We start from the raw sequence: 229,513 nt of genomic DNA, 5'->3' as shown, positions 1-229,513 counted from the left end.
CCACCACAGCGAGCAGCACGGCGAGCGCGATCAGGGCGATGGCAGCGATGCGGGTCAACTTGAGCATGAAAAACGTCTCCTGTACCGATCGTCAGTTGCTGCCAAGGTCCAGCTGGGCGACCGCGACGCTGCGAATGGGGGCCCCCATCACCCAGCCATAGAGCGTGGCGGTGCCGGGCAGGAAGGGGTGGGAGTTATAGTCGTAGCTCACGGTCACGGTCATGCATTGCACCGTCGCCAGGCCGGCGCAGGGCGCCTGCGGTGAGACCACGATGGCACCGGCGCCGCCAGCGCTGCAGTCCGGGTTCTGCCTGGAAAACTGCAACAGCCATTGCATGGAGCGGCGGGCCGCCAGGCAGGCTGCGGTGCGCCGCTCGCCGGCGCTGCCATAGCGCAGCGAAGCGCGCGCGCCCTCGGCCGAGGCCGTGGCCAGAGTCTGCTGTGCGGCCATGATCAGCACGCCGGAAAAGGTGAACAGCAACAGTGGCACCAGGCCGAGCAGCAGCATCAGCGCGAATTCGATGCTGGCCACGCCGCGTTGGCGGCGATGCGCGAACGCTTTCATGCCACGCCTCCATAAGTGGTTGCCAATACCCAGCCAATCGCAGCGAAGGCCAGGTAGGCCGCGTAAGGGATGCCCTGACGCCCTGCGCGCGCAGCGTGCAGTTCGCGCAGCGCAGGGTGGCCATTCCAGTGCGTGCTGGCGCGATTTACCTGCATCTGCAGGCGCAGCGGTAGGTGACCGGCCAACTGCCGTCCGACGATCACCAGCATCGCGTGGGCGCCTGCGGCCAGGCTGGCAAGCACCCATACCGGCAGCAATGCCTTCCAGCCCAGCAGCAGGCCGAGCACGGAGAAGAACTTCACATCACCGGCGCCCATCCAGCGCACCGCGTAGAACGGCAGCAGCGCCAGCAGGCCAAGTGTCGCGCCCAGCAGGTGTGGCGCCCAGGTGGTGCGCGTCGCATTGAACTGGTGGGCGATGATCAGCGGCACGGCGATCGCGCACGCGGCCAGCAGCCAGGTGTTGGGCACGCGGCGGGCGTACAGATCACTGATCGCGATCCGCAGGCACACTCCCATGGCCAGCAATCCCAGCAGTGTCATCGCACACCCTCTTCGTCCGTCGTTGGACAGTTGCAGACCCCTTCATCGGCCACCACGGTCGCCATCGAAGCGACCGCAGATGCTGCACCCCGCGCGACGGCTAGGTGGTGGTGGCGTCGGTGGCGATGGCCTGCAGGCGGGTGAACAATGTGGTGAAGAATGCGGTGATCTGGGTTCTGCCCACCACGATCAGGATGCCGGCGATCACGGCGGCCAGCAGCCCGTATTCGAGCGCGGTCACGCCATCTTCTTCTTTCAGGAACTTGCGGATCGATGCGTTCATGACGGTTGTCTCCCTCTACCTGTCAGTTGCTGCAGGAAACCTGCATGGGCGGTGGCCCGGCTCCGCCGGGACCGTCCGTAGGCCCCCGCCATCCTGGCGGAGGAGGCACGGCGGGCAATCCCGCTGTGCTCAAGCAGGGTGATCATTCCCGGGCAGGGCAGCGGCCGCGCAACCGCGACCGCACGGCACCTGGCCGGTGGTCGAAACGGCATGTCGTACGTGCATGGTCATGCTGTCCCCCTGGGTGTGGCCGCTCTCTGCGCGCCCGATCACCGTGTATTCGACTTTGCCTGAATGGCGGTTCCCTGCAACCGGAACCTATATGCAAATTCGGCAGATTCGTTGAATTACTGAATATTCAGATGCGGATCTGTGACGAAAAGCCATTCCTGCGCAAAACGGTTCATGGTCGTGCAGATAACGTGATGTTAATTTTCGTGCATGCGAAAATCATGCCATTCGCGCACACATTTTCTTCACGCATTCGATAATGATGGAGTCTTGAAACATGCTGTTTACGGCGGCGGATTGTCGGGCATACTCGCATTCAAGGTTTTGCATTTTCAGGGGTGGCGCGCGTGCTTCGCGGCGACCATCACGGCAACGGACGATGCTCTTGGAAACGGCGTGCGCCCTGTCAGGCAGTGGGGGCGGGGTCGTGCAGCAGACCAAACGGGGGACGACACTGTCATGGTCGATGGTGGGGTGGAAGACAACGACGACAGCGACCTCAGGTCGATCGACCTGGCCACGCTGAGCGGCGTGCTCCGCGTGTGCGATGTGGAACTGTTGCTGCTTGATGGCAATGGTCCGCGCGCGGCGTTCGCTTCGCGCGTTCACGAGGAAGCCCTGTTCTGCAGCATCAGCTGCGGTTTTCATTGCCGCGGCCGGTTCATGCTGCCCCCCGACTGGGCGATGCTCGGCTATCTGCATGCCACCGACGATGCATTGAGCTGGTGCCATGGCGTGCCACTGGCGCCGGGCATGGCGTTGACCGTGATGCCGGAAGGCATCAGTGAATTCACCCTCAGCCCCGGCAGCAAGATGACGCTGATGCTGGTACCGGTCGCGCGCGTACAGCGCAAGTTGACCGAACTGAGCCTGCGCAGCACGCCACCGGCGGGGCAGGCACTTTCGCTGTTCAATCTTGGCGATGACGCAATGCCGCTGGTCCGCCACTACCAGCAACTGCACGCGCAGCTGGGGCAGGGAGGCGGGCTGCAGCCGGAAGAAACCGAGCGCCTGCTGCACGAGCATATCCAGGCGCTGCTCGGCGCCGGCCCCGCTGACCGGCCCAGCTGCAGTCGCGCCCGCCGCACGCATTACCTGATCGCGCAGCGGGCGGAGAACTTCATGCGCCTCAACCTGCGCCGCAATATCTACATGAATGAAATCTGCGACGCCGCCGGCGTCAGCGAACGTGGCCTGCGCTATGCCTTCGAGGATCTGTTCGGCACCTCGCCCAACCGCTATCTGTCGATGCTGCGCCTGTGCGCGGCCTGCCGCAGCCTGTCGATGGCCGATTCCAACCGGCGCTCGGTCAAGGCCATTGCCCTCAGTTGCGGGCTGTGGGATCTGTCGCGCTTTGCCGACAACTACCGCAAGGTATTTGGCGAACTGCCACGCGACACTCTGATGCGCGCGCCCGCTCAGCTAGGCCAACCCGCCTGAAGGTATCGGCCGGGCTGCCGCCCGGCGCCCGCTGTAGTGCCGGCCGCTGGCCGGCAACCTCAACCTCAACAGCAACAGCCGGCTCTGGGTTTTCTGTGGGTTGGCGGGGCGGTGTGGGCTTACAGGACACGCCGTAAACCCATCCATGGGGGCTCGATGGCGCCATCCATGGCGCCAACGGTCCTGCAAGCCCACACCGCCCCACCCCTGACAGTTTCCCGAGGGCGGTGGGATCTGCCGTCGTGCATTCACTTCTGCATGATCGATCTTTGATTTTCAGTGATTATTTCGATCTAAATGAAAATTGATGATTCGACTTTCCCTCAGCCGGGCATGGCCCGGCTCTACAGGAAACCGCGCGGGAAACTGTCGAAGGCGGGGTGGGTCCGGTTGCGGGGGTGTCCGCGGCATGGATGCCGCGGCCAAGCCTCCAGGGACGGATTTACGGCGTCCCCCGCAACCGGACCCATCCCGCCATCCCCCAGGACCCCAGCTTTTGCCGTTGCTGTTGCCTTTGACGTGGCCTCTGCGGGTGCCGGGCGCAGCCCGGCCAGCCCTCCCTGCCGGTTTTGCATATCCGGCTGCCGAATCCGGCCGTGGATTTGCCGGAATGCGCGATTGCCCTGCCGGAATGAAGTGCTCAACCCTCGCTGGAAGGCGCGAAATGTCAGTCACCTGCCTAACGGCAAGTCCACTGACATTCAAGTTGTCCGCCTACGGGGGAAATGCTCATGAACCGCATCTACCGGCGTGTATGGAACCGCCAGCTCAATGCTCTGGTTGTGGCCTCGGAACTGGCCACTGGCGATAGCGGTGGTACCGCACCGCGCGACCGTCGTGCCAGCCTTCTGGTGCCCAGCACCCTCGCCCTGGCGCTGCTGTGCGTGCTGGCCAGCGGACCCGCGGCGGCAACGGAGTCCAGCCAATCGCTGCGCGACCTGCAGGCGCTGGCGGCCAAGTACACCCAGCCGATGCCGGTGAAGGTCGATGCCGAAGTGGCGCTGGCGGCGGCCGCACGACAGGCCCAGGCCAACCCGGCGATCAGTGCGAACGCACGCGTCGGCCTGCAGCTGAGCACGACCTCGCTGCCGGTCGTGCGCGACGTCCTTCCGGCCACCGTGCAGGTCAAGCTGGCGGCCGGCGCCACGCCGAATCATGTGCCGGCACCGGCCCTGGCTGCCGACGTACGCGCCAACATCGGCGTTGGCAACGCAGCCGCCACCCGCGTCGATGCCGCGCTTGCCGCGAACGTCGCACCGGCGGCGCAGGCACCGTTGGGTCTGTCGGCCAATGCGGCAGCAAACGCCAACGTCGGCATCGCCGGTACGCCGGTTGCCAGCGTTGATGGCGGCACCCACGTTGCCACCGCAGTAAGTACGTCGCCGACCGGATTGAAGGCGGCCGTCGACGGCAAGGTCGATTCGCAGCTGATCGTGGCCGGCAACCACATCGAAGGACAAGGCCAGGCCGGTGCCACCGCATCAGTCACTCTGCCGGCCAAGGAAGAGCCGCCGGGCGACACCGATGACCGCGCGATCACCGCCGCATTTGATACCGGCGTGGCGGGCAAGGTACGCGTGCAGGGCAAGGACGGCGGAGAACTCGTTGCCGATCGCAACCTCAAGCTGGCCGGCACCGCAACCGTCGCCGCACAGAACAGCGCGCTTGGCCTGGGCGGCCTGCTCAACGGCGTCGGCACTGCGCTGAACGGCGTTGGCAGCGCTGTCGGCAGCCTGCTCAACGGCGATCTCAACGGCACTGTCGGCAACCTGACCGGCGCCGTCGGTGGCCTGGTCGGCAATACCCTGGGCAGCCTCGGTCTGACCTCACCGTCGGCCATTCCGCCGACCAGCCCGAAAGCGCCGGCCGCTGCCGACCCGAACGCGGGCCTGGTGATCGGCACCGGTGGCCTGGTGGGTGGTGTCACCGAACTGCTCGGCCCGACCACCGCCAGTCTTTTCGGCGGTACCGGGTACCTGTCCAACGGCAACCTCAAGCTCAGCACCGCCAACGTCATGCAGACCTATTCCACGGTCAACGTGCTCGGCCTGCCGGTGGTCAATGCTACGCCGGTCGGTACCACGCTCAATGGCCTGGGTGGCGCGGTCACCGGCGGCAGCTCGCACCTGACCCTGATCGGCGGTGTCACCTCCGACAGCTATATCTACAACATCAACAACGGCAATCCCGGTGGCCTGCTCGGCCTGCTGCTGCCCAAGGATTCGCCGGCCTGGGCGGCCAAGTGCCTGGACATCGCACTGGCTGACATTTCCTGCTGGGCGGTCAACGCCGCACAGGACTACCAGGTGCTGATGGGCGATGGTGCCTATGCCAACGGTTCGAAGGAAGTGGTGATCGGCGCCAACGCCCGCCATGAACTGCCCAAGGTCGATGCCAACGTCGCCTTCCCCGGCGCGGGCGCCAACGATCCGAGCGATCCGACCGGCGTTCCCACCGCCGACTACGCAGCACGCATGGGGCACTCGGTGGTGGTAGGCGACAGCGCCAGCGGCACCGCCAACGGGCAGACCCTGCTCGGCGCGGAGAGCACCTCCAACCAGGCCAATTCGGTGGCGCTGGGCTACCGCTCCGCCGCAATGCGTGGTGCCCAGGCCAGCTACAGCGCCTACGGCCTGACCACCGCACAGGTGTCCGCTGGCGAGGTGTCGGTAGGCACCGCCGGTGGTGGCGAGCGGCAGATCACCAACCTCGCGGCCGGCAGCGCCAACACCGATGCGGTCAACGTGGCCCAGCTGAAGGGCGCGATCAGCCAGATCGATGCGGTCGGCGCCGCGGCGGTCACCTATGACCTGGATGGTGCAGGCGACCCCAACTACCGCCGTGTCACCCTCGGCAATGGCACCGGCACCACCACCATCGGCAATCTGGCCGCCGGTGCGATCAACGCCACCAGCAGCGAGGCGATCAACGGTGCGCAGCTGTTCGCCAGCAACGACACCATGGCGAAGTTCTTTGGCGGACGCGCAGCATTCGATCCGCTCACCAGCACCTTCACCGCACCGCTGTTCGAGATCAGCACCATCTCCACCGGTGGCGCCGTGGCCTCGGGGCTGTATGACAACGTCACCGACGCCTTCGATGCGGTGGACGGCTCGCTGGTCAACCTCAACACGCAGATCAACGACATCCGCAACACCGGCACCAAGTACCTGCGGGTGAATTCGACCGGTGCTGAAGCTGTGGCCAGCGGCGCCGAATCGATCGCCGTCGGTGCCGGTGCCAGCGCAACTGCAGCCAACGCTGTTGCCGTCGGTGCTGGGAGCCTGGCCGATCGGGCCAACAGCGTGTCGATCGGTGCCGCAGGCGCCGAACGCCAGGTCACCAACGTCGCCGCCGGTACCGCCAGCACCGATGCGGTCAACCTGGGCCAGTTGCAGGCCTCGGAAGAGGGCGCGCTGCGCTACGACGTCAACGTCGACGGCAGCGTCAACTACGGCAGCGCCACCCTCGGCCAGACCGGCACGGCCACCACGCTGCGCAACCTCGGCCCGGGCCAGATCAGCGCTGCCAGCAGCGAAGCGATCAACGGTGCGCAGCTGTTCGCGGCCAACCAGACCGTCGCCACCCACCTCGGCGGCGGCGCTGCAGTGGACGCCAATGGCGTGGTCACCGCGCCGACCTACACGCTCAACAACGTCGCCGCCAACGGCACGGTCAGCCAGGGCAGCTACAACGACGTCGGCACGGCCTTCGATGCGGTCAGCAATTCGCTGGCCAACGTTGCCGACCAGACCGATGACCTCGACACACGCGCCGTGAAGTATGACGTGGACGGGAGTGGCAACGTGGTCGATACCGTGACCCTCAACGGAACCGGCGGTGCACCGGTGAAAGTCACCAACGTGGCCGCCGGCAGCATCCTGGCAGGCAGCAGCGATGCCATCACCGGCGATCAGCTGTTCAGCACGCACCAGACGGTGGCCAGCTACTTCGGTGGCAGTACGGTGTACAACGGCAGCACCGGGCTGTGGACCGCGCCGACCTTCAGCATCTCCACCATCGCCACCGATGGCACCATCACCGGCAACGACTACAGCAACGTCACCGCTGCGTTCTCTGCAGTGGACGGCTCGCTGCGGGTGCTCAACCAGCGCATCAGCAGCGGTGGCGGCAGCCCGTACCTGGCGGTCAACTCCACTGCCGCAGCGGCAACGGCCACCGGTGCCGAAGCACTGGCGGTCGGCCCGCAGGCCAGTGCAGCGGGTGCGGGCAGCGTGGCGGTCGGCAACGGCGCCAATGCCAGTGCAGGCAACAGTGTTGCGCTGGGTGCGGGTTCGGTGGCCAGCGTCGGCGCGCAGACCGGTTATACCGGCGCCTATGGCCAGACCGGCGCAAGCAATTCGTCCGGTGAAGTGGCGGTGGGCAGCAGTGGCAGTGAGCGCAAGATCACCCACGTGGCGGATGGCTCCGACGACCATGATGCGACCAACGTCGGCCAGCTGAAGAATGGCGTGAACTACGCCATCGACCAGTCCAAGGCCTACACCGACCAGAAGATCCAGAACATCACCAACGTCGCCGGCAGCTTCCGCGCCAACAACAGCAACAACCTGGCCGATCCGGCCGCCACCGGTGCCAATTCCGCCGCAGGCGGTGCCGGCTCCACTGCGGCCGGGGCCAACTCGACTGCATTGGGCAACGGCTCGCAGGCGCAGGCCGACAACTCGGTGGCGCTGGGTGCGGGCTCGGTCGCCAACCGCGCCAATACGGTGTCGGTGGGGGCAGCCGGTGCCGAGCGCCAGGTGGTCAACGTGGCCGATGGTTCGCAGGCGACCGATGCGGTCAACGTGCGCCAGCTGCAGGCTTCTCAGCAGGGCACGATCCGCTATGACACCACCACCAACGGCACCACCAACTACAACAGCGTGACCCTGGGCAGCACCAGCAGCGGCCCGACCACGGTGCGCAACGTCGCCGCCGGCACCGCCGGTACCGACGCGGTCAACGTCGACCAGCTGAAGTCGGGCATGGCGCAGACCCTGGACTGGTCCAAGGCCTATACCGATGAGCGCATGGGCGGCTTCGAACGCGATCTGCGCAAGACCGACAACCGCGCCTCGGCCGGTATCGCCTCGGCGATGGCAACCGCGTCGCTGCCGCAGCCCAGCGAAGCCGGCCGCAACATGGCCTCGATCGCCGCAGGCAGCTACAACGGCGAATCCGGCGTGGCCCTGGGCATCTCCGGTGTTTCCGAGGGCGGGCGCTGGATTTACAAGTTCAGTGGTTCCACCAACAGCCGCGGCGAGGCCGGTGTGGCCGTCGGTGCTGGCATCCAGTGGTGATCGCCCGTGCCGGGTCGCATTCGCGGCCCGGCGCAGAGCGCAACGTCTAAAGGGGGAATGACATGAAATCGCATCGCATCGCTCGCAGTGGCCGCGTCGCCGCCACGCTGGGCCTGATCCTGGCCGCAGGGCTGTTGGTTGCCTGCCGCAGCCACGCACCGGCCGCCGATGGTCCCGCCGGCAGTACTGCCGTCACCTTCCCGGAGGCCAGCAAGGCCTCGCTGAAGGAAGGCATCTATCCCGATATCGCCGACCTGCGCCGGTTCGCACCGGGCATGAGCAAGCGCCAGCTCTATACGTTGCTGGGCACCCCGCATTTCAATGAAGGCATGTGGGGCGTGCGCGAGTGGAACTACCTGTTCAACTTCCGCACCGCACAGGGCGCCGAATACTTCACCTGCCAGTTCCAGGTGCGCTTCGACAACAAGGGCATCGCCCAGGGCGGCTACTGGAAGCCTGAATCGTGCGCAGCCGTACTGGACCCGCCGCGTCCGCCTGCACCGCCACCGCCGGCGCCCTTGCCGGAGCAGCCGCTGCGACTGGCTGCCGATGCGCTGTTCGATTTCGACAGTGCGGTGCTCAGCGCCACTGGTCAGCAGGCAGTGCAGGGCGTGTTGGCGCAGGTACGTGAGGCCAGCCAGGTGCAGTCGATCCAGGTGGTCGGCTATACCGACCGCATCGGTAGTGCTGCCTACAACCAGACGCTGTCGCAGCGGCGTGCCGAGGCTGTGCGCATGGCGCTGGTACAGGGCGGCGTATCCGCGGCGAGCATCAGCGCCGAAGGTCGAGGCGCGGCGGAACCGCTGGTGCAGTGCGACCAACGCAACCGGCGCGAACTGATCGCCTGCCTGGCGCCCAACCGCCGGGTGCAGATCGCTGGCGTGGCCCGGCCGCACTGAATCCCCGTGCCGAGGCGTGCCCCGGCATCCCGAGTCCCCCCTGTTCTGCCGGCAGGACGTGGAAACGTCTCCCCCGTTTTCCACGCCTGCCGGTGGGCAGGTTTCTTCCCTGGTGCAGCTGATGAATGCCCAATTCCTGCCCTTGTCCATGAAGACGGAAGCCACTCTCAGCGTGTACGGCCAGCTCGGCAACCATGCGGTCGTGCGCATTCCCGGGCGCCGGCTGCCGGGCCTGATCCTGCAGGCCGATACCGTTGCCGGCTTCCTCACCCAACTGCAGGAAGCACAGGCGTGCCTGCGCAGCGGCCGCGCCCAGCGTGCCGACGCCGAGCTGGACATGCTGGTCGACATGCTCGAGCAGTGGTACGCGCTCATCGAATCGCGGCTGGCCGACGCCGGCGAGGCCTTGTAGAGAAAAAAGGGGACGGAGGGGATTAAGTCGTTTCCCGCACAGCCGGGGCATGAGCGACTTGATCCCCTCCGTCCCCTTTTCTGTTGCTAGGCGCGGGCGCGGATCATCCAGCAGGCGGCTTCCACCCGCACGCGATCACCGTCGATGAACGATGCGAACGCAGCCAGCGCGTGTTGCAGCAGCCCATCGGCGCGTTCGGCCGGCAGCGCGCGCAGGGCCAGGCCCACGGGCCCAAGCTGGCCGACGTAGCTGGCCAGCGCATCACGGCTGAGGAAACAGGTCAGGTCCAGCGGCGCGATGTCCACGTCCTGCCATCCGGCACGCTGCAGCAACTGGCGCACCCGCTCTCCATCGGCGAAAGCGAACTGCCCCGGTGCACCCGGTACCCGCGCCGGCAGCATCAGCTGGTCCGCCAGCGCACGCTCGGCGGTGGTCATGAACGGATTCTCCTGCGCGCTGCGCCAGGCGATGCAGCGCAGGCCCGCGCCCGCTTGGGCGGCACGGTGCAGGTTGGCGAAGGCGACCAGCGTGTCCTCGAAGAACATCACCCCGAACCGCGACTGGATCCAGTCGTAGCGCGCCGTTGCGAAGGCATGGCGCTGCGCATCGGCAACGATGAAGTCGATGTCGCGCCCGATCGCGGCGGCACGCTGGCGGGCGAGGGCGAGCATCGGTGCGGAGATGTCGATGCCGGTGCAGTGGGCCTCAGGACGGGCTGCGGCGGCGGTCAGCGTGCTGGCGCCGGTGCCGCAGCCGATGTCCAGCAGTTCCGTGACGGCAGCCGGCAGTTCGTCGCGCAGGGCATCGGCCATCGGTTGGAACAGGCCGTCCAGTAGGGCCTGCTGCGCGACCCAGTTCTCGCCAGCGGGGCCGTTCCAGAGCGTGTTCTGATCGAGCGGGAGTGAATCAGCCATGGGCTTGCCTTGCGCGGGGAGTGCGACCATGGTGGCGCTTGAAGCCCACTTGAGGTCAAGCACGATGCGGGAACTGGATATCGGTGAGGTGGTGCGCCGCAGTGGCGTACCGGCCTCCACCCTTCGCTACTACGAGCAGCTGGGCCTGTTGCAGGTGCTGGGGCGCCGCGGCCTGCGCCGGCAGTACCACGAACAGGTGCTGGAACGGCTGGCGTTGATCGGCCTGGGGCAATCGGCAGGCCTGTCGCTGCAGCAGATCGGCGCAGCGATGCCGCAGGAGGCGGGGCTTGCATTGGACCGCACGGCATTGCTGGCCCGGGCCGATGCGCTGCAGCGGCAGATCCGCGGATTGCAGAGGGTAGAGGATCGGCTGCGGCGGGCTGCCGCCTGTCCACACGCCGAGGATGCACGGCGCTGCGCCTCGTTCCGCAGGCTGCTGCGTGCGCAGCAGCGCGTAGCGCGCGGATGAACTGCCGACACCCGCTCAATCGCGGGTGCTGACTTCCCAGGTGGCATGCAGCACGCCCGGCACCTGCTCCATGCGCGCCAGCACCACGTCCAGTTCGTCGGCGCTGACCGCCGTGCTGACCAGTACTGCGATCACATCGGTAGGCGCATCGGCGTGCTCGACCAGTTGTACGTCGCCAACGGGGTACTGCGCTGCTTCCAGCGCATCGACCAGGCGCTCGCGCACGCGCGGCACCGCGTCGGCATCCACGCTCAGGCGCACTTCGTAGGTCGCTTCGCTGGTGGCTTCGTTGATCGGGATGCGGTTGATCGCGTTCACCAGTGGCCGCAGCAGGGTGTTGCCAGCGATGATCAGTACGGTCAGCAACACGCCTTCGGCCAGCATGTCCGCGCCGGTGCAGCTGCCAACGGCAGCCGAGCACCACAGCGTCGCGGCGGTGTTCAGGCCGCGCACGTTCATGCCTTCCTTCATGATCACGCCGGCGCCGAGGAAGCCGACGCCCGAGACGACGTAGGAGATGACCCGCACGGCCTCGGCGCTGCCGGCGATACGCATGCCCAGATCAACGAAGGCGGCGGCGCCGACGGCCACCAGCACATTGGTACGCAGGCCGGCGGTACGCTGTCGGTATTGGCGCTCGGCCCCGATCAGGGTGCCGAGCACGAACGCCGCCAGCAGGCTGACCACGGTGTCGGCGAAGGGGCCGGACTGGAAGGTTTCAATGAAGCGCATGGCCGCAGTCTACCTCCCGCAGGTGACAGTAGATCCACGCCATGCGTGGATGGGCTGGGGCGCCGGGGACATCATCCACGCATGGCGTGGATCTACTCGTCGATGCGCTCGCCCATCATTTCTCGCTGGCGCTTGTCCAGCTCCTCCGCATAGCGCTTGCGCACGAATGCTTCAGACACCACGCCCAGTACCTGGCCATCGTCGGCCACCACCGCCAGCTCGTCGGCCTGGGTCTGGTCGAACCGCTGCATCACGCTGACCACGTCCGCGCTGGCGGCAAGCGCTACGTCGCGGTTCTCGGCGAACGTACCCACCACGTCCTCGGGCTTCACGCCGTCGCCGAACAAGCGCGGAATCTGCACGATGCCAGCGTAGTGGCCTTCACCGTCGATCAGGATCACCCGGCTGCCCGAGCCCAGCGGGAAGCGCTGGCGGAAGGCGGCGGCATCGAGGTCGGCTGGGGCGGTGGCTACACCCTTGCGCATCATCCGCCCGGCGTTGAGGTTGTGCACCCAGCCGATGTCACGCGCGCTCTTGATGGTTTCCCCGCGCAGATGCATGCGCCAGGTCGAGAAGGAATAGCCGAACCACTGGCGCACCAGGGTGCTGGAGACCAGCACGGCGCTCATCACCACGCTGGTCAGCAGGAAATCGTGGGTGCCTTCCAGCACCAGCATGGCCATGGTCATCGGCGCGCCAACCACCGCGGCGGCCAGTGCGGCCATGCCTGCCAGCGCCGCCGACGTGGCGTCGACCACCGGGACGCCGGTGGCCATCGCCAGCAGCCCAGCAAACAGCGTGCCGACCAGGGTGCCCATGAACAGCGAGGCAAAGAACAGGCCACCGCGGAAGCCGAAACCCAGCGAAATGCCCGAGGCCAGACATTTCAGCGTCAGCAGTCCGCCAATCCAGATCAGCGGCAGATGGGTGGTCAGGTCCAGGTGCAGTGCGCCGTGGCCGGACGACAGTATCTGTGGGCTGGCCAGGGCCAGCGGAATCAGCAGCAGGCCACCCACCACCGGGCGTCCCCACAGCGGCAACGGGCTGCGTTTGACCGTGCCCTCGATGGAGGCGATCAGGCGCATCACCGCAATGCCGACCATCGCGCAGCAGCAGCCGAGCAGGCCGTAGATCGCATAATCGGCAGCGCGCACGTCGATGGTGGATGCCGCCGGCAGCAGATAGGCTTCCACGCCCGCCTGGTCGGCAACGAAGGCGCCGGCCAGCGCGGCCACCGCAACCGGCGCCAGTGCCGCCGGCGTATAGGCGCCGATGACGATCTCGAAGGCGTAGAACGCCCCGGCCAACGGTGCACCGAAGGCCGCGGCGATCGCACCGGCCGCGCCGGCACCCACCAGGATGCGCACGTCGTTGCGACGCAGGCGCATTACCCGTCCCAGCTGCGAGCCGCTGCCGGCACCCATCTGCGTGTACGACGCTTCCAGTCCGACCGACGCGCCGCAGCCATTGGAGACCAGGGTCTGAGTCAACACGATCAGATTGTCGCGCATCGACATGCGGCCGCCGTGCAGCGCATTGGCTTCCACGGCGTCCAGCAAGGGGCGTTTGAGGCGCGTTGCAGCAAGGCTGACCAGGCCCACCACCAGGCCGCCCAGCGGCAGTACCAGCAGCGCGGTCCAGGTCAGTGCGGGCAGTGAGCTCAGGCGCATGCCCTCGTCCAGCCCATACAGCGCCGTCTGCAGGGTGCGTGCCAGCCCCGCCTGCAACAGGGTCAGGCCGCCGGCGATCAGCCCGACCAGCAGGGCCAGGGCGATGAACCACAGGTCGCTGCCGCGCAGGCGCAGGCGCAGGCCCTGGAAGGCCAGATGCAGGCGCGATGGCGAAGCGGCGGACGACATGGTGGCGGCATGATACGCCGCCACCGTGAGCGCCACCGTCACCGCATCAGGCGGTTACCGCACTCAGAAGCGGTAGCGGCCCTGCACGTAGAACGTGCGTGGTGCGGCCACCATGCGCCCGGCGTTGCCATCCACGTTGCGGGTGTACCAGCGCTTGTCGGCCAGGTTGTTCACGCCCACCGCAACCTCGCTGTCGGCCAGCCACGGCAGCTGCCAGGCGGCCTGCGCGTTCCACAGGCGTACGCCCGGCACACGCCCCACGCGCGCATCGGCGGTTTCGTTCCAAGTGTTGGCGGCATCGGAGAACTGGCCGCTCTGGTGGGTGCTGGACACGTTGAAGGTCCAGCCGGCCAGCGCATAACGGGCGCCGATGCTGTCGGTATCGCGCGAATAGAACGGCACATCCAGGCCACGATTGTCGCCGGACTGCTGGATGGCCTTGGTCCAGGTGTAGTTTGCGTACAGCTCCAGCCCGGCCAGCGCGCTGCTCTCGGCGAAGCGGTATTCGATCGCGCTTTCCACACCCTTGTGGTCGGTGGCGCCGATGTTCTGGAACGTGGGCGGGGTGATGCCTGGAATCTGCAGGATCTGGTTGTCGAAGCGCATCTTGAACACGGTCACTTCCGCACGCAGCGCGCCATCCTGCCAGCGCGCACCCAGCTCGGTGGTCCTGGCGATTTCCGGGGTCAGCGGATTGGTCGCGCTCTGCGAGTTGAGCTGGATGTTCTGCACCGGCCCGAACGAGGTGGTGTAGTTGCCGAACACGGTCAGCTGCGGGGTCAGCAGGTAGGCCACGTTGAGCGAGGGCAGGGCCTTGTCGTTGCGGCTGCTGAAGGTTGCGCCACCACCGGCCTGCCGGCGGTCCATGTCGATCCACTCCATGCGCACGCCGGGGGTGATCCGCCACTGGCCGATGGCGATGCGGTCATCGACGTAGAACGAGTACGCATCGGTGGCGTTGTCGAAGCGGGTGGTCGCGCCGGCCGCACCGGTACGGCGGGTCACGGTGTAGCTGCGGTCATTGCCGCGCTCGCGCAGGAAGCGGTAGCCGGCGGTGATGTCGTGCACGCTGCTGCCCCAGCGCAGGCGCTGGGTGTAGCGCGGTTCGATGCCGAGCACGCGGTAGTCGCGCGGCTGCACCGTGATCTGGGTGTTGGCGGCATTGATCAGCGAGCTGGCGCGGTTGCTTTCGTTGTAATACGCCAGCACCTCGAACTCGCTGTTCTCCGACAGCGTGTTGGTGTAGCCCAGGTCGATGCCGGTGCGATGGCCCTTCCAGAAGTCGGTCGGCCGGGTGTTCTGGAACGGATCGGCTTCGTACTGGGCGCGGGTCAGGCCACCCGGAGTCAGCGAGCGCACGTTGTAGTACGAGAGTTTGGCGCGCAGTTCCTGTTGCGCATCGATGGCATAGGCGAACTTCAGTGCCAGGTCGTCGAAACGGTCATCGCTGCCCTGGCGCCAGCCGCGGCCGTCCTGCCCGGAATACAGCAGGGCCATGCCCAGCCCGTTGTCGGCGGTGCCGCCGAGGAACGCGTTGTACTGGGTGCTGTCGCCGCCGCCGTGGTCGTAGGCGCTGTAGCGCACGCCGGCCTCGCCGTGCAGCCCAGTGGCGGTCGGAATCGCACGCGTGCTGAAGTTGATGATGCCGCCGACATTCTGCGGCCCGTAGCGCACCGCGCCGCCGCCACGCACCACGTCGATCGACTCGATGTTGGCCAGGCTGGCCGGGGCGAACGACAGCTGCGGTTGGCCGTACGGCGCAACCGCCAGCGGCACGCCGTCCAACAGTACGGTTGAGCGCGGCGAGTAGCGACCGGTCAGGCCCCGCACGCCGATGTTGAGCGACACCGAGCTGCCGGCGGTGCCGGAGTTGTCGGTGACCTGCACGCCGGGAATGCGGCGCATGGCATCGCCCAGGCTGGCGGCGCCGCTGGCCTCGATGCGCTGGCGGTCAACCACGGTACGCGCGCCGGCGAAGCTTTTGACGCTGTCGTGCAGGCCAGTGCCCAGCCAGCTGCCCGATACCTGGATGCTGTCGAGCGTGGCGGCGCCGTCCTGCGCGAGGGCGCCGGCAGCGGGGATCAGGCACAGGGCGAGGGCGGCGGCCAGGGGCAGGCGGGCCGGTTGCAGGGCAGGGATGGGCATCGTTGCGGGCAGTGGAAGGGCGTAAATGAGAATTATTGCTGATTCCATTCGCCATTGGAATCGGCACACGGTTCAGCGCTTTGACCCGGTGGTAAAGTGATCAATCGCCTCCTGACCCGCTGAGATCTGCCATGTCCACTGCTGCTTTCTACCCCGTCGGTACCCCTGGCCAGCCGTGGGGCTTGGCGGAACGGGAGCAGTGGCGTGCGCGCCAGCAGCGCCTGCGCCGCTACGACGAGGAAGTGCTGCCGCGCATCGATGCACTGGCCGAGCGCTTCGACAAGGTGGCCTACGGCCAGCTCGACTATGCAGGCGAGACCTATACCCTGTTCGCCCTGCGCAGCCGCGACTGGAATCCGGCATTGCCGGCCGCGCTGGTGACCGGCGGTGTGCACGGCTATGAGACCAGTGGCGTAATGGGAGCGCTGGAGTTCCTCGAAAAACACGCCGACACCTATGCCGGCAAGGCCAACCTGCTGGTCGCGCCGTGCGTGAATCCGTGGGGCTTCGAGCGCATCAACCGTTGGAACTTCGATGCGATCGACCCGAACCGCAACTTCCGCGCTGACGGCCCGGCCCGCGAATCGACGGCGCTGATCGAACTGATCGCACCGTTGAAGGGCCAGTTCGTGCTGCACATCGACCTGCACGAGACCACCGACAGCGACGAGAGCGAGTTCCGTCCCGCACTCGCCGCGCGCGATGGCAAGCCGTTCGAACCGGGCCTGATTCCCGATGGCTTCTACCTGGTGGACGACAGCGAGAATCCGCAGCCGGCCTTCCAGCAGGCCGTGGTCGCCGAGGTGGAGAAGGTCACCCATATCGCACCGGCCGACGACAAGGGCGAGATCATCGGTTCGCCGGTGGTCGCGCACGGCGTGATCGAGTACGCGCTGGTGCCGCTGGGCCTGTGCGCCGGCATCACCGGGGCGAAGTACACCACCACCACCGAGGTCTACCCGGACAGCCCGCGGGCGACGCCGCAGCAGTGCAACGACGCGCAGGTGGCGGCGGTGTGCTCGGCGCTGGACTACGCGCTCGCCCATCGTTGATCGGTAGTGCCGGCCGCTGGCCGGCAACCACAGGGCAAGGGGATGCCGGCCAGCGGCCGGCACTACCTCACCCCAACGCCTCGGCCCACCACAATGCCGCCGGCCCCGGCGGCGTATCGCGCCGCCACACCAGGTCGCTGTGGATGCGGCGCGGCCAGCCAGGCACGCGCAGCTCCAGCAGGCGGCCACGGTCGTAGCGCTGCACCAGCGCACGCGGCAGCTCGGCCCAGCCGATGCCGTCCTCGGCCATCTCCATCACCATCAGATAGTCCGACGCAGTCCACGCCGGCCCGCTGATCGGCGGCGCGTGATCGACCAGCGCGCTCAGCCGCACCTGCCGGTGCCGGGCCAGTTGCGCCGCCGCGCGCACGCCGGCCTGCGCCAGCGGATGATCGCTGGCCACATACACCGCCAGTTCGCTGTGGTGGGCCAGGGGCTGGGCCACCAGCGCATCGGGGTACTGCGCCTGGCGCGGCAGCAGTCCCAGCCCGGCGCGCCCGCCATCCACCAGTTCCAGTACGTCCCGCCCTTCGGCATCCAGCCACTCCAGTTCGATCTCGGGAAATGCCTCGGCAAACCGCTGCAGCACACGTTGCGCCGGATCGAGCTGGTAGACATCGGAGAACACCACGGTCAGGCGCGGCTCCACCGGTGCCGCCAGGCGTACGCTCAACTGCTGCAGGCGCGCGTCGGCGGCAAGGATTTCCTGCGCGTGGCCCAGCACCTGCCGGCCGGCGTCGGTCAGCTGCGGATAGCGGCCGCTGCGGTCGAACAGGACCATGCCCAGGTCCGCCTCCAGATGGGCGATGGCGGTACTGACCGTGGACTGGGTCTTGCGCAGCCGGCGTGCGGCCGCCGAGAACGAGCCCAACGCGGCGGCCTCTACGAAGGCCTGCAGGGATTCAGGGGAATAGGGCATCGATCCATCGCTCCTGTCGATGGAATCCATTTTGATACCACCGTAAAAGACGATGATACTGATCGCCGTCGCCCCTGTCTGCGGGGGCGTTCCGAATCATCCACGCACGACGTGGATCTAATGATGACGGGGCGTGGTCCCCGTCCCGCAAGGAGCTTCACATGTCCCGTACTGTTCCCGCCCGTGGCGCCTTCGTCGCCTGGGCCTGCCTGACCGTGGCGATCGTCGCCGAAGTGGTCGGCACGTCCTTCATGGCCCATGCCGCCCGCGACGGCGGCTGGACCGGCTATCTGATCATGGCCGGTGCGCTGGCGCTGTCCTATTACTTCCTGGCGTTGTCGGTACGCCGCATCGCCGTCGGCGTGGCCTATGCGGTGTGGGAAGGCCTCGGCCTGACCCTGCTGACCGTGGTCGGCATCAGCGTATTCGGTGAGAGCCTCTCGCTGCAGCAGCTGGCCGGTCTGGTGCTGGCGGTGGTCGGCATCGTCTGCGTCACCCTCGGGGAGGCGCACTGATGAACATGATGGCCCTGTTTTTCGTGATCTGCTCTGCGCTGATCGATGTGGCCGCCAACCTGATGGTGGCCAAGTCCGATGGCTTCCGTCGCTGGCGCTGGGGTGTCGGTGCCATCGTGCTGGTCTGGATCGCCTTCGCCCTGCTGGGCCAGGCCGTGCGCAACATGGACCTGGCCACCGCCTATGCGATGTGGGGCGCGATCGGCGTGATCGGCACGGCCACCTGTGGCCGCCTGCTGTTCGGCAATCGCCTGCGCCCGATTGGTTGGATCGGCATCGGCCTGGTCACTGCCGCGGTGCTGCTGCTCAGTGCGGCTTGAGCCCCGGTTGATTGCAGCGATCGATACGGTGGCCGACACTCGGGCTTTCCCGCAACGGAATGCCCGCATGTTCAGTCACGTCACCGTCGGAACCAACGACATGGAAATCTCCCGCCGCTTCTACGATGCGTTGTTCACCGCCGTCGGTGGCCGCGCAGGCGTGTTCGATGACGAGGGCAAACTGGTCTACATCAAGGATGGCCGAATGTTCATCGTCACCCCGCCCATCGATGGCCAGGCGGCGTGCCATGCCAACGGCGGCACCATTGGATTTGCGCTGACGGACCCGCAGGCGGTGCATGCCTGGCAGGAAGCGGGTGCCGCCCACGGCGGTACCACGGTGGAAGATCCGGCTGGCGTGCGGCAGAAGGCAGGGCGCCAGTTGTACCTGGCCTACCTGCGCGATCCCGACGGCAACAAGCTGTGCGCCGTGCATGTGATGGGTTGAATCGCCGGCGCTGGACGTGGCGTGTCGTGATCGGACCAGCGTGACCCCGTCGCCCAACGCGCCTGCAGGCCTCCAGGCGCGCGCGTAGCACGGAACACCGGCCGAACATGCCTGCGCGGTGCCACGACTTCATCCTGTGTCCACTGCTGTTCATCCAGAATCCGCCGGCTTACTTTCTGATCGATCCGGAGATGGCTGCCCATGGAAGCACTGGAGCCTCAACATCAGCCGGTGCGAACCCTGCGGCCCGTTTTCGCCTTCGCGGCGATCGTCGTCGTTGCCTTCGCACTGTTCGTCAGCCTGTTCCCGCTCGGCGCCGGTCGCATGCTGGTCAAGGCGCAGGACTGGGCCGCGCTCAACGTGGGCTGGTACTACCTGCTGGCGATGACCCTGTACCTGGTGTTCGTGGTCGGTGTGGCGTTGTCCAAGTACGGCGGCATCAAGCTCGGTGCCGACCATGACGAACCGGAGTTCAGCTACCTCTCCTGGGCCGGCATGCTGTTCGCAGCAGGCATCAGCATCACCCTGTTCTTCTTCTGCGTTTCCGAACCGCTGACCCACTACCTGCAGCCGCCACAGGGCGATGGCGCAGCGGGTGAGGCCGGTGCACGCCAGGCCATGCAGCTGCTGTTCCTGCACTGGGGCCTGCATGGCTGGGGCGTATTCGCGCTGGCGGCGATGGCGATGGCCTATTTCGCCTACCGGCACAACCTGCCATTGGCCTTGCGTTCGGCGCTGTATCCGCTTATCGGCAAGCGCATCAACGGCCCGATCGGTTACACCGTCGACGCCTTGGGCATCGTCGCCACGGTGTTCGGCATCGGTGCGGACATGGGCTTCGGCGTGCTGCATCTCAACGCCGGCCTGTCGCACCTGTTCAATGTGCCGCACTCCAACCTGGTGCAGATCCTGCTGGTGGTGGCGATGATGGGCGCGGCCGTCGCAGTGGCTGTGTCCGGGGTGGAGAAGGGCGTGCGCTGGATGGCCAACATCAACATGCTGCTGGCGATCGCGCTGGTGCTGTTCATGCTCTGCGCCGGCCCCACCCAGTACCTGCTCAGCACGCTGATGCAGAACCTGGGCGATTACCTGGGCAGCGTGGTGGGCAAGAGTTTCGATGTGTACGCCTATGGTGGCCGTCCGGAATGGCTGGGCGGCTGGACGGTGTTCTACTGGGCCTGGTGGATCGGCTGGGCGCCGTTCGTCGGCCTGTTCATCGCGCGCATCTCGCGCGGCCGCACCATCCGCGAGTTCGTGTTCGGCGTGCTGCTGATTCCGCTGGGCTTCACCCTGGCGTGGCTGTCGATCTTCGGCAACAGCGCGCTGGACCAGGTGCTGCACCATGGCCAGCAGCAGTTGGCGCAGCTGGCGGTGGATGATCCACCGACGGTGCTGTACGCCCTGCTGGACGGCTACCCGTGGAGCAAGGCGGTGATCGGGGTGACCGTGCTGGTCAGCTTCATCTTCTTCGTGACGTCGGCCGATTCCGGGGCGGTGGTGCTGTCCACGCTGTCCTCGCATGGCGGTGCGCCAGAGGACGATGGCCCGCGCTGGCTGCGCGTGTTCTGGGGCACGGTGATCGCGGTGCTGACCGCCGGCCTGCTGCTGGCCGGCAGCATCGATGCCTTGAAATCAGCGGTGGTGCTGGCCTCGTTGCCGTTCTCGGCGGTGCTGCTGTTGATGATGTGGGGCCTGACCCGTGCTTTCAGTGACGAGTCCCATCGCAAACGTGCGCAGCAGTTCCGGCCATCGCCGCTGATCGGCGATGATCGCCATCACCAGGGCTGGCGCCAGCGCCTGACCCAGGCCATGCACTTCCCGGTACGCGACCAGGTGTACCGCTTCATGGACGACACGGTGAAGCCGGCGATGGAGGCGGTGGCCGAGCAGCTGCGTGAGCAGAGCTGGGACGTGCAGACGCGCTTCGAAGCGGGCGACATGGAACTGTCGGTCAACCACGGCGAGCAGCAGGATTTCCTGTACCGGGTGATCCTCAGTGGCTACCTGACCCCGTCCTTCGCCGCGCAGCAGCTGCGCAACCAGCGCTACTACCGCGCCGAAGTACATCTGTACGAGGGCAGCCAGGATTACGACCTGGTCGGCTACAACCGCAAGCAGATCATCAACGACATCATCAGCCAGTACGAACGGCACCTGCAGTTCCTGCACCTGAGCCGTTGATGCAGCCACGCCGGGCATGGCCCTTGCCTTTGGTGGGTGCGGACCGTTGGTCCGCACGCTCCTGTAGAACCGAGCGTGGGCTCGGCTTCTACAGCGGCAATCAGAACCGGTAACGCGCGCCCAGCGAAACGAACTGACGGCGCAGGTTGTACTGGCTGATGTCGAAGCCGCTGGAGCCGCCGGCCGGATCGAACGGCGGGTCCTTGTCGGTCAGGTTCAGCACCGACAGCGACAGCGTGGTCTTCGGAATGCCCTCGTAGGCCACGTACAGGTCCAGCTGATGGTAGGGCTTGACCTTGTCGCGCAGGCCCGGATTGCTGGTGGCGGTGGCCACGCGCTGGTCATAGCCGCTCACGTACTGCAGGCTCAGCGTGCTGCTCCAGTCACCAACCGCCCAGTTCAACGACGTGGTGCCGCGCGTGCGTGGCAGCGCGCCATGGCGGTTGTTGCCGGCACCGTCATACGGCGCCTGTCCAGCCACCAGCGGCTGCTTGAAGCTGAGCAGGTGGGTCCAGCTGCCGGCCACGGTGAAGTTGCCCCAGCCATCGGTACGGAAGGTGCGGCTGGCTTCCAGGTCGATGCCCGAGGTGGTCAGCTCGCCCTGGTTGGCGTACTGGTTGGTGATGATCTGGATGCGACCCTGTGCATCGCGTTGCACGCGACCGGGGAAAAGGTCCGGGTTGTTGACGATGAACTGCGCGCTGTCCGGCTTGACCAGGTTGTCCTGTTCGATGCGGTACCAGTCCAGGCCGATGCTGGAATCGGCATCGGGTGACCACACTGCACCGACATTGAGGTTGCGCGAGCGTTCGGCCTTCAGGTCTGGATTGCCGGTGCGCAGGTTGGTCACGCCACGGCTGCCGCCCGGCTGCAGCGGATCGAACGGATCGACCACCGAGCCGTAGCTGATGGTCTGCCCCGGTGCGATCTCCGGCAGCGACGGTGCACGGAAGCCACGCGAGAACGAGCCGCGCAGCAGCAGGCTGTCCATCGGCTGCCAGCGCAGCGCGAACTTCGGCGAGAACGCCTTGCCGAAGTCATCGTAGTGATCACCGCGGCCGGCCACCTGCAGTTCCAGCGTGCGATGCAGCGGCACGCTGAACTCGGCATAGGCGGCACTGACCTGGCGTTCGCCATCGACGATGTTGATCGCCGGGCGCAGCTCGGTACCGGACAGCACCTGCGCACTGGTGCGCGCGTCCAGCGATTCCTTGCGGAATTCCGCGCCCCACGCAAAGCCGATCGCGCCGGCCGGCAGTTCCCACAACGAAGTCGATGCCTTGACGTTGAGCGAGTGCAGCTTGTACCAGCCCGGGCGCTTGGTCTGCAGGCGCAGGTCGTCCAGTGCGCCCGGCGTGCTGGACGGGTCGAGGAAGTTGTAGCTGCCATCGCGCAGGATCTGCTGGAAGGCGTAGCGGTCCACGAAGTTGTCCACGTACTCGCGCTGCGCGCTCTGCGAGGTCAGTGCGGCCACTTCCCAGTCCCAGCGTTCACCGGTGCCACGCACGCCGGCCAGGGCGCGGTAGAACACCTGGGTGCTGTCCTTCAGGCGCGGGCCGAGATCGAAGAAGGTGTATTCGAACGGCAGCGGCGCGCTGCCCGGATTGTTCGGATGGCCGACCGGCAGCACAGCGGCGATGTCGGTCAACGTACCGGTGGGGGGATTGTAGGCACGCAGACCGGGGCCGACCGTCAGCGGCGCGCTGAAGATCTGGTCGGCCTTGTTGTGGCTGTACAGCACATCAGCGAAGGCTTCGACGCTGCCGTTGAAGCGGTAGGTCGCGCTCAGCGATGCCTGCAGGCGCTCGGCGCCGGGCTGCAGGGTCTTGAACGGCTGCGCGTTGAAGGCGCACGCCTGGCCGGGCAGGGTGCTGCCGAAGTCGCTGTAGGCGCGCAGCGCGCTGCCATCGGGGCAGGATGAGAACGGCTGCGGCGCGCGCGGGTTGGCCAGCGTGTTGCCGCCAGTGGTAGACCAGCCGGCCAGGCGGCCACCGGGCTTGTCGCGGAAATCGCCGTCGCGGGTGTACGCGCGCTGGTCAGCATCGAGGCGGTCGCGTTTGAGCAGATCCAGTCCGAACAGCACGTTCCAGCCTTGCTGCTCGAGGTCACCGAAGCCGGCCAGCAGGTTGGCCTTGCGCTCGTTCAAACCGCCCTGGGTGGCGGTGCCGAAGCCGCCGCCGACCTCCACGCCCTGGAAATCACGGCGCAGGATGATGTTGATGACGCCGGCGATGGCGTCCGAGCCGTACACCGCCGAGGCGCCATCCTTCAGCACTTCAATGCGCTCGACCGCGCTGATCGGCAGCGCATTGAGGTCGACGAAGGTGTCCTGGGTGTTGAGCGCAAAACCGAAGTTGGCCACGCGGTAGCCGTTGACCAGGACAAGCGTGTTCTTCGGTGACAGGCCGCGCAGGCCGATCGAGGCCGAGCCCGCAGCGAAGCTGCCGGTGTACTGCTCGTCGAAGCTGTTGCCGGCGTTGGCCGACAGGTTGCGCAGCACGTCGGTGAGGGTGGAGCGGCCGGTCTGCAGGATCTGCTCGCGGGTGACGATCTGCACCGGATTGGGGCCGGCGGTGTCGCTGCGCTTGATGTTCGAGCCGGTCACCAGCACGGTGCCGAGGGTGGTGCTGTCCTTGCCGGTGTCGGCCGTTTCAGCGGCGCTGGCGGTGCCAGCGACGAGGGCCAGCGCGACCGCGCTGGAAAGCAGGGTGGTGCGATACATGGAAGCGACTACGCCAAACGGTGGAGGAGCCGTCAGTACCGCACGGGGGTGAGTGCACCTTCCAATGACGAAAGCGCATTCAGTTATACATCACAGGTTCTTAACGAAAGTCAGCGCCCTTGGTGGAGTGGCCTGTGCTCCGGTGGGTGCGGACCGTTGGTCCGCACGCTCGTGACGGGTCAGAGTCCTTTCCTTGTGGAAAGGGATCCGACCCGGAGACCATCAAGGCCGCAGCAGCACCTTGCCATTGCGACCCGAGCCAGCACCCGCCTTTGCAGCCTGGGCGATGTCGTCCAGGGCGAAGATCCGCTCCACCGGCAAGGTAAGCTCACCGCCGGCCGCACGCTTCAACAACTCGCCGACCAGCCTGCGCTTGTCTTCCACCGCCATCGCCTGGCTGACCTTGCTGCCCCAGAAGCCTTTCACGGTGGCTTCCTTGTAGATCAGGCCGCCGGCGGGAATGCGCATCGGCTCGCCGCTCATCACGCCGAACGAGACCAGGGTGCCGTGGTGGCCGAGCAGATCGACCAGGTCGCCGCTGGCATCGCCACCGATGGAATCGACCGCAGCCGCTGCCTGTGCTTCGCCGGTGGCTTCGCGCACGTGGTCCTTCCAGCCGTCCACCGAGGTATCGAACACGTGATCGATGCCGAGCGCCTGCAGCTGCGCCACCGCTTCCGCGTTGCGCACCAGGTTGGCCACGTGCACACCGCGCGCCTTTGCCAGCATCGCCAGCGATTTGCCGACGGCACCGTTGGCGGTGTTCTGCACGATCCACTGGCCCTGCTCGACGTGCAGGAATTCCAGCAGCATCAACGCGCTCAGCGGCATGGCGATCAGCTGTGCAGCCATTTCATCGGCGATCGCGTCCGGCATCGGGATCACCATCCGCGCCGGTGCGATGAACGCTTCGGCCCAGGTGCCGTGCACCGAGGCGGCAGCAACCCGCTGGCCGATCTGCAGGCCGTCGACGCCTTCGCCGAGCGCATCGACCACGCCCAGTGCTTCGCTGCCGCCGATCGCCGGCAACGTCGGCTTGTAGCCGTACAGGCCACGCACGGTCAGCAGATCGTGGTTGTGGATCGAGGCCAGTACGGTGCGGATGCGTACTTCGCCGGGACCGGGTTCGGGCAGGGCGGCATCGGCAACGGCAAGGACCTGGGCTGGATCGCCGAAGGAGGAGTACAGGGCAGCGCGCATGGGCGGTGTTCCAATGAAAGTTGATGTGGTACCGAACTGGGGATGCGCTCAGCGTCGACAAGGCCGCGCACGTGCAACACGGCATCCTGCGACCGATGGTCGCGACATGACGTGATTACTGCATCTTGTGTTGACGACTCCGAGTATCCCCACTATGTTGTGGCTGTCACTCCCGGTCAGCCGCCGCCGCCGGACATGCAGCAAACGTCCCGCGGCCCGCCCCTGAAGGCTTGCCGTGTCGACGCGGCCGCCACCGTGCGGACGCAGGTCGCCCCCACGGCCCGGATACCGGCCGCAGGCGCAGGCAGATGCCGACGACCTACGTTCCTGCACCCTGGCACTTCACCCGTTCGCCCCGCGCGCCGGTATCGCGTGCAGGGCCGCCATGGCATCGGGCGCCGACGCGCGTACGAGCCTGGAGTTCCACCACCATGACCGACAGTACCTTCCGCGTGGCCGACCTGGCCGGCGCCGGCGACGCCATGCGCGCCAGCGGCGAGCGCGTGCCGACCTGGATCACCAAGGAAGCCGGCAATCGTCGCCTGCCGTACGATGCGGCACGCCTGTTGCGCAGCATCGACACCATCCACGCCGAGCTGCCGCAGCTGGATGTGGCCGACTACCGCCGCGTGGTGCTGGCGATGGTCGAGCGCAAGCCCAGCATCAGTGCCGATGATCTGGTGGATCTGCTGATCCGCGAAGCGGAGTCGCGCGTCGATCTTGTCGCACCCGAATGGGAACAGTTCGCCGCACGCCTGTACCTGCGCCGGCTGTACAAGCGCGCCAGCCGCAACCGCTTCTACGACGTCAGCCTGAAGTACGGCTCCTACGTGGGCCTGCAGGAAAGCCTGGCCGACCGCGGCATCTACAGCAACGACATCCTGCGCTGCTATTCGAAGGAAGAGCTGCAGCAGGCCGGCGAGATGATCGACCCCGAGCGCGATCGTCTGTTCGCCTACAACGGCCTGTATCTGCTGGCCACGCGCTATCTGGCCACCGACCGCAGCCGCGAGGTGTATGAGCTGCCGCAGGAACGCTGGCTGACCATCGCCCTGTACCTGATGCAGAACGAGGGCGGGCCGGGTGAGAGCGGCCGCGTGCGCCGCATGCAGCTGGTGGGCGAGGCTTACTGGGCACTGTCCAACCTGTACATGACGGTGGCCACGCCGACCTTGGCCAACGCCGGCAAGGTGGGTGGCCAGCTGTCGAGCTGCTTCATCGATACCGTTGATGACAGCCTGCAGGGCATCTATGACTCCAACACCGATATCGCTCGCGTGTCCAAGCACGGCGGCGGTGTGGGTGCGTACCTGGGGTACGTGCGCAGCAGTGGTGCGCCGATCCGCGGCGTACCCAACTCGTCCGGCGGCGTCGTGCCGTGGATCAAACAGCTCAACAACACCGCGGTGTCGGTCGACCAGCTCGGCCAGCGCAAGGGCGCAGTGGCGGTGTATCTGGACATCTGGCACCGCGACATCGAAGCCTTCATGGACCTGCGCCTGAACAACGGCGACCAGCGCCTGCGTGCGCACGATGTGTTCACCGCCATCTGCGTGCCCGATCTGTTCATGGAGGCAGTCGAGCGCCGTGCCGACTGGTACCTGTTCGATCCGCACGAGGTGAAGCAGGCCAAGGGCTGGTACCTCCAGGATTTCTACGACGAGAAGCGGGGATCGGGCAGCTTCCGCGACCGCTACGCCGAACTGGTGGCCGACGAACGCATCAGCCGCCGCACGGTGAAGGCGATCGATCTGTTCAAGCGGATCATGCTCAGCCAGCTGGAAACCGGCAATCCGTTCCTGTTCTACCGCGACGAAGTGAACCGGAAGAACCCGAACAAGCACGCGGGCATGGTCTATTCCAGCAACCTGTGCACCGAGATCCTGCAGAACATGAGCCCGACGCGGATGATCCAGGAGATCGTCAGCGGCGACCAGATCGTCACCACCCGTCGTGCCGGCGACTTCGTGGTCTGCAACCTGTCATCGATCAACCTCGGCCGTGCCATCACCGCCCCAGAGGATCTGCTGGCCACGGATGTGCTGGAGCGGTTGATTCCGATCCAGGTGCGCATGCTCGACAACGTGATCGACCTCAATGCGCTGCCGGTGCCGCAGGCCACCATCACCAACCGCAAGTACCGCGCCATCGGCCTGGGCACGTTCGGCTGGCATCACCTGCTGGCACAGCAGGCGATCCACTGGGAATCGCCCGAGGCCGAGGAACTGTCCGATCGCCTGTTCGAGCGCATCAACTTCCTCACCATCCAGGCCAGCGCGCAGTTGGCCAAGGAGAAGGGCAGCTACCCGATGTTCGCCGGCAGCGACTGGCACAACGGCAACTATTTCCGTGACCGCGATTACAGCGGCGCTGCCTGGGACAGTCTTGCACGCGAGGTGGCGAGCAACGGCCTGCGCAACGGCTGGCTGCTGGCAGTGGCGCCGAACATGAGCACCGCACAGATCGCCGGGTCCACCGCGTCGATCGATCCGATCTACAGCGCGTTCTACTACGAGGAAAAGAAGGACTTCCGGCGGCCGGTGGCTGCGCCCGGGCTGTCGCTGGAAACCTGGCCGTACTACGAGAAGGGCGCCTACAAGGTCGACCAGTTCGCCAGCGTGCGGCAGAACGCGCGCCGCCAGCGCCATATCGACCAGTCGATCAGCTTCAACCTCTACGTGCCGAGCACGATCCGCGCCAGCACGTTGCTGGAGCTGCACCTGAGTGCCTGGCGGGAAGGGCTGAAGACCACCTATTACGTGCGCTCCAACGACATCGACATCAGCGAATGCGAGTGGTGCTCGAGCTGATCAGCCCGGCCCCTCGGTGGTAGTGCCGGCCGCTGGCCGGCAACCCGTCAGCAACAGAACGAAGGCAGAAGACCATGGCAACACCCCTGGACCGCATCAAGATCCTCGAACCGCGCCACCCCAACCGCAGCACCGGCATCATCAACGGCCGCACCAGCGGCATCCTGAACTGGAACGACATTCCCTACCCATCGTTCTATCGCGCCTACAAGGAGCTGTCGACCAACTTCTGGATCCCCGACGAGGTGGACATGAAGCTGGATGCACGCCAGTACGGCGAGCTCAACGCGCGCGAGAAGAACGCCTACGATTCCATCATCGGCCTGCTGGCCACGCTGGATTCGCCGCAGACGCGTTTCATCTACAACGTCGCCGAGTACATCACCGACCCGGCCGCGCACGCCAACGCGGCGATCATCGGCCAGCAGGAAGTGATCCACAACGAGAGCTACAGCTACGTGCTGGCTTCGATCACCGACCTGCCGAACCAGAACCGCATCTTCGAGATCGCCCGTACCCACCCGACCATCATCAAGCGCAACGCGCCGATCATGGGGGCCTACGACGACTTCATGCGCGAGAAGACCGCCGAAACCCTGCTGAAGTCGTTGATCCAGTCCTCGATCCTGGAAGGCATCAACTTCTATTCCGGCTTCGCGTACTTCTACAACATGGTGCGGCAGAACCGCATGAACGGCACCGGCAAGATCATCAGCTTCATCAACCGTGACGAACTGGCCCACACCAAGTTCATCAGCGAGCTGATCCGCGCCATCATCGGCGAGAACCCGGAGCTGCAGACCAACGAGCTGACCGCCTACGTGCACCAGTCGTTCGAACATGCCATCGAACTGGAAACACAGTGGTCGGCGGAGGTGCTGGACGGCATCGACGGCATCGACGTGGACGAGATGGTGCGCTACGTGAAGTACCGCGCCAACAAGATGGCCGGCATGCTTGGCATCGAGCGCCTGTACAGCGACACCACCGACAACGTGATGCCGTGGATCAAGGCCTACGCCGACAACTTCACCGAGACCAAGACCGACTTCTTCGAGATGCGCAATGCAAGCTACAAGAAGACCAACGTCGACAACGGCTTCGACGACCTCTGAACGCGGCCCGGCGCTGCGCATCCTGATCGTGGTGGCGTCGCTCAGCGGCAACACCCGTGAGCTCGGCCGCCACATCGCCGAGCGTTGCCGGGCCGCAGGCCACGCCGTGCACTGGCAGGACGCCGACGACCTGCGCCAGGGCCCGCCGCTGGCGGTGGACGAGGCCGACCTGGTGCTGCTGGGCTGCTGGACCGACAACGCTGGGCGCACGCCGTCGGAGATGAAGGCCTGGGTGGCGGGCATCGCCGATCGCGGCCAGCGGCCGCGCCAGGTGGCGGTGTTCGGTACCGGCGAAACGCAGTGGGGGCAGGAGTACTACTGCGGTGCGGTGCACCGGCTGATCCGCTATTTCCACAGTGGCTACCCGCCGCTGGAGATCGAACAGATGCCACATGGCCGACGGCATGCCGCGGCCATCAACCGCTGGACCGATGCGGTCCTGGATCATTACTGGAGCACCACCGATGCAGATCATCGACGCCACCACGCCTGAGCAGTTCCAGCAGTTGCTGGCCGACCATCCGCGGGTGCTGGTGGACTTCCACAAGGACCAATGCCCGGGTTGCCGGATGCTGGACATGTCGCTGCAGCGGGTGGCCAGCGGCACTGCAGGGCAGGGCACGACCCTGCTGCGGGTGCAGCTGGAGGTGGTGGGCGAGGCGTTCTTCCGCGAGCTGGGGTTGCGGCAGACGCCCACGCTGTCGCTGTTCCTGGACGGTGACGAACGCATGCGCATGCCGGGCTTCCAGTCGCCGCAGCAGATCGAAGCGGCGATTGCGTTGCATCTGTAGCGCCGCGCCAGGTTCGGCTGCCGTTCGCGCGGTCTGTGACGGACGGCATCCACCGGGGTCGGATCCCTCGCCGCAGGCGAGGGCTCTGACCCCGCAACGACGCATGGCTCTGACCCCAGGGTTCCGGATTACGCGCAGGCGTCGGTATCGTAGGCATCCCTGCAGTCCAGTGCAGCCCAGTAGGGCTGGCCCCCGCCGCAGGAGAGAAGGTTGCCTATCAGCTCGGTGAAGCTGCCGGCGATGACGGGGCAGCTGCCAGCCACTCCGTGGATCTCGTGGTTGCTGTCGTAGCAGCGCCCTGGCTGTTGCAGGGAGAGATCGATGGAAATGTAGTCGCCATTATCGCTCCTGGCAACGACATGCCACGTTGCAGACAGGTCATCCTCGCATCGCTCACCAACGATGACTTCATTGGCTTGACGAATATCTTCGGGCGGCAACAGGTTGTACGAAATGGATTGTGGGTCATTTGCGTACAGGAGGGCGCCGCCGCACTCGCGATAGAAGTGCTGCATATCTGCCGGGTACGCCAGCGGCCCCTCAAGTGCGGGAAGTGCGGCGGCAGGTAATCTGATCGCATGGCTGGAGTTGAATCGGATCATGCCGATCAGTTCTTCAATGCAGTTCACACAGTTGCCCTTGCCAAGTGTTTGTCTTGGGGTGTTTCACCCGAGGCAAGTTAACCGGGATGCCTCTTTCGCGGTAGGCTGAAGACGACACGAGCTCTGCTGTTGCTCGAGGTTTCCGTGGGACCACAATGGCATCCACGCGTGGCGTGGATCTAGTGGGGCAGCGACCCACGGCATGCAATTCACTGTAGAGCCGAGCCCTTGCTCGGCTGCCGTTTGCGCGGTAAGCGATGAGTCGAGCATGGCTCGACTCTACAAAGGCATCCACGCATGGCGTGGATCTACTGGGGTCAGAGCCCTTGCCTGTGGCTAGGGGTCCGACCCCGGGGCTGCGGTTTACGCCCCGGCGAACGTATCCACCAGCAGCTTCACGTTCAGCACCACGATCACCAGTGCGATCACCCAGGCGATGCTGCCCAGCCAGCGCGGCGCCACCAGCGCGCCCATCGTCATCTTGTCGGTCACGATGCGTACCAGCGGAATGATCGCGAACGGCAGCTGCATCGACAGCACCACCTGGCTCAGCACCAGCAGCTTCACCGCGCCCTGGTCGCCGAACAGCATGATCACCACCACCACCGGGATGATGGCCAGCGCGCGGGTGATCAGCCGCCGCAGCCACGGCGGCAGGCGCAGGCGCAGGAACCCTTCCATCACGATCTGCCCGGCCAATGTCGCCGTCACGGTGGAGTTCAGGCCGGAAGCAAGCAGCGCCACGGCGAACAATGTCGAGGCCAGGCCTACGCCCAGCATCGGTGCCAGCAACTGGTGCGCCTGCTCGATGTCTTCCACGTCGAAGCGGCCGTTGGCATGGAATACCGCCGCCGCCAGGATCAGGATGCTGGCGTTGATGAAAAGCGCCAGGGTCAAGGCAAAGGTGCTGTCGGTCACCGCCCAGCGCAGCGCGCTGCGACGGCCTTCATCGGTGCGTGGATAGGCACGGGTCTGCACGATGGAAGAATGCAGGTACAGGTTGTGCGGCATCACCGTGGCCCCGATGATACCGATGGCGATGTACAGCGCGTGCGGATCGGTGACCACCTGAGCGCGCGGAATGAAGCCGCCCAGCACCTGCATCACCGGCGGCGCGGCCAGCGCGATCTGCACCATGAAGCAGCCGAAGATCACCAGCAGCAGCGCGATCACGAAGGCTTCCAGCGCGCGGAAACCGCGATTCATCAACAGCAGCACCAGCAGCGTGTCCAGTGCGGTGATTACCGCACCCCATAGCAATGGCAGGTCGAACAACAGTTTCAGCGCGATGGCCGTGCCGATCACTTCGGCCAGGTCGCAGGCGATGATCGCCGCTTCGCACAACGCCCACAGCGCCAGATTCACCGGCTTGGGGTAGCGCGCGCGGCAGGCCTGCGCCAGGTCCATGCCGGTGGCGATGCCCAGCCGTGCCGACAACGCCTGCAGGATCACCGCCATCAGGTTGGAGATCAGGATGACCGACAACAGCAGATAGCCGAAGCGTGAACCGCCTGCGAGGTCGGTGGCCCAGTTGCCCGGGTCCATGTAACCGACCGACACCATGTAGCCCGGGCCAAGGAAGGCCAGCAGCCGGAACCACCAATGGCCTTTATCGGGTACGGAAATCGAAGCGTTGAGCGCACCCAGGCTGGCCGGAGTGGAGGCGGCAGAATCGGTGGGTGCGACGGTGTTCATGGCTGTCAATATAGCCACTGCTATATCGCATAGCAATGTGAAACAATCGTCTTTACTGCGTCACTGGTCCAGAATTCAGGTTCGCACTCGATGACAACTGCAGGACAGGCATACGCGTGGGCAAGACGGATGATTCGACATCGCTGAAAAGCACCCCCTTGATCGAGGCCGAGCGCCAGGTCGAGAGCTTCCGGCAAGTGCGCGAGGCACACCGGATGGAATTGGTGGAGGATTATGTCGAGCTGATCTCCGACCTGCTGGCCGACGGCGGCGAGGCCCGCCAGGTCGACATCGCTACCCGCCTGGGCGTGGCCCAGCCGACGGTGGCGAAGATGCTGCGCCGGCTGGCCCGTGACGGCTGGGTCGTGCAGCGCCCGTATCGCGGCGTGTTCCTGACCCCGGAGGGCGAGGCGTTGGCCCATGCCAGCCGCCAGCGCCACCAGACCGTGGAGCGCTTCCTGCTGGCGCTGGGCGTGGACCCGGATACCGCGCGGCGTGATGCCGAGGGCATCGAGCACCATGTCAGTGAACAGACACTGGCCCTGTTCGACGAATTCGTGCGCAAGGCCGAGGGCGGTTGAGTCGCGGTTTCTGTACTGCTGTTCGCGCGGTATGGAATGAGTGCATCCACGCATGGCGTGGATCTACTCGCGGAATCTGCTCTCTGTAGAGCCGAGCCATGCTCGGCTGCTGTTCGCGCGGTGATGAAAAGAGTCGAGCATGGCTCGACTCTACAATTCAGGCGGGCAGCGCGCCTGTTCCTGAGCACACGCCCGTTTCGTCCATTCCTTCAATACCGGCTGAAGGCCTCCGTAGCGCCGCCCCTGCCAGCCATTGGCCAGCACCGTGCCCTGTGCATCGATCAGCACCAGGTTGGGTGGGGCCGGGCCCGCCAATGTCTGCAGTGCCGGCATGCGCTTCGCGCGACGCGGGTCCAGCACCGGCCACGGCATGTCCTGCAGCTGCATGTAGCGCCGCAGCGCCGCCTCGCTTTCATCCAGGCTGACATACACCACTTCGGTATCGGCGCCGGCCTCGCGCAGCGCGTCGCGCACGCCGCGCAGGGTCGGCACGAACGCGTGGCAGGGCGCGCACCAGTCGGCGCCGAAGTACAGCGCGATCAGTTTCGGCGGTGGTGACCACTGCACCGGGCGCAGGGTGCGTGGCTCGGGCCGCATCAGCGACGCGGAGACCTGCGCGTGCAGGTCGGCAGCTGCGGCCGGCGATGCCAGTGCCAGCAGCAGTGCGGGCAGCCAGCTAGAACGCATAACGCAGGTTCACGTACCAGGAGCGCGCAAAGCGTGGCCCATACACATAGTCGCTGTCGCGCAGCGCGCCGCTTTCCAGATCCTTCTGCCGTTGGTCGAACACGTTCTTGACCCCGGCCGCCACCGACACTTCCTGCTGTGCCTGCGCGCCCAGGTGGCGATGCCAGCGCGCGCCGAGATCGGTGACCAGGAAGGCGCGGGTGCGGTGCAGTTCGCCCAGCCGGTTGTTGAGCACCGGCATCGATCCGGTGTGGCGCAGCGCCAGGAACGTCTCCCAGGGTTCGGCCGGCATCCAGCTGAGCTGGGCCACGCCGGTCCAGCGCGGCGTCTTCAGGTAGTCGCGGCTGTCGATCACCGTATCGCCGCCGTCGGCGGTGTCATCGAAGATGCGTTGCGGCTCGCGGAACTGCGAGCGGTACCACGACGCACCTGCAGTCAGCCGCCATTGCGGAGAGGGCTGCCAGCCGAGGTTGGTTTCCATGCCCAGTACGTTCGAGCCGGATGCGTTGTAGCGCAGCTGTGTCAGCTGACCATCATCGCCGCGCTGGATCTCGCCCAGCGCGAAGGTGTCACGGATGCGTGCATAGGACGCGGTGGCATCCCAGCTCCATACCGGGTCGGCCGGGTCGGAGCGCCAGTCGAACCCGAACAGGGTGGTCAGCGCGCGCTCCTCCTTCAGGTCACGGGTGTTGCGCACGCGCACCTGTTCGCCACCGAGGGTATCGACGTGGACATCCTCGACGAAGATTTCCGGCGCACGGAAGCCGGTGGCGATGCCCGCACGCCATTTCAGCCGTGGTGTTGCCTGCCAGGCGAGGGCGATACGCGGTGAGAACACGGCGCTGTCCAGTTCCGAACTCTTGTCCACGCGCGCACCCAGCACCAGGTCGACGTCATCGCGTACGCTCCATTCGTCTTGCACGAACGCGCCGAGGTTGTGGAAGGTTGCATCCTCGAGCACGGCCAGGCGCTGGCCGGCGCCATCGCGGTTGTCGTCACGCAGGCCCTCATGCTTGTACTGAACGCCGAACGCAAGCGTGTGTGCACCCAGCCGCCAGTTCAACTGGCTGTCGATGTAGCGCAGCGGGTTGTGGGTGCGCCCGTACTGGCGCCACGAGCGTGATGCGGCACTGCCCGGAACGTCCGGGTCCAGCTGCGAAGGATCGTAGCCGGGCGCCGATGGATCGGTGACCACATCGCCAAGACCGCCATAGAAGCTGTCGCGGTCGATGTCGGCGAAGGCGTAGGCCAGACGGAAGTCGACGTCGCTGTTCACTTCCTGGTCCCATGACAGGCTGCCGCGACGGTAGTTCGTATCCAGCGACTCGGCGATGTTGGCCAGGTGTTCGGGCTGGTCGAGGCGGTTGCCACCGCGGCGGCTCTCATCGGTCACCTGCAGATCCAGCCGCAGGCGCGTGCCCGGATTCGGTGCATACCAGGCCTGCAGGCCACCGACCTTGAGGTTCTTGCGGGTGATCTCGGTATAGCCGTCGCCGTTGTAGTCGATGCCGCTGTTCCAGTTGCGCTGGGCGATCACCGACAGTCCGGCATCGGCTTCGCTGGCGACCAGGTCCAGACGGACGTCGGTGTTTTTCTGCGGCGTGCCCTTCAGCACATCCACGCCGGCCTGCACATGGCCGCCGCTGCGTGCAGGCAGCGGCGGAATCAGATTGATGACACCGGCCACCGCGCCCGGCCCGTACAGAGATGAACCACCGCCCTTGACCACTTCGATGCGGTCGACGAAACCGGCGGGAATCTGTTCCACCCCGTACACGCTGCCCAGCGTGGACAGCAGTGGAATGCCATCGAACAGCAACTGGTTGTAGGCACCGGGAAGGCCCAGCAACTGCACCTCGCTGGTGTTGCAGTTCTGGCAGTTGCTTTCCACCCGCAGGCCGTTGATCAGCTCCACCGCACGGGAGAAATCGGTGGCCGCACGCAGGGCGATGTCTTCCTTGCGCAGTACTTCGGTGCGGATCGGCACGTCCGACAGCAGGCGTTCGCTGCGGGTGGCCGTGCTGACTTTCACCTGCACCCGATCCAGCTCGGTAGGTGAGGGCGGTGCAGCGACTGCGGCCAGTGGCAGGGCGGCGGCGATACCGGCAGCCAGCGGCAGCCGGCGGAGAAGGGAGGCAGCAATGCGCATGAGGGCGTCGTCCTTGGGGAGGGAGGGCGGCGAGGGCGACCTGGCTGGTGCACATGAAAGCAGAAGCTCATCAACATAGCAATTGCTATATTGCCGTTTCAGCTTGCGGCGGGGCCGTGGTCTTTACTCGGATTCAAGTGTTATAACATTACATAATGCGCACGGAAGCGTGCCGGTGGTCATGCACCGGAAGGGGTCAGCCGCGGCGGAAGGCGGCGGGAGTGCGCGCGCCGACGATGATCATGCGGATCATCGTGGAGATCTGTTCGACCAGTTCCGGGTCGTTCTCCGGGGGCTGGTCCATGGCCGAAGCGCCCATTGCAAACACCAACCGGGTGATCGCCATCGACACCAGTCCCGGCTTGTACAGCACCGCGCCATCCAGTGCGGCCAGGCGCACCAGGTCGTGCTGCAGCTCTTCTTCGAAGTAGTGCAGTTCGCGTTCGACCGCGTGCTTGAAATCGTCCGAGCCGACCGCGCCTTCGCGCAACAGCACGTGCAGCAGCTTGTCGTCGGCGCGCAGCTGTTCCATGAAGGTTTCCACCGACACGCGCACCACGCTGGTGGCGCTGGACGTCGCGCGCTGGCGGGCTTCGCCGATGATGGTGCGCAGAGAGCGGCCAGCGACGTCGATCAACGCGACAGCCAGTTCGTCCATGTCGCGGAACTGGCGGTAGAAGCTGTTGGGTGCGATGCCGGCCTCGCGCGCGACTTCGCGCAGGCTGAGGGTGGACAGGCTGCGATGCGGACCGATCAGTTTCAACGCGGCGGCCAGCAGATCCTCGCGGCTCACCGTACGGCGGGCCGGGCTGTTGGCATCTTCAGGCGGAGACAGAACGGTGGCGGCGGCCATGGCACTTCCGGTGGGGCAAGGCTGAATCATACCCAATCCGGTGCAATATACACATGTATACACAGCTGTGTGTGCGGCCGTATAGTGCGCCCATGAGCGCTGTCGTCCGACCTTCCCTGCTTTCCCCGTACCGCTGGCTGTCGCCGTCGTTGTTCGACTTCTGGGCGGGCCAGCTGAATCCGTTGTGGACCTTGCGTGAGCCGATGGCACGCCTGGTACGGCGGGAGCCGGCCGGCGAGGGCGCCGCGACCCTGGTCCTGCGCTGTAACCGGCACTGGGCCGGGATGCGCGCCGGTCAGCACGTCACCCTCGGTGTTGAGCTTGAGGGGCGCGTATTGCGCCGCAGCTACAGCCCGACCCGCCTGGGCCGCCGTGAGCTGGCCATTACCGTCAAGGCGGTGGAAGGCGGCAAGGTCAGCCAGCATCTGGTCGCGCATGCCCAGCCGGGCGACCTGTTCCGGCTGGACGCGGCCTTCGGTGATTTCCACATGCCTGCAGCAGCGCCGGTATTGCTGCTGGCGGCCGGCAGCGGCATCACGCCCATGCGCAGCCTGCTGCGCGATGCCTGCCAGCGCCCGTTGGCGGCGCCGGTCGACCTGTTCTACTGGGAGCGCAACGCTGCAGCGTTCCAGTTCCGCGATGAACTGCTGGCGCTGGCTGCGGCGCATCCGAACCTGCGCGTGCACCTGCTGGCCACCCGCGAAGGCGACGTGCCGGCTGCGCGTATCGACAGCCACACGCTGGCCGTTGCCGGTGACGACACCCCACTGGCGCAGCGCCATGTACTGGCCTGCGGCCCGGACGGTTTCGTTGCCGCTGCGCGCACGCGGCTGGCCCAGCACGTGGCCGGTTTCCAGGCGGAAGCCTTTACGCCGCCCGCAGCACTCAGTGATGCCGACAGCCTGGGTGAGGTCGCATTGACCCTGGCCCGCAGCGGCCGGCGGCTGATCGTGCCGCGTGGCCGCTCGCTGCTGGAAAGCCTGGAGGCGCAGGGCATCGCGCCCAAGCACGGCTGCCGCATGGGCATCTGCAACAGCTGCACCTGTGAACGCGTCAGTGGCACCACCCGCCACCTGCGCACCGGCGACACCCAGTCCGAAACGGCCGTGCCGGTGCGGATCTGCGTGAGCGCGCCGACCACCGACCTGACCCTGGATCTCTGAGGACCCTGCTGCCATGACCCGCGCTACCGACCGTGCCCTGAGCCCTGCCGAGATGCAGACGTTTGGTGAGGAACTCGATGCGATCCGCGACCGTGTGATCGGCAGCCTCGGCGCCTCCGACACCCGCTACATCCGCCGCGTTGCAGCGGCTGTGCGCTGGTCCGGCGTGCTTGGCCGCAGCCTGCTGTTCCTTGGCGCGTTCTCGCCGTTGTTCTGGGCGCCGCTGCTGTGGCCGGCCTGCATCGCCGGCACCCTGCTGCTGGCGCTGGCCAAGATCCTGGAAAACATGGAGCTGGGCCACAACGTGATGCATGGCCAGTACGACTGGACCGGCGACCCCAAGCTCAACGGCAACACCTACGAATGGGACATCGTTGCCACCGCCGACAACTGGCGCAAGACCCATAATTTCCGCCACCACACCTACACCAACGTGCGTGGCATGGACGATGACATCGGCTATGGCCTGCTGCGCATCTTCCCGGAACAGCGCTGGAAGCCGTTCTACCTGCTGCAGCCGATCATCGCGCCGATCTTCGCGCTGCTGTTCCAGTGGGGCGTGGCTGCGCAGGATCTGCGCCTGGGCCGCTGGTTCAAGGGCCGCATCAGCAGCCGCGCGATGTGGCTGCAGACCCGTCCAGTGGCACGCAAGATGATCCGCCAGGTGCTGAAGGATTACGTGTTCTTCCCGCTGCTGGCCGGTCCGTTCTTCCTGCCGGTGATGCTGGGCAACCTGGTGGCCAACGGCCTGCGCAACATCTGGACCTACGTGATCATCTTCTGTGGTCACTTCACCGCCGAATCGGAAACGTTCCCGAAGGAATGCCTACGCAATGAATCGCGCGGCCACTGGTACCTGCGCCAGCTGCGCGGTTCGTCCAACATCAGCGGCGGTTTCGTGATCAACGTGCTGTCGGGCAACCTCAGCCACCAGATCGAGCACCACTTCTACCCGGATCTGCCGGCCAACCGCTATGCGGCCATCGCCAAGGAAGTGAAGGACATCTGCCGTCGTTACGGCCAGCACTACAACAACGGCTCGCTGCCGCGGCAGTTCACCCAGGTGGCCTGGCGCATCCTGCGCCATGCGTTCCCGAGCAAGCCGCGCCGCCTGCCGATGCCGGACATCATGCCGGCACCGGCGTCGGCCAACGCCGGCTGAGTTTCAGCCGGCCTTCGCCAACAGCGCAGGCGACTGGCGGTCCAGCCTGCGCAGGAACACCTGCATCTCCTTGCGGGCCTGCTGGTCGCCCTTGCTGCCAGCCACGCTGAGCCCGCGCTGCCACGCCTCGCGCGCCGCCTGCGGCTGGCCACCGGCCAGCCATGCCTTGCCCAGCAGCTTCCACGCCGCCGAATAATTTGGGTCCAGCACCACGCAGCGGCCCAGATGGGTGGCTGCGCGCACCGGATCGCCGGCGTCCAGCCAGCTCTTGCCCAGGCCGAAGCGCAGCAGCGCGCTGTCCTTGCCGGCGGCGAGCATCCTCTCCAGAGTTTGGATGTCCATCAGCGCACCTCCACCAGGGTTTCCACCGGACCTGCCTGGAAGCGTCCGCGATGGAACAGCAGCGGTGCGCCGCCTTCCTCCTGCACATCGACGATGCGCCCGGCCAGCAGCAGGTGATCGCCGACCGGCCACTGCGCGTGGCGGGTGCAGGTGAGGTGGACGACGGCACCGGCGATCCGCGGTGGCGCGTCCTCGCCGTCGTCCAGCAAGGGCACATCGGTGAATCGATGGCGCACCTGCGGGTCGGCGAAACGGCGGGCCAGGGCTTCCTGTCCGGCGCCGAGCACGCTGATCGCGAACTGGGTGGCGCGCTGGAACGTGGACAGGCTCTGCGCATGCAGGGCCAGGTTCCACAGCACCAGTGGAGGCTGCAGTGAGATCGGCACGAACGAGTTGATGGTCAGGCCCTGCGGCTTTCCCTGCGCATCACGCGCGCAGACGATCGCCACACCGGTAGGGAAATGGCCGAGCAACCGCCGCAGCGCACGCGGCGGCAGGCTGACCGACGGCACCGGGGCGGGAGCGGGGAACACCCCTGCCCACGGCCCGGTGTATGCACCGGAGTCGGCGTTCATGCGGCCCTGGCCTGGCGGTAACGCCGGCCGACTTCGGCCCAGTTGATGAGGTTGAAGAACGCGCCGATGTAGTCGGGGCGGCGGTTCTGGTAATGCAGGTAGTAGGCGTGCTCCCACACATCCAGGGCAAGGATTGGGGTGTTGCCGGAGGCGCCAGCCGCTGCGCCCATCAGGGGGCTGTCCTGGTTGGCGCTGCTTTCGACCTGCAGGCGGCCATCGCGATCGACGGTCAACCATGCCCAGCCACTGCCGAAGCGGGTCTGCGCGGCCTTGCTGAAGGTTTCCTTGAAGGCCTGGTAGCCGCCGAGGTCGCGATCGATGGCGGCGGCAAGCTCGTCATCGGCCGTGCCCCCAGTGGCGCTGAGCACGGTCCAGAACAGGCTGTGGTTGGCGTGGCCGCCGCCGTTGTTGCGCACTGCGCCGCGGATCGATTCGGGCAGGGCATCCAGATCGGCGATCAGGGTCTCCACCGGCTGCGCCGGTAGGCCGGCCTGTTCCAGCGCGGCATTGAGGTTGTTGACGTAGGCCTGGTGGTGCTTGCTGTGGTGGATTTCCATCGTGCGCGCATCGAAGTGCGGTTCGAGGGCGCCGTAGGCATAGGGGAGGGCGGGAAGCGAGTACGGCATCGAGACAGTCTCCGTGGGGAAGGCCAGGGGTGTGGCCGTGGGGAGACTGTTATCGCACCTCAACATTGGTTGAGGTCAAGCAGCAACCGCTTTTCGAACCCTCACCGGCGTGGTGATGCGCCGTCTGCGCCCGCAGGAAATTGTCCGGTCGCGGCGGGAGGGGCTGGCCGGGACCGTTGGCGCCATGGATGGTGCCATCGAGCCCCCATGGGTGAGGGCGCTTTGCTTGCGAAGCACTGCTTCGCGAGCGCCCGAACGCGCAGCCGCCAGCGGCTGGGCCGGACCCCGGAGGGGGGTTTACGGCGTGTCCCGGCCGGCCCCTCCCGCCGCCGCAATCGATATCAGCAAAAGCGCCGGAGCGGCGAACGACCCGCCTGCGCTTTCAATATCTCAGCTCAACCAATCCTTGCACGCGCCATCAACCTGCTCACCACAGGCCGCCTGCATCCGCTGCTGCAGCCGCGCCAGCGTGTCCGCACCCTTGTGCTTGGCGCTCCACGCCTGCAGTTGTCCGGCCAGCCGTTCGAAGCGCTGACGCGTGCGCTGGTGGTAGCCGGAGGGCTGCTTGTCCAGTTCGGCGATCAACGCCTCGGTGGCCTGCTCGATACGCGGCGCATCGTCGGGCGCCAGCCGCAGCAGGCCTTCCACGTACAGCACGCCCCATTGCACGCGCGTGGCAGGACCCTGTGCGCCTTCGTAGGCACGCTTCAACCACTCCAGGGCGCCGGCGGTATCACCGCGCTGCTCGGCCAGTTCGGCCAGTTCCGGCATGTAGTAGTAGGGCTGCTCGCTGCGCTTCAGCTCGGCCAGCAGCAAGGCCTCGGCGCCCGCATCGTCATCGACCTGACGCAGCGCGTAGACGGCACTGCTGATGGTGGCCTGGCGCGCATGCGCGTCCGTGGCGGCGGCATCGGCGGCGGCCACGCGCTGCTTTACCCGCTCAACCAGGGCTGCCGGCAGCGCACCTTCGGGCTGCTGCTGGCGGGCCAGTGCCAGCTCGGTCAGCGCGCGTGACAGGGCATCGTCAGCGCGATCGCCACGCGCGGCATCGGCTCGTTCCAGCGCGACCAGCAGCTGCTGGCCGAGGGCATTGCTGCTGGCCGGACCGGCGCTGGCCTGCTTGACCAGCCCGGCGCCGGCATAGCCCAGCAGGTCGCGGTTGCGACGTACTTCCGCCGGTTGCGCCAGCACGGCCTGCAACAGCTCGCGTACCTGGGTGGGCGCTGTCGTCGGTTTCTCGGCTGTAGCCAACGCGAGCAGCGCGAAGCGACGCTGCAGCGCGGGTTCGGGTGCGGCCTTGGCAAGTTGCTGCAGCACGTCCTGCGTGCTGCGCTTGCCGGCCAGGCGGTTGGCATCCACCTCCCAGCCGTAGTCACCCAGCACCTGCCAGTCTTCGGCGCCAAGCGTGGCCGGCGTCGCCAGTGCGGTGGCCAGAGTCTCAGCAACGGCGCTGCGGCGGCTGGCGGCGACGGTCAGTGCCCGGGTCAGTTCGGCCGCGTCGTTGCCGCCGGCCACGCGGGTGATTTCGTTGCGCTGCGGGTCGAGCACGATCAGGGTCGGATAGCCGCGCACGCCGAAGCGTTCGCCCCACGCCTGCGCGCCTTCCTCGTCGCCGTCCAGGTACACCGGCACGAATTTGCCGGTCAGTGCGATGAAGGCCGGATCCTTGAACAGCCCGGCCTTGAGCTGGTTGCACGGCGGACACCACACTGCGCCCCAGTACAGCAGCACCGGCTTGCCACTCTCGGCGGCTTCGTTGAAGGCATCATCCACATCGCCCTGGCGCCAGGCGATGGCGGAGGCCGGGGCGGCGGATGCCGCCTGCGCAGTTGGTACCGGAGCGGAAGCGGGCGAGCAGGCGCTCAGGGCCGAGGCCAGCAGCAATAGGGAAAGCGCGACGCGCATCGACGGCATCTCGAAGGACAGGGGGATGGCCCCATTGTATGAACGGTCGGGGTACTGGCTGATGCAGTTTGCTTATGTCGCACGTGCAGCACGGCATGTGGGCTGGAGATCAGTGCGGACCCAGGTCCGCACCCACCGGAGCGGGCACCGTCAACACCAGCGGCTGGTAGATCAGGCCGTTGAACTGGCCGACGTCACCATCCAGCACGAATCCATAGTGTTCGTAGGCGGGCACCGCGTTGAGCGAGGCGCGCACGGTCATCTGCGGGCCACGCACCTGCGGCAGCACCGCCTGCAGCAGGGCAGGACCGATGCCTTGCCCCTGCAGCTCCGGCGCGACGAACAGCATCGCCAGATGCTGGCCGGCCTTCAGTTCCACCACGCCGACCACCTGGCCTGCCTGTTCGGCCACAAGGATGTGGTTGTCGCCCTGCAGCCGCTCGGCGAACGCGGAGGCTGCGGCCACCGTGCCGAACGTGGCGATGCCCTCGGCGGTAAGCATGGGCGCAACGGCTGCAGTGAACGCCACCATGCACACCGCGCTGATCGCGGGCAGGTCATCGACATGGGCGGGGCGGATCGTGGTCATGCGCTGTACTTCCTGTGGCGGGACGGCATCAATACCCCACGCTAAGCTGGCGGCATGACCGATTTCAATCCCGCTCATGCCCGCCTGTTTCCAACGCAGGGCCTCAGCCTTGGCCTGATGACGCCGGTGGCCGCACACGGCCTGGCCGATCCACATGAGGCGCGGCGCATCGCGCGGCTGGCCGATGATCTGGGTTTCGCCGCGCTGTGGACCCGCGATGTGCCGTTGATGGTGCCGCAGGGACCGGATGCGACTGCCAGCGCGCTGGATGATCCGTTCCTGTGGCTGGGCATGCTGGCCGCGGCGACCGAACGCATCGTGATCGGCACTGCGGCGATCGTGCTGCCGTTGCGGCAACCGCTGCAGGTGGCGAAGTCGGCGTTGAGCCTGGACCGGATCAGCGGTGGACGCTTCGTGCTGGGTCTGGGCTCGGGTGATCGGCCTGAGGAGTTCGCGGCATTCGGCGAGGATCTGGAAAGCAGGGCAGCGACCTTCCGCGAACGCTGGTCGCTGTTGCGTGCGGCGCTGTCGCCCGAACCCTCCGAGCGTGCGCCGGTGCTGCAGGCAACCGGCGGATACGACGTACTGCCCGCGCCGGCCAGGCGCATTCCGATGCTGGTGGTCGGTACTGCACGGCAGAGCCTGCAGTGGATCTCGCGCGAAGCAGAAGCCTGGGCGACCTATCACCGCGAAGAGACCGCGCAGGAAGGGCGCATCGGGCTGTGGCAGCAGGCCTTGGCCCAGCGCGGCGGCGGTCCGAAACCGTTCGTGCAGTCGATGCTGCTGGACCTGCAGGCCGACCCGGCTGCGCCGGCGGAGTCACTGCCGCTGGGTCTGAAGGTGGGCCGCGATGGCCTGCGCGACTACCTGTTGCGGGTGCATGCGCAGGGCGTGGCCCATGTGATGTTCAACCTGGTCGACAACGGCCGGCCGATGGACGAGGTGCTGCGTGAGATCGGGGAGCAGATCCTGCCGGATGCGCTCCGGTAGGCGTCCACCTTTGTGGACACAGCTCTGCCCGGGCATGGCCCGGCGCTGTCCTCGGTATTCGGATCGCTCGCATCTGCGTATCATTCGCATTTGATACCACTGTTGGAGCCTTGCGTGACCCACCGCAACCCGCTGCATCCGACCGGACGCCTGTTCGCGATCGTCGCCTTCATCGAGGCCATCACCTGGGCCGGTCTGCTGGCCGGCATGTGGCTGAAGTACGGCCCGCAGGCCAACGTCGCGCTGGTCAAACTGTTCGGGCCGCTGCATGGCGTGGCGTTCATGGTCTACGTGGCGGTCACCCTGTTCGCGGCGCTGCGCCTACGCTGGCCGTGGTGGGCAACGGGGCTGGCCTTGCTGGCCGCGATTCCGCCGCTGGTGACCCTGCCGCTGGAGTGGTGGTTCAAGCGTCGCGGCCTCCTGTCGGTACGCGCAGGGCAGTGATGCGTCCGCAGGTGCATGTCCGTTAAGCGAATGGGTATCAAATGCAAATGCGAGCCGTTATCATTTAAGGATGGCGTCGCCGCCTGATCGGGCGACGTCGCGCGGGGTGCGGATGCGCCCGGCGTTCCCTCCTTGGTTACGGTTGGTGTTCCATGCATGCACGTCCCGTGGTTCCCGGCTTGCCGGCGCTGGTGTTGGCTGCCCTGATCGGCACCATGGCGATGATGTCCTTCGTCGCCGTCATCGGCCCGGTGGTCCGCCTGCTGGGCCTGTCTGAATGGCATGCCGGTCTATCGGTCACGGCCGCGGGGGTGTTGTGGATGCTGGCCGCTCGCCCCTGGGGGCAGCTCAGCGATCGCATCGGCCGCAAGCGCGTGCTGGTGCTGGCCATGAGTGCCTACACGCTGGTCTACATCGCGTTGGCGGTGTTCATTGATGTCGCGCTGCAGACGATACCGCCGGTGCTGGTCTCGGTGCTGGTGCTGGTAGGTGCGCGCGGGCTGGTGGGCCTGTTCTATGCGGCCGTACCGCCAACCGCCGCTGCGCTGATCGCAGACCAGGCCCCACCGGGCCAGCGCACCAGGTTCCTGGCACGGCTGGGCAGCGCCAATGCGCTGGGCATGGTGCTGGGCCCGGCTGCTGCCGGATGGCTGGCCTACAAGAACCTGCCGTTGGCGCTGTACGTGGCGGCGCTGTTGCCGCTGCTCGCGCTGGGCCTGCTGGCGTGGCGCCTGCCGGCCACGCCACCGGTGGCTGCCGCACAGAGCCGCAAGCGCGTGCCGCTGTCGCGCCTCGACCCGCGCCTGCGCCTGCCGCAGATGGCCGCGTTCGTGGCGATGGTGTCGGTCACCATCGCGCAGGTCACGGTGGGCTTCTTCGCCATCGATCGCTTCGGCCTGGATGCAGCCGCAGGCGCGCGCATGGCCGGCATCGCCCTGACTGCAGTGGGTGTGGGCCTGATCCTTGCGCAGGGACTGGTGATGAAGCTGGACGTGCATCCCCGGCGCTGGATCATCCTCGGCGCACTGATCGCCGGCATCGGCTTCGCCTCGGTGGCCGCTGTGCAGCAGACCTGGCAGTTGCCGGCGGCCTACGCGCTCGCGGCGTTCGGCATGGGCTTCGTGTTTCCCTCGTTCCAGGCGTTGGCCGCCGATGCGGTGCAGGCGCACGAACAGGGTGCGGCGGCCGGCACGGTCGCGGCGGCACAGGGGCTGGGCATGGTGGCCGGGCCGATGCTCGGCACCTTGTTGTATCGCGGCGGGGCCAGCCTGCCTTACCTGCTGGTCGGCGTGCTGCTGCTGGTGCTGTGCGTGCTGGCCGCAGCGTATCGGATGAAGGAGACGACATGAATGATTCCCTGATGCAGGGCGCGTGGCCGGAGGCTGCGTCGATGCTGCCGGAGCCCACCGCTGAAGCACCGCTGTTCCTGCTGCGGCAGGCCGATCAGCAGATGCACGCGCGGGGCTGCCGCGCACCCTTGCCGGCAGGCGCGCTGGCGACGCTGGCCGAACGCGTGGCGACGTTCTTCGCGCAGCAGCGCGGTGGCCCGGGTCTGCTGGTCGGCGCGGTGCCGTTCGAGCCGCGCGCCGATGATGCCTTGTACCAGCCCGAGCGCCTGCTGCCGGCATTGCCCGTGCAGTCGCAGGCAGTGCCTGCTTTGGCCGGAGTGCTGATCGCTGAGCCGTCCGCGCAGGACTATGCAACAGCGGTAGCCGCTGCGGTCAGCGCGATGCGCACGCCCAATCCGGCGCTGCACAAGGTGGTACTGGCGCGCAGCCTGTTGGCGCACACGCAGCAGGCGCTGTCGCCGGAAATGCTGCTGGCCCGCCTGGGCACCGATCCTTCGGTGGCGACCTACGCCGTGCCGCTGCCGGTGGACGTCGGCCAGGCGCCGGCGTGGCTGGTGGGCGCAACGCCGGAGCTGCTGCTGCGCAAACGCGGTGCGCAGGTACTGTCGCATCCGCTTGCCGGTTCGGCCCGGCGCAGTGCCGATCCGGTGGCCGACGAGCGCGCCGCGCAGGCGTTGCTGGCATCGGCAAAGGATCACGACGAACACCGCCATGTGGTTGAAGCCATCGTGGATGGCCTGTCGCCCTGGTGCAGCCACATCGAGGCACAGCCGCGCCCGGCGCTGCACGCTACCGCCAGCATGTGGCATCTGGGAACGCGCATCCACGCCACGCTGAAGGACGCTGCCACATCGGCGGCGACCCTGCTGGCCGAGCTGCATCCCACCCCGGCTGTCTGCGGCACCCCGCGGCTGCAGGCACTGCAGCGCATCCGTGCGCTGGAACCGGTGCCGCGCGGCTTCTATGCCGGTGCGGTGGGCTGGCTGGATGCACAGGGGGACGGTGACTGGTATGTGGCGATCCGCTGCGCGCGCCTGCAGGGCACCCAGCTGCGCCTGTATGCCGGCGCCGGCATCGTCGCCGACTCGCAGCCTGCCGCCGAGGTCGCCGAGACCGCCGCCAAGTTCGCTGCGCTGCTGAACGCACTGGGTGTGCAGGACCCGCTGCCCTTGATCGAGGTATCCGCATGACCCCGTCCGTCGTTGACTCCCGCCTGCCGCTGCAGCAGCGATGGCCCGAAGCGCTGGTCGCGCGCTATCGGGCTGCAGGTCATTGGCGCGGCGAAACCTTCCCTGGTTTCCTGCGCGAACGCGCCGAGCGCCATGCCGATGACATCGCGGTGGTGGCTGGCGATGTGCGCCTGAGCTATGCGCAGCTCTGGCATGAGGCCGGGCGCATCGGTGCCGGCCTGCTGGCGCTGGGCCTGCAACCCGGGGAGCGCGTGTTGGTGCAGCTGGGCAACACCGCCAGTTTCATCAGCACCATCTGCGCGCTGTTCCGCGCCGGGCTGGTGCCGGTGTACGCCCTGCCGGCGCATCGCATCACCGAGCTGGCCCACTTCGCCCGCAAGGCCGAGGCCAGTGCCTACATCAGTACCGATGTACATGAGGGTTTCGATCATCGGGGCCTGGCGCGCGCGCTGCAGGCGGACGTGCCGGCGGTGCGCCACGTGCTGATCGATGGCGACGCAGCCGAGTTCGTCGCGCTGGACTCGCTGCAGGGCGACCGCAGCCAGCTGCCGGCCGATCCTGATCCGCAGTCGGTGGCGTTCTTGCAGATTTCCGGTGGCAGCACCGGGCTGTCAAAGCTCATTCCGCGCACGCATGACGATTACATCTACTCGTTCCGCGCCAGCAACGAAATCTGCGGTATAGACCGCGACAGCGTGTACCTGGTCGCGCTGCCAGCGGCACACAACTTCCCGATGAGTTCACCGGGTTTCTTCGGTGCGCTGTACGCCGGCGCCCGCGTGGTGCTCAGCCCGGGCCCGGGCCCGGATGCGGCATTCCCGCTGATCGCGCGCGAGAAGGTGACCTGCTGCGGTCTGGTACCGCCGCTGGCGCTGCTGTGGGCGCAGGCGGCGGCGACCAGCAAGCACGATCTGTCCAGCCTGCAGGTCCTGCAGGTTGGTGGCGCCAAGCTGGTGCCGGAGGCCGCACGGCGGGTCATTGATGGCCTTGGATGCACGTTGCAGCAGGTGTTCGGCATGGCCGAAGGCTTGGTCAACTACACCCGGCTGGATGATCCGCAGGAACTGATCGTGGCCTGCCAGGGGCGGCCGATCAGCGTCGATGACGAGGTGCGGGTGGTCGATGACCACGATAATCCAGTTGCAGAAGGCGAGGTCGGCCATCTGCTCACGCGGGGCCCGTATACCATCCGCGGTTACCACAACGATGCGGCGGCGAATGCGCGCTCGTTCACCGACGATGGCTTCTATCGCACCGGTGACCGCGTGCAGCAGCTGCCCGGAGGCTACCTGGTGGTGCAGGGCCGTGCCGGCGACCACATCAACCGGGCGGGCGAAAAGATCTCTGCCGAGGAGATCGAAGACCATCTGCTGGCCCATGGCAGCGTGTTCGATGCTGCCGTGGTCTCCATTCCCGACGACTATCTGGGCGAGCGCAGCTGTGCCTTCGTGATCCAGCAGGGCGAGGCGATCAAGGCACCGGCGCTGAAGGCGTGGATGCGTGGACGTGGCCTGGCCGCGTTCAAGGTGCCCGATCAGATTGTTTTCGTGGACAGCTTCGATACCACGGCGGTTGGCAAGATCAGCCGCCGCGAACTGCGCGCGCAGCTGCGTGCGCGTCATCTGCAACAGACAGGAGGAACGCGCTGATGGCGCTGCCCCGTATTGCCCCGTATTCCCTGCCGACCGCCGCGGAACTGCCGCAGGCGCGTGGCGCCTGGCGCCCCCAGCGTGATCGTGTTGCCTTGCTGGTGCACGACATGCAGCGCTACTTCCTCGCCGCCTTCGATGCTGGCAACGCGCCGCTGCGGCCGGCGGTGGACAACATCGCGCGTCTGCTGGGACATTGCCGCACGCACGGCATTCCGGTGTTCTACACCGCTCAGCACGGCGACCAGGACCGCCGTGACCGCGGCCTGCAGGCAGACCTGTGGGGCCCGGGCATGGGCCGTCGTGCCGACCACGAGCCGATCATCGACGCGTTGGCACCTGCGCCGGGCGAGCATGTGCTGGTCAAGCACCGCTACAGCGCATTCCAGCGCAGCAATCTGGAAACGCTGATGCGCGTGCGTGGCCGTGATCAGCTGCTGATCACCGGCGTGTACGCGCACATCGGATGCACCGCCACGGCGGTGGAGGCGTTCCAGCGCGACATCGAAGCCTTCATCGCGGCAGATGCCGTGGCCGATTTCTCGCGCGCCGACCATGACCAGGCGCTGCACTGGATCGCCCGCACCTGCGGCGTACCGATGACCACCGACCAGCTGCTGGAAGCATTGTGATGAACGCCACGACCGAAGCCTTGACCCTGGAGCGCATGCGCGCCGACGTCGCCCGCGTGCTGGACTGCCAAGCGGCTGACATCGGCGACGATGACAACCTGATCGATCTGGACCTGGATTCGATGCGCATGCTGGGACTGGTGCTGGCCTGGGGCAACACCGGGCTGCCACTGGAGTTCTCGCAGCTGGCCGAACACACCACGCTGCGCCAATGGTGGGCGGTGGTGCAGCAGCTGCAGGCTTCGCAGACGGCATGAACGGATCGCCGCTGCCGCTGACCGAGGCGCAGGCCGGGCTGTGGTTTGCCCAGCGGCTTGCACCGGAAAACCCTGCATTCAATACCGCGCATGCGGTGTGGATCGAGGGTCCGTTGGATGTAGTGGCGTTCACTGCCGCCGCCAATCAGGCCGCGGCCGAGGCCGAGGCGCTGGCCTTGCGTTTCGCCGAGGCCGAGGACGGCCAGCCGGTGCAATGGCATGAATCCACGCGGGTGCCATCACTGCAGCTGCGCGATGTTGCTGCTGCGGCCGATCCGCAGCAGACGGCACGCGCCGCGATGCAGGCCGATCGCTCCAGCGTAGTTGATCCGACCCGCGACCGACTGAGCCAGCAGGTGCTGTTCAACCTGGGCGGCCAGCGCTGGGCCTGGTACCTGCGCGTGCATCACCTGGCCACCGATGGCTATGGCATGGCGCTGTTTACTGACCGTGTATGCGCACTGTATGCGGGCCGCACCGGTAGCGCGTTGCCAGCGCTGGCGGGCGTGCTGGCCGACGATGCCAGCTACCGCAGCGATGCGCGCCGCGACGCCGACAGGCAGTGGTGGCTGCAGGCACTGCAGGGCGCGCCGGCCTCCACCGGCCTGGCCGGAACCGCCGCTGCCAGTGACGATGCCGTGCGTTGGGTGCAGCCGGTGGACCGCGTCCTCCGCGAGCGCCTGCTGCAGGTTTCGGCATCGTGGCTGCAGCCGTGGCCGGATGTGCTCGCTGCATTGGCCGCCGAGTATGTGCGCCGCATGAGCGCGTCCGGGGAAGTCGTGCTCGGCGTGCCCTACATGGCGCGGCTGGGCAGCGTCGCGGCGCGGGTGCCGGCGATGGTGATGAACGTGTTGCCGCTGCGGGTGGCGGGCGGCGGGGACAGCGTCGAGGAATTCTGCCGGCGCATCGGGCGCCAGCTTAGCCAGGGCCGCAAGCATGGCCGCTACCGTGGCGAGCAGTTGCGTCGTGACCTTGGGCTGGTCGGCGCACAGCACCGCCTGCATGGGCCGTTGATCAACGTACAGCCCTTCTACAAGCCGCTGGCGCTGCCGGGTGTGCAGGCCTCGCTGGAGGTGCTGAGCACCGGGCCGGTGGACGATTTGACACTGGGCTTCCGTGGCGATGGACAGACCCTGCTGGATCTGGAGATTGAAGCGAACCCCGCCCTGTACGATCTGCACGAGGTGAAGGCGCATGCCCGGCGGTTGCTGCATTTCGTGTCGGCGGCGCTGCAGGCCGAAGACATCGCGGCGGTGCCGCTGGCCACGCCGGAAGAATCCAAGCAGGTCCTGCATGGCTTCAATGCCACCGCCCATCCGCTGCCTGACACCACCCTGGTCGAACTGCTGCAGCAGGGCATGGACCGTGATCCGTCGGCACCGGCGCTGGTGTTCGGCGATACGACGCTGGACCATGCCACGCTGGAGGCGCGCAGCTTCGCACTGGCCGCGCAGCTGCGTTCGCTGGGCGTGGGCGCGGGCACCATCGTCGCCGTAGCGCTGCCGCGTTCGCTGGAACTGGTGGTGGCGCTGCTGGCGGTACTGCGTGCAGGCGGCGCGTACCTGCCACTGGACCTCGCCCATCCGGCTGAGCGACTGGCGCGCATCCTGGCATCGGCGCAGCCCGTCTGTGTGCTGGCAGAGCCCGACGTGCAATCCTGGTTGGCAGACGTACCGGTGCTGCCGCCGGAGCAGTGGACCGATGTGAGCTTCGCCGCACCCTGGCCGGGCCCGATGGGCGACGATGCGGCCTATGTGATCTATACCTCCGGTTCGACTGGCGAGCCCAAGGGCGTGGTGATCGAACACCGCGCCATCGTCAATCGCCTGCTGTGGATGCGCGAGCACTACGACATCGGCGCCGACGACCGGATTCTGCAGAAGACCCCGGCTACCTTCGACGTATCGGTCTGGGAATTCTTCCTGCCACTGCTGTGCGGCGCGACGCTGGTGTTGGCGGGGCCGGACGCACACCGCGACCCGACCGAGCTGGCGCGATTGATCCGCGTGCATGGCGTCACCACCGCACATTTCGTACCCTCGATGCTGGATGCGTTCCTGGCTGCACCGGCCTCACAGGACCTGCAGCTACGGCGGGTGTTCACCAGTGGCGAGGCGCTGGATGCCGCCCTGCGTGATCGCTTCCACGCGAGATTGCAATCTGAACTGCACAACCTGTACGGGCCGACCGAAGCTGCTGTGGATGTGAGCTGGTGGCCGGCGTCGGCCGATGACCGCTCGCGCCCGGTGCCGATCGGTTTTCCGGTCTGGAACACCCGCCTGTATGTGCTGGACGCACGGATGCAGCCCGTGCCGGTGGGCGTGGCAGGTGACCTTTACCTCGGCGGTGTGCAGTTGGCGCGCGGCTACCTCGGCCGCGACGACCTGACGGCCGAGCGCTTTCTGGCTGATCCGTTCCTGCCGGGGGAGCGCATCTATCGTACTGGCGACGTGGCGCGCTGGCGTGCCGATGGTGCTGTCGAGTACCTCGGGCGCAGCGACCATCAGGTGAAACTGCGCGGCCTGCGCATCGAGCTTGGCGAAATCGAAGCGGCGTTGCGCGAGCTGCCTGGCATTGACCGGGTGGAAGTGCTGTTGCGCGATGATCTTCCTGGCGAGGCACGACTGGTCGCCTATGTGCCGTCGACCTATGCCGATGCAGCGGTGCTGCGCAGTCATCTGCTGACGCGGGTGCCGGACTACATGGTGCCGTCTGCGTTCATGGGCGTGGATCAGTGGCCGGTGACTGCCAATGGCAAGCTGGATCGGGCTGCGCTGCCGAAGCCGCCGCAGCAGGAGGTCGCGGGGCAGGCACCGCGCACGCCGCTGGAGCAGGAACTGGCCGGGCTGTTCGCGCAAGCGCTGGGACGTGAAGCGCCGGTGGCCGTCGATGTGGATTTCTTCAGTCTCGGCGGCGACTCGCTGTCGGCTGTGCATCTGCTGCTGGCCATCGAGCAGCGCTGGCGTTGCGAGCTGGGTCTCGGCGCGCTGTTCGCGCAGCCAACCGTTGCCGCGCTGGCGGCACGCATTGCCGAGCCGCCCGCACATGCCGATCACGCGTTGGGCCCGGTGATTGCGCTGTCTGCGTCCGACGAGCCAACCGTGGCGCCCTTGTTCGTGCTGCACCCGGCCGGGGGCATTGCATGGAACTATCGCGCGCTTGCGCGGGCGCTGCAGCCAATGCGCGCGGTGTACGGGCTGCAATCACCGGCGCTCGATCCCACGCAACCCCTGCCGGGAAGCATCGAGGCCATGGCCAATGACTATGTGCAGCGGGTGATCACGCTGCAGCCGCAGGGGCCGATCCATCTGCTCGGCTGGTCGGTGGGCGGCATCCTTGCGCAGGCGATGGCGGTGCGCCTGCATGACATCGGCCGCGAGGTCGGCGAACTGGTGCTGCTCGATGCCTATCCCAGCGAATGCTGGCGTGCCGAACCGGAGCCCGACCCGATCGCGGCGCTGCGGGCGCTGTTGGCCATCGCCGGACATGACCCGGACGCACATCCGGAACTGGACGACCGCGCGCGCATCCTCGCCTTCCTGCGGCGCGGTGGCAGCGCGCTGGGCAGCCTGCCCGAGGTGGTGCTCGACGGCGTGGTACGGGCGGTGACCGGAACCAATCGACTGATCCGCGAACACCAGCACCGACCCTTCGTGGGAACGCTGGCGCATGTACGCGCCGGACGCGATCATCAGGCACGGCCGCAGTTGCAGTCCGCACTGTGGAAGGCCCATGCGCTGCAGGTGGATGCCATCGAGCTGCCGTTCCTGCACGCCGAACTGACTGGCCGCGATGCTGTGGCACTGCTGGCACCCTGGTTGTCGGCGCGCCTGCAGCAGTGGGACAGGCAACAGGAGAATGCAACGTGCAGTTGACCGGTTTTGAAGGAAATGTGGCGCTGGTGACCGGCGCAGCCGGCGGTATCGGCGCGGTGCTGGTGGGGCAGCTGCTGGACGCAGGATGCCGGGTCGTGGCAACCGATCGTGAGCGGCCTGCGCTGGCGACCGGCGATGGGCGCGTGCAGGCTTTCGCACTGGACGTTACCGACGGTGCGGCGGTGGACGCGCTGATCGAACAGGTGGATGCCACGGTGGGGCCGATCATGCTCGCGGCCAGCGTGGCTGGCGTGTTGCATGTCGGCGAGGTCGTGGATACCAGCGACGCGGATTGGCGCAGGGTGTTCGCGGTCAATGCCGACGGTGTGTTCCATGTCGGTCGCGCACTGGCGCGGGTGATGTCGCCGCGCCGGCAAGGCGCCATCGTGACCGTCAGCTCCAACGCGGCGGGCGTGCCACGGCATGGCATGGCCGCCTATGCGGCCTCGAAGGCGGCGGCGACGATGTTCACCCGCTGCCTGGGCCTGGAGCTGGCGCCGCTGGGCATCCGCTGCAACATCGTTGCGCCGGGCTCCACGTTGACCCCGATGCAGACCGGCATGTGGGAAGACGAGCAGGGTGCGGCGCGGGTGATTGCTGGCAATCCGGTCACCTATAAAGCGGGCATCCCCTTGCGCAAGCTGGCCACGCCGGAGGACATCGCACAGGCAGTGATGTTCCTGCTGTCCGAGCAGGCCGGGCACGTGGCAATGAGCGACCTGTACGTGGATGGTGGCGCCACGCTGCGCGGGTGAGATGCATAGCCCCGATAGGGGCATAGGTAGTGCCGGCCGCTGGCCGGCAGCCAGGCGATGCGTCCGGAGGTTCATGGGGTTGCCGGCCAGCGGCCGGCACTACCATGGGTCAGCCGTGCAGGATTTCTGTGTCGGGTAGTGCCGGCCGCTGGCCGGCATCCTCAGCAGACTGTCAGCAACATCCTCATGCAATGCTGCGCTGTTCCCCGACAGCCAGCGGTGTCTGCCTGATCCACGATGGGCCATGAGCAGTAATCTCCTGCGCTACGGGCGGCGTTCCATCATCGGCCAGATCTACGTGCTGACCACGACAACGTACCAGCGCCGCCGACGCTTTGAATGTGATGCCACCACAGGCTGTGTAGCAGCCAGTTTCAGGACCTCGAGCGACAAGGCCTTGTTCAGTCGCTCGCCTGGGTGGTGATGCCGGATCATGTGCATTGGATGTTGCAACTGCGTGCGTCTGAGCTGTCGGGCATCGCCCGTCGGTTCAAATCATCCAGCGCGTTGGCGTTGAATCGGCTGGCCGGTCATCGTGGGGTGGTCTGGCAGCCCGGATACTTCGATCATGCGGTCAGGGCCGAGGAGTCGTTGCATCGCCAGGCTCTGTATATCCTGGGAAATCCCATTCGGGCGGGCCTGGCCAGGGAGATCGGCGAGTATCCCTATGCGTGGTCGATCTGGTAGTGCCGGCCGCTGGCCGGCAACCAGGCGATGCTTCCGGAGATTCATGAGGTTGCCGGCCAGCGGCCGGCACTACCAGGGCGCGGGTTCATGGGCCTGCCGACCAGCCGCCAGCACTACGGCAGGGTGAACCGATACACCAGCACCCGGTTGTCGTTGTCGTACGCGCTGTCGCAGTGCTCGCCCTGCATGCGGCAGTTGCGGGCGGTGAAGTCGTTGTCGTTGCCGATCAGCAGCAGTGCGTCGTCCGGGTGCTCTGGATCAAGCGCCGGCAACACGTCCATCGCCTCCCATTTCTCTGACAGCAGTCCCGGGTGCGGGCCGCGCCCTGTATTCAGATCCAGCCCGGCCAGGGCCAGTTGTGGCCGGTCGAGCAGGTTCAGCACCTCTTTGACGTTGGCGGGCACGATGCCGGTCTTCAACATGGCGTCAGCCGGATCGGCCAGCACCGATGCCGTGCCGGTCTCATATTCCGTGTCCACCAGATTGGACGCCTGCGCCACGTTCACCAGCAGCACCGATTTATAGACGATCGGGTCGTCGCCATCCTTGCCCAGGCCATTGCCGTCGCGCGCCAGCATCAGGAAACGCTCGTTGTCCAGCGCACGCAGCTCGCTCTGCGCAGCAGTACGGTCGAGCTTGCCTTTGCCGTCGTGGGCGTAGGCCGGCAGGATCATCACATGGTGGCCGACCGGTTGCGTCGGCGTCGGGTTGGCAGATACGTCGTAGACCAGCACGCGGGTATTGATGCGGCCGGCGGCATTGCCCGGCGCGCTGTCCTGGATCAAGGCGCTCTGCAGGGCAACAAACAGCCGTGTGCCGTCGGGCGACAGGCTCATGCCTTCCACGCCCTGGTTGTTGCGGCGCCCGGTCTGCGGCGGAGCCAACGATCCAAAGGCAGGCTTGCCATCACGTTGTGGCCGGATCGCCAGCGGCGGCACGATCACTCCCTGCAGCTGGCCCTGTGCATCGAAGTAGTAGACGTTGGCGGTGTACTCGTCGCCGATGTAGAAGTGGCCGTCGGCTGTGAACTGCAGGGATTCTGCATCGAGCGCGACCTTGCCGGCCCCCGGGCCCACGGCCGGCGAGGGCAGCACTACGCCACGCTGGTTGAACGTGTGATCGCCCGGGTCGGCACCGGTGAAGGGCTGGCCGTTGTAGTCCTTCAGCACCAGGCCCTTGGTGGGCGTCATCGTCAGCGCGCCGACGCTCGCTGGCTTGTCCGCAGGCCAGTCGATGCGCAGCTTCATGCGCTCCAGGCGGCCGGCATAGTCGTAGAACAGGCCGGCCTCCGGATCGTTGCGACCGCGGTCGGGCAGGGTCCACAGCACCCCTTCATAGCCACGCGCGGTGCGCCGCCACGTGCCCGGCTGTATCGCCAACGACGAGAACGAGCCCAGCGTATCGTCGAGGAAGTCCACCGTGCCTGCCGGCAATCGCCCGGCGGCGACCAATCCCTTGTCCACGTAGGTGAAGCTGCCCACGTCCACCGCGCGTGGTGGCATGCCGCGGGCTTCATGCGGTGCGTTGTAGCCGCTGACCGAGAGCGCGGCCAACAGCAGGGCAGTAGCGGACATGGATGGACTCCTCGGCCGGTGATCAGAAGCGGATGTCGATGGTACCGAACACCTGGCGCGGTGCCGACGCATGGAACACATACAGCTTGCCCGACGGGTCGCTGGGTGCGAACACGCTCGAATCCAGGTTGCTGGCGTAGCGCTTGTCACCCACGTTGGTCAGGTTCAGCGACAGGCGCATGCCCTTGGCGAAGCCGACCTGGCCGAAATCGTAGCCACCGGCAAGGTCGAACACGGTGAAGCCGCCGAAGCCCTGGTCATTGGTATAGGTGTAGAAGCGCTCGCCGGTGTACTTGCCGCGCAGGCTGGCAAACCAGCCGTTGTCGCGCCAGGTGATCTCGGTGGCCAGCAACTGCTTGGGCGTGTCGGTCTGGATCCTGCCCTTGATCTGCTGCTCGACGCCAGCCTGGATGTAGTTGGAGGCATACGTCGAGCGGTTCAGCGACGCCGAGGTGTACCAGCTGAAGTGCTCGTTCGGCGTCCACAGCACGGTCAGTTCGGCACCGCGACTGTCGACGCCGCCGACATTGTAGAAACGGTTGCCGCAGGTGGGGCCGACCGGCTGCCGCGAATCGCAGGGGTTGTACTGCAGCAGGCGGTTGTCGAAGCGCACGCTGTAGGCAGCAACCGATGCCTGCAGCGTGTCGGTGACGAAGCGGTAGCCCGCCTCCAGCGAACGTGATTCTTCCGGTTTCAGGTTGCCCTGCGCGTTCCAGGTGGCCTGGCTGACCGCCTGCGGGCCGAGTTTGAAGCCGCCCTGGAACATGGCGATGTTCTCGGCGTAGCTGGCGAACACTTCGTGATGCTCGCTGAGGCGGAAGTTGGCGCCGACGCTAGGCAGGAAGTTCTTGCTGGCCTTCAACGAGCCGGTGGCGAACTGGTTGTTGGAGCTCGGCGAGATCGGCGTCTTCGCATCGCCGGGGAGCGCCTGCGCATCGGAAGTGGCGTGTGGGCTCTTGGCGCCGAACTCCAGGGTCAGGCGGTCATCGAGCAGGCGCCAGGTGTCCTTCAGGAAGAACTGGTGGGTTTTCCAGCGCGTACGCTGGGCGAACACACCCACATCCGAGGGCAGGGTGTTCATGCCGCTGAGGTCGCGTGGGCCGTCCACCGCCGTCTGGTAGCGTTCGGCGCTGCTGGTGTTGCGTTCGTACCAGACGCCACCTTCAATGCGGTGCGCACCCAGCTCCCAATCGAACGACAGCGTGCCGCCATCGCGGTCGATGGTGTAGATGGTGTTGCGGAAGATGATCGGGATTTCCTGCGCGGTGCCTTTGTTCGACCAGGCGCCGCTGTTCCAGTTGTGGCCTTCGCCGCGATCGTCGTGGTGGTAGGCCAGCGCCCGCAGGGTGAAGCCGTCGGCGAGGAAGAAGTCGCCGGCCAGGTAGTACAGGTTGTCATCGCGCAGGATCTGCCCGGCGGTGAAGGCGCCGTCGGCGTCCTTGTCCGGACCGCTGTTGTCGCACTTCTTCGCGTTGAGGCTGGCGGTGTTGCAGTAGGCCTTGGCCACGGCTTTGTTCCAGTCCGGTGCGTAGCCGCCCCAGTCCCAGCCAAGGCCGCGGGACATCTCGTCCTTGGACAGGTAGAAGTAGTCGGCCTGGCTGGTGCGCGAGGTGTCGACGAAGCCGGTGATCTGGCCGCTGCCGAAGTTCCACACGCCCTTGGCGTTGAACTGCCTGGTGGTGGATTTGTTGTACGCGGTCTGGTCGTTCCAGAGGTCCGAGACCGCGTTCATGCCCGACACGTAGCCGGAGAATCCGTTGTACTCGCCGCTGTCCACGCGCACGAAGGTGCGGCGGTTGGCATCGCTGCCGAAGGTCTGCACCACGCGGCCGCCCAGTTCCTGCGCCGGACGGTCGGAGGTATACGAGATGGTGCCGCCGAGGTTGCTGGTGGATGGCGTGCCGAGGCTGCCGATGCCCACCGCGAGTTCGGCGCCTGCCATGTTCTCGCTGATCAGCGCACGGTTGATGGTCAGGCCGTTGTAGTTGTTGTACGCGCCATCGCCCAGCGGTACGCCGTCCAGTGTGTAGCCCAGCCGGGTGGCGTTGAAGCCGCGCAGGCTCAGGGTCATCGACTGTTCGTTGGTACCCAGCGCGTCGGCCGACTGCGCGTTGACGCCCGGCAGCAGGTTCAGCGTTTTCTGCAGGCTGGTGCCTGGCGGCAGGATGTCCAGGTTCTCGCGGGTGATGCGCTGCACCTGGCGCGCCTCGCCACTGCCGATGACTGAAACGGCATCGAGGTCGGTGGCCGATGGCGCCTGCTGCGCCCATGCGGTCGGCGCAAGGGCAAGGGACAACGCAGCAGCCAACAGGGTCTTGGTCATGGAGCAGGCACTCAGGCGGGCGCGAGCCGCCGCATTGAAGCGGAGCTCAGGCAGATGAAAGGGGAAACACGCGATACGATCACGGGCGCCTTGGGCGCGGTGCGATCAAAGTGAAAATGTTGCGCTAGACAGATGACTGTCTGGTGACATGGTCATCTGTCGATGCCGCAGCAGGGTAGTGCCGGCCGCTGGCCGGCAACCGCAGGATGCTGCGGAGGGTTCATGGGCCTGCCGGCCAGCGGCCGGCACTACCAGTGTTCGTCAACCCGCTTTGTGTGGCTTGCGCGTGCGCTCAGGGTTGGCCGTGTCCGTGCTGCTGGCGGCACCATCCTGCAACACTGCGGAAATCACCGGCACCACCTGTGTTCGTCAACCCGCCTTGCGTGGCTTGCGCGTACGCTTCGGTTTCGCTGCGTCACCGCCGCTGGCGGCGCCATCCTGCAACGCCTGCAGCCACGACAGCGTGTCTACATAGTCGATGAAGTGGCGCAGATACCCGGGGCTGGTTGCCTGCATCGTGTCCAGCATGCGCTGCACCAGCACTGCCGAGTTCAGCGGGCCGCCATCGGCCGGAGCCTCGGTGCGCAGCGAGCGGCGCACCTGCAGTTCGCTGCGCAGTTCGGACCACTCTCGGCGCACGTCGTCCAGCATCGGCACCTGCGGATAGTGCGCAAGTGCACGCGAGCCGGCATCCAGATCGCGCACAAGCGCACGCAATCCGTGCAATGGCGAGGACTCAGCTGCCATCGCCGCTCTTTTCGCCCGGTGCAGCAGCCTTGGGCTTGGGAATCGGCGCGATCTCCACGCGGCGGTTGCGCGCGCGGCCATCTTCGTTGGCATTGGAGCTGACCGGCTGCTCGCTGCCGAAGGCGGCGGCGAACACCGCATCGGCCGGTACGCCGTCGGCGATCAGGGTACGGGTCACCGTCAGCGAGCGCTGCGCGGATAGCTCCCAGTTGTCGGCGAAGCGGCGGTTGCCTTCGCGCACCGGCGCGTCATCGGTGAAGCCGCTGACCATCAGGATCTCCTCGCGCGAACCCAGATACGCCGCCAGCGGCGCAGCAAGGCTGCGCAGCAGCTCCTGGCCTTCCGGCTGCAGCTGGTCAGAGTTCAGCGCGAACAACACGTTGCCGCTGATACCGATGCGGCCATCCACCAGCGTCACCCGGCCGGCGGCGAGCGGGCCGGCCAACGCTTGTTCCAGCGTCTGCAGGCGTTTGGCTTCGGCCTGGCGCTGTTTGACCTCCTGGTCCAGTCGCTGCGACAGCTCCAGCTGCACCGCAACCACGCCGACCAGGATCAGCACGAACGCGCCCAGCAGCACCGACATCAGATCGCCGAATGCCGCCCAGATCGGGGCGTGTGAGCCGCCGTCGACCTCCAGCTCGTCGCTCATGCGCTGCCGGCCTTGCCGCGGCGCGCGGCCAGCTGCTGCAGTTCTTCCATCACCTGTTTCTGCGACAGCAGGCTGAGGTCGACCACCTCGCGCGCCTGTGCCACGTAGTACGCCAGCTGCTCATCGCTGCGCGCCAGCGAGGCATCCAACGCACCGCCGATCTGCTCCAGGCGTCCCGACAGCTCCGCCGAGGCGGTGCCGAACTGTTCGACCGCAGACCCGAAGGTGCCGGCCAGCTGACCCACCTCACCGGCACTGCCGTTGAGCAGGGTGGCGATGCCATCGAGCTTGCCGGTCTCGGCGGCGATGTGGTCGGTGAATCGGTTGCCGACGCGTTCCAGCAGTTCAGCCGAACCACCGACCAGCGCGTCCACGGCCGTGCGCTGCTCGTGCGAGGCGTGGTTGATCGCCTCCAGCAGGGTCTGCACGGTGGCCAGCAGGTGGCCACGCTCCTCCAGCATCGCGTTGTCGCGCACCAGGCTTTCGGACAGGGTGCTGCGCAGTTCGTTGATGACCTCGGCCGCGGCCTTCGGCGCCTCGGCTGCGGTCTGCAGCAGAGTGGACACTTCGGCCAGCGTGGCGCTGGCCTGTGCACGGCCGTTCTCGCCGATCTGCTGCGCGGTCTGCGCCAGCGTGTCGCACACCTGTTGCTGCTGCGTGGACAAGCGTTCGCCATCGGCCTGCAGGCGCGCGGCAAGGTCGGTCGAAACGTTCTGCAGAGCGTCGCTCCAGCGCTGCAGGCGCTGTTCGTCAGCGGCCACCAGCTGAGCCTGCAATGCGGCATGCGCCTGCTGCAGCTCGGTACTCACCGCGTCCCAACGCAGCTGGCGCTGCTGTTCGCGTGCGTCCAGGCCCGCCTGCAGTTCGGCATGCGCCGTGGCGGTGGCGGCCTGTGCGGCCTGCCAGTCCTGCAGGCGCTGTTGTTCGTGGTCCTGCAGCAGCGACTGGCCGGCGGCGTGACGCTCATCCAGCGCCTGCAGCAGCGTCTGCGCACGTTCGTCCAGATGGCTGCTGGCACGCTGCAGTGCCTGCTGCTGACGCTCGACCAGTTCACTGTTCAACGCATGCTGCTGTTCGGCGGCGGCGCGCCAGGCGTCGGCGTTGCCGCTGGCGTCGGCCTGCAGGCGCTCGCCGATGCGCACCACCAGGGCTTCACCCTGCGCGCTCTGGCCCTCGCTGAAGGCCTGCAGATGCCGGCGTAGTTCAGACACCAGTGCCTGCTGCGCGCCGGTCTGTTCGGCCACGACTTTGGCCCAGCTGGCCTCGGTGGCCAACCGGCTGCGCTCGAAGCCCTCAGCGAGGCCGTTCAACTGCTGCTGCACCGCTTGTTCGACACGCGAATGCAGCGCCTGGCCGTGGCTGGCCAGACCAGCCAGGGTGGTTTCGGCCATCGGTTGCAGCGCGCCCCCAATGGCAGCGGCACTGGCTTCGGCACCTTCGCGCAGCGACTGTTGCAGCGAGGTGGCCAGGCGTTCCTGCAACGCCTGGCTCTGCGTCAGGAATTCGGCCTGACCGGCCAGCAGGCGCTCATTGGCGGCCGCGCTGTGCTGTTCGAAGGTGCTGGTCATCACCTGCAGGCGATCGACCAGCGCAGGCAGCGCAGCGGACTGCGACTGCAGCAGGCGCAGCGACTCGGCGCGCTGCCAGGCTTGCGAATACGGATGCAGGTCAGTGGCGATGGCGCGGTCCAGCTGCTGCACCACCTGCAGGCGGTCGCGGCGCAGCAGCGCCGACAACAGGCCAAGCATTGCCGAACTGGCGACACCGGCGATGGACGTGCCGAACGCCACCGCCAGGCCCTGCACTGGCGAGGCCAGCGAGCCGCGGATGGCCGCCATGTCGGTAGCGCTCTGCAGGGCCAGGCCCGTGCCGCGCAGGGTGTCCATCATGCCCAGCAGTGTGCCGAGCATGCCCAGCAGCACCAGCAGTCCCACCAGATAGGGGGTCAGCACCGGCGAGGGCAGGGCGGTGCGCTCGCCTTCCACGCGCAGTCGCACGGCATTGCGCAGGCCCAGCGGCACACGCTCCAGCCACGGCGCCAGGCTGTCCTGGGCCAGCGAAACATCACTCAGCGCCGCGCGCAGGCCATTGCTGGCCTGCCGGTAGCGGTAAAGCTCCACGCCACCGGCGATGTAGCAGGCCGCGATGATCGCGGCCACGGCCGCACCCAGCGGGTGAACCGAGACATAGCCGACACCGATCCAGCACACGGCCAGCAGGCCAGCAAGGAAAACAAGGACGTGGAAAACAGTTCTGGACATGGTGTTCCGGTCAGTGTGAGCGCAGGGCGGCAAGCAGCCCCTGGATCGGGTGGAAGCGCAGTTGCAGCTCGGCGAGCAGCAGCGTGCGCATGTCGTGGCGGAAGGACGCGCGCCAGCCGGGCTGGCCGTGCACGCGTTCGAATCGGGCACCCAGCACCGCCGGGGCGGTGGCAAGCAGGCTGTGCTCGCGCGGGCTCAAGGTCTGTTCCATCACCGCATCGACCTCGGCCAGCCGCGCCAGCTCCGGTGATGCCAGCACCAGCTGGTCGCGCAGGCGGCCGCGCAAGCGACCGGTGGCGGTCTGGATGGCCTGCTGCAGCACGCGGTAGCGCTGCCGCAGCGAAGCGAAGTTGGGTGCCGCAGCGGCCTCGGCCAGGTCCAGCAGGCGCTCGGCCTCGGCGTCCTCGCTCAGCGAGGCCAACAGGCTCGCTTCGGCCTGTGCGCAGTCGGCCAGCAGATCATCCAGCGCTTCGGCGGCCTCGGCCGGTTCAGCCAAACGGCCATCCAGCGCCCCTGCAAGGGCCACGGCACGGCTCCAGTCCACCCACTGGCCGAGGCGATCGGTCAGGGCGGGACTGGAGGCCGGCATCGCGCCGTCGCTGAGACGGGCGAGCAGACGGAGGAAGTCCGGTCCACCCAGGACCGGCTGCGCTGCGTTCGCCATCAAGGGGGTGGGGGCCAAAAACCATTGATTTTACAACCAGATGAGGGCGGCCGTATGAAGGCGGGGCGGAGGGGCAGCAACGATCGGGCCACAGGGCTTAAAATGGTCGGCTGTACCACCGCACCCCGACTTCTGGAGCTTGAGATGACCGTTGCGCAGTTCTACCCGATCGGCACCCCCGGACAGCCCTGGGGCGACGCCGAACGCGCGCAGTGGCGGGCCCGCCAGCAGCGGCAGCGCAGCTACCACGAAGACGTGGTGACCGCGCTGGAGCGGCTGGACGAGCGCTTCGACGTGGTGCAGTACGGCCAGCTTGACTACGCCCCGGACCACTACCCGCTGTTTGCGGTGGTGAACCACGACTGGAACCCGGCCCTGCCCACCGCGCTGGTCACCGGCGGCGTGCATGGCTACGAAACCAGCGGCGTGCATGGCGCCCTGCAGTTCCTGGAACAGCATGCCGAGCGTTACCTGGGCCGCTTCAACCTGATCGTGGCCCCGTGCGTGAGCCCGTGGGGCTACGAGCGCATCCAGCGCTGGAATCCCAATGCCATCGACCCCAACCGTAGTTTCCGTGACGGCGGCCTGATCGAGGAAGCCGCCTCGCTGATGCGCTGGGTGGCCGAACGCAAGGCCAACATCCGCGTCCACCTGGACCTGCACGAGACCACCGACAGCGACCTGCACGAGTTCGACCCGGCCCGTTGCGCCCGCGACGGCAAGCCGTTCGAGCGCGACACCATCCCCGATGGCTTCTATGTGATCGGCAACAGCGAAGACCCGCAGCACGAATTCCAGAAGGCGTTGATCGCCGCCGTGGCCCCGATTACCCACATTGCCCCTGCCGACGCCGAGGGCAATCTGGTGGGCATGCCGCTGCAGTCGCTGGGCGTGGTGTGGGGCGAGTCGCGTTCCATTGGTGCATGTGCCGGCTTCACCGATGCGCTGTATGCCACCACCACCGAGGTGTACCCGGACAGCTCGCGCACCAATCCGCAGGAATGCAATGACGCCCAGGTGGCAGCGGTGTGTGCGGGGTTGGATTTCGCTCTGGCCAATTGATGGCTGTGCCGTAGCGCCGGGCCACGCCCGGCTGCTGCGGTCGGCGCCAGGATCAGGCGGTGCCTTCGGCCTGCGCGCGAAGGCGGTCGGCTTCGTCGACCAGCCCAAGCGACTGCAGGTGGTCGGCAAGAATGGCGAGGTACAGTTTCTCGCTCACAGGAAACTCGTAGCCGCCGTGCGCCGGCCCCCAGAAGCCGTAAAGCTCGACCTGGCCGTCGGGGATGAACAGCCCTTCCACTTCGCGCTGATACTCATCCAGGTCGTCGGGATAGACGATGCCGAAGCCTCCGTTCGAATCAACACATCCCTGCCGCTTCAGCGCGAAGGCGGCGAGAGCGGCAGGGTAACCCCATGCATTGATGACTTCCTTGACGCGTGAAAGGGTTTCAGGTGTGGGCCGCATGTTGAACGATATCCTCAGCGAGCAGCGCCACAAGTGGCGGGGTGGAGACCGGTGTAGTTTCAATGCTGGATACGTCGATGTCGAAATCATCGCGAAGCTCGCATCCTTTCATGATGGGCAGCGTTACGGAACAACGCTTGGCCGCCCCTCGTGCCCGGAACCGGCCCACCCCCCACCCAGCGCCAGGAACAGATCCACCTGACGGTCCACCCGCTGCGCACGCGACGCTGCGAGCGCGGATTCTGCATCGGCCAGCGCGGCCTCGGCAGACAGCACATCGAGGAAGCCGATCCTGCCGAACCGGTACAGCTGCCCGGCCTGGCCGCTCGCACGTGCCGCGTCGTCGCGGGCGAGGGCAAGGCTGTGCTCGCGATCGATCTCCTGCACATACGCCGACAGCGCGGTTTCGGTCTGCCGCAACGCATCCAGCACCGCGCCATCGAACGATGCCAGCGCGGCATCGGCGTTGGCCCCGGCAGCGTCGATCCGTGCGTGGGTTGCGCGGCGGTTCGGCCAGCGCCACGACAGCAGCGGTCCGATGGACGCGCCGATGCTGTCGCTGCCCAGCAGCTGCTTGAATGAACCTGCCATGCCAGCGGACGCGCCGAGGCTCACCTGGGGATATAGTGCCGCCGTTTCCACGCCGATCATCGCAGTGGCGGCCGCCAGGCTGCGCTCCGCCGCACGGATATCCGGGCGACGCTGGATCAGTTGGCTGCCATCGCCGACAGGAATCAGCTGCTGCAGGCGCGGCGGTTGTTGGCAGTTGGCGACGTCCTGCGGGTAGTCCGCTGGTAGTCGGCCCATCAGCGCTGCCAGTTCGAACAGGGCTGCCTGCCGCTCGGCAACCAGATGCGGCACCGCCGCCGCGCTGCGGTTGACCGCCGCGCGCGCCCGGCTCACGTCGAATTCGGTTCCGCGTCCGCCGTTGGCCAAGCGGGTGGTGGCGTCCAACGTGGCGCGCTGCGTATCGAGCACACGCTGCGTCGCCGCCAGGGTGAGGTTGGTCGAACAGATGCCGACATACGCGCGGGTGACGGCAGCAGCGACAACCACCCGCACCTGGTCGCGCGCTGCAGCGACGGCCTCTGCATCCGCGCTGGCGGCTTCAATACCGCGGCGGATGCCACCGGCCAGATCCAGCGGGTAGGACAGGTGGATGCCGAGCGCGTACACCTGCGGTGGCGAGGAAGGCGAGCTGTATCCCCCGGCGCGGGCCAGCGTGGCCGATGTGTCGGCGTCGGTGCCTACCGAGCCCTCGGCCCGGACCTGCAGCACCAGCGCCGTGGCGCGGCGCAGGTTGGCGTCGGCCGCGCGCAGGTCGGTGTTGGCCTGCAGCGCTTCGCTGACGTAGGCATCGAGCCGTGGATCGTCATACAGCTGCCACCAGCGGTCCGGCAGCTCGGCCTGTGCGTAGGCCGCCTGGTGGCTCGATACGAATGCGCGGCGAGCTGCCGGGGCGGCGGCGACCGCGTTGGTTGGCAGCTGATAGTCCGGGCCAGACACGCAGCCGGCCAGCGACAGCGCACAGGCGAGCACACCCACACGTGATGCGTTGCCGATCACTTGCAGGCTCCCTGCGCACGCGGAGTGATGGTTACGCTGGCGGTTCTGCCGACAATCAGGCGGGTATCCGGTGCCACGTCATCCAGGCGGATGCGGACGGGTATCCGCTGCGCCAGCCGCACCCAGGTATAGGTCGACGCGACCGACGGCAGCAGGTTGTGGGTGCTCGATCGCTGGTCGTCGGCGATACCCGCGGCGATGCTCTCCACACGCCCATGCACATCGCGACCATCGCCCATCAGGCGGGCAACAGCGGCATCGCCTTCGCTGATGCAGTTGAGCTTGGTTTCCTCGAAATAGCCCTCGATCCTCAGGCTGCTGCTGTCGATCAGGGCCAAGGCCTGCGCGCCCGGCTGCAGGAAGTCGCCCGGGTGCAGGTCGAGGTTGGTGACGGTGCCATCGGCGCTGGCGCGCACTTCGGTGCGCTGCACGTTCAACAGTGCCACCCGCCGCTCCGCACGGGCCTGCGCCAGACCAGCCACTTCGGTATCGACCTTGGCCGCATTGCGCTCGCGTGTCTCCGAGGCGACCAGGTTGCCCAGCGCCAGATCCCGTTTCGATTCACGGCGGGCGAGGGTGAGCGTGGCCTGCGCGCTGCTCACTGCGGCATCGGCCTTCTCCAGCGCGGCGGCGTAGCGCGGCTGATCCAGCACCAGCAGCAGCTGTCCGGCCTTCACCCGCTGGTTGTCCTGCACCAGTACCTGGGTCACCAGTCCGCCCATGTCCGACGCCACCCGGATCACATCCGCGCGTACCCGGCCATCGCGCGTCCAGGGCTGCGTTTCGTATCGGTTCCAGAGGGAGAGGGCAGCGATGACGGCGACGGCGAACAGGCAGAGCGTTGCGCTCCAGCGGCCAAGGACACTCAGCACGTGTTTCATTTCAGTTTCTCTAACAGGGGCGCGAGCTGGATCAACAGCTCCGCCAGGATCACGAACAACGAAAGGCCCACCAGCGGGCGATAGGCGAACAGCCGGTACAGCCCGAGGCTTGCCAGCAGCCGCGAGGCCATCTTCGACAGGGCCAGCGCGATGAGCGCCACCGCCAGCAGGCCGGGAACGAAGACGCCATCGATGGAGATATCGGAGAACATCGCATCAGTCCTCATGAACGAGCAGGTCGCGGCGCAGGCCGGAGAGCAGCGCGAGAACGCGCTCGGTTTCGGGTGGGTTGCCAGCGAGGATGGCGTAGCGTGTGTTCTCGAGCGATTCCAGCAGCGGCGCATTCACCAGGCGCGGAGTGGGAGTGCGGAAGTGGGCGGTGGCCCTGTGCATCAGCAGCGCCTGACACTCGCGGCTGCTCCGGTCCTTGAGCTTCCTGCCGATCACGCGCAGTTCGGCCACGGCACTGGTCGCGCGCATGTCTGCAAACATCGTCCGCAATGTGCGGGCCGCATCCGGATGGCCGCGCAGGCGAGGAGCAAGCAGCGCAAGCCGATCCACCATGCGGCTGGTCCAGTCGCTGGCATTTCGCACCTGCCCGGCCGCCCGACGCGCGATGTCCCGCTTGATCACGTCCTGCAAGCGCGCGCGGCTGCGATTGCTGTCCAAGGTCTGCAACAGCGACATGCTGCACAGCGCCGCCGCCGTGCCGACGAACAGCGCGACGCCGCTGTTGAGCGCACCCACGATGTTGCTGGCATTGGTCGCGCCCAATCCTGCAATGAGCGGGAAGGTGAGCACTACGCCCAACGCCGCCATGATGAAAGGCGGGCGGGCGAGGAACGAGCCACACAGCAGCAGCGCGGGCGCCAGCGCCATGGCCAGGCCAACGAAATCGGACAGGCCCGGAAAGATCACCAGCGCGTAGAACAGCCCGATGACCACGCCGATGGCCGACCCGATCAGGTAGCGCATGACATGCCCGGCAGGTGCCTCGGCGGTCCCGAACAATACGCAGGCCGTGCCGATGATGGAGACGGCGGTTGCGCCATCGGACCACGCGGTAGCGATCCACAGCGCGCAGCTCAATACGATGCCGACGAAGGCACCCAAAGCACTGCGCAGGGCGATCCGGTGATCACGGTGCAGCACGTGGCCGTTCGCCTTGCTGGCAAGGTGCATGGGCACACGCCGGCGCCAGTCCGGGCGGGCGGCGTGCAGCTGCTCTTCCAGCAGCCGGCAGTCACGATGCGCAGCATCAAGTTCGGCCTGACGTGTGCAAAGTGCTGCACGCAGCAGGACCGACCATGCTGCCGTGCCAGCAGGCTGCGCGCGCAGCTGGGCCATCGATTCATCTACCGCGCTGGACAGCATCAGCACATCGAGCATCCGGTCATGCAGTGCGCGCAGGATCTGCACCTGGGCAACGCCGTGCGCGCTGTCGAACGGCAGGTGGATGGACAGCGTGTGCAGTTCGAGCAGGTCTGCGGCCACCCTGGAGCGATCCTCCGCCAGCACCAGGGCCTTGGCGCCTGCGCGCATGTCCTGCGTCCAGCGTTCCGCATCGCCGAGGATCGATGCCACGCGCGCATGCACACGCGGCGAGACCCGGCGTGGCAGCACCAGCCCGTGGACCAGCGTTGCCGCAAGAATGCCGATGGAGATCTCCTGCACGCGGGTGATGGCGATGGTGAAGACTTCACCGGGCACCATCACCGCCGGGAAACCGATCAGGCTGGTGGTGTACCCGGCCAGCAGGAAGGCATACGCACGCGGTGTGCGGTCGAGCATGGCCAGGTACAGGCACAGGCCCATCCAGGCCGCCAGCACAACGCTCAGCACCAAGGGCGCGTTGGCGAACTGCGGCACCAGCAGCACCGTAGCAACCGCACCGCCGACGGTGCCCAGCAGGCGGAACAGGCCCCGGCTGAGCGTCGCGCCGGACAACGGCTGCGACACCAGGTAGACCGTGCCGATCACCCAGAACGGGCGGGTCAGGCCGATGCGCAGCGAGACATACAGCCCGAGGATCGCGGCGAGCAGGCACTTGAGCGAGAACAGCACTGCTTCGCGGTCGACCTTCAATGCCGGCGATTTCAACAGCGCGATGGGGCGCGAATGCCAGGGGCGGGTAGGGGCGGGAATCTGCATGCCGCCATCGTATTCAGCGAGGCCTATCGCCGAATTTCGCTAGAATGTCAGTCTATCGCTGAATCTGGTCATTGAGAATGACTCGCATTTCGCTGCCTGGCTTTGATCTGGACCCGGACGCGACGGATCGGCCTGCAGTGGCCAGCCGCCTGCAGGTGGCCGACCACGATGCCGAGATTCCGGTGCATGACCATCGCAAGGGACAGCTGATCCTGGCACTTCATGGCGCGGTGACCTGCGAGGTGGCCAATGCCCTGTGGATCGTGCCGCCGCAGTGCGGCGTATGGATTCCCGGCAGCCTGCCGCATAGCAACCGTGCGACCGCCAACGCGCGCCTGTGCTATCTGTTCGTCGAGCCGGGCGTTGTCGACTTGCCGCTGCACTGTGTGACGCTGTCGATCTCACCGATGGTGCGCGAGATGATCCTGCACCTGGCCGATGTGCCGCAGGACTACCCATGCGGTGGGCACACCGATCGGCTGGCGCGTGTGCTGCTGGATGAACTGGTGCAGATGCCGGCCGAGCGGTTGTACCTGCCGGTGAGCGATCACCCCAAGATCCGTGCGCTGGCTGCGGCGCTGTCGGCCAATCCGGCGGACCGCAGCACCATCAGTGAATGGGCCAAACGCCTGGCGCTGGGCGAGCGCACATTGACGCGCCTGATTGATCGGGAAACCGGTCTATCGTTCGGACGCTGGCGACAGCAGCTGCATCTACTGGTTGCGATTCGCGAGCTTGCCGGCGGCGCAGCGGTGCAGCGGGTTTCTGAAAGCTTGGGCTACGAGTCGGTGACGGCGTTCATCACGATGTTCAAGAAGGCGCTGGGGCAATCGCCTACGCGGTATTTTGCGGCGCGGTTGCGGAATCAGGATTCTGCTGCTCGTGGCGATTGACGTGGACTGGCTGAAAAACAGCGTCAGCTCTCTGCTGAACTGCGTTTGTCGCGTATCGAATAGATCACTGAAAAGATCTTCCAGCCTTGCTCGGTGCGGACCAGCTGCCACATTTCCCTGCCCCAGTTTTCTTTCGCGCCATTGGCGTGGAAGCTGTAGTCGAACGACACCGATGCCACATCGCCGTCCGTGTCGATCTTCGTATTGAAGAACTTCTCCTCTCGTCGCTCTGCAGTGGCCACGGCCTCATCGATGAGCGAAATGAAGTTGTTCGATGGGATCTTTCGTGCCTTGATCGCATCGGGCTTGGTCCTGCGGATGTCCGCCAATCGCCGATCCTCGGACACGAACTGCCAGCCGATGTCTTCCGGCTTGTCAGAGAAGAACAACGCCATGTAGGTCGGTTTGTCTTTGTTGATCAGCGAGGTGCGGAAGGACTCGATCACCTGTTCGATCGCTTGCACATCGGCAGGCGTGCTTTGCTCTGCGTAGGCTGGAAGGCTGGCCAACAGGCAAAGGGCGAGGGTAGTGCGGACCGTTCCTGGAATGTGCATCTGTAGTGTCGGGTTGAAGGGGAGGGCGGGCATGCGCATCAGCGAGCGTACGTGCGCCAGAAGAGCACGCGATTGCCTGTGCTGCTTGTTGCGACGAAGATCGACTTGCCGAATTCGGGCTCGCATCGAAAGAAGGTATAGGAGCGCTTCAGAGCGGTCTCACTCGGCCACCAGCTTCGATTCAACAGTGCCGGCTGGACAGCGCTGTGGTCGACGGGCCGGCAATCGGACGGCAACAACAGCTGCTTACTGCGTGGCGAGGTGAAGGCAAGCGCGCTCACGTTTGAATCGAGGTCGTGCACCTCGCGCAGGTCGGTCGCCTCCTCGGGCACCCACGCGGGAATCCAGCCCTTGGTAATCATCTCGGCATCGACGGCTTCCTGCTTCGTGGCGTAGGAGCTGTCCATCACCAGATCGCAGGAGGTGAGTATCAAGCAGAGTGCGAAGAGGAGGAGCAGCCTCATGCGGTTTGAAAATGGAGGTAATGTCGGGGTCATAGACGATCCTGCAGCGCATCCTTGCATCACTGGCTTGACGGTGCACGCTAGCACTAATGAAGACTGGAAGCAGTTTGGGGGGGGTACTCTGATCACCAGGGCAGGGTCGTTGCCGATATCGATAATCGTGACCGACATCCCACGGCTTGACTTGACTATGTAATGGGCTCGCGCGATAAAGGCGCCATGCGGCATTGCCGCATTCCGGAACAGGGACGATCCGAAGCAGGGGGCTACAGGGCGGTGATCCGCCTGTGCACCTTCGTCCCTCCCGGCGCGGTATTCGCCCAGGAAGGAGAACACGGATGTTCGAACGGACAATGAAGCTGGCGTGTGTGGCGCTGATGATGGCCGCGCTTGGCTGCGCAGCCCCCCTTGCCGCGCAAGCGCAGGAGAGCAAGACAACCTGGCGCATCTCCCAGCCAAGCGGGAATTCGACCCAGTACAAGACTCAGCAGGAGGCAGTGCAGGCGATCAAGAGTCTGCCCGCGCCGAGTCCGTTCCCGCCTGAGTTCCAGTTCGGTTGGCAGTCCGTCAATTCGATCAAGTCAAAGGTCGTGGACCTGGAGGGCAATACCTCAATCACGTACTGGATGGGCAAGTCCCAGCCCTCCGACCCTGATTGGTCGTATCTCAGTACCGCGCAGTTCCCGACCGAAGAGGCGATGGTCGCTTCCTATCTCGCCGATATCAAGGCGTTCAATCCTGTATGTCCTGGTGCAGCCGTCACGCCCACAAGCGAGTGGTATGCGCTCAGCCCGGATATGGAAGGAACCATCGAGACACGTGATTTTGAAGTGATATACATGACCGGCGACAACACAGCCGAGTCGCCGTGCACGCCCTATCCAAGCGATGCCCATATGACGCGGACCCGGCGTCTGAACTGCCCGGTCCCCCTCACCCAGTGGTCCAACAAGCACGAAGCCTGCGTCAGCGAAGAGTTCGTAGCCACCATCACCTCCAAGACGACGCAGTGCGACAAGGATGGCGGCAATGGGAGTTGCCCTACCGCAGGCAATGCTGCCATGAGCGGCATGAGTCCAATCCCTTCCAACAGCTCGTCGTCACAGGAACCGCCGTGCAACGGCACCGTAGGCAACCCCTGCGACGTGAAGACCGGTGAGAAGTACGAGATCGCGCAGGACTTCGATCTGGGCTGGATTGCACTGACGCGCTATTACCATTCGGGAATATCCACCTCGTCCGGAGGCTTCGGCTACGGTTGGACACACTCGCTTGGTGCCCAGCTCGCACTGGATGGGGCGGGCGGCGCAGGCATCGTTGAAGCCACCGGTTTCCAGCGCGCCTTCAAGAAGATCGGCCAGGTCTACGAGGCCGCCGACAGCAGTGGCGATCGCCTGGTCCAGAATGGGAACTGGACGCTGTACGCGTCCGACGCCATTTCGACATTCGACGATGCGGGCCGGCTTGCCGCGAAGCGCTATGTGGACGGCACCTCGCTCACCTTCGTCTATGACGATAGCCAGCGCCTCGCTGCCGTCGTGCACAGCAGCGGCCGTACGCTTGAATTCGTCTATCAGTCCAACGACTACGAAGCATTGATCAGCTCCGTTCTGGTCGCGGGCGTGCCGCAGGCGAGCTATACCTATACTGCGCATGGGCAGGTCGCTACCGTCACCTACGCGGGCGGCGGGGTGCGCACCTATCACTACGAGAATCAGGATTTCCCCCAGCACCTGACCGGCATTACCGCCGAGGATGGGCGCCGCTACAGCACCTTCACCTATGACACCATCGGTCGCGTCATTTCGAGCCAGCACGCGGGTGGCGCTGATGGCGTAACCCTTGCCTACAGCCCGAATGGCGGCGCGGTGGTCACCGATGCATTGGGCCATCAGACCGATTACACGCTGACAGCCGGTGGCGACAGCGCACCTCCCCGCAAGGTGTCGGGCACGACCGATGCCCAGGGTTCGATCAGCCGCACCTACTATGACGGCGCGGTCGATTTCCGCCGGCGTCTGGATACCTATACGGACCGGCGCGGCGTCCAGACCAAGCACACTTACAGCGAAAGCGTCGACGCGGTGACGGGCCGACCGGTCAACACCCATACCATTACCGATGCAGTCGGCCTACCTGAGCAGCGTGTTGTGCAGACCACGCGCGACAGTGTGACCAACGCGGTGCTGGCTACGACCATCGCTCAGCGTGAGACGCGCACCGCCTACAACGCGCGCCGACAGCCGGTGAGCGTGACCCTGAAGGACCTGGCGTCCGGGCAGACGCGTACGGCCACGTATACCTATTGCGAGGCCGCGGATGTAGCCGCAGCCGGCAGTTGCCCCGTGGAGGGGCTGCTGAAGAGCGTGGACGGCGCACGCACCGACGTGGCCGACGTCAGCACCTATGCCTACTACGCCGCAGACGATGCAGGGTGCGCGACCAATGGGGCCTGCACCTATCGCAAGGGCGACCTGCGCAGCGTCACCAATGCACTCGGTCAGACGGTGGAGACGTTGGCCTACGACGCCTACGGGCGACCGTTGTCGGTGAAGGATGCCAATGGCGTGGTCACCGACTACGCCTACCATGCTCGTGGCTGGCCCATCTCGGTGACCGTACGCGGCGCCACCACCGCCGAGGATCGATCCACCCAGATCAGCTACTGGCCCACTGGTCAGGTGCAACAGATCACCGAGCCCGATGGCAGCAGCGTGACCTACGTGTATGACGCAGCACTGCGACTGACCGATATCGAGGACAACGCGGGCAACACCGTTCATTACATGCTGGACAATGCCGGCAATCGCCTGAAGGAGGATACCCTGGATGCGGGCGGCACCCTGCGCCGCACCCTGGCACGCACCTTCAACACGATTGGCCAGCTTACGGCGCTGAAAGACGCCGGCAACCACGCCACCAGCTTCACCTACGATGCCAACGGCAACCCGCAGACGGTAACCGATGCCCTGCAGCGCGTCTCCAGCCAGCAGTACGATCCCCTGAACCGGCTGGCTCGGACCCTGCAGGACGTGGGAGGTGTTGCTGCGGAAATCCGCAGCCAGTACAACGCGCTGGACCAGGTCACCCAGGTGACCGACCCGAAGGGCCTGCACACCACCTATGCCTATAACGGTTTCGGTGATCTGACTGGACAGGTCAGTCCGGACAGTGGCGCCAGCAGCTTCACCGTTGATGTGGCTGGCAACCGCAAGACCGCCACCGATGCGCGCGGTATCACTGCCACCTATCACTACGATGCACTCAACCGCCTGACTGGTATTGCCTATCCGGGCCCCAATCTGGACGTGGGCTACAGCTATGACGTGGTACCGGCTGCCTGCGCCGCCGACGAGCGCTTTGCCAAGGGGCGCCTGGGGCAGGTGTTGCACGCGAATGGCAGCACCCAGTACTGCCATGACCGCTTCGGCCAGATCACCCGCAAGGTGCAGACCGTCAACGGTGTCGCCAGTACGCTGCGCTACGCCTACAGCAAGTCCGGTCGTCTGACCGCGTTGACCTACCCGGACGGCAGCGTGGCCGACTACTTGCGCGATACCCAAGGGCGCATCAGCCAGATCGGACTGACCCGGCCTGGCCAAGCGCGCCAGATCGTGGTGAACAACGTGAGCTATGCAGCCTTCGGCCCGGCGACCGGTTGGATCTATGGCAACGGCCGTCAATTGCAGCGGCCGCTGGACCTGGACTACCGCCCGCAGGCCGTGCATGACCCGGCCGCAGGGGGCCTGTCGCTGAGCTATGGCTATGATCCGGTGGGTTCGATCACCGAATTGAAGAATGGCGCTGGTTCGGAAGTGCTGGCCAAGTACGCCTACGACAGCCTGGGCCGCCTGACCCAGACCCAGGACGGTGCGACCGGCACGCCGATTGAAACCTACGGCTACGACGCCACCGGCAACCGCATCTCGCTGACTACTTCGGCAGGAACCGCCAATTACACCTATCCGGCCACCAGCCACCGGCTTACGGCGGTCGATGGTGAGCCACGCAATCATGATGCGGCGGGCAATACCACAAGCATCGGCAGCAAGGCGTTCGTCTACAACGATGCCAACCGCATGAATGCAGTGAAGCAGAGCAATGCCGTGCTGGAAAGCTACGCCTACAACCACCGCGGTGAGCGCGTGTTGCGTACTCCGGCCGGGGGTGCGGCTCAGATCACGTTGTACGACGAAGCAGGGCAGTGGCTGGGCAACTATTCGGCCACGGGCCAGGCGCAGCAGCAGGCGATCTGGCTGGACAACTATCCGGTGGCGTTGATCAATCTGCCGAGCGCCGGCGTGCCGGAGCTGGCCTACATCCAGCCGGACCATCTGGGTACCCCGCGCGTTGCTATCGACCCAGTGCGCAATGTGGCGATATGGGATTGGAGCAGCAAGAGCGAAGTGTTCGGTAACCAGATTCCGAGTGCCGACCCGGATGGCGATGGTGTGGTGTTTGAACTGGCGCTGCGCTTCCCGGGCCAGCAGGCGACGGATGCGAGTGGGTTGTTCTACAACTACCGGCGGGAGTACGACCCGGCAGTGGGGCGGTATTCCCAGAGCGATCCGATTGGATTGCTCGGTGGCGTAGGCACCTTCGGCTACGTCAGCGGTAACCCCGTCAGCCTTGTTGACCCCCTAGGTATGGCTGGGAAGCCGGTTGATCTCGGAGATGGTTATACAGGACGTGTTGACACATTCAACTATCGTGGCGATGCGTCCTTTGAAATTCACGTTCTTGGACCTCGCGGAAATGAGGTTGGCGTCTACGGGCCCGACGGCTGGATAAATAAGCATGGATTCAAAGGCGCTCCATCAGGTCTGCCTAGTGGTGTAGAGGATCAGTGCAAGACAATTTCCGCCGACTACTCTCGTCGAATTGGAGTCCATATGGGGCGAGCCGAGAAGCGAGCTTCGAAATTGAAATCGGCTCTGCGTGGCTGGCCTATACTGGGGACGCTTATAAACGAGATGTCAACGCCGAGCCCAAAGAGAATTTGCGAAGATGCCCCCGACTATCCCGGCTGTGAGAACATGTGAGAATTATGAGTAGGATCTATCACGACGGTGTATCGTGGAACTTCACCGAGTATTTCGACTATATTGATGAAGTGGCCGATGGCATGCCTCCTGGACTGAGGGATTTTGCCGCGAATGCACGGAGCTATTCGCTCCATGGCAAGGGGACGCTGCACGATTCGAGATTGTTGTCATTGATGGTTTCAAAGAACTATGCGGATAAATTCTCTGGCTCTAGGACGTTCGTGGAAATCAGTCTTGTCGATCAGCTATTCGAGGGAAAGTTTGTCCTCAGTTACGATTCTGTGCATGACTTATTTTTGAAGGAGTCCAGTTTAAAAGAGCATGCCCATGCTGATGTTTTGAGGCATGAATTCTCTGTCCTTCGGCCTGGATTGTTTGAGCATCAAATAGTTCTTGATCACGAGGGCGAGATCCGCATTCAATTTTCTGATTTTTCGTGTGAATGGGCCGCATTCTCCTCTTGAATTGATCGGCTCAACTGTTGCTTCAAGCGCCGCAAGCCTTCAACTTCATCAAGAGCATTCCCTTGGCTTGTGAGGTGCATCGCCATCGTGGTGGGCGCTTGGTTGGTGCGCCCATTCAGCAAGGTCGCTTGGGTGCACCGCGCGTGGCGATTGGCTCAGTGCGGAATATCGCGATCTGGGAGTGGAACGACAGGAGCGAGGTGTTTGGGATCAAGCGCCGGTCAATGACCGGTTGCGGAATGACCGGGTGCGGATAGTGTGGCACTCGAACTGGCGCTGCGCTTCCCCGGCGCAGTAGGTGATGGATGTGAGTAGGTTTCTCTACAACTGGCGGCGGGATTGCGATCCGTCGGTTTGCCCTCAAATCCTCCGTTTGCACGGTTCAATTTCTGGAGCCATACTGCAATGGCGACTTGCCGCCATTTGGGTCGGTAGAGTCGTAGCGTTATGATCGGGGGTGGAATTTTCAAAGTGCGGCGTTCCCGAAGTTGGTATTTGTTTCGATATATTTCATCGGTGCTGGAGTCGTTGATGTCGAAACCCAAGCGAGCTTGGCGCCCCTTGTTTTCTTTCCGGGCTTGGTATTCTGCAGTCTGGCTGCCTTCATGGGCGTCTTGGTTCTGAAGTTTGGAATCAACAATAGCGGCACGCTGTGCGGTCGACTTTGTGGTTTTGGATTTGCGATTCAGCAGTACTTTGGCCAATTGGCCTATGAGAGGGCCGTCGCGGCGATGTGCTTCGTCGCGGCTGCAGTAGCGTTGGATATCGCGATCCGGCAAGGGCTGCGCGACAGTCCATCAGCCCAGTCAGGAAAGAAACGGCGTCAACGATGAAGACTTTTCAGTTCCACGGACGCCGGCGTAGTGCTGCAAGCCATCGTGCATCAAGGAGTACGAGCAGCACTGCTCATCATGCGGCCGGCTCAGCTGTCGATCCCGGAGATGACCAAGCCCCCCCAAGGCTGACAGGTTGGGCGTTCCCAGCTGCGGGGCGGCATGCGTGGGTTCATGCCAGAGGCGGAAGGGGCATGGGCCGCCGTTTGCCAGGGCGAGGCGCATTGGCTTCCGCGTACCAGCGAAGGCCTGATGAAAGCTCAGCGAGCACGGGTTGCATGAGGGCGGAGGATTCCGCACGGAAGCGGTGATGACTTGGATGTTGGTTGTTTTCTATGCGGCCCTCTTGGTGCTCGCGTATTTCGCAATGGTTGGTAGAACTCCCACCAGAAGGCTCTTCTCCGCGATTGGAATCATTGCGGTTCATATAGCTTCGCTTGTCTGGATTCAGATCATTGCCAGAGCGCTGGGCTCGCAGCCCAATCATGGTCCGTATTCCGTGGGAGTCGGTGAGCTCTACCTCGCCATACGGCCCATCCTCTTATTCAACGTGGCAGTGTGCATCGCCCTTGTTCTGATCTTCCTGGTTGCTCTATCCGGAAAGAGGGCGGCAAGCGAGTGAGCGTGGGGCAATGCTGTTGTTGAGACGGAGGAAAACGCGAGAAAAAGGGGGGCTGCAGTACCGGTGGGCTTTTTGCCGTTCGCTGCTGAGCCTGGAGGCACAAGGTGCATTCCAAGCGAGTCCCGTTCAACGCTCCACCTGCAATCGCCCCACAGCCTGCGCACTCAACGCCAGGCACGCTAGCATCAGCCCCTCCATCACCCGGTCGCCCACGTAGTCCTCGGGCTCGCCGTTCTGCCGGGTCCGCTCCGCTGCCAGCAGCACCTCCTGCACTACCCGCAAGCCGGCCAATGCGCAATCGGCATCGGCAAGCGCCATGCAGCGCCCGGGCAATTGATGCCGCTCCGGCCAGGGCAGCCCGTCGGCGGCGGCGCCTTTGCCGATGCGTCTCAGGTTGGCACTCAGGGTGTTCGAATCCGAACAGGGCACAGCCTCTGCCAGGTCATCGGCGTTGGCCGGGTCGCTGTAGGCGTACAGGTGGGGCAGGTCAGATCCGTTCATGGCGAGGCTCCGTGCAAGGCAATCGGTAGCCGCCACACAAAAAGGTGGCGGACGGTACGAGGTTCGAACACCGGGTTGATCCCAAGCCGGCGGGCACAGGGCCCCCACGTACCGCCCGCCATAGCCGGCAGACGGATTGCCAGCCGGCGCCACGCAAGGTGACGCCGACTGGCAAGCGTAATCACTCAGGAACAACACGGGTGTTCGACGCCCGGCCACCCGTTTTCGGTGGCACGCCATCTCAGCCCGCGTCGCTATGCAATGCCAATCAGAAGAGTTGCAAATAGCTCACGATTGGAGACGCTTTCGGCATTGAACCACGCTGTTAAGTACTGGCAGCGCTGGCTGCCGCGTTGGTCCAGCGCGACCAGGCAATCTGCGACAGCTGTCGTGGTTGTGGGCATGGAGAGAGCGGGGCGGCCGGGGCGAAGGCGACATCACGTCGGAAGCGGCGGGTCGTGCCCAGCGAGCGCGGCACCGTGAACCCGGATGCATTCCGCCGGGCACGACTCGGCGCTACCGATTCCGTCGTGCCTTGACGTTCCCCACCCACCAAGCGCAGGCTTGCCCGGCACGTTTCCTAAACACAAAGGAGACTTATGACAGCCACCGCGTCTCTGCACCCCACGCCCGACACCCAAGGCCGTTCACGCCTCTGGAACGTCTTCTGGCTGCAAGGGGTCGTCCCCAGCAACATTCTCTGGGCCGTTGCCCTCTGGGCCCTGGCCAACCAGCGCACCACGCTGGTGCTGGCGGTGTTCGCCGTGCTGCTGCTCTATACCGGCTGGATCATTCCGGCAGTGTGGCGGGCGGCACCGACCGCGCGCACCCCGAACCTGGGCGTTGCTGCGCGCGGGCTGACCGTGGCCTGGGGCCTGAACACGGTGCTGGTGATCTTCTTTCTGACCCTGCAGCTGGTGGCTCAATAGAACTGGATCGGCTCACCGCTGCGGTCGAAGGCGGCGAAGCGACCGATCTGGCCGTCGTTGATGGCGTTGACCATCAGCCGCAGCGGGCGGGTGGCTTCGTCGGTGGTGGGGGCGAAGCCAGCACGGCCGTCCATTGCCGCCACGAACACCATGTCCCACTCCACACCGGTGGTGGTGGACTCGCTGGCCAACGCCTGGAAGCTGGGCACCTCGGCCGGCAGCTTGTCCACGCACAGCACCGGCGACAGGGTGCCGCCTTCGCGGCGGTCATGCCGGTCACGCTGGTCGTCGGTGGGCGATTCGGGCAGGTCGGCGCGGGCGAATACGAACAGCAGGCGTTGCGGTTCGGCCTGTTCGCCGGCGGCCTGCAGCAATTGCTGGAAATCGTTCATCATCATGATGGCTGTCACACGCACACGGCACGGAAAGCCGCATGCTGCCACAACGCCCGCGCGGCGTGGCCGGCGGCGATTGATTTAAGTCATCCCGTTGCCAATGCCTGCCGCGTAGGCTGGCGTCAGTCTCAGCAGGCGAGGGTATCCGGGCCGTTCCGGGCACAGGCAAGACGGTGGAACAACAAGGTGGACCAGCCATGAGCCAACTCACCGACGGATTCGGGCGCAGCTTTCCCTACCTGCGCCTGTCGTTGACCGAGGCCTGCAACTTCCGTTGCAGCTACTGCCTGCCCGATGGTTACCAGGCCGATGGCCGCCCGCGCTTCCTGGCGGTGAACGAGATCGCGCGCCTGGTGCGCGCGTTTGCCATGCTGGGGATGACCAAGATCCGTCTTACCGGTGGTGAGCCCAGCCTGCGCAAGGACCTGGACGAGATCATCGCCACGGTGGCTGCCGTGCCCGGCATCCGCAAGGTGGCCATCACCACCAATGGCACGTTGCTGCCGCGCCGCCTGCCGGGCTGGCACCGCGCCGGCCTGACCGCGCTGAACGTGAGCATGGACAGCCTGCAGCGTGAGCGCTTCAGCACCATCACCGGCCACGACCGCCTGCCGGAAATCCAGCAGGGGCTGGAGATGGCGCAGGCACTGGGCCTGCCGGCCATCAAGCTCAACGCGGTGCTGCTGCGCGGCCTGAACGACGACGAGCTGCCGCAGTGGATGGAGTTCCTGCGCGACCGTCCCTTCAGCGTGCGCTTCATCGAACTGATGCGTACCGGCGACAACGAAGCCTATTTCCAGCGGCACCACCTGCGTGCCGAACACGTGATCGACCAGCTGCATGCCGCCGGTTGGCATGAGCGCCCGCGCGCGGCCGATGCCGGCCCGGCGCGTGAGTTCAGCCATCCGCAGCATCGCGGCACGGTGGGCATCATCGCTCCGTACTCGCGTGACTTCTGCAAGGGCTGCAACCGCCTGCGCGTGACCGCCAAGGGCGACCTGCGGCTGTGCCTGTTCGGCGAATTCGGCGTGCCGTTGCGCCCGCTGCTGCAGAGCGACGACGACCAGGACGCGCTGCTGGCACGCATCACCACACAGCTTGGCCTGAAAGCGGCCGGGCACGGATTGCACCAGGGCCAGACCGGGTTGACCCCGCATCTGGCGTCGATCGGAGGATGAGGAACACGATGAGTGGTGAATTGACTGCGGCCTTCCACATGGCCGATGTGCGCGACAAGCGCGTTACCCGCCGCCGCGCGGTGGCGGTGGGTGAGCTGCATGCCGGACCGGTGGCCTACCCGCTGATTGTCGAGCGCCGCCTGCCCAAGGGCGATGCGCTGGTGATGGCCGAGATTGCCGGCCTGCAGGGGGCGAAGATGGCCTCGATGCTGATGCCGCTGTGCCACCCGCTGCCGCTGGAACTGGTGCAGGTGTACTGCGCGCCGGTGCCGGAACGGCAGTCGATCCGCGTGTGGTGCGAGTGCGCCAGCGAGGCCCGCACCGGTGTGGAGATGGAGGCGCTTGCCGGCGTCAACGCGGCACTGCTGACCCTGTACGACCTGAGCAAGCCGGTGGAGCCGGCACTGCGCATCGAGGGCATCCGCCTGCTGTTCAAGGAAGGCGGCAAGCGTGGTCTGTGGCTGCATCCGGATGGCATGGACGATGGTGAGCGCGAGCGCTTCAGGCCGCGCCCGCCCAAGGGTTTGAATGGTGCGGTCTGCGCGGTGATCACCCTGAGCGATCGCGCGAGCGAGGGCACGTATGCCGACGAGTCCGGCCCGAAGCTGGTGAGCGGGTTGCAGTCGCTCGGTGGCGAGGTGGTGGCTGCCGAGGTACTGCCCGATGGCGTCGAACCGCTGGCGGCTCGCCTGCGTGCGCTGGCGGGCGAGGGCGTACGCCTGTGCCTGTGTACCGGCGGCACCGGGCTGGGCCCGCGCGACCTGACCCCGGAAGCGCTGCGTTCGTTGAACGCGCGACCGGTGCACGGCCTGGCGCAGATGGTGCGCGCGTTGAGTGCGCAGCACACGCCAATGGCCTGGCTGAGCCGTGCCGAGGTGGTGCAGCTGGATGACATGCTGGTATTTGCACTGCCGGGCAGCCCTCGTGCGGCCGCGCAGTGTCTGGACATTCTGGCACCGGTGCTGGGCCACGCGCTGGCGATGGTCGATGGCGGTGGCCACGCATGATCGCCTACAGCGAAGCGCTGCAGCACCTGATGGAGGCAGCCACACCGCTACCGGCCGAGCAGCTGAGGCTGCATGAGGCGGGTGGTCGCATCCTGGCCACGGACATCATCAGCGGGCAGTCGCTGCCGCCGTTCGACAATTCGGCGATGGACGGCTTCGCGCTGCGCGCCAATGGCACGCCGTTCGAAAGTGGTACCGGGTTTGCGGTGCAGGGCTGGCAGGCCGCAGGCGATGCCGGTGCCGAGGGCGGCGAAGGTGCCTGGGAAATCATGACCGGCGCGCGCATGCCAGTTGGGCTGGATACGGTGGTGCCGATCGAGAACGTGGAGATCCTCGCCAGTGAAGATGGCCGACCGACGCGCATTTCGTTGAAGAGCGCGGTGAAGCCTGGCCAGAATGTGCGCCTGCGTGGACAGGACGTGGAAGAAGGTGAGCGCGTGCTGCAGGCCGGGCAGACGCTGGATATCAATGCGCGCACTCTGTTGCACGCCATCGGCGTGGCCGAGGTGGCGGTGGTGGCACGGCCGAAGGTCGCTGTCATTGCCACCGGCAAGGAGCTGGTGACCGAAGCGGCGCAGGCGCTGGACTCCGGACAGATCCGTGACAGCAACCGGCCCTATCTGACCGGCCGCCTGCAGGCCGCCGGTGCCGACGTGGTGTGGCAGGGTACGGTGGGCGATGAGGTGGCTGCCTTCGATGCCGTGCTGGATGACGCGCTGGCGGCAGGGGCACAGGTACTGGTGAGTACCGGCGCGGTGTCGGCCGGCCGCTACGACTTCATTCCCGATGCGCTGCGCGCGCGTGGCGCCCGCATCGTGTTTCACAAAGTGGCGATCCGCCCGGGCAAGCCGCTGCTGTTCGCGGTGCTGCCGGGCGGCGCGCTGTATTTTGGCCTGCCCGGCAACCCGGTGTCGGCGGCAGTGGGGCAGCGTTTCTTCGTGGAACCGGTGCTGCGGCGCCTGCTGGGCCTGGCCGCCGAGCCGTTGCTGCAGCTGCCGTTGCAGGCCGACGTGCGCAAGCCGCCGGGCCTGCGCTTCCACGCGCGTGCGCGGGTGGACGTGGATGCGCAGGGGCGTTTGAGCGCGCGCGTGCTGGCCGGCCAGGAATCGTTCCGTTTGAAATCCATGCTGCAGGCCAACGCCTGGGTGGTACTGGAGGGCGAGGGTGACCTCGTCGCGGCCGGCACACCGGTGCGCGTGCAGGGCTGGGGCCATCAGGACCCGCTGCAGTTGGCGAACCAGGAGTGATGATGAAACAGGTGAATCTGCAGTTGTTCGGTGCGTTTTCCGATCTGGATGCCAGCCGCGAGATCGCGCTGGAGGTGGCCGGTGGCACCGTGGCCGATCTGCGCCAGGCGTTGCGTGAGCTGTTGCCGGTGCGCTTTCCCGGTTTCCGCGCCGGGTTGCTGGACTATTCGGCCTTCGCCGACCAGCAGCGCGTGCTGCGTGACCACGAGGCGCTGCCCGCCGATGGCAAGGTGGCGATCCTGCCGCCGGTGAGTGGGGGCTGAGCCATGAGCAACGTGACTGCGAAAGTGGTGGACCGCGCGCAGCGCGCCATCGATCCGGCCGAAGGCATCGCAGCGGTGTCCGACCCGGCATTCGGCGGCATCGATGTGTTCATCGGCAAGGTACGCGACTTCAATGTGGGGCGGCCGGTGACCGGCATCACCTACGACCTGTTCGAACCGCTGGTGCTGAACGAGATCCAGCGCTTGGCGGCGGAGATCGAGGCGACGTTCGGGCCGAAGCTGAAACTGTACGTGGCACATGCCAAGGGAAGCTTGGGCATTGGCGATGTGGCGGTGGTGGTGGCCGCAGGCAGCCCGCACCGTGATGAAGCGTTCCGCGCGTGCCGGCAGCTGATCGAGGCGGTGAAACACCAGTGCCCGATCTGGAAACAGGAACATTACGAAGACGGCGACAGCGAGTGGAGCGAAGGCTGCACGCTATGCCACGCCGACAGTGAGCCGGCACATGAGCACCACTGACGGCAGTAGATCCACGCCATGCGTGGATGGAGCTTTCCCCTCGCGCCAGGCAGGGGCAGCCACGCATGGCGTGGCCGGGTTTCCCGCATGAACACGACCATCGCCGGCATCGTGCTGGCCGGTGGCCTGTCCAGCCGCATGGGCCGCGACAAGGCGCTGCTGCCCTGGCAGGGGCGCACGCTGCTGGAGCACATGCGCGGCACGTTGCGGCTGGCCGGGGCAGACCGCGTCTGGGTGAGCGGACGCTACCCGGCCTTCGGCGGCGTGCCCGACCAGATCACACGGTGCGGGCCGCTGGGCGGCCTGTTCAGCGTGGCAATGCAGATGCCCGATGGCCCCGCTTGGGTGGTGCCGGTGGATACGCCCCGTCTGACCCCGGATCTGCTGCGGCAATTGCGTGACGGGCATCGCAGCGCTTGCACGATCTTTGACGGGCATCCGCTTCCGATGCTGTTTAATGTGGACAATGAAAGTCGCACGATCCTCGAAAACATGATCCACGATCCCCTCGGCCCGCGTTCCCTGCAGGCCCTGCAACACCGGCTGGACGCGCAGACCCTGCGCCTGGCCCACGCTGATGAAAGCGCCCTGGTCAACTGCAATACCCCCACCCAATGGGAGGACGTTGCCTCATGAAGGTGCAGTTGCAAGAACAGACAATGCGCCTTCGCCTGGACGAAGCCGAACTGGCCCAGTTGCTGGCCGGTGAGACGGTGGAGAACCTGACCCGGTTCGGTGGCAGCGGCGGCTGGGGCACGGCCGTTTCGCTGCATGGTGGCGAATCGGCCGTGCTGCTCGACAGCGGCACCGATTGCCGTCTGGTATTGCCCCGGTCTTCCGTGGAAGACCTGGCCGGGCGTCTGCCATGCCGCGATGGCCTGGCCTTTGCGCTGTACCTGGACGACGGCACCACGCTGCAGCTGCAGTTCGATGTGGATGTACGCGATAGCGTGCGCCAGCGCGGGGTGACCCGCCGCAGTTCCGCATCATCGGTTTGACATTTGTCAGGGGCGAGGGGGAAACCCGCGCCTGATTGATCCAGATCAACCCCGTCGTTGCTGCTGCACGGCCTAATGGCTGCATGACGACGGGTTACAACTTGAAAGCAGTACCCACGTCATTCCACAGCCTTGGAGCCATGTATGACCGTCGGTAGCGATCCTGTTGTCCGCAGCACTGCCAGTCCCGGTCGCGTCATCAGCGACTGGACGCCGGAAGATCCCGGCTATTGGGAGCGCACCGGCAAGCGGGTCGCCACCCGCAACCTGGTCATCTCCATTCCCTCGCTGCTGCTGGCCTTCTCGGTCTGGGTACTGTTCTCGGCGGTGACCATCAGCCTGCCGAAGATCGGCTTCGGCTTCAGCACCGATCAGTTGTTCTGGCTGGTGGCACTGCCCAGCCTGTCCGGCGCGACGCTGCGCATCTTCTATTCGTTCGTGATTCCGATCTTTGGCGGTCGCCGCTGGACGGCGCTGTCCACCGCATCGCTGCTGGCACCGACGATCTGGCTCGGCTTTGCGGTGCAGAACCCGGCGACGCCTTACTGGGTGTTCGTGGTGATCGCGATCCTGTGTGGCTTTGGCGGGGCGAACTTCTCCTCGTCGATGTCCAACATCTCCTTCTTCTATCCCAAGCAGAAGCAGGGCCTGGCGCTGGGCCTGAATGCCGGCCTGGGCAATGTCGGCGTGTCGGTGGCACAGGCGGTGATTCCGCTGGTGATCACGGTGGGCGTGTTTGGTGCGCTCGGTGGTGCGCCGCAGCCGGTGGTGGAAGGCGGTGCGCCGCTGTACCTGCAGAATGCCGGCTTCATCTGGGTGCCGGCCATTGCGATCTGCGCGGTGGCGGCCTGGTTCGGCATGAATGACCTGACCAGCGCCCGCTCCTCGTTCGCCGAACAGGCGGTGATCTTCCGCCGCAAGCACAACTGGCTGATGTGCTGGTTGTACATCGGCACCTTCGGTTCCTACATCGGTTTCTCGGCCGGCTTCCCGATGCTGGTGAAGAGCCAGTTCCCCGCCGTGAACCCGCTCGCCTACGCCTTCATCGGTCCGTTGCTGGGTGCGCTGATGCGCTCGGTGGGCGGCAGCATGGCCGACCGTTGGGGTGGTGCGCGGCTGACGTTCTGGGTGTTCGCGCTGATGATCGCGGCGGTGTTCGGCGTGCTGCATTTCCTGCCCAGCGATGGCCAGGGCGGCAATTTCTACGGCTTCCTCTTCAGCTTCATGGCGCTGTTCGTGCTCAGCGGCATTGGCAACGGCACCACCTTCCGCATGATTCCGGTGATCTTCCGCACGCTGCATGAGCGCCTGTCGGCAGGTGCCAATGCTGAGGGCAAGGCCACGTCGGCGCACCAGGCCAGCATCGAGTCGGCCGCGGTAGTGGGCTTCTCCGGTGCGATCGGTGCCTACGGCGGCTTCTTCATTCCCAAGAGCTATGGCTCTTCGATCACGTTGACCGGCAGCCCCGACATGGCGCTGTACGGGTTCGTCGTTTTCTATGTCACCTGCCTGGCCGTGACCTGGTGGTGGTACTACCGGCGCGGCGCAGAGACGCCTTGCTGACATGAAAACGCACCGCAGCCAGATGACACACACAGCCACGATGCAGATGTCCGCAAAGGGAGACCCCCGATGAGTTATTTCCTTGATCGCTTGCAGTTCTTCAAGCGTGACCCCCAGCCCTTTGCCGATGGCCATGGGTTTGCCAAGAGCGAAGGCCGTGACTGGGAGAACAGTTACCGCCAGCGCTGGCAGTACGACAAGATCGTGCGCTCCACCCACGGCGTGAACTGCACCGGTTCGTGCAGTTGGAAGATCTACGTCAAGAATGGCCTGGTGACCTGGGAAACCCAGCAGACCGATTACCCGCGTACGCGCCCGGACCTGCCCAACCACGAACCGCGTGGCTGCCCGCGTGGCGCCAGCTATTCCTGGTACCTGTACAGCGCCAACCGCCTGAAGTATCCGCTGATCCGCGGCACGCTGCTGCGCCTGTGGCGCGAAGCACGCAGGACCCAAGGCCCGGTGGATGCGTGGGCCAGCATCGTGGAGGACAAGGAAAAGGCGCGCTCGTACAAGACCCGGCGCGGCATGGGTGGTTTCGTGCGGCTGAACTGGGAAGAGGCCAACGAGATCATCGCGGCCTCCAACCTGTACACGGTGAAGCAGTACGGACCGGATCGCGTGGTCGGTTTCTCGCCGATTCCGGCGATGTCGATGGTCTCCTACGCCGCCGGTGCGCGTTACCTGTCGCTGCTGGGCGGCGCCTGTCTGTCCTTCTATGACTGGTACTGCGATCTGCCGCCGGCTTCGCCGCAGGTCTGGGGCGAGCAGACCGACGTGCCCGAATCGGCCGATTGGTACAACAGCCGCTACATCATCGCCTGGGGCTCGAATGTGCCGCAGACGCGTACGCCCGATGCGCACTTCTTCACCGAGGCGCGTTACAACGGCACCAAGACGGTCTCGATCTGCCCGGACTATTCCGAGCTGGCCAAGCTGACCGATCATTGGTTGCACCCGAAGCAGGGCACCGACGCCGCGTTGGCGTTCGCCTTCGGCCACGTGATCCTGCGCGAGTTCCATGTCGATTCGCCGTCGCAGTACTTCCAGGACTACTGCCGCCAGTACTCGGACATGCCGATGCTGGTACGCCTGGAGCGTCGCGCGGATGGACGTCTGGTGGCCGGGCGTTTCCTGCGTGCCAGCGAGCTGGGTGGATTGGGCGAGGCCAACAACCCGGACTGGAAGACCCTCGCTTACGACGAGACCAGTGGCCAGATCGTGGTGCCGAACGGTTCGATCGGTTTCCGCTGGGGCGAAAAGGGTCGCTGGAACATCGAGGAGAAGGCCAGCACCGGTGCGGATACGCGCCTGCGCTTGAGCCTGTCCGATGCCAACGATGGCATCGAGGCGGTCAGCTTCCCGTATTTCGGTGGCATCGAGAGTGACGGCTGGACCGCCGCCCCGGCCGAGGAAGTACTGGACCGCAACATCCCGGTGCGCCGCCTGGCCACGGCCGATGGCAGCGAGACCCTGGTGGCGACCGTCTATGACCTGCTGCTGGCGCAGTACGGCGTGGACCGCGGTTTCGGCGGCGCCAATGTCGCCACGAGCTTCGATGAGAACGTGCCGGGCACGCCGGCCTGGCAGGAACGCATCACCGGCGTGCCGCGTGGCGAGGTGATCGAGATCGCCCGCGAGTTCGCGCGTACCGCCGACAAGACCCATGGCCGTTCGATGATCATCGTCGGCGCGGGCATGAACCACTGGTTCCACAACGACATGAACTACCGTGGCCTGATCAACATGTTGATCATGTGCGGTTGCGTGGGCCAGACCGGCGGTGGCTGGGCGCACTACGTGGGCCAGGAAAAGCTGCGCCCGCAGACCGGCTGGCAGCCGCTGGCGTTCGGCCTGGACTGGAGCAAGCCGCCGCGCCATATGAACGGTACGTCGTTCTTCTACTTCAACACCGGGCAGTGGCGCTACGAAAAGCTACAGGTGGACGAGCTGCTGTCCCCGCTGGCCGACGCCAGCAAGTACAGCGGCAGCCTGGCCGACCTGAACCTGCGCGCCGTGCGCATGGGCTGGTTGCCATGCGCGCCGCAGCTGGACCGCAATCCGCTGCAGCTGGTGCGCGAGGCCGAAGCGGCCGGCGTGGCCCCTGCCGATTACGCACTGGGCAAGTTCAAGGACGGTTCGCTGGACTTCGCCTTTGCCGATCCGGACGCGCAGCAGAACCATCCGCGGATGATGTTCATCTGGCGCTCGAACCTGCTGGGTTCGTCGGGCAAGGGCCACGAGTACATGCTGCGGCACCTGCTGGGTACCCGCCACGGTCTGCAGGGCAAGGACCTGGGCGAGATGGGGGCGGTGAAGCCGGAGGAAGTGAAGTGGCGCGACGAGGCACCGGAAGGCAAGCTCGACCTGCTGGTGACGCTGGACTTCCGCATGTGCACCACCGCGCTGTATTCGGACATCGTGCTGCCGACGGCCACGTGGTACGAAAAGGACGATCTCAACACCTCGGACATGCATCCGTTCATCCATCCGCTGTCGAAGGCGGTGGATCCGGCGTGGGAGTCGCGTAGTGACTGGGACATCTTCAAGGAGGTTGCGCGCACCGTGAGCGAGATGGCGCCCGGCGTGCTGGGCGTGGAGAAGGATCTGGTGCTGGTGCCGACCCTGCACGACACTCCCAACGAGCTGGGCATGCCGTTCGGCGTGGCCGACTGGAAGAAGGGCGAGTGCGAGGCCATCCCCGGCCAGACCATGCCGTCGATGACGGTGGTGGAGCGCGATTACCCGAACCTGTATCGCAAGTTCACCTCGCTGGGGCCGCTGCTGGACAAGCACGGCAATGGCGGCAAGGGCATGAACTGGGACACGAAGCACGAGGTGGAATTCCTCGGCAAGTTGAACCATACCGTGCACGAGGAGGGCGTCAGCCAGGGCCGGCCGGCCATCTCGACTGCCATCGATGCGGCCGAAGTGATCCTGCATCTGGCCCCGGAAACCAATGGCCACGTGGCGGTGAAGGCATGGGAATCGCTGGGCGGCTTCACCGGCCGCGAGCACACCCATCTGGCGGTGGGCAAGGAGCACGAGGCGATCCGCTTCCGTGACATCCAGGCGCAGCCGCGCAAGATCATCTCCTCGCCGATCTGGTCCGGGCTGGAAGACGACAACGTCAGCTACAACGCCGGCTACACCAATGTGCACGAGCTGATTCCGTGGCGCACGGTGACTGGCCGCCAGCAGTTCTACCAGGACCATGAGTGGATGATCGATTTCGGCGAGGCCTTCATGAGCTACCGGCCGCCGGTGAACACCCGCACCATCGAGCCGCTGCTCAACCAGCGCTCGAACGGCAACAAGGAGATCGTGCTGAACTGGATCACCCCGCACCAGAAGTGGGGTATCCACAGCACCTACAGCGACAACCTGATCATGCAGACGCTGTCACGCGGTGGTCCGATCGTGTGGATCAGCGAGGACGATGCGCGCAGTGCAGGCATCGTCGACAACGACTGGATCGAGCTGTTCAACGTCAACGGCGCGATCGCCGCACGTGCGGTGGTCAGCCAGCGGGTGATGCCGGGCATGGCGATGATGTACCACGCCCAGGAGCGCATCATCAACGTGCCGGGCTCGGAGATCTCCGGTACCCGCGGCGGCATCCACAACTCGGTGACCCGCATCGTGCTCAAGCCGACCCACATGATCGGTGGCTACGCGCAGCTGGCCTACGGTTTCAACTACTACGGCACCTGCGGTACCAACCGCGACGAGTTCGTGATCGTGCGCAAGATGGACAAGGTGGATTGGTTGGACGATGAACAGCCCGCTGGTGCCTCGGCATCGGCCAGCAAGGAGGTGGTGTGATGAAGGTCCGTGCACAGATCGCGATGGTGCTGAACCTGGACAAGTGCATCGGCTGCCACACCTGCTCGATCACCTGCAAGAACGTCTGGACCTCGCGCGAGGGTGTCGAGTATGCCTGGTTCAACAACGTTGAAACCAAGCCGGGCATCGGCTATCCGAAGGAATGGGAGAACCAGGAAAAGTGGAACGGCGGCTGGGTGCGTACCGGCAGTGGCAAGCTGGTACCACGCGCTGGCGGTCGCTGGCGGATGCTGGCCAAGATCTTCGCCAACCCGGACCTGCCGCAGATCGACGACTACTACGAGCCGTTCGACTTCGACTACCAGAACCTGCACACCGCCAAGGACAGCCAGCACCAGCCAACCGCACGGCCGCGCTCGCTGATCAGCGGCGAGCGCATGCAGAAGATCGAGTGGGGCCCGAACTGGGAGGAGATCCTGGGCTCGGAGTTCAGCAAGCGCTCGCGCGACTACAACTTCAACGAAGTGCAGAAGGAGATCTACGGCGCCTTCGAAAAGACCTTCATGATGTACCTGCCACGCCTGTGCGAGCACTGCCTGAACCCGGCGTGCGTGTCGGCGTGCCCGTCGGGTGCGATCTACAAGCGCGAGGAAGACGGCATCGTGCTGATCGACCAGGACAAGTGCCGTGGCTGGCGCATGTGCGTGTCGGCGTGCCCGTACAAGAAGATCTACTACAACTGGAAGAGCGGCAAGTCGGAGAAGTGCATCTTCTGCTACCCGCGCATCGAGATGGGTGAGCCGACGGTATGTTCGGAGACCTGTGTCGGCCGCATCCGCTACCTGGGCGTGATGCTGTACGACGCCGACCGCATTGCCGAAGCCGCATCGGTGGCCGCCGAGAAGGATCTGTACCAGGCCCACCTGGATATCTTCCTGGACCCGCATGACCCGGCGGTGATTGCCGCCGCACGTGCGGAAGGCATTCCGGACAGCTGGTTGGAATCGGCCAAGCAGTCGCCGGTGTTCAAGATGGCCATCGACTGGAAGCTGGCGCTGCCGCTGCACCCGGAATACCGCACGCTGCCGATGGTCTGGTATGTGCCGCCGTTGTCGCCGATCCAGTCGGCCGCCGAACGTGGCCGCATCGGCATGAGTGGCGAGTTGCCAGACGTGGCCTCGCTGCGCATTCCGGTGCGCTACCTGGCCAACATGCTGACAGCCGGTGACGAGGCACCGGTGGTGCGTGCGCTGGAACGCCTGATGGCGATGCGTGCCTGGCGCCGGGCCAAGAACGTGGACGGCGTTGAAGACACCGCGGTGCTGGACCAGGCCGGGCTGACCGTGGCCCAGGTTGAAGAGATGTACCGCTACCTGGCCATTGCCAACTACGAGGACCGTTTCGTGATTCCCAGCGCTCACCGCGAGTACGCCAACGATGCCTTCGGCGAACGCGGCGGCTGCGGCTTCACCTTCGGCAACGACTGCAACGGCGACAGCCCGGCCGACCTGTTCGGCCAGCGCAAGAGCACCAGCTTCGTGGTGAACAACGGGCCCAACCACCGCCGCAAGGAGGTGGTCTGATGAGCGTTCTGAAGCTGGTGGGGGTGCTGCTGGATTACCCCCGCGAGGAACTGTGGCAGCACGGCGAGGAACTGCTGGCGGCCTGTGACGAGGTGGCACTGACGCCGACGCGGCGCAGGCAGCTGCGCGGCTTCGTGCAGCAGCTGCTGGACAGCGATCCGTTGGATGCGCAGGCCGCGTGGCTGGCAACCTTCGACCGCGGCCGTTCGATGAGCCTGCTGCTGTTCGAACACATCCACGGCGAATCGCGTGACCGTGGCCAGGCCATGGTCGATCTGGTGGAAACCTACCGCAAGCACGGCTTCGAGCTGGATGCACGCGAACTGCCGGACTACCTGCCGCTGCTGCTGGAGTTCCTGGCCCACCAATCTGAGAGCGAGGCACGCGAATGGCTGCACCACATCGGCCATATCGCCGGGATGCTGGCCGCGCGCGCCGCCGAGCGCGAGCTGCCGCATGTGCCATTGCTGGAGATCCTGGTGGAGGCCGGCGACGGCAAGGTCAACCTGGAGGTGCTGCGGCAACGCGCCAGCGAAGAACCCCGCGACGATACGGCCGAGGCGATGGACCGGTTGTGGGAGGAGGAAGCGGTGCGCTTCGGTGCCGAAGCGCCCTCTGAAGACTGCAAGCCACCGACACGCTCACCGGCCCGTCCTGTGCATCGAGAGGTCCAGCCATGAACTACTACCTGCATCAATTCGCTTTCCAGTACTACCCGTACATCGCCGTGGCGGTGCTGCTGATCGGCAGCTGGGCGCGCTATGACAAGGCCATGTACACCTGGCGCACCGGTTCCAGCCAGATGCTATCGGACAAGGGCATGCGGATCGGCAGCAACTGCTTCCACATCGGCATCCTGGCCATTCTGGGTGGTCATCTGGTAGGCCTGCTGACCCCACACGCGGTGTACGAACACTTCATCACTTCCTCGCAGAAGCAGATGCTGGCGATGGTGGTGGGTGGCGTGTTCGGCGCGCTGTGCTTCATCGGCATCAGCATCCTGCTGGTGCGCCGCCTGACCAATGCCCGCGTGCGTGCCACCGGCAGCTTCGGTGACACCCTGGTGCTTGTGCTGCTGTTCGCCCAGCTCTGTCTTGGCCTGTACAGCATCCGCGTGTCGGCCGGACATCTGGACGGTGGGGTGATGGTGCAGCTGGCCGAGTGGGCGCAGCACATCGTGACCTTCCGTGCCGGTGCCGCCGACTACATCCAGGGCGTCAGCTGGGTCTACAAGATGCACATCTTCCTGGGCCTGACCCTGTTCCTGATCGCGCCGTTCACCCGTCTGGTGCACGTCTGGAGCATTCCGGTCAGCTATCTGTGGCGGCCATACCAGGTGGTGCGCCGTCGCCAGGCGGCGCTGCGTTACGGACCGCGGGAGTAAGCCATGGGCAGCCTGCCGAAGTTCCTGCCGATCACCGTGATCGATTCCACCCAGCCTGTTCCGACCGAGGCCCACCAGCACCAGCATGACGGGGCAGAGCAGGGGCCGCGCTCGCTTGGGCAACCGGCACCGTGCCGGTTGTTCGTGGAGGACACGGCGATCAGTGAGGCCGACATCGCCCGCGAGATGCAGCACCATCGGGCCCTGCGCCCGGAACAGTCGCGTGCCGAGGCGGCACGCGCACTGGTCGTGCGTGAACTGCTGCGATTGGAAGCACAGCGGCTGGGCCTGCTGGCGCCAGCAGGCGGCCGGGTCAGTGATGAGGAAGTGCTGATCCAGCAACTGCTGGAAGACGCGATTGAAGACCGGGTGCCGACCGACGAGGACTGCCAACGGTATTTCGAACAGAACCCGGAACGATTCCGCTCGCCGGACCGCGTTCGCCTGCGCCATATCCTGCTGGCCGCGCCGGCCGATGATGTGGCCGGGCGGCTGGAAGCGCGCACCGAGGGCGAGCGCTTGGCCAATGAACTGAAGGAAGCGCCGCACCTGTTCGCCGACTTCGCCCTGCGCCATTCGCGCTGCCCGTCCAGCAGCGAGGGCGGTGACCTGGGCTGGCTGCAGCGTGGGCAGACCACGCCGGAGTTCGATCGCCAGGTGTTCCGCCTGCGCGAGGGTCTGGCCGGCTTCCCGGTGGAATCACGCTGGGGCTACCACGTGGTCAGCATCGATGGGCGCGAGGAAGGGCAGCCGCTGCCGTTCGACGCAGTGCTGCCACAGATCCGTGACTATCTGGAACTGCAGGTGCGCCAACGCGAAGTGCAGGCCTACCTGCTGCAGCTGCAGGAGCGCTACCCGGTACGCGGGCTGGATGAGATCGAAGCCGAAGCCGAGATCGGCTGACCCACTCTTGAGGAAGGAGGTTGCATGAACCAGGCCCTTGCCCCCGCCAGTGCCGGGCAGCAGCAGCGTGCGCTGTGGCTGAGCACGTTCGCGTTCACCGTGTGCTTTGCGGTGTGGATGATCTTTTCCATCATCGGTATCCAGATCAGCGAGCAGCTGGGCCTGACCGACACCCAGTTCGGCCTGCTGATCGCCACCCCGGTGCTTACCGGCTCGGTCAGCCGTGTGTTCCTGGGCATCTGGTCCGACCAGTTCGGTGGCCGCAAGGTGATGGCGCTGGTGATGCTGTGCGGCGCGGTCGCCACCTGGATGCTGACCTACGCGCACACCTACCCGCAGTTCCTGTTCGCCGCGCTGTGCGTGGGTATTGCCGGTGGCAATTTCTCGGTGGGCGTGGCCTACGTGTCCAAGTTCTTCCCGGCCAGCAAGCAGGGCACGGCGCTGGGCATCTTCGGTGCCGGCAACATCGGTTCAGCGGTGACCAAGCTGCTGGCGCCGATGGTGATGGTGGCGGCGGGCTGGATGATGGTGGCCAAAGTGTGGGCAGTGGCACTGGCGATCACGGCGGTACTGTTTTTCCTGTTCAGCAAGGAAGACCCCTCGCTGGAGCAGCGCCGGCGTGATGGGGTGAAGCCAGTGCCGTTCGCCGAGCAGATGGCACCGTTGAAGAATCTGCAGGTGTGGCGGTTCTCGTTGTACTACTTCTTCGTGTTCGGTGGCTTCGTGGCACTGGCCTTGTGGCTGCCGCATTACCTGGTGGGCGCGTACGGCATGGACGTCGGCACCGCCGGCATGCTGGCAGCGTGCTATTCAATCCCGGCCAGCCTGTTCCGCGTGGTGGGCGGCTGGATGTCGGACCGGATGGGGGCGCGCCGGGTGATGTACTGGACCTTCGGTGTGTCGGCCATCTGTACGTTCCTGCTGGCCTATCCGGATACCGAGTACGTGGTGAAGGGCATCCATGGTCCGATCCACTTCCACCTGGCCATTGGCGTGGTGATGTTCACCGTGCTGGTGTTCGTGCTGGGCTTCTTCATGTCGCTGGGCAAGGCTGCGGTCTACAAGCACATCCCGGTGTATTACCCCCGGCACGTGGGGGCGGTGGGTGGCGTGGTGGGCATGATCGGTGGCTTGGGTGGCTTCATCCTGCCGATCGTGTTCGGTGCGTTGAACGATGCGCTGGGTATCTGGAGCAGCTGTTTCATGCTGCTGTTCGTGGTGGTGTCCGCCGCGCTGGCGTGGATGCACTTCGCCATCCGCCGGATGGAGCGTCGACATTTCCCGCAGATCGATCGCGAGACCGACCTGCCGGAGGCCATCGATGCGGCTGCCGCGGAGCGGGCACGCGGCACCAGCAACGCAATGCGCCACGCTTGATTTCAATCAGGGCTGTGCGAAGAGGAACGCGCGAGGATGACCGTCATGAGCTTCCATGTTGATGCGAGCGAGGACACGGCGCTGCAGGCGGCATTGCTGCGGCAACCCCGCCACGTGCTGTTTCCGCCGCCCGACCAGTTCAGTGCCGGCTTCGGTGAAAGCGGCTGGCGTGCCGCCGTGCGCGCCAGCAACGAGCACCTGATTCCGCGTGGGCTGACGCTGGGTTTCCAGACCGGCCGCATGGGCCGCGACGTCCCGGCCGAACGCTATCTGGACACGTTGCTGGCCGCGTTGCGCCTGCAGGCTGATGCTCTGGCCGAGGACCGCGAAGTGGTAGCGATGGTGCTGCAGCTGGGTCTGGCCGAAGCACTGCCGCCGACACTGCTGGGGCAGTTGCTGGATGCAGTGCCGCAGCACCTGCGCACCGTTGCCCGGCCGCAGGTGGAGGTGCGGCTGGATGCCGGCAGCGCCGTGGCGCCCGCACAACTGCGTGCGGTGGGCTGCACCCGGCTGAACGTGATCGACCGCGCCGATGCACCTGGCCCGGCGGTGCTGGCGCAGGCGCGCGACGCGGGTTTTACCGCACGCTACTACCAGTTGCGTGTGCCTGCGGCGGAGGATGCGGGGTTCATCGGGCGATTGCACGCCGTGCTGGCAGATGCGCCCGAGCGCGTGCTGCTGCCGGCGCCATGCGCGCTGCCTGATCATCCCTCATCGGAACGCTGGCTGCAGGCGTGGCGATTGCTGCGCGAGGCGGGCTATGTGGGTATCGGTGGCGACCATCATCAGCGCGGCGACCTGCAGGATCCGAACGGCCCGGGCGACGGTCAGCGTCATTGCGATCTGGCGGGCGTGCCGCGCCGCGATCGCAGCGATTTCATCGGCATCGGCCTGGCGGCGTGCAGCCAGATCGGTGAGGTGTTCTACCGGACGGAGGATGACCTTGAGTGCTGGCAGGCCCGCCTGCAGGCGGGGCATGTGGGCGTGGCCGCGGGCCTGATCCTGTCAGAGCAGGAACGTCTGGCCGCCGAGGTCGCGCAGAGCATCGCCTGCGACCATGCGCTGGATGCTGCCGCCTTCGAGTGGCGCAATGATGTTCCCTTCGATGAGTGCTTCGCCGAGACCCCGCCCGCACTCGCACCGCTGCTCGTGCGTGGCTGGGCGCGCTGGGACGGCCGCGTGCTTCGCCTTGCCGAGGAAGGGCGGTTGCTGTGGCGTATGATGGCCGCATGCTTCCGGCCGGCGGCCGCCATCGCTTGAGTGCTGTCCCGATGTCTTCGACTCCGCGTTCCCAGGCCAGACCTGGCCGCACCACGCCGAATCCCGCCGCCGCCGATGATGGCGATGCGCTGCATTTCTGCAGCACCTGTGCCTTCTCCGATGCGTGCATGTCGCAGGGCTATGACAAGACGGCGCTGGGCGAACTGCATGTGCTGGTTGACCATGTAGGGCCGTTCCATGCGGGCGACTACATTTTCCGCGCGGGAGAGGCTTTCGATTCCATCGCGGCAGTGCGCGCAGGCATGGTCAAGACCTTCGTCGATGACAGCCAGGGCAACGAACAGGTGCTGGGCTTTGCGCTGCCGGGCGAGGTGATCGGGCTCAACGCGATTCATGGCTCACGCTTCCCCTGCAATGCGGTGGCTCTGGATACGGTGCACCTGTGCCGTATCTCGTTCCCCAAGCTGAGCCTGCTGGCCACCCGCATGCCGGGGCTGCAGGCGAAGCTGTTCAGCCTGCTCAGTGCGGAGATCGGCAAGGTTGCCACGCTGGCGGCCAATCACCGCACCGAAGAGCGGATGGCCGCGTTCCTGCTGGATATGTCGGCCCGTTATGCACGGCGTGGTTTTTCCGCGACCCGCTTCAACCTGACCATGGCCCGCACCGAGATCGCCAACTATCTGCGGATGGCGCCGGAGACGGCCAGCCGGGTGCTGCGGCGGCTGAGCGATGACGGCGTGATTGCGGTGAAGCAGCGCGAAATCCTGCTGCTGCAACCCGACCGGTTGGCGGCGCTGGCCGTCGCAGATGAGAACGACCCCGATTGAACCTGGCCAGGGAGCCGACGATGAAGCGATGCGCAATGGTGTTTCTGGGTCTGCTGGTCACGCTGCCTGCGTGGGCCGGCAACCTTACCGTGTCGGCGGCATCCAGCCTGACCGAGAGCTTCCGCGAGCTGGGCGCCGCCTACGAGAAGGCAAACCCGGGCAGCAAGGTCGACTTCAACTTTGCTGCCTCCGGCGTGCTGCTGCAGCAGATCGCGCGGGGCGCGCCGGTGGATGTGTTCGCCTCGGCCGATGAAACAACGATGGACCAGGCGGCGCAGCAGAAGCTGCTGGCAGCGGGTACGCGTGCGGTCTTCGCAGTGAACGCGCTGTGGGTGGTGGTGCCGCCGCAGGCGAAGGCGCCGCCGCGCGCACTGGCCGATCTGGCGGGTGCCGGCGTGCAGCGCATTGCACTGGGCAACCCGGACAGCGTGCCGGTGGGTCGCTACGCGCAGGGTGCGCTGCAGGCCGCAAAGCTGTGGCCGGCAGTGCAGGGCAAGGTGATCAGTACGCAGAACGTGCGGCAGTCGCTGGATTACGTGGCACGGGGCGAGGTGGATGCGGGCTTTGTCTACGCTACCGACGCGCAGGCGATGCCGGATCGCGTGCGGCGCGCGTTCGACGTTCCGGTTGCCGGACGCATCGCCTATCCGCTCGCGGTGGTGCAGGCCAGCACGCAGCCGGTGGAAGCCAAGCGCTTCGCAGCGTTCGTGCGTTCGGCGCAGGGCCAGGCGATCCTGCAGAAGCACGGGTTCGGCAAGCCCTGACGGATGGACCTGGACTGGAGCGCACTGGGATTGTCGTTGAAGGTGGCCGGCTGGGCCACCGCGATCAATCTAGTAGCAGGCGTGGCACTTGGCGCGCTGCTGGCGCGACGGCGCTTTCCCGGTCGGGAGCTGCTGGATTCGATACTGACCCTGCCGATGGTGCTGCCGCCGACGGTGCTGGGCTACTACCTGCTGGTACTGATCGGGCGCAATGGCCCGATCGGTGCCTGGCTGCAGTCGTGGTTCGGTATCAATCTGGTATTTACCTGGCAGGCGGCGGTGATCGCTGCCGCGGTAGCGTCGTTGCCGCTGGTGTTCAAGCCGGCACGCGCCGCATTCGAAGAAGTGGATGGTCAGTTGGAGCAGGCCGCACGCACGCTGGGTGTGTCCGAGGCGGCGGTGTTCTTCCGCATTACCCTGCCGCTGGCCTGGCGCGGGATTCTGGCTGGCCTGCTGCTGGCGTTCGCACGGGCGATGGGTGAATTCGGCGCCACGCTGATGGTGGCCGGCAGCATTCCCGGCCGCACGCAGACCTTGTCGATCGCCATCTATGAAGCCGTGCAGGCGGGGCAGGATGGCAAGGCCAATGCGCTGGTGATCCTGACGTCGGTGGTATGCATCGTGATCCTGCTGCTGGCCGCACGGCTGGTGGGCGGGCGCCGCCGGGAGCTGCGCGATGTGGCTTGACCTGCAGGTAAAGCGGCGATTGCAGGCATCCGGCCAGACCTTCGAACTGGACGTTGCATTGCAGTGCACGCAGCGGCAGGTGGTGCTGTTCGGGCCCTCGGGTGCCGGCAAGAGCCTGACGCTGAAAGCGGTGGCCGGCCTGTTGCGCCCGGAGCATGGCCATGTGCGTCTCCACGGGCAGGCGCTGTTCGATGCAGGTGCTGGGATTGATCTGCCACCGCAGCGTCGCCGCTTGGGATATGTGTTCCAGGATTACGCGCTGTTCCCGCACCTGAGCGTGCGCCAGAACGTGGCGTTCGGGCTGCAGCGGGGCTGGTTGAATCCGCAGCGCGGGACCCGCGTCGATGCAGTGGAGCAGTGGTTGCAGGCGTTCCGTATCGAGCATGTGGCGGATCTGCTGCCGTCACAGGTATCCGGTGGCCAGCGCCAGCGTACGGCGTTGGCGCGGGCGCTGGTGATGCGGCCGCAGGCGCTGCTGCTGGACGAACCGTTCGCGGCGCTCGACCACGACCTGCGCCAGCACCTGCGTCAGGAGCTGGAAACCGTGCTGGATGAAACCGGTATTCCGCTGCTGCTGATCAGCCACGATCCGCAGGACGTGGCGGTGTTCGGCCAGCAGGTAGCGCGGGTGGTGGATGGGCGAATCGTCGGCGATTGACGCGTGGCGGTAGTGCCGGCCGCTGGCCGGCAACCACGGAATCCGGAGCAGCCGGCCAGCGACCGGCACTACCCGAAGCACGGTTCAATCAGGATGTGGCGGTGTTCGGCCAGCAGGTGGCACGGGTAGTGGATGGGCGCATCGTCGGCGATTGACCTGTGATGGTAGTGCCGGCCGCTGGCCGGCAGAGCCTGGCGCGTTGCATATCCATGCGCCGGAGCGGTGGTAGTGCCGGCCGCTGGCCGGCAGCTTCGTAGCGCCAAGAGCAGCCGGCCAGCGGCCGGCATTGCCCCGTGGAAGGAGGTTCCCCTCAATACAGCTCGCAGTGGGTGCGGCCCTCGCCGCGCAGGGCATCCCAATCGCCGTCACCGCCGATCGCGTCGATGGCTTCACGCACCGCGCCTTCCAGGTGACTCTTGTTGCCACACAGGTAGATGTGGCCGCCACGGGCCAGGACATCCTGCACCTGCGCGGCCTGTTGCTGCAGCACATGCTGCACATAGACCTTCTGCGCGGCATCGCGCGAAAACGCGGTGTGCAGGCCAGCCAGTACGCCACGCGCCTGCCAGTCCTGCAGCTGCTCGCGGTACAGGAAGTCGTGCTCGCGGTGCTTTTCGCCGAACACCAGATGGACCTTCCGTGCATCGCCGGTAGCCTGCAGTTCCTGCATCAGGCCCATCAGAGGGGCGATGCCGGTACCCGTGCCAACCAGCAGCAGGGGCGCGTTGCCGCTGTCGGGCAGGTGGAAGCCCGGATTGGAGCGGCAGTACACGCGGGCGGTGTCGCCGCCGTGCAGCAGGCTGCCGGTGGCGGTGCCGAAGCGTTCGCGGCCACGCAGGGTGTAGCGCACTTCGCGCACGCACAGGCTCAGCTGATCATCGTGCGGATGCGAGGCGATGGAATAGGCACGGGGCAGGCGTGGTGACAGGACGTCGCGCAGGCGGGCCAGTGGCACGCTGTCCGGGGTGGCGTGGTCCTGCAGCACATCCAGCAGGTCCAGGCCATGCAGGTAGGCGTCCAGTTCGCGCTTCTGGCTGATCTTCAGCAGGCCCTTCAGTACGTCGCTGCCGCCCAGCTTTGCCAGCTCGCGCAGCGCGCCCTTGCTGAGCAGGCGCAGCTCGCGGTCGCGCAGGGCGTCGACGGCGCTGGAATCACCCAACCAGGTGGCCAGTGCCTGCAGCAATGCCGGATCGTTTTCCGGAACCAGATGCAGGGTGTCGCCGGCCCGGTAGACCATGCCGCTGCCGGCGATGTCCAGCTGCAGGTGCCAGGCGGCAGGGTCACCATGGCTCAGGCGTCGCCGTTCGACGATGCGGGCGTTGAAGGCATTGTCTTCGCCATAGGCCGTCACCTGCAGGCGCAGATCCTGGCCTGCGGCCGCATCACCCTCCAGTACCTGACCCAGCACCGGCCGCCACTGCTGGAAGAACTGCTCGTAGCCCAGATCAGCGTCGACACGGTGCAGCAGTGCTTGCGCCTGACGCTCGCTCAGCGCTGCATCCAGCGCCTTGGTGAAACCGCAGAAGCTGGGGTAGCCGGTATCACCCAGGCCGAACACCGCGTAGCGCAGGCCGGGCAGGGCGGGCGCCTGGCGCAGCGAGTCGAAGAAGCGCTCGCCATTGGCTGGCGGCTCGCCGTCGCCGAACGAGCTGGAGATGGCCAGCAGCACATCGCCGTGGCCGAGGCTGGCCACATCGATGTCATTGAACGGCAGGACCTGCGGCCCATGCGGCTGCAGGTCCGGGTCCGCGCCCAGGCGCTGGGCCAGGGCGCGGGCGTTGCCCGACTCGGAGGCGAAACCCACCAGCAGCCGGCTGATGGGCATGCGTGTGGGGACGGCGTTCACGCAGCCTCGTAGACGTCGTCGAACTTTTCCTTGCTGAACTCGACCAGGTCGTAGTTCTGCATCAGGTCGTTCACCACGCGGCGGATGCTGATGTACGAGGTGATGTTGCCATCGGCATCGAACAGCGGCTGCACGGTGGTGTCGACCACGTAAAGCACGCCGCCCTTGCCCAGGTTCGGCACGATGCCGGTCCATGTCTTGCCGGCCTTGATGGTGTCCCACATGTCCTTGTAGACGGCCTTGGGCACGTCCGGATGACGGACGATGCTGTGCGGCTGGCCGATCAGTTCCTCGCGCGCGAACCCGGTGAGCGTGCAGAACAGGTCGTTGGCATAGGTGATGTTGCCCTGCAGGTCGGTGGTGGAGATCACCATCACGTTCTGCATGGCGTTGAGCAGCTGGGCGTTGTCGGGGGTGTAGCTCATCGCAGGTCCTTTGGATGCCGGTGACGCCGGCGTATTGGGTTCCTGCATAGAGATACGCGCCCGTGGCGGTGGGCGGATTGACATAGGTCAAGCGTGTGCCGGGAGGGACCTGCGACCGGCTGTCGCAGGGCAGGCGTTGATGGTCTGTAAAGCCGAACATGGGCTCGGCCTTACAGGAAATCCTGCTCAGCCCATCACATACCGCAGCACACCCGCCGATACCACGCCGATCAGCACCGTCGGCAGCATCGACAGCCGCGTGGCCGCCAGCAACGTGATGGCCAGCGCGGCGAGGTCGGCCGGCTTGTCGGCCACGAAATCCGGGGCGATCACCGAGATCAGCACGCAGCCCGGGGCGGCTTCCATCACCGTCACCGCGCGCTTGCTCAACGTGCGGTTGCGCAGCGCGAGAAAACCGATGATGCGGGTGAGATAGGTGGCGGCGGCCATCAGGATGATGGTCAGCACCGAGGTCCAGTGGATGAGGCCGTTGAAGATCATGCGTCCTTCTCCGCCAGCAGCCAGGCTGCGGCGAGACCGGCCAGCGCGCCGCTGGCCACGTACCAGGCGCCGGGCACCAGCAGGTAGGTGCCCGCTGCCACCAGCAGGCTGACCAGCCATGGCCGGGCGGCGCGCATGCCTTGCCACATGCCACGCAGCAGCACCAGGAATACGGCGGGGAAGGCCATGTCGAAGCCGTAGGCATGGATGTCGCCGAGCAGCGGGCCGACGATCGCGCCCAGCGCGGTGCACAGCACCCACACGGTGTACAGGCCGGCCGATACGCCGAGGTAATAGGCCAGGCTGAAGCCCAGTGCGCGACGGCGCGCATCGGCCACGCCCAGTGCCCAGCTTTCATCGCACATGAAGAACAGCGCCGGCAGCACGCGACGGCGCGGCAGGTGCTGCAGCATCGGAGCCAGGCTGGCGCCCATCAACAGGTGGCGGCTGTTGACCAGTGCGGTGATCGCCACGATCAGCGCGATGTGCGGCGGCGAGGTCCACAGTTCGACCGCGGCGAATTCAGACCCGCCAGCGAAGTTGAGGCCGGTCATCAGCGGCACTTCCAGCGCCGACAGGCCCTTCTGGGCGGCCTGGGCGCCGAGGACCAGGGCAAAGGGAATGAAGCCGATCATCACCGGTACGGCGGCGCGCAGGCCGCGCAGGAATTCGGCGCGTGGTGCGGTGTCGCAGGCGGGATCAGGCAGGGGCAGGGTGGTTCGGGCGTCCATGGATCAACAACGAGTGGGGTGACCCATGCTAACGGTCCGATCGCGAAATCGGGTTGCGTTGATGCCATTGGATCGGTGAAATGTGCAATATCATGCGGTGATCCGGTCCAGGAGTGGAATTTCATGCAGTACCAGCTCGACAACCTGGATCGTCGCATCCTCGGCGCCCTGCAGCGCGACGGTCGCCTGCAGAACCTGGAGCTGTCCCGCCAGGTGGGGCTCTCGCCGTCGGCCTGCCTGCGCCGGGTTCGCCTGCTGGAAGAGGGCGGCTACATCGATCGCTACGTGGCCCTGCTGAATGCGGCCAGGATCGGACGTGGGTTCACCGTGTTCGTCCGTGTCTGGCTGCGCGGCCAGGATGAAGACACCACCAATCACTTCATCAACAGCATCAAATCCTTCCCGGAAGTGCTTGAATGCCATCTGATGGCGGGCGACTGCGATTTCCTGCTGCGGGTGGCCGTGGCCGACCTGGATGCGTACCGGCAGTTCCAGATACAGCACCTCAACCGGATCGCCGGGGTGCAGAACACCAAAACAGAAATCCCCATGCAGCGGATCAAGCAGACCACTGAACTGCCGGTCTGAACCGGCCCGGCGCGTCCCCTGCGCGCCGCCGTCATCGCAATGACACGTGACGCCGCTACGGTTTGACCCGCTTGCCGGCCGTGCGCAGGTCGACCCGCCTGGTCGCACCGCGTTCCGTCGCTGCAGCTGATGTCGCTGCCGAGGGTCATGTGTTCTACGTCAGGGGGCTGAATGGACAGCATGCGATCAGACGTTGGAGGGTGGCGGCTGCCGCCGGGGTGCTGTTCGCCTTCGCTGCTGCCGCACAGGAGGACACCCGCGCCTATGACATTCCCGCGCAGCCGCTGGAACAGGCGGTCGAGCGCTTCAGCGTCGTCAGCGGCTGGTCGGTGATGTATCCCGGCGATCTCGGAACGGGCCGCAGCAGCCATCCGCTGCAGGCCAGCCTGCCGCCATTGCAGGCGCTGCAGGTGCTGCTGCAGGACACGGGTGTCGAGGCCGAGCTGATCGGTGCACAGCGCGTGGTGCTTCGCCGCGGTGCACACGCGGCCACCGGATCCTCCCTGACCGATGTGGCCGCCGACCTCGGGCAGCGTCGCCGCTTCGGCGACCTGCAGCAACGGCTGCGCACCGCATTCTGTGGCGACCCTGACCTGGCGCCGGGCGCCTATGCGGCGACGCTGCGCTTCCGCATCGCCAACGATGGTCAGGTGCAGGTACCCGAACTGATTGCCGGCAGTGGCAACCCACGCCGCGATGCGCGCCTTCTGCAGGCGATGCAGGCCCTGCGGCTGGGCGCCGATGCCGCCGCGCTGCCGCAGCCGGTGACCCTGCAGATCCGTCCTTCCAGCGTGGGCTACGACTGTGGACGGCGCCCGCCCCAACCATGACGTCAAGGAATCGAACATGAGCAACAGCACGGCTGGGGCGGTAGACCTGATGGACCATCTGCTGGGCGCCTACGACGAACTGAAGCGCCGACTGGTGCGCAAGCTGGGCTCGGAAGAGCTGGCCGGCGACGCGCTGCAGGACACCTGGATGCGCCTGAGTACGCGTCGACACCGCCTGGACCCGGTGCAGAACCCTGCGGCGTATCTGCTGCGCATGGCGATGAACACTGTGATCGACCGCCAACGTGCCGACCATCGCCTGCTGAGCCTGGAAGAAGTGGATACGTTGATGGACATGGCCGACCCCGGCCCCGGGCCGGCGCAGGCGGCCGAGCAGGAGATGGCGCTGGAAGACATGGTGGGCTTGCTGCAGCGGATGCCCGAGCGCCGTCGCCGGATACTGCTGGCGATCCGCGTGGATGGCCTGCAGCAGCGCGATGTGGCCGAGCATCTGGGCGTGTCGCTGCGGCTGGTGCAGCGTGAGCTGAAAGCCGCACAGGATTACCTGGCCGAACGCAGCGGGCAGGGGCGGCAGGTGCGGTTCTGAGGCACCGCATCCGTCTACACTTTGACGCCGAGCAGAACCCCGCAGCGTGTGGGGACGGCAAGAGCCCTCATGGACGCTGAAGATCAACCGCACCGCCCGCTCGACGCCGTGGAGCGCCAGGCCCACGCGTGGGTGGTGCGGCTGACCTCGGGCGAGGCCACTGCGGCCGATGGCAGGAAATTCCGCCAATGGTGCGAGGCCGATCCTGGCCATCGGCAGGCCTTTGCCCGCGCGAAGCGGCAATGGGAGCAGGTACGCCTGGCCGGTGAGCAGCTGCCTGCCGCCGCACGACAGCCGCAAGCGGCAACCCCGGTGCAACGCTGGAGCCGGCGCGCATTCCTTGGTGCGGCCGTGGCGGCACCTGCGAGCCTGGCCGTGGTGGCTGCGCTGCACCCGCCGTTGGGGCTGTGGCCTTCGGTGACGGCGATGACCGCCGATTTCCACACCGGTACCGGCGAGCGGCTGCGGATTGCACCGACACCGCACCTGAAGATCGAACTGGATACGCAGAGCAGCCTGCGCCGACGCAGTGACGCGCTGGGTGAGGGCTTCGAGCTGGTGCAGGGGCAGGCGGCGATCGAGGTCGCGGCGGGGGCGCGTCTGGCGCTGTTCGCCGGCCCGGGTTGCCTGATGACCGACGAGGGTGCGGCACGCCTGGATGTGCGTAACACCGATGGCCAGGTACGCGTGACCTGCCTGCGCGGCAGCGTTCGCATCGAGCATCCGCAAGGTCGCCTGCAACTGCAGGCTGGCCAGCAGACGGGGTATGACGAGCGCCTCAGCGGCGTGGTGGCCGAAGCCGTGGCGGCCGAAGTCAGCGCCTGGACCGGAGGCATGCTGGTGTTCCGCCGCGCGCCGCTGCGTGAGGTGGTGGCCGAGATCAATCGCTACCGGCGCGGCAAGGTGCTGCTGGGTGAATCTGCACTGGCGCGGTCGCCGGTCAGCGGTCGCTTCCGCATCGATGATCCGGATGCTGCGCTGGAACAGCTCGGGCAGACGATGTCGCTCGGCCTGCGTCGCTTTCCCGGTGGAATTGCCGTCTTGGGGTAAGACCCTGGCTGCGCGCAACGCGCACGGCCGCTGCATGCACGGAGAGGCCAAGGATGCGCAACGAGACCATCGGTGTGTTGGATCTGCGCCGCAATCTGTCGGCGCTGCTGGAAACCACCCAGCGGCGGCCGCTGATGGTGCACCGCTACGGCGCGCCGTGGGTATGCGTGGTATCCGATCAGCAGTGGCGACAGCAGGCGGTGCTGCTGGAGTTCGAGCCGCAGGACCATCCGTTGGCGATGCTGTTGCGGTTGCAGCGGCAGGCGCTGCCGCTTTCCGAATCGGGAACGCTGCCCGCAGCTGCACTGGCACGCGCGCTGCTGTTGATGGCGATGCATGGCATCGAGGGTCTTCCGGCACTTCACGATCACGTGCGCTACCACCGGTTGTGGCACTGGTTCGTGGCCGCCAGCGATGCGCAGATGGAGGGATGGCAGCTGCCGCTGTTGCAGGCGTCGATGGCGGTACTGTTGGATGACCCGGATGCGATGCACGCGCTGGCTGCATTCGCACAGCGCAGTGACGTTGCCGTGCTGGCCCGACGCTGCGGTGGGGAGGCTCCGCGCCTGGACTTGGAAGCCTGCAGGCGGATGACGTTGCGGTGACATTCCCGCGATGCTGCCACGCACTGCCCAGCATCGCATTCGTGTTGTCGCTTCGGTTGCCTTGCTGACGTCTTCTGCAGAGTACGACGCTCCCGCGTCGCGGAGCGCAGGCGACGCCGATGACCGACAGTCGCAGGATCAGCATGCTGGAGCTGGATCGCCACCTGAGCCAGTCGCTGGAGCAGGCACGGCATGCACCCGTGAACGTGCAGCGCTACGGACAGCCGTGGGTGTGGATGCTGTCCAGCGATGCCTGGGCCGACGCTGCAAGGTGGTCGGCGCTGGATGCCAGCGGGCATCCGTTGATGCTGCTGCGGCAGGCGCTGGACGCGCGCCTGCAGCCGTGGCCGGAATCGGCATTGGCCACGCTGGCACAGGAGTGCGGGGAGGTGCGCATGGTGCAGCGTGCGGTGCTGCTGGTCGCGCTGCGCGCGCCTGCGAGCGTGCAGCGCCTGCACGACGATCTTCGCTATCACCAGGTGTATCGGCAGTTCATCGGCTTCGACCATGGCATGGCCTGGTCGCCCCTGCAGTGCATGCGCCTGCTGCAGGCGTGCGCCACGCCACTGCTGCAGCGCTGCGTGGACGACACGCTTGCGCGTATTCCGTCGTCGCTGCTGGACGCTGCCTACGTGGCCAATGCACGCCGCGTGGGTGATCGGCTGCAGGAACAGCGGATTTCCGCAGGATGTTTATCGTACTGACACATGCGCCGCTGACCATGGGGCAGCGGTCTCTTCCAGGATGATGAGGGCGGAACAATGGCAACGCAGATGGGTGGTCGCAGGGCTCGGCAGCAGGGCTTCAGCCTGATCGAGATCATGGTGGTGGTGGTCATCATCGGCATTCTGGCCGCACTGATCGTGCCCCGGTTGATGGATCGCCCCGACCAGGCCCGCGTGGTGGCCGCGCGCCAGGACATCGCCGCGCTGATGCAGGCCATGAAGCTGTACCGGCTGGACAATGGGCGTTATCCCAGCGCCGAGCAGGGCTTGCAGGCGCTGGTGAAACCGCCGCAGGGGAGCGGCGCGATGCCGGTAACGCCCTACCTCGACCGCCTGCCGGATGACCCGTGGGGGCACCCGTACCAGTACCAGAACCCCGGCACGCACGGCGATATCGATGTGTTCTCACTGGGGGCCGACAGCAAGCCCGGCGGTGAGGCCGGCAACGCAGACATCGGCTCCTGGCAGTTGTGAGGCCAGACAATGGCACGCCGGAACATTCCAGGTGCGTTTGCCCGCCAGCAGGGCATGGCGGTGATCGTGGCGATGCTGGTGGTGGCGCTGGTGGCGGTGATCGCCACGGCGCTGCTGACCCGTCAGGCGGCGCAGCTGCGTGTGGTACGCAGCGATCAGCTGCGCATGCAGGTGCGTATGGCGGTGGACGCCACCCTGGAGCGCGCGGCGCAGCAGTTGCGCGAGGATGCGCGCGAGCAGTTGACCACTGTTGGCAGCGGACGCTGGGCGCAGCCGGTGCAGCTGCAGGTGCCACTGCCGGCGCACCTGCAGCTGGTGGACGCGCAGTCGAAGTTCAACCTGCGAACGCTGCTGGCCGACGGCCAACCTGCAGCGGAGGCACTGCGTGCGTTCACCACCCTGTGTGCCGGGCAGGGGCTGTCTCGCGCCGCCTGTGCCAGCGCCGCAACACAGATCCAGTCGCGCCTGCGCGATGGCGAGCGGCAGGCGCGTGCGCCGTTGCCGCGTGAGTCGCTGATCGAACAGGTGCTGGCCGGCGCCGATCCGCTGGCGGTACAGGCATTGGCACGGCACACGGTGGTGCTGCCTGCGCAGACCCTGGTCAACGCCAATACAAGTGATATCGCCGTACTGCAGGCGATTGCACCCGGAGTGGATGCCGGGCGCCTGCAGGCGCTGCTGGGCGAGCGCGATCGTGGCCACTGGCTGCTCAATCGCGGTGACATCGCCAATCGGCTGCAGCTGAGCAATGAGCAGATGGCGTTGATGCCGCTCGGTATCCACAGCGAGTGGTTCCTGGCGGTAGGCCAGGTGGAGGCCGACGGCGCATCGGTTGATTTCCGCGCATTGATCTGGCGCGAGTACCGCGATGACAGCGTGCGTGTGCAACGGGTATGGACAAGGATCGGTGCATGAGCACGCAGCTGAGAATGCGCCTGTCGGCGCTGGATCGATTGGATGGGGACGGCGCGGTCGAGTGGGCGCAGCTGCACAAGAACCGCGTGCTTGCCACGGGCAGTGACTCTCTGTCGACGCTGGGCCAGCGCTTTCCGCAGGCGATGGTGCATGCGAGCCTGGACCCGCAGGACCTGATCCTGCTGGAGCTGCAGCTGCCGCCGCTGTCCGGGCGACGCCTGCAGGCCGCTCTGCAGGGCGAAGTGGAAGCGATGCTGCTGGATGATCTGCAGGAGGTAGCGTTGGGCCATGGCACGCAGGCAGCCGATGGCACGGTGGCGGTGGCGTGGCTTGGCCTGCAGGCGATTGCTCGGGTGCAACAGCAGTTGCAGGACTGTGGGCTGCAGTTGCACGCGCTGCATCCGACGCCCTTGCTGCTGCCGTGGTCGGCCGGGCAGGCCACCTTGCAGGTATGTGGCGAGCACGTACTGGTTCGCTGCGGTCGTGATCGTGGCTTCGTCCAGTGGTGCAGCGGGCGCGACCTTGCCTCGGTGATGCAGATGCTGGCCGTGCGCTTGCAGCAGGCCGGGGTGCAGGCGGTTCAGTGGATCGATGCCGTACCGGCTGCCTGGGCCGAGCGCCTGCCAGCCAGCGTGCTGGCGCAGGCGCTGCAATCCAGCGGTCCGCTGCCTGGCTGGTCGCTGCCGTTGCCGGCCATGGGTGCAGGCGCGCCGCGGCTGGCCATCGGTCTTGCGTTGGCGGCGACGGTGCTGGCTGCGCTGGGTCTGCAACTGCAGGTATCGCGCTGGCATGGCGAGGCTGAAGCCTTGCGGCAGGACATGACGCAACAGTTCAGCACGCACTTCCCCGAGATCCACGAAGTGGTCGATCCGGTGCTGCAGGCGCGGCGTGCCCTGGCAGTGCCGGCAGCGCCACGGACGCTTCCTGCCGTGCAGCAGCAGGTTGCCAGCGTGCTGCAGGCCATCCCTGAGCTGGCTGGCCAGATTCGCAGCCTGCGCTATCAGCCGGGTCAGCTGGAGATGGAGCTGGATGCCGACGCGCAGGCGTTGGCCGAGGACGCGCAACGGCTGGCGCGCTGGCAACAGGCGACGCAGGCACAGGGGCTGCAGCTTGCGCGCGAAGCCGGTGGCCGGTTGCGGATAAGCAGCGGGGCTGCGCCGTGACCGCAGCCGGGTTGCGCCCAGCGGCCTCTCTGAATGGGCTGCAGCAGCGTTGGCAGCGATTGGCGGCGCGCGAGCGCGCGATGCTGCTGTTGATGTCTGCAGCGGTAGTGGCGGCTGCACTGTGGCTGGGCTGGCTGCAGCCGCTGCTGAAACAGCGCAGCCATTGGCAGGCTGAACTGCCACGACTGCAGGCGCAGTCGGCGGCACTTGCGCCGCTGCTGCGCGCCCGTGAACAACAGCAGCAGGCGCAGGGCCAGCGGCCGACGCTTGCCGGGCTGCGCCAACAGATCACCGCGGCCGGCCTGGCCGGCAGCCTGCATATCGAAACACGTGACGGGCGCTGGCACCTGCAGGTGCGCAGTGTGCCCGCCGATGCGCTCTGGAACTGGCTGCTGCCCTTGCTGGCCGACCCGGCCATCGAACTGCAGCAACTGCAACTGCAACGCACAGGGGACGCGAACATGCCGGCGGCACGGATTTCCGGAAACATCGTGATGGCCGCCAATGGCGGTGGCCATCCATGAAGGCGATGCGCAGCCTGGGCTGCAGCGCGGTACTGGCACTGGTGGTGGGCCTGGCCCATCTTCCGGCAGCGGTGCAGGCGCAGGACGCCAGTGGCGAACCGGTGCAGCTGAACCTGGTGGACACCGACATCGGCGGGGTACTGCGCATGGCGGCGCGCTTCACCGGCCGCCAGTTCCTGGTCGACCCACGGGTGACCGGCAAGATGACCGTTGTCTCCGATGGGCCGGTCAGCCGTGGGCAGGCTTACCAGCTGCTGCTGGGTGCATTGCGCATGCGCGGCTTTGCCGTGGTTGAAAGTGGAGGCGTCAGCCGGGTGGTGCCGCAGGCCGATGCCAAGCTGCTGGGCGGGCGCGTTGGTGCCGGCGGTGCGGGAGGCGAGATAGCCACGCGCACGTTTGCCCTGCGCTACGAAAGCGCGGCGGCGCTGGTGGCGGTGCTGCGGCCGATGATCACCGCGGACAATCCGATCACCGCGAACCCCGGCAACAACACGCTGGTCATCACCGACTACGCCGACAACCTGGAGCGCATCGCGCGGGTAATCGCCAGCGTGGATACGCCAGCCGGCATGGACACCGACGTGGTCAAGCTGCAGCAGGGCATTGCCGTGGACGTGGCGGCGATGGTCGCACCATTGCTGGATGCGCAGGGCGCGGAGCCGGCGCAGAAGGTGGTGGTGATGGCCGACCCGCGCAGCAACAGCGTGCTGCTGCGCTCCAGCAGCCCGGGCCGCACGCGCCTGGCGCGGCAGCTGGTGGAGAAGCTGGACAAGGCCCAGGATGAGTCCGGCAACCTGCATGTGGTGTACCTGCGCAATGCCCAGGCCACCCAGCTGGCCGGGGTGCTGCGTGGCGTGGTAGCAGGGCAGAGCGACGCGCCGGCGATGGGCAGCACCGATGGCATCACCGCATTGCCGGGCGAGACCAGTCGCAACGCCAGCACGCCGGCGCAACCCGCACAGGGCAAGAGCAAGGGCAATGCGCTGGAATCGCCACGGCTTGACCCGGGTCGTCGTGATCCGATCGATGCCGGCAGCAGCGGTTTCAGCCAGAACGGCATCTCGGTGCAGGCTGACATCGCCACCAACACCTTGCTGATTTCCGCCCCGGAGCCGGTGTACCGCAACCTGCGGCGGGTGATCGACCAGCTCGACCAGCGTCGGGCACAGGTGCTGGTGGAGAGCCTGATCGTGGAGGTCAACCAGACCGATGCCGCTGAACTGGGCGTGCAATGGATGCTGGGCAACGGCCGCACGTTCGGTGGCACCCATTTCGGCGGCACCACCGGTGGTAGTGGCATCAGCACCACTGCGCGCACCACGCTGGATGTACTGCCGAAGGACGGCCTCAACATCGGCGTGATCGACGGCACCATCAACCTGCCGGGCGTCGGCCAGATCCTCAACATGAAAGCGCTGGCCAATGCCCTGCAGAGCAAAGGCGGCGCCAACATCCTTTCCACGCCGAACCTGATGACGCTGGACAACGAGGCGGCCAGCATCATGGTCGGGCAGACCGTGCCCTTCGTCAGTGGCCGCTATGTGACCGACGGTGGCGGTGGCAGCAACAACCCGTTCCAGACCATCGAACGCGAGGACGTGGGCCTGAAGCTGCGGGTGCGCCCGCAGATTTCCGAGGGTGGCACGGTGAAGCTGGACATCTACCAGGAAGTCAGCAGCATCGATGCGCAGAGCTCGGGCAGCGCCGGCATCATCACCAACAAGCGGGCGCTGGATACCAGCGTGCTGCTCGATGACGGCCAGATCATGGTGCTGGGTGGCCTGCTGGAAGACAGCGTCAGTCATGGCCGCGATGCTGTTCCGGGGCTGGGTAAGATTCCGGTGCTGGGCGCGCTGTTCCGCAGCGACACGCGCAAGCGGGCCAAGACCAACCTGATGGTGTTCCTGCGCCCGCACGTGGTGCGCGACCCGGCCGCCGGACAGCGCCTGACCCGCGACCGCTACGACTACATGCGCAATGCACAGGCCGCTGCGCAGCCGGTACAGAGCTGGGCGTTGCCGGCGCTGTCGGCACCGCAGCTTCCGCCGCAGGACCTGTCGGTGCTTGGCCAGGGCAATGCGCGCGATGGCCAGGGCCAGCCGCCGCAGAACGGCAGCCTTGCGGCGTTGTATCCGGCCAGCGAGGGCAATGTGCAGGTGGTGCAGTTCGCGCAGGGGCTGGATGCGGCGCGTGCGACCCAGGCCGTGGCACAGGTGCGCGCGCTTGGCCTGCAGGCCTATGCCGAGACCACGCCGGGCGAAACGGGACAGCGTCTGCGGGTGCGGGTCACGCGCGACCCGGCCACGCTCGACCCTGCGCTGCAGCAGCTGCGCGGGCTGGGCTACACCCCGGAACTGGTCATCGGGCCATGAGCATGCCCGTGCCGTTGCCATTGCTGCCGTACGCCTGGGTGCGCAGCCACGGGGTGATGCTGGCCGAAGCAGGCGGCGCGCCGGTACTGCTGGGGACCGCCGAGACCGCCGCCTGGGCAGTGGCCGAGCTGCGCCGCCGGCACGGGCCAGTACCGTTCCAGGTGCTGGATGCGGCGGTCTGGCAGCAGCGGTTGGGCGAACAGTATCGTGACGGTGGCGATGCCGCAGCGGTGGTCGGCGCGGCCGAAAGTGAAGTCGATCTCGACCGGCTGATGCAGGACATGCCCGAGGTGACCGATCTGCTGGATGCGCAGGACGACGCGCCGGTGATCCGCATGATCAACGCGCTGCTGGCGCAGGCCGCGCGTGATGGTGCCAGCGACCTGCACATCGAACCCTTCGAAACGCATTCGGTGGTGCGCTATCGCGTCGACGGCACCCTGCGTGACATGGTACAGCCACGGCGTGCACTGCATGCGGCGCTGGTATCGCGCATCAAGATCATGGCCCACCTGGATATCGCGGAGAAGCGCCTGCCGCAGGATGGGCGCATCGCCATCCGCGTGGGTGGCAGACCGCTGGACATCCGTGTGTCCACGGTGCCGACCGGACATGGCGAGCGCGCGGTGCTGCGCCTGCTGGAAAAGGACGCCGGGCGACTGCAGCTGCAGCGGCTGGGCATGGCCGACGACACCCTGGCCACCTTCACCGGGTTGATCCGCCAGCCGCACGGCATCGTGCTGGTCACCGGGCCTACCGGCAGTGGCAAGACCACATCACTGTATGCGGCACTGGGGCAGCTCGACAGCAGCACCAGCAACATCCTCACGGTGGAAGATCCGGTGGAGTACGACTTCGCCGGCATCGGCCAGATCCAGGTCAACGCGCGCATCGGCATGAGCTTCGGCACGGCATTGCGCGCAATTCTGCGCCAGGATCCGGACACCATCATGATCGGTGAGATCCGTGACCTGGAAACGGCGCAGATCGCGGTGCAGTCGTCGTTGACCGGTCACGGCGTGCTGGCATCGCTGCATACCAACGATGCGATTTCGGCGGTGACCCGACTGGCGGACATGGGCGTGGAACCTTTCCTGCTGGCCTCATCGTTGCGTGGCGTGCTGGCGCAGCGGCTGGTGCGCAGGCTGTGCCTGCAGTGTCGGCGTGCCGAACTCGATACCGAGGGCCGCACCGTGTGGCGCGCGGTAGGCTGCTCCGCCTGCGCGAACAGCGGCTACCGTGGGCGCACCGGCATCCATGAGCTGTTCGTGGTGGATGAGCGCGTGCGTGCGTTGATCCATGAAGGGCAGGGCGAACCGGCGCTGCGCGAGGCCGCGCGGCGTGCCGGCATGCGCACCCTGCGCCAGGACGGGCAGCGCTGGGTCGAGAGCGGGGTGACCACGCTGGAGGAGATCCTGCGCGTGACCGGTGACGACTGAGGCGCGCATGGCACTGTTCGACTACCAGGCCGCCAACGCACAGGGGCGCATCGAGAAGGGACAGCTGGACGCCGACAACGCGCGCGGCGTGCGCCAGCAACTGCGTGGGCGTGGGCTGACACCGGTACAGGTGTCAGCCGCACGCAATGCCGGCAGTGGCTGGGGCACGCGCAGACTATCGGCCAGCGAACTGGCCTGGGCCACGCGGCAACTGGCCAGCCTGCTGGCCGCCAGCCTGCCGCTGGAAAGCGCATTGAGCGCGGTGATCGAACAGGCCGAACGCCCGCACGTTGCGCAGGCACTCACGGCGGTGCGTGCCGATGTGCGCGCCGGCCAGCGGTTGACCGTAGCGCTGGCGGCGCGGCCGCGCGACTTTCCCGCGATCTATCGTGCGTTGGTCGGTGCCGGCGAGGATTCCGGCGACCTGGCACGGGTGATGGAGCGCCTGGCCGACTACATCGAAGAGCGCAACGCGTTGCAGGCGAAGGTGCTGACGGCGTTCATCTACCCGGCAGCGATCAGCCTGGTGTCGGTGGCGATCGTGATCTTCCTGCTCAGCTACGTGGTGCCCCAGGTAGTGACGGCATTCGTGCAGGCGCGGCAGACGCTGCCGATGCTGACCCAGGTGATGCTGGCCGCCAGTGCGTTCGTACGCGCATGGGGCGCATGGACGGGATTGGGCATCGGCGCGCTGGTGGTGGGTTGGCGGTTGGCACTGCGGCGGCCGGATCTTCGCCTGCGCTGGGACAGCCTGTTGTTGCGCGTGCCGATGGTGGGCCGTTTCGTGCTGGGCGTGAACAGTGCTCGCTTCGCATCGACACTGGCGATCCTGCTGGATTCCGGCGTGCCCTTGCTGCGCGCGCTGGACGCCGCACGACAGACACTGGGCAACGCGCTGCTGGCGCGCTGTGCCGACGATGTGGCCGCACGCGTGCGCGAAGGTACTTCGCTTGGCGCTGCGCTGAAGGTGCAGAAAGTGTATCCGCCGATCCTGGTGCACCTGGTGGCCAGTGGCGAGAAGACCGGCTCATTGGCACCGTTGCTCGACCGCGCTGCACAGACCATCTCGCGCGAGATCGAACGCCGCGCGATGGCACTCACTGCATTGCTGGAGCCAACGATGATCCTGGTGATGGGGGGCGTGGTGCTGACCATCGTGCTGGCCGTGCTGATGCCGATCATGGAAATGAACCAGCTGGTGCAATGACGTGCATCCACGCACGGCGTGGATCTACTGATACCCGGTTTCTCCACACAATCCTCCACACCTTTTTTCGATCTTCCACAGGTTTCTTAAGCGGCCTGTCATCGGCGACGACCAGCATGTCCCTGTCGCCGCAGAGTGGGCTGGGAGGCCCTCGGCGGCAGCAGGCGTGTAGTGACCGTTCCTCCCTCGGCGTTTCCCTTCGCAGTAAACCCTTCAGGAGAAGATCATGACCAAGTACAAGACTCTGGCCGCGCTGGTTGCCACCGCGCTGCTCGCCACTGCCGGTGCCGCTTCGGCCCAGACCGCAGTCACCGGCGGCGGCGCCTCGCTGCCGGCCGACCTCTACAAGGGCCAGACCGACAGCATCCTGCCGGCCAACTTCAGCTACGCTGTGACCGGTTCGGGCACCGGCAAGAAGGCCTTCCTGGAAAACAACTCGGCGCTGTTCTCGGCTACCGGCACCGTGCATTTCGCTGGCAGCGACTCGGTGTTGAGCGGCACCGAGCTGAGCACCTACAACAGCACCTATAACGTGGCCGGTGACGTCAACCGCTATGGCGCCCTGGTGCAGATCCCGTCGGTGGCCACCTCGGTCACGATTCCGTTCAACAAGGCCGGTTCGGCGGTTGATCTTTCGGTCACCCAGATCTGCGGCATCTTCTCAGGCAAGATCACCAACTGGTCGAGCATCGACAGCGCCCGTACCGGCACCATCCAGGTGGTCTACCGCGGCGAGAGCAGCGGCACCAGCGAACTGCTGGCCCGCTTCCTGACCAGCGCCTGCCAGCCGGCCGACGTTTCCGGCACCACGCTGAAGCTGACCAACGGCGTGCCGGCCTTCTCGGTGCAGTCGACCTTCACCAACCTGTTCACCACGGTTCCGTCGAACTTCGTCGCTGCCCCGGCCACCGGCGGTACCTCGGTGTACAACGCCGTGTACGCTGCCGATGGCCGTATCGGCTACGTCGGCCCGGACGTGATCCCGAGCCTGACCGACGCCACCAAGGTCGCCAAGGTCAAGGGCTTCTCGCCGGATGAAGTGAGCGTGCAAGCGACCCTGGAAACTGCTGCTCCGCCGACCGGTACCGCCGCTGAGAATCCGGCCAACTGGGTGCCGGTGTTCGGCAACCCGAGCGCGGGCTACCCGATCGCTGGCTACACCAACTTCGTGTTCGGCCAGTGCTACAAGAACGCCACTGTCGGCGCCAACGTGCGTGGCTTCCTGACCCGCCATTACGGCAGTGTCGTGGTCGCCGGCGTCGAGCAGGGCCCGAACGATGCCGCGATCCGCGCGCACAAGTTCATCCCGCTGACCAAGGCCTGGCGTGATGCGGTCCGCACCCGCTTCGCGACCGCTACCAATGCCGGTGCCGTGAACAACCCGAGCACCTGCGCGGGCATCGGCCGTCCGCTGTAACTGCGATTGTCTTGGTAATTGCAGGAAACGCACAAGGGCGCCGGCAGCAATGCCGGCGCCTTCTGCGTATGTCCACTGCATGACAGTGATGCGCCTGTCGCCTTCACGCCGCCACCACCGTCTATCAGGTGCAGGGCGTGCCTCGCGCAGGCCCATCCGTACTCGCCGCCACCAACGCGGCCCATCAGGTTGACGAGGTCCCCGATGTCACACCCGCATTCGCCCACTGCCCGATTCTCCGCCTCCCTCTGGCGCAGCCACCCGATGGCCTGGGCCGTGGCCGTGGCGCTGGGCACCGTGGTCGCTCCTGCCAGCCAGGCGCAGCAGGCGTTCAGCCCCAGCTGGTTCGCCGACCGCGGCGCCGCCCAGGGCGCGGCAGCGCAGAGTGGCCGCATGCCCAATGGCGTGCCGATCCAGTTCCAGCTGCCTGCACAGCAGCAGGATGCGGCACGACAGAAACTGCAGCAGTCGATCGACAACCTCGGCACGGCCGCGCAGGCCATCGCATTGCAGCAGCGCATGCAGGAGCAGGCCAGGCAGGCGCGACGCGAGGCGGGTTTCGTGGTGGCTGATGGGTTGGGTAAGGACGGCCTGAAGGTGGACGAGAATCCGCTGACCCGGGGCTGGATCAATGCCCGCGAAGCGACCCAGTCGCGGGGCGCCGACGGCCGGGTGCAGGTCAGCATCGAGCAGACCGCTGATCAGGCGATCCTGAACTGGGAAACCTTCAACATTGGTGGCAACACCACGCTGAATTTCCTGCAGAACGCCGACTGGGCCGTGCTGAACCGGGTCAATGATCCCGCCGCAAGGCCTAGCCAGATTCTCGGCCAGCTGAAGGCCAACGGCACGGTATTCGTCGCCAACCGCAACGGCGTGGTGTTTGGCAACAACAGCCAAGTCAACGTCCGCAATCTGGTCGCTGCTGCAGCACGTATCAGCGACGCGCAGTTCCGTGACAACGGTCTGTACAGCGTTGATGCGAACACGTCCGCCCTGACCGATGCGGTGGGCAAGATCATGGTTGAACGTGGTGCGCGCATCACCACGCACGAGCCGACCACGGCAACGCGGGGCGGTGGCTACGTGCTGCTGGCTGGGCACAGCGTGGAGAACGCGGGCCAGATCGAGACCCGAAAAGGCCAGACTCAGCTTGCCGCCGGCGACAGTTTCGTGATCCGCCGTGGCGCGGGTACGGCGCAGAACACCGCGTCGACCACCCGTGGCAACGAGATCGCACCGCGTTTCGTCGCTGACAGCACAGCCGGCGGCGTCCGCAACAGCGGTCTGATCCAGGCGCGCGAGGGCGACATCACCCTGGCCGGCCGCACGGTCGAACAGGCCGGCGTTGCGGTTGCGACCACCACGCTGAATCAGCGCGGCACCGTACACCTGCTGAACTCGGCGTCCGATGCGGCGGGCAGCGTGACCCTGGCCGCTGGCTCGACGACAGCGGTGCTGCTGGAAGACGATGGCAAGAGCACGGCGCTGGACAGCCAGCGCGATGCCCTCATCAGGGAATCGGCCGAGCAGGACAAGCTGCGCGGGGCCAGCAACAGCGGCACCTTCGACAATCTCTCGCGCCTGCAGGATCGCCGCGAGCAATCGCGCATCGAGATCGTTTCCGGCGGCGATGTGAACTTCCAGGCCGGCTCGCTGGCGGTGGCGACCGGTGGTCAGGTGATTTCCGATGCGGGCCGCCGCAGCTATCTGGACGACGGCGCCCGCGTGGACGTGGCCGGTGCGGTCGGCGTGCAGGTGGCGATGGAGAGCAACAACGTCAAGGTGAAGGTGCAGGGCAACGAACTGCGCGATTCGCCTGACAACCGTGACAGCGGCAAGCTGATCAGCAGCGAGGTGTGGATCGACCGTCGCCAGTTGACCGAGGTGGCCGCAGGCACCGGTGGCTATGAAGGCACCCGCTGGTATGCCGGTGGCGGCTTGCTGGAAGTGAGTGGTTACCTGGACAACCAGGGGCATTCGATAGGCGAATGGGCTGCACAGGGCGGCACCGTCCAGCTGGCAGGCAAGGAGGTTGTCAGCCACGCTGGTTCGCGCATCAATCTGGCGGGTGGCAGCCTGGATGTGCAGTCTGGCGTGGTCCAGCAGAGCTGGCTGCGTGGCCGCGACGGCCAGCTGTACCGTCTTGATGATGCCCCGGCAGAGATGCTGTACGACGGTCTGTACCAGGGCTTTGAAGTGAAGCAGGAACGCTGGGGCGTCACCGAGTCGTTCCGCAATCCGCTGGTGGCACCCGGGCAACGCTATGACAATGGCTATACCGTAGGGCGCGATGCGGGTCGGTTGCTGATCTCGGCACCCACCGCAGTTCTGCAAGGGCAGGTGGAGACGGGTGCATTCCAGGGGCTGCAACAGACACGCCGCCCCGACCAGGGCCAGGATGGATACGCGCAGGCGCAGACGGCTGCAGCCCGCAACGCTCAGCTCTGGCTGGGCCGCTACGACAACACCGGCCGCAATGCGGTGTATGACTCCCACGTATGGATCGGAAAGAACCCGGCCGATTCGCGGCAGGTATCGCTACAGGTGCCGCTGGAGGAGTCGCAGCGCAACACGGTGTCGCTGGACAGCGATGTCCTGAGCGCGCAGCGCTGGGGCCGCGTCGACATTGCCACGGCGGGGCAGGTTGAACTGGATGGCACGCTCAGGCTGCAGGAGGGTGGGCAGCTTGCTCTCACCGGTAGCCGGATCAGCTTCGGCGGCACCGTGCAGATCGCGGGTGGCCAGGTGGAGGCCGGAAACCTGCTTCCGGTGCTCGGTCAACCCACCGCGTTGCTGTCCGCCGGGCGTGGCGCGGTCGATGTTGCCTCTGGTGCAGGGTTTGATCTTGCTGGTGGTTGGAGCAATCCCTTTGCCGTGTCGGATGGGGGCGCCACGCAGGCGTGGATTGACGGTGGACAGCTGCGCATCAATGTCAGCCATGACATCACCGTGGGTGTGGGCGCACGTGTTTCGGTGGATGCGGGTGGCAGCATCGATGCAAAGGGCAAGGGGCGGGTAGGCAAGGGCGGCAGCGTCAGCCTGTTGGCGGCCAGCACCGATGTCGCCACCGATGGCAGTGGCCGGCTGCGTATCAGCGATGGCGTCCGCTTCAGTGCGCTCGGCAGCGGCAGCGGCGCCTTCAACCTTGCGACAGGGGGCAGGGTCGCCATTGGCGGTGCGGCGTCGGCGTCGGAAGCGCTGCGGTTGCAGGCGCCGCTGTTCAGCAGCGGCTTTTCCCGCTACGACATCGGTGGCCACAACGGGCTGACCGTTGAAGACGGCGTGCAGTTGAATGTGGAACAACCGGTCCTGCGCCTGGCCGAGGGTGCGCAGAGTGCCTCGAGCCGTGAGCAGGGTCTGCAGGCATGGTCACCCTTGTTGTACATGGTGGATCCTGCCAGCGGTCGCGTCAGCCAGCGCGCGGGTGCGAGCCTGACGCTGCGCGCCGGGCATCTGCTGTCGACCGGTGACCTGCGCATCGGCAGCAATGCCGTGCTCAACGTCGACCCAGGGCAGTCGATGGAATTGTTCAGTTCCGGCGACATCAATGTGGCGGGCACGCTGAAGGCGGCGGGCGGTCGCATCCGTCTGGATGAAGCCTTCGATCCATCGACGGTGCGCGCCGACGGACGCCGCGAACGCCGCTGGACGATCGCCGACGGGGCGCTGCTGGATGTGAGTGGCGATGCAGTTTCCTCCGCCGATGCGCGCGGGCAGCTGCGTGGGCAGGTACGCAAGGGCGGGACGATCGAGATCGGCGGCGCGCTGGATTGGGAAGACCAGGACAACGTGCGCCACCTGCCGCCCGATACCTTGGTGGTCGTCGAGCGTGGCGCGCGGCTGGGTGCTTCTGGCGCCTCGGCGTTGCTTGATATCGACGGCAGCGGGCGCACGCAGGTGGACAGCGACGGCGGCAGCATCGTGCTGCGCGCGGCCAATGCGCTGTATCTGCAGGGTGTGCTTGACGCATCGGCAGGCGGTGACAGCGCCCGGGGCGGCACCCTGGGTGTGGCGTTCGGTGGTGGCACCTATGGTGGAAGCGCCGGGAACAAGGAGGTGCTGGCACCGCGTGTTATCTCGCTCACCCAGGACACGCCAGCGGACCAGCGCCTGCCCGACCGCCTGGAGTATGGCCATGCCGCGTTGTCGGTCCAGCAGATCGAGGCCGGCGGCTTCGATCATCTCTCGCTGTTCGGCGATCTCCGGGCGCAGGGCGATGTCAATCTTCGCATGGACCAGAGCCTGCGTATCCATGGCTTGAATGAGCGCGCCCTGGGGTTTGCAGAGGGCAACAATGAGGGCAGTCGCCTGCAGCTGAGTGCGCCCTACGTCCGCCTTGCGCAGGGGCGTTGGTGGCAGCCGGCCGGCGAAGGCACGCTGCGCCCGTTGGAGGCATCGTTCGACGTGGGCAAGCAACATAGTTTCGATGTCACGGCCGGCCTGATCGACCTGCGCGATGTCACGTGGCTGGCCGGCTTCGATCACATCGACCTGCGCAGCAGCGGCGACATCCGAATGCTGGCCCCGGTCGCCAGCAGTTCGCGGGAATCCACGCTGGCAAGCCCGGGGTCGATCGATATCAGCGCTGCGCGCCTTTATCCGGCAGCCCAGGCCAAGGGTCGCATCGTAGCCGGCGTTCCGGCCATCGGCCCTTCGGGATTGCCGTTCTGGGAAAATCCAGAGGCCGTACTGCGCATCCATGGTGTTGCGGGCGGTGCGCGACCGGCACCGGATTCTGCGTTCGGCAGCCTGGAACTGGTGGCGGCGACGGTGGTGCAGGGCGGCAATGTGCAGGCGCCGTGGGGCCGTGTGCAGCTGGGCGGCCAGGAGTTCAACTCGGATCGCGCCAGCCGTGTCGATCTGCTTGCCGGCAGCGTGACCTCCATTAGTGGCGCCGGCCTGACGCTGCCATTCGGCGGCACGGTGGACGGTGTGACCTGGCGAAAGGCCGGTGCCGAATTCAATGTGCTTGACCCCGGATCGGTCAATATCCCGATTGGTGTGAACATCGTGGCCAATGCGTTCAACGGCGCCACAGGCAGCGTCGTGGATGTTTCCGGCGGAGGTGAGTTGTCCGGCGCTGCCTTCGTGGCCGGGCGCGGCGGCTCGGTCGATATCCTGCGACACACGTTGGCGGATGCGAATCCGCGCTATGGCTTCAGTCACGCTGGCAATGCGGTCTACGCCATCGTGCCGGGGCGATCGGACGTGCAGGCTCCGTTGGCGACAGCAGACGGCAGCGCCAACCCGCGTGTGGGTCAACAGATCACCATACCCGCAGGCGTACCGGGGCTGCCGGCCGGCACCTACACGCTGCTGCCAGCCAGCTACGCCCTGCAGCCCGGCGCGTTCCGCGTCGAGATCGGCGCGGAGAACGCGATCGGCAGTGGCCAGCCGGTGTCGACCGGTACCGGTTCCTGGCGGCTCAGCGGGCATCAGGGCCAGGGCTTCGGTGGTTCGGTCTCGCCGCTGCTCACCGATCTCCTGCTGACGCCTGCGGAGACCGTACGGCGCCATGCCAGTTACAACGAAACATCCTACGGCACATTCGTGCAGGGCGTGGCTGAACGTCGCGGTGAAGCACTGCGCTGGCGACCCGTAGATGCCGGCAACCTCAGCCTGATGCTCGGCGATGGCGCGGGTCGCATGGGCACGCCGGCCGTCACCTTTGCTGGACTGTCGCGCTTCAATCCAGGCAGCGCGCAGGGGCGCGGCGGCATTCTCTCGGTCAACCTCGTTGCGTCGAACGGTGCATCGCTGGAGATTGTCAAAGAGGGCAGCAGCATCAGCACTGAGCGCGGCGCGACCGTCTTCGACGCGGCGCTCAATGCAATGCGGCCGGAGATCATGCTGATCGGCGGGACGTTCCGCCGTGACGCGACCACCAACACGGTGGAAGGCAGCGCAACGCAGCTGGCCGTGCGCAGCGGCGTCAATCTGGTGGCGCAGGAAGTGCTGCTCGCGGCCGCCTTCGGAGGCAAGGGCATCCTGCTGGAGCAGGGCGCCTCGATCGACACCCTGTCCCTGGCCGATCCCTCGCGTGTGGACCAGACCACGGCGCCCTATCTGGTCTCGGGTGGGCTGCTGGCAGTATCCAATCAGCGCTTGACGGCGCTCAGTGCGCAGGGTGGGGCAGCAGCAGGGGCGGTGGCGATCGATATCGGTGGCTGCGTGGCGGGCTGCAGCGGGCAGACCCGTTTGCTGTCTGCTGGCAGCATCAATGTGGTCACCGACGGCGCCTTGAACATCGGTGATGCGGTGAGCTATGGCACCCGTCAGCTGGGCCTGGGCATGTCTGCGCTCAACCTGGGCAGTGCCGAGGCCATTGCAGCGGCAGCGGCGGCCGGCGGCCTGCCGGCCGGCATGACCATGAACCAGGATGTCCTGCAGCGGCTGCTGCGCGGCAACACTGCGTCTGGCGCGCCTGCGCTGGAAGCACTGAGCCTGACCGCGCGTGATGCGATCAACGTGTTCGGCAGCGTCGATCTGGACACCCGTGACAGCGCGACCGGGCGCAGCAGCCTGCGCAGCCTGGTGCTGGGTGCACCGGCCATCCACGGCTACGGTGCCGCCACCGACCGCGCACGCATCTTTGCCGATACGCTGGTCTGGGACGGTACGCTGGCGGGCACGACGTTGCCGGGCGGCGAACAGGCACAGCCGGGCGGTGAGGCGATGGTCGGTCGTCTCGGCAGTGGCCAGCTGGAGATCAACACGCGCACGCTGCACTTGGGGCGAGCGCCGTTTACCCGGCCCAATTCGTCGGTGGCCGCCGATCGCCAGGTCCTCGGCTTTGCCGGGGTCACGCTGGCAGCGTCCGAGCGGATGCTGTTCTCGGGCAAAGGCAGTCTCGATGTTTTCCAGCAGCAAGGCGACTACGTGGCTGGCAGCGGCTGGCAGCTGACGGGAGGCGCGCTGGATATCGTCACGCCGCTGCTGACAGGCGATGCGGGTGCGCAACTGGCGATACGCAGTGGCGGCAACGTGCAGCTGCGCGGCGCAGGCGCCACCGCAGGCAATGACGCGCTGGGGGCGGAACTGTCGATCAAGGCCGATCGCATCGCGATCGACAGCCGGGTGGCGCTGGCCTCCGGCCGGTTCGATGCGAATGCACGCGAGGGAATTTCGCTGGGCGGCAGCGCCGCGCTGGACCTGGCCGGCCGCAAGGTCAGCCTGTATGACGTGGACAAATACAGCTGGGGTGGCGATGTCACGTTGTCATCCAGCGAGGGCGATATCAGCGCCGATGCGGCTTCGCGCATCGACGTATCGGCACGCAACAACCGTGGCGGTCGCTTGACGGTGCAGGCACTGGGCAAGCAGGGGGGCAGCGTGGCGCTGGCCGGAACACTGCTGGGCAGTGCCAGCGGGCGCTACGATGCGGGCGGTACCGAGGTGCCCTACGACGGCGCTGAACTGGTATTGCGTGCTCGTCAGCTGCAGGACTTTACCGGGCTCAACACACGGCTGACGAGCGGTGGCATTACGGGTGGCCGTGCCTTCCAGTTGAGCGAAGGTGACCTGGTGATCGGTAATGAAGTGAAGGCTCGCCACGTCGATATCAGCCTTGATGGTGGCAGCCTGCAGGTCAACGGCCGCATCGATGCCAGCGGCGAACAGGTCGGCAGCATCCGCCTGTCGGCACGCGATGTGCTGCGCGTGGACGGCACGCTGGATGCCCATGGCAGCGGCCTGCGCGTGGACAGCTACGGCAAGATCATCGACAGCCCGAACCGGGCCACGATCGAGCTGACGTCGGCCAGTGGAGGCCTGCAGCTGGGCGGTGCGTCGGCGCTGGATCTGCGTGCCGGCACCTCGGTGCCGGCCGGTACCGCTGCGGGGCAGAACGATGGACGTGCACGCGGCAGCGTCAAGCTCAATGTGCCGCGCGTGGGCACCGATGATGCGGCCATCGACGTGGCCAACGGCATCCGCATCGTCGGTGCCGGCGATATCCAGGTCAACGCAGTGCGCATCTATGACTCGGCACCGCTGGCCAGCGCGCCGGACGTGCATGGCCATCGCCCGCAGGTGATCAACCAGCGCTGGCTGGATACGGTGGTGGACCCGGACAACAGCGTCTGGATGAACGGCGCGCTGGCCAACACCGGTCTGCAGCAGCGCACTGCGGCCTTGGGCAGCTACCGCCTGCGCCCGGGTGTGCAGATCGTGGCGCGGACCAGCGCCGACAATCCGCGCGGCGATCTGGTGGTGGCCGGCGATATCGATCTGTCCGGCTACCGCTACGGTCCGCAGTCGAACCGGATCGACCCGACGCGCCGGGGCTTCGGTGAATCCGCCGCGCTGGTGCTGCGTGCCGAGGGCGATATCAATGTCTACGGCAGCATCAATGACGGCTTTGCGCCGCCGCCGGCCAATCCCGATGAGGACGGCTGGGTGCTGCTGGAGGGGCGCAGTGGCGGTACGCCCAACACCGCGTTCGGCGGCGACCTGATCGTGCCCGGCGAGGGTGTCCAGCTGCAGCGCGGCACCGAGTTCCGCGCCGGCGCCACGCTGAACTATGCATTGCCATTCGAGGGCGTGACCTTGCCGGCGGGAACCGTGCTGCCGGTGGAGATGGTGTTGTCCGGGCCGCTGCTGCTGCCCGCCGGTACCGTTCTGGGCGCGGCCGTGACGACAGGCAGCGGGCAGGTGATGGCGGCCGGTACCGTGCTGGTACAGGCGCTGGCTTTGCAGTCCGGTGCCCGCCTGGGTGCTGGCTTCCGCCTGCGCACGCCGGCGCCGGTGGCCGCACAGGTGTGGCCGGCCGGTGTCGCCCTGCCCATGGCAATGAAGCTCTCCGGCGCACTGGATCTGCATGCCGGTGCGATCATTCCCTCGATGACCAAGGTGGAGCTTGCCGGCGACGCGCCGGTAAAGCTGCGGACCGCGGATGCCAGCGGTCGGCAGGGACGCAACTGGGCGCTGGCGGCTATGCTGCCTGAAGGCACGACGTCCTGGGATCTGACTGCGGTGGCGGGTGCGGATACCACCGCTGCCGACCCGCGCACCCGCCGCTGGGGCAGCGAGGGCAGCATCGTGCTGGCGGACAGCCACTACAGCACCATCGGCACGGTGACCACGACGACGGAATGGAAGGGTGATCGCGTGATCACCCTGGACGGCTCGCTGAGGCTGTGGGGCGATGAATCGTGGGTCGGGAAGCCCGTGGCCGATCTGGCCCGAGAGCTCGGTTTGACCGAGAACGAAGTCTGTGACTCCGGACCCAACTGCGGCCCCGCCCCGCGCCTGGTCGACAAGGAAGGCTCGTTGGCATGGTGGGGCGATGAATCCTGGGTCGGCCGCCCGGCTACGGAACTGGGTGTCGAGATGGGCATGTCGGAGGAAGAGATCTGTGCGGCGATGGGCTACTGCTATGGTGGCGGCACGCTGACTGAAGTCACTACCTATGGCAAGCGCTTGGGCGCGCCGGCCTGGAGCGTGCTGCGAACGGGCAAGGGTGACTTGACGCTGCTGGCCGCCCAGGACGTGCGCATGAAGTCCGGCTTCGGTGTGTATACCGCAGGTGCGCCGACGTCGTTGGGCGATGGCTACGACGCGCAGTTCAACCCGGCGCGTGCGGCTGCGCCCTGGCAGACCTCGCTGCTGGGCAAAAATCAAGTCTCGGGCAGCTATGATGCGGCGCTGGTCAACTACCGTGCCTGGTATCCAGATCGTGGTGGCGATGTCAGGGTCGACGCGGGGCGAGACATCATTGGCGATGTCTGGACCGCCCGGTCCGAATCGGGCACGGCGCAGCGCGACCAAGCGGGGCATTCAAGTGCTGCGGTGGGAAACTGGTTGTGGCGGCAGGGTTCGGGCACGACGGAGGATGTCCAGACCACAGCAACCAGCTGGTGGATCAACTTCGGCACCTACAGCACCGTCGGCGCCGAGCAGGACGCGACGCCCCGCATGGTCGGCTTCACCGGCTTCGGCACATTGGGAGGGGGCAATCTGTCCCTGGAAGCAGGCCGCCACTCGGGGGTGATCGCGTCGATGGGCAATGCCCTGGGATTGTTGACTGCGCCCCATTCCAGCGCCATTGTCGCTGCGGTCGGGTCGACCGGACGCGTCAGCAACGGTGAACTGCATCTGACGGGGGGCGGAGACCTGACGCTGCGAAGCGGCGGTGCGCTCAACCCAGGCCTGCGTGCGAGCGCGCAGCAGCCCGAAGGTTTCCTGCAGGATCTGGATCTCAATGGCGCCGTGACCAATCTGCGGGGCAGTACACTGCTGCAGGCGGCGCGTATCGGTGGTCTCAGCGCGATACAAAGCAGCTACGGAACGTTGGGCCTGAAGAATCCGTTCGTGGCCGACGCACCCGTGGCGATGGCGGGGCCGGTGCTCATCCTGGGTGATTCCACCGCCCGCCTGCAGGCCCGTGGCGACATTGTTCTTGGTGGCGCCGCAGATGCGGGGCGTGTACCGACGTCCAACTACAACGACGTGGTTCTGAGTGATGGCCAGCATGCAGCTGGCACTACGTGGTTCTCGCTCTGGACCCGAGGCACTGCACTGGACCTGTTCTCGGCAGGCGGAAATCTCGCACCAAGCCTGGCCGGAAGTCTGCATGCAACCGGTAGCAACATGTTCGCTGAAGGCGTCGCGCTACAGGATCGATCCGTTCCCCCCAACATCAATTACTGGCTGTATCCGTCCAGGTTCAGCGCAGTGGCAGCGAGTGGTGACATCATCAGTGCCTCGCTTCGAGGCCTCGGACCGGGCGCGAACACAGGCGATGTGATGCTGCTCGCGCCTTCGGCCAGCGGCCAGCTCGAGGTTCTGGCCGGGGGCTCGATCTTTGCCGCGATCGATGCCACGGGCATTGCACGTTCCGGTAGTGATGCCCGCCTCCCTGGTCCCTTTGATCCTGCTTTCATGGCCCAGCGGGGCGTCAGCCGAATCCGGGTCAGCCACAATCTCTCCGACGATGGGGTGCAGGGGACCGATCCGGCGGCGATCCTGCCATTGTTCGCGTTCGGCCCCAGTACCCCGACCACCGGTGCGCTGACGTCCCGCCCCACTTCGCCAAGTCGCTTCTATGCCGTGGCCGGTGACATCATCGGGTTGGGCAGTGGTGGCCGCCGACAGCTGATGCAGAACACCGGTACCGCGAACCGGACGCTGTTTGATTGGTATGAAGCGGGATCGGCGGTACAACTGCGCGCCGGTCGCGATGTGATCAACGCGAATGTCACCGCGCTCAACACCAGCGGTACCGATATCAGCGGGATCGACGCTGGGCGGGACATCATCCGCAGCAACCTGACGGTAGCCGGCCCCGGCAATGTCGAGGTGAATGCCGGCCGCCAAGTGCGCCAGGAAGAGGCCGGAAGCATCGTCAGTCTGGGAGGCGTCGTTCAGGGCGACACTCGCCCGGGCGCGAGCATTGCTGTGACGGCTGGCAATCAAGGCATAGACTTCGATGCACTGCGCGCGCGCTACCTGGACAGCGCCAACCTGGCCGACCCGGCGCAATCGTTGGCTTCGCAGCCCGGCAAGGCGGTGAAGATCTATGACAAGGAACTGAAACAGTGGCTGCAGCAGCGCTTCGGTCTGGCTGCCGATGGCGCCGAGGTGCTGGCCGTGTTCGACGCATTGCCGAAGGAGCAGCAGCGCATCTTCCTGCGCCAGGTCTACTACGCTGAACTGCGCGAAGGTGGTCGTGAGTACACCAATGCAGAAGGGCCGCGTTTCGGTTCCTACCTGCGCGGGCGCGAAGCGATCGCCACGCTGATGCCGGACAAGGATGCCAATGGCGCAACGATCAACCGTACTGGCGATATCCTGATGTATGGCGGCTCCGGTGTGCGCACCGAAGCGGGCGGCAACATCGAGCTGATGGCACCGGGCGGGCAGATCGTGGTGGGTGTGCAGGGCGTGGTGCCCCCGGCGAGCGCGGGCCTGGTCACCCAGGGCCAGGGCGACATCCGGTTGTTCAGCCAGGACAGCGTGCTGCTGGGCCTGTCGCGGGTGATGACCACCTTTGGTGGTGACATCCTGGCGTGGTCCGAGCAGGGCGACATCAATGCCGGCCGCGGTTCGCAGACCACGCTGCTGTACACCCCGCCGCGCCGGGTCTATGACACCTGGGGCAATGTGATCCTGTCGCCGCAGGCACCGGCCAGCGGCGCCGGCATTGCAACGCTGAATCCGATCGCCGAAGTGGCGCCGGGCGATGTCGACCTGATCGCGCCGCTGGGCACCATCGACGCGGGCGAGGCAGGTATCCGCGTGTCGGGCAACATCAACCTGGCGGCACTGCAGGTGCTCAACGCCGCCAACATCCAGGTGCAGGGTGACAGCAAGGGGCTGCCGGTACTGGCCTCGGTGAACGTCAACGCGCTGGCGTCGGCAAGCGCTGCGGCCAACAGTGCCAGCCAGGCCGCACAGGACGTGATGCGCAAGAGCCAGGACGATGCGCGGCGCAACCAGCCGTCGGTGATCAGCGTGCAGATACTGGGCTTCGGCAGTGCCAGCAGCAGCATCGACCCGCCAGCACGCGGAAACACGGCCGCCGCCGCGGGCTACGACGTCAACAGCGCCTTCCAGTTCCCGCAGGCCCGGGCAGACGCAGGCAAGCAGCCGACCCAGTAGATCCACGCCACACAGGATCGGGCCAGCTGCCAGGGAACGGTGGCGGCCCCAGCCAGGACGGCACCGAGGGCAGGGAGCAGCCATCAGCGGTGAGGACCACCGACACGGCGTCGCCGGGCGCGGGACAGCGCCCGGCGACCGGGGAGCAGCGCAGTAGATCCCCGCCATGCGCGGACGCAGTTCAGTAGATCCACGCCATGCGTGGATGCAGCCCAGTAGATCCCCGCCATGCGCGGATGCAGCCCAGTAGATCCCCGCCATGCGCGGACGCAACCCAGTAGATCCCCGCCATGCGCGGACGCAGTTCAGTAGATCCACGCCATGCGTGGATGCAGCGCAGTAGATCCACGCCATGCGTGGATGCAGTTCAGTAGATCCACGCCATGCGTGGATGCTCCTTCAGAGCGCCAACACCCGCCGGTAACTCAACGGCCCGCGTCCATCACGCAACCCCAACCGCAACTCCAGACCGGTCGCCGGCAGTACCTCGCCCTGGCTCGGCAGCATCGCCCAACCCACCCCCGGCTGCCATGCGCGCACCTCGAAGCGCTGCACATCACGGACCACCAGCAGCCCGCGCGTCGGCTCAGGCGCAGGCAGCGGATAATGATCGGAAGGCACACCGCTGGCGCGCCACAGCGTGCTGCCTTGCCGCCACCAGCGAACGCGCTGCCACTGCAGCCCATCACTACCGACACTGCGGGTGATCTCCAGGGTGAAGCCGCCATCGGGGTGGCGCTCACTGGTCAACGACGGCGGCAGCAGCCGCGCAGGCTGATCGGCCGGGCGCACTGCACCGTTCATCAACGCATCGTCGGCCCGCATCTCGATATCGCGCTGGAACTGCTGCAGCACCCGCATCGCCGTGCTGGTCTCGGCATCGGCCTGGCGCAGGCGCTGGTCAGTGTTGGCCACGCTGTCCAGTGCGCGCCAGCAGATCACCGCCAGCACGCCCATGATGGTGATGGCGATCATCACTTCGATCAGGGTGAAGCCCCGCGCAGCGCGTTTCATGGCGCCGCCGTCCATGGCAGCTGCAGCCGCGCCAGCGATTGCTTCGGTGCATCTTCGGCCACCACGCTCAACTCCAGCTGCGGTTGTCCGTCGGCGCCATTGCCCAGGTGCTGCTGCACCAGGAAGCGGGTGCGTCCCTGCAGGCACAGCAGACGTGCATCGCCGGGAGGCTGTGCGACCAGACGCAGCTCCTGCCAGCGGTCCTGCGCGCACAGCAGGGCCAGCCGGCGGTCCCGCAGGCGCGACTGGTCATCGGTCGCCACCGCTACCGAGCGCATCACCGCCGCCAATGCGATGGCCACGATGGCCAATGCGATCAGCACCTCGATCAGCGTGAATCCGTGTTGCGTCCGCTTCACTGCATGACCTGCAATTGTCCACTGCCATCATCACGAAGACGCAGCCGACGACCGTCCAGCGACAACGTCAGCTCCCACGGCACGCCGATCCATTCGGGGCTCAATTCGATGACGGCCGTCGGCTCCACTTTCATGCCGTGGGTCTGCCACTGCTGGGGGCGCAGCAGGTCATCGCGCCGCAGCTCGACCCAGCCTTCGCTGTCGCGGCGGCTGAAGCGATAGCCTTCTGCGCTGGCCTGCCAGCGGATCGGCCGACCATCGATGCGTGCTTCATCGCGCGCGACCTGCAGGCGCTGCGCCAACCGCTCCGATTCCTGGCGCAGCTGCCGCGCAGGGTCGAGCAGGCTGCCAAGGCCAAGGCCGATGCCCGCCGTGCAGATGCCGATGATGACCAGTACCACCATCAGTTCAAGCAGGGTGAAGCCGCGTGGTCTGCGTTGCATCGGACATCGCCTCCCGTCCTTGCCGATTGCTGCCAGCGTAGGTGCGGATGATGAAACAAAAGCGTCAGCGGCGGCTGCTAGCGTGGCTGCACAGGAACATGGCGGAGGTGCGGAACATGGACGGCAGGCGCTGGGATCGCAATCGCATGTTGACCCTGCTGGCGGCGGCGCTGCTGCTGGCCGTGGCGGCATACTGGGGCATGGCCCTGTTCATGGTGCCGGCTCACGTTGCCGCCGCCGCAGTGCAGGTTGCCCCGCCCGCTGCCCCGGCCTTCGACGGCGCAGCGAGCGCGCCGCTGGTACGGCTGCTTTCGCCCGGTGCAGTACAGACTGACGTGACCGTGCTGGGGGTGATGGCCGGGCGGCAGGCGCCGCTGGCGTTGCTGTCGGTGGATGGAGCACCTGCCCAGGCCTATGTGCCGGGCCAGCGTCTGGGGCCATCCACCGTATTGGCCGCAATCAGCGCCAACACGGTGGAACTGCAGCAGGCGGGGCAGCCGCGTTCGCTGCCCGTGCCCGAACTGCCGCCGCTGCCCACCGATGGCATTGTTCCTGCCGCAGTGGGGCGGCGCTGAACACACCGCTCAGCGCGCTGGACGTTGCGGCACCACCGAACGCCCGAATGCATCGCCCATGCGCTGCCGCGTGCCCTCCAGGTTGTACTGCAGCAACTGGTTGCCGGGCTTGCGCATCAAGCGTTCGGCTTCGGGAATGTCGGGGCGGGCGGTTGAGTCTGGTGCCGGTGCCAGCTTGCGTTGCAGGCAGTCCCAGGCGGGGATGCGCTCGCCGTTGACCTGTACTTCGATGCATGGCGCTGCGTCTGCCGGTCTGGCTGCCTGGCCGGCCTGCGCCCAGGGCGAGGCCAGAGCCAATGCCAGAAGGAGGGCAGGGCGGCTTGGTGTGAGCAGCGTGGCGGACATCCTGAATCTCCCGAGGCAGCAGGCGCTTTGCAATGAAGACGTATGCCGGGCGCAGTGTCCGCCTGCGCCTGTTTCAGCATCGTCAACAGATGACAGTGCTGTCACAAAACTGTTGGCGGTTTTGACGCGGCCTGCACGTCCTGTTGGTAGACCCACGCGCCGCTCCCTGGCCATTCCCTTCGATACGACGCGATGCCTTCGATGACTCCCGTTCCGTGCCGTGCCGTTCGCCTCCCGCTGCGCCTGCATCCCTTGCTGCTGGCCCTGGCGTCGTTGCCATTTCCAGTGCTCGCGCAGGACGCCGCGCCAGCGCCCACGGTGAACATCAACGAGTACATCGTGCGCGGCAATACCGTGCTCGATGCGCGTCAGATCGAACGTGCGGTCGAACCGTTCCTCGGCCCCGGCAAGACGCTCGCCGATGTCGAAAAAGCGCGTGATGCAGTCAACGCGCTGTATCAGCAGGCCGGCTATCAATCGGTCTATGTGGAGCTGCCCGAACAGCAGGTCAATGCGGGTGTGGTGCTGCTGAAGGTGCAGCAGACGCCGATTGGCCAGCTGCGCGTGGTCGGTGCCCGCCATGAGTCACCCGAACGCATCCGCGAACGGGTACCGGCGTTGGCCGAGGGGCGGGTGCCCGACTTCGACCAGGCACAGAGGGAACTGACTGCAATGAACGAAGGTGGCCGCCGCCAGGTGCTGCCGCTGGTGCGCGAAGGCCAGGTGCCGGGCACCATGGATGTGGACCTGCAGGTGGAAGAGAAGTCACCCTGGCGTGCCAGTGCGGCGCTCAACAACGACCACAGCGCCGATACCGAGAAGCTGCGCCTGAGTGCATCGCTGGCCCACGACAACCTGTGGAAGCGCGGGCACAGCGCCAACATCGGCGTGTACCTTGCGCCGGAAGATACCAAACAGGCGAAGGTGTTCTCGGCCTCGTACACGATGCCCTTTGAAGGCACGCCGTGGAGCCTTGAAGCATCGGGCTACAAATCCGACAGTCGCGTACTCAATGCCGGCGGACAAGGTGGCGCAGGCACCGGCACCGGCACCAATGTGATCGGCAACGGTCATTCCATTGGCCTCAAGCTCAACTACCGCCTGACCGGCAGCAGCCCGTGGTGGCGCCAGCTCAGCCTCGGCGTGGACTTCAAGGACACCGAAGAAGACACGCAGATGGGCAAGGACAGCCTGAAGACGCCGTTGAAGTACGCGCCGATCACCCTGGCCTTCGTCGGGGTGCGCCAGGGCGAGAACGATCAGCTGAGCATCAACACGCAGCTGGTGGCCGGAACCCGGCGTCTGTTCGGCTATGGCAGCAACGCCACTGATTTCGGTCAGAAGCGCTACTGGGCCGACCCGAGCTTCGTAGCGTTCAAGGCGGATGTCTCCAATACGCACACCTTCGGCAACGATTGGCAGTGGTATGCGCGTGGCTCGCTGCAGGCGACCGATGCGCCGCTGGTCTCGGCCGAACAGTTCGCCGCCGGTGGCATGTACACCGTGCGTGGCTACCTCTCGGCCGAAGCGATCGGCGACTACGGTGGCCTGGCCAACCTGGAATGGCGCACCCCGGCGTGGTCGCTGTGGAGCGGTACCGACCTGCGGCTGTACAGCTTCGCCGACGCGGCCTACCTGCGCCTGCGTCAGCCGCTGCCGGAACAGCGCGACAAGTACAACCTGGCGTCGGTCGGGCTGGGCGCTCAGCTGCGCCTGGGCGAACACCTGCAGCTGCGCCTGGACTACGCCTGGCCCTACGCCGACGGCCCGGTCACGCGCAAGGACGACCCGCGCCTGCATTTCAACATCAGCACCAGCTACTGACCCTTCCCTTGAGATGCGTTCTCCGGAGACCTTTTGCATGGACCGTCTGCTTTCCCGAATGTTGCTGCTGCTGGCTGCGCTGATCGCGCTGCCCGCCGCCGCGGCCGATGCCAACTGGTGGCAGGCCGAATGGAAGTACCGCAAGCCCATCACCGTCGACGCCGGTCCACAGGGTGCGGGGTTGGCCGGCAATCCCGGGCGTACACCGCTGCTGCTGCGCCTGCATACCGGAAACTTCGGCTTTGATGGCACCCAGGACGGTGGCAACGACCTGCGTTTCGTTTCTGCCGACGGTCGCACCGTGCTGGCCCATCAGATCGAGCAGTTCGACCCGAACCTGGGCCTCGCACTGGTCTGGGTGGACGTTCCGGCACTGACCGCCAGCGCGCCGCAGACGATCTGGATGTACTACGGCAACGCGAAGGCACCGGCCAGCGGCAATGGCCAGCAGGTGTTCGATCCGGACTACACGCTGGTCTACCACTTTGCCGAAGCCAATGCGCCGGCGCGTGATACCACGGCCTACGGCAACACGGCCGGTGCGGTAGTGCCTGCGGCGGAAAGCACGGTGATCGGGCGTGGCGTGCAGCTGGGTGCTGGCCCGCTGCCGCTGCCGGCCAGTGCGTCGCTGGCACAGGAAGCGGGTGCGCCGCTTACCGTTTCTGCCTGGATCAAACCGGGCGCGCTGACCACCGCGCAGGCGATCTACGCCCGCCGCGATGGCACCGCCGAGCTGGTGCTGGGTATCGACAACCGCGTGCCGTTCGTGCAGCTCAACGGTCAGCGCAGCACGCCGGCGCAACCGATCCCGGAAGGGCAGTGGGCGCATCTCGCGCTTAGCGCCGAGAAGGGGTCGCTGCAGTTGTATCTGAACGGCCGCGTGGTGGCCCAACTCAGTGGTGAATTGCCGGCACTGACAACCGCTGCGGTGGTGGGTGCCGACGCACCGGGTGCGACGCAGCCGCTGGCCAACTTCGATGGTGCGCTGGATGAACTGCGGATCTCACGCGTGGCGCGCCCAGCGGCGCTGCTGCTGGCCGATGCCACCGCGCAGGGCGCCGACTCGCGCCTGATCAGCTACGGCGCCGACGAGCAGTCGGCCGGGCAGAGCCACTTCGCCTTCATCCTCAGGGCGATGCCGTTCGACGCCTGGGTGGTGGTGGCCATCCTCGGCCTGATGATGCTGTTGTCGTGGGCGATCATGATCGCCAAGAGCCGTCATTTCGGCCGCACCAGCAAGGCCAATGCGGTGTTCACCGAGAGCTTCAGCAAGCTCTCCGGCGTGCCGCTGCGCACCTTGTCCGAGATGGACCGGCAGGGCAAGGTGCCGACGGCGATGCACGACGGCTCGCTTTGGCGCATCTACCAGGTGGCCATCGATGAAATGCAGCAGCGCCATCAGCGCGACGGCAACTCCGGCTATCTGAGCGCGGCCACCATCGCCGCCATCCGCGCGTCGATGGACGCGGTGATGGTGCGCGAACAGGAAGCGATGGCGCGGCGCATGAACTGGCTGTCGACCACCATCGAGGGCGCGCCGTATGTGGGTCTGTTCGGCACCGTGATCGGCATCATGCTGGTGTTCGTGGTCGCGGCGATGGCCGGTGCGGTGGACATCAACTCGGTGGCCCCGGGCATGGCCGCAGCGCTGCTGTGTACGGCCGCCGGCCTCGGCGTCGCGATTCCGGCGCTGTTCGGCTACAACTGGCTGGGGGCACGCGCCGAAGCGATCGGCGCCGACATGGCGGTGTTCATCGACGAGTTCGCCGCCCGCCTGGCCGAAGAGCAGGACGGGCGCGGCCCGGCCGCGGTCCAGGGCTGAGGGACGGCCATGGCCTACAAGGCGAAGTTCGGCATCAAGAAGCGCGAGAAGGGCATCAACGTGACGCCCTTCGTCGACGTGCTGCTGGTGGTGCTGGTGATCTTCATCCTGACCAGCAACGCCTCCATTCCCGGCATCGAGGTCAACCTGCCGAAGGCCAGCAACAGCACCGCACTGGAGAAGCCCAAGACCAAGGCGATCACCATCGACCCCAGCGGCCAGGTGTTCCTGGATGCGTACCCGGTGACGATGGCCGAGCTGGAGGACCGCCTGCGTACCGAACGGGCAACCTCGCCGGATTTCCCGGTGATCGTGCGCGGTGATGCGCAGGTGCAGTACGCGCGTGTGGTCGAGGTGCTGGACCTGCTGCGGCGGCTGGAGCTGGCCCAGGTCGGCCTGGTCACCGGCAAGGCGCAGGGCTGAGTCATGGCCGGCCATCGACCGCCCCTGCAGGAGCCTGGAACGCGCGGACGCCAGTTGCTGGTGACGATCGCGCTGGTGCTGGCGGCGCTGCTGGTACTGGGTACTGCCGTGTGGTGGCTGTTGTTCAAGGACACCGCCAGCACGCGCCGGCCGGTGGTGCAGCCGCCGATGCTGGCGTTGCCACCTCCACCACCGCCACCGCCGCCACCGGAAAAACCACCCCAGCCGGAAACGCCGCCGGAAGAGACCGTGCCTGAGCCGGAACCGCTGGACCAGCCCACGCCTGCCGAAGAGCCGACGCCGACGCCGGACAACGCCGACCCGGTAACCATGGACGCCGATGCACAGGCCGGTGGTGACAACTTCGGCATCCAGTCGGGCAGCGGCGGTGGCTCGTCCGGCGTTGGCCGCGGCGGTGCCGGCAACGCCAGCTATGGCCGCTACCTGGGCTATCTGATGCAGCAGGCGATTTCGCGCGATGCGCGGGTCAAGCGCCTGGCGTTCCAGCTGCAGGTGAATGTCTGGCTGGCGCCCGATGGCCGGCTGGAGAAGGTCGAGCTGGTGCGTGGCAGCGGCAACGAAGAGGCCGACGTGGCCGTGCTCGATGCGCTGCGGCAGATCGGCAAAGTCGACCAGATGCCACCGGCGTCGCTGGATTTTCCCGCGCGTGTGCTGATCCAGGGGCGCCGCCCCGGCGCTTGACCGATGACTTCAACGATTTCCCTTCTTTCGATGAGAACCGTGATGAACGACCACGACCGCGCTCGAACCGCATCCCACCGCCCGCGGCCGGCCCGACGGGCGCTGCTGTGCTGCGCCGTACTGCTCAGCCTGGCCGTGCCGGCCAGTGCAATGGCTGCCGAAACCACGATGGTCAAGCTGATCAGGGGCCTGATCGCCAGTGGCGCGCTCAAGCCCGAAGACGGCCAGGCGCTGCTGGTACAGGCTGAAGCAGAGGCGGCGGCTGCGCAGCGCAGCACTGCGGGCAGTACAGCCAGCAGCAGCGGCGGCGTGGCGCTGGAAGCGGGCGACGTGCGTGTGCCGTACGTGCCGCAGAGCGTGCGTGATGGCATCCGCGATGAAGTACGCCAGGACGTGATGGCGCAGGCCAAAGCCGAGGGCTGGGCCGCGCCGAACGAAGTGGCCGAGTGGACCAAGCGCATCAAGGTCACCGGTGACATGCGTGTGCGCAGCGAGTCGCGCTTCTACTCCGAGCGCAACAGCGACATCGAAACCAACTGGGCCTCGGTGAATGCCGGCAGCGGTTTCGATACCAACAACAACACCAACCTGCAGCTGCCGCCGCTGCTCAACACCCGCCAGGATCGCCGCAACCTGTGGCGCATCCGTGCACGGCTGGGCATCGAAGCGATGATCGGCGAGCACACCACCGCAGGCGTGCGCCTGGCCAGCGGCAGCAGCAACGGGCCGGTGTCCACCACCGAACAGCTTGGCGGCGGCCTGGGCAAGAAGGACGTGTGGCTGGACCAGGCATGGCTGGCCTACAGCCCGGCCGACTGGGTAACGGTGCGTGGCGGACGCTTCGGCAATCCGTTCTGGACCAGCGACACGCTGTTCTCCAACGACCTGAACTTCGATGGCCTGGCGGCCAATCTCAGGTACGACATCGCTGACGACGTCGGCCTGTTCGGCAACCTGGCGGTGGTGCCGTTGGAGTACACCTCCGACAGCGCTCCCAGCCAGAGCCGGGTGAAGACGCCCAACGAGAACAAGTGGCTGTCCGGTGCACAGGTGGGGGTGAACTGGCGCTTCAACGATGACAACAGCCTGCGTGCAGCGCTGGGCTACTACGATTTCAAGAACATCAGCGGCCGCCTGTCGTCGCCGTGCGCGCTATACGCAGGTGCGGTCGGTTGCGATACCGACTGGTCGCGGCCGGCGTTCATGCAGAAGGGCAACACCCTGATGCTGATCCGCGACATCGCCCGCAATCCGCTGGATCCGGCCAACACGCCCACGCCGCAGTACGTGGGCCTGGCCTCGGCATTCCGCCTGGCGACTTTCAACCTGCGCTGGGATACACAGCTTGCGCAGGATATCGGCATGCGCCTGGACGCGGACTACATCCGCAACCTGGCCTATGACAAGCAGGCCATGTTCACCCGGGCCAACAACGGCATCGTCAACAACTACGGCGCCGGTGGCAGTGCCAGCATCGATACCTTCCGCAGCGGCGACACCGCCTGGATGCTGCAGGCCACTTTCGGCGCCACCGAGCTGAAGGAGAAGGGCCAGTGGCAGGCCCTGCTGGGCTACAAGCGGATCGAGGCCGATGCACTGCCCGACGCTTACAACGATCCGAACTTCCACCTGGGTGGTACCAATGCGCGCGGCTACTACGTCGGCGGCGCCTATGCGCTGGATGCGCGCAGCTGGATCAGCGGCAAGTGGATGGCGGCCAAGGAAGTGTCGGGCCCGCCGTTGTCGATCGACGTGTTCCAGCTGGAGTTCAATACCGGTTTCTGATCGGACAGCGTGATCGCAGTCACGACACGTGTGGCGGGGGCGCGGCGACGCGCCCGTCTAGGGAAGGAAGACCACGCGTTGCACAAAGGAGGAGTGGATGAGCCGTCGCAAGCTGTTCGAGAGTTCCGAGCCCGCCGCGCAGACACTGGGCATCGGGCCGGCCTATGTCTCGGTGGAGGGACTGCGCCAGCACTTGGCCGAATTCCTGTTGTATGCAGGGCGCCCGGTCGTCATCATGCGCGGGCGCAGCGAGGTCGGCTATTTCCTGCCGGCACGCTGCTGGCGCCAGCGCGACGATGATCCGCTGGCTGCCGCTGCCGCCGATCAGCTGCTGGATGCCGCCGGCTTCCAGGTCGAAGACATCCTGCAGGTCGAACAGGAATTCAACGCCATGCGCCAGCGCACCGTGCTGCATTCACGGCGTTGAGGGGCCAGTAGATCCACGCCATGCGTGGATGCGCTTATGCTGCCGCCCCGCGCTCGCTGGTGATCCGTGCACCCTCACGCATCACCAGCGTCACCGGAGTCTTTTCCACCACCTCCAGCAACCGCCGCCACTGCGCATCGCTCAGCTCGGCGGTGGCATGCAGCACGCGGTGCACGTGGAAGCGCCCGTCCGCATCACGTTCGGAACGCAGCTCGGCGTGGAACTCGCCCAGCTCCCAGCCCTTGCGCTGGGCATACATGCGCAGGGTGATGGCGGTACACGCGGCCAGCGAGGCCAGGTACAGGTCGAACGGAGCGAAGCCCTTGCCCTGGCCACCGAGCGAGGCCGGCTCATCGGCCGCGACATCGAAATGGCCGTTGCTGATGTGGTGCAGGTAGTTGTCGGCGGTCGAAACAATGCGTGCGTAGGCCATGGGAATCCCCGGTTGTAGCGCCGAGCCATGCCCGGCTGCAGGAAAAGGCGGCGCCAGCCGGAGCCGGAGCCGCCACGGAATCACTCCGTACGATCGTACGAGAACTGGATGCCGGCCGTACCACCGGTTTCAATGAAGAGGTTCATGAAGGCTGGCACCGTCTCCGCCCGTACCCAGTCGCGCTGCAGTTCGCAGAACAGCTGCGTCACGCTGATCAACTGGCCACCGGCCTGTTCGATGCGGCGCAGCGCGGCATCATGCGCGGCCAGCGAGGTGCCGCCGACCGCATCGACCACCACGTAGACTTCATACCCTTCCTTCAGCGCATCCAGTGCGGGGAAGGTGAGGCAGGCTTCGGTCCACAGCGCGGTCATGATCAGTTTCCTGCGGCCGGTCGCTGCCACCGCCTTGCGGAACTCGACGTCTTCCCAGGAATTGATGGTGGTGCGGTCGTAGGTCGGGTGGTCGCCCAGCACCTTGCGCAGCTGCGGGATCGGCGGCTTGTTCAGGCCGGTCTGCACGTTCACGGTTGAATGCACGATCGGCAGGCCGTAGGCGACCGCCGCCTTGGCGGTGCCGACAATGTTGTTGACCAGCAGCTGGCGGTCCATCGAGGCGATGGAGTTCACCTGTACCGGCTGGTAGTCGATGATGATGAAGGCGGAATTCTGCGGGGTCAGCAGGTGGTCGCTGACGGGGTCGCGGATCGGTTCACTGGCCATGAGGGTGTCCTGGTCGGGGGTGGCTTGCGGTGGAGCCGGCGGCATGCCGGCAGGCGGAAATCGCCGTGGATGCAGGGGACTCAGCTGCGCTGCGAATCCAGCTGCTCGTGGTTCTTCTGCACGTCCTGGGCCTTCTGGTAGCTCTCGATCAGCAGCTGGTAGTTGGGGAAGATCTGCGTGTAGATCGCCGCCCACTGCTGGGCATCCTCACGGTTCCAGGTGCGCTGGATTTCCGAGGCGACCGCAGCGGTATCTATCGGTACCACGCCGGCCTGCACCACGCGCGCCAATGTGATTTCCTCGGCCATCTTCGAATAGGTGCCGGAGGCGTCGACCACCGCAAACACCTGGTAGCCGTCGGCGACGGCGGCAATCGAGGGGAAGGCCATGCATACGCTGGTGATGGTGCCGGCGATGATCAGCTGCTTGCGGCCGGTGGCCTTCACCGCGGCGACGAACTCGGGGTTGTCCCACGCATTGATCTCGCCGCGGCGTGCTACGTACTGCGCATGCGGTGCGGCGTCATGGATCTCCGGGATCAGCGGGCCGTTCGGTCCCTGCGGTACCGACGCGGTGGTGATCACCGGCATTTTCGCCAGCGTGGCCATCTTCGCCAGGGCGGTGGCGTGCGCACGTACGGAGGTGAACGGCATGTCACCGATGGTCTGGAACAGGCCACTCTGGTGGTCGATCAGCAGCATCGCGGCGTTGTCCGGGTCGATCACCGGGCGGGCGCCGTTGAAGTTGGCGGGGGTACTCATGGTCAATCTCCTGGGGAGGGGGCGAAGGCCCGGAAGGCGGCGGGCGGTTGCCCACCGCAATGCAGTGGATCAGTGCGCGATCTGGCCGAAGCGGCCGCCGTTGAAGTCGTTGACGGCCTGGCTGATCTCGGCCTGGGTGTTCATCACGAACGGCCCATAGCCCACCACCGGCTCGTCGATCGGTTCGCCGCTGAGCAGCAGCAGCGTGGCGTCGCTGTCGGCATCGATGAACACGTCTTCGCCGCTGCGGTCGAAGGTCACCAGCTGTGCTTCGCCGACTGCCTGGCCGCCGTTGATCCGCACCGTGCCCTTGAGCACCACCAGCGCCAGGGTGCGGCCATCGGCCACCGGCAGTTCAGCGTGCTGGCCCTGCAGCAGGCGGATGTCCCACACGTCCATGGGGGTATGGGTACGTGCCGGTCCAGCATGGCCATCGAATGCCCCGGCGATGACGCGTACGCGGCCTGCACCGTCGGCCAAGGCCACCGAAGGAATCTGCGCATCGAGCAGAGTCTGGTAACCCGGCGCACCCATCTTGTCCTTGGCCGGCAGGTTCACCCACAGCTGCACCATGTCCAGCGTGCCGCCGCGCTTGCTGAATTCCGGCGTGTGGAATTCCTCATGGAGGATGCCGGCGGCAGCGGTCATCCACTGCACGTCACCCGGGCCGATGGTGCCGCCGGCACCGGTCGAGTCGCGATGGGCGACTTCGCCTTCGTAGACGATGGTGACGGTCTCGAAGCCGCGATGCGGATGCTGGCCGACCCCGCGCGGGGTTTCGCTGGGCGGGAAGCTGTACGGCCCGGCGTAGTCCAGCAGCAGGAACGGGCTCAGGTGCTGGCCGTGGGTGTTGTAGGAGAACATCGAACGGGCGGGGAAGCCGTCGCCCACCCAGTGCGGGCGGGGGGCGCTGTAGGTACCGGTGACACGCTTCATGGCGATCTCCTGACCGGGGCAACCGGTCGCTGTTTTTCGTTGCGGAGACGATATCGTCGTGACAATGGGCCCGGTAGTCGGCAGAATTTGCCGTCATAGTCCTATTTCGTGAACGATGAAGGCCCGGCAAGGGCCGCAGGAGATCGTCCCGTGTTCATCGCCGACATCCGCCGCTGCGACCTCAATGACCTGTTCTACTTCGCCATGGTGGTCGAGCACGGCGGCTTCTCGCAGGCAGGGCGCGCACTGGCCATGCCCAAGTCCAAGCTCAGCCGCCGCATCGCCCTGCTGGAGGAGCGGCTGGGTGTCCGCCTGATCCAACGTTCCACCCGCCGCTTTTCGGTCACCGAGATCGGCCAGGACTACTACCGGCACTGCAAGGCGATGCTGGTGGAGGCCGAAGCAGCCGAGGAAGCCATCGCGCTGTCACGCGCCGAGCCGCGAGGCGTGCTGCGGTTGGCCTGTCCGATCGCACTGCTGCACGCGCGCATTGGCGGCATGCTGGCTGACTTCCTGGCCCTGCATCCGCAGGTGACCCTGCAACTGGATGCCACCAACCGGCGCGTGGACGTGGTGGGCGAGGGCGTGGACGTGGCCATCCGGGTGCGCCCGCCACCGCTGGAGGACAGCGACCTGGTGGTGCGCGTGCTGGCCCGTCGCATCTGGTGTACCGCTGCCAGTCCGGCCCTGCTCAAGCGTATGGGTACGCCGAAGGTGCCGGCCGATCTGGCGATGATGCCGACCGTGGACCTGGCATCGCCGGCCCAGATGCATGCCTGGGACTACGCCGGGCCAGAGGACGTCCAGGCCAGCGTGCACCACCGTCCGCGACTGGTCAGCGATGACATGATCGCCCTGCGCAGTGCGGCGGTGGCCGGTGTCGGCGTGCTGATGCTGCCGCGGATGATGATCACCGACGAACTGGCCAGTGGCGCGCTGGTGCCGATCCTGCCGCAGTGGCAGCCCAGGCACGGCATCGTGCATGCCGTGTTCCCCTCGCGGCGCGGCCTGCTGCCGGCGGTGCGCGCGTTGATCGATTACCTGGCCGAGCGCTTCGAGGCGCTGGAAGAGCCGTAGATCCACGCCGTGCGTGCAGCGTGGCGGATGACCGGGGGTGCAGGATCGGCGGTTGCCGCCTACACTCCCGGTCCGGACCGTCGCCATCACGCCCATCATTCCCCGGTCCGGCCTTGGCACTTATGTCTCCCAATGCCCTGGCGCTGATCGAGCTGTTGATCCGCGAGCGCCGTGCGTTGTCCCGCTTCATTGCCCGCTACCTCGACCCGGCCAGTACCGAGGACACCCTGCAGAACCTTTATCTGAAGGCCAGCAGCGTGCCCGGCGACCCGCCGATCCTGGAACCGCGCGGGTATCTGTACCGCATGGCCTATCACCACGCGCTCAACCGCAGCCAGGCCGACGCGCGCGAACGGCGGGCGATGGCGGAGTACGCCAGCGACCTGGCCGATGCCAGCAATGATGGTGAGGCGCAGGCGCTGGACCAGGCCCAGCTGCGCGAGATCAGCCAGACCATCCTGGCGCTGCCGCCACAGGTGCGCGAGTGCTTCGTGCTCAACCGCTACCTGGGCCTGAGCGAGCGCGAGATCGCCGTGCGCCTGGGTATTTCCAAGAGTGTGGTGGGCAAGTACGTGCTGCGCGCAGCCCTGCTCATCCAGCAACAGCAGCGGGGAAGCCGCGCATGACCTGCATGTGCCGTGGGCAGATGCCGCTCGCCGTTGTCTCAACTGTAAGGCGCACCCATTGGTGGTGCCGCAGGCCACAATCATGACTACGTCCATACCCTCGCCGCGTCAGGCCAGGCAGGCGTTGCGCTGGGTGATACGGTGCAATGCGGGCCGGTTGACGGAGCGCCGGCAACGCGCCCTGCAACGCTGGCTGCAGGCCGATCCCCGGCATGCCGATGCCTGGCGCCAGCAGCAGGCCTTCTGGCAAGGACTGGATGCCGCCGGCCCGGATGTCCTGGCTGCGCTTCCGGAACTGACTGCCGAACCCGCGCTGCGGCCGCTGCAGCCACGTCGTCGACTGCCTTGGCTGCTGGCCAGTGCGGCGGTGCTGCTGCTTTCGGTGACGGTGGCGCCGCACGCGTGGTTGCTGGTCCACAGCGATGTGCGCAGCGGCAACGCGCCGCGCACGGTGCAGCTGCAGGATGGCAGCACCGCCATATTGGATGCAGGCAGCGCGCTGGCGCTTGATTTCAGCGCCGGCCAGCGCCGCCTGCAGTTGCTGCGTGGCAGCGCCTGGTTCCAGGTCGCGCACGAAGCACGACCGTTCCGGGTGGAGGCCGGTGGTGGCGAGATCCGTGACATCGGCACGGCCTTCAGCGTCGCATTGCAGGATGCGGTGGTGACCACCGAGGTCAGCCAGGGCGAAGTCGAGATCCGGCCGGGTCATGCCGCCGCGCAGCGGCTGCAGGCTGGGCAGGCACGTGCGTTCCGTGATGGCCGCTGGCTGCAACCGCTGCAGCTGACCGATGTGGAGGCCATCGCACCGTGGCGGCGCAGCGAGATCGTCATTGATGATCTGCCTGCGCAACAGGCGATCGAGCGCCTTGCCCGCTATCGGCGCGCGCCGGTCTGGGTTCTGCGCGGGCAGGGCGCGCAGGTGGCGGTGAGTGGCTTGTTCCATCTGCAGCAGCCTGATGCGGCAATTGCCGCCGTGGCCCAGCAGGCCGGTCTGCGCAGCCAGCGCCTGCCGGGCGGCGCGTTGTTGTTGTGGTGATGTCGAGGGGTGGATGATCTGCCGGTCAACAAAAAAACCGTGGGCAGATCCGGCCCCGCCTTGTCTCTAGTGGTATAGCCAGAGCGAAACCGCGTTTCTTCTCAAGCCAACCGAACCGCGTGCACCCGATGTGCGCACGGTCCCGTCACCTTGAGGAGTCACCGTTCATGCCGTTCCCGGCATCTGCCCGTCATCGCCGCGCCACCGTCCTCGCCCTGGCCATCGCCACGGCACTGGTTCCCTTCGCTTGGGCGCCGACCGCCCGCGCCCAGGCGGCTACTGCCTCCGTGCGCACGTATGCCATTCCCGAACAGGCCTTGTCCGACGCAGTGCGCAGCTTCGGCCGCCAGTCGCAGGTGCAGGTGGTGTTCCGCAGCGATCTGGTGGAAGGGCGGCGCTCGCGCGCAGTGCAGGGCCAGTACAGCCCCACCGAAGCACTGGGCCAGTTGCTGCAGGGCAGTGGCCTGCGTGCGCAGCAGGAGCCGGGCGGCACCTGGACCCTGCAGGCCGCCGCCGCTGACGGCGGGGTGGTGGTCACCGATACGCTGAAAGTGGGCGGGCGCCTGCAGGCCGACGGCGGCGAAACACGTGATCGTTGGGGATACGACGACGTGTTCGCGCTCGACCTGAGCACGGCCTATTCCGGTCGCGACCGGGTGGAGCGCTATCGCGGCGCCAACCCGGCCGATGTGGTCAAGGACCTGGTCGGCGTGTTCAGCGGCGACGCCCGCAACAGCGGCGCGCTGGACCTCAACATCCGCGGTATCCAGGGGCCGGGGCGGGTGCCGGTCAGCATCGACGGTGGCGAGCAGGCGCTGACCGTATGGCGGGGCTACAACGGCGTCAGCAACCGCAACTACATCGATCCCAACCTGATTGGTGGCATCCAGGTCATCAAGGGGCCAGCGTTGGTGCGCGATGTACACAGCGGTATCGGCGGAGCGATGGTCATCAAGACCCTCGACGTCGACGACATCGTGCCGGCCGGCGAGCGCTTCGGCGGGGAGCTGAAGATCGAAGGCAGCAGCAATGCGGTGTCACCGCGCCTGCCACGGCTGCACACCGGTGAGGACTACCGCACGGTGGATGGTTTCCCGCAGTCGTCGCCGGCCTCGCCCTATGCTGACCGCACCCTGGTGGTGCCGGTGAAATCGCGCAGCGGCGACAACCCGTTCGATGGCGATGACCAGGCCTGGCGCCTGGCGCTGGGCTGGCGCGGTGAGCGGCTGGACGTGATGGCGGCCTACGCGTGGCGCAAGCGCGGCAACTATTTTTCGGGCAGCAAGGGCAGTGCCTACTACGACCAGGACTCGCGCGAGCAGTACGAATACCAGGGCATCGATTACATCACCACGCTGGCGCGTTACTTCAAGCCGGGTGATGAAGTCCCCAACACCTCCAGCGAACAGGAGTCGTGGCTGTTGAAGGCCACCTGGCAGATCAGCGATGACCAGCAGCTCAAGGCAACCTGGCGGCACACGCTCTCGCACTACGGCGAGATCATGCCCTCGCGCATCCTGTCCGCACCGGATTACGGGCGCATCCAGTGGCCACTCAGCCGGGTCGATTCGGATGCCTGGAACCTGGAGTACCGCTGGCAGCCGGCCGGCAGTCGTTGGCTCGACCTGCGCGCCAACCTGTGGCGGACCGAAACCAACAGCGATACCTACACCGCCGGTGGCTTCCCCAACTTCGCCTCGGGCAATCCAGATTGGGATCCCAGCCGCAGCCCGATCCTGCGCAACACCGCGCTGGCCAATGCGCGCAACGACCGTACCGGGCTGACCCTGAGCAACCGCTTCGGCCTGCATTCCACGCTTGACCTGACCGTGGGCGGCAACTGGCAGTATGAAAAACTGGGGTCGGGAGACCCGTACTTCGGTGTCAGTGATGGCTGGCGCATGTACCCGCGCGCGGGCCGTCGCCAGGAAGGCGAGGGCTACCTCACGCTGGAGTGGCGGCCGGTCGATTTCCTCACCCTCAATGCCGGCGTGCGCTACAGCCGCTACTGGGCCTTTGATGACTTCCTCGGCGAACATCCTGAACTGCTGACCCGCGGGGTGGGCGGCAAGCAGGCGAGCTACCGGGTCAATGAGCTGCCGGAGCGCCCAGCCAGCGTGCAGGCGCAGGTGGATTCGCTCGAAGCCGAGCGCGCCTTCTGGGAGAGCATCGGCATGGGCTGGTTCGTCGACGATGCGATCCGTGGCCTGCTGCAGGGTTACCAGACGCCACAGCCGGTGGAGCACACCATCGCCTGGCTGCCCGATGCCGACGGCAACTACTCCCGTGCCACCAATCCGTGCCTCAATGGCGAAGTGGCTGCCATCCCCGGCACGCTGCCGCTGTTCCCCGGCAGCGACCTGGTCTGCAGCATCCGCAACACAGTGCAGTCGCGGCCGGTGGATGGACGCAATACCCGCCGTCGCGACCATGCCTGGCTGCCCACCTTTTCGGCAACGGTAAACCTGTCGCCGGCCGCGCGCATCTACCTGCGCTACAGCGAGGCGGTGCGCTTCCCGAGCATGTTCGAGAGCACCATTGCCTTCTCCAGCAGCCTCAATCCGCTGTACGCGCTCAAACCCGAGCACGCCTACAACTACGAGCTGGGCTATGTACACAATCTGTCCGCGCTGTTCGGCGGAACCGCCGATGCCGACGTCAAGTTGGCCTACTACGTGCACAAGACGCGCGATGTGATCGAGCGCGACGCCTACTTCCTGTTCGACAACATCGACAAGCAGACCATCCGTGGCATCGAACTGCAGGCGCGCTTCGACAATCGACGCTTCTTCAGCGACCTGGGTATCGCGCGCACGCTGGAAAACGAGGTGTGCGACGAGAGCAGCGCGGTGCTGCTCGACGCCAACCGCGGGCTGGTGCCGAACTGCGTACAGGACGGTTTCGTGGGTGGCTACCTGCTGACCCAGGCGATTCCCAAGCTGTCGGTGAATCTGTCACTGGGCACGCGCCTGTTCGATGAGCGGCTGGAACTGGGCAGCCGCATCGTGCACTACCGGAGCCACGACAACCCGGACCTGCAGGTCTACCGCGATCGTCTGCTGGCCGGTGGCAGCAGCCTGCTCTGGCAGAACGTGCCGTTCACCTGGGGAAACATCACCACCGTGGATGCCTATGCGCGCTGGCGCTTCAACGACCACGCCAGCGTTGAACTGGTCGGCAGCAATCTCGGCAACCGCTATTACGTCGACCCGGCCACGCGCTCCACGCTGCCGGCGCCGGGTCGCACCGTCAAGCTTGCGCTCACTGCGCGCTTCTGAGTTCCACCGCAAGCGTTGTACCTGTAGTTCCCTCAATCCAAGGAGTTTTTCCATGAAAATGATCTCCCGTTCCCTGCTTGCCGTCGCCGCCAGCCTGGCCCTGGCCGGTGCCGCCCACGCTGCCGATATCGTCGGTGCGGCCAGCGCCATCACCGATCCGCAGTTGAACGTCAACGTCGGCGAATCGCAGGTCAATGGTGGCCCGCACTCGGCAGGCAAGGCCGGTATTGGCGTCGGCACCGTCTCGGGTGGCACGCGTGTGGACTTCCAGGGCTTGAGCGCCTACTCGGCACCCACCGTCATCAACGGCACCACCGTGCGCACCCTCGCCATGCCGATCACCGGTACCCCGGGCAGCCACGCCGGCATGGGCCACTTCAACTTCGTCAAGGTCGGTAGTGGTGATGTCTGGTTCGGCGAATGGTCCAAGGATGGCGCGGCTGGCGGCTTCAACAACCGCCAGGTCTACTTCGCCGGTGACCGCGCGGGCACCACGCTGCCGGCAGGCGTGGCCACCTACGCCGTCGCAGGCCTCAACACGTTCAACGGCAGCAACCTGCTCAGCGGTACCTTCCGCGCTGACTTCGGCACCGGCAGCCTCAACGGCGCGCTGGCCGGCTCGGGCCTGACCGTGGCCGTGGCTGCATCGATCAACAGCGCCAACGCGTCGTTCGCCGGTTCGGCAACGGCCAACGGTACGGTTGCCGGCACCAGCCAGGGCCAGTTCTTCGGTGCCAACGCCGCCACCCTGGCCGGCATCGCCACCTTCGCCGGCAACAGCCAGTACGACACCGCCTTCGGCGGCAGCAAGAACTGATCGCCACGCCCCTGACGGGGCAGGGCAGGGACAAGCCGCGATCCGCCAGTCCCTGCTTCGGCCCGCGATAGTGCTTCAACCGGATCGAACATGCGCCACCTTCTCTTTCTTTTAGTCCTGCTGCTGGCATGGCCGGTCAACGATGCCCGCGCCCAGCAGGATGATCTGCGCCGCGTGCTCAAACAGGGCAGCGAGCTGCGTCATCAGCAGCAGGACCAGCAACGCCTGCGCCGGGTCGAGCACGAGCGGCCGACCATCACCCTCGACGGCCAGCAGTACCGCGTGGAGCGCACAGTCGACGACCTCGGCCAGGCGCTCTATCTCTCGCTGCAGCACCAGCAATGGCAGGCGGTGGCTGCCTTCCTGGCCGAGTACATCGAACTGCCCGGCCACGATCCGCTGCTGCGCCACTACGCGCAGGGCGCGCTGGCGCGGGTGGCTGGACAGCACCGCAGGGCCGCCGCCGAATACGAGGCCGTGCTCGCCGCGCAGCCGGACTTCCTGCCGGCGCGGCTGGAACTGGCGCGTGTCCATGCCGAAGACCAGCGCGACCGCGATGCCATCGCCCTGTTCGAGGCGATCGCAGCCGGCATCGATGGCGACGATCCGGCAACGGCGGGCGTGCGTACGCGGGTGGACGGCTACCTGCAGGCCCTGCAGGCGCGCCAGCGCTGGAAGGGCGGTATCGCCGCTGGCACGGCCTGGAGCGACAACATCAACCGCAGCTCGGCCAGCCGTACCTGCCTGTTCGGTGACGGCACCACCTGTTTCATCGAACGCCGGTTGCCCGATGCACAGGCAGCATTCGGCCTGGACTACGACGCCAGCCTGGAACGGCGCGTGCCGTTGGCCGGCCACCATGGGCTGTACCTGCGCGGGCTGGCGTTCGGCCAGGCGTGGCGCGGGCACAGCGACTACAACGAGCTCAATGCCAGCGTGCAGGCCGGCTACAGCTGGCGCAGCGCACGGCATACCGCGCTGCTGGCGCCCAGCTACGATTACCAGGGACTGGGCAACCAAGCGCTGCAGGGCGGTGCCGGCGTGCATGGCGAATGGCAGTTCGCCGCCGATGCGCGCAGCCTGCTGAAACTGGAAGCCGACTGGAAACGCCAGCGCTATCGACAGCAGGGGTTGGCCAGCAACTACGACGGCGAACTGGCGGCGATCTACGCCACCTGGTTCCGCGCGCTCAACCCGCGCTGGACGGTGTTCGCCGGGCTCGACCTGAGTGACAGCAGCGCCGCCGATCCCGCCAATGGCTACCGGCAACGCGGCCTGCGCGTGGGTGCAGCACGCCAGTGGAGCGGCACCACGGCCACCGTGTTCGTGTCGCTGCGTGAGCGGGACTACGATGCGTGGAGCCCGTTGCTGGAAGCGCGTCGGCAGGACAGCGAGCAGAACCTGATCGCCATCGTGCGCAGCGAGCGCTTGGCCGTAGCCGGGCTGGTGCCCAGCCTGAGTCTTCGGTACGCCGGCATCGACAGCAACGTGGACTGGCTGTACAGCCACGACCGCAGTCTGCTGAGCCTGAAATGGGAACGGGCGTTCTGACCCGTCGGCCGGGGCGGGGAGGGCGGCAGGGTCCATTTATCCCCAATTTGGCCAAATTGGGTATAGTGGCCTCACATCCTTCCGCTGGAGCCGTGCCATGACCCTCCCGCTCGACCTGCCCGGCCTCGACAAGGCCCCGGCGTCCTCGGTCAAGACCCGTGGCTGGCCCAGCCTGATGCGTACCGTGCGCGAGAAGCAGGCGCTGGTCATCACCAACCACAACCACCCCGAAGCGGTGATCGTGGACATCAAGACCTATCAGGAGCTGCTGGCCAGGGCCAGCGGCAGCGATACCGAAGAGCGCAGCGACGTGCTGTCGCGCCTGCGTACCGAGTTCGACCAGGCGCTGGCCGGGCTGCAGCAGGGTGAGGGGCTGGGCAAGGTGATGGGCAAACCGATCCGCCGCGGCCACAAGGTCGCGCTCGGCCGTCCGCTCTGACTCATGGGGCGGATCCTGGCGTTGGCCGGCGTCAACGGCGCTGGCAAGAGTTCGCTGCTCGGTACCTGGCTGGAGGCCGACGGCCTGGGCTGGTACAACCCGGACAGCTTCACCCGACGGCTGGTGGAGGCGGGCTGGCCGTTGCCCGAAGCCAACGCTGAAGCGTGGCAGGAGGGCGCACGACGGCTGCGCCAGGCGATCGCCGACGGCAGCGATTTTGCCTTTGAAACCACCTTGGGCGGCAACACCATCCCGCACCTGTTGCGCGAGGCCTGCAGCCAGCACGACGTGGCGATCTGGTTCTGCGGGTTGGCCACTGTCGAACTGCATGTGGCCCGCGTGGCCGCCCGCGTTGCTGGCGGTGGCCACGACATCCCGCAGGACAAGATCCGCGCACGCTTCGATTCCGCGCGCGAGAACCTGTTGGCATTGATGCCGCATCTGGCCGAACTGCATGTGTATGACAACAGCGCGCCAGCCGATCGCTATGGGCGTGTTGCCCCCTTGCCGGTGCTGGCGCTGGATCGCCAGGGCCTGCAGTATCCGGTGTCGGTGGTGGAGCTGCTGCACACCCCGGACTGGGCCAAGCCCATCGTCATGCGCGCGATGGACCTGCATGCCGACAGCACGCCGCTTGCCGGCCCGCCTGTGCGATGATCCGACTCCGCAGATTCATTGATCGGGGAACAAGGATGTACGAGCGGAAGTACTGGCAGGCCATCGGTCTGCGCGCGCTGGTGGCGGCCATGGCATTGACGGTGGCGGCACCGCTGCTGGCCCAGGATGCAACGCAGGCCGACGCCAAGGACGAGGCGAAGAACGAGCCGATGAGCTACGACAAGGCGCGTCGTACCGCCGAGGCGTCCCTGCGCCTGCACCCGGGCACCGACAGCCAGTATGACTACCGCCCACTGTGGGCCGGCAATGCCGACCTCGATGGCGACGGCCGCCCGGAAATCGTTTATCTCTACACCGCGACCCAGACCGGCAGCGCGATGCGGCTCAACGAACTGGTGGTGATGACCCCGCTGGCCGAAGGCGATGTACGGGTCCAGGCCGCGTCACCGGGAAAATCCGCCTATGACGACGAAACCTACGCGTTGATCCGCGCGTCCGGCTACGCCGATGACGCTGCTGTGCACATTCCCGGCGACATGGAAGCGATCACCATGGACGCTGACCGCATCCGCGTCACCTTCAACAGCACCCGCAATTCGAAGCTGTGCGTGCGTGGCAAGGTAGCCTGCCCACCAGAAGGGCAGCATGCCTGGGTGTACCGCTGGACCCCGGGCAAGCTGACCCGCGCCGAGTAATCGCATTACCGGCTGCGCCATTCACCAAGGAGAACACCATGCACGGACCTGCATTTTTCCATCCCATCCTTCTGCCTTCCGCATTCGCGCTTTGCGCGCTGGTGGGCGGTGGCCCGGCATCTGCGGCATCGAAGGCATCGCCGCCGAGCCTGGTACAGGCGTTCCACGCAGCAGAGGCTTCGCTGCGGCGTATCCCAGGCGATGACATCGAAAGTGATTTCCGCCCCGTGTGGACCGCCGTTGCCGATCTGGACGGTGATGGCCGTGCGGAGGTCATCTATCTCTACACATCGACCTATACCGGTGGCTCGTTCGCACAGAGCAATGTGGTGGCGGTGATGACGGCACTGGCAGCAGATGATCCTCGGGGCAAGGAAAATCCTAAAAGCCTGTCAGCGGTCGATGCTGAAGATTTCGCCGCGATTCGCCAATCCGGCTATGGCAATGATGCAGGGGCGCAGATTCCCGGGGCCGTGCAGTCAATCAGGATCGAAGGCAATCAGATCATTGTCGAGTTCAATGTAGTGGCCGGCGCGAAGACCTGCCCTTGGCTAACGGGTGGCAAGCATGTCTGTCCGGAAGCAGGGCATTACGTCTGGAAGCTGCGCTGGGTGCCCGGCGCGCTGACTCGGGACGGTATCGACGCCGAGTACCCACCACACGGCCTGTAACGGCAGCGCCAGGCAATGCCCGGCGCTGCCTCCCGCACTCAGGCCGGGGTCACCTGTTCCGGTTCGGCTACGTCCGGCAACGGCGGCAGGGTGCGATCCACTGTTACCGGCGCATCGCTCTTCAACAGCGCGGCAGCCTCCTTGTTGCAGCCCACGGCCGGCGGCGAACCACGCAGCGGCAGGCCGGCGGTTTCCTTCACGAAGATCATCGTGATCAGGCCGATCACCGCCGCGCCCATCAGGTAGTAGGCCGGCACCAGCGGGTCGCCGGTGCGTTCCACCAGCCAGGCGGTCACCAGCGGCGTGGTACCACCGAACAGCGACACCGACACGTTGAACGCAATGGACAGCGCGCTGTAGCGCACCGGCGTATAGAACAGTGCCGGCAGCGTGGATGGCATCGAACTGGTGAAGCACACCAGCGCCAGACCCAGCAACATCAGCCCAAGGAAGATCAGCCAGTCGTTGCCACTGCCCACCAGCATCAGGCTCGGCACCGCCAGCACCAGCAGCGCGATGCAGGCGCCGATGATCATCGGGCGCCGGCCCAGCTTGTCGCTGAAAAGGCCACCGACGATGTTCAACGGCATCATCACCAGCATCACGATGATGATCAGCAGCAGCCCCTTGCTCTCCGCATACCCCATGGTCACGCTCAGGTAGCTGGGCATGTAGGTCAGCAGCATGTAGTCGGTCACGTTGAACACCAGCACCAGGCCCATGCACACGATCAGCTGGCGACCGTGCACGCGCAGCAGCTCACCCAGGCCCGGACGTTCGTGGTCACGCTTTTCCGCTTCCTCTGCATAGGCACGGAACGCCGGCGTTTCCTCCAGACGCATGCGCATGTACAGGCCCAGCAGACCGAGTGGGCCGGCCACCAGGAACGGAATGCGCCAGCCCCAGTCCAGCATCTGCGCGCTGCTCAGCAGCATGTGCAGTGCGGTGACCGTACCGGCGCCGGCGATGTAGCCGCCCAGCGTGCCGAACTCCAGCCAGCTGCCCATCAGGCCGCGGTTGCGGTCGGTGGAGTACTCGGCGATGAACGTTGCCGCGCCGCCATACTCGCCACCGGTGGAGAAGCCCTGCACCACGCGCGCCAGCAGCAGTAGCACCGGCGCCCAGATGCCGATGCGTTCGTAAGAGGGAATCAGGCCGATGGCGAAGGTGCCCAGTGCCATCATGATCATGGTGAAGGCCAGTACCTTCTGGCGCCCGTAGCGGTCGCCCAAGGGGCCGAAGACCATGCCGCCCAGCGGGCGTACCAGGAAGGCCACGGTGAACGTGGCGAACGCGGCGATCACCTGCGCGGTGGGGTTGCTGGACGGGAAGAACACCTGGCCGATGGTGACGGCGAGATAGCCATAGACACCGAAGTCGAACCATTCCATCGCATTGCCCAGTGCAGCGGCGCCCACGGCGCGCTTGAGCATGGGTTTGTCGACAACGGTGATCTCGTCGACCTTCAGATGGCGGCGGCGTTTGAACCAGCCGAAATGGGCGTGGGCATCGGAGTTGTCCTGCATGGGGACTCCCTTGGAAGAATGGAAATGGAGTGGGATGGGCGGTACGGATGTCCCGAAAGTCGGAAACGGCGATGCAGGCGCAGCAGGCGCAGGGGCATCGAATGGAAGGCCCGGAACGGGGCGAAAAGTGTGTGCGATCAAACGCCGCGCACGCGACAAGCATTGCCCGCTGCTGGAACGCAGAACGACATGCAGGACGAACGGATAGGTCCGATCGCGTCAGACCACTTACGTGTCAGACCACGTCAGTGCACGTGTGGTGGTCGCAGGCGCAGGGGACAGACGGGGCAGGGCCCGCAGGCGTCATCCGCCGGGATCCAGCGCGAGGCGATGGAAAGGCGAGGGGGATGCAGTGATGGAAAGCGAAGCGCCGGTCGGCAGTGCTTCCCGCATGCCAGCAACAGGTGCTGACGCGCAGTGGGTCGTGTCGATCATGCGTTCATGATAACGGTTACAGTGTGAGTGTGCCGAGAATCGCGCCAGTACGAACGCAGCGTTCCATGTTGCCTGTTCATGCAGTTGACCCGCGCACATCGAATGAACATGTTGTGCTCGCCTCGCTCACGCCACAGCTTTTACGGTGGTCACGAACCAACGCAAGGAGTAATGCATGACCCGTCGCATTCCCGAAGGCACTCTGATTATCGTCGCCGATGGTGGCTCGGCACGTGTGTTCACCAACGTCGGCAACGAGCACAAGCTCACCCTGAAGCAGGAAGGCGAGCTGCGGCTGCAGGACATCAGCGAACAGGGTGTGTCCGGTCAGGGGCCATCCGGCGCGGTGCCCAAGGACATGTCGGTCTCGCAGCTCAACGAGGCGACCTTCGCCAAGCAGGTGGCCGAGCAGCTCAATGAAGACGCACTCAACAACCGTTATGCGCATCTGGTGCTGATTGCCGATCCCACCACGCTGGGCCGCATCCGTCCCTTGCTGCATAAAGAGACGCAGGCGCGGTTGCTGGCCGACATCGCCAAGGATCTTACCAACGCGCCGCTGGAAGACATCCAGCGCACGCTGCAGGCGTAACCGGCATGCCCTTCATGTGTGACCATATGGCAGCCGAGCCGGCTCGCGCGGAGGTGGATGCGCAGGCCGGTTGGCTGCTGCTCGAATTCGGCGCGCCGTGGTGCGGCCATTGCCAGGCCGCGCAACCAACGCTGCAGGCCTTCGTGGACGCGCATGACCTGCCGCACTGGAAGATCGAAGACGGCAAGGGCAAGCCGCTGGGCCGCTCGTTCCAGGTAAAACTGTGGCCGACGGTGATCCTGTTGCGTGACGGCAAGGAAGTGGCGCGCGTGGTGCGGCCTGTGGATGCGGCAGATCTCGCCACACTGCGGAGCGCGCTGCCGGATTGAGTGGTTCCTATGGAGCCGAGCTACGCTCGGCTCACTTCCCCGGCGCTGCCCGCTTCAATGCAGCGTCACCCGCACATGCTGCTCGCGCAGTTCATGCAGCAACCGCCGGCCATGCTGGCTCAGCGCCATCATCGCAACCGTGATCTTCTGCAGGCTGTAGCCCGGGCGCAGATGTGCCAGTGGGTCGGCCGGCTCGTTCTGGCCGATCATCATTGCCATGCCCTCGGCGGTGTTCAGGGCGTGCTCGATGCGGAAGAACAGGGATTCCATTTCCGGGGTCAGGATGGGCGGTTCATGCGACATGCGATGGCTCCTTGAGGGACGTGACCACCGGAAGGGTGGCGAGCGATGCGTGGTTGGAACCCCGGCACAACTGAAGAAAGCCGGATGGCCTTGCGGCCACACGCATCGCCCACCGTAGTTACGACAGACGAATCTTCAATTGAGGTCCGGGGGTTCCAATCCCGGCAGCGGCTTGGCCGCTGCGTGGACATCCTGAGCACGTCACCCAGCGCAGTTCCAGTAGATTTTTCATGCGTAGATTTAACCGGCGGAGATGCGCGCAACCCCATGTCGCCCGTGGCCCAATACGCGGCCTGATAGCGACAAGGCGGGGCGCGACACGCCTGTTTCGTCGCGTCGAGCGCGCTCGCGGGCGCTAACGGAAACACCAGAAGGCAGACCGGAACGCATGCCAGGGCTGCTCCTGCAAGGCCAGAAACGCCTTACCAGCTGTAGCTCACACCCACCTGCGCACTGGTCTGGTGGAAACTGCTGGCCTTCTGCAGCGACAGCCCGACCCAGGTACTTACACCGTTGCCGGACTTCAGCGACGCACCGGCACTGAACTCGCCACGGCTACGCGGAATACGGGCGTCCACAATCTCACCATCCATGCGGATCTGCGATTCGGCGCGGGTGTGCAGCCAGTGGGCCGCGACGTACGGCTGCACGTCGGTCGTTCCGTTGCCCCAGCGCGGCCCACCGTACAGACGCAGGCCGGCACGGCCGAACAGGCCATCGGCATCTTCGGTGGTCACCACTGTGCCGTTGGCTTCGGTGTGGCGGTTGCTGTCCCAGCGGTTGTAACCCAGCTGCAGCTGCGGTTCCAGATGGATACCGCCGTTGCTGGCACCGCCCACGCGGAAGGCGTAGCCGGCTTCCACCGCACCCTGCCATGCACGGCTGTCATAGCGTTCGTCGGCCAGGCCGATGCCTTCCACCCGGTTGCGGAACTGCGCGCGCTGCACTGATCCATCCACGTAGAAACCCGCATATGGGTCGGCGCCAATGCCACCACGCCAGGTGCCGTAGATGCCCAGCGCTTCGCCCTTTACCCTGCCGCAGGCGTAATGGCCCGTCAGCTCATTGGTGGAGGTGCTGGTGGCGTTGCCGCTGGACAACATCACGCCCACGCTGCTGCCCGAATCGTGACGCCACACATCGGCGCCGACGGTCAGCGCCTGGCTGTTGCCGCGGATGACCAGCTGATGGCTGATCGCCTGGAAACCACCGCGCGAACCCTCCACGCGTGCCCACGCACGGCCACCATTCTGGCCAGCCTCGCGCTCGTGATGGCCCAGGCGGAACATCGTCTGCGCGGCCCGCAGGTTGGCCAGGTAGGCGCCGGGCTCGGGTCGCAGCACAGGCGTCGGAGCAATTGGATCGACTGGACCAACCGGTTCAACCGGATCAACCGGATCGACTGGATCAACCGGATCGACTGGATCAACCGGATCGACTGGATCAACCGGATCGACTGGATCAACCGGATCGACTGGATCAACCGGATCGACTGGATCAACCGGATCAACCGGAGGCGTGCAGATGCTCGGATCGGCCTCGCACGGGTCGGGAAGGGGAGGTAGCTGTGAGCGCAGATACCAGTTGCCATCGCCAGCCGCGCCCTTGTGCAGGAAGTAGTCGTACTGTCCGCCTACGGCACGGCCAACCAGGGTGAACTTGCCGTTGGAAGCGCCGCCCACCTGGATCAGCTCGATGCCCCGGTCTGTCTGCGCACCGGCACCGCCCACATTGTTGACGCGTATATGGGTGGTGCCGCTGGTATCGCCGCCGATGATCAGTTTGTCGGTGAGTGCGTTGTCGCCGGCCAGCACGGTATTGAGGACAATCGTGCCACCACTGCCGGTGAAATCGCCAAGGATGTTCAAGACGTGGAATGCTCCACCCTGTCCAAGCGCTATCAGGCCACCCTGGTCGAGCCGCAGGCTGTCGATGCGGCTGTCGGCAGTCAGTTGCCACCGCGCACCCTGCACAGCAACTGCCCGCGCCTGGTCGATCTGCCCGATCAACGTAGCGCCATCACGCAGGGTGACATCCAGCGCGGCGCTTGAGTGGCCCACCAGATTGCCCGCCAGATGAGAGGCAGACACCAGCAGGTCCACCTGGGCGCCAGCCTGCGCGCGCAAGAGGGTGCCGCTGCCAGCGCTCATTGTCGTGCCGCCGCGTAACTCGATTGGAATGATCGCCGAGATAACAGGGGTGACGAGGATCGCATCCCCAGTGCTTGCTTTGACCTGGACGCCGTCGAGCAGGACGCGACTGCCTTGACGGCCTGATTCCACACGCAGCGCCGAAAGGTCTCCGTGGATATGACCGCCATAGGCGGCGAGCGAACTGCCGTCCTGCAGCCGCAATCCGATGCCGTAGGAACCCTCGCCACTCAGGTGGCTGTCACGGAGTGTCAGACTGGCGGTACCAGACAGCGCCACTGCGGTGCCATTCGTTGTGAGGATAGAGGCTCCCTTCACGTGCGCCTGCGCGGAAGTCGCATTGCCGATGATCTGCAGCCCAAGTGTGCGGCCACTGAGGGTGCTGTTGGTGATATCGGCGCTGCTGTCGGCCATGGTCATCGCCACGTCGCCGGCCTGGATGTGGCTGCCGGTGATCCAGGCTTTGCTGTCCATCAGCTTCACCCCGGTACTGGCGAAGTAGTTGGTAGCCTCCACTCGCACATCATCGAGAAAGACCTGTGCGTTGTCAGCGGCGTCCACGCCAACCTGATTGGCGGTCACCGTGGATCGGCTGACATGCACCTCGGTGCCACTGCGCAGCGCCTCGATGCCTTTGCCAGTTGCAATGATGTCGAGATCTTCCAGGTGGCCCACGCTGTAGCGGAAACGCGCAGCCACCGTGCCCCTGCCGAGGGTGCCCAACGTTCCACCACGGACGTTGACATGTCCTCGGGTGGCGATCACTTCATTGATATGGGCATCGGTTGCCTTCAGACGGGAATCGGTTACGAATGCGATCAGGGCTCGGGACTGGGGTGACAACTCGAGCAGCGCGCCATCGGTGATGAACCAGTCCTCGGCTCGATCGCCGGGCTGGACAACATGGCTTGCATCAGGTCCCGAAACAGCGCCGGCCAGCGCGTGGGGCGAAGGGATGGCGAGCGCGGCCATCAGTGCCATGGGCAGCGTTCGTGCGGGCGGAAAAACCGGCATCGGGCAGATTGCCATGGTGGTGGTCTTCTTTAACGGGGGGCTTGCCCCAGCCGATGCGCGAGTGGCGCTGCGCGGGTCGAGACAGTGTTGAGCGGAGAGGCCGCAGGCACCATCCAATTTGTTGCAAAGCGCGGAATGCGATGGGAGGCGTTTCTGCGTAACGCGAACAAGCGACTGCTGCGGCAGGACGCAACTGCCCGTCAGGGCATGACTTACCCGGCAGGCTTGGCCGGAATGGACAGGCCGCAACACCTCGACGCGACCGCCCCGCGGGTGTCCCCGACACTCAACCGCAGCGCAGCATGCCAGCACGCCACCCCGGTGCTAGGATCTGACCACCACCTGAATCGATCCAAATGCCGATGCCCACGCTGGACCGTCGCCTCCTGATCGCTGTCGCCGCTACGGCGATGTTCGCCTCCGGCCTGGCTGTGGCCGCCCCGGCCAAGACCGCCGCCGACAAGGCCTATGCCTCGGTCGATCCGTTCATTGGTACCGGCGGTGAGGGGCATACCTACCCCGGTGCAACGGTGCCGTTCGGCATGGTCCAGCTCAGTCCGGATACACGCATCCAGCCCCGCGAGAAGGCCTATGGCTGGGCGGCGGGCTATCGCTATGACGACAGCAGCATCGTCGGCTTCTCGCACACGCACTTCTCCGGCACCGGCCATTCAGACCTGGGCGACATCCTGCTGATGCCGTTCACCGGCAACCCGGGCCTGGAGCGCGGCGACCCCGAAAAGCCCAGGAGTGGTTACGCCTCGCGCTTCCGCCATGACGACGAGAAGGCCGAGCCGGGCTACTACGCGGTCACCCTGGACGACTACAAGGTGCGCGCCGAACTGACCACCAGCGCACGCGTGGGCGTGCATCGCTACGCGTTCCACAAGGGCACCGAGGCCAAGGTGCTGCTGGACATGCGTACCAGCATGTATGACTACCCGGGCAAGATCCTGTGGTCACGGGTGCGCGTGCGTGGCGATGGCACCATCACCGGTTTCCGCGAGACCCGCGGTTGGGCCGCCGGCCGCCAGCTGTATTTCGCCATGCGTTTCTCGCGGCCGCTGGCCAGCCACGAACTGCACAACACCGAGCAGGACATCGTCTACAAGGGCTTTGCGCCCCCGGGCGAGAAGGACCCGAAGCAGCGCGCGCAGATCGAGGGGCGGCAGCTGGTGGGCACCTTCGACTTCGGCAAGCTGGAGGCGCCGCTGGTGGTGAAGGTGGCGATCTCGCCGGTCAGCGAGGCGGGCGCCATCGCCAACCTGGAGGCTGAGGTGGCCGACTTCGATTTCGACCGCGTGCGTGCGCAGGCAAAGCAGGAGTGGACGCAGGCGTTGTCGGTGCTGGATATCGATGCGCCGGAGCATGCACGTCGCAGCGCCTACACCGCGCTGTACCACACGCTGCTGGGGCCGACGCTGTTCATGGATGCCGACGGCCAGTACCGCGGCGCCGATAACGCCGTGCACCAGGCCAAGGGCTATACGAATTATTCGACGTTCTCGCTGTGGGATACCTACCGCGCCCTGCACCCCTTGTTGACCCTGGTGCAGCCGGAGAAGCGCAACAGCGATTTCGTCAATTCCATGCTGGCCCATCACGAGCACAGTCCTTACGGCATGTTGCCGGTGTGGTCGTTCCACGGCCTGGAAGACTGGTGCATGATCGGCTACCACGCGGTGCCGGTGATCGCCGATGCCTACGTGAAGGGCATCCGTGGTTTCGACGCGGACAAGGCGCTGAAGGCGATGGTGGAGACCGCCAACTACGGCCCTTACGATGGCATCGCGCAGTATCGTGAGCTGGGCTACGTACCGATCGACGAAGAAGGTGAAGCGGCCAGCAAGACGCTGGAATACGCCTTCGATGACTGGACCATCGCGCGCATGGCGCAGGCGATGGGCAAGGCCGATGTGGCGGCAACCTTCGACAAGCGTGCCGGCAACTGGCGCAATGCCTTCGACAAGGACACTGGCTTCATGCGTGCGCGCAAGCGCGATGGCAGCTTCCGCACGCCGTTCGATCCCAGCGCCAGTGGCTACGGCACCGACTACACCGAAGGCAATGCCTGGCAGTACTCGTGGTACGTGCCGCAGGATGTGGCAGGCCTTGCAGTCGCACATGGTGGCAGCGACAAGTTGCTGGCGCGCCTGGATGAAGTGTTCAACGCCAAGGTCGATCCGGCCATCTTCGAACACATGGAAGACATCACCGGCCTGATCGGCTGGTATGCGCATGGCAACGAACCCAGCCACCACGTGGCCTACCTGTATTCGCATGCCGGCCAGCCGTGGCGCACGCAGGCACGCCTGAAGCAGATCATGGACACCCAGTACGCCGACCGCCCCGATGGCCTGGCCGGCAACGATGACGTCGGCCAGATGTCGGCGTGGTACGTGTTCACCGCGCTGGGCTTTTACCCGGTGGCGCCGGGCTCGGGCGAGTACATCCTCGGCCGGCCGTTCCTGCCGAAGACCGCAATGCGCCTGCCCAACGGCAAGACCTTCACCATCGTGGCCGAAGGCCTGGACGACAAGCACACGTATGTGGGCAGCGTGACCCTCAACGGCAAGCCATTGCAGCGCACCTTCCTGCGCCACGATGAGATCCTGGCCGGTGGCGAACTGCACTTCACCATGCAGGCCGAGCCGAACAAGGACTGGCCGGGGCAAGGCGCGCAGGCGCCGTATTCGATGAGCCCGTGATGCAGCGCCCACCAAGGTGGGCGACTACCGATGTGGCGTGATCTGGTAGATGCCAACCTTGGTTGGCATGCGATCTACACCATCCCACCATTGGCCCGCAGCACCTGGCCATTGATCCAGCCACCATCGGCACCGGCCAGGAACGCCACCGCACCGGCGATGTCTTCCGGCGTACCCAGCCGCTCCAATGGATTCATCTTCGCCAGCCGGTCAATCAGCTCGGGCGACTTCCCGTCCAGGAACAGATCGGTGGCGGTCGGCCCCGGTGCCACCGCGTTCACGGTGATGGCGCGCCCGCGTAGCTCCTTGCTGAGGATCGCCCCCATCGTTTCTACGGCGGCCTTGCTGGCGGCATACACACTGTAGTTTTCCAGCTTGATGCCAACCACGCTGGTGCTCAGGGTGATGATGCGGCCATCATCGCGCACGCGCCGCGCGGCCTCGCGCAGCACATTGAACGCGCCCTTGAGGTTGATGCCGATCACGCGGTCGAACAATGCATCATCGCTGTCGGCCAGTGCGGCCAACTGCAGCACGCCGGCACTGTTGACCACCACGTCGATGCCACCGAAGCGCGCCTCGATCGCATTGAACAGCGCATGCACGGCCTGCGGATCGGCCACATCGGCCTGCAGGGCCACGGCGTGGCCGCCATGGGTGGTCAGTTCCGCAGCCAGTGTTTCGGCCCCGTCGCGGCGGCCGGCATAGTTGATCACCACGGCGTGGCCGTCGGCGGCCAGGCGGCGTGAGATGGCAGCGCCGATGCCACGGGAGCCGCCGGTGACCAGGGCGACAGAGCGGTAGGCGGGGGAGGTCATGGCTCATTCCAGAAAGTCACGCCGGCATGGCGCAGGGCCATCTTGGTCTCTCCGCCCTCGCGGATAATCATGGATAATCCGGAAACATCATCCGGCTAGCCGAACAATGGATCGATTCACCGCCCTGCGTGCCTTCGTCCGGATTGTCGAGCGCCGCAGCTTCAGCCGTGCCGCCGAAGACCTGGGGCTGCCGCGGGCGACGGTGACCGACGCGATCAAGGCATTGGAGCAGCGCCTGGGTGTGCGCCTGCTGCACCGGACCACGCGCGTGGTGGTGCCGACGCTGGAAGGGGAGGCCTTCTATGGTCGCTGCCTGCGCCTGATCGCGGACATGGACGATGCCGAAGCCGCGTTCCGTGACGTGCCACCGCGCGGGCCGCTGCGCATCGAAGTGCACGGTACGCTGGGGCGTCACCTGCTGTTCCCGCACCTGCCGGACTTCCTGCAGCGTTACCCGGACATCGAACTGGAGGTCAGCGAGGGCGATCGCTATGTCGACCTGCTGCGCGAGGGCGTGGATGCGGCCATCCGCGTGGGCACCCTGGCCGACAGCGATCTGGCCGCGCGGCGCCTGGCGTTGCTGCGCGAGGTCACGGTGGCGTCGCCTGCCTACGTGCAGGCGCACGGGCAGCCGGAAAGCATCGCGTCGCTGACGGCAGGGCACCAGATGGTCGGCTACCGTTCCAGTGCCACCGGCCAGCTGATTCCGCTGGAGTTCCAGCAGGGCGGCCAGGTGCGCCATATGCCACTGCCGGCACGCGTGCGGGTGTCCGGTGCCGACGCCTTCCTCGGTGCCGCGCTGGCCGGGCTGGGCATCATCCAGGCACCGCGTTACCGGATGGCCCCGTACATCGCACGCGGGCAGTTGCTGGAGCTGTTGCCCGAGATGCCGCCCACGCCGAGCCCGGTCAGCCTGGTCTATCCGCGCAACCGCACGCCATCGCCACGGCTGCGGGTGTTCATCGATTGGGTGGCGGGTGTGTTCGAGCCGGAGCGCGCGCACGGCGGCTCATCCACGCATGGCGCGGATCTACTGGCGTGACCAGGCTGACGGGCAGACGCCGACAACACGCCGGAAGGCTGCGGCGAACTTGCTGGGATTGGCGTAGCCGCAGGCAAGCGCAACCTCGGTGACACGCTGCCCTGCGGACAATGCGCACTGCGCCCACTGCATGCGGTGCTGGGTCAGGTAGGCATACGGCGGCATGCCGGTGGCGGCGCGCAGCGCGCGGCTGAAGGTGGTCGGTTCCATGCCGAGTACGCCGGCCAGTGCTGCGACATCCAGCGGCTGGGAACGGTGTTCATCGATGAAGCCCTGCAGCTGGCGCAGCTGCCGCGATGACAGCGGTGCGGCCATGCGTGGCCGGGCGGGCGGATGGCCGGCAAGCTGGACCAATCGCCGCACCACTACTTCTGCACCGTACTGCAGGAAGCCGGGCACGCAGGCGTCAACCTGTGCGCTGGACCATAGCGCGTGCAGTACGGAGGCGATGACCGGGTCGCGATGCAGTCGCAGGGAAAGGGAGGGGACGTCCGGGAAGCCGCCAGGCGCATCGCGCCACTGCGCGGTATCGATGGCCATTCCCAGCAGCTCCACCGCAGGGCTGGCGTAGTGCCCATGATCGCCGGGCAGTACCACGTTGAACTGGCTCGGATGCCACGGCGCCTGCAGGACCCCGGTAGTGGTGCGCTGGTACAGGTTGCCGCCGCCGGCCAGCAGCAGGCCCAGGCGCAGCTGGTGCGGGTGCCCCATGGGGCCTTCGCTGGCCTGGAAGCCATGGCGCAGCAGAACGACCGAGCCATCCTCGCTGGTCACGGTTCCGGGCATGGGCTGGGCGGCTTCCCGGTGCAACTGGTCGGCGAGGGCGGGCATGGCGGGTCCAGGAATGGAGCGGCGCTGACTGCAATGGAGTGGCGGCGAGCGTCGAATGTTACAGGATAACAGTTTGCGCCAGCCGGCCCGCCAGGCGCGTTTCCGTTCCTCATGAGGTTTCCCTTGAAAGCCCCCGTTTCCTCCGTTGCCCTCGTCGCAGCGTCGTTGCTCGTTCCCGTTCTTCCCGTCCACGCGCAGTCCGCCGATGCCACCACCCTCGATGGCGTGGTGGTCACCGGCTCCAAGCGCGATACGCCCTACCTGAAAAGTGACCTGTCGGTGACCGTGCTTGACCGGCAGGCGCTGAAAGAAGCCGGTGTCACCGAGTTCCGTGACCTGGACAAGCTGGCCCCCAACGTGAAGTTCAACGTGATGGGCCAGCTGAGCAACATGTTCATTTCCATCCGCGGCATCGAATCCAATCCTTTCCTGGTCAACCGCGCGTCGGTCTACATCGATGGCATTCCGTTCCGCGAGCTGAGCAACGCGGTACTCAACCAGGTTGAGTCGGTCGAGGTGCTGCGGGGGCCGCAGGGCACCCTGTACGGCGCCAACAGCGAATCCGGGATGGTGCTGGTGCGTACGCGCGGCCCGGCCGATACCCGCGAGGGCGAGGTGAACGTGCGCAGCACCTGGTTCGGCAACGGCAACGGTACGGCCGTGGATGGCTTCCTGGCGGGCCCGCTGAGCAAGGACGGCACGCTGTCGGGCTCGGTGGCGTTCATGGGGTCCGATGAGGATGCCCACCTGAAGAACCTGACCCCGTACGGTGCGCGCGGCGAAGTGAAAGAAGGCTACCTGCAGGGCAAGCTGCGCTGGCGCCCCAGCGATTACGTTACCGTCAACGCCTTGGCCTATCACCTGCGCACGCGCGCGCCGGGCATGTTCGAGTACGAGTACCTGCCGCTGGATACCGGCCTGTACAACCGCACCTATGGCGACCGCCTCAATGGTGGCCGCCATGCAGGTGATTTCACCTACATCAACGATGCGCCCAAGCGCACCGAAAAGGATGAGACCGTTGCAGGCCTCAGCGCGCAGTGGCAACTGCAGTCCGGCACCCTGGATGTCGCCGCCTCGTACCGCAGCGAGGAAACCACCTCGGCTGGCTATGACTTCGACATGACCGCCAGCTCCGCGCTGGCCGGCTACATCTACGACAAGAAGGATGCATGGAATGCCGAGGCGCGCTTCAGCTCGCCCAGCGATCAGGCGCTGACCTGGATGGCCGGTGTATCGACCTACCGCATCGACAAGGATTCGATCCAGGGCACCTTCGTCGGCCCGGCACTGCGCGGGCTGGACAGTTACAACCTGGCGCCGCGGCAGACCTCCAAGGGTGAGGACTACAGTGTTTTCGCCACCGCCAGCTACACGCTGCCGGCATTGCCGAAGCTGACCGCCAGCCTCGGCATCCGCCACGAGCAGGCCCGCCGCTCCACCGAGCAGCGTGCCGGATTCCTCGACCTGGGTGCGGGGGGCCTGGTGCGCTACCGCGACGCAGCCCTGGCGCATACGTTCTCAGCCACGTTGCCGCGCGTCTCGCTGCGCTATGACGCCAGCGATGATCTGTCGTTCTATGCGGCCTCGGCCAAGGGCTATATTCCCGGTGGCTTCAACCTGGCCGCCGCGCAGAGCGATGTGATCAACGACAAGGTGCTGCGCTACGAATCCGAACGCATGTGGAGCCATGAAGTGGGCTTCAAGATGAACCTGGCGGGCGGCCGTGGCCATCTCGGCGGCGCCCTGTTCCATATCAGCTCGGACAACTGGCAGGAAATCCAGGTGGCCACCGATGCCAACGGCCGGCCGATCTCCTCCGACTACGTGGGCTCGGATGCCTCGATACGGTCGCGCGGTGCGGAACTGGAAGGCGTATTTGAAGTCGCGCCGGGGTTCACGGTGATGGCCAATGTCGGCTATGTCGATGCCACGTACACCAAGCTGTGGGTCAGCCCGCAGGAGAACCTGCACGGCAAGCGGGTCAAGCTGACGCCGCACTACACCGGCTACCTGGCAGCGCGGTATCAGTTCGACTCCGGCATCTACGCCCGGGTGGAATCGCAGTTCACCGGTTCCAGCGCGCTGGATGAGCGCAACCGCGCGTTCCAGCCGGCCGTGGCCGTGCTGGGCGTGCAGCTGGGTTACGAGCGGGGCCCGTGGAGCACGCGCGTGTTCGTGCAGAACCTGACCGACAAGCGCCGCATCAACGGTCTGATCTTCGACAACCTGGCCTTCGGCCGGGACGGCAACTACTACGGGCCAGTGGACAGCCCGCGCATTGTCGGCGCCGAGGTCGGCTACCGGTTCTGAAGGGTCATCAGCCGGCGGACCGCAGGGCCCGCCGGTTGCGCAGATGTGCCACGGCCAGCACCACCCCACCGCAGGCGGTGGCAGCGCCATGCCAGAGCAGCGATTCCTTCAATGGCAGGTACAGCGAGGCGGACAGCAGCAGGATCGCCCCTGCAAGGGCCACGCACAGCGGCAGTGCCCGCTGATGGCGGCGCTGGCCGGCGGCGGTGCTGAGCAGGGCGATCGTCGAGGCCAGCAGCGCGAACAGCCACTCCCAGCGCGACATCACCAGCAGTGCGGTCATCGCCGCGTGGCCAGGGTGCTGGAACGAGCGCAGCGCCATCATCGCCGCGGGCGTGAAGGCCAGCAGCAAGGGCAGGGCAACGCAATGCGCGGCACAGGCCAGCGACAGCCAGGCGCCCGCCAGATCGAAGCGGGGATGCCAGCGTGCCGAAGCTGGCGGCTGGGCGCGGGCCCTTGCGGGCGAGGTCGGGATGTGGTCCATAATGTTACATAGTAACAATTCGGAGCCGCCCCATGAAACGTTTTGCCGCCCTTCTACTGCTGCTTGCTGCTCATTCTGCGAACGCCCACGACGTGCGCCATCACGATGCACACGTCCATGGCCAGGCCGATGTCGATCTGGCCGTGGACCAGGGAACGCTGGAGCTGGCACTGCGTGCGCCGGGCATCGGCATCCTCGATTTCGAACGACCCCCCGCCGACAGCCGCGAACAGGCCGCATTGGCGCGGGCGCGGTCGATCCTGCAGAGCGGCAGCTGGGTCACGTTGCCGAGCGCTGCGCAGTGCCGGCTGGACCATGCCGAGGCGACTGCGGAGGGCTTTGCGCCAGTGGCAGTGGCAACGCAGCCTGGCCAGCACACGCACGCCGGATTCACCGCAGCACTGCGCTACCACTGCGCCAACCCGGCGGCATTGCGTGGGCTGGCATTGCCGCTGCCGACGCTGTTTCCGGGGCTGCATGAGGTGATCGTCAATACCGCAACGTCGACCGGGCAAGGCCGCAGCGTGGTGACCGCCGACAGCCTGCGGGTGCCGCTGGCGCCATGAACGAAGCGGCCATCATCGACCTGCAGGGCGTGCAGTTCAGCTATGCAGGGCGCGCGGTGCTGGACATCGCACAGTTGCAGGTTCGCGCCGGCAGCAGCGTGCTGCTGCGCGGTGCCAGCGGCTCGGGCAAGAGCACGTTGCTGGGCCTGCTGGCGGGCATCCTGCTGCCGGGCCGCGGCAGCATCCGTGTCGCCGGCCAAGCGGTGAACACGCTCGGTGCCGCCGCGCGTGATCGTTTCCGCGCCGATCAGCTGGGCGTGATCTTCCAGCAGTTCAACCTGCTGCCATTCCTGAGCGTGCGCAACAACATCGCCTTGGGCGTGCGCTTTTCGCCACTGCGCAACGCGCGCATCGAAGGTGGGCTGGACGCGGAAATCGCGCGCCTGCTGCGCGCGCTGCAGCTGGACCCGGCACTGATGCCGCGCGCGGCGGGCACACTCAGTGTCGGCCAGCAGCAGCGCGTTGCCGCTGCCCGTGCCTTGATCGGCCGCCCAGCGGTACTGCTGGCCGACGAACCGACTTCGGCGCTGGACCCCGACGCGGCCACGGCCTTCCTGCAGCTGATGTCCGCGCAGTGCCGCGCCGCCGGCACCACCGCGCTGGTGGTCAGCCACGATGACCGCCTGCAGCCATTGTTCGACCAGGTGCTGTCGCTGGGTGATCTGAACCGGGCAGGGGGTGCACATGTTTGAGTTGGCCTGGGCCAGCCTGCGCAGCCGCGCCCTGAGCGTGAGCCTGACCGTGCTGGTCATCACTCTGAGCGTTGTCCTGCTGCTGGGGGTGGAACGCATCCGCACGCAGGCCCACGAGGGCTTTGCCAGCACCGTCTCGGGTACGGACCTGATCGTCGGCGCGCGCTCGGGGCCGGTGAACCTGCTGCTGTATTCGGTGTTCCATATCGGCGACCCGACCAACAACGTGTCCTGGCAGTCCTACCAGGAGCTGTCCACGCTGCCGCAGGTGAAATGGGCAGTGCCGCTGTCATTGGGCGATTCCTGGCGGGGCTATCGGGTGATCGGTACCACTGCCGGTTACTTTGAACATTACCGGCATGGCGCAGGTCATCCGTTGGCATTCGCGCAGGGCCAGCCGTTCGACGATCTGTACGACGCCGTGGTCGGCGCGGAAGTCGCACAGGCGGCGCACATCGGTGTGGGCGCTGACATCGTGCTGGCCCATGGCACCGGTGCGGTAACGCTGGCCACGCATGCCGACAAACCGTTCCGTGTGGTCGGCATCCTGCAGCGGACCGGCACGCCGGTGGATTCTTCCGTGCTGGTTTCACTGCCGGCGATCGAGGCGATCCATGTCGACTGGCGTTCCGGCGTGCAGCTTCGCAGCCAGCATGTCAGTGCCGAGCAGGCGCGCCAGCTCGACCTGACCCCGACCAGCATCACCGCCTTCATGCTCGGCCTGAACTCGCGCATCGCAACGTTCAGCGTGCAGCGCAGCATCAACGAGTATCCAGACGAAGCGCTGCAGGCCATCCTGCCCGGCGTGACCCTGCAGCAGCTGTGGCAGTCGCTGGGTACCGCCGAGCGCGCGCTGCAGTTGATCAGTGCGATGGTGGTGCTGCTGGGCATGGTTTCGCTGATGGCGCTGCTGGTATCGACGCTGCAGGAGCGCCGCCGTGAGATGGCGGTGCTGCGCGCTACCGGTGCGCGTCCGGCCTATGTCGCCTGCCTGCTGGTGGTTGAAGCCGTGGCCACCGCAGCGATGGCCTGCGCGCTGGCGCTGGCCGTGCTGACCTGCGCCAGCGTGGTGGGGTGCAGCTGGGCGCTGGCCAATTTCGGTCTGTCGATCACCCACGTCTGGCCGGACGCGCGCGAACTGGCCTGGGTGGGTGGCGTGCTGTTGATCAGCGCGGTCGCAGGCCTGCTGCCTGCGCTGCTGGCCTACCGGCGCACCCTGGCCGATGGCCTGGCGCCTGCGTCATGAGCACGGGCGTCCGCGGGTTGCTGCTGGCTGCGACCATGCTGCTGATCGCCTGCACGCGGCCGACCGATACCGGTGTGCAGGCACTGCCTCCGTCGCCGGCGCAGAGCAATGCTGGCACTGAAAGCGAGCAGGAGCTGGACTGGTTGCAGATGCTGCCGGGCGATGAACTGGCAGCACTGGAGCGCGGTGAGGGGCCGGAGGTGCAGCACAGCGGCAACCGGCGCATGGCCCAGTTCGGCACGTTCCGTACCGTGGACGCGGTGCTGGATCGCGCAGTGCGGCTGCCGGGCTACGTCGTGCCCTTGGCCAACGCGGCAGATGGTCGTCTGCTCGAGTTCCTGTTCGTGCCGTACTACGGCGCGTGCATCCACGTGCCACCGCCGCCACCGAACCAGATCGTGCACGTGGTGCTGCCGCGGCCGATCGCCATGCCCGATATGTACTCGCCGTTCTTCCTGGCCGGCGTGCTGCGCGCCGAGCGGGTGGACGATGATCTTGCAGGCTCGGCCTACAGCATGGCCGACGCCGAATTGAGGCCTTATGAACCGTAGCGCGAAGGTGCTTGCCGTTCTGCTTCCCGGTGTACTGCTGACCAGCTGTGGCCGGCCCGCCGTGGAGGCTCCGCAGCCACAGGCCAGCAGCGCTGCCGCTTCGCCAGCGGCGCGGTCTGCAGTGATCGACCGCTGGGACGCGCTGATGCCCGGGGAGGACAGCTTCCAGCGTCCACCGCCGCAGATCGGGCTGTCGCGTGGCAACGGCATGGATGGGGTAGGCGGATTGATCGACGACTCCGGTTCGGGCTCGCTGCCCGGGCAGGCCATCGATCATTCCAGCCCTGTGCGCGCGCAGCAGTTCGGCTCGACGGCGGTGGTCGATGGCGTGGATGGAGGGGCGCTGGACCTGGATGGCTATGTGGTGCCGCTGGCGATGAACGACGCCGGGCAGGTGGACGAACTGCTGTTCGTGCCGTTCTATGGCGCATGCATCCACGTACCGCCGCCACCGCCGAACCAGATCATCCATGTGACCCTGGCCACCCCCATCACGATGGGCGCGTTGTGGGACCCCTACCGGCTGTCAGGGCGCCTGCAGGTGAAGCACTTCGAGGCGGACATCGCCAGCGCGTCCTATGACGCAGCCGCGGCGACGCTTTCTACGATCACCCGATGACGAAGCTCCGCGCACGCACCGTCGCGCTGCTGATGGTGGTGCTGCTGCTGGCAGGGACCGGCGTGGCGCTGCTGTGGAACGCAACGCACGCGCCTTTGCCACCGGTAGTGGCATTTCCCGCACCGGCGGCGGAAGCGCAGGCACGCATCGAACATTACCTGGCTGCCGACAAAGCCTTTCGTGATGACCTGCTGTTCCTGCTGGTGGCGACGCTGCGCGACCGCTGCGAACCGGCGCAGGCGGGAGTGCTGGCACGCATGGCCAACCGTGCGTCGCTGCCGGTGCTGGCGGCGGTGAGCACCGTGACCACGCAGGATGCGAGCCTGGACCGACCGATCTACCAGTACATCCAGCACCGCGCCGACGCCACCGGCTGCGGCCAGCCACTGCGCCTGCCGGCAGGCGATGGCGGCAGTGTCGAGGTGGATATCGATCAGTACGCACGCACCTTCCCGGACAGCTACTTCGACCCGCAGCGCAGCAGTGTGCCGCGTGACTTTGGCGGGCGCCCGCTGCCAGAGCGCGCCGGCAACGCCTGCAACAGCGTGGTCTATTCGGTGCTGCCGCTGGGAGGGGTGGATTGGCGCTGCAGCACACTGCGCAGCAACGCTCGTGCGCGGGTGCGTGCGTTGTGCGAAGACGAGATGCAGCGGCAGCACGGCCATCTGCGTGGCGAGCTGGATGCCGAGGTGGGACACGCCATGCAGGACCCGATAGTGCAGGCGGTCGCGGCATTGCCCGGGGAATGCAGGTAAGCCAGGGCCTTGCGGCAGCGGGCATGGCGCCTCCCGGAAGCTGAATGGCGTCCGCTGGGACATTCGTAACTGTACAGGACATCCTGTATAGTTATGGACGTACCCCTTCCCATCCAGGTTTCCATGGCTCTCTCCCCGCCCTTGGACGGTGCTCCGTCCCTGTCGCGCGCCCGACGCTGGTCGCTGCTGTTCACCGTCGCCGCCGGCCTGCTGCTGGTCACGTTGGACAACTCGGTGCTGTACACGGCGCTGCCAACCCTGACCGAGGAGCTCTCGGCCAGTGCCGGGCAGGCGCTGTGGATCATCAACGCCTATCCGCTGGTGATGGCCGGCCTGCTGCTGGGCGCTGGCACCCTGGGCGACCGCATCGGCCACCGCCGGATGTTCCTGGTTGGCCTGGTGGTGTTCGGCATCGCCTCGTTGGCAGCGGCGTTCTCTGCGACCGCAGGGCAGCTGATCGCAGCGCGTGCGTTCCTCGCCGTGGGTGCGGCGGCGATGATGCCGGCCACGCTGGCATTGATCGGGCTCAGCTTCCATGAAGAGCGCGAGCGCAACATCGCCATCGCGATCTGGGGTTCGGTGGCCATCATCGGTGCAGCCCTAGGGCCGATCATCGGCGGCTGGCTGCTGCAGCACTTCTGGTGGGGCTCGGTGTTCCTGATCAACGTGCCGGTGGTGGTGGTCGCCTTCATCGCGACCCTGGTACTGGCGCCGGAAGGGCAGCGCGACAGCACCCGCCCATGGGACCTGTTGTCCTCGCTGCTTGCACTGGCAGCGCTGTCGGGCCTGGTATTGGCGATCAAGTCGCTGATCGCTACGCCGCCCTCGTACGGTGTGGGCGCTGTTTCGCTGCTGCTGGCGCTCAGCGCCGGCTTCGCCTTCAGCCGCCGTCAGCAGCAGTTGCCGTATCCGCTGCTGGATTTCACCATCTTCCGCAATCCGGCCTTCCTTGCCGGCACGCTGTCGGCGGTGTTCACCCTGTTTGCGATGGCCGGGCTGCAGCTGCTCACCACCCAGCGTTTCCAGCTGGTGGCCGGCCTCAGCCCGTTGCAGGCGGGCCTGCTGGTGTCGGTGGCGGCGCTGGGCAGCCTGCCCAGCGCGTTGCTGGGTGGCAGCGTGCTGCATCGCGTCGGCCTTCGCCCACTGATCTGCGGTGGTCTGGCGGCTGGCGCGGTGGGTGTGGCGCTGGTGGCGCTGGGCTTTCCGCATGGCCTGGGCTGGGTGGTGGCCGGCATGGCGATCACCGGCTTCGGCATGGGTGCTGCGATCTCGGTGGCGTCCACCGCCATCCTCAACAACGTGCCGCCGCATCGTGCGGGCATGGCCTCATCGGTCGAAGAAGTGTCCTACGAGTTCGGTGGCCTGCTGGCGGTCGCGCTGCTGGGCAGCCTCAGCGCTGCGATGTACGGCGCGTTCCTGCCGGAGTCGGTGGACATTCCCGCCGCTGCGCGCGAGGGGTTCACCCAGGCGTTGCACGTGGCGCGTGACACGGGGCAGGGGCAGTGGTTTGCCCTTGCAACCGCGGCCTACGATCGCGGTTACCAGATCGTGCTGCTGGTGATCAGTGCGGTGCTGGCGGGCGGCGCGGCGATCATCGCGCGCCTGCTGCGTGGACGCGCCGGTAGCCGCGACGGCGCCGCCGATCGCGTAAAATAGCGGCAATGAGAACCAGCAAGCGCGAGCGCATCCTCGACGCCGCCGTCAGCGTGATCAACCGCGACGGCGTGCGTGCGGTCACCTTTGAATCGGTGGCGGCCGAGGCGCAGTTGACCCGTGGCGGCCTGCTGTACCACTTCCCGTCGCGCGAAGCGTTGCTGCGTGGCATCGACGAGCACCTGGTGCAGAGCTGGGAAGCATCGATGGAGGCGCTGCTGGGCAAGTCGGCTGGCGAGGCCACTGCGCTGGAGCGTTACCAGACCTTCGTGCGCGTTTCGGCGCAGAGTGCCACCCGCGCCGAGCTGATGTTCATGCTGGACTCGGTGGGCCCTGAGTTCCCCAGCGAGCGGCCGTGGGCACCGGTGGTGCAGCGCTGGGCACCTTCGCCACCGGCCGCCGGCAGCGACGACCCTGCGGTGCTGGACAATTTCGTGGCGCGGCTGGCCGCCGACGGCCTGTGGATCTACGAGGCCATGTACGGAGGCCAGCTGGACGAGAAGGTGCGCGCACAGTTGACCGAGCGGATCGGCGGGCTGCTCTCTCCCGAGCAGTCCCGGAAGGCGTAGCAGCCAGTCCATCCGCTGAGGGCGCCCGTCAGGCAGGCGGATGCCCGTGCAGGCCATCCCCCTGCAGTCGCTCCGGATGGGTATACACGTTGAAGCCCCCTTCGCGGGCGAAACCCACCAGGCATAGGCCGGCACCGCGGGCCAGATCGATGGCCAGTGCGGTGGGGGCCGAGACGGCGGCCAGCACGCTGGCGCCGGCGCGTGCCGCCTTGCTGACCATTTCATAGCTGGCGCGGCTGGACACCACCAGCAGGCCGCCATCGATGCTGTGTTCGTTGTGGTGCAGCGCACCGATCAGCTTGTCCAGCGCGTTGTGGCGGCCGACGTCTTCGCGCACCCAGCCGATGCGGCCACTGGCATCGGCCCAGGCCGCCGCATGGGTCGAACCACTGGCAGCATTCATCGGCTGGCGTAGGGCCAGCCCAGCCAATGCCCGCTGCAGGGCAGCCGTCTGATACGTGCGGCGGTCTTTTACCGGCGGCAGTGGGCGCAATACGTCTTCCAGCTGACGTGCGCCGCACAACCCGCAACCGCCGCGGCCAGGCAGCAGGCGCCCGTTGTCCGGATCCAGTGCGGCGCCGGGGGCGTCGGCGGACACGGTCATCTTCAGCTCGATGCCTTCCAGTTGTGGCTGCACCTCGGCGGACAGCAACTGATCAGGACGCTCGATCAACCCTTCGCTGAGTGAGAAGCCCAGGGCGAAATCCTCCAGGTCGCACGGCGTGGCCATCATCACCGCGAAGGCCGCGCCGTTGTAACGCATCGCCACCGGTACTTCTTCGGCGATCACGTCCACCTGTTGCTCCTGCCCTGTGCTGCGCCAGCGTTGCATCGTGCGCAGGGCCGTGCCGGCGGGCGGAGGGGAGGGCGGCGTCGATCCGGGCATGCGGCACATCCTGGGCAAAGCAGAAGGGCAGGCTACGCCCGCAGAATAGCGCAGCCATCCAGTGAAGACGTGGCGGTAACCCTTGCCATGACAGCCTGCTGTGCCACGGCCGGGCTATGGCGCCGCGGTTGCCGGCGTGCTTGACTGGCCACGGCAGCCGGGCGCGGGCCCGGCACTGCAGGCAGGCACTCCACCAACGCAGGTTCCCGACCATGTCCGAACAGAAGCCGCCGCGTTACAAGCCCTACAACCAACCGGCAGGCGGCTGGGGGGCCGCCGGTGCGACCGCCAAGGTGCTGCTGCAGCAGAGCGTGATCGGCAAAGGATCGAAGGCACTGCTGGCGATGAACCAGCCGGGTGGCTTCAAGTGCCCCAGCTGCGCGTTCCCCGATGCCGATCATCGCAAGAAGCTGGAATTCTGCGAGAACGGCGCCAAGGCCCTGGCCTGGGAAGCGACCCAGCACCGGGTGACCCGCGAGCTGTTCGCCCAGCACACCGTCACCGAGCTGATGGCGCAGACCGATTACTGGCTGGAGATGCAGGGCCGGCTGACCGAACCGATGCGCTACGACGCCGCCACCGATCACTACGTGCCCTGCGAATGGGACGAGGCGTTCGCGCTGATTGGCCGCCATCTACAGGCTTTGGACAACCCCGACCAAGCCGAGTTCTACACCTCCGGCCGCACGCCCAACGAGGCGGCGTTCCTGTATTCGATCTTCGTGCGCGAGTTCGGCACCAACAACTTTCCGGACTGCTCGAACATGTGCCACGAGCCGACCAGCCGTGGCCTGCCGCCGGTGATCGGCGTGGGCAAGGGCACCATCGTGCTGGACGACTTCGAACACGCCGAGGCGATCTTCGTCATGGGCCAGAACACCGGCACCAACTCGCCGCGGATGATGAGCAACCTGGTGGAAGCGCGCAAACGCGGCGTGCCGATCGTGGCGGTCAACCCGATGCCGGAGCGTGCGCTGATCCGCTTCACCGAACCGCAGGACGTGGTGCAGATGGCCACGTTCGGTTCCACCGAGATCACCAGCGAGTTCGTGCATGTCCGTATCGGCGGCGACCTGGCGCTGATCAAGGGCATGATGAAGGTGATGTTCGAGCGCGAGGCCCAGGGCGAGCAGGTACTGGATCATGCCTTCCTGGCCGAGCACACCGTTGGCCTGGAGGCGCTGCGCGAGGATGTTCTGGCGCAGGACTGGGATGAGATCGTGCGGGTGTCGGGCATCGCGCAGGAACAGATCCGGCGCTGCGCGCAGATCTATATCCGTTCGCGCGCGACGGTCATCTGCTATGGAATGGGCCTGACCCAGCACCAGCAGGGTTCGCGGCTGCTGCAGCAGGTGGCCAACCTGCTGTTGCTGCGCGGCAACTTCGGCAAGCCGGGCGCGGGCATCGGCCCGATCCGCGGGCATTCCAACGTGCAGGGTGACCGCACGGTCGGCATCGATGAAAAGCCCACGGCGCGCTACCTGGATCGCGTGCAGCAGGTGTTCGGTTTCGATCCGCCGCGCGAACACGGCCACCACGTGGTCGAGTCGATCGCGGCGATGCTGGATGGCAGCGCCAAGGTATTCATCGGCATGGGCGGCAACTTCATCCATGCCGTGCCCGATACCGAACGCGCCTACGAAGCCATGCGCAAGCTGGAACTGACCGTGGGCATCGCCACCAAGCTCAACCGAGGTCATCTTGTGCATGGCCGCGACGCGCTGATTCTTCCAGTGGTGGCGCGTTCGGAGTGGATCCGCACGCCGAAGGGCGAGCAGTTCGTCACCATCGAAGATGCGATGTCCAACGTGACGGCGTCGCGCGGTGTGCTGGAGCCGGCCAGCGAGCACGTGCTGCCGGAGGTGGAGATCGTCTGCCGGATGGCGATGGCAACGTTGCCGGACAGCAAGGTGGACTGGGCCGCGTACATGCACGATTACGGCCCGATCCGCGACCTGATCGCCGCCGTCTACCCTGACATCTACGCAGGCTTCAACGAACGCATCCAGGCACTGCACGGTTTCCATCTGGATATTCCACCGCGCCGGCGCGTGTGGCCGACGCCGAACGGCAAGGCGAACATCCTGGTCATGCCGGGTCTGGAAGTGAACACGGTGGTTGATGACCCGGAGATGCTGCGGCTGGCCACCGTGCGTTCGCACGACCAGTACAACACCACCATCTACAGCTACAACGACCGCTACCGGGGCGTGTACAACGACCGCATGGTGGTGTTCATGAACATCGAAGACCGTCTGGCGCGCGGGCTCGGCAAGGAAGCCCTGGTGAGCCTGGAAACGATCAGCGACGATGGCGTGACGCGGCGCATCGAAGGCCTGACCGTGCTCGATTATCCGATGCCGCGCGGTGCGCTGGCGGGCTACTACCCGGAGCTGAACCCGCTGCTGCCGCTGGACTACTACGACCGCATCAGCGGCACGCCAGCGGCGAAATCCATTCCGGTACGGATGCGCGCGCAGGTCGAGCAGGTCGACCTGCCTGCGTAAGGCAGGACCATGTATGCCAGCCAGCGGGTCTGGCGACGTCGAGCGTATTTGACGCTAGCGGGCGCCCAGGTGCGGGTTGGTGTCTTCGTCCAGGGCGAATGAACAGCGGTAGTAGTCGGCCGTATCCCGCCACACCGCCAGGATGGGCTCCTGGATCTGTGCAACCAGCCCACGAGCCGTTTCCCGATCATTGGCCTGGCAGGCGAAGTAGGCGAACGCCTGCAGGTTCCATTCGTCCGGATAGCGTGCCAGGATGTCCTCGAAGCCGCGTTTCATGCTTGGCCAGTCGACGGCAGAGTCGACGAACAGGCGTTTGCCGTAGTCATCCTGCGAGGCTACCCAGTAGATGCGCGCATACAGCATGTACTGATCTCGCGGCGGTGCCAGTGCCATGACCCGTCGTGCGTAGATCTCCAAGCCCTGCGCATCGCCACCCCATTTCGGCGCGAAGTAGCGGACGGCCGCGAAGTACAGCGGGTAATAGTCTGGAAAGCGCTTGATTCCTTCGTCGTGCAAAGCGATGAACTGCTCCAATGGCCAGCTGCGCTCGATGGCGAGGTGTTCCATCAGCTCGTACCAGTAGGGATCGGTCGAGACGATGGCCTTGTGCTCCTGCAGGTAGTCGATGGCTTGTTGCTGGTAGCTCTTGAAGGGCCCCCAGTCCTCGTCCTTGACCGTGTTGGCATAACCGCTGCCGCGAATGCTCCAAGCGTGGCTGGACAGCATCCTGGCCATGGCCAGGTGCGCCGCCGGTGACTTCGGATGGCGTTCGATCCAGGTGCGCACGATCTTCTCGCGGCCAGCCCAGTAGGCGGGGTCGCGGTTGGTGATGCCGAACGCCCTGGAGATGCCGACGTAGTAGGTGGACAGCTTCCACACGCCGCTGCCGAAGCGCTGGTCTGTCGTGCGATAGCGTTCGCCCAACCGTTCCAGCGCGGCGAAATCCTGCTTCTCGAACAGATCGTTGGCTTGCCGGATAACAGCGTGGCGGTCAGTCAGCTCATCGGCGCGCGCGGACATGGCGCCGCAGAGCAGGACGAGGGCCAGCAGCGATTGCATGATTCCATTCATCGAGACAATTCCGTGTCCTGGAGGGGCCCCGTGCCTGGAGGCTCGGGCGCAACCGCCATCTCGCCACAGACGCGGACAGCACGCAAGCCCGGGGTGAGTCAGCCAGCCGGACAGGCCGGTGGGCGCGCCCGTACGATTCCTCGTTGTCGCTCACCACCGGCACCCTCTGGGTCCAGCGCTTGGCGTTGTAGTCGAGGCTGACCAGGTACACCAGCCGCGCGCTGCGTCTCCGCTGAACGTCATCCATGATGGCACCCGGCAGCGGCGACGGGCGCGTCGTGCGTCGGCTATCATCAGCCCGTGGATATATCCGGCCTACTGCTGCGACTGATGCTGCTCCTGACCCTGGTGCTGAATGCACCGGCGCTGGCGCTTGCCTCGGGCGGCATCAACGGTCAGGCCAGCAATGGTCATTGCGGTGCACCCCACGAGAGCGCCGACATTGCGATCTCTGCCGCGCCTGCTCGCTGCGATGACCGGGACGCAGGCGCGTGCAGCAGCGAGGGTTGCGAATGCGTGCCGGCCAGTGTGGCCATGCTGCCGTCGGCGGCAAGCGTTCCTGCATGGCCGCGACCTGCAGTGCCCGGCGAAGCGCTGCGACCCGGTCATCCCGCGCCTGCGCTGCCGCACCTGATCCGTCCGCCGATCGCCTGATCACGCGCAGGCATTGCGTGCCTGCCGTCCTGCAGTACCCCCTCATCTACCTGACCCACGCGAATCCATCGTGTGGGTGGCAGGCGCTCGCGCCTGCGATTGCGAAGGACAACCTGACATATGAACCGCACGCTTTCCCTGAGCCTGTTGCTTACCACCGTTCTGCTTGGCACCGCCTGCGCGCGTGCCTCCGAAGAGGCCGTGTCCTCGCCCGCCACGGCAACCGCAGCCTCCTCGTCGGCAGTCGCGGCGACGATCGATCCAGAACTACCGCTGGCCATCGTCCACAAGACGGCCAGTTGTGGCTGCTGTGGCGTGTGGGCCGACCACCTCAAGGCTGCCGGCTTCCCGGTTGAGATCCGCGACACCGATGACATGCATCCGGTCAAGCAGCGCCTCGGCGTACCGGCTGGCAAGGCGTCCTGTCATACCGCCGAGATCGGTGGCTACGTGGTGGAAGGCCATATTCCGGCCAGCGACATCAAGCGCCTGCTGAAGGAACGACCGACGGCGCGTGGCCTGGTGCTGCCGGGCATGCCGGCCGGATCTCCGGGCATGGAAATGCCGGATGGCTATGTGCAGCCGTATACCGTAGAGCTGGTGCTGGCTGATGGCAGCACCGAGCCCTTCGCACAGCGCGGGCAGGGCGGCTGACAGGGGTTCAGCGGGCGCGGCGGCGGATTGCCGCCGCGCCTGTTCAACGCTGCTTTTCGCGTTCCTTCTTCAGCTGCGCATCGAAATTGCGTTCGGCCGTATCGGCGTAGCCTTTGCAGGTCATCGCCTTGGCTGCTGCCGATGCACCCGCGGCGTAGTTCCAGCCGCTCGCACCGGGGTGCGGGGTCAGCAGGATGTCGCAGGGCAAAGCGCGTACCGTGGCGAAGCTGCGATGGTAGTCGTCGATCAGGTGCGGATAGCGCGGGTTGTCCTGCAGTTGATAGCCCGGTGCGCTCAGGCTGTCGGCGTAGACGATGCGCACGGGTTTTCCTTCACGGGTATCGGTCCAGGTCCAGGCGGTGCTGCCCGGGGTGTGGCCGGGCACGAAGTGCGCGGTGAAGTCGATGCCACCGAGCGAGACCACCTCGCCGTCCATGATGATCCTGTCGGCGGTTGCCGGCGGATAGGTGATGCCGTCCCCGAAGTGCAGGTCGTTGCTGCCGCCGCGTGCCAGCAGCACCGCCGATTCTGCATTGGCCACGATCTGCGCACCGGTGCCGCGCTTGAGCGCCGCAACCGGGCCGGCGTGGTCGGCGTGGGCATGGCTGAGCAGGATCAGGCGCAGATCATGCGGCGCAACACCGCGCGCTTTCATGTTGCGCAGCAGGTGATCGGCCATCTGCGGCATGCCGCCATCGAGCAGCACCGCGCCCTGCGGCGTCTGCACCAGCAGCGCGGTCAGGTCTTCGGTGCCGATCTGCCAGGTGTGGTCGGCAATCTGCAGCGGCGCCATCGGCTGCAGCCAGGAGGCATCCACGGTGTAGGCGCGCAGCTGCGGAAGCGTCGGTTCGGCGGCAGAAGCCGCAGCGGGAAGCAGGGCAGCGAGCGTGATGGCGAGGGTCTGCAGGCGCATGGGAGGACACCGATGAAGGAGGCCCAGAAACTAGCATGGGCCTCCTTCGTCGCGTCACGCATAGATTTCATGGCACCCATAAGGGCGCCATCTCTCAGTAGCGGTACTGCCATCCCAGCGTCAGTACACGCCCGCGGCCGGCAAAATAGCTCGGGTTGGATGGCGTGGTCTGCGAGTAGTAGGTGATGTACTGCTTGTTGGCGAGGTTCTGCACGCCCAGGGTGAAACTGCTCTTGTCCAGCGCATAGCGGGCGACCAGATCGAACGTGGTGTAGCCCTTGAAACTGGCCACCGGCACGCCGCGCAGGTCGAAGTCGCGATCGAAGGCATGGCTGGCCTGCAGACGGGTGCTGAGCTGCGAGGTCCAGCTCTGCTCCCAGAACGCGGTCAGCCGGTTCGGGGCGATGTTGACGCCCGCCAGGTCGCTTTCCAGTTGACCATCCAGATTGGCGTCGTAGCGGCCATTGGCGCGGGCGTAGCCCAGGCCGAGGCGGCTGTCGCCCAGGCGCAGGCGCAGGTTGGTCTCGAAGCCTTCCACCCGCGTAGCCTGGCGCTGCACGTTGTAGGCATCGATACCGGCGTCATAGACCAGTACCGAACCCAGTTTGGATTCGGAGGTGTAGTACGCGATATCGCCGCTGAAGCGACCATCGTCATATTCCAGTCCGATCTCGCGGTTGTCCGACACCACCGGCGACAGGTCCACCAGGTTGTCCACGCGCTGGCCATCGCGGTTGATCGCGCGCAGCACGCGGCCAACATCGGCCACGGTGTAGCCTTCCGAATACGACGCGTAGGCGTTGAGGCGATCATTGATGTACCAGACCGCGCCGAAATTGGGCAGCGTCTCGCTCATCGTCGGTTTGCCACCGGCCACCTTGCGTGCGCCGTAGCGGGGCAGGGTGGTGTAGTCGCCTACTTCCAGTTCGCCCTTTTCGTAACGCAGGCCAGCGGACAGCATGACGTGGTCGGTGGGCCACCACTGCAGCTGCAACAGCGGCGACAGGCTCTGGTAGGTGGTCAGCGGCACCCAGTTCAGGCCGCTGGCCAGCAGTACCTGGTGGGTGCGGTCACGCAGGCCATCCAGGCCCAGGGTCACGTCCAGCGACGTGTCGCCGATGCGGCGCCAGCTCTGGGTCAGCTTGAAGCCGCGTTTGTCCGATTCGTTCTGGGTCTGGTCCCAGGCGGCGTTGGCACCCGTGTTGCCCCACGGGTCCCACTGGCTAGCGCCGTAACGCCCTTCGAAATCAACCGCGAAGGCCTGCGCCAGGAACTGGCCGCCGAACAGATCGGCATTGCTGTAGTCCAGGGTCAGCGAGCGTGAGCGGTTCATCGGCGGATCGAGCGGCGTATCGCCGGGCACCGACGTGGCCGGGCGACCGCTGCGGAAGTTGCCATCCACGGGCAGGTAATTGTCCAGGCCGCGCAGTTCGTAGCGATTGGCCATCAACTGCAGGCGCTGGCCTTCGGCGATGTTCCAGCCAAGCTTGGCGAAGATGTTGGTCGAGGTCGAATCCATCAGTTCGCCCTGCGCATTGGTGCCGATCGCACGGCCGTCGCCGTCGTAGTACAGGCCCTGCCGCTCATGGGCCAAGCCGGCAACGAGGTCGAACTGTTCGCCGCGGATACCCACCAGTGCCGAAGCACGCTGGCCATCATCGTCGCGGCGGCCCGGCGAGGCGGCAGTGAGCGACAGGTTGCTGTCCAGCAGGAAGGCGCCCGGTTCGCTCGGCGCGCTGCGGGTGATGATGTTGACGATGCCGCCGGTGCCGCCGATACCCTGCAGCGCGTTGGCACCGTGGATCACTTCGATGCGTTCGATCATCGCCGGATCGATGGTATGTGAATCACGCGAACCATCGCGCAGCGGCGTGGACTGCGGCACGCCGTCGACCATGTAGAGGATGCCGCGCCCGCGCATGCTTTCGCCATAGTTGGACATCTTCTCGCGCGCCGGGGCGAAGGCCGGGATCTGCGAGGACAGTACGCGTGACACATCCGAGCCCAGTGCCAGCTGTTGCTGGATGTCCTCACGGGTGAGCACGGTGATGGTGTTGGGCATGGCGGTCTCGCCCTGCGGCATACGCGCAGTCGACGCCGACACGGTCACTCTGCCGAGTGAGGTCGCGGCTGCCGGCGCTGCTGCGGTGCGCAGGCTGTCCGCTTTTGCTGCCGGCGCCGCGGTTGCGACCGCACTGCGGATCACGAACACGCCTGGCGAGCGCTCCTCGACGTCCAGGCCCTGGCCGGCAATCAGCCGTTGCAGCGCCTCTCGTGGGGCATAGCGGCCGTCCAGCGCTGGCGCCTCGCGGCCGGCAACGCTGTCCGCAGCGAACAGCAGCTGGATGCCGCTCTGCCTGGCCATCGCATTGAGTGACTGCTGCAGCGGCGCCGCCGGAAGATGGACGTCCACCGTCATGGGGGTGGATTGCGCCGCCACCGGAAGGGCGGCGCACAGGCTGACGGCCAGCAGGGCAGGCGTCAGGCGGCGCAGGGCGGCGGGCAGGGCAATGCGGGTCATGCGGGGTCCTTCAGAGGGGTTCAAGCAGCAGCCGGATGAGCAGGGCCACAACCCACCCCCGATGCGGAATTCAGTGGTGCGCGGAGATGTGGACGCTGCCATCGTCGCGGGGGTGGACGACGACCGGCAGGATCTCCGGCAGCAGCGCCAGCGCGGTGGCGGCATGGTCGCCATCGAACACGCCCGAAACCTGCAGCGTGGCCAGACCGGGTTCGTCCAGTACGATCGCGCCGCGGTGATAGCGCTGCAGGCTGCGTATCACTTCGCCCAGCGGGGTCTGCGCGAACTGCAGCCTGCCCTCGGTCCATTCCCCGCTGCCGGTGGCGATCGGCTGCGGTTGCTGGACCGGGCCTGTCCCTGCCAGCAGCTGCTGGCCAGGATGCAGGCGCTGCTCGCCATCGCGGCCAGTCACGCGCACGCCGACCTTGCCGCGCCACAGGCGGACTTCACTGCGGTCACCGCGTCGATCCACATCGAACACGGTGCCGTAGTTGCGCACCTGCACCGGTCCGGCATCGACCTGGAACCGACGCCAGCGCGACGGCGCCACCTCGAAGCGGGCGCGTCCGTAGACCAGCACCATGCGGCGCGAACGCAGATGGCCGCGCACCTGCAGATGGCTGTCTGCATCCAGTTCGATGCGGCTGCCATCGGCCAGCAGCACGTTGCGACGCTCGCCGATGGCTGTCTGGCAATCGTGCTGTTGCCAGCCGGGATCGAAGGCGTAAAGCCCGCCCAGTCCAGTCACCAACAGCAGGCCGAGCACGGCGCCGCCGATCTGCCGGCTGCGATGAGGCCGATACAGCTGCACCGGGTCGGGCACCGGAAACAATGCCTTGAGGGTGTCCCGATGTTGATCCAGCACACGATCAGGCGAAGGCGCGCCGGTTCTGTCCGGGCGTGGGGTGCGCGGGCGGCGTGGTGCTGTCACGTCAGCGCCCGCACATCCAGCGTCTGCCGGCAATCGAGCATCGCCAACCGCAGATGCCGCTCGACGGCCTTCAGGCCGATGCCCATGCGCCGCGCAACCGCCGCCTGCGGCAGGTCATGGATCTTGTGCAGGATGAACACCTGGCGGCGGCGGCAGGGCATCGCACGGATGACCTCGACCAGCCGTTCCAGTTCCTGCGCGGCGGCCGCCTGCCTGGCAGGGCCGGCGCCTTCGCAGGCGGCATCTGGCAGTTCGGCACGGGGTTCCACCCACTGGCGGCGCAGGTCTTCGGCACGGCAACGATCAACCGCGGCGTCATGCGCCATCCGCCGCAGCAGCGCCATCGGTTGCCGCACATCTGCCGGGGTGGGGCGCTCCAGCAGGCGGATGCAGACATCGTGCACCACCTCGCGGGCCAGCCCGGGTGAGGCGAAGCGACGGCGCAGGTAATCCACCAGATCCTCGTAGTGGCGCACCAGCGAGGACACCAGCGGCAGCGCAGGTGATGGGGAGTGCGGTGGCGTGGACATCCGGGAAAGCGGCGCAGACGGGGAGGGGTGGGGCCACGCAAGGCCAGCCCTGCGCGGTGCCACGATAGTAATGGGAACTGTTCGCATTTGCTATCGAGTGTGCCACGGGGGATTGTTCGTGGCCGCTGGAAAGTGAATCCACGATCACCCTCTGCAGCGCACACTCGGCCGCAGATAGGCTGCAGGGCAGCCATCGGGGAGAGTGACCATGCACGTGCTTCTGGTGATCGTCGGCGGGTTCCTGTTGCTGGGCGTCTTCGCCCTGTTCGGCAGGCTCTGGAGCACAGGCAGCTCGCAGTTGCCAACGGCGCTGTTGGCCTTCATCGGCACCTGGCTGCTGGTGTCGGTGGCCAATCTGTGGGTGGGGGTCAGCCGGGCGGGCTATGCGGTGCGCGAGGAGCTGCCGATCCTGTTGCTGGTGTTTGCCGTGCCGGCGCTGGTAGCCGGTGTCATTTTCTGGCGGCTGGGCCGCTGAACCGAGGATCCGCGATGCCGGCAACACCCCGTCTTCCTGCCCTGCGTCGTCGCGACGGCCATCATGCGCGGGTGACCTACGAAGAACTGTTCTTCGATCTGGTCTACGTGTTCGCCGTCACCCAGCTCAGCCACCACCTGCTGCACCACCTGGGCCTGCTGGGCGTGCTGCAGACGCTGGTGCTGTGGTTTGCGGTCTGGCTTGGCTGGCAGTACGCGTGCTGGGTCAGCAACTGGTTCGACCCGGAGGCGCCGCGCATCCGAGGCCTGTTGTTCGTCACGATGCTGCTGGCGTTGCTGATGTCTTCGTCCATCCCCGAAGCCTTTGCCGGACGCGCGTGGATATTCGCCGGCGCCTACGCCACGATGCAGGTGGGCCGGACGCTGTTTGTCCTGCTGGAAGTAGGGCGCGCGCACCCGCTGGCTGCAAATTTCAGGCGCATGCTGGCCTGGGTCAGCGTTTCGGCCTGCTTCTGGCTGGCTGGTGCAGCAGTCGAGGGCAATGCGCGGCTGGCGCTGTGGGCGCTGGCCGTCGCCTGTGAATACATCTCGCCGATGTTCGGCTTTGCGTTTCCCGGCCTCGGCCGTTCGCGTACCCGCGAGTGGACCATCGAAGGCGGGCATCTGGCCGAGCGCTGCCAGCTGTTCGTGATCGTCGCACTGGGTGAGACGCTGCTGGCAACCGGCGGCGTGCTGAGCGAGGTGGAGCACTGGAGTGGAGAGGTGGTTTCGGCGGTGCTGGCGACCTTCGCCGGTACGATCGCGATGTGGTGGCTGTACTTCGGCATCTCCAGCCGGGACGCCACCGACACCATCACCCGCTCCGACGACCCGGGTCGCATCGGCGCCTATTTCCACTATGTGCACGCGCTGTTGATCGCCGGCATCATCGCCACCGCCGTCGGCAATGATCTGGTGATGGACGAGCCGGAGGCGGCAGTGACCCTGCCGTATGCCGCGATGCTTGCGGCGGGGCCGTTGATCTACCTGTTGGGCAGCGCACTGTACAAGCGGGCGGTCTACGGCCGCGTTCCGCGCTCGCACCTGGCAGGGGCGGCGGCGCTGGTCGTACTCGGCTTCGTGCTGCCATGGATGCACCTGCTGGCCGCAGGGTGGCTGACCAGCATCGTGCTGCTGGCGGTGGGGCTGGCCGATACACGGCTGAAGCACCGGCGTCTGCCGCGGGACTGACCGCCTGCCACGACGGTGCCTGACAGGTCGCAGCGGATCGAACTCAGCCCTGTCCTATGGGGAGGGGGGCAGGGCGTCGATAGCCTCGTGATCCCATCACCGGCCCTTCCACGGGAGCGCCGTCCCGACGCTGTGCGCCGGGGCCGCCTCCTGCTCACCCATGCACTGGTTTCCCTCCCTTCCACCGCTGTTGCGCGGTCGCAGCTCCTTCGACGGCGAAGACTGCGATGTCAGTGCGTTGCGCCGCTACCAGCACCGCGTGCTGCTGTGGGGCGGCTGCCTGCTCAGCCTTGCCATCGTGGCCGGGGTGGTCGCGCTGGTGCTGCTGCACGCCAGCGGCTTCCAGACACGTCGTCTGGAAGGGCTGCAGCGCACCCATGCGGCAGTCGAGGCGCATCTGGTGGCGGCGGACGCGGCACACCAGCGCATGTTGAACATGGCCGAGTATGCCTGGCGGCATCGTCCGGACAGCGACGTCGCCACCCGGCTGGCGGAGCGGCAGCGCTACCTGGCCGGTGGTCAGCGGATGATCGTCAGCGCCGGGCCCGAAAGCGCTCCGCAGATGGTGTTGGGGGTCGGCACCGACACCTGGCCTCTTGCCCGTCTGGACCGCTATCTCACATTGGCCCATTCGTTGTCGGTGATCCGCAGGCTGAGCACGCCACAGGGAGAACCGGATACGGCCGCCAGCGGCTTCTTCTTCGATCCCAGCCACCAGTTCCTGGTGCTGGGGGACGGCTTGACCGAACAGCGCCTGCTGGCTGCCACCGGTGCCGGCCATCGTGCGGGATTGTTCCGGCACCTGCAGCGGCTGTCGACGCCCTCCGCAGATGCTGTGCCTGGCACGGCCAGCGACATGCAGATCACCTTGGTGCGCCATCCTGTGAGCGCCGCAGCTTCGATCGCGGTGCGGCTTTCGGCGCACGACAAGGGCGGCGCGATCGGTACATTCGTGACCCTGGAACCGACAGATCGACTCGCACGGGTGATGGCGGTTGCAGATCGTGGCACGTCATTCGTGGTGACCGCTGATGGCCGCGTGGTTGCCGGCACCGCGGATGCCACCGGATTGCCGCTGGACAGCGCAATGCGTGCGCTACGCGCTGGCAGGCAGGGCGACGGGTCCGTGGTGGCGTTCCGGCAGGGGCCCCGCTTCTACCAGGCGTTGCGTGTCGCCGGCACCGACTGGCTGCTGGTGAACACCTATTGCGTGGGTGACATCGCCCAGGATGGCAGGCGTCTGTACGCTGTGGCCGCCGTGCTGGGGGGCGGACTACTGCTGGGCCTGTGGACGTTGCTTGCCTGGCTGCACTGGCGCGTGTTCGGCCCCGCGCTGGCGCGCGCAGCACGCGTCTACCAGGGCGAGCAGCTCAGCCGGTCCCTCATCCAGTTGTCGCCGGTGGGCCTGTGCCTGATCGACCGCAGCGAGGCCCGCCCTGTCCTGCAGAACGAGCTGATGCGCCACTATGCCGCAGCGGCCGAGCGCAGTGGCGTACCGCTGTACCTGCAACTGGTGCAGCTGGCGTCCGAACAGGAGTCCGGGACCGGCACGTTCCAGGCGCCAGTGGAGTTCGAGCTGCCTCTTCCTGCCAATGACAAATCGCCCGGCCGGCAGCTGCTGGTCGGTGCCGTCGGCGCCACCTATCAGGGGCGCAGCGTACTGCTGTGCGCGCTGCGCGATCTCAGCGCGCGCGTGGAGCTGGAGCAGCAGCAGGCGCAGGCACGCCAGGCCGCCGAAGCGGCAAGCCGCGCCAAGGGCATCTTCCTGGCGACGATGAGCCACGAAATCCGCACGCCGCTGCACGGTATCCTTGGCCACCTCGAACTGCTTGGCCGTTCCCCGCTCGATGAGGATCAGCAGGCCCGACTGCGCCGCATCAACCAATCGGCCGACTCACTGCTGCAGATCATCAATGACGTGCTGGATTTCTCCCGTGCCGAAGCGGGCCAGCTGGAGCTGCAGGCCGAAGCATTCGAACCGATCGCCCTGCTGGAGCGAGTTGCCGTGTTGTTCTCCCCGCTGGCGGAAGCCAAGGGGCTGGTGATGGATCTGTCGGTGGATGCGGCGGTGCCTACCCAGGTGGAAGGCCCGCAGGCGCGCATCGAGCAGGTACTGCGCAATCTGGTCAGCAATGCGGTGAAGTTCACCCTTTCTGGACGCATCGCGCTGCGGGTTCGGGTGGAAGCGCAGGATGAATCACTGTTGCTGCATGTGGAGGTGGCCGACTCGGGCATCGGCCTGAGCCCGTTGCAGCTGGAGCGGCTGTTCCAGCCCTATGTGCAGGCCGATGCGAGCATCATCACCCGCTTCGGCGGGTCCGGACTGGGGCTGTCGTTGTGCCGGGAACTGTGCCTGCGGATGGGCGGGGAGATCCATGCGCGCAGCACGCCCGCCGTGGGCAGTGTGTTTACTTTCGCGGTACCGGTGGGGCGGGTGGCGGGCGCCGCGCCTCGGCCGCTGGCGGGACGCAGCGTGGTGCTTGCCTCGGCGGCAGCCGGCTGGAGCGATGAACTGAGCCGGCGCCTGCAGGCATGGGGCGCCCATGTGCAGGTGATGGATGATCCGGGCCTGTTGGCCCTGCACGATGTCGATGCGGCCACGCCGCTGGTCCTGTTCGAGCGGGCACCCGCGCGGGATCTGCCGATCTTTGCCGAGGACGGACGATGCGTGGTGCGGGTCAGTGCCGATGGCCCCCTGCGTGCACAGCGTCGGGGGTGCACCTGGCGGGTATCCTGCTATTCCGGTGAATCGCTGCTGCAGGCGTTGCTGGCACCGTCCCAGCGGCCGGGGCGGCGGCCGCTGGCGGTCGGGCAGGGCTTGGACTAGATTCATTGCGGGCGCCATCGCACGACATCATTCAAGGGGAATCACCATGCATCCGGCCGCGCCAACAGCGCCCATCAACCAGATCGATGCACTGCGCAGACTGCAGCGACGCCTGCTGTTTGGTGGTGGCGGGCTGATCAGCATCCTGATCGTGTTGACGGCCGTCGCCAGCCTTGTCGGTGGCATCGGCGCGTTCCACTCGCGCGAGCGGCAGACCTTCCAGGAGGCGCAGTCCGCGTTGGATTATTTCCTGTCCCAGCGCGATCGCGCCTATGCCAACAGCATCAATGCCAATGATGCATTGTGGACTGACCAGCAGGACGAGCTGCGACGATTGGGTACCCCTCTGCTCAGTGACTTCCTTGCGCAGGGACAGCAACTGGTTGTGCGTGCTGAAGGACGCGCTTCGGTTCCATGGCTGGTGTTGGGCAACCCCTCGCAACCCATGCCGCCGGACGAGCTCCAGCCCTATCTGGGAATGCTGCACGAATACTCGGTGTATACCGCCGCTACCATCACCGCCCTGCAGTCCCAGGGCCCGACCACCATGTTCGCGTATGAGCCGCGAGGGCGACTGCTGGCCGTGGCCGGTGTGATCGACGAGGCCCAGCTGCTGCAGACCCTGAAGGTGCCAACCCGTGCACAGGCCTTCGAAAAGCTGATGCAGATGGAGACTGCCGTGGGCGATCAGGTTCCCGCGCCCGGTCCAGTGGTGGGCGCGGCGCAGGGCCGTCGCCTGGTGTCTTTCCTCGGTGAAAATCCGCTCAACGGTCAACCTGCGCTGATCGGTGTGATGACCATGGCCCGTGCGGACGCGCCGTACTTCCGGCGCGTGGTGTTCGAATCCATCGACAACCTCAAGGGACGACTGGAAGCAACCGATCCCGGCAGTTACCTGGTGACCACCGGTGACGGACGTGTGGTGCTGGCGGGCGGGGCGCTCGCGCAATCACCTGCCACGTTGGCTGCGGCGCTGGCAGATGCGCGATCGGCCGCAGGGCAGCGCCAGTACCACGATGGCCGGTTCCTGGTCAGCGGCGCGCTGCGCGGGGTGGATTGGCGCCTTACCCACCTGTACGGCTGGGCAGACCTGTGGCGGGAGCAGCATGCGGCGATCCTGCTGCGCGTGTTCACTGCACTGCTGATCCTGGCTGCACTGTGGATGCTGCTGTGGCGGATGGACCGTCGCGTCTTCGCACCCGCGTTGGCCGATGCCTCGCGGGTGTATGAGAGCGAAGCGCTGAGCCAGGCCATCATTGGTACTGCACCGGTGGGCCTGGCGCTGCTGCGCCGGGCTGATGGTGCCGCTCTGCTGCAGAACCAGGTGGCGCGCGATCTGGTCGGCGAATCCGGCCAGGACGAAGCCGTCCCGGAGCTCTATGCCCAATTGATCGCGCATGCACGTGGGCTGCCAGCCCGTGGCGGTGAATTCAACTGGGCGCTTGATGCCGGCACGAACGACGCCCGCCAGCTGCAGGTCGCCCTGGCGGCAGCCAATTACCACGACCAAGCGGTCTGGGTGTGTGCGATGCGCGATGCTACCGCGCAGGTGGAACTCCAGCGCACGCTGCAGCAGGCGCGGCAGGATTCGGAGCGCGCGCGCGAAGCGGCCGAGGCCGCCAGTCGCGCCAAGACCACATTCGTGGCGACGATGAGCCATGAAATCCGCACGCCGCTCAACGGTGTGCTGGGGCACCTTGAGCTGCTGGCACGTTCACCATTGCAGCCCGACCAGCATGAACGCCTGCAGCGGATTCGACTGTCGGCCGATTCGCTGATGGCGATCATCAGCGACGTGCTGGATTTCTCCAAGATCGAAGCAGGGCAGCTGGACATCGATCCGCTACCGTTCTCGCTGCGCCCGCTGATCGAACAGGCCGCGCTGCTGTACGCCCCGGAAGCGCAGCGCAAGGACGTGAAGCTGTACTTCGCCATCGACCCGGCGCTGGATGGGACCTTCATCGGCGACGTCCACCGTATCCGCCAGATCCTCAACAATCTGCTGAGCAATGCGGTGAAGTTCACTGCCTCCGGTCGCATCACCCTGCGGGCTGAGGATGGTGGCGGGGCAGGGGAACAGCGGCAGCTGCGCCTGCAGGTGGTCGACTCGGGCATTGGTCTTTCCGAGGAACAGGTCGCCACGCTGTTCCGTCCCTTCCAGCAGGGCGATGCCAGCGTCTCCCGGCGCTACGGCGGCAGTGGTCTTGGCCTGGCGTTGTGCCAGCAGTTGGCGCAACTGCTGGGAGGGCGGATCCAGGTGCAGAGCACGCTGGGTGTCGGTAGCGTGTTTACCCTTGACGTACCCGTTCACCGTTCAGTTGTCGCGACAGCGCCGGACCAGCCACTGTCCGGTCGTCGCATTGCCCTGTTGTCGTCGGCGCAGGAGTGGCGGCAGGAGATCGGGCAGTTGCTGCACCGCTGGGGCGCCGATGTGACGGTGATCGAGCGACCTGCGGATGGCGCTTCCGGAGCCACGCTGCTGATCTTCGGCGAACGCCGTGCCTGGAACGATGAAGAGGAGCTGGCGGTGCTGCCCAGCTATGCCAGGGTCGTGCGGGCCTATCCAAGGGGGCCGTTGTCGCCTGAGCAGCGCGATGATGCGGTGCACGTTTCCTGCTATGCCAGCCCCGCGTTGCTGCAGGCGCTGCGCGGGGAGTGGATGCCTGTGGCGCGGGCGCATGACGCTGCGCCGCAGGCCGAAACACGTCGCACGCGAGGCCGTGTTCTGTTGGTGGAAGACAACCCGGTCAATCGCGAGCTGATCCAGCAGCAGCTGGAGGAGCTGGACTGCCAGGTCGACGCAATGGAAAACGGGCAGGTGGCGTTGACCGGCTGGCAACCAGGGGCGTGGGATATCGTGATGACCGACATCAACATGCCGGTCCTCGATGGCTACCAGCTGGCACGGGCCCTGCGTAGTCGCGGCGAGACGCTGCCGATCCTCGCCGTGACCGCCACTGCGCTGGCCAGTGAACGCGAACGCTGCCGCGCTGCGGGCATCGACGACCTGCTGCTCAAGCCGCTGGACCTGGCCCGGCTGCTGGCGATGCTGGATCGCTACCTGCAGGCGCTGCCGTCGCCGCCACGGTCCCCTTCGCCGGCAGGAAAGGACAAGCCGCACAAGCTGCGTGCATTGTTCGTGGAAAGCAGCACCCGCGACCTGGACAGGATGCAGGCTGCGGACGAGAGTGGCGACGACGCGGCGCTGCTGGAGCAATTGCATGCGCTGAAGGGCGTGCTGCTGATGATGGGTGAAAAACCGCTTGGCGCTCGTTTTGGCGATGCTGAACGGTTGCTGCGAGAAGGACAGTCGTTGTCGAAGGATGAACGCGGTGCACTGCTGTCCGATCTGCGCGACCTGATCGAAGCCTATCGCGATGGCCTGCGGGATGGAGCGTGAGCAGGCTGTTGCTACTCCGTATCCGGCCTGACTGTGCGCAGTCCCAGCTCGCTGGCGAACTTGAACAGGTCGGCGTCCTTGTCGATGCCGAGCTTGGCCATTCCGGCGGTCTTCTGGGTACTGATCGTCTGCTTGCGACGGTCCAGTCGGGTTGCGATTTCATTGACGCTCAACCCGGAGACGAACAGCGCCAGCACCTCGTGCTCGCGGGGCGACAGCGCCGCGATGGCACGCGGGGCCCCGCGTGCAGGGAGCAGTTGGGTGATCGACGGCGACAGGTAGCGACGGTTGGCCCATGCCGCTGCGATCGCCGCCGGCACGTGGCTGGTGTCATCGGCCTTGCTCAGGATGTGGTCGATGCCACTGGCGTGCAGCGCCTGGATCATCGCCGGCTGGTCGAGCCCGGTCATCACGATCAGGCGCAGGTCCGGAAAGCGCGCGCGCAGGTGATCAAGCAGCTGCAGACCGTCACCGAAGGCGCCGCCGGGCATGGCGTAGTCGGTCACCACCACATCGCAGGGGGTCTGCTCCAGCAACGCGACCAAGGCCGAGGAATCCCCCACCGCGCCGATGCAGGACAGGGTAGGAATATCGTCGATGGCAGCTTCAATGCCCATGCGGATGACCGGATGGTCGTCGGCGATGGCAACGCGGATGATCGGATGGGACATGGAGGGTCTCTGTTGCTTAAACCGACAGAAATTGCCGTAATTTGCACGAACCACTATAAGACAGCCGAACGCCCTCTGACAGGTCGTGCGGTGCACCATCACGGGAGGAAGCGAGCATGCCGTTGAACATCGTCGTGGCCGATGACCATCCGGTCCTGCTGGCCGGCATGGAGCACCTGCTGCAGGCCGCGCCGGGCCTGGCCATTGCCGGGCTGGTACGCGATTCCACCGAACTGGTCGATCTGCTCAGCCGCACTCCGGTGGATGTGGCGGTCTGCGATTTCTCGATGCCCAATGGCCGCTATGGGGACGGCGTTACGCTGCTGCGCTTCCTGCAGCGCCGCTTTCCGACCCTGCACCTGGTGGTACTGACCGGCATGGAGAGTCCTCTGGTTCTGCGCTCGATACAGCGTGCCGGGGTGTCCTGCATCGTCAGCAAGAGCGATCCGCTGGAGCAGCTGGTTCCGGCTGTGCACGCCGCCAGCCGCAGCCAGGCCTTCATATCAGCGGAGATCGCGCGGCTGATCGCCGAGAGTGGCCCGCAGGGCGATGTGCAGGAGACCGAGGCCCTGTCGAAGCGGGAATCGGAGGTGCTGCGGATGTTTGCCGAGGGGCTGAGCGTGATGCAGATCGCCGAGCGCGTTGGACGCAGCCGCAAGACCATCAGCACGCAGAAGATCGCAGCGATGCGCAAGCTGGGATTGCAGCGCGATGCGGAGATCTTCGAGTACGCGCTGACGCACGGCCTTGTGCAGGCGTCACAGAACGCACGCGCAGGCGCAGGCGGGGATGGATCCACCGACTGATTGAGGACGGGTCCGATGGACCCGGCGTCGCCCATGCCTAGGCTCGGAGACATATCCCTGCTGCGGTGACGATGTGCCCGTTCGAGACGACCCCCGTTTGATCGCCCTGCTGTTGCACTTCAGCCGGCTGCCCGCAGCCGCGCAGGCGAAATTCCTCGAACTGTTGAATCACTACCTGTTCGCCTCGCCGAAGCGCCGCAACCAGCTGCGCCGTCATTGGCACCGGCATGCGCCCGCCGACGACGAAGGTGATGATGCGTGATCCGCGGGAAACCGTGTTCGGCGACCGCGGCCGAAATCTCGGCCGGGTCCGATGGAGGCAACCGCCTCCGATTCCTAGCATTCCTCCTGCAGGCCAATGAACCGGGCTGCCGGGAAGGACGCTTCTCCCCAAGTGTCCCACCCGTTCCCGGCCCCGCCGTCCTCCCCGGCGGCGGGGCCCTTTTGCCGCCACGCGCGGATCACACCTGTGAAGAAGAATCCAACACCATGAAGCTCCTCCCGATTGCTTCCGCTGCAACCCTGCTGCTGGCTGCTGCGGCCGCCAACGCCCAGTCCTACGGCTCGGGCGTCATCGAATTCACCGGCGAAGTGACCGACCTGACCTGCACGATTTCCGGCGGTGCAGGCGCCATCGGCACCACCAACATCACCGTGCCGATGGACCCGGTCCAGGCCAACCAGCTGGCAGCTGCAGGTGACGTTGCGGGCCTGCATCCGTACCAGCTTGTCATCGGCGGCCCGGGCCAGGGTACCTGCCAGAACGGCAAGATCGCCGAGCTGTACTTCGACCCGACCGCCGGCCAGGTGGACGCGGGCAACGGCAACCTGCGCAACCAGGAAGCCAATGCCCCGGCCGTCAACACCCAGATCCAGGTGCTGTACAAGAACGCCGTGGTCGATCTGCGCGATCCGTCCTTCAAGACCGATCCGGTAACCATCGCCAACAACACCGCTGTGATCGACATGGCCAGCCAGTACGTCGCCGTCAATGGCGCTGCTGCGCCCGGCTTCGTGCAGTCGTACGTCAACTACAAGGTTGTCTACAACTGATGCCGCGCGGGGCCGTCGGCACGTGCCGGCGGCCCTGTGTCCGGCCTCATCCATGAGGTGATCCATGCTCTCCTTCAACCGCATGCTCTGTGCCGGCGTCCTCGCCCTGGGCGCACTGTTCGCCCAGGCAGCCGACGCATCGGTGGTGATCGGTGGTACCCGCGTGGTCTATCCCGCGCAGGACAAGGAAGTCACGCTCAAATTCATGAACGAAGGCGAGCGCGCCGTGCTGGTCCAGGTGTGGCTGGATGACGGTGACGACCAGTCCACGCCGGACAGCGCCAAGGCGCCGTTTGCGGTCGCGCCACCGGTGTTCCGCCTGGATCCGAAGAAACAGCAGACTGCCCGTATCCTGTTCACCGGTGCCACGCTGCCAACCGATCGTGAAACGCTTTACTGGCTGAACATGCTCGAGATTCCGCCGAAGACGGGCGGTAGCGCGGCCAACATCCTGCAGTTCGCCTTCCGTACCCGCATCAAGGTCTTCTACCGCCCACCAAACCTGGCCGGCGAGCCGGTGCTGGCGCATCAGAAGGTACGTTGGTCGCTGCACTCCGCGTCCAGTGGACTGGTGCTGCGGGCGGACAACCCCACGCCCTACCACGTCAACTTCGCCAGCGTCGGCCTGTGGGCCAATGGCAAGGAAGCAGGCATGCAGGGGGGCGGCATGGTCGCACCGTTCGCAAAGGGCGAGTTCGTGCTGGAGGGTCTCACAACCCGGCCCCCGGGCGAACTGAAGGGCGCGATCACCGTCATCAATGACTTCGGTGCCCTGGTGCCGACCCAGGTTGCCTTGCAGCCCTGAGTACAGCGCGCACCGGGTGCGCGCCATTCCCTGTTCCTGCGGAGACATCCTGATGAACGCCCCGATCCGGGCGCCGGGTAACGGCGCCTGCCGCCTGCGGCATGCCCGGCTGCCGATGCTGGTGGCCACCATCCTGTTCGCCCACACCGTCTCGGCAACCGAGCCCGGTGCCGATGATGCAGTGACGTTCGATGCGGCGTTCCTTCCGGCCGGTGCATCGGCCCGCCTGGATCTTGAACGCTTCGCACAGGCTGACTATGTCGCGCCCGGCACTTATCGTGGCGACGTCCGTCTCAACGGGCAGTGGCAGGCCCGTACCGACATCGTCTACCGCGAGGTGGAGGGCAGTTCCCGCCTGTGCCTGGATCCGGCCAACCTGCAGGCTTACGGCATCGGTCCGGAACGGCTGCAGGCCGACGCGCAGCACCTGCCCGCGTTGCCATGGCCGCAGGAGCTGTTCTGCGGAAGCCTGGGAGATCTGGTGCCCGGTGCCACGGCAGCGTTCGATGCGGGCAGGCAGACGCTGGACCTGCAGGTGCCCCAGCTGTACCTGCGCAACGAGGCACGCGGTTACGTCGATCCCAGCCAGTGGGATGCAGGCGTGCCCGCGTTCGCCTTGAGCTACAACGCCAACGCGTATCACTACAACAACGGCAGCACGGCCCGCTATTCGGGCTTCGTGGGACTGAACGCCGCCGGCCGCGTCGCCGGATGGCAGCTGGTGCACCAGGGCGCGATGACCCTGGGGGGCAGCCAACCCCAGCGCTACCGCTCAACGGCCGCGTATCTGCAGCACGATATCGTGCGGTGGAAGGCGCAGCTGATGCTGGGCGACACCTCCACGCCGGGCGACCTGTTCGAAGGTGTACGCCTGCGTGGCGTTCGCCTGGGCAGCGACGATCGCATGCTGCCGCAGTCGCAGCGAGGTTTCGCACCGGTGATCCGCGGCGTGGCCGAAACCAACGCACGGGTGATCGTGCGCCAGCGCGGCAGCGTGCTGCACGAGGCCAGCGTCGCGCCGGGGCCGTTCGAACTGGACGATCTGTATCCAACCGGCTACGCCGGTGACCTTGAAGTCGAGGTGCGCGAGGCGGATGGCCGCTCGCGCCGCTTCACCGTGCCGTACTCGGCGGTACCGCAGCTGCTGCGACCGGGCCAGTCGCGCTGGAGCATGTCCGCCGGGCGGGTCGACGAAAGCTCGCTGCGTGCGGCGCCAGAGCTGCTGCAGCTGCAATACCAGCGCGGCCTCAGCAACATCCTCAGCACCTACGGCGGCATGGTCGTGGGTGAGGACTACCGTGCCGGCCTTGCAGGTGCGGCCATCAACACATCCTTCGGCGCGGTGGCCGCAGACGTGTCGCTGGCGCGGACGGCGGTGCAGGGGCTGCCGCCGATGTCCGGCAGCAGCTTCCGGTTGGCCTACAACCGCAACGTCGTGCGCACCGGAACGTCTTTTGCCGTGGCCGCCTACCGCTATGCCACCCGGGACTACGTGAGCCTGCGCGACTGGGCATCGCTGCGTGATGCGCGCGCCCGCGATCTGGATATCGACACCGTAGCGCGCCAGCGCAACCGCATGGACCTGAGCATGAACCAGCAGCTGGGTGAGCGGGGTGGGCAGCTGTTCGTGATCGGCACCCGCCGCGATTTCTGGAACGCACCCGGCCGTCAGCTCGACCTGAGCATCGGCTACAGCAACCAGTGGAAGGCATTGAGCTACAGCGTCAACTTCCAGCGTACCCGCGATTCGATCGACTTCGGCCGCGGCTACCTGCAGGACAGCATTCCCGGCGTGGACATGCCGGCAGCAAGGGCCCAGCAGGCACGGGTGGACAACCGGCTGATGCTGATGGTGTCGCTGCCGCTGGGCAGGTCTCCGCGTGCGCCGTTGGGCAACCTGATGCATACCCGCAGCCGCAATGGCGAGCCGGCGACGCAGCTGTCGACCAATGGCATCTCATCGCGGGACGACCGCTTCAGCTATGGCGCTACCCTGTCACGCATCGCGGGCAGCAACAGCGCCGATATCAACACCGGCTACCGCGGTGCGCGCGGCCAGTGGACGGCCAGCATCAGCAATGGCAGCGATTACACCCAGCTGGGCATGGGCGCCGCAGGTGGCATGGTGCTGCATGGCGACGGGCTGACCTTGTCCCCGCCGCTGGGCGAAACGGCAGCACTGGTGCATGCCGCTGGCGCGGCTGGCGCGCGCATCGAGAACGGGGGCGGTGCACGCCTGGACAAGCGCGGCTATGCCGTGGTCCCGTTCCTGACGCCTTACCAGTTGAACACCATCTCGATTGATCCGAAGGGCACTGGCTTCGACGTGGAGCTGCAGGAGACCGCACGCAGCGTCGCGCCGCGTGCTGGTTCCCTGGTGCGGCTGGCTTTCAGCACGCGTGCAAGTCACGGCCTGATGGTGGACGCACGTACCGATGACGGCCGGCCATTGCCGTTCGGCGCCGAGGCAACTGACGGCCAAGGCACCAATGTTGGTGTGGTGGGGCAGGGCAGCCGCCTGCTGCTCACCGGCCTGCAGGCGTCCGGCCCGGTGCAGGTGCAGTGGGGTCCCGGCAGCGACGAGCAGTGCGTGATGCAGGTGCAGGTGCCAATGTCGCGTTCCAGCGACGGTTACACCGTAGTGGAAGCACGCTGCCAGGCCGCCGCCGCTGCACAGAAGTCCGAGCCCGGCACCCGACCCCATGTGGCCACTCTGGAGAAAGCGCCATGATCCCGATCCTGTTGGTGGCCCGCGTTGTGCTGGCCATGATGCTGTTGGCCAGTGCCCCTGTCTGGGCGCAGAACTGCCGGCTTGTCGATGGTGACAGGCCATTGGTCAACATCGCCAACCTCAATGGCTCGATCACTGTCGGGCCGGACGTGCCGGTGGGTACCGAGATCTTCCGTGCGACCTACTATGCCGGTCCTGCGAACCAGATCACGTGCTCGCCGGGGCGAATGGATCGCATCCGGCAGTACACCTCGCTGCCGCATCGCGCCTCAGACTTTGTCCATCCCACCTATGGCACTGTCTATGAGACCAACGTGCCGGGCGTGGGTGTGGCGGTTTGGTTCAGCGGAAGAGGGTTTCCAATCCTGACTGAAGACGAAGTCATCGAGCCGATCCTGCTGCTCTGGCCTGTTCAGTCCTATGACGTGAGCCTGATCAAGATCGGGCCGATCAACGCAGGGACCGTGACTGGCGCCAGCCTCCCGCAGTTCGAGTACCGGATGAGTGGCGTCAACCGGAACGTTCTGTTGTGGAGCGGGCGCGTGCAGGGCAGCCTGAACATCGTCTCGCGTACGTGCAGCACCAGCGATGTGCCCGTGGACCTGGGCGTGCATCAGATGAGCGAGATCCCTGCGGTCGGCTCCACCACGGGCTGGGTGAACGTGCCGGTGGTGCTGCGGGACTGCCCTGCATTCTTCGGACGCTACCGCGGCCACTTGACCACCGGCACGGTGCAGACCGCCAACGGGCGAGTGGACAACCGCATCCGCTATCGTGTCGATCCGGTCACCGCGGTTGCCGACCGCACGCGATCGGTCATGGCGCTGCAGGACGATGGCGTGAACATGACGGCGACCGGCATTGGTATCCAGATCGGCACGCAGACACAGGATTCGATCGGCTTCAATGCAATGCGGGATTCCGGCTTGGCGCTGACCGAAACCAACAACGCGCAGTACACGATCATGTTGCGTGCACGCTATTACCGACTTGCGGCGGCGGCCGCCTCGGGACAGGCCAATGGCGCCGCCACCATCACCCTGGAGTACAACTGACATGCACGCTGTGCTGTTGCTGGCCGCGCTTGCTGCGTTGCTGCCGCTACCATCGCAAGCGGCTGACCTGACCCTGCGCTTCAGCGGTCGTTTCCAGCCGGGAACCTGCCAGATCAGCGTCGCCGATGTCGACGTGGGTACATTCGACGCGGCGTACTTCACGGCCAATCCGCAGTCGCCCGTGGTCGGCTTCACGCTCAACCGCAGTAGCTGCGCCAATGACCTGCGGGTGCTGCACGTGCGCATGGCCGGAAGCGCCGACAGCAGCGACGCGCGCTACTTCGCGATACCCGCGGCAGGCGGTGTGCGCGGCCTGGCCGTCTGGTTGTACACGCCCGCCCAGCAGACATTGGCGCCAAACCAGGCAGGCTTCGACTGGCCTACCAATGGAACGCCTGCGGCGGGTCACCTGCTGTATGCGCGCCTGGTGCGCACCGGCACGGTGTCGGCAGGCACCATCCGCACTCCTGTGACCGTACAGGTCACCTACAACTGAGGCGCGTCATGCATCGCACTGCATTTTTCCTCGTGCTGGCCATGTTGACGGCCAGTGTGCAGGCGCAGGACACCCAGCCATTCACCGTTTCTGGCGAGATCCTGCCCGGCGCATGCCGGATTTCCTTCCCGGACGTGGATCTCGGGTCGCACCTGGCGAACGTGTTCACTGGCAGCCATGGCACCGCCTACGTCGATTTCAGCGGAACCGTCAGTGACTGCGACCCCTTGATTCGGCGCGTGGCAATGACCTTCGACGGCACCGCCGACAGTCACAACAGCGCGTTGTTCGAGGGAGTGCCCGGCGTGGGTGTGCAATTGGTACGCGTGGTGTCGTCGTTGAACGTGCCCCTTCCGCCGGGTGGGAGCACCCAATACGTGACGGCGGACGGCGTCTACCCGTTCCGTGCGCGCCTGCTGCAATCGGCGATGCCGGTCTCCGTTGGACGCATCCAGCGGCCCATCACCGTTTCCCTGACCTACAACTGAGAGCTTCCATGCATCTTCCGATTCCAGGCCTGCTGCTCGCCGCCGTGCTGACGCTGTCCGGTGCAGCATCGGCGCAGACCGCCACCACCACCAACTTCAACGTCACCGGCACCATTCTGCCGGGCGTATGCCGCATCGCCGTGGCCGATGTCGACCTGGGAACCTATCAGTCCACCCAGTTCACCGGTGCGTTCAGTACGCCGTTCCAGGCCGTCAACGTGGTGGTCAGCCAATGCGATCCTCTGGTCGCGCGGGTGGGCCTGCACTTCAATGGCGTCGCCGACAACAATGACGCGACGCTGTTCCAAGGCGTTGCCGGCATCGGTATCGAGCTGCAACGTACCAGCAGTGGCGCACGCCTGCGGCCCGGCGGGTGGACCCAGATGGCGACGGCCGCCGGCACCCACGCCTTCCGCGCGCGCTTCGTGCAGAGCGCGGCGACGGTTTCCGCAGGCGCGGTGAGCCGCCCGATCACGGTCACGATGACCTACAACTGATTGTCCGGCGGACTGAACGGCAGGTCGTTCAGCCAGCGCCGCAGGCGCCATTTAGGCCCCGTCCGATTCGGGACGAGGCCGCTGCTTTCTAGCATTTCCCCGTAGACGCGGCATCGGCCGCCATTCAACCGCCCGACCAAGCAGGCGCATTGCCTACGGAGAACATCATGAACAGCATCTACCGGATTGTGTGGAACGCGGCCATCGGAAAGTGGGTGGTTGCTTCAGAGCTGGCCACCGGCCGCAGGAAGAAGGGCGGCAAGGTTGCCGCACGCGGGCTGGCTGCGGCCAGTCTGCTGATGCTGGCCCTGCCGTTGTGGGCGGCCGAAGACAGCAGCACCACGTGCACCCTGGCACAGGGCCAGGCGGGTGTGATCGATGCTGAGGGCCGCTGTGTGGCCACTGATGCCGATGCGAACGCAGATGCGGCAGCGCAGACCCGCGCCATTGGTGTACAGGCCGCGGTGGATGACTTGTATGTGAAGGTCAATGGCTCGGGTACGGCTGCCACGGCCGCAGGAGTGGGCGCGATCTCCATCGGCAACAACGCACGCGCCTTGGCCGATGCGGACGGCAACGCGGACAACGCCATTGCGATGGGTGCCAACGCCAGCACCCAGGGCAACAACGCAGTCGCCATCGGTATGGGTGCAAGTGCCAACAGCCAGAACGCGCAGGGCGCTGCAGGGTCGCTGGCCGTGGGTGCCAATGCCAGCGCCGGTGGCTGGAACAGCGTGGCGGTGGGCTACAACACCAATGCTGGCGGCTCGGCAGCAGTGGCTGTTGGGCGCGGCGCGCGCGGCAGCGCCACCGAAGCGGTGGCGATGGGTGACAACGCCTCGGTCAGCGGTTCCGGCGGCGTTGCCCTCGGCGGTTCGTCGCAGGTTACGGCTGCCGGTGCAGTGGCGATCGGCCGTGCATCGGTCGCCAACCGCGAAAACACGGTATCGGTCGGCAGCGCCACGTTGCGTCGCCAGGTCGTCAATGTTGCAGCGGGTACGCAGGCCAACGACGCGGCCATCGTGCAACAGCTGCGTGCCGGCGTGCAGGCGCTGGGTGGCGGCGCCGATGTTGCTGCCGACGGCAGCATCACCGCGCCCAGCTATGTGCTGGACCATGGCGGTACCCACACCACCGTCGGCAGCGCGCTGGAGGCGCTGGATGACGGCCTGACCACCACCACCACTACCTTGAACCAGTTGAGTACTTCGCTGGACAATGGCACCGTGGGCCTGGTGCAGCAGGCAGCACCGGGTGCCAACCTGACCGTGGGTGCCAGCACCAATGGTGCTGCGGTGGACTTCACGGGTACTGACGGGGCCCGTCGCCTCAGTGGCGTGGCCGCAGCCACGGCGGCCGACGAAGCCGTGACGCTGGGCCAGCTGCAGGCATCCTCGGCCTCGGTGGCCGATGCGCTCGGCGGTGGCAGCGTTGCCGATGCGCAGGGGCGCATCAGTGCGCCGAGCTACGCCGTGGATGGCAACAACTACGGCAACGTAGGCGATGCATTGACCGCACTGGATGGCCGTGTTGGCAGCACCGGCCAGGACCTTGCTGATCTGCGCGACGCGCTGGATGAAGGCAGCCGCTATTTCAAGGCGGACGGCTCGGGTGTGGCCGACGAAGCCGCTGCAACGGGCTCGGGCAGCATCGCCGCCGGGGCCAGCGCCGCCGCGAGCGCTGCACAGGGTGTGGCCGTCGGTTGGGGCGCGCGTGCGAGCAGCGGTGACGGCGCGATCGCGCTGGGTGCCAATGCACGCGCCAGTGGTGAGAATTCAGTCGCGCTGGGCGCTGAGGCGGTAGCAGACCGCGACAACGTGGTCTCGGTGGGCTGGGGCATGGGCGGTAACGGCACTCGCCAGATCATCAACGTGGCCAACGGTACCGAAGCCGCAGATGCGGTGAACGTGCAGCAGCTGCTTCCTGTCATCGAGGGCCTGGGCGGCGGCGCGACGCACAATGCGCTGACCGGCACCGTGACCGGCCCGCAGTACAGCGTGCAGGGTCAGACCTTCGACAACGTGGGCGATGCATTGTCTTCGGTTGACGGTGGCCTGACCGTGATCGACGGCCGTGTGACCCGCAACGAAGGCGATATCACCCAGCTGCGTCAGCAGCTGGTGGACCTGGGCAATGGCGAAGCCGGCCTGGTGCAGCAGTCCGCTGCGGACGCTGCAGTGACGATCGGTGCAGGTACCGGAGGCACCGTGGTGGACCTGCGCGGTACCAACGGCGAACGCCAGCTCAAGGGCGTGGCTGCCGGCATCGACGCCAGTGATGCGGTGAACCTGGGCCAGCTGAACTCGGCCGTCGATGACCTTCGCGCCACCGGCAACCGCTACGTGCGGGTCGATGGTGCAGGCGATGGCAGTGATGATGCGCAGGCCAACGGGCAGGGCGCGATGGCGGTAGGTGCATCGGCCCAGGCCAATGGCGCGGGTAGCGTAGCGCTGGGCCAGGGGGCGGCGGCGCTGGCTGACAACAGTGTGGCGTTGGGCGCTGGCGCCGTGGCCGATCGCGCCAACAGCGTGTCGGTGGGTGCGGCCGGCAGCGAGCGCCAGATCACCCATGTGGCCGATGGCAGCGAGGATACCGATGCGGTGAACCTGCGCCAGCTGAAGGCGGCAGGTCTGGTGGGCGATGGCGGGCAGATGCTGGATGCGGTGACCTATGATGCAGGCAGCCAGCGTGCACAGGTCACTTTCGGTGGTGCCAATGGCACCGTGCTGTCCAACGTGGCCGATGGTCGTGTGGGTGCAGGCAGCCGCGAGGCCGTGAACGGTGGCCAGCTGGCCGCACTGCGCGACCAGCTGCAGGGCCGCATCGGCGATCTGGATGGCCGCGTCGGCGCATTGGAAGCAGGCGATGCCGGTGGTGGCGGCAATCCGCCGTACTACGGCGCCAATCCGCAGCCGGGCGATCAGGCGGGTGACAACCCGGCCCAGGCCATCGGCCAGGGCAGCGTGGCGGCCGGTGCCGGCGCAGAAGCCCAGGCCGACAACAGCGTTGCGCTGGGTGCCGGCTCGGTCGCCGACCGCGAGAACAGCGTGTCGGTCGGCCGCGAAGGTGGCGAGCGTCAGATCACCAACGTGGCAGCCGGTGTGCAGGCCACCGATGCAGTGAACGTAGGCCAGCTGCAACAGGGTGTGGATGATGCCAAGGCGTATGCCGACGAGCGAGTACAGGATGCCTGGAGCGGCCTGGAACAGCGCTTGGACCAGGTCAACCGCCAAGCCAACCGAGGCATCGCCGCCGCAGCTGCACTGGCGCCGATGACCCCGTACCTGCCGGGCAGGACCACCATCAACGCCAACCTGGCCAATTACCGCAGCGAAACGGCGATGGGTGTGGGCGTGTCGCGCTGGAGCGACAACGGCCGCGTCAATGTCAACGGCGGCGCGTCGATGGCGCGCGGCGACAAGCCGATCTTCCGCATGGGCGTCGGCGTGGTACTGGGCGACTGAGCCCAGCGCTGGGCGCGGCGCACGACGCCGCGCCCAGTTGCAACCTGCTGAATCACAAACCATCCCACGGGTGTATCCGGGCGCGCTTTAGGCCGCGTCCGATACGCCATCGGGGGGCGCTTGCCTAGTATCTGGCCATGGCTGGAACGGCCGGCTGCCACCCCCAATGGGCGCTTGCGCCCTCGGAGAACGACCATGAACTGCATCTATCGCATCGTCTGGAACGCGGCCACCGGCAAGTGGGTCGTCGCCTCGGAACTGGCCCAGGGCCGTCGCCGTCGCGCGGGTGCGGGCATCGCCGCAGTGCTCCTCGCGATTGTCGCGCCAAACGTGCTTGCCAGCGACATCCAGCAGGTACTGTGCAGCGCACCGCACGAACCGCAGGAAGCCGCCTGCCTGCACCCCGCCGCGTTGCGTGGCGCCCTGCCGTTGGCTGCAACCGATGACAGCCTGCTGGTGGTGAACATCGGCAGCAATGCCACTGCCGCCAGCGTCAACGGCATCAACATGATCGCCATCGGCAGCAATGCCGTCGCGCGACCGGCCAGCAATGGTGCCAACAACGGTGCCATCGCACTGGGCAGCAACTCGGTGGCCACCGGCAGCAACGCTGTGTCGATCGGCTTCGGTGCCGCCGCAGACAGCCAGAACGGCTCGGGCGCCAGTGGCGCGACCTCGCTGGGCGCCAGCACGCGAACCACCTGGAACGCGACCGCGGTTGGCTTCCAGGCCAACGGTGCCGGTACGGTGGTGACCGCATTGGGGTCGGCGGCAGTAGCCACTGGCGAGCGAGGCATTGCCCTGGGGCGCGCTGCTACCGCCACCGGGCAGTACTCCTCCGCGATCGGCGCAGGCGCCCGCGCCACCCACGCCAACAGTGTTGCCATCGGCGCCGGTTCGGTCAGCCGCGGCAACGCCACGGTTGCGCTGGGTTCAACCACCGCACGCCGTGGCATCGAGAACATGGCCGATGGCACGCAGGACAATGACGTGGCCAGCGTGCAGCAGCTGCAGGGACTTCTGCAGGCTACCGGCGGTGCGCTGGCGACCGATGGCTCTGTCATCCCGCCGGCTTTCGATCTTGCTCACGGAGGCACCCACACCAGCATCGGCAGCGCGCTCACCGCGCTGGACGGCGGCCTCTCCAGCGTTGACGTATCGGTGAACGATCTGCATACGCGGATCAGCCAGGGCACCATCGGTATGGTCCAGCAGGCCGCGCCGGGCAGCGACCTGACGGTCGGTGTGGATCGTGATGGCGCCGCCATTGGTATGGCTGGAACTGCAGGCGCCCGCCGTCTGGGCGGTGTGGCCGATGCCGTTGCTGGCGACGAGGCCATCAACAAGGCGCAGTCCGATGCCGCCGTGGCCAGTGTGGCAGCGGCGCTTGGCGCAGGCGCGGGCGTGGCCGCCGATGGCACCCTGCGGGCACCGGATTTCAATGTGGTGGGCACCACCGTGCATAGCGCCGGTGATGCGCTGCATGCACTGGATGCGGAAGACCGCGCGCAGCGTGCCGAGCTGGTCGATCTGGGCAGCGACCTGGTGGTTGCCCAGCGCTACTTCCAGGCCGCAGCCGGTGATGTCGATGCGCCGGCTACCACGGGCGGAACCGGCAGTCTCGCGCTGGGCAGCGGAGCGGCAGCGAGCGGCCCGCATTCACTGGCCATGGGCGCCGACGCGCGTGCGGCCGGGCAGGGTAGCGTCGCCATCGGTGCCGGCGCGCACGCCAACGGCGAGAACGCGGTCGCACTGGGCGCAGGCTCGGTCGCTGATCGCGACCAGGTGCTGTCCTTGGGTGGCGGCGCTATCGGTACGCGTCAGTTGATCAACGTGGCCAACGGCACCGAAGCGACCGATGTGGTCAACCTGCAGCAGTTGCAGTCCACGGTCGCCGCGCTCGGTGGTGGCGCGCAGGTCGAGGCGGCCACAGGTTCCGTGACAGGCCCGACCTATGTCGTACAGGGCAGCAGCTTCCGCGATGCCGGTTCTGCGCTGGACGCGGTGGACGGGCAGCTGCAGGTGCTCGACCAGCGCGTCACCCACACCGAAGACGATGTGTTGGATACGCAGCGCCAGATCGATGCGTGGAACGGCGGCGACGCAGGCCTGGTGCGCCAGGATGCCGCCAGCGGCAACATTTCGGTGGCCTCGGGTCGTGCCGGTGCTGTGGTCGACCTGACGGGGGCAACGGGTGCGCGCCAGCTGAAGGGCCTGGCCGCTGCCGATGACGCAACCGATGCAGTGACCCTTGCACAGATGCAGGACGGCCTGTCGGCGGCGCAGCCAGAGGACAGCCGCTATCTGAAGGTTGATGGTCGTGCTGATGGCAGCGACGACGCCTCGATCAGCGCTGTGGGGGCGCTGGCCATCGGTGCGTCGGCGCAGGCCGACGGTATTGCGGCCATCGCGCTGGGACAGGGGGCGCAGGCTTCTGTGGACGGTGCCATTGCACTGGGCGCAGGGTCGGTGTCCGACCGTGCCAACGCCGTTTCGATCGGGCGTGATGGTGCGGAACGCCAGATCACCCACGTGGCCGATGCCAGCGACGATACCGACGCCATCAATCTGCGCCAGCTGAAGCAGGCCGGGCTGGTCGGCGACGATGGTGACGTCAAGGAGACGGTTGGCTATGTGGCGGGCAGCGATCGCAGCCAGGTGGTGTTCGGTGGTGCCGCAGGCACCGTGCTGACCAACGTTGCCGACGGTCGCGTGCAGCTGGGCAGCCGCGAGGCGGTCAATGGCGGTCAGTTGTCGGCCATCGGCGAAGGCATCGGCCGGCAGCTGGAAGGACTGCAGGATCGTGTCGGCGCGCTGGAAGGCCAAACGGGCGGTGGTGCCGGGTCGGATCTGCCGTACTACGGCGCTACCGGCAATGAGGCACTGGTGGCCGATGGTGCGCCGGCTGAAGCCACAGGCCAGGGCGCCGTGGCAGCCGGTTCCGGTGCCCAGGCGAGTGCAGACAACAGCGTGGCGCTCGGTTCTGATGCCATCGCCGATCGCGCCGACAGCGTGTCGGTCGGGCACGTCGGAGGCGAGCGCCAGATTGCCCACGTGGCTGCCGGCAGGGCCGATACCGATGCGGTCAACGTGGCCCAGCTGCAGGAGCAGATGGCTTCGGTGAACCGCTACACCGACCAACGCGTTGACGCGATGGAGCAGGCCATTGGCGCACAGGCCTCGCACATGTCGCGACAGATCAATCGCGGCATCGCTGCCTCGGCGGCGCTGGTGCAGGTCACGCCCAACCTGCCGGGCAAGGTTACGTTGAACTTTGGTACGGCCAGCTATCGCGGTGAGTCCGCATTGGCCCTGGGGTTGTCACGCTGGAGCCGCGATGGCCGATACAACGTCAACGCTGGGGTATCTGTCGCGCGGGGCGACCAGCCGCTGCTGAGCATTGGCTTTGGCATGGCCTTCGATTGATGGTTGCCCGCTGATTGCGGAGGCATGGCTGCACAGGTGGCTCAGTCCAGCTCCGCAGCCATCGCCGCAAGTCGGGCCACGGTGTTGATGTTGCGACCAGTACCTTGTGCCGCGAAGGGGATGCGCAGGCGCGAACCGGCCATGCCATCGCCGTAGTGGATGAACAGCTCGCGCTTGCCGAGGGCGAGCTGTTCATCGCCGATACCCGTCACGCCCTGCAGCGGGTCCTCGGGCAGCGCCTCATCAATGAACAGGGCGACGACACGGTTGCCGGCGGCGTCCTTGAAGGGGTTGCGGGCGATCACTGCGGCCATCTCGGCAGCGGTACGCACCAGCACGCCTACCGGCTTGCCTGCATAGGCATGCAGGCATTGCGCCAAACTGTCGCGCACACCCGCTTCGTCGAGCGGGCTGCTGAACACAGCATTGCCGCTGGCGATATAGGTGCGGACGTCACTGAATCCTGCGCGCTGGCACATGCCCACCAGTTCGGCCATCGGCAGCTTGCCGGTACCGCCCACATTCACCGCGCGCAGCAGGGCTACATATGCGGTCATGGCGTGCTGCCCTGCAGCCGGTCATACATGCGCACCAGATCCACCAGGGTGCGCGCGCCCATCTTGCGCATCAACTGCGCGCGACGCACCTTCACCGTGATTTCGCTGACGCCAAGATCAGCCGCGATCTGCTTGTTGAGCCGGCCCCGTACCACGCCGGCGACCACCTCGCGCTCGCCGATGCTCAAGGTGTCCCAGCGCTGCTGCAATGCGCCCAGCAGTTCACCCTCGCGGCGTTGCAAGCGATCGATCTCTATGCCCTTGTGGATGGCGTCCAGCAGTTCCTGGTCACGGAAGGGCTTGGTCAGGAATTCGATGGCGCCTTCCTTGATCGCATTGACGCCCATGGCGATGTCGCCGTGCCCGGTGATGAACACCACCGGCAGGTGCAGGCCGTGGCTGGCCATGGTGCGATGGAAGTCCAGTCCGCTCTGACCAGGCATGCGCACGTCCAGCACCAGGCAGGACGGCGCATCGTCCATCGCGTGGGCGAGGAATTCGACGGTAGAAGCGAAGGCACGCACCTGAAGGCCCATCGAGGCCAGCAGGTCTTCCAGCGCGGCACGTACCGAGGCATCGTCGTCTACCACGTAGACGATCGGTGACGGTTCCACAGGGAGTGTCGTGGGTTTACGCATGGGTAGCCTCCATGTGCGTGGGCAGCTCGAAGATGAAACAGGCGCCGCCACCAGCGGGTCGCTCTGCGCGGATATGGCCGCCGTTGGCTTCGATCATCGAGCGGCTCAGGCTGAGGCCCAGGCCGAGGCCGTTCGATTTGGTGGTCCAGAATGCATCGAACACCCGGTCAGGCTGCTCCACGGGCAGGCCGATACCACGGTCGCGCACACTCAGGCTGACGTGGCCATGCCCATCATGCGTGGTCAGCAGCGACAGCCTGCGCTCGCCCGTGGGCGTACCGGCCATCGCGTCGACGGCGTTGAGGATGAGGTTGCCGATCACCTGCTGTACCTGCACGCGATCGGCATGGGCAGGAGGCAGGTCGCTGCCCAGCACCAGCGCGACTGTCACGCCATGCTGCTCCAGTTCGCTGTGCGATAGCGCCAGCATTTCCTCCACGGCCTGATTGAGGTCGAAGGCCTGGCGCTCAGGCGCGGCCCCTTGGGTCAGGCCGCGGATGCGGGCGATCACGTCACTGGCGCGATGGGCGTCGGCGACAATGCGGGCGATGGTCTGCCGCGCCTTGTCCAGGTTGGGCGGATTCTGGGCCAACCAGCGCTGGCTGGCCTCGGCGCTGCTGGCGATGGCAGCCAACGGCTGGTTCACTTCATGCGCGATGGAAGTGGTCAGCTCGCCGACCGTGGAGGCACGGGCAACCCGCAGCAGGCGCGCCTGTGCGTCCTGCACCGCGGCCTTGGCGGCTTCCATCTTCAATGCCAGATAGGTGGTGATGCCGATCACCAGCATGCCGATCGCTGAATTGACCAGGCCGATGCGGTAGGTGCCGAAGCGGGTCAGGAAGAAGCTGAGGCCGGTCAACGCGATGCAGACCGCCGCAAGCGCAATGAGGCCGCGTGCGGGCAGCCGCCGCGACGCCGCCAGGATGACGGCTGCGTAGAAGCAGGCGGCGGCAACGGCGTAGTCGGTAACCGTATCGACCAGGAAGATGGCCGCCATCACGATGATCAGGGCCAGCACGACCAGAGGGCGGCGGGGCGACAGCGATGGCATCGGGATGGCTCCCTGGCGTGGGTGGAAAGGATAGCAAAGCGCTGTTCGGTAGATGCCGACCTTGGTCGGCATGCGCCAGAGGGATGCAGGGTAGTGCCGGCCGCTGGCCGGCATCTGCAGGATGCTCCCGCAGTTCATGAGGTCGCCGGCCAGCGGCCGGCACTACTCCTCCAGGCTGGCGTTCCAGAATCCCTGCAGCACGCCCGGCGTGGCCGCAAGCGTCGCCAGCACGGCATCCAGCTCACCGCCATCGACCGTGGTGGCGTACAGCACCGCTTCGATCTCGACATCGCGCTCGCCGAACGGGCGCTGGTCGACCGCGCGCACCGGATACTGCGCCTGTTCCAGCAGCAGGAGAAGCCGATCCAGTACCTCGGCCTGCTGCTCACGCTGGCAGACCACGTTGATCGCGTAGGTCGCCTCGCTGAACGCTTCCGGCAGCGGTTGCCGCTGGATGCGGTTCACCACCGGCCGCAGCAGGGTGTTGGCAGCCAGCACGAACACCGCAGCCAGCACCGCCTCGGGCAGCAGCTTGATGCCGGCACAGGCGCCGACCGCCGCCGAGCCCCACAAGGTGGCGGCGGTGTTCAGGCCCGATACCTGGGCGCCATCCTTCATGATCGCGCCGGCACCGAGGAAGCCGACGCCGGAGATCACATAGGCCACCACGTGCAGCGGTGACGGCGGCCCGCCGTACAGGTCGTGGAAGCGCACGGCCAGGTCGACGAACACGGCAGCGCCCACCGCCACCAGCGTGTTGGTGCGCAGGCCGGCGGTGCGTTGGCGGAATTGCCGCTCCAGGCCGATCAGCGCGCCCAGCACGAAGGCGACGGACAGGCTGATCAGCGAGCTGAGGGTGGCGCCCGCGTTGAACGCGGGCAGGTGGGGGTTGAAGTCCATGACGATTCTCCCTGCGCCGATGCGCCTACTGCCAGCCGTAACGGCGGATGTAGAGCTTCTTCAGCGCGGTGGTCAGCACCGCATAGCCGAACAGGATCGCCACCAGGAACGGCCAGTAGCCGGCCGGCAGCGCCTGCAGCTTGAAGTAGCCCGCCAACGGGCTCATCGGCAGGATCACGCCGATGGCCATGATCGCCCCGGTCATCATCAGCAGCGGCGGCGCGGCGATGCTCTGCAGGAACGGCACCTTGGGCGTGCGGATCATGTGCACGATCAGGGTCTGGGTCAGCAGACCGACCACGAACCAGCCGGACTGGAACAGACCCTGGTCGGCCGGCGTGCGCGCATCGAACACGTACCACATCAAGGCGAAGCAGCTGAGGTCGAAGATCGAGCTGATCGGCCCGAAGAACACCATGAAGCGGCCGATGTCCGCCGGGTTCCACTTCAGCGGCTTGCGCACCAGTTCCTCATCGACGTTGTCGAACGGAATGGCGATCTGCGAGATGTCATACAGCAGGTTCTGCACCAGCAGCTGCAACGGCAGCATCGGCAGGAACGGCAGGAACGCCGAGGCCACCAGTACCGAGAATACGTTGCCGAAATTGGAGCTGGCGGTCATGCGGATGTACTTCAGCATGTTGCTGAAGGTACGCCGCCCCTGGATGACGCCTTCCTCCAGCACCATCAGGTTCTTCTCCAGCAGGATGATGTCGGCGGCCTCCTTGGCGATGTCCACCGCGCTGTCCACGCTGATGCCGATATCGGCTGCGCGCAGTGCGGGAGCATCGTTGATGCCATCACCGAGGAAGCCGACCACCTTGCCCTGTGCACGCAGCTCGCGCACCAGCCGTTCCTTGTGCAGCGGCGTGAGGCGGGCGAACACGCGGTGTTCGTGCAGTGCGCGCGCCACGGCCGCATCGTCCATGCGCTCGATCTGCGGGCCGGTCACGATCGTGTCGGCGTCCAGGCCGACCTGGGCACAGACACGGGCGGTGACCAGTTCGTTGTCGCCAGTGAATACCTTTACCTCCACACCGTGCGCGGCCAGCGCCTGCAATGCTTGAGCAGCGGATTCCTTCGGCGGATCGAGGAAGGCCACGTAGCCCACCAGGGTCAGATCGCGCTCGTCGGCCTGCGAGTACACACTCTGGCTGGCCGCGGTTTCCTTCATCGCCACGGCCACCACGCGCAGACCCTGTTCGTTCAGTTCCTCGGTGGTCTGCCGCACGCGGGCCAGTCGCTGCTCATCCAACGGCATGTCCTTGCCGTTCTCGCGCACGGTGCTGCACACCTCCAGCATTTCCTCCACCGCACCCTTGCAGATCAATTCGTGATGGTCCTCGCGCTCGGATACCACCACCGACATGCGGCGGCGCTCGAAGTCGAACGGAATCTCATCGACCTTGCGGTAGTCCTGTGACAGGCGCAGCGAGCTCTGCAGCTCCACATGCTCCAGCACCGCACGATCGAGCAGGTTGATCAGGCCGGTCTGAAAGTGGCTGTTGAGGTAGGCGAAGGTCAGCACATCCTCCGAATCCTGCCCGAACACGTCGGTGTGCCGCTCCAGTGCGATCTTGTCCTGGGTGAGGGTGCCCGTCTTGTCGGTGCACAGCACTTCCATCGCACCGAAGTTCTGGATCGCGTCCAGGCGCTTGACGATCACCTTGCGCCGCGACAGCAGCACCGCACCCTTGGCCAGGGTGGAGGTGACGATCATCGGCAGCATTTCCGGGGTCAGGCCCACCGCCACCGACAGCGCGAACAGGAACGCTTCTGTCCAGTCGCCCTTGGTCCAGCCATTGACCAGCAGGACGAACGGCACCATCACCAGGGCAAAGCGGATCAGCAGCCAGCTGACACTGTTGACCCCGGCCTGGAACGCTGTCGGCGCGCGATCGCTGGCACTGCTGCGCTGGGCGAGGGTGCCGAAGTAGCTGGTGTTGCCGGTGGCCAGCACCAACGCAGTTGCCGTGCCGGACACCACATTGGTGCCCATGAACAACAGGTTGGCCTGTTCCATCAGGCCAGCCTCGGCGGTGCCCGCCTGCACGAACTTCTCCACCGGCAACGATTCACCGGTCATCGCGGCCTGTGCGACGAACAGGTCCTTGGCCGCGAGCACACGGCAATCGGCCGGGATCATGTCGCCGGCCGACAGCACGATATGGTCACCCGGCACCAGATCACGGATCGGCAGATCCAGCAGTCGTGCCGGCCGCCGGCTGTGCAGTTGTGCGCCGAAATACTGATCGGCCACTTCTGCCGCTTCGGTGCCCGCAGCGCGGCGCAGCACGCGTGCGGTGTTGCCCACCAGGGCCTTCAGCCGTTCGGCAGCGCGATTGGAGCGACCCTCCTGCACGAAGCGGATCAAGGTGGACAGCACCACCATCGCACCGATCACCACCGTCGCCTTGGCATCTTCGGTCAGCCAGGACACGGCCGCCAGCACCGTCAGCAGCAGGTTGAACGGATTGCGATAGCACTGCCACAGATGGCGCCACCACGGCAGCGGCTTCTCGTGGTCGACCTCGTTCGGGCCGAAGCGCAGCAGGCGCTCTTCGGCTTCGTGCGGGCTGAGACCGTCGACGTGCGACTGCAGGGTAGCCAGCGCATCGGCTTCGCTGCCCTGTGCAAGCGCGAGCAGTCCGGCAGTGAGCGTGGCCGGTGCGGCCTGCGTGCTGCCACGGCCGTAACCGGCTTCGGGCATCGCACGACGACCGAACAGGTTGCCCGCGCGGCGGCTGCGCAGGAAGGCGTTGAACCAGGCGTTGAGCAGGCTCATGGGAAAGGTCCTCTTGGAGCGGCGCCGGGCGGAGCCGGCGTGTGGAGCGGAAGGGGCGGTTGGTCAGGCGTGGCGCATGGCCAGCGCCGATGGCGACCAGGGCTGCATGCGCAGCCGTTGGCTGCCGCCGATGCACAGCGGCTTCATCGCATCGCGCAGCGGGTAGGGCAGATGGCGCAGCACGTTGATGCGCTCGCTGATCGGCAGCAGCGACAGCGCGTCGGCCACCACCCGTGGCGAGCCGAGGGCCAGCGAACGGGCGAACAGGACAGGGCCGTGCTGCAGCAGCAGGCTGCGCAGGGCGGAAACATCGCGCTCACCGATCAGGCGGCGGACAGTGATGTAGAGAATCTTGTAGGACATGGGATTCCTCCGGGCAGGCGCTGCCCGGGGCTCCCATCGTCTACACGGACAGGAACCGGCCGTCAGTCGCCAGCAGTGAACAAGGGGACAGGCAAGGGCGCGCGTCGCGCCCGGCAGGGTCGGGATCCATCTGCGTTTCCGCGTGGGGCGGCCAGTCGCTGGCCAGTGGCGCTATTGTCCGCGCTCGTATTCAGCAGGCCTAGAGGCCCGTGGGTTAGCCCGGCTATACCTTGGTATAGAAAAAGGGGCCGTTGGCCCCTTCTGTTCAACTGCGGTCGGCGAAAGCGTCGGTGGCCCGCACCAAAGCATCGGTAGTGGCCGCTTCGTTGGCGCTGTGGCCGGCGATGACCATCTCCAGGGTGGCTTCCGGCCAGGCTTTGGCCAGGTCCCAGGCACTGCGTGGTGGGCAGATGATGTCGTAGCGCCCCTGCACGATGACGCCGGGCAGGTGGCGGATGCGATCGACATCGCGCAGCAGCTGGCCGTGTTCCAGGAAGGTGTTGTGGCGGAAGTAATGCGCCTCGATACGCGCCTTGGCCAGGGTATCAAGCGGATCGGTAGCGGATGCCGCGTCGACGTCATGCACCAGCGTGGCGGCATTGTCTTCCCAGCCCAGCCAAGCCTGTGCCGCTGCGATGCGGACGGCTTCGTCGGCGTGATCCAGGCGCTTCCAGTAGGCTTCGAGCATGTTGCCGCGCTCGTCCTCCGGGATGTGCGCCTCGTAGCGATCCCAACGCTCCGGGAAGATCCAGCGGGCACCGCCGTTGAGCTCGGCGAACCAGCGGTTCTCTTCCTCGCGACCCAGGAAAACACCGCGTACGATCAGCCCGGTGGCGCGGTCGGCATGGGCCTGTGCATAGGCCAGTGACAGCGTCGAACCCCAGGAGCCGCCGTAGACCAGCCAGCGCTCGATGCCCAGGTGTTCGCGCACCTTCTCGATGTCGGCCACCAGATCCTGCGTTGTGTTGTCGCGCAGTTCGCCGAATGGCGTGGAGCGGCCGCTGCCGCGCTGATCGATCAGCACGATGCGGTAGCGCTTCGGGTCGAAGAAGCGGCGATGGGTGGGCGAGATGCCGGCGCCCGGACCGCCATGCAGGTACACCACCGGAATGCCTTCAGGCGTTCCGCACTCTTCGATATGCAGGGTGTGCAGCGCGTCGACGGGAAGCGTGTGCTCGCGGTACGGGGTGATCGGCGGGTACAGCGTGCGCATGGCGATGCCTCACAAGCGGGGACTGCAAGGATAGCGGGGTGCAGCGGTCAGCGTCATCCGCGTCAGGTTCAAGTATTCTTTGCGTTCAAGGGGCAATGCCGTCGGTTCCTGGCGGGATGGACATGGCAGGACGCAGAGGATGAACGATATGAGCGCGCAGGACGTCGCCGTACAAGCCCCATCGGCGCGCGGCACGCTCAGCAGCGGCGCCCGTGAGTCGATGAAGTGGCTCGCGCTGCTGTCGATGACCGGTGATCACGTCGCCAAAGTGGTTTTCGGTGGCTATGTGCCGGTGGTCAGCGAGTTTGGGCGCATCGCCTTCCCGCTGTTCGCGCTGGTGATGGCCTGCAACCTGGCGCAACCGGGTGCCGATCTGGGCAAGTCGATCCGGCGCCTGTCCGCATGGGGCCTGGTCGCGCAGCCCCTGCACATGCTGGCCTTCGGCCACTGGTTGCCGCTGAACATCCTGTTGACCTTCGCGCTGGCCGCGGTCGCCGTGCATGCGCTGAGCAACAACCGGCAGCTGTTGCTGCTGGTTACCGCAGGCCTGCTGCCGTTCTTCGTGGATTACCAATGGGCGGGGGTGGCATTGGTGATGCTGGGCTGGATCGCGTTCCGCCACCGGGCGTACTGGCTGCTGGCATTCGGATTCGGCGGGCTGTGCTGGGTGAATGGCAACGGATGGGCGTTGCTGGCCATCCCGCTGGTGCTGGCGTTGGCCAGGGTGCCGTGGGTGGTTCCGCGATCACGCTGGGCGTTCTATGTGTACTACGTGGGGCACCTGGCGGTCCTCGCCGCCTATGCGCACTGGCTGCGCTGAGTAGCGACATCCATCGTGGCGATGAGCTGCCCGCTCACGTCGCCGGTGTCTTTCCAGGCCGCGACGCACAGCGGGCACGCTCGCCTCTACAATCGGCTGATGCCGACCCCGCCCACCCTCGACAATCTGCGTCGCTACGCTGTAGCCCGCACGCTGTTCACGCCCACCACGTTGCTGACAGCGATCCGTCGCCTGGGCTTCGTGCAGGCCGACCCCATCCGTGCGCCCGCGCGTGCCCAGGACCTGACCCTGCGGCACCGGGTGAAGGGCTATCAGGCCGGGGATCTGGAGCGCCGCTACAGCCGGATGCCGATCGAGGAAGACTTCCTGGTCAACTACGGTTTCCTGCCGCGCGAACACCTGGCGTTGATGCATCCGCGGGTGTCCCGCAGGCCGTGGGACGCCAGCACGCGGCGCAAGGCGGCCGAAGTGCTGGCGTTCGTACAGGAGCGGGGTGCGGTGCATCCACGCGAGGTCGACCAGGCGTTCTCGCATGGCCGGGTGACCAACTACTGGGGCGGCACCAGCAATGCCAGCACCCACCTGCTGGATGGCATGCACTACCGCGGCATGTTGCGCATCGCCCGTCGTGACAGTGGTACCCGCATCTACGCCGTTGCGGCACATGCACTCGCCGAAGGCGGCAAGGCCGCACGCCTGCAGCGCGCCACCGCACTGATCGACCTGGTGGTGCGCAAGTACGCGCCGTTGCCTTCGGCCAGCCTCACCTATCTGGCACGGTTGCTGGGCTATGGCGCTCCACATCTGGCAGCCGAGATCCAGCAGGCACTGCGACTGGCGCGCGAGCGCTTGGCTGGCTGCATCATCGACGGAACACAGTGGTACTGGCCGGCCGAGGAGAATCCCCGCTCGCGGCGCTACCAGGCCGATGAGCAGGTGCGGCTGCTGGCACCGTTCGATCCGGTGGCCTGGGATCGGCGACGGTTCGAACTGCTCTGGGGCTGGGTCTACAGGTTCGAGGCCTACACCCCGGCGGCCAAGCGTCGCTTCGGCTACTACGCGCTGCCGCTGTTGTGGCGCGACCAGGTGGTCGGCTGGGCCAATGTCACCGCCAAGGATGGCGCTCTGCAGCCGGATGTTGGATTCGCCAGTGACTCGCCCATGAAGGACGTTCTGTTCCGCAATGCGCTGGATGACGAACTGGAACGGATGACGCGATTCCTCGCCGGATGAAGTCTTGCCTTGATGTGACAGCAGACGCTTTTGCTATTCGTCGCGCCGCTGCCTGCGCACCCGTGCACGCGCGTCATAAAGCTGGCTGTCCGCATGATGGATGGTGTCAGCCACGGATTCTCCTGGCGCGCTGACCGCCGTACCCATCGAGAACGCCGTCGGCGACTGCGCTGCGTTGGTGGCGTACCAGCCCTCCAGCAGAGCAAGGCGTTCGGACGCCGATGCGGTCAACACCACCAGGAACTCGTCTCCGCCCAGGCGGACCACGGTCTCTCCCGTGGTCAGAGGTGCCTTCAGGAAGGCAACAAACTCGACCAGGATCGCGTCGCCGCGGCGGTGACCCTGCGCATCATTGATCCGTTTGAAATCGTCCAGGTCAAAAACCAGGCAGGCCCACGTTCCGGCGGTCATTTCATCGAGCCGGTGCAGGTAGCGGCGGTTGTGGCACTGGGTGAGCGGATCCTTCAGCGACAGCTCGCGCAGACGCTGCTCCTGCAGGCGCAGCGCGGTGACATCCTGGGCGTGGCCCAGCACGAAGGGCGGCTGTCCCTCGCTGTCGAGCACGTTGTTGTAGGCCCAGTAGCGCAGCGTTCCATCGGCGGCAATGAGTTCGATGACGCCGGCATCGGTGTGGTTGGCCTCGATGCGCTTCAGGTAGGCATTGAACACATCGCGGCGCTCGGGCGGCATGTAGTCGCAAAGGTTGCGGCCGATGATCTGGCGTTCCTCGTAGCCCAGCGACTGCAGCGCCGCAGGGTTCACCGAGGTCAGCGTGCCATCCAGCGTATGCGTGCAGATCAGACCCAGGCTGTAGTGGAACAGACGCCGATAGCGCACCTCACTCGCTTCCAGGGCGTCCAGTGCCGCGCGTTCTTCGGTGATGTCCTGGATGGCGCCCACCAGCTGCGGATGGCCCTCCACCTGTTGTCGGCTGCCCACTACCCGGGTCCAGATGCTGCGGCCATCCGCCGTGGTCATCGGCAACTGCACGTCCCAGGGAGTGCCATCGTCCGTGCAGCGCTGTACCGCCGCCTGGATGATGCTGCGGCTGTCCGGTCGATAGAACGACAAGGCAGACTCGAACGTTGGCTGGTAGCTGGAACGCACGCCGTGGATCTGCTTGGTTTCGCGCGTCCAGCGCACCTCGCGGCTGGCCAGTTCCAGTTCCCACCCCCCGACCTTGGCAGCCGCGTTGGTACGCTCCAGGAAGTCCTCGCTACGCTTGAGTTCGCGATGCAGTACCTGCGCCTGGTCGATCTGTCGCAGCAGTGTGCTGCGCTGCTCCAGCACCTCGGTGGTGGCACGGCCAAGATGGATCATCAGCTCGCGCTGCGACGGCGACAGCACGCCGGGCAGGGTGTCGAGCAGACAGAGCGTACCGATGCGTGCACCATGGGCGGTGGCCAGAGGGACGCCGGCATAGTGCCGCACCCTGGGCGCGGTCGTGACCAGAGGGTTATGGGCGAAGCGCGGATCCAGCCGCGCATCCGGGATCTCCAGCAGCGCCTCCTGTTCGATGGTGTAGGTACAGAACGAGATGGAGCGTTGGGTTTCACCGACATCGCCCAGGCCGATGCTGGATTTGAACCACTGCCTCTGCTCGGCAACGATGGAGATCAGGCCAATGGGCATGCCGGTGGCGGCGCGAGCGGCGGCGACGATCGCATCGAACACCGGCTCGGGCGGCGTATCAAGCACGCTCAGTCGTTCGATTTCGAGAAGTCGGGTGGCCTCATCCATGGCTTCCCACGCTAGTACTCGGTTTGTTAGCGCGCTGCGTACACTGGTGATGCCGTCGTGATGCGCTTGATCATGGCTGCTGCAGGGATGCCTGCAGGGCGCTGGCCAACGCGGCATCACCGGAGACAAGGTCCTGCCAGCGCAGTTCCAGACCTTTCCGTCGTCCTTTCTCGACCAGCTTCAGCCCGCTCGGATCGAGGGTCAGCGTATAAGGCTTGCCGGCGACGGTAAGGTGCCGGCGTAACGGTTTGTCGAGGGGTGTCATCGGGGGCTCCTTCGTGTTGCCGCGCGGGGCGCGCGTACCGAAACGTGACGGTGATCGCGTACATGCCAGCGCCAAGGAAAATCCACGGCACGGGTGATGCCGATGCGCGGCCCCACCACCGGGTCGTCCGGCGGCGGCATGCCGTCGTCCAGTATCGTGATGCCATGGCTGGCAGTCACCAGGTCGGCGCCGTCGAAGCGCCGGTCCAGGCCAAACGCCTGCGACAGCTTGCCGGGACCACTGGCCAGGTCATGGTCGTGGCGGGCGGCAGGGCGCAGCGGGTACATCAGCTCCTGCCCGGCAATTGGCGCGGCGGCGCGCAGCAGTACCGCAACGCCCTCACCGACGTCACCACAGACGACATTGCTGCCCCAGTGCATGCCATAAGTGAAGTAGACATAGAGATGGCCCGCTTCGCCGAACATGCTGGCGTTGCGCGCGGTCATGCCGCGCCAGGAGTGTGCCGCTGGGTCTTCGCTGCCGGCATACGCCTCGACCTCGACAATGCGTGCCACGCGGCCGTCGTTGCGAACCAGCAACTTGTTCAGCAGCTCTGGTGCGACCGCCGTTGAAGGTCGCTGATAGAAGGCGCGCGGCAGCCTGGTCCCGTCAATGGGTTGTGCGACGAGCGTGGCATCTGGACCGGTCTGTATGGGCATGGTGGAATCATCGCCTGTCAGCGGTGAAGCTGTCGCCAGCGCGGCGTCACTCCGCCGTGGCCGGACGATCGAGCGCGGCCCGGCGCGCGGCAAACACCTCCGGTGTCTGCGGTTTGATGAACACTGCCACCAGTTCCGGGAACTCCTGTTTCACCGCAGACTCGATCCGGGTGATGCAGGCCTCGATCTGCGGTGTCGTGCGATCGTCCTCGAATTCCGCACTGAGCATCGCCACCACTTGTTCCGGGCCCATCTGCAGGGTGGTCACGCCGTTGGCGCGGCGCAGATCCGGGTCGGTCACGGCCACGGCCATGATCCGTTGCGCTACCGCCGGGTGGGCCGGCTCGCCGATCAGCAGGCCCTTGGTCTCGCGCGCGAGCAGGAATGCGGTCAGCGCCAGCACACCGGCAATGCACAGCGAGGCGACCCCATCAAGCACCGGCATCTCCAGCAGTTGTGCGGCCAGCAGCCCGACCAGTGCGAAGCCGAGGCCGAGCAGGGCGGCACTGTCTTCCAGCAGCACGGTGAAGGTGGACGGATCCTTGCTGCGGCGGAACGCCTCGAAGTATCCCAGCGAGCCCTTGCTGCGGCGGAATTCGCGCAGCGCCACCCACCATGAAGCGCCCTCGAACAGTATGGAGATGCCCAGCACGCTGTAGCTGATGGCGTGATTGGTGGCCGGCTCCGGCTGGCGGATGTGCTGGATGCCCTCGTAGGCCGAGACGCCGGCACCGGCGGCAAATACCAGCAGGGCGACGATGAAGCTCCAGAAGTACAGTTCGCGGCCGTAGCCGAACGGGTGCAGCGTGTCGGGGGCCTTCTCGGCACGGCGTAGACCGTACAGCAGCAACACTTCGTTGAGGGTATCGACCAGCGAGTGCACGCCCTCGCTGAGCATGGCCGAGCTGCCGGACAGGCCAGCGGCGGTGAACTTGGCAATGGCGATGGCGAGGTTGCCTGCCAGTGCAGCGTAGATGACCAGACGTGAGCCGGAGGGCGAGGACATGGCAGAGACAAGGTGGCGCGGAAGACTGATGATCGCGTCCACCTTGTCCCCGGCGTGTGCAGGGCGAACGCCGTTCACAGCTCCGCCGCGTCTGGGTCAGCAGGCGGGAGCCCTTTGCCGCGGCCTTGATTTGCGCACCGCGCCGGTGGCGGCCTTCACCGGTGGTGGCGGTGTGACGGATGTTGGCGCCGGAGGTTCCGGAGGCTGCGGTGGGGGAGTTGCTTGGGGAGCTTCAGGCGTCGTGTACCATGTGAACACTTCGCTGCTGGGCACGGGGATCGACCGGGTTCGGGTCTTCGGCGTCCAGCCCGGTTCGGCGATGACGGTGTGGCTGCCAAGGCGATTGAGCAGGAAGACATCCCGGATCTCATACAGCTCCTTCCCGGGGCCGTCGATTCTGCGGCAGTTGGTTGACACCCCGGATGCCCGAACCATCCTGCAGCCCTCGCTCGATACCACCACACTCTGGTGGGGCAGCATCCCTAGCTGGAACGTGTTGGCAGCGCGGTCGAGTGATTCGAACAGGGTGCCGGCAATGAGCAGGATCGGGGCGATTACCAAGGCAAGTGCGAGTACCCGGGACCAGAGCGGGAGTGTTCTGATGCTCAAGATGACCAAGTGAAGGAGCGGCAGCCCGAGCGAGACCAGGAGCACTTCCCAGCCGCTCATCGTGGCGGCTGCGGAATGGGTGCCGAAGACCACGATCGCGATCAAGGGGAGCGTGAACAGGTAAAGGCAAGCGGACAGTGCAGTCAGCTTCAGTGCCCACCAGATCTTCTTCTTCCGTAGAACGCTGCCGACGGGCTCATCAATGGGCTTGGGCTTCATTCCCATCGGCGCGAAGGCGCCAGCGGCACCGACCAGAATGGCGCCTGCGAACAGGATGGGTGCAGCGTCGCCGAGCGGAGTGAAAAGCCAGACGTACATCCAGCCTGTTGCCAGGGCCGCTCCCAGCATGGCCATACCCATGCTGAGGCCAGCGGACGCCAACCATTGCGTCTGAGATGTGCGGACGCTGCTTCTGTCGGTGATGAATCCTGATTTCTGCCACTCGATCAGCACAGCGGCGGGGAGCATGAGCGTCAAGATGACCACGATGACCATCACGACCGAAAAGAAGACGATGGCCGCCGCCACCAGACCGATATCGGTCAGTGCAAGGCTTGGCAGGTAGTGGATCCGCCAGAAGAAGACGATCATCGCAAGGGTGCCCGCCAGCGCGAACAACGCCTTGTGGGCGTAGATGTCGGTCAGGATTTTGGACGCTGCCGGCCAAGGCGAGCCGGAAGTAGGCGAAAGGGTGTCGGGGCGGGGGTCCTGCAACGGCATCGCGCATCGTCCATGAGTCGGGCTTCACCTCCGGATATCGGCCGTTCGCGAAAGCGCTTGAATCGAAATCCAGATCCATGCATATCCTTGCGTGGACAAGAACGCGCTCCTTCAGGGCAGCATCAGCTCTCAGCGCCCGACTTGATTCAGATACAGCCGTGCACCGTCTGATTCGCGTCGCCCCGACCAGCGCCCGCCACCGCTCTGGCGAAAGCGGCCGATCACCTTGTTGTCGGTATCGGTAGTCAGCAGTTGGTTGCCCGACAGCAGCCAGCGGTTGGCCGCGAAGAACTCGTCCGGGCAACCGGCCGGCACCCACGCGCCATAGCCACCGAACCACGGGCTGTTCTTCAGTTCGATGGTGCAGCTGTTGCCGTTTTCCTGGCCCAGCGTCCAGTTGCCGAACAGATCGCTTTCATTGACCGGATCGCCGCGGTGGCGTTCGTGGCCCCAGTCGTCGCTGCGGTCTTCATGGAAACCGATATCGATCTCCGCGCCCTTGCGCTCACTGCGCGACTCGGAATGCGAGCTGCCGGTGCTACTCGACCGGGTCGTCATCGATCCGAGATTGCCGAATGCCGAGTCGCCCGTGTTCTTTCCGGCGCTGTCATCGTTGCTCGAGCCCGACGTCGACCGGGTGGTTTCCGTTGTCTGCGAAGTGCTGGAGGACTGGGTGCTGCTGGATTGCTGGCCGAGCCCGATGGAAGCATCCTGGGCCAGTGTGGTCGCCGGTGCGGCAAGGCTGCAGAGGGCCAGCAGGCCGAGGTAGGGGAACACGGTCGCCATCGTTGAATCCTCGTTGGGGACAACGGAAACAGCGGAGTGTGTGGGCGGGAGCATAGGCCCGGCGGGGCAGGGCGGATGTGATGAAGGCCGTCCATGGGCCTACGCCAGCGCGGGTCAATCCGAGTGCACCCTCGCCGGTTGGACCGCCGCCTGCATGCGGCAGCCCGAGGTAGCGTCGCCCCGCTGCGACGCCACCCGCCCGGAGCGCCCGCTAGTGTGGAGCCACCAGGATCGCCGCATCCAGCACCGGGAACGATTGCGGCGCCTGGCCCGACGAGGCGACCAGGCGGATCTCCAGCGTCGTCGAACCGCCGCCGGCAGCATCCGCGCGCAGCGCCCCCAGCGTCTGTGGCAATGGCACGGCGAACGTCGTTGGATGATCGTGCCCCATGGCCGCCATGCTCGGCCCGAAGAATGAGACCGTGCCGGCGTAGTACGGACTGTCCGCGCTGACCGAGGTGACGTCGGCCGGTGCATTGATCAGCACGTCGAACTCGCGCGTGTTGTGCAGTCCATGGGGGCGCTCGAGGGTCACCTCCGCAATCAGCATGCGCGGGCCGGTGGCCGCCAGATGCGCACGAACCGCTTCGTTCGGCACGGCTACACGCACGGCGCCGTCGGTCCGCTTGCCGCGCACCAGCCGCGCGGCCTTCGCGGCGTTCGGAGCCGTTGCGGCCTGCTCTGCGGCACGGACACCGCGGCCATAGACGTAGTCATAGTCGAACGCGGTGGTGGAGAAGAATTCCGCGGCCGGGCGCGTGCCGACGTAGCGGCCCTGGCCATTGACGAAGAAGCGGAACGGTTCGTCCATGAACTGCCGGCGTTCGGCAGCGTCGGTCGGCATGATCGGGCGGCCGAAGGCCTGCTGCCTGCGTGTCCACACATCCCACAGGCGATCCATGTTGGCGTGGTGCAGGTAGAAGATCGGATCCAGCGGCGACAGGAAGTTGGTCATGTTGCCGTAGGGGCCGGGATCGACGGCGCCGACACCGCCAATGCAGTTGTGCACCTTGTTGTGCGGGAAGCCTTCCAGCACCGAGAACTTGGTGGCCCCATCGGGCTGCAGCACGTGCGAGGTGGTGCGCGAGCTGGTGAAGCTGCGGCTGATGTCAGGGTTGTTGAACTCCACCGGTGACAGGCCGGCACGGATGGTGTCGGCGGACACGGCGGAGGCCGTCTTCGGGTCGAAGCCCGGGTGCTCGCGCCAGAGATAACGGGCGCCACAGGTAACCGCGTACGCCGCATTGCCGGAAATGCCGGTCTGTTCCTTGGCGTTGTAGCCGGTGACGTCGTTCCAGACGTCTTCGGCGCTGTTGTAACCACGCAGCGACAGCTGCTGCCGCTGCCCACTGTCCAGGGTGTTCCAGTGGCGCTGCAACGCAGGCTTCATGAACTGGGTGAACACCGCCAGGTTGCGGGTGTAGGGCGTATAGGCCTTGTCGGTCGGGGTCAACAGGCCGTCGAACATCGCAACCGGAATCTGCGGAAGTTCGGTCCAGTCCCAGTACGGCATGGCGAACTGGCGATCGCCGCTGAGCTCGCGGATGGTCTGTTCGAAGTAGCCTACGTAGCCGCGATGCCAGACATAGAACCACCAGTTGCCGTGCGGGCAATCCATCAGGTGCACGAACGCATTGCGGAACCAGTTGCGCGGGTCGTCAGCCGGCAGCGCCAGCATTGCCTGGATGCCGCGCGCATAACTGGCCAGCATGCGCTGGCCTTCCGGGCTGGTGACGTTGTAACGGTGGAAGCGCGCCACTGCGGTACCGTCGGTCGCGCTTTGGGCACTGGCCAGCGCACTGGGTGCGAACAGCGATGCCAATGAGGCGGTGGCAGTGGTTGCTAGGAAATCACGGCGTGTATAACGCATAGCGTCCTCCCTGGTGATTGGTTCAACCGCGTCGGGTTACGAATCACTGCAAGGGCCCGCGGCTGCTGCCACGGGCCGGACGGGGACATCCAGCCCCGCCGCCCGGATCGACGGGCGCGAACGCGCCGCCGGACCAGGGCGGCAGCAGTATAGGCACGGCATTGCGCCCGGATCTGGGCAGTCCGCCACAGTCATGGCCGGCCCTGGCCGGCCGGGTCGACTATTCCGGGCCGGTCTTCACCCGCGCCACACGCTTTCGGTACTCATACACGTTGTCACCGCGGATCCGCTTTTCCTGCGTCCCGCTGATGCTGTCCACGCGACGATCCGAGCCGGTCACCGGCTGCGCCTCGACAGCGGTTTCGTGTTCGAACGAATGCGATTTGTCGGTATTGCGGTAGAACCGGTACAGCGCCCAGTACAGCGCGGTCGCGCCGGCCGGGCCTGCAGCCAACAACCAAAGACCACTGTCATCACTCATGTGCTGGCCACCAGGAAGGCAATTGCGAGGGCTTCGATGATCGTGCCGGCGGTCAGCGCCGCCAGCAGCATCTTCCACTGCTGCACCGGCACGCTGCCCATGGTTTCACCGGTCCGGCCGTTCACCGCGATGTAGTGCAGCATGCCGCCATTCTTGCCGGGCTGGTGGTACGAATACAGCCACACCGGCAGGTACATGGCCACCCAGCGGGTGCCGTGCACTTCCAGTTGTTCCTGTTCCCAGCGCACGCCACGGTCGTAACGGCGCACCGTGCCTTCCACCTGCGCGCGGGCGATCGACAGCAGCTGGTCTTCCAGTCGCGGCCGCAGCTTTTCGACGTCCAGGTTGCGCTTTTCCGAGGTGAAGCCCGCCAGGTAGGAGGCGTTCCACTTCACTGCGTTCTTGGTGTCGAACGGCAGAATCGTATTGATGATGTTGTTGGTGTTGGCGCGCGTGTCGAGGTTGCCGCGCTCTGCCGACGATTCCAGCGGCAGGTCGTCCACGGTGAAATCGACCTGGCGTTCCACCTGGTAGATGTCCGCGTCGTAGTAGGTCTGCTTGTTCTTTTCGCTGCCACGGGTGTATTCGCGCGTCTTGATCTCGCCCTTGCCGGCCACGGCCGCACTGACATTGCCGTCGACGATCATGTAGGGCAGGTACACACCCACCACGTTTTCCGGGGTGAACTGCTCCTTGAACGCCTTGAGCGCGAACATCCGGCGCTTGTCCACGAACTGGCGGATGCGCGCGACCGCATCCTCCTTCTTGATGTGGAACGGCAGCACGGCGTCAGGCACGGCGCCGTTGGCGATCTGTTCGTTGACGCCGAACACGTGCCGGCACCAGTGGCAGCGCGCCGTCATCGTGCTTTCGGTGTTGACCGTGACTTCGGCGCCGCAGCCGGTGCACTTGAAGGTCATCAGTGCCGAGGTGTCGGCATCGATATCGCGCGCGCCTGATGCGATGACGGTGCCACGCAGCTGGTCGATGGCTTCGCCCAGGCCGAATTCTTCTTCCACCCGTGCGCCATGCCATTCGTGACGGCAGTACAGGCAGACCAGGATATCGGTGCCCAGCTTGGGCCGGATATCGGTAGCGCCGCACTTCGGGCAACGGTTGAGGCCGTCCTTCAGTTCGTCAGCGGAGGTGTCGATGGCGACCGGGTCGGGCGCCTCGATCTCGTTGCGGATGGCCTCAGGCAGCGTCGAGGTATCGAGCGGGAAGCTGCCGGGCAGGGGAGGGACGTCCTGCGGCGAACCCGGCCCGTCCAGCACCGCCGCCGGCAGGGGCGGCGGTGCTGAAGCGGATTGGGGCAGCGGCGGAGGCGTGTTTCTGGGATCGGACATGGTGGTTGCGCGTCCTGCGTCTTCTTACAGTCCCAGCGCCTTGGCCTTCAGCGCGTCGTAGTCGGTCTGGGTGATCAGGCCCAGATCCAGCATTTCCTTGGCCTTCTTCAGCTTGGCCACCGGGTCGTCGGCAGCCGGAGCGACCGGGGTCGCTGGCTGCTGCAGATTGCCCGCGCCGAACATGCCCGACGCCATGCCCACGCCGACAAGGCCGGCGGCACCGCCGTTCTCGCCTGCGGACTGGATGCCCTGGGCAACGCTGGCCTGCAGGTTGGAATTGCCGCGCGAGCCGGACAGGGCATCGGCGCGCTGCACGGTCTTCAGCAGTTCACGGGTGTTGGCGTCGTACTCGATCGAGACAATGGCAGTCTTGACGATGGCCAGGCCACGATCGGACTTCCACTGGTAGCCCTGTTCGACGGCGGCCGACAGGCTCTGCGCGAAGCCCAGCGAGTCCTGCTGCAGCTTGGTGATGCGGTTGCCCTTGCTTGGATCGTTGGTGTACAGGCTGAATGCCGGCGCCAGCGATCCCACCACTTCATTGAACAGCTGGCTGGCAGCAGCGTTGTCCAGGTCGGTGAAGTCGAACACCTGGCCCGGCTGCAGGTAGCTGGCCGGAACGAAGTTCTTCACGAACAGGATCGGGTCGACGATCTTCAGCGTGTACGAGCCACGGGTGACCGCGCCAACCTGGGTGTTGAGGAAGCCGTCGTCCCAGTAGATTTCCGACTGGGTGCCGAAGCGGTTGTCCGGCAGTTCCTTCAGCGAAACGAAGAAGGCAGCCTGCTGCGAGCCCGGCTGGCCGCCGAACTTGAAGCGCTCCCAGCTCTGCTTGATGAAGGTGCTGACCAGGCCGTCGCCGGCGAAGATCGACTGCGAGTTCAGATCGTCCGAGCGCCACTCGTAGCCACCCGGCTCGGCGACGAAGGCGGTGATCGCGCCATCCTGGAACAGCAGCAGGCCATAACCTTCCGGCACGACGATCTTCGAGCCGTTGCTGATGATGTTGGACGAGCCGCTGGTGTTCGAGCCGCGCCCGGCATTGGTGCCCTGCGGCACCGCTGCGAACAGGGCTGCCGTGGACGGCAGGCCGGTCGGCACGGTGTAGAAGTCTTTCCATTGGTCAGCCAGCACGCCGCCGACTGCACCCTTCACCGCTTGTACCAGACCCATGACCCACTCCCTGTAGTTGCCGGACAGGCACCACGCCTGTCGTGCTCGGCTGACTATAGAGGAGGCAGGCTACGCGCGGCTAGCGGCCGGGCGAGCCCCCATTCATCTCGTTGTGGGGCCTTGGCCCGCCGGACGCCCCAGCCGCAACCCGTAGCACGTGCAGGCGTCTCATCGTACCGATTGCGGCACCCGGCGCAGCTTGCCGGTGTCGTACCCCATTGCCTTGATTCGGGCCACCGCCTGCTGATACTCGGCCTCGCTCACCTGCGGCGTACGCGCCATGTACCACACGTAGTCGCGCTTGCTGCGGGCTACGATGGTCTGGGTGTAGCCCTCATCCAGCCAGGCAATGAGGTACTCGGCCTGGATGGGCCAGATGAACTGCATGCCCCAGACCGCACCATTGCCATGTTTCTCCACCCGACCTACCGGGTGCATCGACTTCTGTGGCGACTGGAAGCTGCCCTTGCGGTAAGTGAAGGTGGTCTTGATGCGCCCATCGGCCTGCAGCGCATAGCATTCCACGGCATCGAAGGCCTCGCGCTCGGGCCGCGAAGGAATATGGGCAATGACGTACCAGTCGCCCATGAAGCGCGGCACGTCCACCTTCGGTGGCAGCGGGATGGGGCGGGTGTCGTGGCTGCTGCAGCCTGCGCCGAACAGGGCCACGGCCAGCAGCGTGAACAGTGGGGCGATACGCATGGTGGCGGTCTCCTTCAGCGCGGGCGGAACAGATAGTGGGCGACCAGCCATTGCTGACCATCGTCGTAGCCGAACAGCTCGGCGCAGGCCATCCAGAACATGCGCCAGCGCTGCCACCAGATGCGTGCGGCGGCTTCATCGCCATAGGTCTGCGCCAGGATCGACAGCAGCTGCTCGCGGGCCTCATCCTGGTTGGCCAGCCAATGGTTTGCGGTGCGCTGGTAGTGGGTGCCATCCAGCAGCCAGCGCTGGTCCAGCACCAGCTCGCGCTGGAAGTGCAGCAGCGTGTCCGCGGCCGGCATCAAGCCACCGGTGAAGAAGTGCCGGCCCATCCAGTTGTCGTCGCCCTCGGTCTCGAACGGATACATCAGCGTGCGATGCGCGAAGATATGCACGAACAGCGCGCCATCCGGCTTCAACCAGCGGGCGATGCGACCCAGCAGGCGGTCGTAGTTGCGGACGTGTTCGAACATCTCCACCGATACGCAGCGGTCGAATGCCGCTGCAGGCAGCTCC

The 229,513-nt window shown here is 66.3% G+C and carries 197 protein-coding genes and 1 pseudogene (2 of these 198 only partly in view); 118 read left to right on the top strand and 80 right to left on the bottom strand.

The window, feature by feature from the left end; all coding sequences use genetic code 11:
• The 4 genes from cpaB to ACEF39_RS11850 form a co-directional block, all read right to left on the bottom strand.
• Window positions 1–67: the beginning of a Flp pilus assembly protein CpaB gene (gene cpaB / locus ACEF39_RS11865; protein ID WP_500285180.1), read on the bottom strand. Its footprint begins 983 nt before the window's first position; the window shows 67 of its 1,050 coding nt (coding positions 1–67); the start codon lies at window positions 65–67; its stop codon lies beyond the left edge, outside the window.
• Window positions 68–91: 24 nt separating this feature from the next.
• Window positions 92–565 (bottom strand): TadE/TadG family type IV pilus assembly protein, encoded by a 474-nt coding sequence (locus ACEF39_RS11860; RefSeq protein ID WP_500285179.1) that lies wholly within the window; start codon window positions 563–565, stop codon window positions 92–94.
• Window positions 562–1,107, bottom strand: coding sequence for an A24 family peptidase (locus ACEF39_RS11855; protein ID WP_500285178.1), 546 nt, complete (start codon window positions 1,105–1,107; stop codon window positions 562–564). The genes ACEF39_RS11860 and ACEF39_RS11855 overlap by 4 nt, the downstream gene beginning before the upstream one ends.
• Before the next feature lie 100 nt (window positions 1,108–1,207).
• On the bottom strand, window positions 1,208–1,390 hold the full coding sequence (locus ACEF39_RS11850) for a Flp family type IVb pilin (protein ID WP_025878547.1): 183 nt from the start codon (window positions 1,388–1,390) through the stop codon (window positions 1,208–1,210).
• A 690-nt stretch (window positions 1,391–2,080) separates the two neighbouring features.
• On the opposite strand from ACEF39_RS11850, the gene ACEF39_RS11845 reads away from it, so the two are divergent.
• The 4 genes from ACEF39_RS11845 to ACEF39_RS11830 all read left to right on the top strand — a co-directional run bounded on the left by ACEF39_RS11845 (window position 2,081) and on the right by ACEF39_RS11830 (window position 9,675).
• Window positions 2,081–3,061: an AraC family transcriptional regulator gene (locus ACEF39_RS11845; protein WP_500285177.1), complete on the top strand. Its 981-nt coding sequence runs from the start codon at window positions 2,081–2,083 to the stop codon at window positions 3,059–3,061.
• A gap of 731 nt (window positions 3,062–3,792) precedes the next feature.
• The gene (locus ACEF39_RS11840; RefSeq protein WP_500285176.1) at window positions 3,793–8,364 is read left to right on the top strand and encodes a YadA-like family protein; all 4,572 of its coding nucleotides are present in this window, start codon (window positions 3,793–3,795) and stop codon (window positions 8,362–8,364) included.
• 62 nt (window positions 8,365–8,426) lie between these two features.
• Window positions 8,427–9,263 carry an OmpA family protein gene (locus ACEF39_RS11835; RefSeq protein ID WP_500285175.1) on the top strand — a complete coding sequence of 279 codons (837 nt, stop codon included), beginning with the start codon at window positions 8,427–8,429 and terminating at the stop codon, window positions 9,261–9,263.
• A gap of 121 nt (window positions 9,264–9,384) precedes the next feature.
• A complete protein-coding gene (locus ACEF39_RS11830) occupies window positions 9,385–9,675 on the top strand; it encodes a DUF6959 family protein (protein ID WP_170929478.1) in 291 nt (96 codons plus the stop codon).
• A gap of 86 nt (window positions 9,676–9,761) precedes the next feature.
• Here the strand turns inward: ACEF39_RS11830 and ACEF39_RS11825 are convergent, their stop codons facing one another.
• Window positions 9,762–10,589 (bottom strand): class I SAM-dependent methyltransferase, encoded by an 828-nt coding sequence (locus tag ACEF39_RS11825; RefSeq protein ID WP_500285174.1) that lies wholly within the window; start codon window positions 10,587–10,589, stop codon window positions 9,762–9,764.
• A 64-nt stretch (window positions 10,590–10,653) separates the two neighbouring features.
• On the opposite strand from ACEF39_RS11825, the gene ACEF39_RS11820 reads away from it, so the two are divergent.
• Window positions 10,654–11,058 (top strand): MerR family transcriptional regulator, encoded by a 405-nt coding sequence (locus tag ACEF39_RS11820; protein ID WP_500285173.1) that lies wholly within the window; start codon window positions 10,654–10,656, stop codon window positions 11,056–11,058.
• Between the two features lie 15 nt (window positions 11,059–11,073).
• On the opposite strand, the gene ACEF39_RS11815 is transcribed toward ACEF39_RS11820, so the two are convergent.
• The 3 genes from ACEF39_RS11815 to ACEF39_RS11805 all read right to left on the bottom strand — a co-directional run bounded on the left by ACEF39_RS11815 (window position 11,074) and on the right by ACEF39_RS11805 (window position 15,794).
• Window positions 11,074–11,790 carry an MgtC/SapB family protein gene (locus ACEF39_RS11815; protein ID WP_500285172.1) on the bottom strand — a complete coding sequence of 239 codons (717 nt, stop codon included), beginning with the start codon at window positions 11,788–11,790 and terminating at the stop codon, window positions 11,074–11,076.
• A gap of 92 nt (window positions 11,791–11,882) precedes the next feature.
• On the bottom strand, window positions 11,883–13,649 hold the full coding sequence (locus ACEF39_RS11810; protein WP_500285171.1) for a chloride channel protein: 1,767 nt from the start codon (window positions 13,647–13,649) through the stop codon (window positions 11,883–11,885).
• A 63-nt stretch (window positions 13,650–13,712) separates the two neighbouring features.
• Entirely contained in the window at window positions 13,713–15,794 is a 2,082-nt protein-coding gene (locus ACEF39_RS11805; RefSeq protein WP_500285170.1) for a TonB-dependent receptor family protein, read from the bottom strand.
• Between the two features lie 131 nt (window positions 15,795–15,925).
• Here ACEF39_RS11805 and ACEF39_RS11800 point away from each other — a divergent pair, with 131 nt between their 5' ends.
• Entirely contained in the window at window positions 15,926–16,846 is a 921-nt protein-coding gene (locus ACEF39_RS11800; RefSeq protein WP_500285169.1) for a M14 family metallopeptidase, read from the top strand.
• 67 nt (window positions 16,847–16,913) lie between these two features.
• Here the strand turns inward: ACEF39_RS11800 and ACEF39_RS11795 are convergent, their stop codons facing one another.
• On the bottom strand, window positions 16,914–17,765 hold the full coding sequence (locus ACEF39_RS11795; protein WP_500285168.1) for a LysR family transcriptional regulator: 852 nt from the start codon (window positions 17,763–17,765) through the stop codon (window positions 16,914–16,916).
• Between the two features lie 161 nt (window positions 17,766–17,926).
• Here ACEF39_RS11795 and ACEF39_RS11790 point away from each other — a divergent pair, with 161 nt between their 5' ends.
• From ACEF39_RS11790 to betT, 4 genes are all read left to right on the top strand, one after another.
• The gene (locus ACEF39_RS11790; RefSeq protein WP_089235904.1) at window positions 17,927–18,280 is read left to right on the top strand and encodes an SMR family transporter; all 354 of its coding nucleotides are present in this window, start codon (window positions 17,927–17,929) and stop codon (window positions 18,278–18,280) included.
• Entirely contained in the window at window positions 18,280–18,600 is a 321-nt protein-coding gene (locus ACEF39_RS11785) for a DMT family transporter (protein WP_500285167.1), read from the top strand. Before ACEF39_RS11790 ends, ACEF39_RS11785 begins: the two co-directional genes overlap by 1 nt.
• A 67-nt stretch (window positions 18,601–18,667) precedes the next feature.
• Window positions 18,668–19,048 (top strand): VOC family protein, encoded by a 381-nt coding sequence (locus tag ACEF39_RS11780; RefSeq protein WP_500285166.1) that lies wholly within the window; start codon window positions 18,668–18,670, stop codon window positions 19,046–19,048.
• Between the two features lie 201 nt (window positions 19,049–19,249).
• On the top strand, window positions 19,250–21,229 hold the full coding sequence (betT, locus tag ACEF39_RS11775; RefSeq protein ID WP_500285165.1) for a choline BCCT transporter BetT: 1,980 nt from the start codon (window positions 19,250–19,252) through the stop codon (window positions 21,227–21,229).
• A gap of 100 nt (window positions 21,230–21,329) precedes the next feature.
• Here betT and ACEF39_RS11770 read toward each other — a convergent pair whose 3' ends face one another.
• Window positions 21,330–23,951: a TonB-dependent receptor gene (locus ACEF39_RS11770; RefSeq protein ID WP_500285164.1), complete on the bottom strand. Its 2,622-nt coding sequence runs from the start codon at window positions 23,949–23,951 to the stop codon at window positions 21,330–21,332.
• Between the two features lie 222 nt (window positions 23,952–24,173).
• Window positions 24,174–25,151, bottom strand: a complete 978-nt coding sequence (locus ACEF39_RS11765) for a zinc-binding dehydrogenase (RefSeq protein ID WP_500285163.1) — start codon at window positions 25,149–25,151, stop codon at window positions 24,174–24,176.
• A 482-nt stretch (window positions 25,152–25,633) separates the two neighbouring features.
• Between ACEF39_RS11765 and ACEF39_RS11760 the strand changes: the two genes are divergently transcribed.
• The 4 genes from ACEF39_RS11760 (at window position 25,634) to ACEF39_RS11745 (ending at window position 29,867) form a co-directional block, all read left to right on the top strand.
• Window positions 25,634–27,961 (top strand): ribonucleoside-diphosphate reductase subunit alpha, encoded by a 2,328-nt coding sequence (locus ACEF39_RS11760; RefSeq protein ID WP_500288015.1) that lies wholly within the window; start codon window positions 25,634–25,636, stop codon window positions 27,959–27,961.
• A gap of 74 nt (window positions 27,962–28,035) precedes the next feature.
• A complete protein-coding gene (locus ACEF39_RS11755) occupies window positions 28,036–29,076 on the top strand; it encodes a ribonucleotide-diphosphate reductase subunit beta (protein ID WP_500285162.1) in 1,041 nt (346 codons plus the stop codon).
• Between the two features lie 25 nt (window positions 29,077–29,101).
• Complete coding sequence (locus ACEF39_RS11750) at window positions 29,102–29,569, top strand: flavodoxin (RefSeq protein ID WP_500288014.1); 468 nt, start codon at window positions 29,102–29,104, stop codon at window positions 29,567–29,569.
• Window positions 29,541–29,867 (top strand): thioredoxin family protein, encoded by a 327-nt coding sequence (locus tag ACEF39_RS11745; protein WP_132824913.1) that lies wholly within the window; start codon window positions 29,541–29,543, stop codon window positions 29,865–29,867. The genes ACEF39_RS11750 and ACEF39_RS11745 overlap by 29 nt, the downstream gene beginning before the upstream one ends.
• A gap of 128 nt (window positions 29,868–29,995) precedes the next feature.
• Here the strand turns inward: ACEF39_RS11745 and ACEF39_RS11740 are convergent, their stop codons facing one another.
• Both ACEF39_RS11740 and ACEF39_RS11735 read right to left on the bottom strand, forming a co-directional pair.
• Window positions 29,996–30,496, bottom strand: a complete 501-nt coding sequence (locus ACEF39_RS11740; RefSeq protein ID WP_500285161.1) for an SMI1/KNR4 family protein — start codon at window positions 30,494–30,496, stop codon at window positions 29,996–29,998.
• A gap of 336 nt (window positions 30,497–30,832) precedes the next feature.
• Window positions 30,833–32,164 carry an Nramp family divalent metal transporter gene (locus tag ACEF39_RS11735; RefSeq protein WP_500285160.1) on the bottom strand — a complete coding sequence of 444 codons (1,332 nt, stop codon included), beginning with the start codon at window positions 32,162–32,164 and terminating at the stop codon, window positions 30,833–30,835.
• 116 nt (window positions 32,165–32,280) lie between these two features.
• Here ACEF39_RS11735 and mntR point away from each other — a divergent pair, with 116 nt between their 5' ends.
• Window positions 32,281–32,745, top strand: a complete 465-nt coding sequence (gene mntR, locus ACEF39_RS11730; protein ID WP_089235893.1) for a manganese-binding transcriptional regulator MntR — start codon at window positions 32,281–32,283, stop codon at window positions 32,743–32,745.
• A gap of 150 nt (window positions 32,746–32,895) precedes the next feature.
• Here the strand turns inward: mntR and ACEF39_RS11725 are convergent, their stop codons facing one another.
• The 3 genes from ACEF39_RS11725 to fabR all read right to left on the bottom strand — a co-directional run bounded on the left by ACEF39_RS11725 (window position 32,896) and on the right by fabR (window position 36,434).
• A complete protein-coding gene (locus ACEF39_RS11725; protein ID WP_500285159.1) occupies window positions 32,896–33,432 on the bottom strand; it encodes a thioredoxin-like domain-containing protein in 537 nt (178 codons plus the stop codon).
• Window positions 33,422–35,581, bottom strand: coding sequence for a TonB-dependent receptor plug domain-containing protein (locus ACEF39_RS11720; protein ID WP_500285158.1), 2,160 nt, complete (start codon window positions 35,579–35,581; stop codon window positions 33,422–33,424). Before ACEF39_RS11720 ends, ACEF39_RS11725 begins: the two co-directional genes overlap by 11 nt.
• Before the next feature lie 196 nt (window positions 35,582–35,777).
• Entirely contained in the window at window positions 35,778–36,434 is a 657-nt protein-coding gene (gene fabR / locus ACEF39_RS11715) for an HTH-type transcriptional repressor FabR (RefSeq protein ID WP_500285157.1), read from the bottom strand.
• A 92-nt stretch (window positions 36,435–36,526) separates the two neighbouring features.
• Between fabR and ACEF39_RS11710 the strand changes: the two genes are divergently transcribed.
• Both ACEF39_RS11710 and ACEF39_RS11705 read left to right on the top strand, forming a co-directional pair.
• The gene (locus ACEF39_RS11710) at window positions 36,527–37,597 is read left to right on the top strand and encodes a ferredoxin reductase (protein ID WP_500285156.1); all 1,071 of its coding nucleotides are present in this window, start codon (window positions 36,527–36,529) and stop codon (window positions 37,595–37,597) included.
• A 13-nt stretch (window positions 37,598–37,610) separates the two neighbouring features.
• The gene (locus tag ACEF39_RS11705) at window positions 37,611–38,759 is read left to right on the top strand and encodes a fatty acid desaturase family protein (protein ID WP_500285155.1); all 1,149 of its coding nucleotides are present in this window, start codon (window positions 37,611–37,613) and stop codon (window positions 38,757–38,759) included.
• 3 nt (window positions 38,760–38,762) lie between these two features.
• Here ACEF39_RS11705 and ACEF39_RS11700 read toward each other — a convergent pair whose 3' ends face one another.
• From ACEF39_RS11700 to ACEF39_RS11680, 5 genes are all read right to left on the bottom strand, one after another.
• Complete coding sequence (locus tag ACEF39_RS11700) at window positions 38,763–39,101, bottom strand: tetratricopeptide repeat protein (protein WP_500285154.1); 339 nt, start codon at window positions 39,099–39,101, stop codon at window positions 38,763–38,765.
• Complete coding sequence (locus ACEF39_RS11695; RefSeq protein ID WP_500285153.1) at window positions 39,101–39,676, bottom strand: flavin reductase family protein; 576 nt, start codon at window positions 39,674–39,676, stop codon at window positions 39,101–39,103. The genes ACEF39_RS11700 and ACEF39_RS11695 overlap by 1 nt, the downstream gene beginning before the upstream one ends.
• The gene (locus tag ACEF39_RS11690) at window positions 39,673–40,302 is read right to left on the bottom strand and encodes a superoxide dismutase (protein ID WP_500285152.1); all 630 of its coding nucleotides are present in this window, start codon (window positions 40,300–40,302) and stop codon (window positions 39,673–39,675) included. The genes ACEF39_RS11695 and ACEF39_RS11690 overlap by 4 nt, the downstream gene beginning before the upstream one ends.
• Before the next feature lie 390 nt (window positions 40,303–40,692).
• Window positions 40,693–42,216: a thioredoxin fold domain-containing protein gene (locus tag ACEF39_RS11685; RefSeq protein WP_500285151.1), complete on the bottom strand. Its 1,524-nt coding sequence runs from the start codon at window positions 42,214–42,216 to the stop codon at window positions 40,693–40,695.
• Window positions 42,217–42,316: 100 nt separating this feature from the next.
• The gene (locus ACEF39_RS11680; RefSeq protein ID WP_500285150.1) at window positions 42,317–42,796 is read right to left on the bottom strand and encodes a GNAT family N-acetyltransferase; all 480 of its coding nucleotides are present in this window, start codon (window positions 42,794–42,796) and stop codon (window positions 42,317–42,319) included.
• 54 nt (window positions 42,797–42,850) lie between these two features.
• On the opposite strand from ACEF39_RS11680, the gene ACEF39_RS11675 reads away from it, so the two are divergent.
• The 10 genes and pseudogenes from ACEF39_RS11675 (at window position 42,851) to ACEF39_RS11630 (ending at window position 54,624) form a co-directional block, all read left to right on the top strand.
• Window positions 42,851–43,786, top strand: coding sequence for a TIGR03571 family LLM class oxidoreductase (locus ACEF39_RS11675; protein WP_500285149.1), 936 nt, complete (start codon window positions 42,851–42,853; stop codon window positions 43,784–43,786).
• A 114-nt stretch (window positions 43,787–43,900) separates the two neighbouring features.
• Window positions 43,901–44,230, top strand: a complete 330-nt coding sequence (locus ACEF39_RS11670) for a DUF3817 domain-containing protein (RefSeq protein ID WP_230109969.1) — start codon at window positions 43,901–43,903, stop codon at window positions 44,228–44,230.
• Between the two features lie 152 nt (window positions 44,231–44,382).
• Entirely contained in the window at window positions 44,383–45,579 is a 1,197-nt protein-coding gene (locus ACEF39_RS11665; RefSeq protein WP_500285148.1) for an MFS transporter, read from the top strand.
• A complete protein-coding gene (locus tag ACEF39_RS11660; RefSeq protein WP_500285147.1) occupies window positions 45,576–46,769 on the top strand; it encodes an isochorismate synthase in 1,194 nt (397 codons plus the stop codon). The genes ACEF39_RS11665 and ACEF39_RS11660 overlap by 4 nt, the downstream gene beginning before the upstream one ends.
• Window positions 46,766–48,418, top strand: a complete 1,653-nt coding sequence (locus tag ACEF39_RS11655) for a (2,3-dihydroxybenzoyl)adenylate synthase (RefSeq protein ID WP_500285146.1) — start codon at window positions 46,766–46,768, stop codon at window positions 48,416–48,418. Before ACEF39_RS11660 ends, ACEF39_RS11655 begins: the two co-directional genes overlap by 4 nt.
• Window positions 48,418–49,050 carry an isochorismatase family protein gene (locus ACEF39_RS11650; protein WP_500285145.1) on the top strand — a complete coding sequence of 211 codons (633 nt, stop codon included), beginning with the start codon at window positions 48,418–48,420 and terminating at the stop codon, window positions 49,048–49,050. Before ACEF39_RS11655 ends, ACEF39_RS11650 begins: the two co-directional genes overlap by 1 nt.
• Entirely contained in the window at window positions 49,050–49,307 is a 258-nt protein-coding gene (locus tag ACEF39_RS11645; protein ID WP_500285144.1) for a phosphopantetheine-binding protein, read from the top strand. Before ACEF39_RS11650 ends, ACEF39_RS11645 begins: the two co-directional genes overlap by 1 nt.
• Complete coding sequence (locus ACEF39_RS11640) at window positions 49,304–53,182, top strand: amino acid adenylation domain-containing protein (protein WP_500285143.1); 3,879 nt, start codon at window positions 49,304–49,306, stop codon at window positions 53,180–53,182. The genes ACEF39_RS11645 and ACEF39_RS11640 overlap by 4 nt, the downstream gene beginning before the upstream one ends.
• Window positions 53,173–53,937, top strand: coding sequence for a 2,3-dihydro-2,3-dihydroxybenzoate dehydrogenase (locus ACEF39_RS11635; protein WP_500285142.1), 765 nt, complete (start codon window positions 53,173–53,175; stop codon window positions 53,935–53,937). The genes ACEF39_RS11640 and ACEF39_RS11635 overlap by 10 nt, the downstream gene beginning before the upstream one ends.
• Before the next feature lie 244 nt (window positions 53,938–54,181).
• Window positions 54,182–54,624: pseudogene (locus ACEF39_RS11630) on the top strand (REP-associated tyrosine transposase).
• A gap of 113 nt (window positions 54,625–54,737) precedes the next feature.
• On the opposite strand, the gene ACEF39_RS11625 reads toward ACEF39_RS11630, so the two are convergent.
• The 6 genes from ACEF39_RS11625 to ACEF39_RS11600 form a co-directional block, all read right to left on the bottom strand.
• Window positions 54,738–56,198 carry an esterase-like activity of phytase family protein gene (locus ACEF39_RS11625; RefSeq protein ID WP_500285141.1) on the bottom strand — a complete coding sequence of 487 codons (1,461 nt, stop codon included), beginning with the start codon at window positions 56,196–56,198 and terminating at the stop codon, window positions 54,738–54,740.
• A gap of 22 nt (window positions 56,199–56,220) precedes the next feature.
• Entirely contained in the window at window positions 56,221–58,521 is a 2,301-nt protein-coding gene (locus ACEF39_RS11620) for a TonB-dependent receptor (protein WP_500285140.1), read from the bottom strand.
• A 369-nt stretch (window positions 58,522–58,890) separates the two neighbouring features.
• Window positions 58,891–59,349 carry a DUF2894 domain-containing protein gene (locus ACEF39_RS11615; protein WP_500285139.1) on the bottom strand — a complete coding sequence of 153 codons (459 nt, stop codon included), beginning with the start codon at window positions 59,347–59,349 and terminating at the stop codon, window positions 58,891–58,893.
• Complete coding sequence (locus ACEF39_RS11610) at window positions 59,258–59,917, bottom strand: OmpA family protein (protein ID WP_089235873.1); 660 nt, start codon at window positions 59,915–59,917, stop codon at window positions 59,258–59,260. Before ACEF39_RS11610 ends, ACEF39_RS11615 begins: the two co-directional genes overlap by 92 nt.
• Entirely contained in the window at window positions 59,914–62,178 is a 2,265-nt protein-coding gene (locus ACEF39_RS11605) for a DUF802 domain-containing protein (RefSeq protein WP_500285138.1), read from the bottom strand. The genes ACEF39_RS11610 and ACEF39_RS11605 overlap by 4 nt, the downstream gene beginning before the upstream one ends.
• A gap of 10 nt (window positions 62,179–62,188) precedes the next feature.
• Entirely contained in the window at window positions 62,189–62,842 is a 654-nt protein-coding gene (locus ACEF39_RS11600) for a DUF3348 family protein (protein ID WP_180167276.1), read from the bottom strand.
• 144 nt (window positions 62,843–62,986) lie between these two features.
• Between ACEF39_RS11600 and ACEF39_RS11595 the strand changes: the two genes are divergently transcribed.
• Entirely contained in the window at window positions 62,987–63,904 is a 918-nt protein-coding gene (locus ACEF39_RS11595; RefSeq protein ID WP_500285137.1) for a M14 family metallopeptidase, read from the top strand.
• A gap of 52 nt (window positions 63,905–63,956) precedes the next feature.
• Here ACEF39_RS11595 and ACEF39_RS11590 read toward each other — a convergent pair whose 3' ends face one another.
• The 5 genes from ACEF39_RS11590 to ACEF39_RS11570 all read right to left on the bottom strand — a co-directional run bounded on the left by ACEF39_RS11590 (window position 63,957) and on the right by ACEF39_RS11570 (window position 68,905).
• Window positions 63,957–64,307 carry a hypothetical protein gene (locus tag ACEF39_RS11590; RefSeq protein WP_500285136.1) on the bottom strand — a complete coding sequence of 117 codons (351 nt, stop codon included), beginning with the start codon at window positions 64,305–64,307 and terminating at the stop codon, window positions 63,957–63,959.
• 123 nt (window positions 64,308–64,430) lie between these two features.
• On the bottom strand, window positions 64,431–65,873 hold the full coding sequence (locus tag ACEF39_RS11585; protein ID WP_500285135.1) for an efflux transporter outer membrane subunit: 1,443 nt from the start codon (window positions 65,871–65,873) through the stop codon (window positions 64,431–64,433).
• Window positions 65,870–66,754, bottom strand: a complete 885-nt coding sequence (locus tag ACEF39_RS11580; RefSeq protein ID WP_500285134.1) for an HlyD family secretion protein — start codon at window positions 66,752–66,754, stop codon at window positions 65,870–65,872. Before ACEF39_RS11580 ends, ACEF39_RS11585 begins: the two co-directional genes overlap by 4 nt.
• Window positions 66,751–66,966, bottom strand: coding sequence for a DUF1656 domain-containing protein (locus ACEF39_RS11575; RefSeq protein WP_500285133.1), 216 nt, complete (start codon window positions 66,964–66,966; stop codon window positions 66,751–66,753). The genes ACEF39_RS11580 and ACEF39_RS11575 overlap by 4 nt, the downstream gene beginning before the upstream one ends.
• Before the next feature lie 4 nt (window positions 66,967–66,970).
• Entirely contained in the window at window positions 66,971–68,905 is a 1,935-nt protein-coding gene (locus ACEF39_RS11570; protein WP_500285132.1) for an FUSC family protein, read from the bottom strand.
• Window positions 68,906–68,982: 77 nt separating this feature from the next.
• Here ACEF39_RS11570 and ACEF39_RS11565 point away from each other — a divergent pair, with 77 nt between their 5' ends.
• Complete coding sequence (locus tag ACEF39_RS11565; RefSeq protein ID WP_500285131.1) at window positions 68,983–69,798, top strand: AraC family transcriptional regulator; 816 nt, start codon at window positions 68,983–68,985, stop codon at window positions 69,796–69,798.
• Window positions 69,799–69,821: 23 nt separating this feature from the next.
• Here the strand turns inward: ACEF39_RS11565 and ACEF39_RS11560 are convergent, their stop codons facing one another.
• Together ACEF39_RS11560 and ACEF39_RS11555 are read right to left on the bottom strand one after the other, a co-directional pair.
• Window positions 69,822–70,352, bottom strand: a complete 531-nt coding sequence (locus ACEF39_RS11560; RefSeq protein ID WP_500288013.1) for a nuclear transport factor 2 family protein — start codon at window positions 70,350–70,352, stop codon at window positions 69,822–69,824.
• Window positions 70,353–70,390: 38 nt separating this feature from the next.
• Window positions 70,391–70,759 (bottom strand): YbbD-related protein, encoded by a 369-nt coding sequence (locus tag ACEF39_RS11555; protein ID WP_500285130.1) that lies wholly within the window; start codon window positions 70,757–70,759, stop codon window positions 70,391–70,393.
• 395 nt (window positions 70,760–71,154) lie between these two features.
• Here ACEF39_RS11555 and ACEF39_RS11550 point away from each other — a divergent pair, with 395 nt between their 5' ends.
• From ACEF39_RS11550 to ACEF39_RS11535, 4 genes are all read left to right on the top strand, one after another.
• On the top strand, window positions 71,155–75,858 hold the full coding sequence (locus tag ACEF39_RS11550) for an RHS repeat-associated core domain-containing protein (RefSeq protein WP_500285129.1): 4,704 nt from the start codon (window positions 71,155–71,157) through the stop codon (window positions 75,856–75,858).
• Window positions 75,859–75,863: 5 nt separating this feature from the next.
• Window positions 75,864–76,325: a hypothetical protein gene (locus ACEF39_RS11545; RefSeq protein WP_500285128.1), complete on the top strand. Its 462-nt coding sequence runs from the start codon at window positions 75,864–75,866 to the stop codon at window positions 76,323–76,325.
• 605 nt (window positions 76,326–76,930) lie between these two features.
• Window positions 76,931–77,158 (top strand): hypothetical protein, encoded by a 228-nt coding sequence (locus tag ACEF39_RS11540; protein ID WP_500285127.1) that lies wholly within the window; start codon window positions 76,931–76,933, stop codon window positions 77,156–77,158.
• Between the two features lie 310 nt (window positions 77,159–77,468).
• Window positions 77,469–77,780, top strand: a complete 312-nt coding sequence (locus ACEF39_RS11535) for a hypothetical protein (protein ID WP_500285126.1) — start codon at window positions 77,469–77,471, stop codon at window positions 77,778–77,780.
• Between the two features lie 126 nt (window positions 77,781–77,906).
• Here the strand turns inward: ACEF39_RS11535 and ACEF39_RS11530 are convergent, their stop codons facing one another.
• Window positions 77,907–78,281, bottom strand: coding sequence for a hypothetical protein (locus ACEF39_RS11530; RefSeq protein ID WP_500285125.1), 375 nt, complete (start codon window positions 78,279–78,281; stop codon window positions 77,907–77,909).
• 599 nt (window positions 78,282–78,880) lie between these two features.
• Here ACEF39_RS11530 and ACEF39_RS11525 point away from each other — a divergent pair.
• Window positions 78,881–79,210 carry a hypothetical protein gene (locus ACEF39_RS11525; protein WP_500285124.1) on the top strand — a complete coding sequence of 110 codons (330 nt, stop codon included), beginning with the start codon at window positions 78,881–78,883 and terminating at the stop codon, window positions 79,208–79,210.
• Here the strand turns inward: ACEF39_RS11525 and ACEF39_RS11520 are convergent.
• Window positions 79,204–79,608 (bottom strand): ribonucleotide reductase subunit alpha, encoded by a 405-nt coding sequence (locus ACEF39_RS11520; RefSeq protein ID WP_089235854.1) that lies wholly within the window; start codon window positions 79,606–79,608, stop codon window positions 79,204–79,206. The genes ACEF39_RS11525 and ACEF39_RS11520 overlap by 7 nt on opposite strands.
• Window positions 79,609–79,802: 194 nt before the next feature.
• On the opposite strand from ACEF39_RS11520, the gene moaA reads away from it, so the two are divergent.
• The 19 genes from moaA (at window position 79,803) to ACEF39_RS11425 (ending at window position 99,531) form a co-directional block, all read left to right on the top strand.
• Window positions 79,803–80,783: a GTP 3',8-cyclase MoaA gene (moaA, locus tag ACEF39_RS11515; RefSeq protein WP_500285123.1), complete on the top strand. Its 981-nt coding sequence runs from the start codon at window positions 79,803–79,805 to the stop codon at window positions 80,781–80,783.
• Window positions 80,784–80,791: 8 nt separating this feature from the next.
• On the top strand, window positions 80,792–81,790 hold the full coding sequence (moaCB, locus tag ACEF39_RS11510) for a bifunctional molybdenum cofactor biosynthesis protein MoaC/MoaB (RefSeq protein ID WP_500285122.1): 999 nt from the start codon (window positions 80,792–80,794) through the stop codon (window positions 81,788–81,790).
• Window positions 81,787–83,037, top strand: coding sequence for a molybdopterin molybdotransferase MoeA (locus tag ACEF39_RS11505; RefSeq protein WP_500285121.1), 1,251 nt, complete (start codon window positions 81,787–81,789; stop codon window positions 83,035–83,037). Before moaCB ends, ACEF39_RS11505 begins: the two co-directional genes overlap by 4 nt.
• A gap of 2 nt (window positions 83,038–83,039) precedes the next feature.
• Entirely contained in the window at window positions 83,040–83,300 is a 261-nt protein-coding gene (locus tag ACEF39_RS11500) for a MoaD/ThiS family protein (protein ID WP_049463966.1), read from the top strand.
• Window positions 83,301–83,303: 3 nt separating this feature from the next.
• The gene (locus tag ACEF39_RS11495) at window positions 83,304–83,780 is read left to right on the top strand and encodes a molybdenum cofactor biosynthesis protein MoaE (protein ID WP_500285120.1); all 477 of its coding nucleotides are present in this window, start codon (window positions 83,304–83,306) and stop codon (window positions 83,778–83,780) included.
• A gap of 87 nt (window positions 83,781–83,867) precedes the next feature.
• A complete protein-coding gene (gene mobA / locus ACEF39_RS11490) occupies window positions 83,868–84,416 on the top strand; it encodes a molybdenum cofactor guanylyltransferase (RefSeq protein ID WP_279324076.1) in 549 nt (182 codons plus the stop codon).
• Complete coding sequence (locus ACEF39_RS11485; RefSeq protein WP_205404321.1) at window positions 84,413–84,778, top strand: hypothetical protein; 366 nt, start codon at window positions 84,413–84,415, stop codon at window positions 84,776–84,778. The genes mobA and ACEF39_RS11485 overlap by 4 nt, the downstream gene beginning before the upstream one ends.
• Before the next feature lie 144 nt (window positions 84,779–84,922).
• A complete protein-coding gene (locus ACEF39_RS11480) occupies window positions 84,923–86,341 on the top strand; it encodes a NarK family nitrate/nitrite MFS transporter (RefSeq protein WP_375070371.1) in 1,419 nt (472 codons plus the stop codon).
• 69 nt (window positions 86,342–86,410) lie between these two features.
• A complete protein-coding gene (locus tag ACEF39_RS11475; protein WP_500285119.1) occupies window positions 86,411–90,166 on the top strand; it encodes a nitrate reductase subunit alpha in 3,756 nt (1,251 codons plus the stop codon).
• Entirely contained in the window at window positions 90,166–91,710 is a 1,545-nt protein-coding gene (gene narH / locus ACEF39_RS11470; RefSeq protein WP_500285118.1) for a nitrate reductase subunit beta, read from the top strand. The genes ACEF39_RS11475 and narH overlap by 1 nt, the downstream gene beginning before the upstream one ends.
• Entirely contained in the window at window positions 91,710–92,390 is a 681-nt protein-coding gene (gene narJ, locus ACEF39_RS11465) for a nitrate reductase molybdenum cofactor assembly chaperone (RefSeq protein ID WP_500285117.1), read from the top strand. Before narH ends, narJ begins: the two co-directional genes overlap by 1 nt.
• Window positions 92,387–93,094, top strand: a complete 708-nt coding sequence (gene narI / locus ACEF39_RS11460; RefSeq protein WP_089235844.1) for a respiratory nitrate reductase subunit gamma — start codon at window positions 92,387–92,389, stop codon at window positions 93,092–93,094. Before narJ ends, narI begins: the two co-directional genes overlap by 4 nt.
• A 3-nt stretch (window positions 93,095–93,097) precedes the next feature.
• A complete protein-coding gene (locus ACEF39_RS11455; RefSeq protein ID WP_500285116.1) occupies window positions 93,098–93,997 on the top strand; it encodes a peptidylprolyl isomerase in 900 nt (299 codons plus the stop codon).
• Window positions 93,998–94,021: 24 nt separating this feature from the next.
• Window positions 94,022–95,374, top strand: coding sequence for an MFS transporter (locus ACEF39_RS11450; protein WP_500285115.1), 1,353 nt, complete (start codon window positions 94,022–94,024; stop codon window positions 95,372–95,374).
• 45 nt (window positions 95,375–95,419) lie between these two features.
• Window positions 95,420–96,634 carry a coproporphyrinogen III oxidase gene (locus tag ACEF39_RS11445; protein WP_500285114.1) on the top strand — a complete coding sequence of 405 codons (1,215 nt, stop codon included), beginning with the start codon at window positions 95,420–95,422 and terminating at the stop codon, window positions 96,632–96,634.
• Between the two features lie 11 nt (window positions 96,635–96,645).
• Window positions 96,646–97,422: a helix-turn-helix domain-containing protein gene (locus ACEF39_RS11440; RefSeq protein ID WP_500285113.1), complete on the top strand. Its 777-nt coding sequence runs from the start codon at window positions 96,646–96,648 to the stop codon at window positions 97,420–97,422.
• Between the two features lie 20 nt (window positions 97,423–97,442).
• Window positions 97,443–98,186 carry a molybdate ABC transporter substrate-binding protein gene (modA, locus tag ACEF39_RS11435; RefSeq protein ID WP_488765219.1) on the top strand — a complete coding sequence of 248 codons (744 nt, stop codon included), beginning with the start codon at window positions 97,443–97,445 and terminating at the stop codon, window positions 98,184–98,186.
• A 3-nt stretch (window positions 98,187–98,189) separates the two neighbouring features.
• On the top strand, window positions 98,190–98,873 hold the full coding sequence (gene modB, locus ACEF39_RS11430) for a molybdate ABC transporter permease subunit (RefSeq protein WP_089235839.1): 684 nt from the start codon (window positions 98,190–98,192) through the stop codon (window positions 98,871–98,873).
• Window positions 98,863–99,531 carry an ATP-binding cassette domain-containing protein gene (locus tag ACEF39_RS11425; protein WP_500285112.1) on the top strand — a complete coding sequence of 223 codons (669 nt, stop codon included), beginning with the start codon at window positions 98,863–98,865 and terminating at the stop codon, window positions 99,529–99,531. The genes modB and ACEF39_RS11425 overlap by 11 nt, the downstream gene beginning before the upstream one ends.
• A gap of 310 nt (window positions 99,532–99,841) precedes the next feature.
• On the opposite strand, the gene ACEF39_RS11420 is transcribed toward ACEF39_RS11425, so the two are convergent.
• From ACEF39_RS11420 to ACEF39_RS11405, 4 genes are all read right to left on the bottom strand, one after another.
• Window positions 99,842–101,377, bottom strand: a complete 1,536-nt coding sequence (locus tag ACEF39_RS11420) for a diflavin oxidoreductase (protein WP_500285111.1) — start codon at window positions 101,375–101,377, stop codon at window positions 99,842–99,844.
• Window positions 101,374–101,802: a PAS domain-containing protein gene (locus ACEF39_RS11415; protein WP_127563307.1), complete on the bottom strand. Its 429-nt coding sequence runs from the start codon at window positions 101,800–101,802 to the stop codon at window positions 101,374–101,376. Before ACEF39_RS11415 ends, ACEF39_RS11420 begins: the two co-directional genes overlap by 4 nt.
• Window positions 101,803–101,988: 186 nt before the next feature.
• Window positions 101,989–102,303, bottom strand: a complete 315-nt coding sequence (locus ACEF39_RS11410; protein WP_033831264.1) for an AzlD family protein — start codon at window positions 102,301–102,303, stop codon at window positions 101,989–101,991.
• Window positions 102,300–103,034, bottom strand: a complete 735-nt coding sequence (locus ACEF39_RS11405) for an AzlC family ABC transporter permease (protein ID WP_500285110.1) — start codon at window positions 103,032–103,034, stop codon at window positions 102,300–102,302. The genes ACEF39_RS11410 and ACEF39_RS11405 overlap by 4 nt, the downstream gene beginning before the upstream one ends.
• A gap of 123 nt (window positions 103,035–103,157) precedes the next feature.
• On the opposite strand from ACEF39_RS11405, the gene ACEF39_RS11400 reads away from it, so the two are divergent.
• From ACEF39_RS11400 to ACEF39_RS11330, 15 genes are all read left to right on the top strand, one after another.
• Window positions 103,158–103,622: an Lrp/AsnC family transcriptional regulator gene (locus ACEF39_RS11400; RefSeq protein ID WP_500285109.1), complete on the top strand. Its 465-nt coding sequence runs from the start codon at window positions 103,158–103,160 to the stop codon at window positions 103,620–103,622.
• 149 nt (window positions 103,623–103,771) lie between these two features.
• Complete coding sequence (locus ACEF39_RS11395; protein WP_500288012.1) at window positions 103,772–104,452, top strand: TonB-dependent receptor; 681 nt, start codon at window positions 103,772–103,774, stop codon at window positions 104,450–104,452.
• A gap of 16 nt (window positions 104,453–104,468) precedes the next feature.
• Window positions 104,469–104,999 carry an RNA polymerase sigma factor gene (locus ACEF39_RS11390; protein WP_089237960.1) on the top strand — a complete coding sequence of 177 codons (531 nt, stop codon included), beginning with the start codon at window positions 104,469–104,471 and terminating at the stop codon, window positions 104,997–104,999.
• A gap of 69 nt (window positions 105,000–105,068) precedes the next feature.
• Window positions 105,069–106,049, top strand: a complete 981-nt coding sequence (locus ACEF39_RS11385) for a FecR family protein (protein ID WP_500285108.1) — start codon at window positions 105,069–105,071, stop codon at window positions 106,047–106,049.
• A gap of 53 nt (window positions 106,050–106,102) precedes the next feature.
• Window positions 106,103–106,654 carry a hypothetical protein gene (locus ACEF39_RS11380; RefSeq protein WP_500285107.1) on the top strand — a complete coding sequence of 184 codons (552 nt, stop codon included), beginning with the start codon at window positions 106,103–106,105 and terminating at the stop codon, window positions 106,652–106,654.
• Window positions 106,655–106,773: 119 nt separating this feature from the next.
• Entirely contained in the window at window positions 106,774–107,358 is a 585-nt protein-coding gene (locus ACEF39_RS11375; RefSeq protein WP_500285106.1) for a hypothetical protein, read from the top strand.
• Window positions 107,359–107,415: 57 nt separating this feature from the next.
• Complete coding sequence (gspG, locus tag ACEF39_RS11370; protein ID WP_500285105.1) at window positions 107,416–107,853, top strand: type II secretion system major pseudopilin GspG; 438 nt, start codon at window positions 107,416–107,418, stop codon at window positions 107,851–107,853.
• A gap of 54 nt (window positions 107,854–107,907) precedes the next feature.
• Entirely contained in the window at window positions 107,908–108,768 is an 861-nt protein-coding gene (gene gspK / locus ACEF39_RS11365; protein WP_500288011.1) for a type II secretion system minor pseudopilin GspK, read from the top strand.
• Complete coding sequence (gene gspL / locus ACEF39_RS11360; RefSeq protein WP_500285104.1) at window positions 108,765–109,931, top strand: type II secretion system protein GspL; 1,167 nt, start codon at window positions 108,765–108,767, stop codon at window positions 109,929–109,931. Before gspK ends, gspL begins: the two co-directional genes overlap by 4 nt.
• Window positions 109,928–110,455, top strand: coding sequence for a type II secretion system protein M (locus ACEF39_RS11355; RefSeq protein WP_500285103.1), 528 nt, complete (start codon window positions 109,928–109,930; stop codon window positions 110,453–110,455). Before gspL ends, ACEF39_RS11355 begins: the two co-directional genes overlap by 4 nt.
• Window positions 110,452–112,827, top strand: a complete 2,376-nt coding sequence (gene gspD, locus ACEF39_RS11350; protein ID WP_500285102.1) for a type II secretion system secretin GspD — start codon at window positions 110,452–110,454, stop codon at window positions 112,825–112,827. The genes ACEF39_RS11355 and gspD overlap by 4 nt, the downstream gene beginning before the upstream one ends.
• Before the next feature lie 2 nt (window positions 112,828–112,829).
• Window positions 112,830–114,266 (top strand): type II secretion system ATPase GspE, encoded by a 1,437-nt coding sequence (gene gspE / locus ACEF39_RS11345; protein ID WP_500288010.1) that lies wholly within the window; start codon window positions 112,830–112,832, stop codon window positions 114,264–114,266.
• A gap of 7 nt (window positions 114,267–114,273) precedes the next feature.
• Complete coding sequence (gene gspF, locus ACEF39_RS11340; RefSeq protein ID WP_500285101.1) at window positions 114,274–115,473, top strand: type II secretion system inner membrane protein GspF; 1,200 nt, start codon at window positions 114,274–114,276, stop codon at window positions 115,471–115,473.
• Window positions 115,474–115,699: 226 nt separating this feature from the next.
• Window positions 115,700–116,890: a substrate-binding domain-containing protein gene (locus ACEF39_RS11335; RefSeq protein ID WP_500285100.1), complete on the top strand. Its 1,191-nt coding sequence runs from the start codon at window positions 115,700–115,702 to the stop codon at window positions 116,888–116,890.
• A 204-nt stretch (window positions 116,891–117,094) separates the two neighbouring features.
• Window positions 117,095–129,493 carry a filamentous hemagglutinin family protein gene (locus ACEF39_RS11330; protein WP_500285099.1) on the top strand — a complete coding sequence of 4,133 codons (12,399 nt, stop codon included), beginning with the start codon at window positions 117,095–117,097 and terminating at the stop codon, window positions 129,491–129,493.
• A gap of 399 nt (window positions 129,494–129,892) precedes the next feature.
• On the opposite strand, the gene ACEF39_RS11325 is transcribed toward ACEF39_RS11330, so the two are convergent.
• From ACEF39_RS11325 to gspH, 3 genes are read right to left on the bottom strand one after another with little or no spacing between them, the layout of a single operon-like run.
• Entirely contained in the window at window positions 129,893–130,507 is a 615-nt protein-coding gene (locus tag ACEF39_RS11325; RefSeq protein WP_500285098.1) for a prepilin-type N-terminal cleavage/methylation domain-containing protein, read from the bottom strand.
• Window positions 130,504–130,866: a type II secretion system minor pseudopilin GspI gene (gene gspI, locus ACEF39_RS11320; RefSeq protein WP_500285097.1), complete on the bottom strand. Its 363-nt coding sequence runs from the start codon at window positions 130,864–130,866 to the stop codon at window positions 130,504–130,506. The genes ACEF39_RS11325 and gspI overlap by 4 nt, the downstream gene beginning before the upstream one ends.
• Window positions 130,863–131,309 (bottom strand): type II secretion system minor pseudopilin GspH, encoded by a 447-nt coding sequence (gene gspH, locus ACEF39_RS11315; RefSeq protein ID WP_500285096.1) that lies wholly within the window; start codon window positions 131,307–131,309, stop codon window positions 130,863–130,865. Before gspH ends, gspI begins: the two co-directional genes overlap by 4 nt.
• A 116-nt stretch (window positions 131,310–131,425) precedes the next feature.
• On the opposite strand from gspH, the gene ACEF39_RS11310 reads away from it, so the two are divergent.
• The gene (locus ACEF39_RS11310) at window positions 131,426–131,884 is read left to right on the top strand and encodes a hypothetical protein (RefSeq protein WP_500285095.1); all 459 of its coding nucleotides are present in this window, start codon (window positions 131,426–131,428) and stop codon (window positions 131,882–131,884) included.
• A gap of 9 nt (window positions 131,885–131,893) precedes the next feature.
• Here ACEF39_RS11310 and ACEF39_RS11305 read toward each other — a convergent pair whose 3' ends face one another.
• Window positions 131,894–132,229 (bottom strand): hypothetical protein, encoded by a 336-nt coding sequence (locus ACEF39_RS11305; protein WP_500285094.1) that lies wholly within the window; start codon window positions 132,227–132,229, stop codon window positions 131,894–131,896.
• A 201-nt stretch (window positions 132,230–132,430) separates the two neighbouring features.
• Between ACEF39_RS11305 and ACEF39_RS11300 the strand changes: the two genes are divergently transcribed.
• The 6 genes from ACEF39_RS11300 to ACEF39_RS11275 all read left to right on the top strand — a co-directional run bounded on the left by ACEF39_RS11300 (window position 132,431) and on the right by ACEF39_RS11275 (window position 139,212).
• Window positions 132,431–134,053 carry a ShlB/FhaC/HecB family hemolysin secretion/activation protein gene (locus tag ACEF39_RS11300; RefSeq protein WP_500285093.1) on the top strand — a complete coding sequence of 541 codons (1,623 nt, stop codon included), beginning with the start codon at window positions 132,431–132,433 and terminating at the stop codon, window positions 134,051–134,053.
• A gap of 37 nt (window positions 134,054–134,090) precedes the next feature.
• Window positions 134,091–135,875, top strand: coding sequence for a DUF2341 domain-containing protein (locus tag ACEF39_RS11295; protein WP_500285092.1), 1,785 nt, complete (start codon window positions 134,091–134,093; stop codon window positions 135,873–135,875).
• Window positions 135,876–135,884: 9 nt separating this feature from the next.
• Window positions 135,885–136,298, top strand: a complete 414-nt coding sequence (locus ACEF39_RS11290) for an ExbD/TolR family protein (protein WP_089235818.1) — start codon at window positions 135,885–135,887, stop codon at window positions 136,296–136,298.
• A 3-nt stretch (window positions 136,299–136,301) separates the two neighbouring features.
• A complete protein-coding gene (gene tolA / locus ACEF39_RS11285) occupies window positions 136,302–137,000 on the top strand; it encodes a cell envelope integrity protein TolA (RefSeq protein WP_500285091.1) in 699 nt (232 codons plus the stop codon).
• Between the two features lie 42 nt (window positions 137,001–137,042).
• On the top strand, window positions 137,043–138,785 hold the full coding sequence (locus ACEF39_RS11280) for a putative porin (RefSeq protein ID WP_500285090.1): 1,743 nt from the start codon (window positions 137,043–137,045) through the stop codon (window positions 138,783–138,785).
• 97 nt (window positions 138,786–138,882) lie between these two features.
• Entirely contained in the window at window positions 138,883–139,212 is a 330-nt protein-coding gene (locus ACEF39_RS11275) for a hypothetical protein (protein ID WP_500285089.1), read from the top strand.
• A 34-nt stretch (window positions 139,213–139,246) separates the two neighbouring features.
• On the opposite strand, the gene ACEF39_RS11270 is transcribed toward ACEF39_RS11275, so the two are convergent.
• The 4 genes from ACEF39_RS11270 to ACEF39_RS11255 all read right to left on the bottom strand — a co-directional run bounded on the left by ACEF39_RS11270 (window position 139,247) and on the right by ACEF39_RS11255 (window position 142,064).
• Window positions 139,247–139,645, bottom strand: a complete 399-nt coding sequence (locus ACEF39_RS11270) for an OsmC family protein (RefSeq protein ID WP_500285088.1) — start codon at window positions 139,643–139,645, stop codon at window positions 139,247–139,249.
• 80 nt (window positions 139,646–139,725) lie between these two features.
• A complete protein-coding gene (locus tag ACEF39_RS11265) occupies window positions 139,726–140,367 on the bottom strand; it encodes a hydrolase (RefSeq protein ID WP_089235814.1) in 642 nt (213 codons plus the stop codon).
• Between the two features lie 80 nt (window positions 140,368–140,447).
• On the bottom strand, window positions 140,448–141,128 hold the full coding sequence (locus ACEF39_RS11260; protein ID WP_500285087.1) for a hydrolase: 681 nt from the start codon (window positions 141,126–141,128) through the stop codon (window positions 140,448–140,450).
• A gap of 69 nt (window positions 141,129–141,197) precedes the next feature.
• Window positions 141,198–142,064 (bottom strand): pirin family protein, encoded by an 867-nt coding sequence (locus ACEF39_RS11255; RefSeq protein WP_500285086.1) that lies wholly within the window; start codon window positions 142,062–142,064, stop codon window positions 141,198–141,200.
• A gap of 150 nt (window positions 142,065–142,214) precedes the next feature.
• Between ACEF39_RS11255 and ACEF39_RS11250 the strand changes: the two genes are divergently transcribed.
• The 10 genes from ACEF39_RS11250 (at window position 142,215) to ACEF39_RS11205 (ending at window position 152,872) form a co-directional block, all read left to right on the top strand.
• Window positions 142,215–143,141, top strand: a complete 927-nt coding sequence (locus ACEF39_RS11250; RefSeq protein WP_500285085.1) for a LysR family transcriptional regulator — start codon at window positions 142,215–142,217, stop codon at window positions 143,139–143,141.
• A gap of 122 nt (window positions 143,142–143,263) precedes the next feature.
• On the top strand, window positions 143,264–143,767 hold the full coding sequence (locus tag ACEF39_RS11245) for an RNA polymerase sigma factor (RefSeq protein WP_500285084.1): 504 nt from the start codon (window positions 143,264–143,266) through the stop codon (window positions 143,765–143,767).
• Between the two features lie 82 nt (window positions 143,768–143,849).
• Window positions 143,850–144,803, top strand: coding sequence for a FecR family protein (locus ACEF39_RS11240; RefSeq protein WP_500285083.1), 954 nt, complete (start codon window positions 143,850–143,852; stop codon window positions 144,801–144,803).
• A gap of 167 nt (window positions 144,804–144,970) precedes the next feature.
• A complete protein-coding gene (locus tag ACEF39_RS11235) occupies window positions 144,971–148,081 on the top strand; it encodes a TonB-dependent receptor (protein ID WP_500285082.1) in 3,111 nt (1,036 codons plus the stop codon).
• Between the two features lie 52 nt (window positions 148,082–148,133).
• On the top strand, window positions 148,134–148,898 hold the full coding sequence (locus ACEF39_RS11230) for a Slam-dependent surface lipoprotein (protein ID WP_500285081.1): 765 nt from the start codon (window positions 148,134–148,136) through the stop codon (window positions 148,896–148,898).
• 90 nt (window positions 148,899–148,988) lie between these two features.
• Window positions 148,989–150,449 (top strand): surface lipoprotein assembly modifier, encoded by a 1,461-nt coding sequence (locus ACEF39_RS11225; protein WP_500285080.1) that lies wholly within the window; start codon window positions 148,989–148,991, stop codon window positions 150,447–150,449.
• 97 nt (window positions 150,450–150,546) lie between these two features.
• Window positions 150,547–150,888, top strand: coding sequence for a type II toxin-antitoxin system prevent-host-death family antitoxin (locus tag ACEF39_RS11220; protein WP_089235803.1), 342 nt, complete (start codon window positions 150,547–150,549; stop codon window positions 150,886–150,888).
• A gap of 3 nt (window positions 150,889–150,891) precedes the next feature.
• Window positions 150,892–151,545, top strand: coding sequence for an ATPase (locus ACEF39_RS11215; RefSeq protein WP_500285079.1), 654 nt, complete (start codon window positions 150,892–150,894; stop codon window positions 151,543–151,545).
• A gap of 35 nt (window positions 151,546–151,580) precedes the next feature.
• Entirely contained in the window at window positions 151,581–152,201 is a 621-nt protein-coding gene (locus ACEF39_RS11210) for a hypothetical protein (RefSeq protein WP_500285078.1), read from the top strand.
• Window positions 152,202–152,239: 38 nt separating this feature from the next.
• Complete coding sequence (locus ACEF39_RS11205; protein WP_500285077.1) at window positions 152,240–152,872, top strand: hypothetical protein; 633 nt, start codon at window positions 152,240–152,242, stop codon at window positions 152,870–152,872.
• Between the two features lie 38 nt (window positions 152,873–152,910).
• Here ACEF39_RS11205 and proP read toward each other — a convergent pair whose 3' ends face one another.
• On the bottom strand, window positions 152,911–154,398 hold the full coding sequence (proP, locus tag ACEF39_RS11200; protein WP_500285076.1) for a glycine betaine/L-proline transporter ProP: 1,488 nt from the start codon (window positions 154,396–154,398) through the stop codon (window positions 152,911–152,913).
• A gap of 610 nt (window positions 154,399–155,008) precedes the next feature.
• Here proP and ACEF39_RS11195 point away from each other — a divergent pair.
• A complete protein-coding gene (locus ACEF39_RS11195; RefSeq protein WP_500285075.1) occupies window positions 155,009–155,425 on the top strand; it encodes a baeRF12 domain-containing protein in 417 nt (138 codons plus the stop codon).
• A gap of 5 nt (window positions 155,426–155,430) precedes the next feature.
• Window positions 155,431–155,754 carry a thioredoxin family protein gene (locus ACEF39_RS11190; RefSeq protein ID WP_500285074.1) on the top strand — a complete coding sequence of 108 codons (324 nt, stop codon included), beginning with the start codon at window positions 155,431–155,433 and terminating at the stop codon, window positions 155,752–155,754.
• 54 nt (window positions 155,755–155,808) lie between these two features.
• Here ACEF39_RS11190 and ACEF39_RS11185 read toward each other — a convergent pair whose 3' ends face one another.
• Together ACEF39_RS11185 and ACEF39_RS11180 are read right to left on the bottom strand one after the other, a co-directional pair.
• Window positions 155,809–156,057, bottom strand: coding sequence for a hypothetical protein (locus ACEF39_RS11185; RefSeq protein ID WP_500285073.1), 249 nt, complete (start codon window positions 156,055–156,057; stop codon window positions 155,809–155,811).
• 422 nt (window positions 156,058–156,479) lie between these two features.
• On the bottom strand, window positions 156,480–159,338 hold the full coding sequence (locus ACEF39_RS11180; RefSeq protein WP_500285072.1) for an autotransporter family protein: 2,859 nt from the start codon (window positions 159,336–159,338) through the stop codon (window positions 156,480–156,482).
• A 239-nt stretch (window positions 159,339–159,577) separates the two neighbouring features.
• Between ACEF39_RS11180 and ACEF39_RS11175 the strand changes: the two genes are divergently transcribed.
• Window positions 159,578–161,929: a GH92 family glycosyl hydrolase gene (locus ACEF39_RS11175; protein WP_500285071.1), complete on the top strand. Its 2,352-nt coding sequence runs from the start codon at window positions 159,578–159,580 to the stop codon at window positions 161,927–161,929.
• A gap of 74 nt (window positions 161,930–162,003) precedes the next feature.
• On the opposite strand, the gene ACEF39_RS11170 is transcribed toward ACEF39_RS11175, so the two are convergent.
• The gene (locus tag ACEF39_RS11170) at window positions 162,004–162,747 is read right to left on the bottom strand and encodes an SDR family oxidoreductase (protein ID WP_500285070.1); all 744 of its coding nucleotides are present in this window, start codon (window positions 162,745–162,747) and stop codon (window positions 162,004–162,006) included.
• 106 nt (window positions 162,748–162,853) lie between these two features.
• Between ACEF39_RS11170 and ACEF39_RS11165 the strand changes: the two genes are divergently transcribed.
• Window positions 162,854–163,789 (top strand): LysR family transcriptional regulator, encoded by a 936-nt coding sequence (locus ACEF39_RS11165; RefSeq protein WP_500285069.1) that lies wholly within the window; start codon window positions 162,854–162,856, stop codon window positions 163,787–163,789.
• On the opposite strand, the gene ACEF39_RS11160 is transcribed toward ACEF39_RS11165, so the two are convergent.
• Complete coding sequence (locus tag ACEF39_RS11160) at window positions 163,778–164,620, bottom strand: helix-turn-helix domain-containing protein (protein WP_500285068.1); 843 nt, start codon at window positions 164,618–164,620, stop codon at window positions 163,778–163,780. The two genes, ACEF39_RS11165 and ACEF39_RS11160, sit on opposite strands and share 12 nt — an antisense overlap.
• Before the next feature lie 123 nt (window positions 164,621–164,743).
• Between ACEF39_RS11160 and ACEF39_RS11155 the strand changes: the two genes are divergently transcribed.
• On the top strand, window positions 164,744–166,933 hold the full coding sequence (locus ACEF39_RS11155) for a TonB-dependent receptor (RefSeq protein WP_500285067.1): 2,190 nt from the start codon (window positions 164,744–164,746) through the stop codon (window positions 166,931–166,933).
• Window positions 166,934–166,940: 7 nt separating this feature from the next.
• Here the strand turns inward: ACEF39_RS11155 and ACEF39_RS11150 are convergent, their stop codons facing one another.
• The gene (locus ACEF39_RS11150) at window positions 166,941–167,417 is read right to left on the bottom strand and encodes a MerC domain-containing protein (RefSeq protein ID WP_500285066.1); all 477 of its coding nucleotides are present in this window, start codon (window positions 167,415–167,417) and stop codon (window positions 166,941–166,943) included.
• Window positions 167,418–167,449: 32 nt separating this feature from the next.
• Here ACEF39_RS11150 and ACEF39_RS11145 point away from each other — a divergent pair, with 32 nt between their 5' ends.
• The 8 genes from ACEF39_RS11145 (at window position 167,450) to ACEF39_RS11110 (ending at window position 174,068) form a co-directional block, all read left to right on the top strand.
• Entirely contained in the window at window positions 167,450–167,983 is a 534-nt protein-coding gene (locus ACEF39_RS11145) for a ZrgA family zinc uptake protein (protein ID WP_500285065.1), read from the top strand.
• Window positions 167,980–168,675, top strand: coding sequence for an ATP-binding cassette domain-containing protein (locus ACEF39_RS11140; RefSeq protein WP_500285064.1), 696 nt, complete (start codon window positions 167,980–167,982; stop codon window positions 168,673–168,675). Before ACEF39_RS11145 ends, ACEF39_RS11140 begins: the two co-directional genes overlap by 4 nt.
• Window positions 168,668–169,921 (top strand): ABC transporter permease, encoded by a 1,254-nt coding sequence (locus ACEF39_RS11135; RefSeq protein ID WP_500285063.1) that lies wholly within the window; start codon window positions 168,668–168,670, stop codon window positions 169,919–169,921. Before ACEF39_RS11140 ends, ACEF39_RS11135 begins: the two co-directional genes overlap by 8 nt.
• Window positions 169,918–170,472, top strand: coding sequence for a DUF3299 domain-containing protein (locus tag ACEF39_RS11130; protein WP_500285062.1), 555 nt, complete (start codon window positions 169,918–169,920; stop codon window positions 170,470–170,472). The genes ACEF39_RS11135 and ACEF39_RS11130 overlap by 4 nt, the downstream gene beginning before the upstream one ends.
• Window positions 170,462–171,091 (top strand): DUF3299 domain-containing protein, encoded by a 630-nt coding sequence (locus ACEF39_RS11125; protein WP_500285061.1) that lies wholly within the window; start codon window positions 170,462–170,464, stop codon window positions 171,089–171,091. Before ACEF39_RS11130 ends, ACEF39_RS11125 begins: the two co-directional genes overlap by 11 nt.
• 32 nt (window positions 171,092–171,123) lie before the next feature.
• Window positions 171,124–171,846, top strand: a complete 723-nt coding sequence (locus ACEF39_RS11120; RefSeq protein WP_500288009.1) for a hypothetical protein — start codon at window positions 171,124–171,126, stop codon at window positions 171,844–171,846.
• Window positions 171,847–171,969: 123 nt separating this feature from the next.
• Window positions 171,970–173,502, top strand: a complete 1,533-nt coding sequence (locus ACEF39_RS11115) for an MFS transporter (protein ID WP_500285060.1) — start codon at window positions 171,970–171,972, stop codon at window positions 173,500–173,502.
• 5 nt (window positions 173,503–173,507) lie between these two features.
• Window positions 173,508–174,068, top strand: coding sequence for a TetR/AcrR family transcriptional regulator (locus ACEF39_RS11110; protein WP_500285059.1), 561 nt, complete (start codon window positions 173,508–173,510; stop codon window positions 174,066–174,068).
• A 28-nt stretch (window positions 174,069–174,096) separates the two neighbouring features.
• Here ACEF39_RS11110 and fdhD read toward each other — a convergent pair whose 3' ends face one another.
• Window positions 174,097–174,954, bottom strand: a complete 858-nt coding sequence (gene fdhD / locus ACEF39_RS11105) for a formate dehydrogenase accessory sulfurtransferase FdhD (RefSeq protein ID WP_500285058.1) — start codon at window positions 174,952–174,954, stop codon at window positions 174,097–174,099.
• A gap of 212 nt (window positions 174,955–175,166) precedes the next feature.
• On the opposite strand from fdhD, the gene ACEF39_RS11100 reads away from it, so the two are divergent.
• Window positions 175,167–177,461: an FdhF/YdeP family oxidoreductase gene (locus tag ACEF39_RS11100; RefSeq protein WP_500285057.1), complete on the top strand. Its 2,295-nt coding sequence runs from the start codon at window positions 175,167–175,169 to the stop codon at window positions 177,459–177,461.
• Between the two features lie 54 nt (window positions 177,462–177,515).
• On the opposite strand, the gene ACEF39_RS11095 is transcribed toward ACEF39_RS11100, so the two are convergent.
• Window positions 177,516–178,532, bottom strand: coding sequence for a DUF4034 domain-containing protein (locus ACEF39_RS11095; protein ID WP_500285056.1), 1,017 nt, complete (start codon window positions 178,530–178,532; stop codon window positions 177,516–177,518).
• Between the two features lie 330 nt (window positions 178,533–178,862).
• On the opposite strand from ACEF39_RS11095, the gene ACEF39_RS11090 reads away from it, so the two are divergent.
• The gene (locus tag ACEF39_RS11090) at window positions 178,863–179,186 is read left to right on the top strand and encodes a hypothetical protein (RefSeq protein ID WP_500285055.1); all 324 of its coding nucleotides are present in this window, start codon (window positions 178,863–178,865) and stop codon (window positions 179,184–179,186) included.
• Window positions 179,187–179,306: 120 nt separating this feature from the next.
• Window positions 179,307–179,840: a DUF411 domain-containing protein gene (locus ACEF39_RS11085; RefSeq protein WP_500285054.1), complete on the top strand. Its 534-nt coding sequence runs from the start codon at window positions 179,307–179,309 to the stop codon at window positions 179,838–179,840.
• Between the two features lie 43 nt (window positions 179,841–179,883).
• Here the strand turns inward: ACEF39_RS11085 and blaL1 are convergent, their stop codons facing one another.
• The 4 genes from blaL1 to ACEF39_RS11065 form a co-directional block, all read right to left on the bottom strand.
• Window positions 179,884–180,753 carry a L1 family subclass B3 metallo-beta-lactamase gene (gene blaL1, locus ACEF39_RS11080; protein WP_500285053.1) on the bottom strand — a complete coding sequence of 290 codons (870 nt, stop codon included), beginning with the start codon at window positions 180,751–180,753 and terminating at the stop codon, window positions 179,884–179,886.
• A 94-nt stretch (window positions 180,754–180,847) separates the two neighbouring features.
• Window positions 180,848–183,274, bottom strand: a complete 2,427-nt coding sequence (locus tag ACEF39_RS11075; protein WP_500285052.1) for a TonB-dependent receptor — start codon at window positions 183,272–183,274, stop codon at window positions 180,848–180,850.
• 70 nt (window positions 183,275–183,344) lie between these two features.
• Window positions 183,345–184,097: a FecR family protein gene (locus ACEF39_RS11070; RefSeq protein ID WP_500285051.1), complete on the bottom strand. Its 753-nt coding sequence runs from the start codon at window positions 184,095–184,097 to the stop codon at window positions 183,345–183,347.
• A gap of 104 nt (window positions 184,098–184,201) precedes the next feature.
• Window positions 184,202–184,735: an RNA polymerase sigma factor gene (locus ACEF39_RS11065; protein ID WP_500285050.1), complete on the bottom strand. Its 534-nt coding sequence runs from the start codon at window positions 184,733–184,735 to the stop codon at window positions 184,202–184,204.
• A gap of 208 nt (window positions 184,736–184,943) precedes the next feature.
• Here ACEF39_RS11065 and ACEF39_RS11060 point away from each other — a divergent pair, with 208 nt between their 5' ends.
• From ACEF39_RS11060 to ACEF39_RS11045, 4 genes are all read left to right on the top strand, one after another.
• Window positions 184,944–185,210 (top strand): hypothetical protein, encoded by a 267-nt coding sequence (locus ACEF39_RS11060; protein WP_191077996.1) that lies wholly within the window; start codon window positions 184,944–184,946, stop codon window positions 185,208–185,210.
• Window positions 185,211–185,224: 14 nt separating this feature from the next.
• The gene (locus tag ACEF39_RS11055; protein WP_500285049.1) at window positions 185,225–186,400 is read left to right on the top strand and encodes a low temperature requirement protein A; all 1,176 of its coding nucleotides are present in this window, start codon (window positions 185,225–185,227) and stop codon (window positions 186,398–186,400) included.
• Between the two features lie 160 nt (window positions 186,401–186,560).
• Window positions 186,561–189,227 carry an ATP-binding protein gene (locus ACEF39_RS11050; RefSeq protein ID WP_500285048.1) on the top strand — a complete coding sequence of 889 codons (2,667 nt, stop codon included), beginning with the start codon at window positions 186,561–186,563 and terminating at the stop codon, window positions 189,225–189,227.
• 46 nt (window positions 189,228–189,273) lie between these two features.
• Window positions 189,274–192,627 (top strand): hybrid sensor histidine kinase/response regulator, encoded by a 3,354-nt coding sequence (locus ACEF39_RS11045; protein WP_500285047.1) that lies wholly within the window; start codon window positions 189,274–189,276, stop codon window positions 192,625–192,627.
• An 11-nt stretch (window positions 192,628–192,638) separates the two neighbouring features.
• On the opposite strand, the gene ACEF39_RS11040 is transcribed toward ACEF39_RS11045, so the two are convergent.
• A complete protein-coding gene (locus tag ACEF39_RS11040) occupies window positions 192,639–193,298 on the bottom strand; it encodes a response regulator (protein ID WP_500285046.1) in 660 nt (219 codons plus the stop codon).
• Window positions 193,299–193,414: 116 nt separating this feature from the next.
• On the opposite strand from ACEF39_RS11040, the gene ACEF39_RS11035 reads away from it, so the two are divergent.
• From ACEF39_RS11035 to ACEF39_RS10985, 11 genes are all read left to right on the top strand, one after another.
• On the top strand, window positions 193,415–194,104 hold the full coding sequence (locus ACEF39_RS11035; RefSeq protein ID WP_500285045.1) for a response regulator: 690 nt from the start codon (window positions 193,415–193,417) through the stop codon (window positions 194,102–194,104).
• A 97-nt stretch (window positions 194,105–194,201) separates the two neighbouring features.
• Window positions 194,202–194,366 (top strand): hypothetical protein, encoded by a 165-nt coding sequence (locus ACEF39_RS11030; RefSeq protein WP_500285044.1) that lies wholly within the window; start codon window positions 194,202–194,204, stop codon window positions 194,364–194,366.
• 227 nt (window positions 194,367–194,593) lie between these two features.
• Window positions 194,594–195,157 (top strand): fimbrial protein, encoded by a 564-nt coding sequence (locus tag ACEF39_RS11025; protein WP_205404251.1) that lies wholly within the window; start codon window positions 194,594–194,596, stop codon window positions 195,155–195,157.
• Between the two features lie 64 nt (window positions 195,158–195,221).
• Complete coding sequence (locus tag ACEF39_RS11020; RefSeq protein WP_500285043.1) at window positions 195,222–195,962, top strand: fimbrial biogenesis chaperone; 741 nt, start codon at window positions 195,222–195,224, stop codon at window positions 195,960–195,962.
• 52 nt (window positions 195,963–196,014) lie between these two features.
• The gene (locus ACEF39_RS11015; protein ID WP_500285042.1) at window positions 196,015–198,693 is read left to right on the top strand and encodes a fimbria/pilus outer membrane usher protein; all 2,679 of its coding nucleotides are present in this window, start codon (window positions 196,015–196,017) and stop codon (window positions 198,691–198,693) included.
• Window positions 198,690–199,748: a fimbrial protein gene (locus ACEF39_RS11010; protein ID WP_500285041.1), complete on the top strand. Its 1,059-nt coding sequence runs from the start codon at window positions 198,690–198,692 to the stop codon at window positions 199,746–199,748. The genes ACEF39_RS11015 and ACEF39_RS11010 overlap by 4 nt, the downstream gene beginning before the upstream one ends.
• Window position 199,749: 1 nt before the next feature.
• A complete protein-coding gene (locus ACEF39_RS11005; protein ID WP_500285040.1) occupies window positions 199,750–200,244 on the top strand; it encodes a fimbrial protein in 495 nt (164 codons plus the stop codon).
• 8 nt (window positions 200,245–200,252) lie between these two features.
• Complete coding sequence (locus tag ACEF39_RS11000) at window positions 200,253–200,732, top strand: fimbrial protein (RefSeq protein WP_265952755.1); 480 nt, start codon at window positions 200,253–200,255, stop codon at window positions 200,730–200,732.
• Between the two features lie 8 nt (window positions 200,733–200,740).
• On the top strand, window positions 200,741–201,229 hold the full coding sequence (locus tag ACEF39_RS10995; RefSeq protein WP_265952754.1) for a fimbrial protein: 489 nt from the start codon (window positions 200,741–200,743) through the stop codon (window positions 201,227–201,229).
• Window positions 201,230–201,396: 167 nt separating this feature from the next.
• Window positions 201,397–204,693: an ESPR-type extended signal peptide-containing protein gene (locus ACEF39_RS10990; RefSeq protein ID WP_500285039.1), complete on the top strand. Its 3,297-nt coding sequence runs from the start codon at window positions 201,397–201,399 to the stop codon at window positions 204,691–204,693.
• A 195-nt stretch (window positions 204,694–204,888) separates the two neighbouring features.
• Entirely contained in the window at window positions 204,889–208,119 is a 3,231-nt protein-coding gene (locus ACEF39_RS10985) for a YadA-like family protein (protein WP_500285038.1), read from the top strand.
• Window positions 208,120–208,160: 41 nt separating this feature from the next.
• On the opposite strand, the gene ACEF39_RS10980 is transcribed toward ACEF39_RS10985, so the two are convergent.
• The 7 genes from ACEF39_RS10980 to pip form a co-directional block, all read right to left on the bottom strand.
• Complete coding sequence (locus ACEF39_RS10980; protein WP_500285037.1) at window positions 208,161–208,676, bottom strand: DUF1697 domain-containing protein; 516 nt, start codon at window positions 208,674–208,676, stop codon at window positions 208,161–208,163.
• Window positions 208,673–209,314 carry a response regulator transcription factor gene (locus tag ACEF39_RS10975; RefSeq protein ID WP_500285036.1) on the bottom strand — a complete coding sequence of 214 codons (642 nt, stop codon included), beginning with the start codon at window positions 209,312–209,314 and terminating at the stop codon, window positions 208,673–208,675. The genes ACEF39_RS10980 and ACEF39_RS10975 overlap by 4 nt, the downstream gene beginning before the upstream one ends.
• Window positions 209,307–210,365 (bottom strand): sensor histidine kinase, encoded by a 1,059-nt coding sequence (locus ACEF39_RS10970; RefSeq protein ID WP_500285035.1) that lies wholly within the window; start codon window positions 210,363–210,365, stop codon window positions 209,307–209,309. The genes ACEF39_RS10975 and ACEF39_RS10970 overlap by 8 nt, the downstream gene beginning before the upstream one ends.
• Before the next feature lie 162 nt (window positions 210,366–210,527).
• Window positions 210,528–211,265: an MgtC/SapB family protein gene (locus ACEF39_RS10965; RefSeq protein ID WP_100552611.1), complete on the bottom strand. Its 738-nt coding sequence runs from the start codon at window positions 211,263–211,265 to the stop codon at window positions 210,528–210,530.
• A 25-nt stretch (window positions 211,266–211,290) separates the two neighbouring features.
• The gene (gene mgtA / locus ACEF39_RS10960) at window positions 211,291–214,050 is read right to left on the bottom strand and encodes a magnesium-translocating P-type ATPase (protein ID WP_500285034.1); all 2,760 of its coding nucleotides are present in this window, start codon (window positions 214,048–214,050) and stop codon (window positions 211,291–211,293) included.
• Window positions 214,051–214,113: 63 nt separating this feature from the next.
• Complete coding sequence (locus ACEF39_RS10955; protein ID WP_500285033.1) at window positions 214,114–214,413, bottom strand: hypothetical protein; 300 nt, start codon at window positions 214,411–214,413, stop codon at window positions 214,114–214,116.
• Window positions 214,414–214,678: 265 nt separating this feature from the next.
• On the bottom strand, window positions 214,679–215,626 hold the full coding sequence (gene pip / locus ACEF39_RS10950) for a prolyl aminopeptidase (RefSeq protein ID WP_500285032.1): 948 nt from the start codon (window positions 215,624–215,626) through the stop codon (window positions 214,679–214,681).
• A gap of 139 nt (window positions 215,627–215,765) precedes the next feature.
• Between pip and ACEF39_RS10945 the strand changes: the two genes are divergently transcribed.
• Both ACEF39_RS10945 and ACEF39_RS10940 read left to right on the top strand, forming a co-directional pair.
• Entirely contained in the window at window positions 215,766–216,446 is a 681-nt protein-coding gene (locus ACEF39_RS10945) for a TraX family protein (RefSeq protein WP_500285031.1), read from the top strand.
• A gap of 99 nt (window positions 216,447–216,545) precedes the next feature.
• Window positions 216,546–217,640 carry a DNA glycosylase AlkZ-like family protein gene (locus ACEF39_RS10940; protein ID WP_500285030.1) on the top strand — a complete coding sequence of 365 codons (1,095 nt, stop codon included), beginning with the start codon at window positions 216,546–216,548 and terminating at the stop codon, window positions 217,638–217,640.
• A gap of 33 nt (window positions 217,641–217,673) precedes the next feature.
• Here the strand turns inward: ACEF39_RS10940 and ACEF39_RS10935 are convergent, their stop codons facing one another.
• The 12 genes from ACEF39_RS10935 to ACEF39_RS10880 all read right to left on the bottom strand — a co-directional run.
• The gene (locus ACEF39_RS10935) at window positions 217,674–219,380 is read right to left on the bottom strand and encodes a sensor domain-containing diguanylate cyclase (protein WP_500285029.1); all 1,707 of its coding nucleotides are present in this window, start codon (window positions 219,378–219,380) and stop codon (window positions 217,674–217,676) included.
• Window positions 219,381–219,450: 70 nt separating this feature from the next.
• Window positions 219,451–219,645 carry a hypothetical protein gene (locus ACEF39_RS10930; protein ID WP_500285028.1) on the bottom strand — a complete coding sequence of 65 codons (195 nt, stop codon included), beginning with the start codon at window positions 219,643–219,645 and terminating at the stop codon, window positions 219,451–219,453.
• A complete protein-coding gene (locus ACEF39_RS10925) occupies window positions 219,642–220,304 on the bottom strand; it encodes a DNA-3-methyladenine glycosylase (protein ID WP_500285027.1) in 663 nt (220 codons plus the stop codon). Before ACEF39_RS10925 ends, ACEF39_RS10930 begins: the two co-directional genes overlap by 4 nt.
• A 46-nt stretch (window positions 220,305–220,350) precedes the next feature.
• The gene (locus ACEF39_RS10920; RefSeq protein WP_500285026.1) at window positions 220,351–221,310 is read right to left on the bottom strand and encodes a cation diffusion facilitator family transporter; all 960 of its coding nucleotides are present in this window, start codon (window positions 221,308–221,310) and stop codon (window positions 220,351–220,353) included.
• A gap of 96 nt (window positions 221,311–221,406) precedes the next feature.
• On the bottom strand, window positions 221,407–222,639 hold the full coding sequence (locus ACEF39_RS10915; protein ID WP_089235752.1) for a hypothetical protein: 1,233 nt from the start codon (window positions 222,637–222,639) through the stop codon (window positions 221,407–221,409).
• Between the two features lie 129 nt (window positions 222,640–222,768).
• Complete coding sequence (locus ACEF39_RS10910) at window positions 222,769–223,425, bottom strand: AprI/Inh family metalloprotease inhibitor (RefSeq protein WP_500285025.1); 657 nt, start codon at window positions 223,423–223,425, stop codon at window positions 222,769–222,771.
• Between the two features lie 211 nt (window positions 223,426–223,636).
• A complete protein-coding gene (locus tag ACEF39_RS10905; protein ID WP_500285024.1) occupies window positions 223,637–225,295 on the bottom strand; it encodes a tyrosinase family protein in 1,659 nt (552 codons plus the stop codon).
• A gap of 220 nt (window positions 225,296–225,515) precedes the next feature.
• On the bottom strand, window positions 225,516–225,776 hold the full coding sequence (locus ACEF39_RS10900; protein WP_089235750.1) for a hypothetical protein: 261 nt from the start codon (window positions 225,774–225,776) through the stop codon (window positions 225,516–225,518).
• Window positions 225,773–227,122, bottom strand: coding sequence for a TFIIB-type zinc ribbon-containing protein (locus ACEF39_RS10895; RefSeq protein ID WP_500285023.1), 1,350 nt, complete (start codon window positions 227,120–227,122; stop codon window positions 225,773–225,775). The genes ACEF39_RS10900 and ACEF39_RS10895 overlap by 4 nt, the downstream gene beginning before the upstream one ends.
• Before the next feature lie 24 nt (window positions 227,123–227,146).
• Complete coding sequence (locus ACEF39_RS10890) at window positions 227,147–228,295, bottom strand: SPFH domain-containing protein (protein WP_500285022.1); 1,149 nt, start codon at window positions 228,293–228,295, stop codon at window positions 227,147–227,149.
• Between the two features lie 168 nt (window positions 228,296–228,463).
• Window positions 228,464–228,997, bottom strand: a complete 534-nt coding sequence (locus ACEF39_RS10885; RefSeq protein ID WP_500285021.1) for a lipocalin family protein — start codon at window positions 228,995–228,997, stop codon at window positions 228,464–228,466.
• 14 nt (window positions 228,998–229,011) lie between these two features.
• Window positions 229,012–229,513, bottom strand: partial view of an SAM-dependent methyltransferase gene (locus tag ACEF39_RS10880; RefSeq protein WP_500285020.1) — the end only. 575 nt of this gene lie beyond the right edge of the window; 502 of the gene's 1,077 nt are visible here — the last part of the coding sequence; its start codon lies off the right edge, out of view; the stop codon is at window positions 229,012–229,014.

The sequence above is a fragment of the Stenotrophomonas indicatrix genome, from assembly GCA_041545745.1.
Taxonomy (GTDB): Bacteria; Pseudomonadota; Gammaproteobacteria; order Xanthomonadales; family Xanthomonadaceae; genus Stenotrophomonas; species Stenotrophomonas indicatrix_A.
Note: the sequence above shows the minus strand (reverse complement) of the source record. Positions and strands in the feature narration are given on the sequence as shown.

Excerpts from the sequence above, each read along its gene's own strand:
- ACEF39_RS11860 (WP_500285179.1), bottom strand. The coding sequence starts at position 565 with ATGAAAGCGTTCGCGCATCGCCGCCAACGCGGCGTGGCCAGCATCGAA.
- ACEF39_RS11855 (WP_500285178.1), bottom strand. The coding sequence starts at position 1,107 with ATGACACTGCTGGGATTGCTGGCCATGGGAGTGTGCCTGCGGATCGCG.
- ACEF39_RS11850 (WP_025878547.1), bottom strand. The coding sequence starts at position 1,390 with ATGAACGCATCGATCCGCAAGTTCCTGAAAGAAGAAGATGGCGTGACC.
- ACEF39_RS11845 (WP_500285177.1), top strand. The coding sequence starts at position 2,081 with ATGGTCGATGGTGGGGTGGAAGACAACGACGACAGCGACCTCAGGTCG.
- ACEF39_RS11840 (WP_500285176.1), top strand. The coding sequence starts at position 3,793 with ATGAACCGCATCTACCGGCGTGTATGGAACCGCCAGCTCAATGCTCTG.
- ACEF39_RS11835 (WP_500285175.1), top strand. The coding sequence starts at position 8,427 with ATGAAATCGCATCGCATCGCTCGCAGTGGCCGCGTCGCCGCCACGCTG.
- ACEF39_RS11830 (WP_170929478.1), top strand. The coding sequence starts at position 9,385 with ATGAATGCCCAATTCCTGCCCTTGTCCATGAAGACGGAAGCCACTCTC.
- ACEF39_RS11825 (WP_500285174.1), bottom strand. The coding sequence starts at position 10,589 with ATGGCTGATTCACTCCCGCTCGATCAGAACACGCTCTGGAACGGCCCC.
- ACEF39_RS11820 (WP_500285173.1), top strand. The coding sequence starts at position 10,654 with ATGCGGGAACTGGATATCGGTGAGGTGGTGCGCCGCAGTGGCGTACCG.
- ACEF39_RS11815 (WP_500285172.1), bottom strand. The coding sequence starts at position 11,790 with ATGCGCTTCATTGAAACCTTCCAGTCCGGCCCCTTCGCCGACACCGTG.
- ACEF39_RS11810 (WP_500285171.1), bottom strand. The coding sequence starts at position 13,649 with ATGTCGTCCGCCGCTTCGCCATCGCGCCTGCATCTGGCCTTCCAGGGC.
- ACEF39_RS11805 (WP_500285170.1), bottom strand. The coding sequence starts at position 15,794 with ATGCCCATCCCTGCCCTGCAACCGGCCCGCCTGCCCCTGGCCGCCGCC.
- ACEF39_RS11800 (WP_500285169.1), top strand. The coding sequence starts at position 15,926 with ATGTCCACTGCTGCTTTCTACCCCGTCGGTACCCCTGGCCAGCCGTGG.
- ACEF39_RS11795 (WP_500285168.1), bottom strand. The coding sequence starts at position 17,765 with ATGCCCTATTCCCCTGAATCCCTGCAGGCCTTCGTAGAGGCCGCCGCG.
- ACEF39_RS11790 (WP_089235904.1), top strand. The coding sequence starts at position 17,927 with ATGTCCCGTACTGTTCCCGCCCGTGGCGCCTTCGTCGCCTGGGCCTGC.
- ACEF39_RS11785 (WP_500285167.1), top strand. The coding sequence starts at position 18,280 with ATGAACATGATGGCCCTGTTTTTCGTGATCTGCTCTGCGCTGATCGAT.
- ACEF39_RS11780 (WP_500285166.1), top strand. The coding sequence starts at position 18,668 with ATGTTCAGTCACGTCACCGTCGGAACCAACGACATGGAAATCTCCCGC.
- betT (WP_500285165.1), top strand. The coding sequence starts at position 19,250 with ATGGAAGCACTGGAGCCTCAACATCAGCCGGTGCGAACCCTGCGGCCC.
- ACEF39_RS11770 (WP_500285164.1), bottom strand. The coding sequence starts at position 23,951 with ATGTATCGCACCACCCTGCTTTCCAGCGCGGTCGCGCTGGCCCTCGTC.
- ACEF39_RS11765 (WP_500285163.1), bottom strand. The coding sequence starts at position 25,151 with ATGCGCGCTGCCCTGTACTCCTCCTTCGGCGATCCAGCCCAGGTCCTT.
- ACEF39_RS11760 (WP_500288015.1), top strand. The coding sequence starts at position 25,634 with ATGCGCGCCAGCGGCGAGCGCGTGCCGACCTGGATCACCAAGGAAGCC.
- ACEF39_RS11755 (WP_500285162.1), top strand. The coding sequence starts at position 28,036 with ATGGCAACACCCCTGGACCGCATCAAGATCCTCGAACCGCGCCACCCC.
- ACEF39_RS11745 (WP_132824913.1), top strand. The coding sequence starts at position 29,541 with ATGCAGATCATCGACGCCACCACGCCTGAGCAGTTCCAGCAGTTGCTG.
- ACEF39_RS11735 (WP_500285160.1), bottom strand. The coding sequence starts at position 32,164 with ATGAACACCGTCGCACCCACCGATTCTGCCGCCTCCACTCCGGCCAGC.
- ACEF39_RS11725 (WP_500285159.1), bottom strand. The coding sequence starts at position 33,432 with ATGCGTTCTAGCTGGCTGCCCGCACTGCTGCTGGCACTGGCATCGCCG.
- ACEF39_RS11720 (WP_500285158.1), bottom strand. The coding sequence starts at position 35,581 with ATGCGCATTGCTGCCTCCCTTCTCCGCCGGCTGCCGCTGGCTGCCGGT.
- fabR (WP_500285157.1), bottom strand. The coding sequence starts at position 36,434 with ATGGCCGCCGCCACCGTTCTGTCTCCGCCTGAAGATGCCAACAGCCCG.
- ACEF39_RS11710 (WP_500285156.1), top strand. The coding sequence starts at position 36,527 with ATGAGCGCTGTCGTCCGACCTTCCCTGCTTTCCCCGTACCGCTGGCTG.
- ACEF39_RS11705 (WP_500285155.1), top strand. The coding sequence starts at position 37,611 with ATGACCCGCGCTACCGACCGTGCCCTGAGCCCTGCCGAGATGCAGACG.
- ACEF39_RS11700 (WP_500285154.1), bottom strand. The coding sequence starts at position 39,101 with ATGGACATCCAAACTCTGGAGAGGATGCTCGCCGCCGGCAAGGACAGC.
- ACEF39_RS11695 (WP_500285153.1), bottom strand. The coding sequence starts at position 39,676 with ATGAACGCCGACTCCGGTGCATACACCGGGCCGTGGGCAGGGGTGTTC.
- ACEF39_RS11690 (WP_500285152.1), bottom strand. The coding sequence starts at position 40,302 with ATGCCGTACTCGCTTCCCGCCCTCCCCTATGCCTACGGCGCCCTCGAA.
- ACEF39_RS11685 (WP_500285151.1), bottom strand. The coding sequence starts at position 42,216 with ATGCCGTCGATGCGCGTCGCGCTTTCCCTATTGCTGCTGGCCTCGGCC.
- ACEF39_RS11680 (WP_500285150.1), bottom strand. The coding sequence starts at position 42,796 with ATGACCACGATCCGCCCCGCCCATGTCGATGACCTGCCCGCGATCAGC.
- ACEF39_RS11675 (WP_500285149.1), top strand. The coding sequence starts at position 42,851 with ATGACCGATTTCAATCCCGCTCATGCCCGCCTGTTTCCAACGCAGGGC.
- ACEF39_RS11665 (WP_500285148.1), top strand. The coding sequence starts at position 44,383 with ATGCATGCACGTCCCGTGGTTCCCGGCTTGCCGGCGCTGGTGTTGGCT.
- ACEF39_RS11660 (WP_500285147.1), top strand. The coding sequence starts at position 45,576 with ATGAATGATTCCCTGATGCAGGGCGCGTGGCCGGAGGCTGCGTCGATG.
- ACEF39_RS11655 (WP_500285146.1), top strand. The coding sequence starts at position 46,766 with ATGACCCCGTCCGTCGTTGACTCCCGCCTGCCGCTGCAGCAGCGATGG.
- ACEF39_RS11650 (WP_500285145.1), top strand. The coding sequence starts at position 48,418 with ATGGCGCTGCCCCGTATTGCCCCGTATTCCCTGCCGACCGCCGCGGAA.
- ACEF39_RS11645 (WP_500285144.1), top strand. The coding sequence starts at position 49,050 with ATGAACGCCACGACCGAAGCCTTGACCCTGGAGCGCATGCGCGCCGAC.
- ACEF39_RS11640 (WP_500285143.1), top strand. The coding sequence starts at position 49,304 with ATGAACGGATCGCCGCTGCCGCTGACCGAGGCGCAGGCCGGGCTGTGG.
- ACEF39_RS11625 (WP_500285141.1), bottom strand. The coding sequence starts at position 56,198 with ATGTCCGCTACTGCCCTGCTGTTGGCCGCGCTCTCGGTCAGCGGCTAC.
- ACEF39_RS11620 (WP_500285140.1), bottom strand. The coding sequence starts at position 58,521 with ATGACCAAGACCCTGTTGGCTGCTGCGTTGTCCCTTGCCCTTGCGCCG.
- ACEF39_RS11615 (WP_500285139.1), bottom strand. The coding sequence starts at position 59,349 with ATGGCCGCGCGCGCAACCGCCGCGTGGAGATCGCGCCGATTCCCAAGC.
- ACEF39_RS11610 (WP_089235873.1), bottom strand. The coding sequence starts at position 59,917 with ATGAGCGACGAGCTGGAGGTCGACGGCGGCTCACACGCCCCGATCTGG.
- ACEF39_RS11605 (WP_500285138.1), bottom strand. The coding sequence starts at position 62,178 with ATGTCCAGAACTGTTTTCCACGTCCTTGTTTTCCTTGCTGGCCTGCTG.
- ACEF39_RS11600 (WP_180167276.1), bottom strand. The coding sequence starts at position 62,842 with ATGGCGAACGCAGCGCAGCCGGTCCTGGGTGGACCGGACTTCCTCCGT.
- ACEF39_RS11595 (WP_500285137.1), top strand. The coding sequence starts at position 62,987 with ATGACCGTTGCGCAGTTCTACCCGATCGGCACCCCCGGACAGCCCTGG.
- ACEF39_RS11590 (WP_500285136.1), bottom strand. The coding sequence starts at position 64,307 with ATGCGGCCCACACCTGAAACCCTTTCACGCGTCAAGGAAGTCATCAAT.
- ACEF39_RS11580 (WP_500285134.1), bottom strand. The coding sequence starts at position 66,754 with ATGAAACACGTGCTGAGTGTCCTTGGCCGCTGGAGCGCAACGCTCTGC.
- ACEF39_RS11575 (WP_500285133.1), bottom strand. The coding sequence starts at position 66,966 with ATGTTCTCCGATATCTCCATCGATGGCGTCTTCGTTCCCGGCCTGCTG.
- ACEF39_RS11570 (WP_500285132.1), bottom strand. The coding sequence starts at position 68,905 with ATGCAGATTCCCGCCCCTACCCGCCCCTGGCATTCGCGCCCCATCGCG.
- ACEF39_RS11565 (WP_500285131.1), top strand. The coding sequence starts at position 68,983 with ATGACTCGCATTTCGCTGCCTGGCTTTGATCTGGACCCGGACGCGACG.
- ACEF39_RS11560 (WP_500288013.1), bottom strand. The coding sequence starts at position 70,352 with ATGCACATTCCAGGAACGGTCCGCACTACCCTCGCCCTTTGCCTGTTG.
- ACEF39_RS11555 (WP_500285130.1), bottom strand. The coding sequence starts at position 70,759 with ATGGACAGCTCCTACGCCACGAAGCAGGAAGCCGTCGATGCCGAGATG.
- ACEF39_RS11550 (WP_500285129.1), top strand. The coding sequence starts at position 71,155 with ATGTTCGAACGGACAATGAAGCTGGCGTGTGTGGCGCTGATGATGGCC.
- ACEF39_RS11545 (WP_500285128.1), top strand. The coding sequence starts at position 75,864 with ATGAGTAGGATCTATCACGACGGTGTATCGTGGAACTTCACCGAGTAT.
- ACEF39_RS11540 (WP_500285127.1), top strand. The coding sequence starts at position 76,931 with ATGGGCGTCTTGGTTCTGAAGTTTGGAATCAACAATAGCGGCACGCTG.
- ACEF39_RS11535 (WP_500285126.1), top strand. The coding sequence starts at position 77,469 with ATGACTTGGATGTTGGTTGTTTTCTATGCGGCCCTCTTGGTGCTCGCG.
- ACEF39_RS11530 (WP_500285125.1), bottom strand. The coding sequence starts at position 78,281 with ATGAACGGATCTGACCTGCCCCACCTGTACGCCTACAGCGACCCGGCC.
- ACEF39_RS11525 (WP_500285124.1), top strand. The coding sequence starts at position 78,881 with ATGACAGCCACCGCGTCTCTGCACCCCACGCCCGACACCCAAGGCCGT.
- ACEF39_RS11520 (WP_089235854.1), bottom strand. The coding sequence starts at position 79,608 with ATGATGATGAACGATTTCCAGCAATTGCTGCAGGCCGCCGGCGAACAG.
- moaA (WP_500285123.1), top strand. The coding sequence starts at position 79,803 with ATGAGCCAACTCACCGACGGATTCGGGCGCAGCTTTCCCTACCTGCGC.
- moaCB (WP_500285122.1), top strand. The coding sequence starts at position 80,792 with ATGAGTGGTGAATTGACTGCGGCCTTCCACATGGCCGATGTGCGCGAC.
- ACEF39_RS11505 (WP_500285121.1), top strand. The coding sequence starts at position 81,787 with ATGATCGCCTACAGCGAAGCGCTGCAGCACCTGATGGAGGCAGCCACA.
- ACEF39_RS11500 (WP_049463966.1), top strand. The coding sequence starts at position 83,040 with ATGAAACAGGTGAATCTGCAGTTGTTCGGTGCGTTTTCCGATCTGGAT.
- ACEF39_RS11495 (WP_500285120.1), top strand. The coding sequence starts at position 83,304 with ATGAGCAACGTGACTGCGAAAGTGGTGGACCGCGCGCAGCGCGCCATC.
- mobA (WP_279324076.1), top strand. The coding sequence starts at position 83,868 with ATGAACACGACCATCGCCGGCATCGTGCTGGCCGGTGGCCTGTCCAGC.
- ACEF39_RS11485 (WP_205404321.1), top strand. The coding sequence starts at position 84,413 with ATGAAGGTGCAGTTGCAAGAACAGACAATGCGCCTTCGCCTGGACGAA.
- ACEF39_RS11480 (WP_375070371.1), top strand. The coding sequence starts at position 84,923 with ATGACCGTCGGTAGCGATCCTGTTGTCCGCAGCACTGCCAGTCCCGGT.
- ACEF39_RS11475 (WP_500285119.1), top strand. The coding sequence starts at position 86,411 with ATGAGTTATTTCCTTGATCGCTTGCAGTTCTTCAAGCGTGACCCCCAG.
- narH (WP_500285118.1), top strand. The coding sequence starts at position 90,166 with ATGAAGGTCCGTGCACAGATCGCGATGGTGCTGAACCTGGACAAGTGC.
- narJ (WP_500285117.1), top strand. The coding sequence starts at position 91,710 with ATGAGCGTTCTGAAGCTGGTGGGGGTGCTGCTGGATTACCCCCGCGAG.
- narI (WP_089235844.1), top strand. The coding sequence starts at position 92,387 with ATGAACTACTACCTGCATCAATTCGCTTTCCAGTACTACCCGTACATC.
- ACEF39_RS11455 (WP_500285116.1), top strand. The coding sequence starts at position 93,098 with ATGGGCAGCCTGCCGAAGTTCCTGCCGATCACCGTGATCGATTCCACC.
- ACEF39_RS11450 (WP_500285115.1), top strand. The coding sequence starts at position 94,022 with ATGAACCAGGCCCTTGCCCCCGCCAGTGCCGGGCAGCAGCAGCGTGCG.
- ACEF39_RS11445 (WP_500285114.1), top strand. The coding sequence starts at position 95,420 with ATGAGCTTCCATGTTGATGCGAGCGAGGACACGGCGCTGCAGGCGGCA.
- ACEF39_RS11440 (WP_500285113.1), top strand. The coding sequence starts at position 96,646 with ATGTCTTCGACTCCGCGTTCCCAGGCCAGACCTGGCCGCACCACGCCG.
- modA (WP_488765219.1), top strand. The coding sequence starts at position 97,443 with ATGAAGCGATGCGCAATGGTGTTTCTGGGTCTGCTGGTCACGCTGCCT.
- modB (WP_089235839.1), top strand. The coding sequence starts at position 98,190 with ATGGACCTGGACTGGAGCGCACTGGGATTGTCGTTGAAGGTGGCCGGC.
- ACEF39_RS11425 (WP_500285112.1), top strand. The coding sequence starts at position 98,863 with ATGTGGCTTGACCTGCAGGTAAAGCGGCGATTGCAGGCATCCGGCCAG.
- ACEF39_RS11415 (WP_127563307.1), bottom strand. The coding sequence starts at position 101,802 with ATGAGCTACACCCCCGACAACGCCCAGCTGCTCAACGCCATGCAGAAC.
- ACEF39_RS11410 (WP_033831264.1), bottom strand. The coding sequence starts at position 102,303 with ATGATCTTCAACGGCCTCATCCACTGGACCTCGGTGCTGACCATCATC.
- ACEF39_RS11405 (WP_500285110.1), bottom strand. The coding sequence starts at position 103,034 with ATGGACGCCCGAACCACCCTGCCCCTGCCTGATCCCGCCTGCGACACC.
- ACEF39_RS11400 (WP_500285109.1), top strand. The coding sequence starts at position 103,158 with ATGCAGTACCAGCTCGACAACCTGGATCGTCGCATCCTCGGCGCCCTG.
- ACEF39_RS11390 (WP_089237960.1), top strand. The coding sequence starts at position 104,469 with ATGAGCAACAGCACGGCTGGGGCGGTAGACCTGATGGACCATCTGCTG.
- ACEF39_RS11385 (WP_500285108.1), top strand. The coding sequence starts at position 105,069 with ATGGACGCTGAAGATCAACCGCACCGCCCGCTCGACGCCGTGGAGCGC.
- ACEF39_RS11380 (WP_500285107.1), top strand. The coding sequence starts at position 106,103 with ATGCGCAACGAGACCATCGGTGTGTTGGATCTGCGCCGCAATCTGTCG.
- ACEF39_RS11375 (WP_500285106.1), top strand. The coding sequence starts at position 106,774 with ATGACCGACAGTCGCAGGATCAGCATGCTGGAGCTGGATCGCCACCTG.
- gspG (WP_500285105.1), top strand. The coding sequence starts at position 107,416 with ATGGCAACGCAGATGGGTGGTCGCAGGGCTCGGCAGCAGGGCTTCAGC.
- gspK (WP_500288011.1), top strand. The coding sequence starts at position 107,908 with ATGGCGGTGATCGTGGCGATGCTGGTGGTGGCGCTGGTGGCGGTGATC.
- gspL (WP_500285104.1), top strand. The coding sequence starts at position 108,765 with ATGAGCACGCAGCTGAGAATGCGCCTGTCGGCGCTGGATCGATTGGAT.
- gspD (WP_500285102.1), top strand. The coding sequence starts at position 110,452 with ATGAAGGCGATGCGCAGCCTGGGCTGCAGCGCGGTACTGGCACTGGTG.
- gspE (WP_500288010.1), top strand. The coding sequence starts at position 112,830 with ATGCCCGTGCCGTTGCCATTGCTGCCGTACGCCTGGGTGCGCAGCCAC.
- gspF (WP_500285101.1), top strand. The coding sequence starts at position 114,274 with ATGGCACTGTTCGACTACCAGGCCGCCAACGCACAGGGGCGCATCGAG.
- ACEF39_RS11335 (WP_500285100.1), top strand. The coding sequence starts at position 115,700 with ATGACCAAGTACAAGACTCTGGCCGCGCTGGTTGCCACCGCGCTGCTC.
- ACEF39_RS11330 (WP_500285099.1), top strand. The coding sequence starts at position 117,095 with ATGTCACACCCGCATTCGCCCACTGCCCGATTCTCCGCCTCCCTCTGG.
- ACEF39_RS11325 (WP_500285098.1), bottom strand. The coding sequence starts at position 130,507 with ATGAAACGCGCTGCGCGGGGCTTCACCCTGATCGAAGTGATGATCGCC.
- gspH (WP_500285096.1), bottom strand. The coding sequence starts at position 131,309 with ATGCAACGCAGACCACGCGGCTTCACCCTGCTTGAACTGATGGTGGTA.
- ACEF39_RS11310 (WP_500285095.1), top strand. The coding sequence starts at position 131,426 with ATGGACGGCAGGCGCTGGGATCGCAATCGCATGTTGACCCTGCTGGCG.
- ACEF39_RS11305 (WP_500285094.1), bottom strand. The coding sequence starts at position 132,229 with ATGTCCGCCACGCTGCTCACACCAAGCCGCCCTGCCCTCCTTCTGGCA.
- ACEF39_RS11300 (WP_500285093.1), top strand. The coding sequence starts at position 132,431 with ATGACTCCCGTTCCGTGCCGTGCCGTTCGCCTCCCGCTGCGCCTGCAT.
- ACEF39_RS11295 (WP_500285092.1), top strand. The coding sequence starts at position 134,091 with ATGGACCGTCTGCTTTCCCGAATGTTGCTGCTGCTGGCTGCGCTGATC.
- ACEF39_RS11290 (WP_089235818.1), top strand. The coding sequence starts at position 135,885 with ATGGCCTACAAGGCGAAGTTCGGCATCAAGAAGCGCGAGAAGGGCATC.
- tolA (WP_500285091.1), top strand. The coding sequence starts at position 136,302 with ATGGCCGGCCATCGACCGCCCCTGCAGGAGCCTGGAACGCGCGGACGC.
- ACEF39_RS11280 (WP_500285090.1), top strand. The coding sequence starts at position 137,043 with ATGAACGACCACGACCGCGCTCGAACCGCATCCCACCGCCCGCGGCCG.
- ACEF39_RS11275 (WP_500285089.1), top strand. The coding sequence starts at position 138,883 with ATGAGCCGTCGCAAGCTGTTCGAGAGTTCCGAGCCCGCCGCGCAGACA.
- ACEF39_RS11270 (WP_500285088.1), bottom strand. The coding sequence starts at position 139,645 with ATGGCCTACGCACGCATTGTTTCGACCGCCGACAACTACCTGCACCAC.
- ACEF39_RS11265 (WP_089235814.1), bottom strand. The coding sequence starts at position 140,367 with ATGGCCAGTGAACCGATCCGCGACCCCGTCAGCGACCACCTGCTGACC.
- ACEF39_RS11260 (WP_500285087.1), bottom strand. The coding sequence starts at position 141,128 with ATGAGTACCCCCGCCAACTTCAACGGCGCCCGCCCGGTGATCGACCCG.
- ACEF39_RS11255 (WP_500285086.1), bottom strand. The coding sequence starts at position 142,064 with ATGAAGCGTGTCACCGGTACCTACAGCGCCCCCCGCCCGCACTGGGTG.
- ACEF39_RS11245 (WP_500285084.1), top strand. The coding sequence starts at position 143,264 with ATGTCTCCCAATGCCCTGGCGCTGATCGAGCTGTTGATCCGCGAGCGC.
- ACEF39_RS11240 (WP_500285083.1), top strand. The coding sequence starts at position 143,850 with ATGACTACGTCCATACCCTCGCCGCGTCAGGCCAGGCAGGCGTTGCGC.
- ACEF39_RS11235 (WP_500285082.1), top strand. The coding sequence starts at position 144,971 with ATGCCGTTCCCGGCATCTGCCCGTCATCGCCGCGCCACCGTCCTCGCC.
- ACEF39_RS11230 (WP_500285081.1), top strand. The coding sequence starts at position 148,134 with ATGAAAATGATCTCCCGTTCCCTGCTTGCCGTCGCCGCCAGCCTGGCC.
- ACEF39_RS11225 (WP_500285080.1), top strand. The coding sequence starts at position 148,989 with ATGCGCCACCTTCTCTTTCTTTTAGTCCTGCTGCTGGCATGGCCGGTC.
- ACEF39_RS11220 (WP_089235803.1), top strand. The coding sequence starts at position 150,547 with ATGACCCTCCCGCTCGACCTGCCCGGCCTCGACAAGGCCCCGGCGTCC.
- ACEF39_RS11215 (WP_500285079.1), top strand. The coding sequence starts at position 150,892 with ATGGGGCGGATCCTGGCGTTGGCCGGCGTCAACGGCGCTGGCAAGAGT.
- ACEF39_RS11210 (WP_500285078.1), top strand. The coding sequence starts at position 151,581 with ATGTACGAGCGGAAGTACTGGCAGGCCATCGGTCTGCGCGCGCTGGTG.
- ACEF39_RS11205 (WP_500285077.1), top strand. The coding sequence starts at position 152,240 with ATGCACGGACCTGCATTTTTCCATCCCATCCTTCTGCCTTCCGCATTC.
- proP (WP_500285076.1), bottom strand. The coding sequence starts at position 154,398 with ATGCAGGACAACTCCGATGCCCACGCCCATTTCGGCTGGTTCAAACGC.
- ACEF39_RS11195 (WP_500285075.1), top strand. The coding sequence starts at position 155,009 with ATGACCCGTCGCATTCCCGAAGGCACTCTGATTATCGTCGCCGATGGT.
- ACEF39_RS11190 (WP_500285074.1), top strand. The coding sequence starts at position 155,431 with ATGCCCTTCATGTGTGACCATATGGCAGCCGAGCCGGCTCGCGCGGAG.
- ACEF39_RS11185 (WP_500285073.1), bottom strand. The coding sequence starts at position 156,057 with ATGTCGCATGAACCGCCCATCCTGACCCCGGAAATGGAATCCCTGTTC.
- ACEF39_RS11175 (WP_500285071.1), top strand. The coding sequence starts at position 159,578 with ATGCCGATGCCCACGCTGGACCGTCGCCTCCTGATCGCTGTCGCCGCT.
- ACEF39_RS11170 (WP_500285070.1), bottom strand. The coding sequence starts at position 162,747 with ATGACCTCCCCCGCCTACCGCTCTGTCGCCCTGGTCACCGGCGGCTCC.
- ACEF39_RS11165 (WP_500285069.1), top strand. The coding sequence starts at position 162,854 with ATGGATCGATTCACCGCCCTGCGTGCCTTCGTCCGGATTGTCGAGCGC.
- ACEF39_RS11160 (WP_500285068.1), bottom strand. The coding sequence starts at position 164,620 with ATGCCCGCCCTCGCCGACCAGTTGCACCGGGAAGCCGCCCAGCCCATG.
- ACEF39_RS11150 (WP_500285066.1), bottom strand. The coding sequence starts at position 167,417 with ATGGACCACATCCCGACCTCGCCCGCAAGGGCCCGCGCCCAGCCGCCA.
- ACEF39_RS11145 (WP_500285065.1), top strand. The coding sequence starts at position 167,450 with ATGAAACGTTTTGCCGCCCTTCTACTGCTGCTTGCTGCTCATTCTGCG.
- ACEF39_RS11140 (WP_500285064.1), top strand. The coding sequence starts at position 167,980 with ATGAACGAAGCGGCCATCATCGACCTGCAGGGCGTGCAGTTCAGCTAT.
- ACEF39_RS11135 (WP_500285063.1), top strand. The coding sequence starts at position 168,668 with ATGTTTGAGTTGGCCTGGGCCAGCCTGCGCAGCCGCGCCCTGAGCGTG.
- ACEF39_RS11130 (WP_500285062.1), top strand. The coding sequence starts at position 169,918 with ATGAGCACGGGCGTCCGCGGGTTGCTGCTGGCTGCGACCATGCTGCTG.
- ACEF39_RS11125 (WP_500285061.1), top strand. The coding sequence starts at position 170,462 with ATGAACCGTAGCGCGAAGGTGCTTGCCGTTCTGCTTCCCGGTGTACTG.
- ACEF39_RS11120 (WP_500288009.1), top strand. The coding sequence starts at position 171,124 with ATGGTGGTGCTGCTGCTGGCAGGGACCGGCGTGGCGCTGCTGTGGAAC.
- ACEF39_RS11115 (WP_500285060.1), top strand. The coding sequence starts at position 171,970 with ATGGCTCTCTCCCCGCCCTTGGACGGTGCTCCGTCCCTGTCGCGCGCC.
- ACEF39_RS11110 (WP_500285059.1), top strand. The coding sequence starts at position 173,508 with ATGAGAACCAGCAAGCGCGAGCGCATCCTCGACGCCGCCGTCAGCGTG.
- fdhD (WP_500285058.1), bottom strand. The coding sequence starts at position 174,954 with ATGCCCGGATCGACGCCGCCCTCCCCTCCGCCCGCCGGCACGGCCCTG.
- ACEF39_RS11100 (WP_500285057.1), top strand. The coding sequence starts at position 175,167 with ATGTCCGAACAGAAGCCGCCGCGTTACAAGCCCTACAACCAACCGGCA.
- ACEF39_RS11095 (WP_500285056.1), bottom strand. The coding sequence starts at position 178,532 with ATGAATGGAATCATGCAATCGCTGCTGGCCCTCGTCCTGCTCTGCGGC.
- ACEF39_RS11090 (WP_500285055.1), top strand. The coding sequence starts at position 178,863 with ATGCTGCTCCTGACCCTGGTGCTGAATGCACCGGCGCTGGCGCTTGCC.
- ACEF39_RS11085 (WP_500285054.1), top strand. The coding sequence starts at position 179,307 with ATGAACCGCACGCTTTCCCTGAGCCTGTTGCTTACCACCGTTCTGCTT.
- blaL1 (WP_500285053.1), bottom strand. The coding sequence starts at position 180,753 with ATGCGCCTGCAGACCCTCGCCATCACGCTCGCTGCCCTGCTTCCCGCT.
- ACEF39_RS11075 (WP_500285052.1), bottom strand. The coding sequence starts at position 183,274 with ATGACCCGCATTGCCCTGCCCGCCGCCCTGCGCCGCCTGACGCCTGCC.
- ACEF39_RS11065 (WP_500285050.1), bottom strand. The coding sequence starts at position 184,735 with ATGTCCACGCCACCGCACTCCCCATCACCTGCGCTGCCGCTGGTGTCC.
- ACEF39_RS11060 (WP_191077996.1), top strand. The coding sequence starts at position 184,944 with ATGCACGTGCTTCTGGTGATCGTCGGCGGGTTCCTGTTGCTGGGCGTC.
- ACEF39_RS11055 (WP_500285049.1), top strand. The coding sequence starts at position 185,225 with ATGCCGGCAACACCCCGTCTTCCTGCCCTGCGTCGTCGCGACGGCCAT.
- ACEF39_RS11050 (WP_500285048.1), top strand. The coding sequence starts at position 186,561 with ATGCACTGGTTTCCCTCCCTTCCACCGCTGTTGCGCGGTCGCAGCTCC.
- ACEF39_RS11045 (WP_500285047.1), top strand. The coding sequence starts at position 189,274 with ATGCATCCGGCCGCGCCAACAGCGCCCATCAACCAGATCGATGCACTG.
- ACEF39_RS11040 (WP_500285046.1), bottom strand. The coding sequence starts at position 193,298 with ATGTCCCATCCGATCATCCGCGTTGCCATCGCCGACGACCATCCGGTC.
- ACEF39_RS11035 (WP_500285045.1), top strand. The coding sequence starts at position 193,415 with ATGCCGTTGAACATCGTCGTGGCCGATGACCATCCGGTCCTGCTGGCC.
- ACEF39_RS11025 (WP_205404251.1), top strand. The coding sequence starts at position 194,594 with ATGAAGCTCCTCCCGATTGCTTCCGCTGCAACCCTGCTGCTGGCTGCT.
- ACEF39_RS11020 (WP_500285043.1), top strand. The coding sequence starts at position 195,222 with ATGCTCTCCTTCAACCGCATGCTCTGTGCCGGCGTCCTCGCCCTGGGC.
- ACEF39_RS11015 (WP_500285042.1), top strand. The coding sequence starts at position 196,015 with ATGAACGCCCCGATCCGGGCGCCGGGTAACGGCGCCTGCCGCCTGCGG.
- ACEF39_RS11010 (WP_500285041.1), top strand. The coding sequence starts at position 198,690 with ATGATCCCGATCCTGTTGGTGGCCCGCGTTGTGCTGGCCATGATGCTG.
- ACEF39_RS11005 (WP_500285040.1), top strand. The coding sequence starts at position 199,750 with ATGCACGCTGTGCTGTTGCTGGCCGCGCTTGCTGCGTTGCTGCCGCTA.
- ACEF39_RS11000 (WP_265952755.1), top strand. The coding sequence starts at position 200,253 with ATGCATCGCACTGCATTTTTCCTCGTGCTGGCCATGTTGACGGCCAGT.
- ACEF39_RS10995 (WP_265952754.1), top strand. The coding sequence starts at position 200,741 with ATGCATCTTCCGATTCCAGGCCTGCTGCTCGCCGCCGTGCTGACGCTG.
- ACEF39_RS10990 (WP_500285039.1), top strand. The coding sequence starts at position 201,397 with ATGAACAGCATCTACCGGATTGTGTGGAACGCGGCCATCGGAAAGTGG.
- ACEF39_RS10985 (WP_500285038.1), top strand. The coding sequence starts at position 204,889 with ATGAACTGCATCTATCGCATCGTCTGGAACGCGGCCACCGGCAAGTGG.
- ACEF39_RS10980 (WP_500285037.1), bottom strand. The coding sequence starts at position 208,676 with ATGACCGCATATGTAGCCCTGCTGCGCGCGGTGAATGTGGGCGGTACC.
- ACEF39_RS10975 (WP_500285036.1), bottom strand. The coding sequence starts at position 209,314 with ATGCGTAAACCCACGACACTCCCTGTGGAACCGTCACCGATCGTCTAC.
- ACEF39_RS10970 (WP_500285035.1), bottom strand. The coding sequence starts at position 210,365 with ATGCCATCGCTGTCGCCCCGCCGCCCTCTGGTCGTGCTGGCCCTGATC.
- ACEF39_RS10965 (WP_100552611.1), bottom strand. The coding sequence starts at position 211,265 with ATGGACTTCAACCCCCACCTGCCCGCGTTCAACGCGGGCGCCACCCTC.
- mgtA (WP_500285034.1), bottom strand. The coding sequence starts at position 214,050 with ATGAGCCTGCTCAACGCCTGGTTCAACGCCTTCCTGCGCAGCCGCCGC.
- ACEF39_RS10955 (WP_500285033.1), bottom strand. The coding sequence starts at position 214,413 with ATGTCCTACAAGATTCTCTACATCACTGTCCGCCGCCTGATCGGTGAG.
- pip (WP_500285032.1), bottom strand. The coding sequence starts at position 215,626 with ATGCGCACGCTGTACCCGCCGATCACCCCGTACCGCGAGCACACGCTT.
- ACEF39_RS10945 (WP_500285031.1), top strand. The coding sequence starts at position 215,766 with ATGAACGATATGAGCGCGCAGGACGTCGCCGTACAAGCCCCATCGGCG.
- ACEF39_RS10940 (WP_500285030.1), top strand. The coding sequence starts at position 216,546 with ATGCCGACCCCGCCCACCCTCGACAATCTGCGTCGCTACGCTGTAGCC.
- ACEF39_RS10935 (WP_500285029.1), bottom strand. The coding sequence starts at position 219,380 with ATGGATGAGGCCACCCGACTTCTCGAAATCGAACGACTGAGCGTGCTT.
- ACEF39_RS10930 (WP_500285028.1), bottom strand. The coding sequence starts at position 219,645 with ATGACACCCCTCGACAAACCGTTACGCCGGCACCTTACCGTCGCCGGC.
- ACEF39_RS10925 (WP_500285027.1), bottom strand. The coding sequence starts at position 220,304 with ATGCCCATACAGACCGGTCCAGATGCCACGCTCGTCGCACAACCCATT.
- ACEF39_RS10920 (WP_500285026.1), bottom strand. The coding sequence starts at position 221,310 with ATGTCCTCGCCCTCCGGCTCACGTCTGGTCATCTACGCTGCACTGGCA.
- ACEF39_RS10915 (WP_089235752.1), bottom strand. The coding sequence starts at position 222,639 with ATGCCGTTGCAGGACCCCCGCCCCGACACCCTTTCGCCTACTTCCGGC.
- ACEF39_RS10910 (WP_500285025.1), bottom strand. The coding sequence starts at position 223,425 with ATGGCGACCGTGTTCCCCTACCTCGGCCTGCTGGCCCTCTGCAGCCTT.
- ACEF39_RS10905 (WP_500285024.1), bottom strand. The coding sequence starts at position 225,295 with ATGCGTTATACACGCCGTGATTTCCTAGCAACCACTGCCACCGCCTCA.
- ACEF39_RS10900 (WP_089235750.1), bottom strand. The coding sequence starts at position 225,776 with ATGAGTGATGACAGTGGTCTTTGGTTGTTGGCTGCAGGCCCGGCCGGC.
- ACEF39_RS10895 (WP_500285023.1), bottom strand. The coding sequence starts at position 227,122 with ATGTCCGATCCCAGAAACACGCCTCCGCCGCTGCCCCAATCCGCTTCA.
- ACEF39_RS10890 (WP_500285022.1), bottom strand. The coding sequence starts at position 228,295 with ATGGGTCTGGTACAAGCGGTGAAGGGTGCAGTCGGCGGCGTGCTGGCT.
- ACEF39_RS10885 (WP_500285021.1), bottom strand. The coding sequence starts at position 228,997 with ATGCGTATCGCCCCACTGTTCACGCTGCTGGCCGTGGCCCTGTTCGGC.